Source organism: Streptomyces sp. NBC_01304 (genome assembly GCF_035975855.1).
GTDB lineage: Bacteria > Actinomycetota > Actinomycetes > Streptomycetales > Streptomycetaceae > Streptomyces.
This window is the reverse complement of record NZ_CP109055.1, coordinates 10,068,046-10,297,522: the sequence shown is the minus strand read 5'-3', so window position 1 is coordinate 10,297,522 and position 229,477 is coordinate 10,068,046. Positions and strand designations below refer to the sequence as shown.

At 71.5% G+C, this 229,477-nt stretch carries 190 protein-coding genes, 4 pseudogenes and 1 riboswitch (1 of these 195 cut by a window edge); of the genes and pseudogenes, 88 read left to right on the top strand and 106 right to left on the bottom strand.

Annotated features, from left to right (window positions below; all coding sequences use genetic code 11):
• The 4 genes from OG430_RS46170 to OG430_RS46155 all read right to left on the bottom strand — a co-directional run.
• Positions 1 to 678: the beginning of a glyceraldehyde-3-phosphate dehydrogenase gene (locus OG430_RS46170; RefSeq protein WP_327358707.1), read on the bottom strand. It extends 768 nt beyond the left edge of the window; only the first 678 of its 1,446 coding nucleotides appear in the window; the start codon lies at positions 676 to 678; the stop codon falls past the left edge of the window.
• A gap of 76 nt (positions 679 to 754) precedes the next feature.
• Positions 755 to 1,585, bottom strand: coding sequence for a dienelactone hydrolase family protein (locus OG430_RS46165; RefSeq protein WP_327358706.1), 831 nt, complete (start codon positions 1,583 to 1,585; stop codon positions 755 to 757).
• Positions 1,586 to 1,587: 2 nt separating this feature from the next.
• Positions 1,588 to 3,273, bottom strand: coding sequence for an FAD-dependent oxidoreductase (locus OG430_RS46160; protein ID WP_327358705.1), 1,686 nt, complete (start codon positions 3,271 to 3,273; stop codon positions 1,588 to 1,590).
• A 72-nt stretch (positions 3,274 to 3,345) separates the two neighbouring features.
• The gene (locus OG430_RS46155) at positions 3,346 to 4,299 is read right to left on the bottom strand and encodes an AurF N-oxygenase family protein (RefSeq protein WP_327358704.1); all 954 of its coding nucleotides are present in this window, start codon (positions 4,297 to 4,299) and stop codon (positions 3,346 to 3,348) included.
• A gap of 261 nt (positions 4,300 to 4,560) precedes the next feature.
• Between OG430_RS46155 and OG430_RS46150 the strand changes: the two genes are divergently transcribed.
• From OG430_RS46150 to OG430_RS46120, 7 genes are all read left to right on the top strand, one after another.
• Positions 4,561 to 5,082, top strand: coding sequence for a hypothetical protein (locus OG430_RS46150; protein WP_327358702.1), 522 nt, complete (start codon positions 4,561 to 4,563; stop codon positions 5,080 to 5,082).
• Between the two features lie 238 nt (positions 5,083 to 5,320).
• A complete protein-coding gene (locus OG430_RS46145; RefSeq protein ID WP_327358701.1) occupies positions 5,321 to 6,151 on the top strand; it encodes a DUF6528 family protein in 831 nt (276 codons plus the stop codon).
• Between the two features lie 299 nt (positions 6,152 to 6,450).
• Positions 6,451 to 7,245 (top strand): tRNA-dependent cyclodipeptide synthase, encoded by a 795-nt coding sequence (locus OG430_RS46140; RefSeq protein ID WP_327358700.1) that lies wholly within the window; start codon positions 6,451 to 6,453, stop codon positions 7,243 to 7,245.
• Complete coding sequence (locus OG430_RS46135) at positions 7,235 to 8,446, top strand: cytochrome P450 (protein ID WP_327358699.1); 1,212 nt, start codon at positions 7,235 to 7,237, stop codon at positions 8,444 to 8,446. The genes OG430_RS46140 and OG430_RS46135 overlap by 11 nt, the downstream gene beginning before the upstream one ends.
• A gap of 402 nt (positions 8,447 to 8,848) precedes the next feature.
• The gene (locus tag OG430_RS46130) at positions 8,849 to 9,817 is read left to right on the top strand and encodes a C40 family peptidase (RefSeq protein WP_327358698.1); all 969 of its coding nucleotides are present in this window, start codon (positions 8,849 to 8,851) and stop codon (positions 9,815 to 9,817) included.
• A 135-nt stretch (positions 9,818 to 9,952) separates the two neighbouring features.
• On the top strand, positions 9,953 to 11,038 hold the full coding sequence (locus OG430_RS46125; RefSeq protein WP_327358697.1) for a methyltransferase: 1,086 nt from the start codon (positions 9,953 to 9,955) through the stop codon (positions 11,036 to 11,038).
• A 97-nt stretch (positions 11,039 to 11,135) separates the two neighbouring features.
• Positions 11,136 to 11,984, top strand: coding sequence for an SDR family oxidoreductase (locus tag OG430_RS46120; protein ID WP_327358695.1), 849 nt, complete (start codon positions 11,136 to 11,138; stop codon positions 11,982 to 11,984).
• Between the two features lie 33 nt (positions 11,985 to 12,017).
• Here the strand turns inward: OG430_RS46120 and OG430_RS46115 are convergent, their stop codons facing one another.
• From OG430_RS46115 to OG430_RS46095, 5 genes are all read right to left on the bottom strand, one after another.
• Positions 12,018 to 13,325, bottom strand: a complete 1,308-nt coding sequence (locus OG430_RS46115; RefSeq protein WP_327358693.1) for an MFS transporter — start codon at positions 13,323 to 13,325, stop codon at positions 12,018 to 12,020.
• Between the two features lie 7 nt (positions 13,326 to 13,332).
• On the bottom strand, positions 13,333 to 13,857 hold the full coding sequence (locus tag OG430_RS46110; protein ID WP_327358692.1) for a DoxX family protein: 525 nt from the start codon (positions 13,855 to 13,857) through the stop codon (positions 13,333 to 13,335).
• 130 nt (positions 13,858 to 13,987) lie between these two features.
• The gene (locus tag OG430_RS46105) at positions 13,988 to 14,716 is read right to left on the bottom strand and encodes a hypothetical protein (protein ID WP_327358691.1); all 729 of its coding nucleotides are present in this window, start codon (positions 14,714 to 14,716) and stop codon (positions 13,988 to 13,990) included.
• A 128-nt stretch (positions 14,717 to 14,844) separates the two neighbouring features.
• On the bottom strand, positions 14,845 to 16,113 hold the full coding sequence (locus OG430_RS46100) for a hypothetical protein (RefSeq protein ID WP_327358690.1): 1,269 nt from the start codon (positions 16,111 to 16,113) through the stop codon (positions 14,845 to 14,847).
• Entirely contained in the window at positions 16,110 to 16,748 is a 639-nt protein-coding gene (locus OG430_RS46095; protein WP_327358689.1) for a hypothetical protein, read from the bottom strand. The genes OG430_RS46100 and OG430_RS46095 overlap by 4 nt, the downstream gene beginning before the upstream one ends.
• A 398-nt stretch (positions 16,749 to 17,146) precedes the next feature.
• Between OG430_RS46095 and OG430_RS46090 the strand changes: the two genes are divergently transcribed.
• Both OG430_RS46090 and OG430_RS46085 read left to right on the top strand, forming a co-directional pair.
• Complete coding sequence (locus OG430_RS46090) at positions 17,147 to 17,299, top strand: hypothetical protein (protein WP_327358688.1); 153 nt, start codon at positions 17,147 to 17,149, stop codon at positions 17,297 to 17,299.
• Positions 17,300 to 17,627: 328 nt separating this feature from the next.
• Entirely contained in the window at positions 17,628 to 18,401 is a 774-nt protein-coding gene (locus OG430_RS46085) for a hypothetical protein (protein ID WP_327358687.1), read from the top strand.
• Between the two features lie 121 nt (positions 18,402 to 18,522).
• Here the strand turns inward: OG430_RS46085 and OG430_RS46080 are convergent, their stop codons facing one another.
• Together OG430_RS46080 and OG430_RS46075 are read right to left on the bottom strand one after the other, a co-directional pair.
• Positions 18,523 to 19,020, bottom strand: a complete 498-nt coding sequence (locus tag OG430_RS46080) for a flavodoxin family protein (RefSeq protein WP_327358686.1) — start codon at positions 19,018 to 19,020, stop codon at positions 18,523 to 18,525.
• Between the two features lie 83 nt (positions 19,021 to 19,103).
• Complete coding sequence (locus tag OG430_RS46075; RefSeq protein ID WP_327358685.1) at positions 19,104 to 19,280, bottom strand: hypothetical protein; 177 nt, start codon at positions 19,278 to 19,280, stop codon at positions 19,104 to 19,106.
• A gap of 235 nt (positions 19,281 to 19,515) precedes the next feature.
• On the opposite strand from OG430_RS46075, the gene OG430_RS46070 reads away from it, so the two are divergent.
• From OG430_RS46070 to OG430_RS46055, 4 genes are all read left to right on the top strand, one after another.
• On the top strand, positions 19,516 to 20,679 hold the full coding sequence (locus OG430_RS46070) for a lipase family protein (RefSeq protein WP_327358684.1): 1,164 nt from the start codon (positions 19,516 to 19,518) through the stop codon (positions 20,677 to 20,679).
• Positions 20,680 to 20,956: 277 nt separating this feature from the next.
• On the top strand, positions 20,957 to 22,000 hold the full coding sequence (locus tag OG430_RS46065; RefSeq protein ID WP_442816672.1) for an isopenicillin N synthase family dioxygenase: 1,044 nt from the start codon (positions 20,957 to 20,959) through the stop codon (positions 21,998 to 22,000).
• A gap of 107 nt (positions 22,001 to 22,107) precedes the next feature.
• Positions 22,108 to 22,848: an SDR family NAD(P)-dependent oxidoreductase gene (locus OG430_RS46060; protein ID WP_327358682.1), complete on the top strand. Its 741-nt coding sequence runs from the start codon at positions 22,108 to 22,110 to the stop codon at positions 22,846 to 22,848.
• 172 nt (positions 22,849 to 23,020) lie between these two features.
• Positions 23,021 to 23,701 carry a 2-phosphosulfolactate phosphatase gene (locus OG430_RS46055; RefSeq protein WP_327358681.1) on the top strand — a complete coding sequence of 227 codons (681 nt, stop codon included), beginning with the start codon at positions 23,021 to 23,023 and terminating at the stop codon, positions 23,699 to 23,701.
• Positions 23,702 to 23,827: 126 nt separating this feature from the next.
• Here OG430_RS46055 and OG430_RS46050 read toward each other — a convergent pair whose 3' ends face one another.
• Together OG430_RS46050 and OG430_RS46045 are read right to left on the bottom strand one after the other, a co-directional pair.
• Positions 23,828 to 24,064, bottom strand: a complete 237-nt coding sequence (locus OG430_RS46050; protein ID WP_327358680.1) for a hypothetical protein — start codon at positions 24,062 to 24,064, stop codon at positions 23,828 to 23,830.
• Between the two features lie 315 nt (positions 24,065 to 24,379).
• A complete protein-coding gene (locus tag OG430_RS46045; RefSeq protein WP_327358679.1) occupies positions 24,380 to 24,679 on the bottom strand; it encodes a hypothetical protein in 300 nt (99 codons plus the stop codon).
• Between the two features lie 173 nt (positions 24,680 to 24,852).
• Here OG430_RS46045 and OG430_RS46040 point away from each other — a divergent pair, with 173 nt between their 5' ends.
• Both OG430_RS46040 and OG430_RS46035 read left to right on the top strand, forming a co-directional pair.
• Positions 24,853 to 25,770 carry a hypothetical protein gene (locus tag OG430_RS46040; RefSeq protein ID WP_327358678.1) on the top strand — a complete coding sequence of 306 codons (918 nt, stop codon included), beginning with the start codon at positions 24,853 to 24,855 and terminating at the stop codon, positions 25,768 to 25,770.
• A 167-nt stretch (positions 25,771 to 25,937) separates the two neighbouring features.
• Positions 25,938 to 26,690 (top strand): hypothetical protein, encoded by a 753-nt coding sequence (locus OG430_RS46035; RefSeq protein ID WP_327358676.1) that lies wholly within the window; start codon positions 25,938 to 25,940, stop codon positions 26,688 to 26,690.
• A 142-nt stretch (positions 26,691 to 26,832) separates the two neighbouring features.
• Here the strand turns inward: OG430_RS46035 and OG430_RS46030 are convergent, their stop codons facing one another.
• Positions 26,833 to 27,678: a helix-turn-helix domain-containing protein gene (locus OG430_RS46030; RefSeq protein WP_327358675.1), complete on the bottom strand. Its 846-nt coding sequence runs from the start codon at positions 27,676 to 27,678 to the stop codon at positions 26,833 to 26,835.
• Positions 27,679 to 28,044: 366 nt separating this feature from the next.
• On the opposite strand from OG430_RS46030, the gene OG430_RS46025 reads away from it, so the two are divergent.
• A complete protein-coding gene (locus OG430_RS46025; RefSeq protein WP_327358674.1) occupies positions 28,045 to 28,995 on the top strand; it encodes an esterase/lipase family protein in 951 nt (316 codons plus the stop codon).
• A 365-nt stretch (positions 28,996 to 29,360) separates the two neighbouring features.
• Here OG430_RS46025 and OG430_RS46020 read toward each other — a convergent pair whose 3' ends face one another.
• The 6 genes from OG430_RS46020 to OG430_RS45995 form a co-directional block, all read right to left on the bottom strand.
• The gene (locus OG430_RS46020; RefSeq protein WP_327358673.1) at positions 29,361 to 30,890 is read right to left on the bottom strand and encodes a flotillin family protein; all 1,530 of its coding nucleotides are present in this window, start codon (positions 30,888 to 30,890) and stop codon (positions 29,361 to 29,363) included.
• Positions 30,887 to 31,396: a hypothetical protein gene (locus tag OG430_RS46015; RefSeq protein WP_327358672.1), complete on the bottom strand. Its 510-nt coding sequence runs from the start codon at positions 31,394 to 31,396 to the stop codon at positions 30,887 to 30,889. The genes OG430_RS46020 and OG430_RS46015 overlap by 4 nt, the downstream gene beginning before the upstream one ends.
• 570 nt (positions 31,397 to 31,966) lie before the next feature.
• Positions 31,967 to 32,647 carry a hypothetical protein gene (locus OG430_RS46010; RefSeq protein ID WP_327358671.1) on the bottom strand — a complete coding sequence of 227 codons (681 nt, stop codon included), beginning with the start codon at positions 32,645 to 32,647 and terminating at the stop codon, positions 31,967 to 31,969.
• Entirely contained in the window at positions 32,640 to 34,841 is a 2,202-nt protein-coding gene (locus tag OG430_RS46005; RefSeq protein WP_327358670.1) for a DUF6571 family protein, read from the bottom strand. Before OG430_RS46005 ends, OG430_RS46010 begins: the two co-directional genes overlap by 8 nt.
• 53 nt (positions 34,842 to 34,894) lie before the next feature.
• Positions 34,895 to 35,257 (bottom strand): hypothetical protein, encoded by a 363-nt coding sequence (locus OG430_RS46000; protein ID WP_327358669.1) that lies wholly within the window; start codon positions 35,255 to 35,257, stop codon positions 34,895 to 34,897.
• An 800-nt stretch (positions 35,258 to 36,057) separates the two neighbouring features.
• On the bottom strand, positions 36,058 to 37,773 hold the full coding sequence (locus tag OG430_RS45995; RefSeq protein WP_327358668.1) for a tetratricopeptide repeat protein: 1,716 nt from the start codon (positions 37,771 to 37,773) through the stop codon (positions 36,058 to 36,060).
• 237 nt (positions 37,774 to 38,010) lie between these two features.
• Here OG430_RS45995 and OG430_RS45990 point away from each other — a divergent pair, with 237 nt between their 5' ends.
• A complete protein-coding gene (locus tag OG430_RS45990; RefSeq protein ID WP_327358667.1) occupies positions 38,011 to 38,679 on the top strand; it encodes a hypothetical protein in 669 nt (222 codons plus the stop codon).
• Between the two features lie 400 nt (positions 38,680 to 39,079).
• Here OG430_RS45990 and OG430_RS45985 read toward each other — a convergent pair whose 3' ends face one another.
• Positions 39,080 to 40,156: a chitinase gene (locus OG430_RS45985; RefSeq protein WP_327358666.1), complete on the bottom strand. Its 1,077-nt coding sequence runs from the start codon at positions 40,154 to 40,156 to the stop codon at positions 39,080 to 39,082.
• A gap of 273 nt (positions 40,157 to 40,429) precedes the next feature.
• Between OG430_RS45985 and OG430_RS45980 the strand changes: the two genes are divergently transcribed.
• The 3 genes from OG430_RS45980 (at position 40,430) to OG430_RS45970 (ending at position 43,009) form a co-directional block, all read left to right on the top strand.
• The gene (locus OG430_RS45980) at positions 40,430 to 41,422 is read left to right on the top strand and encodes an ArsR/SmtB family transcription factor (protein WP_327358665.1); all 993 of its coding nucleotides are present in this window, start codon (positions 40,430 to 40,432) and stop codon (positions 41,420 to 41,422) included.
• Between the two features lie 159 nt (positions 41,423 to 41,581).
• Positions 41,582 to 42,229 carry a peptidoglycan-binding domain-containing protein gene (locus OG430_RS45975; protein WP_327359487.1) on the top strand — a complete coding sequence of 216 codons (648 nt, stop codon included), beginning with the start codon at positions 41,582 to 41,584 and terminating at the stop codon, positions 42,227 to 42,229.
• A gap of 72 nt (positions 42,230 to 42,301) precedes the next feature.
• Complete coding sequence (locus OG430_RS45970; protein ID WP_327358664.1) at positions 42,302 to 43,009, top strand: C39 family peptidase; 708 nt, start codon at positions 42,302 to 42,304, stop codon at positions 43,007 to 43,009.
• 21 nt (positions 43,010 to 43,030) lie between these two features.
• On the opposite strand, the gene OG430_RS45965 is transcribed toward OG430_RS45970, so the two are convergent.
• Positions 43,031 to 44,278, bottom strand: a complete 1,248-nt coding sequence (locus OG430_RS45965; protein ID WP_327358663.1) for a PucR family transcriptional regulator — start codon at positions 44,276 to 44,278, stop codon at positions 43,031 to 43,033.
• A gap of 149 nt (positions 44,279 to 44,427) precedes the next feature.
• Here OG430_RS45965 and OG430_RS45960 point away from each other — a divergent pair, with 149 nt between their 5' ends.
• Complete coding sequence (locus tag OG430_RS45960; RefSeq protein WP_327358662.1) at positions 44,428 to 45,342, top strand: esterase/lipase family protein; 915 nt, start codon at positions 44,428 to 44,430, stop codon at positions 45,340 to 45,342.
• Positions 45,343 to 45,361: 19 nt separating this feature from the next.
• Here OG430_RS45960 and OG430_RS45955 read toward each other — a convergent pair whose 3' ends face one another.
• Positions 45,362 to 46,333: an SMP-30/gluconolactonase/LRE family protein gene (locus OG430_RS45955; protein ID WP_327358661.1), complete on the bottom strand. Its 972-nt coding sequence runs from the start codon at positions 46,331 to 46,333 to the stop codon at positions 45,362 to 45,364.
• Between the two features lie 219 nt (positions 46,334 to 46,552).
• Here OG430_RS45955 and OG430_RS45950 point away from each other — a divergent pair, with 219 nt between their 5' ends.
• The 3 genes from OG430_RS45950 to OG430_RS45940 all read left to right on the top strand — a co-directional run bounded on the left by OG430_RS45950 (position 46,553) and on the right by OG430_RS45940 (position 49,077).
• Entirely contained in the window at positions 46,553 to 46,966 is a 414-nt protein-coding gene (locus OG430_RS45950; RefSeq protein WP_327358660.1) for a nuclear transport factor 2 family protein, read from the top strand.
• 309 nt (positions 46,967 to 47,275) lie between these two features.
• On the top strand, positions 47,276 to 48,325 hold the full coding sequence (locus tag OG430_RS45945) for an aldo/keto reductase (protein WP_327358659.1): 1,050 nt from the start codon (positions 47,276 to 47,278) through the stop codon (positions 48,323 to 48,325).
• A gap of 275 nt (positions 48,326 to 48,600) precedes the next feature.
• Complete coding sequence (locus tag OG430_RS45940) at positions 48,601 to 49,077, top strand: MarR family winged helix-turn-helix transcriptional regulator (RefSeq protein ID WP_327358658.1); 477 nt, start codon at positions 48,601 to 48,603, stop codon at positions 49,075 to 49,077.
• Between the two features lie 47 nt (positions 49,078 to 49,124).
• On the opposite strand, the gene OG430_RS45935 is transcribed toward OG430_RS45940, so the two are convergent.
• The 6 genes from OG430_RS45935 to OG430_RS45910 form a co-directional block, all read right to left on the bottom strand.
• The gene (locus OG430_RS45935) at positions 49,125 to 49,478 is read right to left on the bottom strand and encodes a CU044_2847 family protein (RefSeq protein ID WP_327358657.1); all 354 of its coding nucleotides are present in this window, start codon (positions 49,476 to 49,478) and stop codon (positions 49,125 to 49,127) included.
• Between the two features lie 72 nt (positions 49,479 to 49,550).
• Positions 49,551 to 50,879, bottom strand: coding sequence for an ABC transporter substrate-binding protein (locus OG430_RS45930; protein WP_327358656.1), 1,329 nt, complete (start codon positions 50,877 to 50,879; stop codon positions 49,551 to 49,553).
• Positions 50,876 to 51,841: a hypothetical protein gene (locus OG430_RS45925; RefSeq protein ID WP_327358655.1), complete on the bottom strand. Its 966-nt coding sequence runs from the start codon at positions 51,839 to 51,841 to the stop codon at positions 50,876 to 50,878. Before OG430_RS45925 ends, OG430_RS45930 begins: the two co-directional genes overlap by 4 nt.
• Complete coding sequence (locus tag OG430_RS45920) at positions 51,838 to 53,307, bottom strand: VWA domain-containing protein (RefSeq protein WP_327358654.1); 1,470 nt, start codon at positions 53,305 to 53,307, stop codon at positions 51,838 to 51,840. The genes OG430_RS45925 and OG430_RS45920 overlap by 4 nt, the downstream gene beginning before the upstream one ends.
• A 102-nt stretch (positions 53,308 to 53,409) precedes the next feature.
• On the bottom strand, positions 53,410 to 55,599 hold the full coding sequence (locus OG430_RS45915) for a tetratricopeptide repeat protein (protein WP_327358653.1): 2,190 nt from the start codon (positions 55,597 to 55,599) through the stop codon (positions 53,410 to 53,412).
• Positions 55,600 to 55,603: 4 nt separating this feature from the next.
• Complete coding sequence (locus tag OG430_RS45910) at positions 55,604 to 57,316, bottom strand: S1 family peptidase (protein ID WP_327358652.1); 1,713 nt, start codon at positions 57,314 to 57,316, stop codon at positions 55,604 to 55,606.
• 238 nt (positions 57,317 to 57,554) lie between these two features.
• Between OG430_RS45910 and OG430_RS45905 the strand changes: the two genes are divergently transcribed.
• Together OG430_RS45905 and OG430_RS45900 are read left to right on the top strand one after the other, a co-directional pair.
• Positions 57,555 to 59,126: a class I adenylate-forming enzyme family protein gene (locus tag OG430_RS45905; RefSeq protein ID WP_327358651.1), complete on the top strand. Its 1,572-nt coding sequence runs from the start codon at positions 57,555 to 57,557 to the stop codon at positions 59,124 to 59,126.
• Positions 59,127 to 59,168: 42 nt separating this feature from the next.
• Complete coding sequence (locus OG430_RS45900; protein ID WP_327358650.1) at positions 59,169 to 60,038, top strand: class I SAM-dependent methyltransferase; 870 nt, start codon at positions 59,169 to 59,171, stop codon at positions 60,036 to 60,038.
• 46 nt (positions 60,039 to 60,084) lie between these two features.
• Here OG430_RS45900 and OG430_RS45895 read toward each other — a convergent pair whose 3' ends face one another.
• Entirely contained in the window at positions 60,085 to 61,632 is a 1,548-nt protein-coding gene (locus OG430_RS45895; protein ID WP_327358649.1) for an MFS transporter, read from the bottom strand.
• Positions 61,633 to 61,851: 219 nt separating this feature from the next.
• On the opposite strand from OG430_RS45895, the gene OG430_RS45890 reads away from it, so the two are divergent.
• The 7 genes and pseudogenes from OG430_RS45890 to OG430_RS45860 all read left to right on the top strand — a co-directional run bounded on the left by OG430_RS45890 (position 61,852) and on the right by OG430_RS45860 (position 71,359).
• The gene (locus tag OG430_RS45890) at positions 61,852 to 63,027 is read left to right on the top strand and encodes a low temperature requirement protein A (RefSeq protein ID WP_327358647.1); all 1,176 of its coding nucleotides are present in this window, start codon (positions 61,852 to 61,854) and stop codon (positions 63,025 to 63,027) included.
• 163 nt (positions 63,028 to 63,190) lie between these two features.
• A complete protein-coding gene (locus OG430_RS45885; RefSeq protein WP_327358644.1) occupies positions 63,191 to 65,569 on the top strand; it encodes a lysylphosphatidylglycerol synthase transmembrane domain-containing protein in 2,379 nt (792 codons plus the stop codon).
• A 133-nt stretch (positions 65,570 to 65,702) separates the two neighbouring features.
• On the top strand, positions 65,703 to 67,190 hold the full coding sequence (locus tag OG430_RS45880; protein ID WP_327358643.1) for an ABC transporter permease: 1,488 nt from the start codon (positions 65,703 to 65,705) through the stop codon (positions 67,188 to 67,190).
• 58 nt (positions 67,191 to 67,248) lie between these two features.
• Positions 67,249 to 67,932, top strand: coding sequence for an ABC transporter ATP-binding protein (locus tag OG430_RS45875; RefSeq protein ID WP_327358642.1), 684 nt, complete (start codon positions 67,249 to 67,251; stop codon positions 67,930 to 67,932).
• 239 nt (positions 67,933 to 68,171) lie between these two features.
• Positions 68,172 to 69,062, top strand: a complete 891-nt coding sequence (locus OG430_RS45870; protein WP_327358641.1) for an esterase/lipase family protein — start codon at positions 68,172 to 68,174, stop codon at positions 69,060 to 69,062.
• Between the two features lie 258 nt (positions 69,063 to 69,320).
• A pseudogene (locus tag OG430_RS45865) lies at positions 69,321 to 69,833 on the top strand (GtrA family protein); the annotation flags it as partial.
• A gap of 545 nt (positions 69,834 to 70,378) precedes the next feature.
• Positions 70,379 to 71,359: a hypothetical protein gene (locus OG430_RS45860; protein ID WP_327359486.1), complete on the top strand. Its 981-nt coding sequence runs from the start codon at positions 70,379 to 70,381 to the stop codon at positions 71,357 to 71,359.
• A gap of 342 nt (positions 71,360 to 71,701) precedes the next feature.
• On the opposite strand, the gene OG430_RS45855 is transcribed toward OG430_RS45860, so the two are convergent.
• On the bottom strand, positions 71,702 to 72,541 hold the full coding sequence (locus OG430_RS45855) for an SDR family oxidoreductase (RefSeq protein ID WP_327358640.1): 840 nt from the start codon (positions 72,539 to 72,541) through the stop codon (positions 71,702 to 71,704).
• 182 nt (positions 72,542 to 72,723) lie between these two features.
• On the opposite strand from OG430_RS45855, the gene OG430_RS45850 reads away from it, so the two are divergent.
• On the top strand, positions 72,724 to 73,710 hold the full coding sequence (locus OG430_RS45850) for a helix-turn-helix transcriptional regulator (RefSeq protein WP_327358639.1): 987 nt from the start codon (positions 72,724 to 72,726) through the stop codon (positions 73,708 to 73,710).
• 116 nt (positions 73,711 to 73,826) lie between these two features.
• Here OG430_RS45850 and OG430_RS45845 read toward each other — a convergent pair whose 3' ends face one another.
• Positions 73,827 to 74,324 (bottom strand): peptidylprolyl isomerase, encoded by a 498-nt coding sequence (locus tag OG430_RS45845; RefSeq protein ID WP_327358638.1) that lies wholly within the window; start codon positions 74,322 to 74,324, stop codon positions 73,827 to 73,829.
• Positions 74,325 to 74,536: 212 nt separating this feature from the next.
• Between OG430_RS45845 and OG430_RS45840 the strand changes: the two genes are divergently transcribed.
• The 3 genes from OG430_RS45840 to OG430_RS45830 are packed head-to-tail and all read left to right on the top strand — an operon-like array spanning position 74,537 to position 77,784.
• Positions 74,537 to 75,493, top strand: a complete 957-nt coding sequence (locus tag OG430_RS45840; RefSeq protein WP_327358637.1) for a metallophosphoesterase family protein — start codon at positions 74,537 to 74,539, stop codon at positions 75,491 to 75,493.
• Between the two features lie 9 nt (positions 75,494 to 75,502).
• A complete protein-coding gene (locus OG430_RS45835; RefSeq protein WP_327358636.1) occupies positions 75,503 to 76,786 on the top strand; it encodes an MFS transporter in 1,284 nt (427 codons plus the stop codon).
• Positions 76,783 to 77,784 (top strand): hypothetical protein, encoded by a 1,002-nt coding sequence (locus OG430_RS45830; RefSeq protein ID WP_327358635.1) that lies wholly within the window; start codon positions 76,783 to 76,785, stop codon positions 77,782 to 77,784. The genes OG430_RS45835 and OG430_RS45830 overlap by 4 nt, the downstream gene beginning before the upstream one ends.
• Before the next feature lie 67 nt (positions 77,785 to 77,851).
• On the opposite strand, the gene OG430_RS45825 is transcribed toward OG430_RS45830, so the two are convergent.
• Positions 77,852 to 78,574 (bottom strand): SDR family oxidoreductase, encoded by a 723-nt coding sequence (locus tag OG430_RS45825; protein ID WP_327358634.1) that lies wholly within the window; start codon positions 78,572 to 78,574, stop codon positions 77,852 to 77,854.
• Positions 78,575 to 78,744: 170 nt separating this feature from the next.
• Between OG430_RS45825 and OG430_RS45820 the strand changes: the two genes are divergently transcribed.
• The 3 genes from OG430_RS45820 to OG430_RS45810 all read left to right on the top strand — a co-directional run bounded on the left by OG430_RS45820 (position 78,745) and on the right by OG430_RS45810 (position 82,108).
• Complete coding sequence (locus tag OG430_RS45820) at positions 78,745 to 79,614, top strand: helix-turn-helix domain-containing protein (protein ID WP_327358633.1); 870 nt, start codon at positions 78,745 to 78,747, stop codon at positions 79,612 to 79,614.
• Positions 79,615 to 79,676: 62 nt separating this feature from the next.
• Positions 79,677 to 81,233, top strand: a complete 1,557-nt coding sequence (locus OG430_RS45815) for an MFS transporter (RefSeq protein WP_327358632.1) — start codon at positions 79,677 to 79,679, stop codon at positions 81,231 to 81,233.
• An 80-nt stretch (positions 81,234 to 81,313) separates the two neighbouring features.
• The gene (locus OG430_RS45810) at positions 81,314 to 82,108 is read left to right on the top strand and encodes a VOC family protein (protein ID WP_327358631.1); all 795 of its coding nucleotides are present in this window, start codon (positions 81,314 to 81,316) and stop codon (positions 82,106 to 82,108) included.
• Positions 82,109 to 82,127: 19 nt separating this feature from the next.
• On the opposite strand, the gene OG430_RS45805 is transcribed toward OG430_RS45810, so the two are convergent.
• The 7 genes from OG430_RS45805 to OG430_RS45775 form a co-directional block, all read right to left on the bottom strand.
• Positions 82,128 to 83,501 carry a CAP domain-containing protein gene (locus OG430_RS45805; protein ID WP_327358630.1) on the bottom strand — a complete coding sequence of 458 codons (1,374 nt, stop codon included), beginning with the start codon at positions 83,499 to 83,501 and terminating at the stop codon, positions 82,128 to 82,130.
• Positions 83,502 to 83,606: 105 nt separating this feature from the next.
• Complete coding sequence (gene hemC / locus OG430_RS45800) at positions 83,607 to 84,539, bottom strand: hydroxymethylbilane synthase (RefSeq protein ID WP_327358629.1); 933 nt, start codon at positions 84,537 to 84,539, stop codon at positions 83,607 to 83,609.
• A 101-nt stretch (positions 84,540 to 84,640) separates the two neighbouring features.
• The gene (locus tag OG430_RS45795; protein WP_327358628.1) at positions 84,641 to 86,116 is read right to left on the bottom strand and encodes a cellulose binding domain-containing protein; all 1,476 of its coding nucleotides are present in this window, start codon (positions 86,114 to 86,116) and stop codon (positions 84,641 to 84,643) included.
• Between the two features lie 12 nt (positions 86,117 to 86,128).
• Positions 86,129 to 87,847, bottom strand: a complete 1,719-nt coding sequence (locus OG430_RS45790) for a beta-N-acetylhexosaminidase (protein ID WP_327358627.1) — start codon at positions 87,845 to 87,847, stop codon at positions 86,129 to 86,131.
• 35 nt (positions 87,848 to 87,882) lie between these two features.
• A complete protein-coding gene (locus OG430_RS45785; RefSeq protein WP_327358626.1) occupies positions 87,883 to 88,740 on the bottom strand; it encodes a carbohydrate ABC transporter permease in 858 nt (285 codons plus the stop codon).
• Positions 88,737 to 89,735, bottom strand: a complete 999-nt coding sequence (locus tag OG430_RS45780; RefSeq protein WP_442816671.1) for a carbohydrate ABC transporter permease — start codon at positions 89,733 to 89,735, stop codon at positions 88,737 to 88,739. Before OG430_RS45780 ends, OG430_RS45785 begins: the two co-directional genes overlap by 4 nt.
• 59 nt (positions 89,736 to 89,794) lie before the next feature.
• Complete coding sequence (locus OG430_RS45775; RefSeq protein ID WP_327358625.1) at positions 89,795 to 91,075, bottom strand: extracellular solute-binding protein; 1,281 nt, start codon at positions 91,073 to 91,075, stop codon at positions 89,795 to 89,797.
• 270 nt (positions 91,076 to 91,345) lie between these two features.
• Between OG430_RS45775 and OG430_RS45770 the strand changes: the two genes are divergently transcribed.
• From OG430_RS45770 to OG430_RS45755, 4 genes are all read left to right on the top strand, one after another.
• A complete protein-coding gene (locus OG430_RS45770) occupies positions 91,346 to 92,227 on the top strand; it encodes a GntR family transcriptional regulator (protein WP_327358624.1) in 882 nt (293 codons plus the stop codon).
• Between the two features lie 81 nt (positions 92,228 to 92,308).
• The gene (locus tag OG430_RS45765; RefSeq protein ID WP_327358623.1) at positions 92,309 to 93,940 is read left to right on the top strand and encodes a serine/threonine-protein kinase; all 1,632 of its coding nucleotides are present in this window, start codon (positions 92,309 to 92,311) and stop codon (positions 93,938 to 93,940) included.
• A 148-nt stretch (positions 93,941 to 94,088) separates the two neighbouring features.
• A complete protein-coding gene (locus OG430_RS45760; protein ID WP_327358622.1) occupies positions 94,089 to 94,763 on the top strand; it encodes a maltokinase N-terminal cap-like domain-containing protein in 675 nt (224 codons plus the stop codon).
• Positions 94,764 to 95,087: 324 nt separating this feature from the next.
• The gene (locus tag OG430_RS45755) at positions 95,088 to 96,551 is read left to right on the top strand and encodes a PP2C family protein-serine/threonine phosphatase (RefSeq protein WP_327358621.1); all 1,464 of its coding nucleotides are present in this window, start codon (positions 95,088 to 95,090) and stop codon (positions 96,549 to 96,551) included.
• Between the two features lie 545 nt (positions 96,552 to 97,096).
• On the opposite strand, the gene OG430_RS45750 is transcribed toward OG430_RS45755, so the two are convergent.
• A complete protein-coding gene (locus OG430_RS45750; RefSeq protein ID WP_327358620.1) occupies positions 97,097 to 98,602 on the bottom strand; it encodes a DNA-binding protein NsdB in 1,506 nt (501 codons plus the stop codon).
• Positions 98,603 to 98,835: 233 nt separating this feature from the next.
• Here OG430_RS45750 and OG430_RS45745 point away from each other — a divergent pair, with 233 nt between their 5' ends.
• Positions 98,836 to 99,972, top strand: coding sequence for an aminoglycoside phosphotransferase family protein (locus OG430_RS45745; RefSeq protein ID WP_327358619.1), 1,137 nt, complete (start codon positions 98,836 to 98,838; stop codon positions 99,970 to 99,972).
• A 103-nt stretch (positions 99,973 to 100,075) separates the two neighbouring features.
• Here the strand turns inward: OG430_RS45745 and OG430_RS45740 are convergent, their stop codons facing one another.
• From OG430_RS45740 to OG430_RS45715, 6 genes are all read right to left on the bottom strand, one after another.
• Complete coding sequence (locus OG430_RS45740) at positions 100,076 to 103,198, bottom strand: ThuA domain-containing protein (RefSeq protein WP_327358618.1); 3,123 nt, start codon at positions 103,196 to 103,198, stop codon at positions 100,076 to 100,078.
• Between the two features lie 74 nt (positions 103,199 to 103,272).
• Positions 103,273 to 104,145, bottom strand: coding sequence for a sugar phosphate isomerase/epimerase family protein (locus tag OG430_RS45735; RefSeq protein ID WP_327358617.1), 873 nt, complete (start codon positions 104,143 to 104,145; stop codon positions 103,273 to 103,275).
• Entirely contained in the window at positions 104,142 to 105,338 is a 1,197-nt protein-coding gene (locus OG430_RS45730; protein ID WP_327358616.1) for a substrate-binding domain-containing protein, read from the bottom strand. The genes OG430_RS45735 and OG430_RS45730 overlap by 4 nt, the downstream gene beginning before the upstream one ends.
• Complete coding sequence (locus tag OG430_RS45725; protein ID WP_442816670.1) at positions 105,335 to 106,357, bottom strand: ABC transporter permease; 1,023 nt, start codon at positions 106,355 to 106,357, stop codon at positions 105,335 to 105,337. The genes OG430_RS45730 and OG430_RS45725 overlap by 4 nt, the downstream gene beginning before the upstream one ends.
• Complete coding sequence (locus tag OG430_RS45720; protein ID WP_327358615.1) at positions 106,354 to 107,361, bottom strand: ABC transporter permease; 1,008 nt, start codon at positions 107,359 to 107,361, stop codon at positions 106,354 to 106,356. Before OG430_RS45720 ends, OG430_RS45725 begins: the two co-directional genes overlap by 4 nt.
• Positions 107,358 to 108,890 carry a sugar ABC transporter ATP-binding protein gene (locus tag OG430_RS45715; protein ID WP_327358614.1) on the bottom strand — a complete coding sequence of 511 codons (1,533 nt, stop codon included), beginning with the start codon at positions 108,888 to 108,890 and terminating at the stop codon, positions 107,358 to 107,360. The genes OG430_RS45720 and OG430_RS45715 overlap by 4 nt, the downstream gene beginning before the upstream one ends.
• A 186-nt stretch (positions 108,891 to 109,076) precedes the next feature.
• On the opposite strand from OG430_RS45715, the gene OG430_RS45710 reads away from it, so the two are divergent.
• Positions 109,077 to 110,264: an ROK family transcriptional regulator gene (locus OG430_RS45710; protein WP_327358613.1), complete on the top strand. Its 1,188-nt coding sequence runs from the start codon at positions 109,077 to 109,079 to the stop codon at positions 110,262 to 110,264.
• 323 nt (positions 110,265 to 110,587) lie between these two features.
• Positions 110,588 to 112,588 carry an N-acetylmuramoyl-L-alanine amidase gene (locus tag OG430_RS45705; protein WP_327358612.1) on the top strand — a complete coding sequence of 667 codons (2,001 nt, stop codon included), beginning with the start codon at positions 110,588 to 110,590 and terminating at the stop codon, positions 112,586 to 112,588.
• A gap of 117 nt (positions 112,589 to 112,705) precedes the next feature.
• Here OG430_RS45705 and OG430_RS45700 read toward each other — a convergent pair whose 3' ends face one another.
• The 6 genes and pseudogenes from OG430_RS45700 to OG430_RS45675 form a co-directional block, all read right to left on the bottom strand.
• On the bottom strand, positions 112,706 to 115,030 hold the full coding sequence (locus tag OG430_RS45700; protein ID WP_327358611.1) for a glycoside hydrolase family 95 protein: 2,325 nt from the start codon (positions 115,028 to 115,030) through the stop codon (positions 112,706 to 112,708).
• 127 nt (positions 115,031 to 115,157) lie between these two features.
• Positions 115,158 to 115,658, bottom strand: a complete 501-nt coding sequence (locus OG430_RS45695) for a hypothetical protein (protein ID WP_327358610.1) — start codon at positions 115,656 to 115,658, stop codon at positions 115,158 to 115,160.
• A gap of 206 nt (positions 115,659 to 115,864) precedes the next feature.
• Positions 115,865 to 118,765 carry an ATP-binding protein gene (locus tag OG430_RS45690; protein WP_327358609.1) on the bottom strand — a complete coding sequence of 967 codons (2,901 nt, stop codon included), beginning with the start codon at positions 118,763 to 118,765 and terminating at the stop codon, positions 115,865 to 115,867.
• A gap of 169 nt (positions 118,766 to 118,934) precedes the next feature.
• Complete coding sequence (locus OG430_RS45685; RefSeq protein ID WP_327359483.1) at positions 118,935 to 119,336, bottom strand: ACT domain-containing protein; 402 nt, start codon at positions 119,334 to 119,336, stop codon at positions 118,935 to 118,937.
• Between the two features lie 111 nt (positions 119,337 to 119,447).
• Positions 119,448 to 119,912, bottom strand: a pseudogene (locus OG430_RS45680) (hypothetical protein); the annotation flags it as partial.
• Between the two features lie 87 nt (positions 119,913 to 119,999).
• On the bottom strand, positions 120,000 to 120,593 hold the full coding sequence (locus tag OG430_RS45675; RefSeq protein WP_327358608.1) for a helix-turn-helix domain-containing protein: 594 nt from the start codon (positions 120,591 to 120,593) through the stop codon (positions 120,000 to 120,002).
• An 82-nt stretch (positions 120,594 to 120,675) separates the two neighbouring features.
• On the opposite strand from OG430_RS45675, the gene OG430_RS45670 reads away from it, so the two are divergent.
• Positions 120,676 to 121,707 carry an NAD(P)/FAD-dependent oxidoreductase gene (locus OG430_RS45670; protein WP_327358607.1) on the top strand — a complete coding sequence of 344 codons (1,032 nt, stop codon included), beginning with the start codon at positions 120,676 to 120,678 and terminating at the stop codon, positions 121,705 to 121,707.
• Between the two features lie 85 nt (positions 121,708 to 121,792).
• Here OG430_RS45670 and OG430_RS45665 read toward each other — a convergent pair whose 3' ends face one another.
• The gene (locus tag OG430_RS45665) at positions 121,793 to 122,383 is read right to left on the bottom strand and encodes a CGNR zinc finger domain-containing protein (protein ID WP_327358606.1); all 591 of its coding nucleotides are present in this window, start codon (positions 122,381 to 122,383) and stop codon (positions 121,793 to 121,795) included.
• 49 nt (positions 122,384 to 122,432) lie between these two features.
• Between OG430_RS45665 and OG430_RS45660 the strand changes: the two genes are divergently transcribed.
• From OG430_RS45660 to OG430_RS45645, 4 genes are all read left to right on the top strand, one after another.
• Positions 122,433 to 123,092, top strand: a complete 660-nt coding sequence (locus OG430_RS45660) for a pyridoxine/pyridoxamine 5'-phosphate oxidase (protein ID WP_327358605.1) — start codon at positions 122,433 to 122,435, stop codon at positions 123,090 to 123,092.
• A gap of 104 nt (positions 123,093 to 123,196) precedes the next feature.
• Complete coding sequence (locus OG430_RS45655) at positions 123,197 to 123,922, top strand: leucine-rich repeat domain-containing protein (protein WP_327358604.1); 726 nt, start codon at positions 123,197 to 123,199, stop codon at positions 123,920 to 123,922.
• 180 nt (positions 123,923 to 124,102) lie between these two features.
• Positions 124,103 to 125,875 (top strand): histidinol-phosphate aminotransferase family protein, encoded by a 1,773-nt coding sequence (locus OG430_RS45650; RefSeq protein ID WP_327358603.1) that lies wholly within the window; start codon positions 124,103 to 124,105, stop codon positions 125,873 to 125,875.
• Complete coding sequence (locus OG430_RS45645) at positions 125,872 to 126,675, top strand: phosphatidate cytidylyltransferase (protein WP_327358602.1); 804 nt, start codon at positions 125,872 to 125,874, stop codon at positions 126,673 to 126,675. Before OG430_RS45650 ends, OG430_RS45645 begins: the two co-directional genes overlap by 4 nt.
• A 125-nt stretch (positions 126,676 to 126,800) precedes the next feature.
• On the opposite strand, the gene OG430_RS45640 is transcribed toward OG430_RS45645, so the two are convergent.
• The 6 genes from OG430_RS45640 to OG430_RS45615 form a co-directional block, all read right to left on the bottom strand.
• On the bottom strand, positions 126,801 to 127,739 hold the full coding sequence (locus tag OG430_RS45640; protein WP_327358601.1) for a universal stress protein: 939 nt from the start codon (positions 127,737 to 127,739) through the stop codon (positions 126,801 to 126,803).
• A 198-nt stretch (positions 127,740 to 127,937) separates the two neighbouring features.
• Complete coding sequence (locus OG430_RS45635; protein ID WP_327358600.1) at positions 127,938 to 128,180, bottom strand: DUF397 domain-containing protein; 243 nt, start codon at positions 128,178 to 128,180, stop codon at positions 127,938 to 127,940.
• Between the two features lie 105 nt (positions 128,181 to 128,285).
• Positions 128,286 to 129,476 (bottom strand): thiolase domain-containing protein, encoded by a 1,191-nt coding sequence (locus tag OG430_RS45630; RefSeq protein ID WP_327358599.1) that lies wholly within the window; start codon positions 129,474 to 129,476, stop codon positions 128,286 to 128,288.
• Positions 129,473 to 130,519 carry a thiolase domain-containing protein gene (locus tag OG430_RS45625; RefSeq protein ID WP_327358598.1) on the bottom strand — a complete coding sequence of 349 codons (1,047 nt, stop codon included), beginning with the start codon at positions 130,517 to 130,519 and terminating at the stop codon, positions 129,473 to 129,475. Before OG430_RS45625 ends, OG430_RS45630 begins: the two co-directional genes overlap by 4 nt.
• Entirely contained in the window at positions 130,520 to 131,467 is a 948-nt protein-coding gene (locus OG430_RS45620; protein ID WP_327358597.1) for a Zn-ribbon domain-containing OB-fold protein, read from the bottom strand.
• Between the two features lie 63 nt (positions 131,468 to 131,530).
• Positions 131,531 to 132,331: a crotonase/enoyl-CoA hydratase family protein gene (locus OG430_RS45615; protein WP_327358596.1), complete on the bottom strand. Its 801-nt coding sequence runs from the start codon at positions 132,329 to 132,331 to the stop codon at positions 131,531 to 131,533.
• Between the two features lie 167 nt (positions 132,332 to 132,498).
• Here OG430_RS45615 and OG430_RS45610 point away from each other — a divergent pair, with 167 nt between their 5' ends.
• Positions 132,499 to 134,124, top strand: coding sequence for an acyl-CoA synthetase (locus tag OG430_RS45610; protein WP_327358595.1), 1,626 nt, complete (start codon positions 132,499 to 132,501; stop codon positions 134,122 to 134,124).
• 235 nt (positions 134,125 to 134,359) lie between these two features.
• Here OG430_RS45610 and OG430_RS45605 read toward each other — a convergent pair whose 3' ends face one another.
• The 3 genes from OG430_RS45605 to OG430_RS45595 all read right to left on the bottom strand — a co-directional run bounded on the left by OG430_RS45605 (position 134,360) and on the right by OG430_RS45595 (position 137,883).
• A complete protein-coding gene (locus OG430_RS45605) occupies positions 134,360 to 135,841 on the bottom strand; it encodes a caspase family protein (RefSeq protein ID WP_327358594.1) in 1,482 nt (493 codons plus the stop codon).
• Between the two features lie 13 nt (positions 135,842 to 135,854).
• Positions 135,855 to 136,208 (bottom strand): Pepco domain-containing protein, encoded by a 354-nt coding sequence (locus tag OG430_RS45600; protein ID WP_327358593.1) that lies wholly within the window; start codon positions 136,206 to 136,208, stop codon positions 135,855 to 135,857.
• 109 nt (positions 136,209 to 136,317) lie between these two features.
• Entirely contained in the window at positions 136,318 to 137,883 is a 1,566-nt protein-coding gene (locus OG430_RS45595; protein WP_327358592.1) for an alpha/beta fold hydrolase, read from the bottom strand.
• 185 nt (positions 137,884 to 138,068) lie between these two features.
• Here OG430_RS45595 and paaK point away from each other — a divergent pair, with 185 nt between their 5' ends.
• On the top strand, positions 138,069 to 139,370 hold the full coding sequence (gene paaK, locus OG430_RS45590) for a phenylacetate--CoA ligase PaaK (protein ID WP_327358591.1): 1,302 nt from the start codon (positions 138,069 to 138,071) through the stop codon (positions 139,368 to 139,370).
• A gap of 162 nt (positions 139,371 to 139,532) precedes the next feature.
• Here paaK and OG430_RS45585 read toward each other — a convergent pair whose 3' ends face one another.
• On the bottom strand, positions 139,533 to 140,267 hold the full coding sequence (locus OG430_RS45585) for a TetR/AcrR family transcriptional regulator (protein WP_327358590.1): 735 nt from the start codon (positions 140,265 to 140,267) through the stop codon (positions 139,533 to 139,535).
• A gap of 166 nt (positions 140,268 to 140,433) precedes the next feature.
• On the opposite strand from OG430_RS45585, the gene OG430_RS45580 reads away from it, so the two are divergent.
• Together OG430_RS45580 and OG430_RS45575 are read left to right on the top strand one after the other, a co-directional pair.
• Complete coding sequence (locus OG430_RS45580) at positions 140,434 to 141,930, top strand: APC family permease (protein ID WP_327358589.1); 1,497 nt, start codon at positions 140,434 to 140,436, stop codon at positions 141,928 to 141,930.
• Positions 141,931 to 142,040: 110 nt separating this feature from the next.
• Positions 142,041 to 143,696 (top strand): amidohydrolase, encoded by a 1,656-nt coding sequence (locus OG430_RS45575; RefSeq protein WP_327358588.1) that lies wholly within the window; start codon positions 142,041 to 142,043, stop codon positions 143,694 to 143,696.
• Positions 143,697 to 143,774: 78 nt separating this feature from the next.
• Here OG430_RS45575 and OG430_RS45570 read toward each other — a convergent pair whose 3' ends face one another.
• On the bottom strand, positions 143,775 to 144,746 hold the full coding sequence (locus OG430_RS45570) for an ArsR/SmtB family transcription factor (RefSeq protein WP_327358587.1): 972 nt from the start codon (positions 144,744 to 144,746) through the stop codon (positions 143,775 to 143,777).
• A 124-nt stretch (positions 144,747 to 144,870) separates the two neighbouring features.
• On the opposite strand from OG430_RS45570, the gene OG430_RS45565 reads away from it, so the two are divergent.
• Entirely contained in the window at positions 144,871 to 146,097 is a 1,227-nt protein-coding gene (locus tag OG430_RS45565) for an MFS transporter (RefSeq protein WP_327358586.1), read from the top strand.
• A 61-nt stretch (positions 146,098 to 146,158) separates the two neighbouring features.
• On the opposite strand, the gene OG430_RS45560 is transcribed toward OG430_RS45565, so the two are convergent.
• From OG430_RS45560 to OG430_RS45550, 3 genes are all read right to left on the bottom strand, one after another.
• Positions 146,159 to 149,167, bottom strand: coding sequence for a family 16 glycoside hydrolase (locus OG430_RS45560; RefSeq protein ID WP_327358585.1), 3,009 nt, complete (start codon positions 149,165 to 149,167; stop codon positions 146,159 to 146,161).
• A 157-nt stretch (positions 149,168 to 149,324) separates the two neighbouring features.
• Positions 149,325 to 150,815 (bottom strand): acyl-CoA synthetase, encoded by a 1,491-nt coding sequence (locus tag OG430_RS45555; RefSeq protein ID WP_327358584.1) that lies wholly within the window; start codon positions 150,813 to 150,815, stop codon positions 149,325 to 149,327.
• A 139-nt stretch (positions 150,816 to 150,954) separates the two neighbouring features.
• A complete protein-coding gene (locus OG430_RS45550) occupies positions 150,955 to 151,593 on the bottom strand; it encodes a TetR/AcrR family transcriptional regulator (RefSeq protein ID WP_327358583.1) in 639 nt (212 codons plus the stop codon).
• Positions 151,594 to 151,727: 134 nt separating this feature from the next.
• Here OG430_RS45550 and OG430_RS45545 point away from each other — a divergent pair, with 134 nt between their 5' ends.
• Both OG430_RS45545 and OG430_RS45540 read left to right on the top strand, forming a co-directional pair.
• Complete coding sequence (locus tag OG430_RS45545; RefSeq protein ID WP_327358582.1) at positions 151,728 to 152,615, top strand: NmrA/HSCARG family protein; 888 nt, start codon at positions 151,728 to 151,730, stop codon at positions 152,613 to 152,615.
• Positions 152,616 to 152,782: 167 nt separating this feature from the next.
• On the top strand, positions 152,783 to 155,218 hold the full coding sequence (locus OG430_RS45540; RefSeq protein WP_327358581.1) for a penicillin acylase family protein: 2,436 nt from the start codon (positions 152,783 to 152,785) through the stop codon (positions 155,216 to 155,218).
• 65 nt (positions 155,219 to 155,283) lie between these two features.
• Here the strand turns inward: OG430_RS45540 and OG430_RS45535 are convergent, their stop codons facing one another.
• Positions 155,284 to 156,282, bottom strand: coding sequence for a zinc-dependent alcohol dehydrogenase family protein (locus OG430_RS45535; RefSeq protein WP_327358580.1), 999 nt, complete (start codon positions 156,280 to 156,282; stop codon positions 155,284 to 155,286).
• A gap of 118 nt (positions 156,283 to 156,400) precedes the next feature.
• Between OG430_RS45535 and OG430_RS45530 the strand changes: the two genes are divergently transcribed.
• Entirely contained in the window at positions 156,401 to 157,321 is a 921-nt protein-coding gene (locus tag OG430_RS45530; protein ID WP_327358579.1) for an AraC family transcriptional regulator, read from the top strand.
• A 49-nt stretch (positions 157,322 to 157,370) separates the two neighbouring features.
• Here the strand turns inward: OG430_RS45530 and OG430_RS45525 are convergent, their stop codons facing one another.
• On the bottom strand, positions 157,371 to 157,829 hold the full coding sequence (locus OG430_RS45525; protein ID WP_327358578.1) for an RrF2 family transcriptional regulator: 459 nt from the start codon (positions 157,827 to 157,829) through the stop codon (positions 157,371 to 157,373).
• Between the two features lie 98 nt (positions 157,830 to 157,927).
• A complete protein-coding gene (locus tag OG430_RS45520; protein ID WP_327358577.1) occupies positions 157,928 to 159,157 on the bottom strand; it encodes an acyl-CoA dehydrogenase family protein in 1,230 nt (409 codons plus the stop codon).
• Positions 159,158 to 159,380: 223 nt separating this feature from the next.
• Here OG430_RS45520 and OG430_RS45515 point away from each other — a divergent pair, with 223 nt between their 5' ends.
• Together OG430_RS45515 and OG430_RS45510 are read left to right on the top strand one after the other, a co-directional pair.
• Entirely contained in the window at positions 159,381 to 159,521 is a 141-nt protein-coding gene (locus OG430_RS45515) for a hypothetical protein (protein ID WP_327358576.1), read from the top strand.
• Positions 159,522 to 159,729: 208 nt separating this feature from the next.
• Complete coding sequence (locus OG430_RS45510; protein ID WP_327358575.1) at positions 159,730 to 160,674, top strand: glutathione S-transferase C-terminal domain-containing protein; 945 nt, start codon at positions 159,730 to 159,732, stop codon at positions 160,672 to 160,674.
• A gap of 123 nt (positions 160,675 to 160,797) precedes the next feature.
• Here OG430_RS45510 and OG430_RS45505 read toward each other — a convergent pair whose 3' ends face one another.
• On the bottom strand, positions 160,798 to 161,763 hold the full coding sequence (locus OG430_RS45505) for an EamA family transporter (RefSeq protein ID WP_327358574.1): 966 nt from the start codon (positions 161,761 to 161,763) through the stop codon (positions 160,798 to 160,800).
• Positions 161,764 to 161,804: 41 nt separating this feature from the next.
• Between OG430_RS45505 and OG430_RS45500 the strand changes: the two genes are divergently transcribed.
• Positions 161,805 to 162,326 carry a MarR family winged helix-turn-helix transcriptional regulator gene (locus OG430_RS45500; protein ID WP_327358573.1) on the top strand — a complete coding sequence of 174 codons (522 nt, stop codon included), beginning with the start codon at positions 161,805 to 161,807 and terminating at the stop codon, positions 162,324 to 162,326.
• Between the two features lie 59 nt (positions 162,327 to 162,385).
• Here the strand turns inward: OG430_RS45500 and OG430_RS45495 are convergent, their stop codons facing one another.
• The 4 genes from OG430_RS45495 to OG430_RS45480 form a co-directional block, all read right to left on the bottom strand.
• On the bottom strand, positions 162,386 to 163,486 hold the full coding sequence (locus tag OG430_RS45495; RefSeq protein WP_327358572.1) for a calcium:proton antiporter: 1,101 nt from the start codon (positions 163,484 to 163,486) through the stop codon (positions 162,386 to 162,388).
• 209 nt (positions 163,487 to 163,695) lie between these two features.
• Complete coding sequence (locus OG430_RS45490; protein WP_327358571.1) at positions 163,696 to 164,895, bottom strand: alpha/beta hydrolase family protein; 1,200 nt, start codon at positions 164,893 to 164,895, stop codon at positions 163,696 to 163,698.
• Between the two features lie 184 nt (positions 164,896 to 165,079).
• The gene (locus OG430_RS45485) at positions 165,080 to 166,630 is read right to left on the bottom strand and encodes an acyl-CoA synthetase (protein ID WP_327358570.1); all 1,551 of its coding nucleotides are present in this window, start codon (positions 166,628 to 166,630) and stop codon (positions 165,080 to 165,082) included.
• Positions 166,631 to 166,696: 66 nt separating this feature from the next.
• Entirely contained in the window at positions 166,697 to 167,800 is a 1,104-nt protein-coding gene (locus OG430_RS45480) for a nitronate monooxygenase (RefSeq protein ID WP_327358569.1), read from the bottom strand.
• A 203-nt stretch (positions 167,801 to 168,003) separates the two neighbouring features.
• Here OG430_RS45480 and OG430_RS45475 point away from each other — a divergent pair, with 203 nt between their 5' ends.
• Positions 168,004 to 169,794, top strand: a complete 1,791-nt coding sequence (locus tag OG430_RS45475; RefSeq protein WP_327358568.1) for a serine hydrolase — start codon at positions 168,004 to 168,006, stop codon at positions 169,792 to 169,794.
• Positions 169,795 to 169,810: 16 nt separating this feature from the next.
• On the opposite strand, the gene OG430_RS45470 is transcribed toward OG430_RS45475, so the two are convergent.
• Together OG430_RS45470 and OG430_RS45465 are read right to left on the bottom strand one after the other, a co-directional pair.
• The gene (locus OG430_RS45470) at positions 169,811 to 170,722 is read right to left on the bottom strand and encodes a hypothetical protein (RefSeq protein WP_327358567.1); all 912 of its coding nucleotides are present in this window, start codon (positions 170,720 to 170,722) and stop codon (positions 169,811 to 169,813) included.
• A 103-nt stretch (positions 170,723 to 170,825) separates the two neighbouring features.
• A complete protein-coding gene (locus OG430_RS45465; protein WP_327358566.1) occupies positions 170,826 to 172,856 on the bottom strand; it encodes a translation factor GTPase family protein in 2,031 nt (676 codons plus the stop codon).
• A gap of 426 nt (positions 172,857 to 173,282) precedes the next feature.
• Here OG430_RS45465 and OG430_RS45460 point away from each other — a divergent pair, with 426 nt between their 5' ends.
• The gene (locus OG430_RS45460) at positions 173,283 to 173,807 is read left to right on the top strand and encodes a VOC family protein (RefSeq protein ID WP_327358565.1); all 525 of its coding nucleotides are present in this window, start codon (positions 173,283 to 173,285) and stop codon (positions 173,805 to 173,807) included.
• A gap of 16 nt (positions 173,808 to 173,823) precedes the next feature.
• Here OG430_RS45460 and OG430_RS45455 read toward each other — a convergent pair whose 3' ends face one another.
• Positions 173,824 to 175,380 (bottom strand): phytoene desaturase family protein, encoded by a 1,557-nt coding sequence (locus tag OG430_RS45455; RefSeq protein WP_327358564.1) that lies wholly within the window; start codon positions 175,378 to 175,380, stop codon positions 173,824 to 173,826.
• Between the two features lie 577 nt (positions 175,381 to 175,957).
• Between OG430_RS45455 and OG430_RS45450 the strand changes: the two genes are divergently transcribed.
• Positions 175,958 to 177,028, top strand: a complete 1,071-nt coding sequence (locus OG430_RS45450; protein WP_327358563.1) for a TIGR03617 family F420-dependent LLM class oxidoreductase — start codon at positions 175,958 to 175,960, stop codon at positions 177,026 to 177,028.
• A 1-nt stretch (position 177,029) separates the two neighbouring features.
• Positions 177,030 to 177,830, top strand: coding sequence for an enoyl-CoA hydratase/isomerase family protein (locus OG430_RS45445; protein WP_327358562.1), 801 nt, complete (start codon positions 177,030 to 177,032; stop codon positions 177,828 to 177,830).
• A 52-nt stretch (positions 177,831 to 177,882) separates the two neighbouring features.
• Here OG430_RS45445 and OG430_RS45440 read toward each other — a convergent pair whose 3' ends face one another.
• On the bottom strand, positions 177,883 to 180,141 hold the full coding sequence (locus OG430_RS45440; RefSeq protein WP_327358561.1) for a serine/threonine-protein kinase: 2,259 nt from the start codon (positions 180,139 to 180,141) through the stop codon (positions 177,883 to 177,885).
• Positions 180,123 to 180,998, bottom strand: a complete 876-nt coding sequence (locus tag OG430_RS45435) for an oxygenase MpaB family protein (protein WP_327359482.1) — start codon at positions 180,996 to 180,998, stop codon at positions 180,123 to 180,125. The genes OG430_RS45440 and OG430_RS45435 overlap by 19 nt, the downstream gene beginning before the upstream one ends.
• Positions 180,999 to 181,267: 269 nt before the next feature.
• On the opposite strand from OG430_RS45435, the gene OG430_RS45430 reads away from it, so the two are divergent.
• Entirely contained in the window at positions 181,268 to 181,837 is a 570-nt protein-coding gene (locus OG430_RS45430; protein WP_327358560.1) for an RNA polymerase sigma factor, read from the top strand.
• Complete coding sequence (locus OG430_RS45425; RefSeq protein ID WP_327358559.1) at positions 181,834 to 182,859, top strand: hypothetical protein; 1,026 nt, start codon at positions 181,834 to 181,836, stop codon at positions 182,857 to 182,859. The genes OG430_RS45430 and OG430_RS45425 overlap by 4 nt, the downstream gene beginning before the upstream one ends.
• 106 nt (positions 182,860 to 182,965) lie before the next feature.
• On the opposite strand, the gene OG430_RS45420 is transcribed toward OG430_RS45425, so the two are convergent.
• The 3 genes from OG430_RS45420 to OG430_RS45410 form a co-directional block, all read right to left on the bottom strand.
• Complete coding sequence (locus OG430_RS45420) at positions 182,966 to 183,736, bottom strand: methyltransferase domain-containing protein (protein WP_327358558.1); 771 nt, start codon at positions 183,734 to 183,736, stop codon at positions 182,966 to 182,968.
• Positions 183,737 to 183,837: 101 nt separating this feature from the next.
• Positions 183,838 to 185,016 carry an acyl-CoA dehydrogenase family protein gene (locus tag OG430_RS45415; RefSeq protein ID WP_327358557.1) on the bottom strand — a complete coding sequence of 393 codons (1,179 nt, stop codon included), beginning with the start codon at positions 185,014 to 185,016 and terminating at the stop codon, positions 183,838 to 183,840.
• 89 nt (positions 185,017 to 185,105) lie between these two features.
• Positions 185,106 to 187,157, bottom strand: a complete 2,052-nt coding sequence (locus tag OG430_RS45410) for a sensor histidine kinase (RefSeq protein WP_327358556.1) — start codon at positions 187,155 to 187,157, stop codon at positions 185,106 to 185,108.
• 209 nt (positions 187,158 to 187,366) lie between these two features.
• Positions 187,367 to 187,524, top strand: a riboswitch (cobalamin riboswitch).
• Between the two features lie 49 nt (positions 187,525 to 187,573).
• Here OG430_RS45410 and OG430_RS45405 point away from each other — a divergent pair.
• Both OG430_RS45405 and OG430_RS45400 read left to right on the top strand, forming a co-directional pair.
• Positions 187,574 to 189,364 carry a ribonucleoside triphosphate reductase gene (locus OG430_RS45405; protein WP_327358555.1) on the top strand — a complete coding sequence of 597 codons (1,791 nt, stop codon included), beginning with the start codon at positions 187,574 to 187,576 and terminating at the stop codon, positions 189,362 to 189,364.
• Positions 189,361 to 189,966: an anaerobic ribonucleoside-triphosphate reductase activating protein gene (locus tag OG430_RS45400; protein WP_327358554.1), complete on the top strand. Its 606-nt coding sequence runs from the start codon at positions 189,361 to 189,363 to the stop codon at positions 189,964 to 189,966. Before OG430_RS45405 ends, OG430_RS45400 begins: the two co-directional genes overlap by 4 nt.
• Here the strand turns inward: OG430_RS45400 and OG430_RS45395 are convergent.
• Together OG430_RS45395 and OG430_RS45390 are read right to left on the bottom strand one after the other, a co-directional pair.
• Positions 189,948 to 190,331, bottom strand: coding sequence for an STAS domain-containing protein (locus tag OG430_RS45395; protein WP_327358553.1), 384 nt, complete (start codon positions 190,329 to 190,331; stop codon positions 189,948 to 189,950). The two genes, OG430_RS45400 and OG430_RS45395, sit on opposite strands and share 19 nt — an antisense overlap.
• Positions 190,332 to 190,603: 272 nt before the next feature.
• On the bottom strand, positions 190,604 to 191,011 hold the full coding sequence (locus tag OG430_RS45390; RefSeq protein ID WP_327358552.1) for a RidA family protein: 408 nt from the start codon (positions 191,009 to 191,011) through the stop codon (positions 190,604 to 190,606).
• Positions 191,012 to 191,121: 110 nt separating this feature from the next.
• Between OG430_RS45390 and OG430_RS45385 the strand changes: the two genes are divergently transcribed.
• From OG430_RS45385 to OG430_RS45370, 4 genes are all read left to right on the top strand, one after another.
• Positions 191,122 to 191,514, top strand: a complete 393-nt coding sequence (locus OG430_RS45385; protein ID WP_327358551.1) for a winged helix-turn-helix transcriptional regulator — start codon at positions 191,122 to 191,124, stop codon at positions 191,512 to 191,514.
• Between the two features lie 114 nt (positions 191,515 to 191,628).
• Entirely contained in the window at positions 191,629 to 192,621 is a 993-nt protein-coding gene (gene dhaK, locus OG430_RS45380; protein WP_327358550.1) for a dihydroxyacetone kinase subunit DhaK, read from the top strand.
• Positions 192,622 to 192,679: 58 nt separating this feature from the next.
• The gene (dhaL, locus tag OG430_RS45375; RefSeq protein WP_327358549.1) at positions 192,680 to 193,279 is read left to right on the top strand and encodes a dihydroxyacetone kinase subunit DhaL; all 600 of its coding nucleotides are present in this window, start codon (positions 192,680 to 192,682) and stop codon (positions 193,277 to 193,279) included.
• Complete coding sequence (locus tag OG430_RS45370; protein WP_327358548.1) at positions 193,272 to 193,688, top strand: PTS-dependent dihydroxyacetone kinase phosphotransferase subunit DhaM; 417 nt, start codon at positions 193,272 to 193,274, stop codon at positions 193,686 to 193,688. Before dhaL ends, OG430_RS45370 begins: the two co-directional genes overlap by 8 nt.
• 44 nt (positions 193,689 to 193,732) lie before the next feature.
• On the opposite strand, the gene OG430_RS45365 is transcribed toward OG430_RS45370, so the two are convergent.
• Positions 193,733 to 194,431 (bottom strand): GNAT family N-acetyltransferase, encoded by a 699-nt coding sequence (locus tag OG430_RS45365; protein ID WP_327358547.1) that lies wholly within the window; start codon positions 194,429 to 194,431, stop codon positions 193,733 to 193,735.
• 282 nt (positions 194,432 to 194,713) lie between these two features.
• Here OG430_RS45365 and OG430_RS45360 point away from each other — a divergent pair, with 282 nt between their 5' ends.
• Positions 194,714 to 196,105 carry an MFS transporter gene (locus OG430_RS45360; RefSeq protein WP_327358546.1) on the top strand — a complete coding sequence of 464 codons (1,392 nt, stop codon included), beginning with the start codon at positions 194,714 to 194,716 and terminating at the stop codon, positions 196,103 to 196,105.
• Here the strand turns inward: OG430_RS45360 and OG430_RS45355 are convergent.
• Complete coding sequence (locus tag OG430_RS45355; RefSeq protein ID WP_327358545.1) at positions 196,075 to 197,607, bottom strand: flavin-containing monooxygenase; 1,533 nt, start codon at positions 197,605 to 197,607, stop codon at positions 196,075 to 196,077. The two genes, OG430_RS45360 and OG430_RS45355, sit on opposite strands and share 31 nt — an antisense overlap.
• A 128-nt stretch (positions 197,608 to 197,735) precedes the next feature.
• On the opposite strand from OG430_RS45355, the pseudogene OG430_RS45350 reads away from it, so the two are divergent.
• A pseudogene (locus OG430_RS45350) lies at positions 197,736 to 197,954 on the top strand (prolyl oligopeptidase family serine peptidase); the annotation flags it as partial.
• A 128-nt stretch (positions 197,955 to 198,082) separates the two neighbouring features.
• Here the strand turns inward: OG430_RS45350 and OG430_RS45345 are convergent.
• Positions 198,083 to 198,639: pseudogene (locus tag OG430_RS45345) on the bottom strand (quercetin 2,3-dioxygenase).
• Positions 198,640 to 198,834: 195 nt separating this feature from the next.
• Between OG430_RS45345 and OG430_RS45340 the strand changes: the two are divergent.
• The gene (locus OG430_RS45340; RefSeq protein ID WP_327358544.1) at positions 198,835 to 199,287 is read left to right on the top strand and encodes a MarR family winged helix-turn-helix transcriptional regulator; all 453 of its coding nucleotides are present in this window, start codon (positions 198,835 to 198,837) and stop codon (positions 199,285 to 199,287) included.
• Here OG430_RS45340 and OG430_RS45335 read toward each other — a convergent pair.
• The 11 genes from OG430_RS45335 to lnt form a co-directional block, all read right to left on the bottom strand.
• Positions 199,276 to 200,490, bottom strand: coding sequence for a 4-hydroxybenzoate 3-monooxygenase (locus tag OG430_RS45335; protein WP_327358543.1), 1,215 nt, complete (start codon positions 200,488 to 200,490; stop codon positions 199,276 to 199,278). The two genes, OG430_RS45340 and OG430_RS45335, sit on opposite strands and share 12 nt — an antisense overlap.
• Positions 200,490 to 201,668: a bifunctional 3-oxoadipate enol-lactonase/4-carboxymuconolactone decarboxylase PcaDC gene (gene pcaDC, locus OG430_RS45330; protein ID WP_327358542.1), complete on the bottom strand. Its 1,179-nt coding sequence runs from the start codon at positions 201,666 to 201,668 to the stop codon at positions 200,490 to 200,492. Before pcaDC ends, OG430_RS45335 begins: the two co-directional genes overlap by 1 nt.
• A 70-nt stretch (positions 201,669 to 201,738) precedes the next feature.
• Positions 201,739 to 203,187, bottom strand: coding sequence for a 3-carboxy-cis,cis-muconate cycloisomerase (gene pcaB, locus OG430_RS45325; protein ID WP_327358541.1), 1,449 nt, complete (start codon positions 203,185 to 203,187; stop codon positions 201,739 to 201,741).
• Complete coding sequence (pcaG, locus tag OG430_RS45320; protein ID WP_327358540.1) at positions 203,150 to 203,752, bottom strand: protocatechuate 3,4-dioxygenase subunit alpha; 603 nt, start codon at positions 203,750 to 203,752, stop codon at positions 203,150 to 203,152. Before pcaG ends, pcaB begins: the two co-directional genes overlap by 38 nt.
• Entirely contained in the window at positions 203,752 to 204,552 is an 801-nt protein-coding gene (gene pcaH / locus OG430_RS45315; protein WP_327358539.1) for a protocatechuate 3,4-dioxygenase subunit beta, read from the bottom strand. The genes pcaG and pcaH overlap by 1 nt, the downstream gene beginning before the upstream one ends.
• Before the next feature lie 34 nt (positions 204,553 to 204,586).
• Positions 204,587 to 205,231 carry a 3-oxoacid CoA-transferase subunit B gene (locus OG430_RS45310; RefSeq protein ID WP_327358538.1) on the bottom strand — a complete coding sequence of 215 codons (645 nt, stop codon included), beginning with the start codon at positions 205,229 to 205,231 and terminating at the stop codon, positions 204,587 to 204,589.
• Positions 205,231 to 205,986 (bottom strand): CoA transferase subunit A, encoded by a 756-nt coding sequence (locus OG430_RS45305; protein WP_327358537.1) that lies wholly within the window; start codon positions 205,984 to 205,986, stop codon positions 205,231 to 205,233. Before OG430_RS45305 ends, OG430_RS45310 begins: the two co-directional genes overlap by 1 nt.
• A 242-nt stretch (positions 205,987 to 206,228) precedes the next feature.
• Positions 206,229 to 208,148, bottom strand: coding sequence for a helix-turn-helix domain-containing protein (locus tag OG430_RS45300; protein ID WP_327358536.1), 1,920 nt, complete (start codon positions 208,146 to 208,148; stop codon positions 206,229 to 206,231).
• A gap of 140 nt (positions 208,149 to 208,288) precedes the next feature.
• Complete coding sequence (locus OG430_RS45295) at positions 208,289 to 208,615, bottom strand: hypothetical protein (RefSeq protein ID WP_327358535.1); 327 nt, start codon at positions 208,613 to 208,615, stop codon at positions 208,289 to 208,291.
• 208 nt (positions 208,616 to 208,823) lie between these two features.
• On the bottom strand, positions 208,824 to 209,297 hold the full coding sequence (locus OG430_RS45290; RefSeq protein WP_327358534.1) for an NUDIX hydrolase: 474 nt from the start codon (positions 209,295 to 209,297) through the stop codon (positions 208,824 to 208,826).
• A 46-nt stretch (positions 209,298 to 209,343) separates the two neighbouring features.
• The gene (gene lnt, locus OG430_RS45285; protein ID WP_442816669.1) at positions 209,344 to 210,996 is read right to left on the bottom strand and encodes an apolipoprotein N-acyltransferase; all 1,653 of its coding nucleotides are present in this window, start codon (positions 210,994 to 210,996) and stop codon (positions 209,344 to 209,346) included.
• A gap of 263 nt (positions 210,997 to 211,259) precedes the next feature.
• Between lnt and OG430_RS45280 the strand changes: the two genes are divergently transcribed.
• Positions 211,260 to 212,420 carry an O-antigen ligase family protein gene (locus OG430_RS45280; protein ID WP_327358533.1) on the top strand — a complete coding sequence of 387 codons (1,161 nt, stop codon included), beginning with the start codon at positions 211,260 to 211,262 and terminating at the stop codon, positions 212,418 to 212,420.
• On the opposite strand, the gene OG430_RS45275 is transcribed toward OG430_RS45280, so the two are convergent.
• Together OG430_RS45275 and OG430_RS45270 are read right to left on the bottom strand one after the other, a co-directional pair.
• Entirely contained in the window at positions 212,371 to 212,925 is a 555-nt protein-coding gene (locus OG430_RS45275; RefSeq protein WP_327358532.1) for a hypothetical protein, read from the bottom strand. The genes OG430_RS45280 and OG430_RS45275 overlap by 50 nt on opposite strands.
• Positions 212,926 to 213,054: 129 nt before the next feature.
• Positions 213,055 to 213,840, bottom strand: a complete 786-nt coding sequence (locus tag OG430_RS45270) for a glutamate racemase (RefSeq protein WP_327358531.1) — start codon at positions 213,838 to 213,840, stop codon at positions 213,055 to 213,057.
• A 57-nt stretch (positions 213,841 to 213,897) separates the two neighbouring features.
• Here OG430_RS45270 and OG430_RS45265 point away from each other — a divergent pair, with 57 nt between their 5' ends.
• Positions 213,898 to 215,091, top strand: coding sequence for a glycosyltransferase (locus tag OG430_RS45265; RefSeq protein ID WP_327358530.1), 1,194 nt, complete (start codon positions 213,898 to 213,900; stop codon positions 215,089 to 215,091).
• A 25-nt stretch (positions 215,092 to 215,116) separates the two neighbouring features.
• Here the strand turns inward: OG430_RS45265 and OG430_RS45260 are convergent, their stop codons facing one another.
• On the bottom strand, positions 215,117 to 216,370 hold the full coding sequence (locus OG430_RS45260; protein WP_327358529.1) for a TerD family protein: 1,254 nt from the start codon (positions 216,368 to 216,370) through the stop codon (positions 215,117 to 215,119).
• A 295-nt stretch (positions 216,371 to 216,665) separates the two neighbouring features.
• On the opposite strand from OG430_RS45260, the gene OG430_RS45255 reads away from it, so the two are divergent.
• The 4 genes from OG430_RS45255 (at position 216,666) to OG430_RS45240 (ending at position 221,290) form a co-directional block, all read left to right on the top strand.
• Positions 216,666 to 217,103, top strand: coding sequence for a DUF6643 family protein (locus OG430_RS45255; protein WP_327358528.1), 438 nt, complete (start codon positions 216,666 to 216,668; stop codon positions 217,101 to 217,103).
• 43 nt (positions 217,104 to 217,146) lie between these two features.
• Positions 217,147 to 217,971, top strand: a complete 825-nt coding sequence (locus OG430_RS45250) for an MOSC domain-containing protein (RefSeq protein ID WP_327358527.1) — start codon at positions 217,147 to 217,149, stop codon at positions 217,969 to 217,971.
• A 203-nt stretch (positions 217,972 to 218,174) separates the two neighbouring features.
• Positions 218,175 to 218,780, top strand: a complete 606-nt coding sequence (locus OG430_RS45245) for an Rv1733c family protein (RefSeq protein WP_327358526.1) — start codon at positions 218,175 to 218,177, stop codon at positions 218,778 to 218,780.
• A 116-nt stretch (positions 218,781 to 218,896) separates the two neighbouring features.
• Positions 218,897 to 221,290 (top strand): right-handed parallel beta-helix repeat-containing protein, encoded by a 2,394-nt coding sequence (locus OG430_RS45240; RefSeq protein WP_327358525.1) that lies wholly within the window; start codon positions 218,897 to 218,899, stop codon positions 221,288 to 221,290.
• Here the strand turns inward: OG430_RS45240 and OG430_RS45235 are convergent.
• Positions 221,260 to 223,536, bottom strand: coding sequence for a hypothetical protein (locus OG430_RS45235; RefSeq protein ID WP_327359480.1), 2,277 nt, complete (start codon positions 223,534 to 223,536; stop codon positions 221,260 to 221,262). The genes OG430_RS45240 and OG430_RS45235 overlap by 31 nt on opposite strands.
• Before the next feature lie 399 nt (positions 223,537 to 223,935).
• Here OG430_RS45235 and OG430_RS45230 point away from each other — a divergent pair, with 399 nt between their 5' ends.
• The 3 genes from OG430_RS45230 (at position 223,936) to OG430_RS45220 (ending at position 226,671) form a co-directional block, all read left to right on the top strand.
• The gene (locus tag OG430_RS45230; protein ID WP_327358524.1) at positions 223,936 to 224,769 is read left to right on the top strand and encodes a DeoR/GlpR family DNA-binding transcription regulator; all 834 of its coding nucleotides are present in this window, start codon (positions 223,936 to 223,938) and stop codon (positions 224,767 to 224,769) included.
• Between the two features lie 127 nt (positions 224,770 to 224,896).
• Positions 224,897 to 225,376 (top strand): SRPBCC family protein, encoded by a 480-nt coding sequence (locus OG430_RS45225; RefSeq protein ID WP_327358523.1) that lies wholly within the window; start codon positions 224,897 to 224,899, stop codon positions 225,374 to 225,376.
• A gap of 80 nt (positions 225,377 to 225,456) precedes the next feature.
• Positions 225,457 to 226,671: an MFS transporter gene (locus OG430_RS45220; RefSeq protein ID WP_442816773.1), complete on the top strand. Its 1,215-nt coding sequence runs from the start codon at positions 225,457 to 225,459 to the stop codon at positions 226,669 to 226,671.
• Between the two features lie 85 nt (positions 226,672 to 226,756).
• Here OG430_RS45220 and OG430_RS45215 read toward each other — a convergent pair whose 3' ends face one another.
• Both OG430_RS45215 and OG430_RS45210 read right to left on the bottom strand, forming a co-directional pair.
• Positions 226,757 to 227,590: a pentapeptide repeat-containing protein gene (locus OG430_RS45215; protein WP_327358521.1), complete on the bottom strand. Its 834-nt coding sequence runs from the start codon at positions 227,588 to 227,590 to the stop codon at positions 226,757 to 226,759.
• A 30-nt stretch (positions 227,591 to 227,620) separates the two neighbouring features.
• A complete protein-coding gene (locus OG430_RS45210) occupies positions 227,621 to 228,760 on the bottom strand; it encodes a PLP-dependent cysteine synthase family protein (protein WP_327358520.1) in 1,140 nt (379 codons plus the stop codon).
• A 304-nt stretch (positions 228,761 to 229,064) separates the two neighbouring features.
• Between OG430_RS45210 and OG430_RS45205 the strand changes: the two genes are divergently transcribed.
• Entirely contained in the window at positions 229,065 to 229,394 is a 330-nt protein-coding gene (locus OG430_RS45205; RefSeq protein WP_327359479.1) for a hypothetical protein, read from the top strand.
• The last annotated feature ends 83 nt before the right edge of the window (positions 229,395 to 229,477 follow it).

Below are 229,477 nucleotides of genomic sequence, written 5' to 3'. Positions count from 1 at the left end.
GATGCCGTACGCCGTGTAGTCGATCTCCGACGGGTCGTTGGCGTAGATCACCTTGATCTCGTTGCCGTTGGCGACGATCGTGCTGTTCGCCTCGTCGACCGTGATCGTGCCCTGGAACTGCCCGTGGATCGAGTCGCGGCGCAGCAGCGAGGCGCGCTTCACGATGTCCTGCTCGCCGCCCTTGCGGACGACCACGGCGCGCAGCCGCAGCCCGTTGCCGGAGCCGGCCTTCTCGATGAGCAGGCGGGCGACGAGGCGGCCGATGCGGCCGAAGCCGTAGAGGACGACGTCGCGCCCCTCACGGCACTCGATCTTGTTCGCACCCGTGGCACCGGCGACGGCCTCGGCGGTGAACGCCTCCACCGTCAGGCCGCGGTCGTCGCTCTTGTACGTCGCGGCGAGCATGCCGATGTCGATCTGCGAGGGGCCGAGATCGAGCGTCGTGAGGGCCTCAAGGAACGGCAGGGTGTCGGTGACGGAGAGTTCCTCACCGGCTATCTGACGGGCGAATCGGTGGGTCTTGAGAATGCTGACCACCGACTTGTTCACCAAGGAGCGGCTGTGCAGCAGGACCGTGACGTCCCGCTCACGGTGCAGCTTCCCGATGACGGGGATCATGGATTCCGCGATCTCTTCGCGGTGCTTCCAGTTGGTGAACGAGTCGTCGTTGACAGTCACAGGATTTATCTTTCGAGCTAGGCGGCGCTCACATGCTAACCCTCCGTTGTTTTGATCATGCAAGCGGTGCCTCTGCTCAGGCCCGGGATGCCTCCAGGAGCCGGGTCCTGAACAGGTCGAGCACCTGGTCGAGGGCTGCCCGGGTCGGTTGGCCGGGCTCGTCGATGAGGTGCTCGGTGAGCACGGAGTGTGGTCGGATCAGGCCGTCGGGGTTGGCGTCGGCGTCGTCCAGTTCGACGGCGGTGAACGCCTCGCCGAGCTCCTTGCGCAGGAAGGCGAAGCGGTCGCCGGGGACGAGGCGGTCGCCGCGGAAGCGCATCCCGAGCACGCGCAGGCCATCGCGTGCGCAGCGGTCCTTGACCACCGCGAGGTCGTCGGCGGAGATGTCGATGCCGCAGGCGCGGGAGCCGGTGACGGCCAGCGGCAGTGACGGCTGGGAGAGGACCGGCGCGAGCAGCCGGTCGTCGGTGGCCATGGCCAGGGCGAAGCCGCCGGTCAGGCACATGCCCACGGCGCCGACGCCGGGGCCGCCGCAGCGCTTGTGCTCGGCGGCCGCGAGCGCGCGCAGCCAGCCGACGACGGGTGAGGTGCGGCCCCTGGCGAGCAGGGTGAACTCGCGGCTCACGCACACCTTCAAGGCGGTGGACGCCCCGTAGCGCGCGCTCCTGACCCAGCCGTGGGTCTTGGGGTCGGGGTCGTAGCCGGGTTCGCCGAACAGCACGGGCAGCACCGCCGTGCAGCCGATCGCGGCCACCCGCTCGGCGAACTCGAGGACCTTGGGCGTGATGCCCGGGATCTCCGCCATCACGATGACGGCGGGCCCTTTGCCTTTGCTCAGGATTCTGCGGGTGGTCCCGCCGTGGGCGAAGGTGCTCCGCTCGAAGCCCGTCAGATCGTGATCCGCCATCCTCATCCCCTCTCGGTCCGGTTGCCGGGGACCACTCCCCAGCGATTGCCCCTCGCGGTCGCCACCAGCTCGCCGACCGTGGCCAGCTTGATCCTCGGGCGTCCGGCGCGGCGGCCCCGGTTCAGCTCGGCCTTGTTGATCGCGGCCAGGCCTCGGGCGTCGACGACCTTGCGGTTGCGACGCCGGGCGAGGCGCTGGAATCCCTTCTTGCCCTCGGCGGGCGCGGGCAGGTCGCCCGCGACGGCGTCGGCGAGCAGCGCGGTGACGGTCTCGGCGGCGCAGGTGCGGTTGGCGCCGATGCCGCCCGAGGGGCCGCGCTTGATCCAGCCGACGACGTACGTGCCCGGCCGGCCGGTGACCCGACCGCCCTCGTTGGGCACGGTCGCGGTGGCCTCGTCGAAGGGCAGCCCGGCGACCGGCAGCCCGCGGTATCCGACGGCCCGCAGCAGCAGCCCGGCCGGGATCTCCGTCTCCCCCTCCCCCGGGCTTCCCGTGACGCGTACGGCGCGCACCTTGTCCTCGCCGGTCACCGCCACGGATTCGGAATGGAAGCGGAAGACGATCCGCCGCCCGGTGGCAGGCGCGCGCGAGAAGTCCACCTCGGTGCGTGCGACACCCTGCAGCACCGCCGCCTTGTCCTTCGCCCTTGCCTCGTCGATCGTCGCGCCGGTCCGCGGATCGTGGTCGTCGACCACCAGCTCGACGCCGGGCAGGTGCTTGAGTGCCAGCAGTTCGCTCCGGGTGTACGCGGCGTCCTCGGGCCCGCGCCGGCCGAGCAGCACCACCTCGCGCACCTTGCTCGCCCGCAGTGCGGCGAGGGCGTGGTCGGCGATGTCGGTGGCGGCCAGGGCGTCGGTGTCCGCGACCAGGATGCGGGCGACGTCGAGGGCGACATTGCCGTTGCCGACCACGACCACGCGTTCTGCCGAGAGGTCGACCGCGTCGGGCGCGACCTCCGGGTGGGAGTTGTACCAGGCCACGAACGTGGTCGCGGCGATGGAGCCCGCCGCGTCCTCGCCCGGGATCCCGATGCGGCGGTCGGTGGAGGCGCCCACCGCGTAGATCACCGCGTCGTGGTGCGCGGCGAGCTCGTCCGCGGTGATGTCCCGGCCGACTTCGAGGCCCAGGTGCATCGTCACCCGCGGATGTGCGTGGAAGCGCTCGAAGAGGTCGCCGACCTTCTTGGTCGCCGGGTGGTCCGGCGCGACGCCGTACCGGACGAGGCCGCCCGCCACCGGCAGCCGGTCGACCAGGGTCACCTCGGCCGAGGTGTGAAGGAGCAGGTCCTCGGCCGCGTACATGCCGGCCGGGCCGGTGCCGACGACCGCGACGCGGATCGGGGCGAAGTCGGCGGGCAGCACGCGCGCGAAGGTCGGCTCCTGCCAGGCGTGGAAGTTCGGGCTGTCGGCGGCGAGTGGGGGCCCGGCCGCCGTTTGCTCCTCGTAGTACGCCGCGTTGATGGCGACGTACTCCCGTTGTCCGCCGAGCAGACTGTCGGCCGGGAAGATCGCGTCGACCGGGCAGGCGTCCGCGCAGGCCCCGCAGTCGATGCAGGCCTTCGGGTCGACGTACAGCATCTCGGTGCTGCCGAAGTCCCGTTCCTCGGGGGTCGGATGGATGCAGTTGACCGGGCACACCGCGATGCAGGTGGCGTCGCTGCAGCAGTTCTGGGTGATGGCGTAGGGCATGACTGTCGTCCGGTCCGCTCAGATCAGGTGGGCACGCTCGGATCAGATGGGCAGGTCAGATCTGGTGGCAGGTCAGATCAGGTGGGCGCGCCGGTAGAACACGAGCGCCGGCTTGGTGAGCAGGCGGGCCGAGGCCAGGAATTCCATGAGGCCGCTGCAGCTGGAGCGCATCATCGACTTGTGGTGCTCGTTGGTCTCCGCCTCGGCCCGGGCGCGTTTGCCGTCGAGCCCGGCGTTCGCGTACACGCCCTTGTTGACCATGCTGGTGACGATGACGTACGACGCGATCGCGATGACCAGGGCGCTGAACTGGCGGCGCGCCCAGCCCGCGTGCGCGAGGCGCTTGCGGGTCTCGTCGCGGGCGAACTTCATGTGCCGGGATTCCTCGACGACATGGATGTTGTTGATGGTGCGCACGAAGGGCACGACCCGCTCGTCGCGCATCCAGTCGCGCTGCATGACGTCGAGGACTTCCTCGGCCACCAGGATCGCCGCGTACGCCGCCTCGCCGACGGCAAGTGTCTTGAAGGCCCTGCCCAGTTCGACCGCGACTCGGTGCGGCCGGTACGCGGGGGCGCCGAGCTTCTGCGCGCCGCGCGCGAACATGATCGAGTGCCGGCACTCGTCGGCTATCTCGGTGAGCGCCCACTGGAAGTCGGCGTCCGTGGGGTCCTTGGCGTAGATGTCACGCAGCACCATCTGCTGCAGGATCATCTCGAACCAGATGCCGGTGCTGGCCACGGACGCGGCCTCGTGCCGGGTCAGCTCCTTGCGCTGCGCGTCGCTCAACTCGCCCCAGTACGCGGTGCCGTAGAGCGTGCTCCACTCCGGGCTCGCGCCGTGGAAGTCCTTGTCCAGGGGCGTCTCCCAGTCCACCTCGGTGGCCGGGTCGTACGAGAGTGTCGCGGCCGAGTCGAGCAGCCGCCGGGTGACGTCGCGCTCGGGGTTCCCCGGGTTCTCTGCGTTCTCTGCGTTCTTTGGGCGTGGTCGTGCGGGCGTCTTCGGCGGGACCGTGCTGCTTGCCATGCTGCGGCTCCTCCAGGCGAGAGAGATGGTCCGGTCCATGGGGGCTTGTTAGACGGACCGTATAACAAGCCCCCTCGGCAGGCCTACCCCTCGGTAGGAAATCTGTATTCCGGTCCGCTTCCACTCCACTTCCACTCCACTTCCACTCCGCACGCCCGGAGTCACCGCCGCATCGCGCGAGCACCCGCCCCCCTCAACTCCCCCTCCAAAGGGGCGCATTGGGTCTGTCCGGAGCTTCCGAACGGGTGTAATTTTCATTACATGACTACGGAAGAGGGAGAGGCGGTCCGAGGCTGGTTCGCCGGGCGACTGCCGGAAGATCTGTTCCTCGAGCTCCTGGACGTGACCGTCGACCGTGAGGAGATCACGGTCATAGGTCGCATACCGGAGCCCGAACTGGACGCCGCGGCCGGCGAGGCCGAGCGGGACGCGGCACTGGACGGGCGCATCGCGGAGTTCCGCGAGCGCACCCGCGACGCGCGCATCCGGGTCGCCCGCGAGACGGAGCGCAAGTACGACCGCAAGGTGTCGTGGGGCGTGCAGTGCGGGGACCGGCGCGCGCTGTACACCCATGTCGCCGCACCGGCGATGACGCGGCTGCGGCAGCCGGAGCGCCAGGTCCTCGACACCCTGATCGCGGCGGGCGTCGCACGCAGCCGCAGCGAGGCGCTGGCCTGGTGCGTCCGGCTCGTGGGCCGCAACACCGACGAGTGGCTGGCCGACCTGCGGGCCTCGCTGGCGAACGTGAAGAAGGTACGGGACCAGGGGCCCGACCCTTCCTAGGAGTTGGCGCCGCCCCGGCGATGACTGCGCCCGTCCCGGATCAGGCACGCCGTCGCGGTGGAGCACTGTCGCTCGAGCACCGGTCGAGCCCCCGTCGAGCCCCGGCGGTCAAGCGCTCGCGGCGCCCTGACCGTCGAGCCCCGGCCGCCGCGTACGCCGCGTACGCCGGGAACCCCCCGACCGCGACCACGCGTCACCCTGGATGCAGGGATGGCAACTGACCACGGGGGTGGGCGAGTTGAACGACACATTCGGTGTGGGCGCGGTCGAGCAGGTGGCCAACGACGTCATCGTCTTCGACCAGGCCAAGGACTGGAGCAAGGCGGAGGCGGTGACCTGGCGGTGGAGCGCGCCGGGCGCGGCGCCCTGGGTGAATCTTTCCGACGTTCGCCTGCGCAACACCAAGCTGCACGACAACGTCGTCCTGGTCACCGCCTCCGGGGGCCGCGCCGCCATGCTGAGCCGGCATTCCGAGCGGGTGCTGTGGGCGGCGACCCCGGGCGGGAATCCGCACGCCATCGAGCGTCTGCCCGGCGGGGTGATCGTCACCGCGAGCTCCGCCGGGTATCTGCGGCTGTACCGGCCGCCGTCCACGACCGCGTTCAAGAAGGTGCCGCTCCCCGGCGCGCACGGAGTGCTGTACGACAGCAAACGCGAGGTCCTGTGGACGGTCGGCGACAAACGTCTGGTGCGGTACAGGATCACGGGGAGCGGCACGGGAACGCGGCTGCACAAGGTGGCGACGAAGGCGATCCGGGGTCTCGGCCACGACCTCCAGCCGGTGTACGGCGACCCCGACTCGCTGTGGTTCACGGACACTTACGGCGTCTACCGCTTCGACATCCCGGCCAAGACCTTCCACGAGGTCGACGGGGCGAACGGGGTGAAGTCGTACGTGAGCCAGCCGAGCGGGCTGCGGGCGCGCACCCGCGCCGACCACGGGGGCCCCAGGAAGTGGGCGGGCCCGACGGTCGACTTCTTCCGGGCCTCGGGCGACAAGGCGTTCTCCCGTACCCGCAGGGGCGCCGAGTTCTACAAGGTGCGCATCTGGACGCCGGCCTTCGGCTGACGCGCCCGGCTCGACCTGGCTCGATTCGAGCCAAACAACTCCGTTTCCGCTGGCTTGTTTTCGATGCCGCCGACAGCGAGGGGCGGCGCTGTTCGCCGACGGAAATGGGGCGGTGCGCGATTGCCGCGCACCGCCCCTCGACCGTGTTGCGCGGGCCGAGAGTTCATCTCGCCTACACACTCCCGTAAAGCCACCCGTTGACTCCGCTCCGTAGCCGGACTATAACTTCGAGTCGTCGACGCCACACCGGGAGCACAAGGCTCCATTGGGACTAGCGGCGGCCAAAGGATTCACTCGAGTTGACAGCTGCGACCGTTCTTGAGATCCAGCCGGTCACGCCGCGGAGTTCCGCGGCAGGACTCTTCCACATAGCGCCCTACACCCCCCATTGCCAGGTCATCTGTGATGACGGCGATCACGTCGTGATAGGGGTGTCACCGGGTAACAGTTACTTCTCAGCCCAGCGCATCAACGATCTGGCCAACTGGGGCCTCAGCCTCTTCGACCAAGTCGACTTCGTCTATACCGACTTGCACGTCGCGGAGATGTACGAGGCCTCCGGATACACCGCCGAGGACGCCCGCCGGAAGTTCGTGAAGAACCTGCGCGGCGTGCGTGCCAAAGTGAACAACGCGGTCGACGCCCTGGACCCGCGTGGCAGCCGGCTCCGGGCGCATCCCATGTCGGAGTTCACCGAGAATTCCGCGTACCGGGAAATCCACGACCACCTGCAGAACCGTCTGGCGACGGATCCGGAGTTCCGCGCGACCTGTGACGCGCTCGTGAACACCTTCCTGTCCGACAAGGTCCTGGACGGCCGGGCCGCCACCGAGCAACAGCGCGCGGTGTGCCTGGAGTATGTGTGCGCCGAGGCGCCGCTGTTCCTGGACACCCCCGCCATCCTGGGCGTTCCGTCCTCGCTGAACTGCTACCACCAGCTCCTGCCGATGGCCGAGCTGCTCTACTCGCGCGGTTCCGGACTGCGTGCGTCCCGCAATCAGGGCCACGCCATCGTCACGCCCGCCCCCGCCGCCACCGCGTCGACGCCCGCTGCCGCGTCCGCGACCACTGAAGGAGCCACCCATGTCCGCTGAGCTGCTCGAATCTCCCGTCGCCGCCGAGGAGCTCATCGACTTCCCGTTCTCCTGGCAGGGCGACCGCATCCCGCACCAGGTCGAGGAGTTGCGCAGGACGCCCGTGCGCCGGGTGCGCACGATCGCCGGTGACGAGGCGTGGCTGGTGTCGTCGCACGCGCTGTGCAAGCAGGTTCTTGAGGACCGGCGCTTCAGCCTGAAGGACACCTCCGCGCCGGGCGTACCGCGCCAGTACGCGCTGACGATCCCGCCCGAGGTCGTCAACAACATGGGCAACATCACGGGCGCCGGACTGCGCAAGGCGGTCCTCAAGGCGCTCAACCCGAAGGCCGCGGGTCTGCAGGAGTGGATGCGCAAGCAGGCCGCCGAACTGGTCGACGGCCTGGTGGCCGAGGGTGCGCCGGGCGATCTGCGGGCCGGTTTCGCGGACCCGTACTCGGCGGGCATGCACTGCCACATCCTGGGCATCCCGCAGCAGGACGCACCCAAGCTGATGCGCAGCCTGGACATCGCGTTCATGAACTCCGCCTGCCCGATCTCGGGCGCGAAGCTGAACTGGGACCGCGACATCGCGTACATGGTGAAGAAGCTCGACGACCCGGCCACGACCGGGCTGATGGCCGAGCTCGCGGCGCTGCGCGAGGACCCGGAGTACGCGCACCTCACCGACGAGATGCTGGCGACCGTCGGTGTGACCATGTTCGGCGCGGGCGTCATCTCGACGGCGGGGTTCCTCACCATGGCGCTGGTGTCGCTGATCCAGCACCCGGAGCTGCGGGCCGAACTCCTCGCCGACCGCGGCAAGATTCCGGCGGCCGTCGACGAGCTCCTTCGCATCAACCTGTCCATCGGCGACGGCCTGCCCCGGCTCGCGCTGGAGGACGTCCAGCTGGGCGATGTCCTCGTCAAGAAGGGTGAGCTGGCCCTGGTCCTGGTGGAGGGCGCCAACTTCGACCCGGAGGCGTTCACCGACCCGGAGCGGGTGGATCTGACCCGCGAGAACAACACCGCGCACCTCTCCTTCGGCGGCGGTCAGCACTACTGCCCGGCGACCGCGCTCGGCAAGAAGCACGCCGAGATCGCCCTGGAGACGCTGCTCGACCGGCTGCCCGAGCTTGAGCTGGCGGTGCCGATCGATCAGTTGGTGTGGCGCACGGGCTTCATGAAGCGGATCCCGGAGCGGCTGCCGGTTCTCTGGTAGCCGGCCCGCGGTGAGTGCCGAGGCAACCACCCTGCGGTAGGGGCCGCTGAGAGCCGACATCATCCGGCCCCGAACGTGGCACGGCCCACCCGCGGCGGCGACCTCAACAAGGCCGCCGTACGCCGTCGTTGTCGCGTCCCGCGTGGCATCCATCACGCGGGACACGGGAACGAAGTGTCCGAGTTGCTCCCTTTCGGCCCCGAATGATAGGGGCCGAAAGGGAGCAAGGCGCAGGCAAAACCCGGAGTTCAGGGGCTCACCGACACCATGAAGCCCCACCCCTCGCGTGACCGACAGGTGGAAATCGGCACGATCGGGGACGCCCGCGACGACAGGCCACCAAGTGTGGCGTAATGCACCTTTTTTGATCTTCGTCCGGGATGCCTGGTACGGCTTGATCACATGTCACGCACCGCATCCCTCCCCCGCCATCGAAAGCCCCGCCGAAACGCCTCGACCCTCGCACTCCGTGCCGGAGTTGCGACCGGCGTACTCGGCGCCGTCACCGTGACCAGCGCGGCGGCGTCCCCCGCTCAGGCGGGCGCCGACGATCCCGTCACCCAGACGATCGAGATGCCCACGCTCGCCAAGAGCCGCGCCCTGCAGGGCGCCCGGTCGGCCGACGCCACCCAGCGCGCGGCCCTCTCCCTGGCCGAGCGGGCCGAACAGGACGCCGCCACCGAGCGCGCCGCGCAGCAGGCCGAGCAGGTCAAGGCCGAAGCGGAGCGCAAGCAGGCCAAGGCCGAGGCCGAGGCCGAGCGCAAGGAACGGGCGCAGCGACAGAAGGCCGAGGCCGAACGCAAGGCCGCGGCGGAACGCAAGCAGGCCGAGGCAGACCGCAAGGAACGCGCCGCGCGGCAGGCGTCGGCGCAGCAGAAGGGCACCGGCTCCAAGGCCACGGGCTCCGGTTCCGGCTCCAAGGCCACGGGGAGCAAGGCCACCGGCAAGCGCTCGACCGGAAGTTCGGGTGCCACCGCGCCCGGCGGCACCCAGAACGCCCCGTCGGCGCCCGCGAGCGGCAGCGCCGCGAGCGTCGTCAGCTTCCTGCAGGCCCAGGTCGGCAAGGCGTACGTGTTCGGCGCGACCGGCCCGTCCGCGTACGACTGCTCGGGCCTGACCCAGGCCGCGTTCCGGCAGGCCGGGGTCAGCCTGCCGCGCACCTCGCAGGCGCAGTCCGCGAGCGGCACCCCGGTGTCGCTGTCCAACCTCCAGGCCGGCGACCTCCTCTACTGGGGCGGCAAGGGCTCGGCGTTCCACGTCGGCGTGTACGTCGGCAACGGCCAGTACATCGACGCGGCCAATCCGCGTAAGGGCATATCGCTGCAGAACCTGTCGGGCTACCCGGCGAGCGGGGCCGTGCGCGTCCTGTAACTCCGGTCCGGATCTGCTGACGCGGCCCGGATCGGCCGACCTGCCGGTCAGCGTCGGACGGCCCCCCGCCCCGCCTCCTGGGAGCGGGGGGCCGTCCGGTTCGCACCGGTGCGGGTCCCGGCGCGCGCTGCGAGGATGACCGACCGACATTCTCAACTCGACGACGGGACACGGACGTTGACGATTTCATCGAGTCGCCCCGCTGGTCACCCCGCCGACTCCCCCGCCCTTGCGGCCGGCCTCCTGCACGACCTCGCGCTCGCCTCGTTCACCGTGGGCGCGCTGAACGCCGCGGCCGTCCACCACATCGCCGACCATCTCGCCGACGGCCCGCTGCCCGTGGCGGAACTCGCCCACCGCTCGGGCACCCACGCCCCGTCCCTGCAGCGCGTGCTGCGACTGCTCGCCATGCACGGCGTCTTCCACGAGGACGACGCCGGCGCGTTCGGCCTGACACCGGCCGCGCACCTGCTGCGCCGCGACACACCCGGCTCGCAGCACGCCTCGACGCTCACCTTCACGGCCGAGTTCATGCAGCGCTCGGCGGGCGGGCTCGCGGAGACGGTACGTACCGGCGCACCGGCCTTCGACGCGGTGTACGGCCGGACGTTCTTCGCCCATCTCATGTCCGAGCCCGCCGAACAGCAGGCGTTCGACGCCGGCATGGCCGCCTTCTCCGGATCGGTCGACGACATCGTCGCCGACAGTTGTACGTTGCCGGACAGCGGCACGGTCGTCGATGTCGGGGGCGGCCGCGGCGGGCTCCTGCGGGCCGTGCTGAACCGCGCCCCCGGGCTGACCGGCGTGCTCTTCGACCAGCCGCAGGTCGTCGGCGAACACCACCTGGACAACGAGGAGTTGGCGGGTCGCTGGCGGGCGGAGGGCGGCGACTTCTTCACGTCCGTACCGGCGGGCGGCGACCTCTACCTGCTCAAGCACGTGCTGCACGACTGGAACGACGAGGACTGCCTGCGCATCCTGCGCGCGGTCCGGGCCGCGGCACCGGCCGGGGCCCGGCTGCTCGTGGTGGACGCCGTGCTGGCCCCGGGCAACGAACCGGATCTGGGCAAGCTGGTCGACATCGTCATGCTGGCGGTGCTGCGCGGCCGGGAGCGCACGGAGGCCGAGTTCGGCACGCTCCTGACGGCGGCAGGGTTCCGCCCGGAACGCGTCATCGCCACCAAGGCCTTCGCTTCGGTCGTCGAGGCGACTGCGGTCTGAGCGTCATGGGACGTGCCGGGTCACGGGCTTGACCTCAACCTTTGTTCAGGTTGCACCCTTTGGGGGTCGTGATCGTCATTCGAGCGAGGAGATCGTCATGATTCTGGTCACCGGTGCCACCGGCAAGGTCGGCCGACAGGTCGTCGCACAATTGCGGGATGCGGGGGTCGGGGTGCGGGCCCTGGTGCGTGACCCACAGTCGGCCGCGCTTCCCGCCGGGGTGGAGTTGGCTCGCGGCGACCTCACGGATGCGCAGTCGGTCCAGCGGGCGGCCGAGGGCGTGGACGCGGTCTTCCTGGTATGGCCGCTGCCTGCCGTGGAGGGCGCGTACGACGTGCTCGCGGCCGTGGAGAAGCACGCCGGAAGGGTCGTCCATCTGTCGGCGCACGGCGTTCCCGACGACGACTCCGGCGAGCCGGAGCCCGGGATCCTCGGGACTCACACCGCCATCGAGCGGGCCATCCGGGGGTCGGGGCTGGAGTGGACGCTGCTGCGCGCCGGCGGGTTCGCCGCGAACACGCTGGGGTGGGCCGAGCAGATCCGCGGCGGGGACGTGGTGCGCGGTGCGCATGCCCGCGCCACCCGGTCGCTGATCCACGAGGCGGACATCGCGGCCGTAGCGGTACGGGCGCTGACCACCGACGAACTGGTGGGCGCCGCGCCACACCTGACCGGGCCGCAGGCACTCACGCAGGCCGAGCAGGTCCGTACGATCGGCGAAGTCCTGGCCCGGGGGCTCGAGTTCGAGGAGATCGGCGAGGCGGAGGCGGCGGCGGCCTACGAGGCCCAGGGGCTGCCGCCGGAGTACGCGCAGGGCATCGTGGCGGCGCACCGGCACATGGTGGCGGAGCCGGAGACGGTCTCGCCGGCCGTCGAGCGGATCACGGGGCGGCCGGGGCGGACGTACCGGGAGTGGGTGGCGGACCACGTGGCGGACTTCAGCTGACGGCGGCGCGCATTGTGTCGGCCCTGACCGACCCTAACCGGCCCTCCGAGCGTGCTGAGCCCCCAGGCCTGCCGTGATCTCGCCGACCGTGCGGTCCTTGGTCTCCGGGACGCGCCACAGGATGTAGAAGAAGCCCGCCGCACACAGCACCGCGAAGAGCCAGAAGGTCTGGCCCTCACCGATGGCGTCGATGACGTTCAGGAAGAACTGGCTGACGACGAAGTTCGCCGCCCAGTTGGCCATCGTGCACAGCGCCGCGCCCGCGGCCCGCGCCTTCGCCGGCAGCATCTCCGGAACCATCAGCCAGAAGACCGGGCCGAGACCGATCGCGAAGGCGGCGACGTACGCGAGGAGGCAGATCAGGGCGATCGGGCCGGAGCCCAGGTCCCACACGAAGCTCGCGCCCAGCGGGATCAGGGCCACCACCATCAGGCCCGTCGACAGCAACAGCAGCGGCCTGCGGCCCCAGCGGTCGACCAGTTGGATCGAGACCATGGTCAGGACCACGTTCAGGGCGCCCAGGTACACCGAGTACAGGAGGGAGTTGGAGGCGTCGAGGCCGGTGTCCTGCATGATGGTCGGCGCGAAGTAGAGCACGGCGTTGATGCCCGCGACCTGCTGCAGGACCGCGAGGACGAGGCCGATCGCCATGGCGGGCCGCAGCGAACGGTCGAGGAGCGCCTTGAATCCGCCGCTGCCCGACGAGGCGTCCTCGGACGAGTGCCGCGCCGAGGACTCGGGGACGAAGAGCAGCCCGGCGAGGAGTACGACGGTGGGGACCAGGCCGGCGCCGAACATCCAGCGCCAGTCCCGTGCGCCGGAGAAGGCGAGGCCGACCAGATAGGCGGCCAACAGGCCGAGGGTGACGCCCAGTTGGTTGAGGGAGACCATCCGGCCCCGGATGCGCGGCGTGGAGACCTCGGAGAGGTAGACGGGTACGACGGCCGAGGCCAGGCCCGCCGCGAGGCCCTGCACCACCCGGCCGAGCAGCAGCACCACGAGGTCCGGGGCGGTCATCGTGACCAGCATGCCGACGGCGAAGAGCACGCCGCTCGCCACCAGGACCGGCTTGCGGCCGTAGCGGTCGCTGATCCGCCCGGTGCCCAGCGCCCCCACGGCGGCGCCGAGCAGGAAGACGGAGACGACCAGGCCCTTCTGGGACGTGGACAGGCGGTAGTCGTCCGGGATGTAGAGGACGGCTCCGCCGGCCACGCCTGCGCAGTAGCCGTACAGGAACACCGCCAGCGAGACGATGGAGGCCCAGACCCAGCGACGACCACCCGGGCCGGACACCGGCGCCTCGGCGGGATCGGCGGGATCGGCCATCGTTACGTCCGCCACGACCCTGTTACTCGCCTTCCCCCGCCTCGCGCACTCTTCTGTTCCGGGCGCCGACCACCATCGCTGTGACCGCTGCCGTTCCCAGCAGGGCCGCCGGGACCATCCAGTCACGGTTCAAGGTGTGGTCGAGGGCGTGGTCGAGGGAGAGGCGGCCGGGCCCCGTGACGGCGAGGCCGACGGTCGTCAGGCCCAGCGCGGCCGGGTACTCGTAGCCGCCGCCCTGCGCGAAGAAGCCGTTGGGCACGTGCACGGAGGCGGCTCCCGCCATCGCGCCCGCGGCGGCGGCGCCGGCCGCCGGTGTGGCCAGTCCGAGCGCGAGGAGCGATCCGCCGCCCAGCTCCGTCAGCCCGGCCGCCAGGGCACTCACCTTCCCCGGCCGGTAGCCGACGGACTCCATGAAGCGGCCGGTCCCTTCGAGACCGCCGCCGCCGAACCAGCCGAAGACCTTCTGCGCACCGTGCGCAGCCACCACCCCGCCGATGCCCACGCGCAGGAGGAGCAGGCCCAGATCACGTCGGTCGAAACAGGTCATGCCGGCTCCCGCTCGCACAAGGTCACAGGCCTGTCCTGCGGCTCCCACCGTCGCATCCCGACCACCTGCCGGGCTCGCGCTCACGGCCGTTGGGGTGACGCCCGCCGCTTGTCCGTCCGTGCCGGGTGCGTCATGCGGGCAGGCAGGCCGGGACTCCGTCGCTGCCGCCGCTGCTGAACGCGGTGACCCGCTCGTCGGCGTCGCCGTGGTCCTGGGAGCTGGTCCACGGCGTGGTGTCGGCGAGGGCAGTGAGGGCCTGGGCGAGTTCGTCGGTGTCGCCGGGCTCGAACTGCAGGTCGTCGGCGCCGAAGAGGGTCGCTCCCGCGAGGCAGTCGGCCTGCAGTTCCGCCGCGTCGACCGAAAGGCCCTCGACCCTGTTCTGCACGGCGTGGGCCCACTCGTGGGCGATCACCAAGTAGATCCAGGCGTCGCCCTCTTCGTAGCCGGCGCTCATCAACTGCACGTCCCAGGCGATGAAATCCTCGGGCGGGCAGTAGAACGCGTTGAACGCGGCGGCCGGTTCACCGGCGCAGTCCGGTGCGTCCGCGTCGTCGGCGATGTAGGCGCCGACGACCGTCGGGGCCTCGTAGACACCGCTGAAGTGGTCGTTCCAGTGGGCGCGCCAGAATCCGTCCACCACGGATACGGCGTCCTCCGCCTCCGCCTGCCAGCCGGCGTCCTGCGTGCCGGCGGGAGGCGGCTCCTCCTGGTCGTCCGGCGGGGCGGCGCTGCGGGCCGTGGCCGGTGCCGCGGCGCTCGTCGGGGTGCTCGGCTCCGGGTCGTCGCCGCCGAAGCAGCCGCTCGCGGTGAGGACCACGCAGGCGATCAGGGCGAGGAGGGGACTGTGCCGGCTGGTCATTGCGGGCTCCGATCCCCGGGAGGCGACCCGTCGGTCTCCTCCCGGCAGTCTGCTCGAGGTCGGATGGTCGAGATGGGCACTCGAGGTCGGGAAGTTGAGGTCAGATGGTCGAGGTCAGGTGGCCGAGGTCAGATGAAGGCGACGACCGCGAGTGCCGTCGAGGCGAGCGCACCGAGCGCGGGCCACCACAGCCAGCGGGGGCGCCCGATGGCGAAGGCGGCCACGGCCAGGATTTCGGCGACGACGGCCAGGGCCGTGGCCGCGGACAGCAGCAGGGAGCGGCGGCCGGCCTGTTCGGCCAGGGTCACTTGGTGGTTCTGCTCGGCGACGGCCGCCGAGAGGGTCTTTGGCCGTACGCTCAGCGCGTTGGCCGCGGTCGCGTCGATGCGGTCCTGTGGCCCCGGGGTCCGCCCCATGTAGTCGGCGATCGCCCGGACCCGGACCGCGAGCGTGCTCTCCACGGCCGCAAGGACCCGCTCGTCTTGTGCGTCGCGCGGGCTGACCCCCGTGTCCAGGGAGGCCAGTTCACGCGCTGTGGCGGCGAACTCCACCGCGAGAGCCGTCTGTTGGGCCTCGGTGTGGAAGGCGGTGCGCAGGCCGTACCCGTCGATGGAGGCGCTCACCTGGGCGGCCTTGCGCGAGGCTTCCGCCTGGGCGCGCTGTTCGGCGCCCGCCACGAGGATCTGGCCCAGGGTCAGCACCAGCGGCAGGACGAAGACGGACAGGTGGAACAGGGCGCCGCGACGATGCCCGGTCCGCGCGGTGGCGGGCTGGGGCAGGAGTTCCAGTTCCCTCAGCACCCTGCTTGCGGACGGCGCCGGAGCCCGCTGCATTCGCCGGGGCCGCACGACGTTCGCGGCGCACACGGCGGCGAGCACGGCCCCCGCTCCCACTCCGGCGGCGGCAAGGCCCCAGGTCGCCCACCGGTCCCCGGCGCGCATGCGCGCGTCGGGGTCGAGCCCGTACAGCTCGGGTGAGTCGTGCTGCACGTCGGCCAGCCGTCGCAGCACGTCGTAGCCGAGATCCTGGTAGCGGTAGCCGTCGTTGCCGAGCAGGCTGTCGCGGGGAGAGGAACGGCGCATGTGGAAGGCGAACTGGGAGGCCAGGGTGTACTCGGACGCCGCGAGCCTTCCTTGGTTCCTGAGGGGTCGCAGCCGGTCGGCCCGGGCCTGTGCGACGGCCACCTGCAAGGCGCGGGGCGCCTCGTCGGCGTAGACCTTCCGGATGTCCTCGATCATGGCGGCCTGGCGGCGGAGGTCCTCCCGCACCGCGCTCTGGTAGGAGCCGGACGACTGGCTGAGCTGCCAGCCGGCCAGCAGGGTCGCACCGACGACGACCGCGAGCAGGGTGATCTGGACGCGGATCCGGAGGCTGAAGCGCTGCGGCCGGGAGGTCACAGCGACTGCCGCTCGAAGACGATCTGCGCACCCTGTGCGTCGGTGAGCGCCAGCATGTCGTCGGCGACTTCCCAGAGGTGGCGGGTGGGCGTCAGGTCGGAGGGCCGGTCGGTGTAGTCGCCGGCCGGATTGGTCGGATCGTGCAGCGACCTGGTGGCCGTGACCGGGGTCAGGAGGAGTGCGTCGCCCTCGACGCGGGCGGTGCCTTCCGCGACGAAGGTGGCCTGGGCGACATCTCCCTCCCCGTTGGCGACGAAGAGCAGACCGACGTACATGTAGCGCCCGTCCGCCGTGAACCGGTAGGTGATGGAGGCGGTGCCCTTGGGCGGATTGCTCTCCCAGGCGCCCACGAGAATCTCGGGGAGCGCTGCCTCATCCGGCGCCTCGCTCCGATCCGTCGCGGTCGGGGCCTCGGCCGACGGACTGGGCGTCGGGCGCGTGGCGGAGGTCCCGGCGCGGGGTGGATCGGGCGGGTCGGGCGAGGAGCAGGCCGCGGCGCTTCCGAGCAGCAGCGCGGCGACGAGCGCCCCGGCCGCGCGGATGCCCGGCCGTCGTGCGGCGGACCTGACGGGCGGGGCAGAGGTGTGGGCGTACAACTTCCGCTGCACATCGGTGAGTTGCAGGTTTCCTGTCATGGCAGCGTCCCCCTGTTTTCGCCGGCCGGACAGACGCCTCTCGGCGGTGCACCGCGAGCGGTCGGCCCGGCACATGCACGACGCACGCCAGGAGCGGGAGCCGGGGCAACACCCCAGGGATGCACCCAGGGCTGTCCCCGGAATCCGCCGACCCGAGGGCCGCCGGATCGGGCGCGGAAAGCGGCCGTCCGGCGTGGTTTCGGCCGCGCGTACGCTCCCGGGCGGAGCCGGGATCCGGACGACGCGGTCCGCCGCCGGGTCCCACGGCGCCGAGGCGATCCATCGGTGTCCGCTCCGCTCGCCACCCCGGGGGAAACCCCGGGTCGTTCCCTGGCGACCGGCCCGCCCCGCCCTCCTGGGTTGCGGCGTGCTCGCACGTCCGCTCGAAGGAGGTTCCCGTGGCACTGCAACAGCTTCCGGTCGACGTGGAGATCGGCGCACAGGATCAGCGGTTGTTCGTCGGCTCCTGCGCGCGGATCGGGCTCACCATCGCCGAGGGGTCTCCGCTCACCTTCGAAGACCTTGAGCGCGTCCGGTACCTGCCGGCCTGACATAGAGGTCCCCCCTCCCGGCACGCAGCGCGGAGGGGAGCAGGGTCGGCTGTCCCTTCCACGTGCCCATTCTGAGCGTCCGGCGAGGATGTGGTCAGGTCCCGGGTCCGGCCGCTCTCAACGGGCCGGATTCCGCCTGCCATTGACGCAGGACGGCCGAAAACGCACTGGTCGGCCCCCACCCGGGGCCCGTCTCTCCCCGGGCGACATTGCCGCATGAGGAGACCGGGCCGTACCACTCGTTCGGTCCCGACCAGGTGCGCCTCAGGGGTGTCCAGGCTGTGCTCGGAGTATCCCCATGCCTCTCCGAGACCTCTAGGAGCCCTGGATGCGCCTCACCACCCGTCTTGCCACCGTCGCCATGGCCGCAGCCGCCGTCCTGACCAGCGCCTTGCCCGCCGCGGCGGTCGAGGATCCGCCCCCGGATCCGACGATCCAGAGCACGGGCCTCTACGTCGCCGGTGGCGGCTACGCCTTCGTCGAGTTCACCCCCGAGGTCAAGAAGGCCCTCAAGGACAACAAGGCGAAGTTCCGCTACATCGCCCCCTGGACCGCCCTCCCCAAGGACCTCAGCAAGCCCGACGGCGCACTGCGCGACCCCAACGACGGCTTCTACATGCCGGTGGGCGCCGGGCTCGACGGCCTCGACCTCAAGGTCTTCGACATGCCCACCATGGCGAGCCGGCTGCTGCAGTCCGCCACCAAGATCGACTATCCGGGCGGGTTCGCCCTCGAGATCGACGGCGGCAAGAAGGGCATCGCCGCCAACGGCGCCTGGCTGGGCCTGCGCCCGGGCACCGGCGGCTTCTACATCACGCCCTACGTCAACGGTGTGAAGGCCAAGGAGAACACCCGCTTCCTCACCCTGGAGATCATCGAGGCGTTCTTCAACGGCTCGCTGCTGCCCAAGAAGGACGCGTACGGCAAGTGGAGCTGGGGCCCGACCGCGCTGCCGGTCCGGCTGACCGCGGAGACCGCCGCCGCCGTCAAGACGGCCGCGGGGATCAACGTCGACCCGCTGATCGGCAAGACGGCCGGGCACATCACCGTCCGCTGGAACGAGCAGAAGAACTTCCCCGAGCGGGCCGCCGCCGGGCAGTGACGCGAGGGTGCCCCCGACGCCGCGTCGCGGGGCACCCGCCGCCGGTGCACGGGCCGCTGCCGGACGACGCGGAGCGCATGTCCGCCGTGCGGCCGGCCCGTGGGTCGGCTCGGCGGGCCGGTCAGTGGCCCGGCCCTGCCGGTCGCCCGCCGTTGGCGCCGACCCGCTCCCGCAACCCTTCGGCGAACGCGTGTGCCGCCGCCAGGTCGCCGGCGTCGGGCCGGCCCTTCCTGATGCCGCCGACCGCCTTGAACGGCAGGTAGGTGTCGAAGCCACGGCACGAGAAGGTGTCGACCACGTCGAAGCCCTTCACCTCCAACTGCCGTACCAGGGGCCGGGAGAAGCGCTGAAATCCCGCTTCGGGAAAGCCGCTGGTGGCCAGCACGAACGCTTGGCCCCGCCGCTCCCGCGGGAGCGAGCGGACGAACTCCCGCAGCTGCGCGTGGAAAGACCCCAGGAAGATCCCCGAGCCGAATCCCACGAGGTCGTAGCGGGACAGCTCCGCCACGTCGACCTGCTCGGGGGCGACAACGGCAGCGTCGAGCGTACGGCCCATGACGTCGGCGACCCTCTTGGTGTTGCCGTGCGACACCGACGTGCACACGATGATGCTCTTCATGACGAGGCTCCTCACGATTCCGCGGACGCCCACTGAGACACGGCGCGCACCGCGACCGTGACACCCGCCGAGCATGGCCTGCGTCACATCGACCGCCGGTCCGGGCGCACTTGGCGTCCGCCGCACAGGCCCTCCCGGGCGCACCGGGCGGGTACGGGTCGGCCGTGCCGCTCGACCACGGTGAGCAGGACCACCGAGTCCGCCGGCGCCGTCAGCCCGTGCGCGGTGGGCGGTGCGGGCAGCAGGTCGTACGGCGCCACCTCGCGGACGGCACCACCTCGCGGACGGCGCCGGCCGGGAGGGCCGCTCGATGGTCGCGAGGGCGACCCTCGCCACGAATATCGCACCGCGTCGCCGCCCATGCCCCGCCGCGGAATTCAGTGTCGGCCGAACAGGCGGAACATCCCGCCCGCCTCCCGGATCTCCGGCCAAGTGCCCTCAGGATGGGGGACGTTCCCGTACTTTCCCTCCTTTGTCGCACCTCTGGAGCCCGAGTTGAAGCTGCACCACCCCATCGCTGGGAAGTACGCGGTGGCCATCGCCGTACTGACCGCGCTCGTCCTGCCGAGCACCGGAGCCACCGCCGCCGATCCCCGGCCGGCCACCGCGCGAGAAGACCGCGCCGGAAGCGTGGTGGGCAGTACACCGGCCACCGCGGGGCTGCTGCCCGGGCTGCTCACCCAGCCGACCGACGCCTGGCGCATCACCTATCGCTCCAGGGGCGCCACGGGACGCTCCAACACCGTGTCCGGACTGGTCGTCGTCCCGCGCGACGGGCGCAAGGGACCACGGCCCCTGATCGCCTTCGCCCCGGGCACGGTGGGGCTGGCCGACCGGTGCGCGAGCTCCAGGTCCGGCTTCGCCCTGGAGTCGCTGCTGTTCGACCGTGCCCTGCGCAAGGGCTGGGCGATGGTCGTCACCGACTACGAAGGTCTCGGCACCCCCGGCGAGCACACCTACCTGGTGGGCAGGGCCGAGGGACAGGCGGTCCTGGACGCGGCCCGCGCCGCCCAGCGGCTGCCGCAGGCCCGCGCCCGCGGCGTCGACAGGCGCTCCCCCGTGGGCATCGTCGGCTACTCCCAGGGCGGCCACGCCGCGGCCTGGGCGGCCCAGCTGCACGCCGCGTACGCACCCGACCTCGACCTCAAGGGCACGGCGGCGGGCGGCGTCCCGGCCAACCTGCTCCGGGCCTTCGCGCACAACGACGGCGGTCCCGGCTCCGGCTTCGCCCTGATGGCGGCCATCGGCCATGACGCGGCCTACCCGGAGCTCGGGCTCGCCCGCTACCTCAACCCCGAGGGACGGCGCCTCGCCCGCCTGGCGAGCGCCGGCTGCGTGGGTGAGACCCTCGCCGCCATGAGCGGCAAGCGAATGTCCGACATCACGCACAAGAACCCGCTCGACGCTCCCCTGTGGCGCAAGCGCATGCGCTCCTCGGACCCGGGTCGGATCGTCCCCGACCGTCCGGTCTTCCTCTTCCAGGGGCAGGCCGACGAGCTCATTCCGTACGAGGACGTGCCCCGGCTGCGGTCCGCGTGGAGCCGCGGCAACGACGCCGTCACGCTGCGTTCCGTGCCCTTCGGCAACCACGCCACCACCGTGCTCGACTCGCTGCCGCCGGTCCAGGAGTGGCTGGACGAGCGGCTCACGAAGAGCTGAACCGGGTCACACGGCGAGGGGCGCTACCGCTCGCACCCCTCGCTGTGTGAGGCCCGTCACCTGCGGAAAGGGAGGGGCGGAGTATCCTTGCCGCATGCCTCCGCTCGTACGACGCCGCCACGTGGACTACGTCCGCGTCACGAGCATGGCCTGTCGCGCTCAGCGCTGACCCAGGCCCCCTTTCCACCCTCCCGGTCCTTCCGCGCCCGCCCCACCCCGGCGGCGCCGAGCCCGCGCAGATCCGCGCCGACCGGGCCGCACCGAGCGGATGCATCTCATGTCGTACGTTTCGCAGCTCCCGATCATCGACCTCTCGGCCGCCGACCGCGGCCCTCAGGCCCGCCGTCTGCTCCACGCCCAGCTGCACAGCGCCGCCCACGGCGTCGGGTTCTTCCAGCTCATCGGGCACGGCGTCACCGAGGCCGAGACCCGGGCCCTCAACGAGGCGATGCGCGCCTTCTTCGCCCTGCCGGAGGCCGACCGCCTCGCCCTCGACAACATCAACTCGCCCCACTTCCGCGGCTATACGCGCACCGGGGACGAGCGCACCGGCGGCTCGCGGGACTGGCGCGACCAACTGGACATAGGCGCCGAACGGCCCGCCCACGTCCCCGGCCCGCACGAGCCCGCGTACTGGTGGCTGCAGGGCCCCAACCAGTGGCCCACCGCCCTGCCGGGCCTGCGCACCGCCGCCCTCACCTGGGTGGAACGGCTGAGCAGCGTCGCCGAGAAGCTGCTGCACGAGCTGCTGGCCTCGATCGGCGCCCCCGCGGACTTCTACGACGACATCTTCGGCGACCGCGCCCACCCGCACCTCAAGCTCGTGCGCTACCCCGGCAGCGCGGCCGACGGCGCCGACCAGGGCGTGGGCGCGCACAAGGACTACGGCTTCCTCACGTTGCTGCACCAGGACACCGTCGGCGGGCTTCAAGTCCAGCGCGAGGACGGCGCGTTCCACGATGTGCCGCCGATACCGGGCGCCTTCGTCGTCAACCTCGGCGAGCTGCTCGAAGTCGCCACGAACGGCTATCTCCTGGCCACCAACCACCGGGTGGTCAGCCCGCCCGGAGCCACCGAGCGCTACTCGGTCCCGTTCTTCTACAACCCGCGTCTCGACGCCCGCGTACGTCCGCTGGACTTCCCGTACGCGGACCGGGCGCCCGGCGCCACGGCTGATCCGGCGAACCCGCTGTTCGCCGAGTACGGCCGTAATGAGCTCAAGGGCAAGCTCCGCGCCCACCCCCTGGTCGCGGCCCGCCACCACGCGGACCTGCTGCTGACGCAGGCCCGGGAGCTGGCGGAGCCGCCCGTCGGCGTGTGACCGGACCGGCGGCGGCCCGCTCGAATCCGGCACTTGAATCTGACACCAATGTCAACTCCTACCGTGACGGCACGGCACACATCACGTCGTCCACGGAGGAAGCAACCATGAGTGACCTGACGGGCAAGGCAGCGCTGGTGACCGGCGGCAGCCGCGGGATCGGCGCGGCGGTGGCGAAGCGGCTGGCCCACGAGGGAGCCGCGGTCGCGCTGACGTACGTCCGGGCCGCGGACCGGGCGCGCGAGGTCGCCAAGCAGATCGAGGCGGACGGGGGCACTGCAGTCGTCATCCGGGCCGACCTGACGCAGCCGACGGACGCGGCGCGGGCGGTGGAGCAGACCGTGCGGGAGCTGGGCCGCATCGACATCCTGGTGAACAACGCGAGCTTCCTCGCGTACGGTCCGCTGGCCGAGGTGACCGCCGAGGACCTGGACCGGGTGCTCGCCGTGGACGTCCGCTCGGTCTTCCTGGCGGCCCAGGCCGCCGCCCCGCGCCTGGGCGAGGGCGGGCGGATCATCAGCATCGGGTCGTGCTTCAACGGGCGTGTCCCCGGCGGGAACTTCGTCCTCCAGGCGACTGCCAAGACCGCGCTCATCGGACTGACCAAGGGGCTCGCCCGGGAGTTGGGGCCGCGCGGGATCAACGTCACCTCCGTCGACCCGGGCCCGATCGACACCGACATGAACCCGGCTGACGGCGACAGCGCCGACTTCCAGAGCTCCCTCACCGCGCTGGGACGTTTCGGCCAGGCCGAGGACATCGCCGCCGCGGTGGCCTACCTGGCGGGTCCGGGCGGTCGCTACATCACCGGCACCGGCCTCGCCGTGGACGGCGGATACACCGCCTGACACCGAGCAGTACACGGCCGCCCGTCCGGATACGCGTACCGGGCCGGGCAGGCAAGGCGCCGCCCGTCCGCACCTGAGACGGGCGGCGCCCAGCCTGCCCGCCGGTCGCCGTCGTGCTGAGGTGCTCCCCCCTCCGGGCGCCTCCGGTCAGGCATGCGCGATCATGATCAGAATGGACTCACGTTTCCTTGGCATCCCTGAGTTGGCCGAAGCCCCGTCCGTGGCGGTCGTGATCGACGTCATGCGTGCTTACACCGTGGCCGCCTGGGCCTTCGCCCGAGGGGCAGAGAAGATCGTCCTTGCCGAGACGCTGGACGAAGCCCTGGCGCTCAAGGCCCGCCACCCGGACTGGGCGGCGCTCAAGGACGGCCCGGCCGCACCCGGGTTCGACCTGGTCAACTCGCCGGGCCTGCTGCGGTCCGCCGACCTCCGCGGACGAACCGTCGTACAGAAGACCACGGCCGGGACGGTCGGCGCCCTCGCGGTCAAGGAGGCGTCGCTGGTGCTGTGCGCCGGCTTCGTGGTCGCGGAGGCAACGGCTCGGCTCCTGCGGGCGCGCGCGAGCGACAGCGTCACGTTCGTGGTCACGGGCGAGGGCGGGCAGGCCGACGAAGACCTGGCATGTGCCCAGTACATCGCCCGCCGGGTCACCGAGCCCGGGACGGCTGCCGCCGAGTACGTCCGCCGTGCCGCCGCATCACGCGCGGCCGCCGAGTTGGCGCAGGGCGTACGTCAAGGAGTCCATCCCGACGACGTCGAACTCTGCCTGGAGGTCGACCGGTTCGCCTTCGCCATGGTGGCGACCTTGGAGGACTCACTCATGGTCCTGCGTCCGTGCGCCGCGCACGAGTAGCACTGCCACGACTGATGAACCCGGCCGGCCACCGCACTGGTCTGCTGTCCAGAGGGCAGCCATGAGCCTGCTGTCCAGGGGGCACACATGGCGCGGACAGCGGGGCAGCCGGACCCGGAAGACACCTCACAGACGCCCGGTCGGCGGGGGTCCTTCGGGGCATCCACCCCGCTGGGCCTGGTGGGTGATCTGCAGCGTCGTGCCCGTGGCGGGAACAGTGGCAACGGCGCCGGCCATCTCGGCGCAGGACGGGAGCAGCAGCGCAGGACCGCCTTCGGTCGTGTCCCCCGGGGATGACATCTCACGGACGCCCGGCCCGAGTTCGACGGTGACAAGGCCGCCGCCCGAGCGGACGTCACTCACCACTCTCACCCCGGTCGGCAGCCCGGCCTTCAAGGCACGTGGGGCCACGCTGAGCGGGCGAGATTTCGCAGACTCCTCCACGTCCACTCACTCGTGTCCGGGCCGCGGAGCCATCGACTTCAACCTGGGACGCGAGTGGAATCGCCTCAGACTCACAGTCGGCGTCGACGACAACTCGAAGTACGCCACAGCCCTGTTGACCATCTCCGCCGACGGCACCGCCCTCTTCCCGACGCTGACTCAGCGCCTGGCACCGGAACGCGGCCGCACCACTCCTCGGCGGCGCCCCGGTGCCTCACTGCCACGTGATGTCGGCTACTTGATGTCGGCCTGTTCGCGGATGTCGCAGTCCGTGAACACCGGCTTCTTGGTGGCGAGCGCGGCGAGTTGCTCGGACAGCTTGCCGACCTCGGGGTCGCTGCTGTTGCGCATGGCCTTCTCGTACGACTCGAACTCGATGATGATCAGGAACCGGTTGGACTTGGCGCGGTCCTGGAGGACCGTGCGGTGGCTGGGGCGGTCCTTGCCCATCGACGTCTTCTCGAACCGCTCGATCAGCGCGCGCATCTCGTCCATGCGCTCGGTCTCGACCTCGATGATCTGGGCGAACTTCATGGTGTCCCTCCCGGTAGTGCCAGGTTCCCTGGGCCGAAAACCCGCACCGTCCAAGCAAGCACCGGGGGCCGCTCTCGGCCATACGCCGTTTGTACGCTGCTTGCGCAAGATCTCCACGCAGACCCCACAGTTGACTCAGACCGCTCAAGTGATGCTGTGCCACACTGCGCCGCATGCGCATACCCCCTTCCCTTTCCGCCCTTGCCCTCGCCGGCGTGCTGACCGTGGGCACGGTCGGCTGTTCCTCCGGCAAGAACGCGGACGGAGAGGGCGGCGGGGGCACCGGTCTGGAGCGCGCGCTCGGTGCGGCACCCTCGTCGGTCGGTTCAAAAGCCCTCACGTACTTCGACGTGCGGACCGCGCGCAAGCTGGTGGCCAAGGACGAAAAGCTCTACCGGGTCCTGAACGGCTACGGCATCGGAGAGCTGTCCGACTACGCCGGGAACCCTCGCGAGAACTGGGGCTTCGACGAGAAGGACGTACGGACCGCATTCGACGTCCAGGGCCAATCCAGCCGCCTGACCGGCACGTTCGACACCGAGGCGATCGCGGCCGCCCTGAAGAAGAAGGGCTTTCGCGCCGGCAGCGCGGGCGACGGCACCCGGTTCGAGGAACCGGGCAAGAAGGGTTCCACCTTCGAGGTGACCGAATCCGTCCGCGTCCGCTCGGACTCCGACCGCGCATTCGCCCTGTCGTTGGCCGAGCCCGAGAACTCCCTCACCGATGATCCCGCCTATGCGGCCGTCGCCGACTGCCTGGGCGATGTGTACTACGCGTCGTTCTATGCGAAGCGCAAGAAGGGGGACGTCGTCCTGCTGGCGATCGGCGGACGCCTCGACGCGGGCGGCACCTCGTCGGAGACCATCTGCACGGTCAACGCCTCCAAGAAGGCCGCCGATCGCACCGCCGCCAAACTCCGTACGAAGACGGCGAAGGGCGAGCCCTACGCGGGCAGCACGGTTGCCACGGGTGACGGCGACGCCCCGGTCGTCTCCATGACGTGGAAGACCACTTCCAAGTCCGGCCACCTCCCCCGGGAGAACGACCAGACCTCGAAGCTGCCGAGGCTGCTGCTGCTCGGCTGGGGCTGACGACCGGCGGCCGGCGGCCGGCGGCCGGCGGTCGTCGTGTGGTCGTACCGGCCGTGGAACGGTGTAGCCCGGCATTGGTTCGGACCATGCCCTTGCGCTTGGAAAGCGCTTGCACCACCCTCTGGGAACGTCGCGTTCCACTTCATCACCCCACGGGGAGGATGCTCATGGCACGGCGTACGACTCACCTCATACGGCGGCTCCGCCTCGGCGCAGTCGCACTCTTCGGCGGCGCATCACTGGTCCTGGCGCTCCACTCGCCCGCGGCGGCCGCGCTGACGCCCAGTCATCTGGTCAACGCCTACACCACCATCCAAGGCGCGCCGTCCCAAGGCCTCAGCAGCATCACGTACCCGATCCGGGTCGACAGCCAGCCCAACGCCAGCGGCTACTTCTTCGCCCAGTCGTTCTTCTTCAAGGGCGGCCAGCAGGCCTACACCGGTCTGCAGCCCAGGCCGGGCGGCGGCCGCGCGTACTTCAGCGTCTTCGGCGAAGGCGCCTCCACCGCCGACGCCAACTGCGCGCCGGGAGCGGACGGCGGGCCCGGTGTCACCTGCAGCACGAGCTACCCGTACACCGTGGGGCGGACCTACCACCTCACGGTGCGAGGCGCCGGCGGCAGCAAGTGGGAGGGGGTCGTCACCGACACCGTCACGGGCAGCACGACGCACATCGGCAGCTGGACGATCTCCTCCGGCCAAGGGCTGTTGGACACCTTCAGCATCCAGTTCACGGAGTACTACCTCTCCGTCGCGAACTGCGACGCACTCCCCCACGCGCAGGCGTTCTTCGCCAATCCCAAGGGCAACGGGGGCGCCTACACGGGGCCGTTCAGCAGTGGCCTCACCCTCGGCACCTGCAAGAGCAAGGCCGGCTACACCATCAGCGGCTCGGGCCTGACCACGGTCACCGGCGGCTGACGCTCGGCTGTGCCTGCCGGCGCCCCGGAGGCGAGGGCAGGCACAGCCCGGCACGCACTCCCTCGCGAGGCAGCAGACCGCTTCTTGCGGATCCGAGCGGCCTCTGGGAATCGGCGCACCCGAAGCCTGTCCGGAGTCCGCCTCACTGCTCCGCGCCCGGCCGGGGGTTCTCCTCGAAGTACCCGGCCATCGCGAGCTCCAGATACCGCTCCATGGCGCGCTCCTGTGCCGCGGACGGCTGGACGGTCGCGGCGCCCATGGCCTGGGCACCCAGCATGAGGCTCCGTTCGTCGACCTCAGTGAAGTCGATTTCCGAATGGCGGACTCCGGACGCCTCCTCCTCGGCCTCCACCGCGGCGCACTGCGCCGCCATCTCCTGGGCCCACACCTCGACCCGAGGGTCGTCGACGGCCGCGTCGGCCAGCTCGTCGAACTGCGCGCTCAGCCGGAGCGCCGCTGCCTCGAGGTGCGGCCGGCCGGCCAGGAAGGCATCGGACTGCACACTGCCCAGCGCCGCCCCGACGCCATGGGTCGCCTCCAGCAGGAGCAGGAACCCCTGCTCCTCCTCACTCGGGACGTCAAGGCCGCCCGCTTGGTGGGCGGCTGCCACCTCAGGAGTGAACAGCCCCCTGGCACTGCCGAACTCACGGAGGCGGGCCACCGCCGCGCGCTGCTGCCTCAGCTGTTCCTCCTTGGCCGCCAGAATGCGGTCCAGCTCGGTCAGGAGCGTCTGGATCTGCTGGTCATCGGTCGCCTCCGCGGCCTCCTTGACGGCCTCCAGGCTCAGCCCGGCCGCGGCCATCCGCTGGACCCAGAGCAGCCGAGTGATCTCCTCAAAGCGATACGCACGGTTGCCCGCGCCGTCCCGGCCCGGCTCGGGAACCAGGCCGATCTCGTGGTAGTAGCGGATGGTCCTGGGCGTGAGGGACGTCAGCTCGGACACCTCGCCGATGGTCAGGGGCTTGTCGCGGAATCTGTTCTTGCTCATGCGGTACATAACAGCGCATTCCGTAACGTCACCTGCAACTCGGCACCGCCTTATCCACGGGGGAACTAGGGCGCCGCCGACGAGGAATGACGGTGGCGGGGCCACGACCAAGGCGTTCTTCGAGGTTTACGTTTCCCTCCCTCCGGAGCCTCCCGGTGTGCATACTGAGGGCCCGGAAGATCACCCGGGGACGCACGGCCGACGGTCCGGGATCCTCCTCGGGCGGCACCAGGGCCGGCGGCCTGACGGTGCGTCATCCGGTGAGGGCGTGGGGCGTCGGAGGAGGTCACCCGAGGTTCACTCCTCGGTCTGCACTCTTGCGAAACATCGCGCGTGGCCCGAGTTCGCCACCCCTCTGGAGCCGTCTTGCACATACTCAAGTACGCCACCGCCGTCTGTGCCGCCACGGCCACGGTCTTGGCCACCTCCCCGTCCGCGGCAGCGGAGACCGGCCCTGAGCAGGACAATTTCCTGCCCGCCCTGGGCCATTCCATCCTCCACCTCGACATCGATCCGCCGGGCGCCAACGACTGGAACTGCCGCCCCGGCGCCGCCCACCCGCGTCCGGTCGTCCTGGTACACGGGACCTACGAGAACCGCTACAACAACTGGGCTCGCATGTCCCCCGAGTTGAAGGCCCAGGGCTACTGCGTCTACGCCCTCGACTTCGGCGACACCGACGACGCCGGAGTGAGTGTCGCTCCCACCGTCAAGGGTTACGGAGACATCAAGGAGTCCTCCAAGGAGCTCGCCGCCTTCGTGGACAAGGTGCTCGCTGCCGGCGGCTCCAGCCAGGTGGACCTCGTCGGCCACTCCCAGGGCGGAACCCTGGCCCGCTGGTATCTCAAGGCCGACGGGGGCGCGAACACGACCGACCCCTCGAAGAACAAGGTCAAGAAGGTCGTCCAACTCGGCGCGACCAACCACGGCACCACCATGAGCGGCATCGAGACACTCGCCGACACGTTCCACATGCTGGAATCCGGGGAGAAGCCCCTCGGGAAGGCGGGCATCCAGCAGTACGAGAAGTCCGACTTCATCAAGGAGCTCAACGCGGACGGCGACACCGTTCCTGGGGTCGATTACACCGTGATCGGCACGAAGTACGACGAGATCACCACTCCCTGGCGGAGCACCTTCATGACGGCGGGCCCCGGAGCAACGGTGCAGAACATCACCTTGCAGGACGGCTGCTTCGTCGACTTCTCCGCCCATCTGAGCATGTCGTACAGCCCGCGTGCGATCGGGCTGGTCAAACGGGCCCTGGACCCATCGGCCCCGGCGGCTCCCTGTGTGCCGAGGGCGCCCGCGTTCTGATTCGGGCCCGAAGGTCCGCCTTGGCCGATGTCGATCGTCGGTCGGCTGCCGGAGGATCGCCGGAAAGCGAGGCGGCCGAATCCCCCTTACCGCCGTCGGTGCCCCGCAACGGGGTTACCGGCCTTCGGAGTTGGCATGACTACCTCCCCTTGTCGAGTGCATGGCCCGGGCCGCACCAGGCCGCCTCGGGTACTCGCCGGCTGCTTCGAGGTGTGCCGGGAGCCACGCACGGGAGGGCGGCCGAACCCCTGGCCATGGCACGGCTCCAGCCCCGGTGGGCCACGCGGCCAACGGGCGGGGCCGTCCCCGGAATCCTCCGAGGACGGCCCCGCCCGTACTCACTGCCCATGCGCCAACAGGCCTGCTCAGTCGGTGACTTCGATCCGACCCGGCTTGGCCTCGGCCGCGCCGTTCACCGCGGCCGCGCCCTTCGGCTTCGCCGCCCCCGTGAGGATCGAGGCCACATCGACCCCCGTCGCGGAGGAGAGCAGCTCGATGCCCTGCGCCACATTGTTGGCGACCGTACGCGGCAGCTGGCCCGCGCCGTCCGTCGAGATCACCGTCAGCTTGTCCACCGCGGACAGCGGCTCGGAGGCCTTGGCCACCACCTGCGGCAGCACCTCGATGAGCATCTGCAGCTGGGCGGCCTCGCCGTACCGCTCGTACGCGTCCGCCTTCTTCTGCATCGCCTCGGCCTCGGCCGTACCCTGCGCCAGGATCGAGGAGGCCTCCGCCTCACCCTCGATCCGCACCGCGTCCGCGATCGCCGCACGGCGGGACCGCTCGGCCTCACCACGCTTCAGGCCCTCGATGGCCTCGGCCTCGGCGAGGGCGGAACGGCGCTGCTTTTCGCCCTCACCGGTGAGCCGGGCCCGCTCGGCCTCGGCCTGGGCGGCCGCGATCTGGGCCTCCCGCTCGGCCTCGGCCTGCTTGACGCGGGCGACGCGCTTGGCCTCGGCCTCCTGCTCGGACTGGTAGCGGGCGGCGTCGGCGGGCTTGCGCACCTCCGTGTCCAACTGCCGGTCCTTGAGGGCTGCTTGGCGCTCGGCGACCTTCTCCTGCTGGGTGAGGATCTCCTGCTGGCGGTCTGCCTCGGCGAGCGGACCGGCGGCGCCGGCCTGGGCGGCCGCCGCGTCGGTCTCGGCCTTGATCTCGGCCTGGCGCAGGTACAGCGTCCGCTGGGCGACCGCGATCTCCTCCTCGGCGCGCAGCCGGGCCTGCTCGGAGATCCGGCGGGCCTCGGCCTCGGCGGTGTCCGCCTCCTGCTTGGCCTTGGCGGCCTCGGGGCGGCCCAGGTCCTCGAGGTAGGAGCCCTCGGCGGTGATGTCCTGGATCTGGAAGGTGTCGAGGACCAGGCCCTGCCCGGACAGTGAGGCCTCGGCCTCCTCCGCCACCTGGGACGCGAACGCGGCCCGGTCCCGGATCACGTCCTCCACCGACATCCGGCCCACGATCGAGCGCAGCGCACCGGACAGCACCTCCTGTGTGAAGGAGACGATGCCGTCCTGCTGGGTGAGGAAGCGCTGGGCGGCGGCCCGGATCGCGTCCTCGCCGCCGCCGACCTTGACGATGGCGACGCCGTCGAGGTTGACCTTCACGCCGCGCAGCGTGACCGCGCCGCGCACGGTGACCGGGATGTGCCGGCTGGACAGGTCCATCACAAAGCGCTGCTGGACGAACGGCACCACGAAGATGCCGCCGCCGACGATGACCTTTTGGCCGCTGGTGTCATGGCTGATGGAACCGGTGACCGGGTCCACGGACTTCTTGCCGCGCCGACCGGTTATCAGGAACGCCTCGTTGGGTCCCGCGACCTTGTAACGGGTGATGACGACGAGGGCCAGCAGGGCCAGGAGTACGACGACTCCGGCCACCGCTATGAGTACGGGACTCATGAGGAAATGCTCCTGACTTCGGCTACTTCGACGGATGTTGTGGTCAGGCTCGCGGTCACCCAGACCTCGGTGCCGAGCGTGAGCGGCCCCGACCGGGAGCGGGCGGCGTACTTGAGCGGCTGGCCGTGTACGGAGAGCAGCACCTCGCCGTAACCCTCGGCGGCGATCGGCGTGACCACCCGTCCGGCGGCCCCCACCAGCGCGTCCCCGGTCAGCGTCGAGTCGGTCTGCCCGCGCATCAGCGCCCGGCTCAACCGACCGGCGAACCATGCGGCCCCGACCCCCGCCGCTGCCCCGATCCCCACCGAAGCAGCTGTCCCAAGCCCGATCCCGCCGTACGCAATGGCCCCCACGAACCCGAGCATCGACACGAATCCGGCGATTGCCGGCAGCGAGAGCCACCCGTCGAGGCCGAGGTCGAGCAGCCCGTCGAGCACGCCGTCCAGGACGTACGAGAACAGCAGCACGATGACGCCGACGGCCCCGAGGCCGAGGAACCAGTTCAACTCGGCCAACCCTTCCCACAGATGTGCACAGACACGAAAAGTCCAGCCTAGAGCGGAACTTAGCTATGATTTAGGGACTTTCGTCCTTGGTTTTCCGGGTGGACCTTCACGGCCCTGGTCGGCAAGGTCTGCGCGGACCACACGGACCACACGGACCGGGAGCGGGACGCGGAGTACGGCAAGTTCTACGCCTGCATCAATGTCGGCGGCCTCACCACCCGCGGGATGCACATCTCGCTGCTCTGGCTGTTCGGGCCGAACTTCATGCAGAGCATGGGCGAGTTGTTCCTTGCCCCGATGGGCGGAGCCACGCCCGGGCTGCGGGTGCCGACCGGGGAGTGAGCGGCGCAGGCGGGGCTCCGACGGGCCCTGCCCGGCTCACATCCCGCCGCCCGACGTCCACCGGGAACCTTGGGCAGCAGACCACGAAAACAGCACCTGAACTGCACCTTTACCACGACCTCAGCGTAGCCGGGACGACTTCCGCCATGCCGCTCGATGTGGCTTCACAGTCGGCGGGACAAGCCCCTGGGGGTCTGCGTGACCATGTTGGCGGAGAGGCGATGGCACTCACTCGTCGTATCTGAGTGTCCCTTCTTGAGGGAGTCCTGGGGTAGGTATGCAGCCGACCTCCGTCACCGCGTAGCGGGCGGTGTCGGCGATGAGGTCGGCCTGCGCCTTGATGAGCTTCGCCCGGGGCACCTCGGGGTCGGCCGGGTCCGGACCCTCGGCCTTGACCATCAGAGACCGCTCGTTCTCGAAGCCGCTTCCCTTGGGAGGAGTGCACGGGAAGAACAGAACGCCCTCAGTCGGCGCCACCCAGCCGATGCCCGGCCCGAAGGTCGCCTCGCGCCTGTCCGCTGGGCGGCGGCTTGCACGGTAGTACTTGAGCTGAGTACGGGGCGTCTCCTCCAGCAGTTGCACTCGGATGTGCAGAGCACGACCGCCATCGTCGTCCGTCTTCCCGGACACGGTCACCCAGCAGGATCCTCCCCCTCCCTTCCCGCGGTTGAGGAGGCCGTCGATCTCACCGTCCATGGCGGTGTGCATACGGATCCCCTTATACGGGGCGGGGGCAAGGACCTCGATCGGTTCGGTGGATATCGGGGTCTTGCAGAACGAGGCGGGCAGCGCGACCGAAGGACGCTCGGGCTCCTCGTCGCCGCTCAGCCACCACCACGTAGCCCCGCCGGCGCAGACCAGGGCGGCGAACGCGGCGATGGCGGCCTTCCGGAGCCGGGGCTCAGCCATGGCCTGCCGCCCTCCCTGTGGCGCCCGTGCCGTGGCCCGTGCGGGCCTGCTCCCCGGCCCCGTCGGCGATGGCGTCGATCTCCCCCTGGGAGTAGTGACCACCGCGCTTGCCTGCTCGCTCCACTGCTTCCCGCGCCGCCTTCTCGGCCTGCTGCTCGCCGTTGTAATACCCCTTGTGGGCGTCGTGCTCCGCCTTGGACGCGTCGTCCTTCGCGATGCTTTCCAGGACAGCTTGCCGGAGGTCCTCTTCGATCCACGCCGCGACAGGGACGTCGGTTGCCAAGGAGACCCCTCTGCCTATCCATTTACTGACGAACTCGGCGTCGGATTTGAACTCGTCGGCAGTGGCGGTATGGGCCTCATGGATGGCCTCCGCCCGGGCCTGGCTCATGATTCCGGCGATGGTGGAGCCCGGTCCGACCTTGACGTTCACCCGGTCCTGGGTATCCGCCTGCGATCCCTTCGGCGGATACATGGCCTCGTCCACGAGCCCGCTGGTGTACGCCTGTTGCGAGGCGGTGATGGCCTTGTACGCGTCCGGGTCCTGGCCGACCGCTCCGAGGAAAGCCACGGTCTCGGCGCGGTTCAGGTCGGCGGCGTGGCCGTTGGTGGGGAGTCCGCTCTGCTCCGACAGGGCCTGCTGGAAGTCGCCCATGTAGTTGCCGGTGATGTTCCCCAGGCTGTCGTTCAGGGGCGCCAGCCGGGCCCCGTCGCCCGTGACGAGTTCCGCGCCGCCCTCCCATCCGATCTTGCCGACGAGGTCCTTGACCAGTGCCGACTGCTCGGCCGTGTGCTTGGGCATGTCGTTGCCCTCGTACTCGTAGGACCTGCCCGAGGTGGCGGACTCCAGGGCGTGGCCGAGGTTGTCGATGCCGTTCGACGGGTCCCGGTAGACGCCCCCGTGCGGCCATGGACGGTCTTCGAGGAGATAGTCGAGGTGGTTCACGGACTCACCGTCGACCTCGGTCTTGGAGGTGAGGAAGTCCAAGGACGCGTCCGGGTTGTGTCCCAGGCCCTCCACGAAACCCTCCATGGGGTCGAGGACGCCCAGCTTGCCCAGGTTCTCGGTGCGCTCCAGGTTGGCGGGGTAGTAGGACTCGCGGTCGAGGTCGAAGGCGAGTCGGTCTTGCTTCTCGGCGGTGATCAGCTTCTCGCCGTAGTCCGTGAGCAGGTTCTTGTCCCACTGGCCCTCACTCATCAGGCTGCTGGTGAGGTGGTAACCCTTCAGGCCGTTGTTCATCTCGTCCGGGTTGGCGTTGAAGTCACGCTTCCCCAGGGCAAGAAGCTCATTCTGGAACTTCGTGATCCCAGGGTCGGCCACGGCCTTCTTGGCGCCGTTCCTGGGCTTGTCGTCGGACGTGGTCGCGGTGCCCAAGGTGGTGCCGAGATTCTTCCGGAACGCCTTGAGCCGCGCGAAGTCGGCCTTCGAAAGGGGCCTGTCACTCGGGGGGTTGAGGAGCTGGTTGTACTTCTCAACAGTGTTCTCGGCACCCGTGCGGACGGCGAACTTGCGGGCGAACTCGGGGTCGTTCTTGTTGAGTTCGAGCAGTTGGTTGAGCTGCATGAACTCGCCGTCCGTGAGCCGCCCCTTCTTCTTCATGAGCCGGGATGCCTTGTCCGCCTCGGCGTCGTCGACGCTCTCGGACACCCGCTTGCCGTTGAAGTTGTCGTTGCCGGCGCCGTTGGCATCCTTCCGGAGCGCCGCACCGCACGCCTCATCGACGATGGTCACCTTCTTGAGAATGTCCTCGATGCGGTGCACGACCGCGTCGAGCCCCTTCTTGCGCTCCTCCGCGAATCCCGGTGCGGCAGTGGCTGTTGGGCTGTTCCAGCGGGAGTCGACGTCTTCGACCTTGCCTTTGTCCGACACCTTGTAGCTCTTGTCGGCGGCGTCCTGCACGGTGTCGTGGAGGTCCTTCTGACACTTGGAGAACTCGAGGTGGGCGTCGGCGATGAGTTTCGCTGTGCGGCGGGATTCATCGGCCGCGGCCTCGTACTCACGAGTGGCCTGCTTCATCGTGCGGAAGGCGGCAGCGGAGGCCTCGCCCTCCCAGTGGCCTTGCAGGACATCGTGGACGCGCCGATCAAATTCGGTGGCAAGCCCCTCGTACTTGGCAGGCATTTTGGCCCATGACTTGGCAGCGGTGTCCAGGTTGGCGAGATTGGCTTCATTGAGGAACGCAAACGACACCATGGGTACCATTCCCGAGTTGGTTGGGCGAACTGGCAGAGTTGCACAGCGAAACGTCAGCCGAAGTCGCTCATCATGGAACGGTCGTTCTTGGCCTGCTCGTGCTGCTCGCGTCGTGTGTAGTTGCCGCGAGTGTCGTGGATCTTCTCGCTGATGGACTGCAGCATGCCTTTGAGGTTGCCGACTTGATGGGCCCAGCGAGTGTCCATCTCGAACAAGCCATGCGCTGTGTCCCAGGCCCCACCATCGGGCGCGCCGTGCCTATTGAGGCCCGATACAGCGTTCAATGTGTCGTCGTGCGCAGTGTTGTCGACCTTGTCCGTATCGCCGCGCAGTTCCACCAAATTATTACTGGCCTCGTTCAGCTTGGCGTCGTCCACACGCAGTGTGGAGCCATCCGGGCCGTCAGGGCGCACCATTCCGTCATCCTCCCCGTTGCTATCCGCGGGAAAATATCAAATGCGTCGCCGGCCCAGCAACACCTCTCCCGACATGACCAATTCATCACGGGAGATGCGTCGTTTCCTCACACCTGGGCGTACAGCGCCTGGATTTACATCCAACTCCCCATGAGTGAGTTTATGCATTCCTACTGCGGGATCTCACCGAGTTTGGCACTGCGAGCGCCCATGACCCGCGCTGCGCCGTCGGACCATTGCGGTCATCGCAGGGAGGAATCGACCCTTGCACCCATTCTTGCTACATCGGCACCTGGCAGGGCACCCTGCCGCGAAGGCACAGGCGGGACAGAACAAGTGAATCCAGGGCCCCGAAGACCGCGACCTGGTGCCGTCAGATCGTCGGCCAGGATCGTGACCAAGGGGGAAGGTCACCTTCCCGCCAGGGGCAGGCACACGCAGCGGGGCAAGTCTCGGGCAGGTGTGTCTCGTGCGGGCACATCATGCATCTGCCGCGGGCCGGTTCGGACTGGTCCGCGGATCTGCTCCCGGCTTGATGTGTCTTGCCCCGGAAAGTACGGCAGGTACACAGAGCGCCTGGCTCGCCGGTCTCTGCAGTGCATCGACCGCGTTGCCGCTCGTGGCGGTAACGCGAGTGTCCACAGACCGTGCAGGTACGCATGGACTTGGTCTCGGTCGCCATGCCGCAGCCTCCTGTCGGATTCTGGCAGCTGGGATCTGCCCGTTGGGATCTGCCAGTTGGGATGTTCCGGTTGAGATCTTCCGGTTGGGATCTTCCGGTTGGCATCTGCCTGCCGAGATCAGCGCGCTGCGGCCCTGCGCCGCAGGTCATTCGCCATCCGTGAGGCTCTCCGCCCCTCCCTGCGGTGCCCTTGCCCGGCGAGGCGGTGGCCGAGCCAGGCCAAGGATTCCGCGAGGGCCCCGATGTCACTGCTGTGATCAAGAACGGGCAGTTCCTCCAGGTGCTGTACGGCCTCCGTCGTCGGGGTGAGGATCTCGTCGTCGCGCCCTACGCGGGCCAGCCTGAGGGCGAGGTTGGACAGACCGTGGATGAGGCCGTCGAGGTGTCGGGTGGGGTCGGCCCGATGCAACTGCCGGTAAATGTCCACCACTTCCTGCGTTGCGGTCAGTGACTGGTGGTGCCGATCGCTGTCGGTGAGCCGGATGCTCAAGTTGTTGAGGGCACGAGCCAGCAACGGCCGACGGGTGGCGGGGTCGGCATCGGCGAGTTGGCGGTACAAGGCGACCGACTCCTCGGCGGCCGTGAGCGCCTCACTCTGCCGGCCTGCCGCGGCGAGCCGCGTGCCGAGGCTGTCGAGCGAGTCCGCGAGCAGGGGCCGTACGACATCGGGAGCGGATGAGAGGGTACGTCGGTACAGACGCACGGCCTCGTCGGTGGCGGCCAGCGCCTCCGTGCGACGACCGCCCCACGCCGAGGCGAGTCCCAGGTTGTGCAGGCAGCGCGCCAGCTCGATCATCGTGCCGGTGCGGGCACCGCCGTCGAAGAGTGCCTGGCGGCACAGATCCACCGCATCCCGCGCCATCTCGACAGCCCGGCCGAAGTCACCGGCCAGGGCCAGCTTGACGCCTTGCGCACTGCGCTGCCGGATGCGGCCTTGCACGGCAGGGTCGATGGCGCTCTCCGTATACGCGTCCACCTGCGCGAATCGGCCGTCCCCGGTGATCGTGTAGTTGTACCGGCGCATGAGCGCGGCCATGTAGTTCGTGAAGTCCGGGTAGGCGTCAGTCAGTTCGCGGTACTGGGCGGCGGCCTCATCAAAGAGAGGGCGCGCCTCGTCGGCACGGCCAAGGGCAGTCAGCTCTCGGGCGAGAGTGAACAGTGCCAGCCACAAGCCGGTGGGGTCCGCTGGGTCGAGCAGGCGATGGCGGCCGAGCGCGTCACCCAGGACGGCCACGGCCTCCTCCTTGCGCTCCAGCTCCCCCAGCTTGATACCCAGATCCACCAGAGCGGAGGCGAGTTCGGGTTCCGCCTCCGCCTCCGCATCCGCATCCGCATCCGCAGGCCGTCGAGCTGCCAGGTCGCGACGCACCGCGACTGCTTCCCGTACTAGCTCCAGGCCCTCGTCGGACCTGCCCAGCTCGGTCAGCTGATCGCCGAGGCCGGTCAGCGCCAGCGCCAGTTCCGGCAGATGGGCGTCACCCTCTTCTCGTACGAGGTCACGCAACAGGTCGACAGATTCCTGAGCCACGGGGAGCGCCCGGCTCCGGTGCCCGAGGACGCCCAGGGCCAGCGCATGCTGATACAGCGCCAGCGCGAGGTCGGGGCGCCACTGGCGGGGGTCCTCGGCGGCCAGCCGCCGGCACACGCCGACGCACTCCCCGCGGATGTCGAGCAACTCCTCGTGCCGCTCGGGCCGTTCGACGAGCCGTGCAGCAAGCCGCGCCAGCCAGTGACCGAGGTCGGGGAGATGCCGGTCAGGGTCGGTACGGGCACGCCGTCGCAACTCGTCGACGTTCCGGCGCGCTTGCACCAGATCCCGCTCGGTGCTCGGCATGCCCAAATCCGCCATCACGCGCTGCCTCCCTGCCGACCGGTCGCCCAGGTGTTCGTGATCCATCACGTCGCGATCCAGGGGAACGGTTCCGAGACGTCCGTACGCGGCGTCGGCGGACGCGCGTCGCCAGGGGCCCGTGGCACCGGATCGGCCGCGCCACAGCCGACCGGCCGCCAGGCCATCACGCCTCGAACGCCGGGCGTCAGGGCCCCCGGAACCGGTCGTAGGATGCCCGCCATGGCAAAGCGCAGCGTTCACCGCCGGGCACGGAAGATCTTGGGAGAGGACCCCGTAGCCCTGGTCTGGTGCGAGATACCGGGTCCGATCCCGAAACCGCCCAAGGAGATCCACCGGGCAGCAGGCAAGGGGAGACTCGCGCCAGGGCATCACTGGCTGCTCTACGTCGGCGGGGCGCTGTTCTTCTTCATCGTCATTCCGATGATGCTCGTCGACAAACTGGGGGGCCGGATCGACCGGCCTCTGGGACCGCAGAGCTCACCCGACCGGCGCGAACCCCGCCGCTCCACGCCGCAGCCCGCTCGAGGGCCCCGCCAAGTCTTCGACGGCGACTGGAACTTGACCGCAGGCCAACTTCTTCTGAACTGGTACGGCCGCTCCCCCAACCCCAAACGCCTGGTGCTGCTCACCTCGGACCGGATCTGCCTGGCGGCCTCGCCCGGTCGCCGGCTGTCCCCGGCCAAGGCCGACGACTTCCACCTGACCGAGCAGTTCTCCACACGCGAGGCGCACATCGAGGCCGAGACAGGTCAGCCGCGCGGCTTCGCCGCGTTCCGGCTGCGCTTCCCCGACGGCTCCTGGCTCGAACTCGGCCGTCTTGCCGACCCCGAGGACGCCGACCACTTCCTGCGCACAACCGCCGACGGAGGTAGCCGGGGCACACGGTGACCAGCGCCCGGGGCATCACGCCGATGCCCGGACCGCGCAGATCACACACTGCTTGCTGACCACGCGGGGCCGCGCGGGAACCCGTGCCCAGGCGCAGCTGCGGCGCACGCTCGGCGTCTCGGCCTTGCCAGGAATCAAAAGCATCTACGGAAGCGAGTTGAGCAGCGGAAGGCCGGCGAAGGTGCTGATTCCCGTGCCCGCTCAGCACGTACGGAGGCTGCTGCCCCATGAGCAGAGGCGCGAAGCCCAGGAGGTCACACGCGCACACCGAGGGGCGCTTGAACACCATGCCCTGCGGGCGAGCACGGTCGGGCGAACCGCGTCTGCCGCGCGACGTTCACCGGAACGTCGAGCGGCAGACAGCGCGAACAGCCCCTGACCTGCACCTTTACCCACGACTTCAGCGACCCTGAAGCCCCTTGACATTGTCCCCGAACGTCCACCCCTTAGAGCCGTCCCAGTTGATCGACCAGGTCATCAGCCCCTTGAGCCCACCGCCGTAGTGGTTCCACGCCTGCGCGACGAGGCCCGTCGACATGTGGCCGCCGCCCGCTCCGGGCTGGGCGGGCAGGCCCGGGACCTGCTTGTCGTAGGGGACCTTGATCGTGGTGCCCTGGATGACGAGGCCCTTGTTGAGGCAGTCCGTCTGGGCGGTGAAGCCGGTGACCGTGCCCGCTTCGTAGGAGTCGCCGGAGCAGCCGTACATGCTGCCGTTGTAGTACTGCATGTTCAGCCACCACAGGCGGCCGTTGTCGGCGTACTTCTTCACGATCGGCAGGTACGCGCCCCAGATCGAGCCGTAGGTGACGCTGCCGCCGGTGACGTACGCGGTCTCGGGGGCCATCGTCAGGCCGAAGCCGGCGGGCATCCGGGCGAAGATGCCGTCGATGATGCGGATCAAGTTGGCCTGGGAAGGGGAGAGTTGGGTGATGGTGCCGCTGCCGACGAGGCCCGTCTCGATGTCGATGTCTATGCCGTCGAAGTTGTACTTCTGCAGGATCGGCACGATCGTGTCGACGAAGCGGTCGGCGACCGTGCTGTTGCTCAGGTCGATGCCGGCCGCGGCGCCGCCGATGGACATGAGGATGGTGGCGCCGTCCGCCTTGGCCTGGCACATCTCGGCGGGGGTCGCGACCTTCACGGTCGCGTCCATGCCGTCCTCCCACAGCGCGGTGCCGTCGGAGCGGATGACGGGGAACGCGGCGTTGATGACGTTGTAGCCGTGCGCACGGATCTGCGGGTCGGTGATCGGGGTCCAGCCGAAGGGCGGGTGCACGCCGTTGGCGGCGCCGTCCCAGTTCTCCCAGTAGCCCTGCAGCACCTTGCCGGTGGGCTTCGGCTTCGTCGCGCAGACCTCGGCCTGCGCGGCCTGCGAGGCCCGCGGAGCCTGTGGCGCGTCGGCCGCCGCGGCGGGGAGCTGGGTGGCTCCGGCCAGGGCCAGGGCGGCGCCGAGGAGACGTAGCGTCCGAGCGGTCATTTCCATGCTCCGTTCCGGCCGTACGCGGTGGCCGGTGGGGGGCCAATTGCCGCGCGGCTCAGGAGAGTTGGGGGGGGAGAGCAGGGGTGGTGCGGGTACCGCGAAGGTAAGTTGGTCCAGACCTTTCGTCAAGAGGTCTGGACCGGTGAGCCGTTCGCCGGCCCGGCTGGGCCCAGCGGCACCTCTCACTGGGCCCGAGGGCCCTGGCCGTGGTGGCGCGTACGGCGCAGGATGGCCGGCACCTGTGACTCGACGGCGTCCGGCGGGAGGGCCATGCTGCGGGTGCACTTCACGTCCGAGGACCTGGCGCGGGTACGGGTCGCCCCCGGGCCGGACTTCCTGTGGGAGGTCGCCAACAGCGTGCAGACGCTGCAACGGCGCGACGGCGACCGGGTGTTCGGGGCCTGGCGCAGCTGGGCGCGGCCGCGGCTCTCGGCGAGCTGCCGACTGCTGTCCCCGCTGCTGCCGCCGCACGGCTATTCGCCGGACTTCCTCACACCCACCTCGGGCGACCGCAGCACGCTGCAGGCGTCGGTCGATACGTTGCTGCGTACGCCACGGCCCAGGCTGCGGGCCGATCTCACGCTCCTTGCCGCCTCGCGTCGGCTGCCGGGCTGGGCGGGTTCGCTGGCGGGCGGGGACGGGGCGGCACTGAGGGAGTTGGGGCGGGCGGTGCACACGTACCACCTGGAAGCGCTCGCGCCGTTCTGGGGGCGCATCCGCGCGCACATCGACGCCGACCGGATGCTGCGCGCCAGGGCCCTGCTCGACGGCGGGACCGAGGGGCTACTGTCCGGCCTCGGGCCGCAGATCCGTTGGCGGCCGCCCGTCCTGGAGGTCAGCTATCCGGTCGGCCAGGAACTGCATCTGCGGGGGCGGGGGCTGACGTTGCAGCCGTCGTTCTTCTGCTGGCCCACCCCCTTCACACTCGCCGACGAGGAGCTGCCGCCCGTCCTCGGATACCCCATCGAGCACGCCGAGGGCTGGGCCGGGCCGCGTACGGGTGGGCACTCGGGCGCGGGCGCGGACGCGTTGGGTCCGCTGCTCGGGCACACCCGTGCGGCCGTGCTGCGGGGTGCTTGCACCGGCTGTTCCACCGTCGAGCTGGCCCGCCGGCTCGGGGTCACGCATCCCGCGATAAGCCAGCACCTGCAGGTGCTGCGGGCCGCGGGGCTCGTCACGACCGTGCGCAGGGCGGGGCGTTCGCTGCATGTCGCCACGGAGGCGGGACGGGCACTGATCGACAGCCCGGAGCACGCACCGTAAGCCTGAACTTTCCTTCCTTGCGGCCCCGTCGGCCACCGCAGCACGCTGGTCGCCGACCTGCCGTCACAGGATCAACACCCCGTCCTTCAGAGGGTGTTGAACGGAGGACTTCTGATGCGTACCCCCACCCGCATCCACATCCACGTCCGCAAGATTGTCATGGCCGCGGCATTCCTCGCCGCCGCCGGAGCGACCGCCGCCCCCGGCGCCGCCCAGGCCGCTCCCCCACGGGCAGCCGCGGAAGCCGACCAGCAGGGCCACGGCCTGAAGTGGTTCCAGGAGCGGCACGGCCTGCGTCCGACCGGCTCGGTCGACGCGTCCACAGCCCGAGCCCTGCAGCAGGCGTCCGACGCCGAGCTGCGCCGCACCTTCCGCTCCGCCGCGGATCTCGGGCCCGAGGAACTCGCCAACGCCCGCACCGTCATCGGCGTCGGCTACGGCGCCCAGATCCCCGAACAGGGCATCGTCATCGCCCTGATGACCGCCATGCAGGAGTCGAAGTTCGTCAACTACACCGTGCCCGTCGACCATGACTCGCTCGGCATCTTCCAGCAGCGGCCGAGCACCGGCTGGGGCACTCCGGAGCAGATCACGGACGTGCCCACCTCGTCGAAGTCCTTCTACGGCGTCGCCCCCTTCGGCAGCAACCCCGGGCTGATCCAGTTATCCGGCTGGGAGTCGATGCCGCCGGGCGACGTGTGCCAGGCCGTACAGGTCTCCGCCTTCCCGGACGCGTACGCGCAGTGGGAGCAGTTCGCCCGCGACCTGCTCGCCGTCGAGGGGCCCACCGTCGAACCCATTCCCTAGCTCGTTCCCTGCACCTGCACCTGCACCTGCACCCACCTGCACCTCTCCCCCACAAGAAACAGGAGGACCGCGATGCGTATCAGATCCATGGCTGTGGCCGTGGCCTTGTCGGCCACCGGGCTGCTCGTCCCGGTCGGCATGGCGAGCGCGGCCGACGCGCACCCGGCGTCCGTCACCCGGGTCGCCACGCTGCCGGGCGCCTCGGCCCCCGGCGTACAAGTGAGCCGCAGCGACGGGCAGTTGCACACCGCTGCCTCGCGCACGCAGACCGCCCGGACGCTGGAGATCGACTACCAGGTCCAGGAGACGGGGTACTGGTGCGGCCCCGCCGCGACCCGGATAGCCCTGTCCGCCCGGATCGGACCGCCGAGCCAGGCCGATCTGGCGGCCCAGCTGGGCACCACGGAGAACGGAACCGACCACATCAGCCAGGTCACCTCCGTGCTCAACGCCAACCTGGGCACCGGCTGGTACGAGACCAAGGAGATGCCCAACGACCCGCCCACGCAGGAGCAGAAGGACCTGCTCTGGCGCGACATCACCCTGGACATCAACAACAACTACCCGCTCGTCACCAACATCGTGGCGCCGCCGGGCAACCAGCCGCCCGGCTATCCGCCGGACCAGACGATCTACCACTACTTCACCGTGATCGGCTACGACGACGCCAACATGAGCGTCCTGATAGCCGACCCGGCCTCCTTCTCCGGCAACCAGATCTACTGGCTCTCCTTCGACCAGCTGGCCACCCTCATCCCGCCCAAGGGGTACGCGGCCTGACTCCTGGCGCCGAACGCGCCCTCACCCGCCGTGGTGCGCGATGTCGTACGCGGTCAGCGCGGCGGCCAGCCGTCGGGCGTCGGCCGGACGGGTGGGGTCGTAGCCGGTGAGGAGCTGGATGCGGCCGAGGCGGTAGGTGAGCGTATTGCGGTGCACCGTGAGCGCCGCTGCCGCCTCGGCCCGTTGATAGCCGCCGGCGATGAACTCCCGCAGTGTGTCGAGGAGATGAGGGTGCGCGGCGAGCGGCGCGAGGGTGCCGGCGAGGGCCGCGCGGGCCGGGCCCGGGCGGGCGAGCTGGTACTCCAGGGCCAGGTCGGGCAGCCGGTACAGGCCCGGCGGGCGGCGTACGTCCTCGGCCAGGGCGAGCAGCTCGGCGGCCTCCGCCTGGGCGGCCGGGATCGCGTCGTGACTCTCGGCGAGGGCCGCGGCGGCCGTGCAGCGCAGGTCCGCGACGGCCTCGATGCGGGCGAGCAGACGGCCCGCCCCGTCGGTCGGCGAGTCGTGGACCGGGACGAGCAGGACGCCGCCGTCGCCCTTGAAGGTCGCCAACACCTCGGGGCGCCGGTCGAGTTCGGTACGTACCGCACGGAGGCCGTCCGCGGCGGCGCGCGTCCCGGCGGTTGCCGACGAGAGGGCGGGCAGCCGGAACACCACGATGTCGTAGCGGTCGGCCAGGCTTCGCCCGTAGCGCTCGGCGGTCCGTCGTGCCGGGCGCCCGTCGAGCAGCGCGCCGGCCAGGTGCTGGCGCTGTTCGCGCTGCTCCCAGTCGAGGTCCTCGCGCTCGCGCAGGTATGCCTCCGCGACGCGCGGCACGACCTCGCCGAGGAAGTCGAGCATGCCCGCGGCCAGGCGGTCCGGCTCCACCCGGTCATCCGGTTCGGCCCTCGCGAGCAGCCAGGCCTCGCGCGCGGCCAGCGGATAGATCTTCAGCAGAGCTCCCAGCGGTACGCCGTCCCGGGCGCGCTCCGCGCCCCAGGCGATGGGCAGGGCGAGCTCCTGCTCGCTGGGAGCGCGCCCTTCGTCGACCGTGGTCAGGAACAGGTCGAGCACGGCCGCGGTGTTGGTCACCAGGTCGCCCTCGCGGATCTGCGCGGGCAGCTCCCGGTAGGCGGGGATCTCCTCGGCGCACCGGGCCGCGGTGGCCGCGGCGATGGCGCCTATCCGGCGACGCAGCGCGGTCAGGGCCGGGTCCGGCGTCCTGGGAGCTGGATCCGGCGCCGGGGCGAGCGGGGCGGGCTGCGGGGCGAGCGGGGCGGGCTCTTGATGCATCCGCGCATTGTCACCGTGCACAAACGCAAGAGGAAGCCTTCTGCGCGTACAGCCAAGGGACTTGGGCGCTCCGGCGGAGCATTCTGTGCAGCCGGACGAAACCCGCGACAACCTCGCCCCCCTCGACACCCTCTACGAAAGGGACCCTCATGGCGCGCACGGCCGATTCGGCTCCCAGGACCCGGCGCCGCACCCGTAGCTGGCTGGCTCGCACGGGCCTCGCGCTCACGCTCGCCCTCGGTGCGGCGCTGCCCGCCTCCGCGGCGCAGGACGGCGCCGCAGCTGCCGGCGGCGGAGGCATCAACGACTTCTCGTGCAAGCCGAGTTCGGCGCATCCGGAGCCGGTGGTGCTGCTCCACGGCACCTTCGCCACCTGGTACGAAGACATCAACTTCCTGCAGGCGGACCTGGCGGCCCGCGGCTACTGCACCTTCGCTTCGACCTATGGCGAGTATCCGGAGTTTCCGCTGGTGGGCGGGTTGAAGCCGGTGGCCGAGTCGAACGTCGAGATCAAGGAGTACGTGGAGAAGGTGCGGGGCGCGACGGGCGCGGCGAAGGTCGCCGTCGTCGGGCACTCCGAGGGCGGCCTGCAGTCGCTCTACCTCGCCAAGATGCAGGGCATACAGCCGCACATCGCACGGGTGGTGGCCATCGCCCCGCCCACCCACGGCACCGACGCGGCCGGCCTTGTCAAGCTCGGCGACAAGCTGCTCGGCCGGGGCACCCTCGACAAGATCGCGGCGACGCTCGGATTCCCGGTGCTGTCCGACGAGTTCCCGGGCGGACCCGCCATCAAGGCCCTCAACGACGGGCCCGTGGCCCAGCCCGGGATCGCGTACACCATCATCACCTCACGGTTCGACGAGATCGTCACGCCGACCGAGACGTCCTTCGTCCGGGAGCCGGGTGTCACCAATCAATACGTGCAGGACTTCTGCCCGTTGGATCCGGTGGGGCACATCGGCGAGGCGTACGACCTGAACGTCTGGCACCTGGTGCGCAACGCGCTCGACCCGAAGAACGCCACGCGCATCAAGGTCTGCGCGGTCGGTTCGCCCGGCTGAGGCGCTGCGCGCCCTCGCGTCAGCGCGGGGTGACCTTCACGATCCGGCCGGAGGCTTCGGTGACGAACGGCGCGTGCTGCGTGCTGTGTTCGCCGAAGCCCCGTGCCACGCGGACGCTGCTGGGCAGACGCAGGCCCCTCGCCAGGACGCAGGAGCGGCCGGTGTCCGGGTCGACCCGGATCAGTTCGCCGTCGCGGAAGGACGTGACGACGATCCGGTCGTCGGCGTACGTGAGGTCGTCGAGGAGCTTGATGGCGAGCGGGTTCGGGCTGAGGTCGGCGACGGTGGTGTGGGCGGCCGGGTCGGCGAGCGGGATCCGGACGACCGGGGAGGCGAAGTCGGTGATGACGCTCGCGTAGAGCTGGTCGCCGACGACCTCGACGCCGTTGGTGCCGAAGACGTCGGCGGCCGCCGTCCACGCCTCGTCCTTGCTGCCGTCCGGGCGGAGCTTGAGGACGCCCTTGGCGAATTCCCGGCCGAGGTAGAAGTTGCCGGCGTCGTCGATCGCCAGGCCGTTGATGCCGGACAGGCCGCCGACGACCTTGGCGGGCTGCGGCTCGGCGGCGCGCGGGTCGAAGCGCATGATGCCGGCGTCCGAACTCGTGGGGCTCACCCCGTAGTTGACGTACATCAGACCGTCCGGGCCACGGCGGATGCCGCCGGGTCCGGGCACCTCGACGCTGGTCCGCAGGCTTCCGTCGGGGGCGTATCCCTCCACGCGGTTCTGGGTGATGTGGCTGACCCAGAGGGTGCCGTGCCCGTCGAACTCGAGGTTCTCCCGCCAGTCGAGCAGGGGGACGCCGCCTTCGTGGAAGACCTGGAGGCGGGCCTGTTGCGGGCAGGGCGCCGGGGCCGTCGCCGGGGCGGGCTGCGGTGCGGACGCGGCGGCGGGTATCTGGGACGCGCCGACCAGCAACGCGGACAGCAGGCCTGCCGCGAGGCGGGACGGGAGGCGGTTCGGCTTCGGTGCTCGCACAGGGGTCGGGGTCATGCGGGGCCTTTCGACGGAAGGACAGGGGCAGGCTCCGTGTCGATGAGCCATCGATCACCTTCGTACTGACGAGCCATCAACTTACTGTCAATAAGGGCTTGTTGACCCTGATACCGGTTCAGTGCAGTCGTCGATCGGCTGATTGTCGGCGGCAGCGGCGATCAGCCCTGTGATGATGTCTCCTGCCCTGTATGCCCCACCCGCGTTCCGGAGGCCGTCGTGTCCAAGAGCCCACAGGAGATCTTCCAGAAGTACGTGTACGCGGGTTCCCTGACCCGGAACGCCGCCGCCGTGGCCGAGTGCTTCACGCCGGACGGCGTCTTCGAGGCGCCGCTCGTCCCGGTCGGCGCCGTCTTTCCCAGGCGGATGGAGGGCCGCGAGGAGATCCGCGCGGCGCTGGCGGCGTACTACGAGCGCCAGCCGCCCGGCGGACGGATGCCGAACCTGGAGAAGACCGGGTACGTCCTGCACACCACCTCCGACCCCGACGTGTTCATCGCCGAGATCGACACTGTCTTCGACGGGGATGACGGCGGGCCGGACGAGACCGTTTCGCTCGTGCGGATCTTCCGCGTGCGCGACGGGAAGATCGCCCGGTTGCGCGACTATTTCGCGCCTGAGCAGGTGGGTTGAGGGCTGCTGCGCATATCTCCACCCTGGGCGGCGCGGGCCGGGGCCGCCCCGGAGCGTGGCACCGGCGAGGGCATCACCCCGCTGTATCAGGCGGCCGTGAACGGGGAGGCGGCGATCGTGCGTCTGCTCCTGGTCGCCCCCACACACACCACGGCTCGCATCACGTGAGTGCCGCTTTCCTCACCACGGCCGGGGCCCGAGCCGGGGCACGTAGTGGGCGGCCGGCGCGGACAGGGCCTTGACTTCGAGTCGACTCCAGCTTCTAGAGTGCGGCTCACCCACCCTTTTGAGCAGGCAAGGAACCCCACCATGCGCTACCGCGCCCTCGGCGGCACCGGCATTGAGGTCAGCACGTACTGCCTCGGCACCATGATGTTCGGCGCGGTCGGAAACCCCGACCACGAGGACTCCGTGCGCATCATCCACTCCGCCCTCGACGCGGGCATCAACTTCGTGGACACCGCGGACATGTACTCCGCGGGCGAGTCCGAGGACATCGTCGGCAAGGCCCTCAAGGGCCGCCGCGACGATGTCGTACTCGCCACGAAGGTGCACTTCCAGATGGGCGAGGGCCGCAACCGCAGCGGCAACTCGCGGCGCTGGATCGTCAAGGAGGTCGAGAACAGCCTGCGGCGGCTGCAGACGGACTGGATCGACCTCTACCAGGTGCACCGGCCCGACCACCGCACCGACATCGAGGAGACCCTCGGGGTGCTCGGCGACCTCGTGCGGGAGGGGAAGATCCGCGCTTTCGGGCACTCCACGTTCCCGGCCGAGGACATCGTCGAGGCCCAGCACGTCGCCGAGCGGCGCGGGCTGCAGCGCTTCCGCACCGAGCAGCCGCCGTACTCGATCCTCGCCCGCGGCATCGAGTCGTCGGTCCTGCCCACCGCACAGCGCTTCGGCATGGGCGTGCTGACCTGGTCGCCGCTCGCCTCCGGCTTCCTGAGCGGCAAGGTCCGCCAGGGGCGTGCCGTCGACATGAACAGCGGCCGCGCCAAGCTGACGCCCGGGCGCTTCGACCCTGAACTGCCGCAGAACCAGGCCAAGTTCGCCGCAGTGGAGGAACTGGCCCGCCTTGCCGAAGACATCGGCTGCACGCTGCCCGAGCTGGCCCTCGCCTTCCCGGCCGCGCACCCGGCGGTCACCTCGGTGATCATCGGGCCGCGTACGCAGGAGCAGCTGGACAGCGCCCTCAAGGGAGCCTCGCTCGTCCTGGACGATGCCGCCCTCGACCGGATCGACGCGATCGTGCCGCCCGGCACCAACCTGTACCACCCGGACGGGGCTTGGCAGCACCCGGCGCTCACGGATGTCGCGGCGCGGCGACGGGTGACGGGCGAGCGGGCTGCGGCTTAGGGCCTGTCTTCAAACTCCCGTCGTCGCCCGAAGGGCGGCCCTGCGGCGTCTGGTGCGCGCTCTCGGCGTGCCGGGTGGAAGGCCCCGTCGACGGACCGGACGTACTTGGGCTTTCGCCCGGTGCGGCGAGAGGGGGTCCCCCCTGCTCGAAGAGCTTGGGGGAGCGTGCCAGGCGTCGCGAGGCAGACGGGAGTTTGAAGACAGGCCCTAGGGGCGTAGGGGCGGCCGCCGTACTTGTTGACCTCGACCGAACTTGAGGTCGTACGTTCGCCGGCATGAACACGGACACGCACACTGCTGACGAGGAATTGGCCGCCCAGCCCGTCGCCTACTGGACCGACATCACGCACAAGGAAGTCATCGGGTTCATCCGCGGGCAGCTCGCGGAGCTCGGCCTCTCACAGCCGCAGTACTGGCTGCTGCGGCACCTGTCGGCACACGATCTCTCCGCCGACGGTCAGGGGCGGACCGTCGATGAACTGGCCGCCGCCCTGCGGGAGTACGTACAGCCCGGTGACGAACCCGTCGCGGACGCCGAGGTGCTCCTCGCTCGCGGGTGGCTGCTGCGGGACGACGACGGTCAGCTGTGGATCACCGAGGCCGGGGAGGCGGCACGGCAGCGGGTCAAGGCCGCGGTTCCCCGGATCCGGGCGGACATCCACCGGGGCATCGACGACGCGGATTACGCCACTACGGTCAGGGTGCTGCGCACGATGCTGGCGAACGTGCGGGCTGAGCCCATCAAGGCGTGACTCCGCCTCCCCGGCGACGAGTTGTGGCTGCCTGACCCGGCAGTCGGTCAGGCCCCAGAGCTCGGCGTACCCGCGTCGTCCGGTGCGGGCGGCGGGCTGCTCCAGCGGAGGCGTACATCGAGGTGGGCGGTCGTCTTTACGCTCGTGATGATCGCGCCCAACTGCGTGTCGAGCGTGACGCCGAAGGCCACTTCGACCTCCTCGGGGCGGTGGGTGTGCTCGCGGAACTCGGCGATCACGTCGGCGGCCGCGGCGGTGATCGGGGCGAGTACCTGGCGCAGGGTCCGGCCTGCTCCTTCCGGGCGCCCGCCCAGACCTACGATCGAGGTGCCCACCCGTGGGGGTGCGGAGACGAGGACGGTGGTTCCGTCGGAGAGGGTGAACTCGACTGGTTCGGACACGGGGCTCCTAGGTCGGTGGTCGGGGCCGTTCCTCGGCGGCGCGGATCCGGTGCGGTTCGTACGGCGTGCGGATCAGGTCGGGGCGGCGCAGATGCTCCGCTCGGGAACGGGAGAGTTACCCAGCCCGACCTGTACCTCTTGGAGGTCGTTCAGCAGGTCTTTCAGGTCGTCGTCGGTGCCGTCGGCGTAGTGGAGGACGGCCCGGTAGAAGGCCGCGGCGACATCGGGGTGCATCACGTCGGCGGCGCTGAAGCAGAGCGTGCGATGGGACCGCGGCTGGATCAGTTCGGCGATCCGCTGCTGAACCGCGTTGGCGTAACGCGTCACTTCGGTGTGCGCGGAGAAGGCGGAGGAACCCTCCGCATCGACCCATGCCTGCTGGGCGCGGCTGCCCGCGAGATAGGCGAGCAGGGCGCGCGCACTCGGGTTGTCGTCCGTGAACATGCCGATGAAGTCGCCGGACACCTGGAGGGGCTGTCGGGCGGCCGACGGGGCGAAGGCGAACCGGTCGCCCTTCTGAAGGTCTGAAGCCATGGCCGAGCGTGCGCCATGGGCGAGTTGACACTTGGGCGAGGCCTCAGTCATGTCCTTGGAGGCTTCGGCGAAGCCCAGGGAGGACGCCTCCTTCAGCGTCTCCCTTCCCACCAGGCTCTGCCACTGCGACCATGCCTGCCTGACCTCCGGGGACTCCCAGGACTTGGTCCCGGAGAGCCAGCCCGCATAGGCGTCGGCCCCGGCGTCGGCGAGCAGGATGTCGGCGATCCAGTCGGCTCCGGGCCAGCCGGAGGTCGGGCCCGAGGCGAGTCCCAGGCACCAGGCGTGGTCGGGCTCGCGGGCGTAGGCCTCAAGAGCGCCGGTCGGTTCCGTGGGCGGCTTCGCGGTCGTCCCGGGGTCGTACCAGACAAGGCTTTTGACATCAACCTTGACCGGCACCGCGTAGGTCGCGCCGTTCACCTGGGCCAGTCCGCGGAAGGGCTGTAGGTACGCGGTGATGTCGACGGTGTCCTCGTCGAGCTCCTGCAGTACCGGCTCCTTGCCCACATACTTGGCGATGGCGCCGACGCTCGGCAGCACGGCGAGGTCCGGCGGGGCTCCCGCCGCCACCGAGGCGTCGAGCTGCTGGGTGAGCGCCCGGGTGACCTGGAAGTCGACCTGGATGCCCTCGTTGTCTTCCTCGAACTGCTTGATGACGGAGTAGAAGGTCTGGAATTCGTCCTGCTGCGTCCAGGGAACCATGATCGTCACCCGGTCGGGCGCGGCCGGAGCGCCGCACCCGGCCGCGATCAGTAACAGTCCGAGGGTCAGGGCGAGTTGCAGCAATCGGGCGCCGATGCCGCGCCCGGGCGCTGTGGTGTGCCGCGTGGTGGACTGCCTCTTGGGCTTCGTCGTGGCCTTCGTCATGGGCGCGGGTACCTGTACTCGGCGAGGCGGGGGCGGTACGCGAAGTGGTTCAGGACCGCGGCCGCGGCGAGCGCGGACAGCACGAGGGTCATGGCTCCCGGTTCCCCGGCCCAGGGCTGGGCGGCCAGCCGGTTCTCGTCGTGCGCGGTGAGCGCCGCGGTGGTGACCGCGACGCCTGTGGTCACCACGAGCGCAGCGAGCAGACGTGGGCTGACGTACCGGTGGAAGTGCCGCGCCAGGAGGCGTCCGGTGACGAGGACCAGTGCCAGCATCACCGCGGGTGGCAGGGCGGCCAGGCACCAGAGTTGGACGGGGTCGAGCCAGCCCTCGTCCCGCTGTCGCTCGAGGCCCGCGCGCTGGAGACGCTCCAGGTCCTTCAGCGAGGCGCGCAAACCGCCGGTACCGGCGAGGGGCTGCTTGGTCTCGGGATCGTTCAAGTGCGGGGCGTTCAGTGCGGTGCGTGCGGGCCCCACACCCGTTCGGTTGCCGGCCGCGGAGTCATCGGCTGTGTCAGCGGCCTGCTGAAATGCGGTCAGTTGGTTCTGGACGTACGAGATCTGCTTCGTCCCACGCTTTCCGGCCGCATTGCCCTGGGCCGCCGCCGTGACCAGGGTGCTGATGCTCGCGGCGGCGTTCGCGAACTCATTGCCCGTGCCGGTCAGTTGGATCTGTCCGATGTCCGCGACGGCCTTGAGCGCCTTGTCCGCGTCCTTGGCCGCCACGCGTGCGTCCCGGATGTCCTTGACCGCCGCGTCAGCACGCCGAGCAGAGGTGATCTGCTGCCCCCCGTCGCCGGCCACCATGAGATAGACGACCGCGGTCGCGCACACCATCGCAAGGACACCCGCGCGCAGCCAGCGCAGCACCGCCACCGGATGCGCGGCACGCAGCCGCGCCCATGCCGCGGCCCCCGCGCCCAGTGGGCCGGTTGCCGCCTCCTTCGTGCCACTCGCCGCGCTCATTCGGCGTTCCCCGCGTCGAGTTGACGACCGCATCCTTCGCAGTAGCGGGCCACGCCCGAAGGGAGCGCGGCGCCGCAGTGCGGGCAGCGGCTGTGGAGGGTGTCGGTGGCGGCGTCGACCGTGTCCGGTTGCAGCGCGTCAGCGGGCGGACGGCGGGTCTTCGTCGAGCCGAGTCCGATCCGCTGCAGCTCTCCCCGAGTCACGTTGCGACGTACGATCGCCCGGTTGTCCGGGCCCCTGCCCGCCACGGAGCGCAGCCGCGCCGCCTGCTCGTGGTCGTCCAACTGCTCGGCCAGGAGCAGCGCCTGGCGCAGTTCCATGTCCGCGCGCTGATGGTTTCCCTGCAGGTACTCGTCGACGCAGGCCCGCATCGCCATGCCCAGCTCACGCTCGTTCTCGATCCGGGTGCGGTTGGCGAAGAAGAAATGGTCATTGTCCGGAATCGAATGGTGCCGCCGTACGACCAGTGCCTGCGGCGACGCGGTGGACACCCGGCGCTGTCCATCGGGCAGTTCGGTGTGCAGCGTGATGCGGGCGGCCCGCAGTCTCTCGCCGACGGGCAGCGCCTCGGGGTCGAAGCGCAGCGACATCTCATACTGACGGTCGCCCGGGGACCACGCACCGAGCGGGATGTGGATCTCGTCGCCGAACTGCTGGCGCTGGGACGTCAGATCGGCCTGGACAGGACGCGTCTGCCGTACGAACTCCAGCCGGAACACCGAGTTGATCCGCAGCCCCAAGTAGGCCCGGGGCACGACAATGCGCTGAGCCTGATGCATGAGGCGTACGAAGTCCTCGGTGAGGTCGGCGACGTCGATGATGGCTTCCGCGGTGCCCTGCAGCGCCTCCGTGATGCGAAGGAGCTCGGCGTACTGCCAGTCCTCGCCGAGGCCGCGCACGTCACAGGTGAAGCGATCGGCGCAGTCCCTGAGGACGGCGTCGAGCTCGTCGCGGGTCTCGTGCTCGTCCTTGCCGTCGGTGTAGAGCACGGCGTGCCGTACGGTGCCGGGCCCGGCGGACGTGTCGAAGAGCGAACGGGCGCAGGCCAGCCACTGCCCGATCGCCGTTCCGCCTTCGGGGAGTTGGGCGACGACGTGGCCCTTCGCCTCGCGTTTGACAGCGGAGTCGACGCGGGCGAGGCCGCCGCCGCGCGGGTAGACCACTTCGGCCTGGTGGTGCCCGGCCACGATCCCCAGGAGGGTTCCGTCGCGCAGGGTGTCGACCGCGGCGCAGATCGCGCGCTTGGCCTCGTCGAGTTTGCCGAGTCCCGCCATCGACAGGGACCGGTCCATGATGAGGATCTCGGCGCTGCGCGTGGCGTTCCCGGCCGCGTCTCCGGCGGCTTCGTCGGCGTAGGAGGCGTGCACCGTGAGGAGGGCGTCGGCCCGCGTCGCGTCGAAGGCCAGCTCCGTCGGCGCGTCCACCTCCACGGTGAAGTTCAGTCCTGAATGCGTGGTGTCCCGCATCGGTCTCTCACCACCCCCTCGCCGCACATGACCGCTTCGCGTCCCGTGTGCCCCCCGTGGGCAGCAGGAGCGTAGCGCCTCGGTTTGCCGTCCGTAACGGCTTCATTGCGCCGCGTCGGCGGCCGCGGGCCGCGGCCGTCGTGCGCGCACTCTGCGCCATGGCCAATCCAGTTCGGGACGCAGCCGGTTGGCCAGGTCGACCAGGGCGACGTAGTCGCGCTCGCTGAGCGAGTGGCGCGCGAGGTCGCGTACCGCCTCGGAGAGGGCGAGCCGGTCGCCGTGGTGCTGGAACTCCGCGTGGTGCAGCTCGGCACGCAGCGCGGCATGGTCCGCGTCGTCCACGTCCAGCGTTTCGAGCTCCGCCCGCGCGTGCGCCAGGTCGGCCACGGCGGCCTCGGGTCCGAGCCCCGCCACGGAGAACCGGAAGGCCGCCACCCGCGCCTCGTGGGCGAAGCGGTCCTCCTGGCGCAGCTCGTCGACGATCCGTACGGCCTCGGACGCGCCTTTGGTACGGAAGACGACGCGGGCCAGACCGAACCCGGCCGCCCCGAGGGCCGGGGTGGTGCCGAAGGCGGTGGCGTAGTACGACTCGGCGGCGACGTGGTCGCCGGCGTGTTCGGCGCACAGGCCGAGCGAGATCTGGGGGATCAGTTCGCCCGGGAGTGCGGCGCGCACGACGGTGAACTGCCGCGCGGCGCCTGCGACGTCCTGGCGGACGAGGGCGATCAGGGCGGCGAACCAGGCGTGCAGCCAGTGGCCCTCGGGCAGCCTCGCCCGCGCCAGGGCCTGCTGGGCGCGGTCGGTGTCCCTGCGCCGCAACGCGTCGCGGCTCTCGGCCAGTTGCCTCGTCGCGGCCTCGGTCACCGTACGGTCGTCCGGATCCTCAAGGGGGATCGGGAGCGCCGCGGCGATCGCGTGCGGGCCGGGCGGGGAGAACGGCGGCGGCAGGGTCAGTACGCCGCCGTCCGCTCCGGCAGCCGCCTCGCCCGGGCCTGCTCCGTCCAGGCCGGCTCTGATCCAGTGGCCGAGCGGCCGGGCCTCGCCGATGCCGCCGTGCAGCGATTCGGTGAGGGAGCCGAACAGGGCCGAGGGGCGTGCCACGCGGCGGCCGGCCTGCGGTGCCGCCACGATCTGGCGGATCACACCGCTGAGCTGCTCGCCGAACTGGCGTGCCGAAGTGAACCGCCACGAGGGCCCGTTGGGGTTCGTCGCCCGCTCCAGGAGCAGGTTGAGCGAGCGGACGCCGACTGCCGAGTGGTCCGTCAGGTGGGTTCGGCACACCTCCTTCAGTGTCATGCCGATTCCGTACAGGTCGAATCCGGGGGTGGGGCCGGTCTTCCCGTACTCCGCGTCCCCCGCCAGCGGTGCGTACCGCTCGGTGTATTCGGCGAGGGGGGTTCGGTCCGTCACGGACCGCACCGCGCCGAAGTCGATGAGCCGCACCCGGTCGAGCCGGCCGAAGGGCGCCACCTCGTGGAAGCGGACGATGTTCAGGGGTTTGACGTCGCAGTGCAGCAGGCCCCGGGCGTGCAGGTAGTCGAGCGCCTGCAGCACCCGCACGCCGTGCGCGAGGAGGTTCTCGAGGCGGTCGTCGGGCAGTGCCGAAAAGCCGGTGCCGGGGATGTACTCGAGGACGAGGTAGTTGCGCCCGTCCTCCAGCTCGTGGCCCAGGATGCGGACGACGGCGTCGTGCCGCAGTCCCTTCAGCACGTCGCGTTCCCTGCCCGACTGCAAAGACGTACGCAACTCCTTGACGACCACACGGGTGGCGAGATTACGGTCGTACGCGAGGTACGCCACGCCGTACGATCCCTGGCCGAGCAGGCGGCGGACCTCGTAGCGCCCGGCGATGACGAGGTCGTCGACCTTGCGGAAGTCGAAGCGTGTGCCGCAGTGCGCGCAGAAGCCGACGGTCCGCCCCGGCTCGCCTCCGTGGCCGCGCCCGACGCGCTCCGGGCAGCCCGGGGCGGCGCAGTAGCGGTGCTCCTCGGCAAGGGGTCCGATGTCGGGCTGCTCCTCCTGCCCGTCCTCCGGGGCATCGGCCGCCGTCGCACCATCCACCTTCGCGTCGGCCGCCGGGGCGTCGGGCAGCGGGTCGTCGTCGACGAGGGCGAGCCCGTACCAGGGGTCCGGACGCACCCGGGCCACGCCGGTGCTCGCCGGTCTCTCCGATGTCGGCTGCTCTACCTCGGGGCCGTCGCCCGGCGGCAGCGGCTCCCTGTCGCACACGGTGCAGAACCCCTGCTCGTCGATGGTGCCGCGCCCGCACTGGGGGCGGTTGCACGCCGTCATCGCCTCAACCTCCTTCGCCGGTGCGGCTGTTGACTGCCTCGATGTATCTGGGGACCCGTCTCCTGGCTGCCGCGAGGTCCACGGGAACGCTCTGCAGTGCGCGGGCCGCGGCCACGTAGAGCTTCCCGAGCTGCAGGTCCTCGGCGCCGACCAGCCGCGCGGCCCGTACCCGGTGCAGCTCCAGGCGGACGCTGAGTTCTTCGTGTTCGGCGTTCATCTGCCGCAGTGCGTCGTCGCTGCGGACGACGGCCGTGCGGGCGGCCTCGGCCTGTTCCTTGACTGCTGCGAGTTCCGGGTTGGGGTGGGTGGTCCGGGCGGTGGCGAGGCGTACGCGCAGTCGGGGTGCCTGGCCCGCCGGCAGGCGCGGCGGCGCCAGGAACTTCGCCCCCGACCTGTGCAGTACGAGGGCTTCGTCCTCGGCGTCGGCCAGCCGGTCGACCGCCGCCCGGGCCTCGTCGTCGGTGACCGTCCGCGCCCTGGCCGGGCCGGCCAGGGGTGTCGGGTCGAGGTAGGTGTCGTACGGCAGGTCGTCGGGCGGCGGTCCCTCGAAGCCGAGGACGAGCCGCAATCCGCGGGTGCGCGCACGCAGGGCCAGTGGCGCGAGGAGATCGGCGACAAGGCCGGCGCAGTCGGCGGCCCGGTCGATGCCGTCCACCACCAGGCAGGGCGGCGGCCGCCGGTGCAGCAGCATGTGCAACAGGTCGCCGATGCCGCCGTTCCCGCCGAGCCCGAACCGGCTCGACAGATAGGCGCGTACGTCGTCCGTCGACTTGCCCCGCGCGTCGTAGGCGGCGTCGATGGCGCCGAACCCCAGGACGGTCCCGCTCGGCGTGCCGCCGGGCCGGTCCCGGTCGTCCTGCGCGTCGGAGTGCGCTGCCGGGTCCGACGTACGCGCGAGGCGCACCAGCCACGAGGAGCCGGCACCGGTCGCACTGCCGGTGCCGACGACGACGGTGCCCGCCCGGTCCGCGGCGAGCAGCCGGGTCAGCTCCCGGGTCAGCGCGAGCTGCAGCGGGTCGTCGAGCAGTTCGCCGGGCAGGTCTCCGTCGGCGGATCCCAGGTCGACGGTGCGGTCACCGCCGGTCAGGGTGGCGAGCTGCGGCAGATAGGACAGGATCCGCTCGGTCGGCAGCATCCAGGCCGCCTTGGCGCCGTCGTTGACGTAGTCGGCGACCACGATGCCGACCACGCGGTCCGCGAACGCTCCGTCCAGCGCCATCGCCCCGGCGCCCGAGTAGCCTTCCTCGATCCAGGGGTCGCCCTCGCCCATCCGCTTGAGCAGCCCCCATTCCCCCTCGCGGCCACCGGAGCCCGCCAGTTCGGCGTCCACCCCTACCCCGTCCGGCTCGACTCCCGGGAAGCCGTAGACGCGCACCCTGCCGCCGGAGATGGGCACCTTCCACAGCTTGGTACGGGCATCGCAGCCGGGCGGCTCGTCGAGTTCGAGCAGGACCACGTCACCGCGCCGCGTGCCGTCGCGGTACACCCAGGTGCCCGGGGCGACGCGCGCGGTGCGGGACCACTCCGGGCGGCACGCCACGCTCTTGACCCGCACGTGCGCCGCGGCTCCCCCGGGGTGCGCCGCGGCGTTCTTGACCACGTGGGCGCAGGTCAGCACCCGATGCTCGTCGAGCAGCACTCCCGCGCCCCGCGGTACGCCCCGCTCGTCGTCGATCCGCACCCGCCATGGTCGGTCCTGATGCTGATGCAGCGCCATATACCCACGCTAGTGCACCAGTTGACCATCAGGTCCGGACATGCGCGAACGCCCGGCCGGCGCTCCGCCCGCCCCGGCCGGCACACAGGTGCCTGCACACCACTGTCGAAGTCCCGGCGTGGACTGGCATGTTGCAGGCAGCGGTCAGCTGTGCACGGCGGTGCACTCGTCCACCACGAGTCAGTCGTACGCAACGGTCACCAGAAGGCAAGCCGGTCCACAGAAGGCAGGCGTCTCCATGCTTCTCGATCACACCCTGAACCTCGCCCTGCTCGCCGAGTCCGCCCTGGAGCGGCTCGGCGATCACGACGCACTCGTCTATGACCGGCACACCTATCGCTCTGGGCAGTTGGCGGAGCGCGCCCGGCGGGTCGGTGCCGGACTGACGCAGCTCGGGGTGCGGCCCGGGGACCGGGTGGTGGCCCTGATGGCCAACTGTCCCGAGGTCGGCATCACGTACAACGCCGTCTGGCGGGCCGGTGGGGTGGTGACGCCGGTGATGTTCCTGGTGTCGGGGACGGAGCTCGGCCACATCCTGGCGGACTCGGGGGCCCAAGTCGTCGTGACGAGCCCGGAGTTGCTGCCCACGATCGCCGCGGCGGCGCCTGCCGCGCCCGCCCTGCGTCAAGTCGTGCTCGTGGGCGAGGCGCCGGACGGGACCCCGGACCTGCCGGGCGGGGTGCGGCTGACGGCGTTCGCGGACCTGGAATCGGCCGCCCCGGCCGACATCGTGCTGCGCGGCGACGACGAGCTGGCCGCACTGCTCTACACCGGCGGAACCACGGGCCGCGCCAAGGGCGTCATGCTCAGCCACCGCAACCTGCGCTCCTGCGCGGCGAGCACCCACCAGGCCGGCCAGGAGGACGGACTGGCCGAAGGCATCAACCGGACCCTGATCCCGCTGCCCCTCTCGCACGCGTACGGGCTGATCGTGACACTGGTCGGCTGGCATGCCGTCGAGCCCCAACTCGCCATCCTGCAGCGCTGGTTCGCCCCGGCCGAGTGGCTGGCCCTGGCCCAGGAGTACCGCGTCCAGCGCACCACCCTCGTGCCCAGCATGATCCAGATGCTGCTCGCGCAGCCGCTGGAGAAGGCCGACCTCTCGGAGCTGCGCCATGTGGCGAGCGGGGCGGCTCCGCTGCCCGCGGAGGTCCGCGCCGAGTGGGAGCGGGTGGTGCCGGGCAGCGAGATCCTGGAGGGCTACGGCTGCACCGAGTCCGGCTCGGTCATCGCCACCACCCGGCCGGGGCGGATCCGGCCCGGTTCGGTCGGGCTGCCGCTTCCCGGGTACGCCATCGAGATACGCGACGACGAGGGCCGGGCCGTGCCCGCGGGCTCCCCCGGCGAGATCTGCGTACGCTCCGCCGGCGTGATGAGCGGCTACTGGCACTCCCCGGAGCAGACCGCGCAGGCGCTGCGCGACGGCTGGCTGCAGACCGGCGACATCGGCACCCTCGACGACGAGGGCTTCCTGTTCATCGTCGACCGCAAGAAGGACCTGATCCTGCGCGGCGGCTTCAACGTCTACCCGCGCGACGTCGAGGACGCCCTGCTCACCCACCCCAAGGTGGCCGCCGCCGCGGTGGTCGGCCAGCCCGATCCGCGCCTCGGCGAGGAGGTGGTGGCCTTCGTCGCGCTGCGGCCCGGCTGCTCCCTGGACGACGGCGAGTTGGGGACGTACGCCCGTACGCAGCTGTCCGCGCACAAGTACCCGCGTGAGGTGCACGTCCTGGACCGACTGCCCCTGACCAGCGTCGGCAAGCTCGACCGCAAGGCGCTGCGCGGGCTGACGCGAGCCGAACAGACCTGACTTGGCCTGGCCGACCGTGAGTCGCGCCGATACGGTCGCCGGATGGATCACACGGATCAGGTGTCTCAGACGGCTCAGACGGCTCAGACGGCTCAGACGGCTCAGGATGAGCGGCAACTTCACGCCTCGTCGTTCGGCGCGGCGGCCCTCGCCTACGCCGAGCACCGCCCCGACTACGCGCAGGACGCGCTGCGTTGGGCGCTCGATTCCGCGCCGGGTCCGCGTGTGCTCGACCTCGGCGCCGGGACCGGCAAGCTGACCGCCACGCTGCTCGCGCTGGGCGCCGAGGTCGTCGCGGTCGAGCCCGCCCCGGCGATGCTGGCCGAGCTGCGCCGCGCGCTGCCGACCGTCCACGCGCCGCCGGGCAGTGCCGAGGCGATTCCGCTGCCGGACGGGGCCGTGGATGCCGTGGTGGCCGGCAATGCCATGCACTGGTTCGACATGGCCGTCGCGGGACCCGAGATCGCCAGGGTCCTCGCACCCGGCGGCGTGCTGGCCGGCCTGTGGAACGTGCTGGACGACGAGGTCGACTGGGTGGCCGGGCTCGCCCGGGTCAGCGGGAGCGCGGCCATCGGCCCCCGTGACACGCCCGCCAGTTGGCGCGCGGAGACAGCAGAGATGCACCTTCCGAAGACCGGCCCGAAGACCGGCCCGAAGTCCGGCACGAGGCCCGGCGCGGCCACCCGGTTCGGCTCGCCCGAGCAGGCCGACTTCCCGCACGGACAGCTCCGTACGGCCGACTCCCTCGTCGCGACGCTCGCCACGCGCGCCGGGATGCTGGTCATGCCGGAACAGGAACGCGAGGCAGCGCTCGGCCGGATCCGCGACTTCCTCGCGAGCCGACGGGAGACCGCCGAGGGCGAGTTCACCCTGCCCATGCGCACCGCCGTGCTGCGCACGAGACGGTTGTGACCTCCCGGCGGACCTCCGTTCCAGGACCGCCGTCCAGGACCTCCGCCTAGTCGGCCGCCGGCACCGCCGGCTCATGGTGCTTGGGCGCCTTCGCCGTGACCATCACCCCGGCGACCAGGCCGGCAAGGAGCATGATGCCGACCGCCCACCAGATGGCGACCGTATAGCCGTGCACGATGCCCTCGCCCGTCACCAGTTGCTTGACGGGGCCGGTGGGCGGCTGGTGCGTCTTGGCGACGACGTCCCGCAGATGCGTGGCGATGTACGTCGCCGAGGCCGTGGTCGCGATCGTGTTGAGCAGTGCCGTGCCGATCGAACCGCCCACCTGCTGGGCGGTGTTGACCGTCGCCGAGGTCACCCCGGAGTCCTGCGGCGCGATGCCCGCGGTGGCCGTGGCGAAGACCGGCATGAAGGTGAGGCCCATGCCGAGGCCGGTCAGGAGCATGCCGGGCAGGACGTGGGTGGCGTACTCCCCCTCGACGGTCAGGCCGGTGAGCAGCAGCAGTCCGAGGGCGGCGAGCAGCATGCCGGGAACCATCAGCATGCGCGGCGCCACGTGGTGCAGCAGCCGGGCCGAGATCTGGGTGGAGCCGACGATGATCGCGGCCGTCATGGGCAGGAAGGCCAGGCCCGTCTTGACCGGCGAGTATTCGAGGATGCCCTGCAGGTAGTACGTCAGGAACAGGAACAGCGCGAACATGCCGATGGTCGCGAGACCCATGGTCAGGAAGCAGCCCGCGCGGTTGCGGTCCTTGATGATGTGCAGCGGAAGGAGCGGGCTCGGGGCGCGCGTCTGCCACCACACGAACCCCGCGAGCAGCACGACCGCCGCGGCGAACAGGCCGAGGACCAACCCGTCGGTCCAGCCGCGCGGTTGGGCCTCGCTGAACCCGTAGACGAGGGCGACGAGTCCGCCGCAGCCGAGCAGCACGCCGGGGGCGTCGAGGCGGGCGCCGGTGTGTCCGGGCCGGTCGTGCAGCATCATGATCGCGCCGATGACCGCGATCGCGGCGATCGGGATGTTGACGTACAGGCACCAGCGCCAGTTCAGATACTCGGTGAGCAGCCCGCCGGCGAGCAGCCCGATCGCCGAACCGCCGCCGGCCATCGCACCGTAGATCCCGAACGCCTTGCCGCGCTCCTTGGGGTCCGTGAACGTCGTGGTGAGCAGCGACAGCGCGGACGGCGAGAGCACGGCGGCGAAGACGCCCTGCAGCGCGCGGGCGCCGAAGAGCATTCCGGGCCCGGTGGCGGCGCCGCCGATCGCGGAGGCCCCGGCGAAGCCGATCAGGCCGATGATGAAGGTCCGTTTGCGGCCGACGAGGTCGGCGATGCGGCCGCCGAGCAGCAGCAGCCCGCCGAAGGCGAGGGTGTAGGCGGTGATCACCCACTGCCGGTTGCCGTCCGACATGCCCAGGTCGCGTTGGGCGGAGGGCAGGGCGATGTTCACGATGGTCGCGTCGAGGACGACCATGAGCTGCGCGATGGCGATCACCACCAGGCCCCACCAGCGCCGGGGGTCCGGCTCCCCGGGTGCCGGTCCGCCCGTCGCGGCCGCGGCCGCCTTGCCTTCGGGTATCGGTCCGTCGCTCATCGCGCTCATCTATCCAGGTCACCATGGGCGGCGCGACGTCGCACGCCGTGGCGGCCGGGTACGCGGCTGAGCACGGCCGGCGGGTTGCCCGGCGGCAGAATCGACCGGCTGTACGGCATGTCACAGGCGTGGCCTATTGTTCCGCCTGGAGCCAGGCCGTGGGGGTCGGGGGCAGTCGGCGGGGAGGGCCCTATGGCCATGGGCAGGGATGAATCACGCATGGTCGCCACGGACGACGCGCATCGCGTCACGTCGGCGGAACTCTTCTTCGACCTGGTCTTCGTGTACGCGATCACTCAGGTCACCGCGCTGATGGCGCACCACACCAGCGCCGAGCTCATGCTCGGCGGCTTCGTGGTGCTCGCGCTGCTGTGGTGGTGCTGGTGCTGCTTCTCCTGGCTGGGCAACGTGGTGCGCGCCGACTCGGGGGCGATGTTCGGTGTTTTGGTCGCGGTGATGGCGGTCGTGCTGGTCGTCTCGCTGACCGTGCCGGAGGTGTTCGAGGACAAGTCCGGTGGCCTGTACGGGCCGTTGGTGTTCGTGGTCTGTTACGGCGCGGTGCGGCTGCTGCACCTCGCCACGTACTGGGTCTCCGATCCGGACGACCAGGCGCTGCACGCCACGATCCGGCGTACCGCGATGCTCTCGGTGGCGCCGCCGTTCGTGCTGCTGCTCGTGGGCAGCTTCTTCACGGGTCTCACCCAGATCCTGATCTGGCTCGCGGCCGTGGTCGTCGACTACAGCGGCATCTACATCACCGGTTCGAAGGGCTGGCGGGTCGCCTCGCCCGGGCACTTCGCGGAGCGGCACGGGCTGATCGTGATCATCGCGCTCGGGGAGTCGATCGTCGCGATCGGTGTGGGTGTCGCGGCGGAGGCCATCTCCGTGCCAGTGATCGTCGCGGCGGCCACGGGGCTGCTGGTCGTGGCCGGTCTGTGGCGGCTGTACTTCCAGGAGTTGAGCGAGCGGGCCGAGCACGCGATGTCCGCCCTGACCGGCGACGCGCGGACGGTCATCGCCCGGGACACGTACACCTTCCTGCATCTGCCGCTGGTCGCCGGTGTCGTGTTCGCGGCGCTCGGCATGAAGAAGGCCCTGCACCAGATAGCCGACAACGAGCACTACGCCCTGACCGAGCCGCTGCACGGCCTGGTGGCCTGGTCGCTGACCGGCGGGGTGGGCGTGTTCCTCCTGGGTGCCGCGGCGATCCTGTGGCGGGTCGGCAGGCGCCCGTCGTGGGTGCTGGTCGCGGGCGGGCTCGGCTGTCTGGCGGCGGGAGCCCTGGTCGTGGTGGTGCCCGCGCTGGCGGCGCTGGGTCTGCTCGCGGCGGCCGTGCTCGCCGTGGTGCTGCTGCAGGGCCGCTCCGGACGGCGGGCCGCGCCCGTCGAGGCCTGAGCCTCAGAGGCCCCTCACCCCTCTCACCTGAACGGCCCACACCAGTCCTCGGTACCCACCGGGACGGGCCGCTCCCCTCGGGCGACACCGGGCTCCCCATGGAACGATCTTCGCAAGCAATGAGCATGGCGGAACTCGACGGGAGCGGCGGACGCTGATGGCGGTGTTCGGCAGAGATGAGCCCGACGGTCCGACCGGTGACGTGCGCGCCACCGCGGCCGACGGCTCCCGCCTGATCCGCCGCCCGGTGGACCGCATGCGGTTCACCCTCGGAGCGGTGGGCATCGCGCTGCTCGTGGCCTTCGCCGCACTCGAGCGGACCGTGCCGAACCTGCTGATCGGCCCGGTGGTCTTCGCGGCCGGCGTGGCCATGGCGGTGGCCCCCGCGCTTGCCGCCGTGGAGCGACTGATGCGGCGCGAGGGACGACTCGTCGCCGACGGGGTGCTTGCCGCCCTCGGTACGTATCTCGTCGCGCTCGGCATCAATCTGTACGTCCTCGGGCCCGCGCCCGACGCGATCCGCAGGGCCCTGACCCGGGCGCACCCGGACGGCGGGAACGTCGAGCCCGTCCATCTGTACATCGCGACCGTGGTCGCCTTCATCACCGTGGTCGGCTTCGGCGACCGGCTCGTCCTGCGCAACGCGGCCTGGGGCGCCCTGGTGATCACCGCGGCGGCGGTCCTGGTCGAGCATCGCATCACCCTGATCGGGCTGATCGTGAGCTTCGTCCTCGGGCGCACGGCCGCGTTCGGGGTGCGCTGGTGGCGGGGCAGTCCCGATCTCGCGCCGCCCGACGCGGCGGTCTCGGCGGCGCTGGCCGAGGCGGAGCTGCCGCCCGCGACATGTGAACGCATCGCCAACGGCCCGGCGGGGAACCGCCGTTACGAGGCGACCATCGAGGGCGGCCGGCGCCTCTCCGTGACCGTCCTGGACCGCAATCGCGCCACCGCCGGCCTCGCGTACCGCCTCTATCAGCGGCTGCGCCTGCGCCGGCCCGCGCAGAGCCAGGGCCAGGGACTCTTCTCGCTCCAGCATGTGGTGGAGCAGCGCACCCTGCTCGCGCTGGCGGTGGCCGACTGCGGCATCCGCACCCCGCACCTCGCCGCGGTGCGCAAGCTCAGCCCGGACGCCGTGCTGCTCGCCTATGAGCGGGTCGACGGGCGTACGTTGGACGAGCTGGCGGAAGGGGAGCTGACCGATGAGCTCCTCGGGCGGATGTGGCGGGTGGTGGCCAAGCTGCACCGGCACCAGATCAGCCATCGGCGCCTGAGTGTCGGCGCCTTCCTCATCGACGACGCGGGACAGGTGTGGCTGACGCGCCTGGAGGCCGGCGAGGTGGCCGCTTCCTCGCTGCAACACCGGCTTGACGACGCCGAGTTGATGGTGATGCTGGCCACCCGGGTGGGCGCCGAACGCTCGGTGGGCGTCGCCCGCCAGGTCCTCGGTGACGACGTGGTGGCCTCGGTGCTGCCGCTGCTGCGGCCCGCCGCGTTCACGCAGGAGACGCGGGCGCGGCTGCGCAAGCACAAGGGCGCCCTCGAAGGCGTCAGCAAGGAGATCCTGGCGTTCCAGCCGGAGGGGCCGCAGCCCAAGGCGGTGAGCCTTGAGCGGCTGCGGCCGCGGACGATCCTGTCGGCGCTCGGCGGCGCGGTCGCCGTGTACTTCCTGATCGGGCAGTTCTCCGGGCAGCCGATCGGCAACATCTTCAAGGGCATGTCCTGGCCGTGGGCCGCGCTGGCCCTGGTCGGGACCGCACTCGGCTATGTCGCCGCGGCGATGGGGCTCGCCGGGTTCGTCCCGCAGCATCTGCCGCGCGTACGGCTGCTGTTGGCGCAGATCGCCGGGTCGTTCGTGACGCTGGTGACGCCGGCCGCCGTCGGCGGGGTCGCGGTCAACACCCGGTTCCTGCAGAAGGCCGGCATCGCCTCCGCGCTCGCGGTGACCAGCATCGCGGCCTCGCAGGTGGTGGCGTTCGCGGCGTTCCTGCTCCTGGTGATGCTGCTCGGCTCGATCTCCGGGTCGTCGGCGAGCGCCCATCTGCCGCCGTCGTCGGTGATCGTGACGGTGCTGCTCGCGGTGGCCGTGCTGTGCCTGGTGGTGGCGGCCGTGCCCGCACTGCGCAAGTTCGTCGTCACGCGCGTCAAGCCGGTCTTCACCGGGGTCGGGCCGCGGATGCTGGAACTGCTGCACAATCCGCGGAAGTTGGCCGTGGGCGTCGGCGGCGCGTTCCTGCTGCCGCTGTGCGGCAGCCTGTCGCTGTGGGCGTCGGTCTGCGCGTTCGCACCCGAAGGCAAGCAGATCGACTTCGCGACCGTCGCGGTCGTGTTCCTCATCGGCAAGTCCGCCGGGTCGATCGTGCCCACGCCCGGCGGCCTGGGCGCCGTGGAGGCGGTCCTCTCCGGTGGCCTGGCGGCCGCGACCGGGATCAGCGGCTCCGTCGCGTTCTCCGCGGTGATCCTGTTCCGGCTCCTCACCTTCTGGCTGCCGATCGTGCCGGGCTGGATCGCGACGACCTGGCTGCAACGGCGCGACGCGCTCTGATCCGCTCCAGGTGGGCGGCGATCCCTGCGAGGCGGACGGCGATCCGCCCGAGGTAGGCGGCGGTTAAGCCGTCTCATGCTGCTCTCAGACTGCTCCCATCCCTCCTTCACACCGTCTCCCTACCGTCTGCCGCATGTTCTTCACCTACCTGAGGCGTGAACTGCGCCGTCGCAGAAAGGCGGCGCTCGTCGTCGCCTCCGGGCTCGCGCTCGGCATCGCGCTCGTCATCGTCGTCAACTCCGTGTCCGCGGGCATGAGCCAGGCCCAGGACAACGTCCTGCAGTCCCTGTACGGGCTCGGCACGGACATGACCGTCACCAAGGCCCAGGAGCAGCCCAAGGAGGGCGAGCAGCCGTCACGGCCGCGCTTCGAGTTCGATGCCCGCGAGGAGGGCGACGACGGCGAGCAGTCCAGCGACCGCCTCATGGTCCAGGGCTTTGAGACCCTGAAGTCCACCACCGTCGCCACGGTCGCGCAGCAGGACGGCGTCGCGGACGCGGTCGGCGGGCTCAGCCTCACCAACCTCAAGGTGAGCGGGGAGTTCAAGCGCGGCGAGTTCAAGCAGGACGAGTCCGCGCAGCAGGGCGGCGGCGGACCGGGCGGCGGCAAGGGCGGCACCTCCGGCGCTCCGAGCGGTGAAGTCCGTGGCGGCGGCGCCGACTTCGACGTCAACTCCTTCACCGTCTTCGGCACCGATGTCACCGAGCCCGCGCTCGGCCCGCTGACCTCCTCGACCGTGTCCGAGGGACGCACCTTCAAGACGTCCGAGACCAACGCGAAGGTCGCGGTCGTCGACAGCGCGTACGCCAAGACCGAGGACCTGAAGACCGGCGACACCCTGAAGATCAAGGGGGTGAAGTTCGAGGTCGCCGGCATCGCCACCGCCGACCGCGGGCAGTCCGCCGCCAACGTCTACATCCCGCTCAAGCAGGCCCAGACCCTCGCCGACGCCAAGGACAAGGTCACCACGGTCTACGTCAAGGCGTCCGACTCGCAGCAGATCGGGGCCGTCAAGAGCGCCATCCAGAAGAACGTCACCGGCACCACCGTCACCACCTCGGCCGACCTCGCCAAGACCGTCTCCGGCTCGCTGGACACCGCATCGGATCTCGCCGCGAACGTCGGCAAGTGGCTGTCGTACGCGGTGCTGTTCGCCGCCATCCTGGTGGCCGGGCTGCTCACCTCGTCGGCGGTCAGCCGGCGCGTCCGCGAGTTCGGCACGCTCAAGGCGCTCGGCTGGAAGTCCGGCCGGGTCACCCGCCAGGTCGTCGGCGAGGCACTTGTCAACGGGCTGCTCGGCGGCGCGCTCGGCATCGCGGTCGGGCTCGGCGGCGCGTACCTGGTGACGACGATCTCCCCCACGCTCACCGCCGAACTCGGCGGCTCCACGGGGATGACGGGCGGCGGCGGCCCCGCCCTGAACATCGCGGGCCCCGGTGGCGGCGGCCTGCGCCAGGGCGCGGCCCAGAGCCTCGACATCGCGCTCAGCGCACCGGTCAGCCTGGCCACGATCGGCCTCGCGGTCGGCCTGGCGGTCGGCGGCGGTCTCGTCGCGGGCGCCTTCGGCGGCTGGCGCGCCTCCCGGCTGCGGCCCGCGGACGCGTTGCGCCGCGTCGAGTAGTACGGCGCCCCGCGACCCCCGTCCCCGGCACATCACCCAGCACCAGGAGTCACCCAGCATGTACCAGCTCAGAGGCGTCACCAAGACGTACCGCCGCGGCAGAGACAGCGTCGACGCGCTCGCCGGGGTCGACCTCACCATCGAGGACGGCGGCCGGCTCGTCATCCAAGGGCCCACCGGGGGCGGCAAGTCCACCCTGCTGCAGATGCTCGGCGGCCTGGACCGGCCCACCTCCGGCACCGTCGACCTCGACGGCACCGACCTCGCCTCGCTGCCCGAGGCCCGGCTCACCCGCGTACGCAGCGAGAACATCGGTTTCGTCTTCCAGTCCTTCAACCTCATCCCTACGCTCACGGCTCAGGAGAACGTGGAGACCGCCCTCGTCCCGCTCGGCCTCAAGGCCCGCGACCGCCGCGAACGGGCCGCCGAGGCCCTGGAGTCGGTCGGCCTCGGGGAGCGGCGCGGGCATCTGCCGGGCGAGATGTCCGGCGGTCAGCAGCAGCGCGTTGCCATCGCCCGGGCGCTGGTCAAGCGGCCCAAGGTGCTGCTCGCGGACGAACCGACGGGCAACCTCGACGAGTCGATGCGCGACGAGATCATGGACGTACTCGAAGGGATGTGGAAGGAACACGGCCTGACCTTCGTCATGGTCACGCACGACAGCGCCATCGCCCGCAGGGCGCCGCGGCTGGCGACCATCAAGAAGGGGCGGCTGACGATCACGGAGAACGCGGGGGCGTGAGCGGCGCCGGTTGAGCGAGCAGGCCGGTCGGCGAGCAGGCCGGCTGAGCATGAGGGGCGAGCCCGGCGCGCGATGCGCCGGGCTCGACAGTTTCTGACCATCCGTCAATTTTACTGACGCGTAACTTCCTTCCGCAGGCTACTCATGCGTAATTTGGCATGAGCACCACCTCACTTGTGGTCCGGGCCGCAGGGCGCACCTTCCGTGCCAATTCCCTTGAGCCGCAAGGAGATCGCTCGATGCTGCCCTGGAATCGCACCACCCGTGGCCTGCGACCACTCGCCGCCCTGCTACTGACGGCGGCGGCGCTGCTCGCCCCCTCCGCCGCGGCGCAGGCCGCCACCGACACGGCCCCCGCCGCCACCACGGTGAGCCGCGGCTGGAACAACTACGCGTGCAAGCCGTCGGCCGCCCACCCGCGTCCGGTGGTCCTGGTACACGGCACGTTCGGCAATTCCGTCGACAACTGGCTCGCCCTCGCCCCGTACTTGGTGAACAGGGGCTACTGCGTCTTCTCGCTCGACTACGGGCAACTGCCCGGCGTGCCCCTCTTCAACGGGCTCGGCCCGATCGCCAAGTCGGCCGAGCAGCTGCGCGACCACGTGGACAAGGTGCTCGCCGCGACCGGCGCGCCCGAGGCCGATCTGGTGGGCCACTCGCAGGGCGGCATGATGCCGCGCCACTACCTGAAGTTCCTCGGCGGCGCCGCCAAGGTGAACGCCCTCGTCGGCATCGCGCCGGACAACCACGGCACCACCCTGCTCGGCCTGACCAAGCTGCTCCCCTACTTCCCGGGCGCCGAGCACCTGCTCACGCTGGCCACTCCTGGTCTCGCGGACCAGATCGCGGGTTCGGCGTTCGTGACGAAGCTGAACGAGGGCGGCGACACCGTGCCCGGCGTGCGCTACACGGTCATCGCCACCAAGTACGACGAGGTCGTCACGCCCTACCGCTCCCAGTTCCTGGACGGGCCGGACGTCACCAACGTCCTCATCCAGGACAAGTGCGCGGCCGACCTGTCCGAGCACGTGGCGATAGGCCTGGTCGACCGCATCGCCTATCACGAGGTCACCAACGCGCTCGATCCCGCACATGCCACGCCCACGACGTGTGCGTCGGTCATCGGCTGACCCCATCTCATGCGCGTCGGGCATCGGCCGACCGACGCCATCCTCGAACCGACTGGCACCCGTCCGAAATCCCCTCCGACCTGCGATCTCCTCAGCAACGCCTCCCCCGTGGCGCCGACACCCCACCCTATGGCGCCATAAAGGGCTTGCATGGCGCCACGCGATGCGCCATGATGGCGGCTCAAGCGATGAACCCCTCGGCCCAGACCGGGCCGAGGGGCCCGCATCGCAGAGTCAGCCATCGGAGGGGCCGGGATCATGGAGTCAGCAGAACACCAGACGCAGGCGGCACCCGGCGCCTTCGCCGCCTTCGCACGCTTCGTGCTCTGCGGCGGCGGCGTCGGTGTCGCCTCCAGCTTTGCGGTGGTGGCGCTCGCCGCCTGCATGCCGTGGGCCCTCGCCAACGCGCTGATCACCATCGCCTCCACGCTGCTCGCCACCGAGCTGCACGCCCGCTTCACCTTTGGCGCCAACGGACGCGCCACGTGGCGCCAGCATGTGCAGTCGGGCGGGTCCGCGGCGGCCGCGTACGCGGTGACCTGCCTGGCGATGTTCGTCCTGCAGCAGCTGGTGGCGGCGCCGGGTGCGGTGCTCGAGCAGGTCGTCTATCTGTCGGCGTCCGCGCTCGCCGGCGTCGCGCGCTTCGTGGTGCTGCGCCTGGTGGTCTTCGCCCGGGGCCGCTCCAAGGCCGCGGCCCCGGCGACTGCCGACGTGCGCGGCCGCGCCCGGGTTCCGGCTCAGACCTCGCACGCCCGACTCACCGCGCGCCCCGCGCACCCGGCTCGCGCGGCCCGCCCCGCGCACTTCGCCCCTCGCGCTCCGATCGCCGTGCTGCCGGTTGCCGGGCCGGTCGGCCCCGCGGCGGTCCGGTTCCGCGGGGCCGGGGCTGTCCGGGCTGTCGGGGCACAGGCGGCGCCCGCCCGGCCCGCCCTGTGCCCCGCCGCCTGACCGGCGCGACCGAGCGACCGAGCGACCGAGCGACCGAGCGACCGACGAGGAACCTGGGACGGGTCGATCAAGGGAAGGGAGAATCCTCCCGATAAGCTACGGGTTTGTTTGCGCCCCAACCCGCAGTGAGCCAGGAGGCTTTCCCTGTGACCGTGACCACCGCCGTCACCCCCGCCACACCCGCCGAAGCCCCGTCCGACGCTCCCGCCACGGCCGCAGCCGAGGCCGGAGTCGAGGCCGACGCCCAGGCCATCGCCGAGGTCGGCGCGGAGTTCGTCGTCGAGGCCGACGCGGAGCCCGTCGTCGAGGCGACCGTCCCGGCCCCGGCCGAAGAGGTCACCACGGCGCCCGCCACCGCCGCGCCGGAGATCATCGTGCGCGACGCCCGCGAGTTCGGGGTGTACGCCCGCACCGGCGGCTGGACCTTCGCGCTGAAGGTCGCGCGCAGCGTGCGGCCGGGCGGGCAGCTCGCCGGGGAGACGTCGAAGGTGTCCGCCAAGGAGTTCGCGGAGCTGGCCGGGTGCTCGCCGGAGCGGGTCATGCGCTACTACAAGGCGTGGGACATGGCCGCCGACGACGGTGTGGTCCCGCAGTTCGAGACCCTCGTCCCGGGTGAGGACATCGAGCTGCCGGACGCCGACGTATGGCTGAGCTACTACACCTCGCGCTCCAGCGCGACCTCCGTGCGCGGCACCGCGATCAGCGCGGCCGCCGAGGCCGAGGGCATCCGCCCGACCAAGGCCCTGGAGGTCGCCGAGAACCCGACCGCGCTGCGCGCCGCGATCCTCGCCGACCCCTCCACCGCCCAGGCCGCCCGCTCCGCGCTGCTCGACCGGGTCAAGGAGGACCCGGAGCTGCAGGCCGAGCTGGCCCGCGACATCGCGCAGAGCAAGGAGCTCAAGAAGGCGGTGGCCACCGAGTCCCAGGCCGCCGACCGCATCGGCTACGTACGCAAGATCGTCGAGGAGGGCCAGGTCAAGACCGCGGCCGGCCAGACCCTCGACGCACCCGCCGCGCTGCGCGCCGAGGCCGAGCGGCACCTCTCCCTCATCGACGAGCTGGACGACGACGAGGACGCCGGGCAGTGGGCCACGGAGGCGTACGACACGGTCAAGGACCTCGTCGTACAGACCGTGGAGGCCGACCCTGAGCTGCGGGTGGCCGAGAAGCGCACCAAGTTCTACAGCAGTCTGCAGAAGGCGACGAAGGTCTTCGAGGAGCTGACCTTCGACGACGTGGACGACTTCGACGCGATCTACGAGGACGACATGGTGCAGCGCCTGGAGGAGCTGCAGCAGGCGCTGACCACGTGCATCGCGGCCCTGCGCAAGGCGGCGCCCCAGCAGTGAACCGGACGCTGCCGCGGTAGCGAGCCGGTCGGGCCCCGGACGGTCGAGTCGCCGTCCGGGGCCCGCATTACGTCTGGCGAAAGCCCCCGCATGGCGCCCCGCCCAATCGGCGAACGTTCCCGCCGGACGGCCGGTGAGCTGTTCTACGACAGGGCTCCGGCGCTGTTCGCCGGATGGGAGCCGTCGGCGCCGTTCGACGGATGGGGCCGTCGGCGCCGTTCGCCAGACGGGCGCCGGCCCTCTGACCACGCGCATCGCCACCCTGCGCAAGGCAGCGCCCCAGCGGTGAGACGGTGACGGGATCCCAGACGCCCAAGTCACCCTCCAGAGCCCCGCATCGCGTCAGGCGAAAGCCCCCGCATGGCGAACCGCCCAGTCGGCGAAGGTGCCCGCCGGACGGCCGGTGAGCTGTTCGACGGCGGGGCTCTCGCGCTGTTCGCCGGGCGTGGGGCGGCCCAGGATGTCGAGGGTGCCGTCCACCACGTGCTCCGGCATGAACTGCCCCATGAAGGCGCGGGCTTCGGACCGGCTCAGCTCGTGGAAGCGGACCGGCTCGCCGAGTGCCGCGGCGATCGCGGCGGCCTGTTGGCGCGGGGACACCGGGGCCGGTCCGGTCAGTTCGTACGCGCGGCCGCTGTGCCCGGTCTCCGTGAGCACGGCCGCGGCCGCCGCCGCGATGTCCGCCGGGTCGATGAGCGGCAGGCCCACGTCGCCGAACGGCGCGGCGATCGTGCGCTGTTCGCGGACGGATCCGGCCCAGGCGAACGCGTTGGACGCGAAGCCGCCCGGCCGCAGCACGGTCCACTCCAGGCCCGACGTCCGCACGGCGTCCTCGAATTCCCGCAGGTGGGCGTGGGACGCGGCGGCGGGGCGGGTGGCGACACCCTGCGAGGACTGCAGCACGACGCGGCTCACTCCGGCGGAGCGCGCGGTGTCCAACAAGGCGCCCGCGTCGAGGCCTTCGCCGCCGCCCGCGATGAGGAGGTAGAGGGCGTCGGCGCCGTCCAGGGCGGGCTTCAGCGTCGACGGCTCGGCCAGATCGGCCTGTTGGTGGATGACGCCGCTCGGCAGGTCCTGGGCAAAGGCGCCGCGGGAGACCGCCGTCACCTGCTGCCCCGCGGCGGCGAGGGTCTGGACGAGCGGACGGCCGACGTTGCCGGTGGATCCGGTGACCACGATCACGATGAGCTCCTGAAGTCTATGCAATGCGGTGTGGGTAAGGCGGGGCAACAGCCCCTTCTGGCCTGTGTGTTCGGCCGTGTTCCTCATCCTGGAGGCCAAATAGGCCACCTTCTGGCCAGTTTTTCGCGCAAGATGTCGCGGGGCGTCGGGAAGCGGATCCCGGCCCGGGTGAAGGGGGTGCGATGAAGGCCGACCGACTGGTGGCCGCGCTGCTGTTCCTGCAGTCGCGCGGACGCGTGACCGTGGCCGAGGTGGCCGCCGAGCTGGAGGTGTCCGAGCGGACCGCGCGCCGCGATCTGGAGGCCCTCGCGACGGCCGGCATCCCCGTGTACGCGCAGCGCGGGCGCGGCGGCGGCTGGTCGCTGGTGGGCGGGGCCAGGACCGATCTCAGCGGCCTGACCCGCGCGGAGGCCCGGGCCCTGTTCCTGCTCGCGGGCCCGTCCGCCGCCACCCCCGAACTGCGTCTCGCCCTGCGGAAGTTGGTGCGGGCCCTGCCCGAACCGCTGCGGGCCGGCGCCGAGGCCGCGGCCGGCGCCACGGTCCTGGACGCGACGGACTGGTCCCGCGCCACCGTCACGGCCGACGAACCGCACCTCGACGCGCTGCAGCGTGCCGTGACGGAGGGCGTGCAGGTCCGGCTCGGGTACGCGGGGCCGGGCAGGGCCGAGCGCGAGCGGACCGTACATCCGCTGGGCCTCGCCCTCAAGGCGGGCGTCGGCTACCTCGTCGCGGGGACCGGGCGGAGCCTGCGCACGTTCCGGCTGAGCCGGGTCACGTCCGTCGCGGCGACCGGTGAACCGGTGGTCAGGCCGGACGGCTTCGACCTGGCCTCGGCCTGGCGGTCCCTCGCCGCACGGATGGAGGACCGGATGCGCCAGGCCACCGTACGGGCCCGCGCCGAGGCCGGGGCCGAGCCGGTACTGCGGCGCCTGCTCGGCGGGCGCCTGAGCGTCGTCGGGCCGGACCCCCGGGCCGACGGCTGGCTCCTGATCACCGTCGAGGGCCCGTCCCCCGAGGTGGTGGCCGCGCAGCTGGCCGGGCTCGGGGCTCGCGTGGAGATCCTGGAGCCGCCGGCGGCCCGCGATCAGCTCGCTCGGATCGGGGCGGAACTCACCGCCGCGTACGGGCCGCCACCAGTGCCCGGGGCGGGGCCGGACCCGGCAACGTAACGTACGCGCCCGGAAAACGGCTGAGCGCGCCGAGCCAGGATTCACTCCCGGCCGACGCGCTCACCAGCGTTCAGACGAGGGGGATCACAGCCGGGGCCGGATCCACCTGGCGGCGTTTAGAGAACGCCGGAGCCCGAGATCGCGATCTTGGCGGAGGTACGGCCGCTCTGGCTGCCGTAGCCCTCGATCTTCGTGACGAGGGCCATGCTCTCCTCGTCGGCGACCTCGCCGAACACGACGTGCTTGCCGTCGAGCCAGCCGGTCACGATGGTGGTGATGAAGAACTGCGAGCCGTTGGTGTTCGGGCCCGCGTTGGCCATCGAGAGCAGGCCGGGCTTGGTGTGCTTGAGCTGGAAGTTCTCGTCGGCGAACTTCTCGCCGTAGATGCTCTTGCCGCCGGTGCCGTCGCCCCGGGTGAAGTCGCCGCCCTGCAGCATGAAGCCGGGGATCACACGGTGGAAGGGCGCACCCTCGTAGCCGAAGCCCTTCTCGCCCGTGCACAGCGCGCGGAAGTTCTCGACCGTCTTGGGGACGACGTCGTCGTACAGGTTGAACGTGATGCGGCCCGCGGGGGCGTCGTTGATCGCGATGTCGAAGTAAGCCTTGATCGTCATAGCCTCCATCCTGACATGAGCCGGAGTGCGCTCCACACCTACACCTCGCATTCCCGTCTCTTTCCACCGGAGCATTCCGCCCCTTCCCCCCGAATCAACTTGGTAGGAAAGTTTCCTAACAGTAAATGCCCAGAAGTTCTTGACGCGTACATGCAGCACCGTCAGGATGCCTCGGGAACGGCTCCCCCACGCCGAACTCCTAGGAGACGGACATGCCGCGCACCCCCCACACCTCGAAGCGTTCCCACGTGCGCAACCCACGTGTCGGGATCCCGGCCGCCCTCGGCGCGGCGCTCGCCGTCGTCGGCGGGGTGCTCATCTGGTCGCCCGCGGGGCAGGCCGGCGCCGCCCCGACCCCCCGGGCCGAGGCGGGCTTCACGGCGGTCGCCGCCGGGGACATCGCCGAGCGGTGCACCAAGAGCAGCAGCAGCTGCGAGCACCCGAAGACCGCGGCCCTGGTCGGTCAGATCAACCCGTCCTTCGTCCTGACCATGGGCGACAACCAGTACGACGACGCGCGCCTCGCGGATTTCAAGAAGTACTACGACACCACCTGGGGCGCCTTCAAGGCCAAGACCCACCCCTCCCCCGGCAACCACGAGACCTACGACCCCGACGGTGCGCTCGCGGGCTACAAGTCCTACTTCGGCGACGTCGCCTACCCCGACGGCGAGCCCTACTACAGCTACGAGCAGGGCAATTGGCACTTCATCGCCCTCGACTCCAACAGCTTCGACGACGACGCACAGCTCGACTGGCTGAAGGCCGACCTCGCCGCGAACACCAAGACCTGTGTGGCCGCGTACTGGCACCACCCGCTGTTCTCGTCCGGCGAACACGGCAACGACCCGGTCAGCCGCCCCGTGTGGAAGCTGCTGTACGACGCGAAGGCCGAGCTGGTCCTCAACGGCCACGACCACCACTACGAGCGGTTCGCACCGCAGGACCCGGACGGCAACGCCGACGACAACGGCATCGTCGAACTGCTCGGCGGCATGGGCGGCGCCAATCCGTACAAGATCGAGGAAGTGCAGCCCAACAGCGAGAAGCGGATCACCGACACCTTCGGTGTGGCCAAGCTGAACTTCACCGACACGGGCTTCTCCTGGAACCTCGTCGGCACGGACGGGTCGACCGAGGACACCAGCCCGACGTACAGCTGCCACTGAGCCGACCCGATGTACTTGGCTTCCACGGACGCGGTCGCCCCGGCCGGCCAGGCCCGGCGCGGCCGCGTCGCCGGGCCCGTCCTCGCGCTGGGCGCGGTCAGCCTGATCACCGACATCTCGTCCGAGATGGTGACCGCCGTCCTGCCGCTCTACTTCGTCCTCCAACTGGGCCTGTCCCCCTTGCAGTTCGGCCTGTTCGACGGCCTGTACAACGCGGCCACCGCCCTCGTACGTCTCCTCGGCGGGCACCTCGCCGACCGGGGCGGCCGGCACAAGCTCGTCGCGGGCTGCGGCTACGCCCTGTCCGCACTGTCCCGCCCGCTGCTGCTCCTCGCGGGCACCAGCGCGGCGGGGATCGGGACGGCGCTCGCGGCGGACCGCATCGGCAAGGGCGTGCGGACCGCGCCGCGCGACGCACTGATCTCGCTCAGCAGCCCGCCGGACGAGGTGGGCCGGGCGTTCGGCGTGCATCGCGCGATGGACACGACGGGGGCGCTGCTCGGCCCGCTGCTCGCGTTCGCCCTGCTGTGGGCGACGGCGGACGCGTACGACGCGGTGTTCGTCGTGAGCTTCTGCGTGGGGCTGCTCGGCGTGCTCGTCCTCGTCGCCTTCGTGCCGGGCCGCGACGCCCTGTCGCCCGCACCAGCCGGTTCAACTCCCGCACTGCGCACGGCCTTTGACGTCCTGCGCATCCCCGCCTTCCGGCGCATCCTGCTGGCCGCGTCGCTGCTCGGCGCGGCCACGGTCGGGGACGCGTTCGTGTATCTGCTGCTGCAGCGGCGCCTCGACTTCGCGGTGAGCTGGTTCCCGTTGCTCCCGCTCGGCGCGGCCGGGGTCTATCTGCTGCTCGCGGTGCCGCTCGGCCGCCTCGCCGACCGGATCGGGCGCCGGGGCCCGTTCCTGTGCGGGCACGCCGCGCTGCTCGTCGGCTATGCGCTGCTGCTCTCTCCCGTCGGCGGACTGCCGCTCCTCGTCGGTGTGTTGCTGCTCCTCGGCATCTTCTACGCGGCCACCGACGGCGTACTGATGGCGCTGGCCACACCGGAGCTGCCGGAGCGGCGCCGGGCGGGCGGGATGGCGGTGCTGCAGACCGGGCAGGCCCTGAGCCGGCTGCTTGCCGCCGCCGGATTCGGGGCGGCCTGGACGTGGTGGGGCGTGGGCCCGGCCCTGACCTGCGCGGTGCTCGCGCTGGCGGGGGCGCTGGGCGGCGCCTGGCTACTGCTGCCCCGCACACCCCGCATGCCCCGTACTCCCCACACTCCCCGCACTTCACGCGTCGAAAGGCAGGCATGACCGCACGTCCCTTCCTCTCCTCCCTGCGGTCCCGGGTGATCGCGGTCTCCCTGGCCGCCGTCGTGCTCATGGGCGTCGCGCTCGGCTACACCCTGAAGGCCGCCCACCGCACCGAACCGGCCGCCGCAGCCTCGGAGTTCGGGCTCGACAAGGGGCACCTGTACTTCCGCAGCACGGCAGCAGGTGCGGGCCGCGTCGCCCGCAGCGACGCGGCAGGCTCCGGGCCGCGCACCACCGGCGGCCCCGCCTGCGAACGCTTCTACGCCGCGGCCCGCACCGGGCTGTGTCTGCAGCGCCGCCCCGGCATCCCGCCCAAGTCGTACGCCGTCGTCCTCGACGACCGACTCCGCGAGAAGCGACGTATCGCACTGACCGGAATCCCCAACCGGGCCCGGGTTTCGGCGTCGGGGCGGATGCTCTCCTGGACCATGTTCGCCACCGGGGACTCCTACGCCGGGTCCGCCTTCTCGACCCGCACGTCGATCCTCGACACCCGCAGCGGCTACCTCATCAAGAACATGGAGGAGATCCCCCTCACCCTGGACGGCCGCCGCTACCACGCCCCCGACGTCAACTACTGGGGTGTCACCTTCGCCCGCGGCGACAACCACTTCTATGCGACCGTCTCCACGAAGGGGAAGACCTACCTGGTCAAGGGCACGATGAACCCGTGGGCCGCGCGGACCGTACGGTCGAACGTCGAGTGCCCGTCCCTCTCCCCCGACAACACCCGGCTCGCCTTCAAGAAGCGCGTACGCGGCGGCAGTCGGGATCCCTGGCGGCTGTACGTCCTCGACCTGCGCACGATGCGCGAGCATCCCGTGGCCGAGCGGCGCAGCATCGACGACCAGGCGGCGTGGCTGGACGACGCCACCCTCGCCTATGCCGCGCCCGGCACGGACGGGCGGGCCCTCGACATCTGGACGGCCCGCGCGGACGGCAAGGGCCGGCCGGTGTTGCGGGTGCGGGGCGGGAGTTCACCCGCGGGGGTCCAGTGACCTCCGCGGGTCAGGCGTCCCGGCTCGGGTCAGGCTTCCTGGCTCGGGGCAGGCTTCCTCGCTCTGGTCAGGCTTCCTGACCTGTGGCGGCGAGGACGATCTCGCGGATGGTGACGTTCGGCGGCTGCTGGTAGGCGTACGCGATGGCCTCGGCCACCACCTGCGGGTCCAGGGCGCCGCCCGCGGACTTCTTCCAGGCCTCGTAGTCGGTCTTGATCTGCTCGTCGCTGGTGTGCGAGAGCAGCTCGGTCTCGACCGCGCCGGGCGCGATGGTCACCACACGGACGCCCGATGCGGCGACCTCTTCGCGCAGGTTCTCCGACATGGCGTGCACGGCGAACTTCGTGCCGACGTACGCGGTGTGGTTGGGGAAGGTCTTGCGGCCGGCGATCGAACTGACATTGATCACCGTGCCGGAGCCGCGGCCGAGCATCCCGGGGAGCACCGCGCGGGTCGCGTACAGGACGGCCTTGATGTTGAGGTCGATCATGCGGTCCCACTCGTCCTCGGGCTGGTCGGCGATCCGGCCCAGGAGCATCGCCCCCGCATTGTTGACCAGGGCGTCGGCCGGACCGAACCGCTCCTCGGCCTCGCGCACCGCGGCCTGGACGGCGGCGCGGTCGGTGACGTCGACCTTGCGGCACAGGGCGTCGGGGAGGCCGAGCTCCTCCAGCTTGTCCAGGCGGCGGGCGAGCAGCAGCAGCGGGTGGCCCCGGTCGGAGAGCAGGCGGGCGGTGGCCGCGCCGATGCCGGAGCTGGCGCCGGTGATGACGATCAGGGGCTTGGCCATGACGGGGACCTTTCAGGGGTGGTGCGGGAGGGACGGAATGTTTCCCGTCATCCAGGAGATCACCCCGTACGTGGGTCCGCGCGCGGGTGGCGGGGGGAGGCTTTACCGGGGGTCCGGCAGACCCCCCGTTACGCCCGGCGAGGCGGTCCGAGCAGGCCTAGCCTGGAGGAATGAGCACGTCAGCGGGGCAGGAGCCCAACCTCGAACTGCGGGACTTCCTGCGCTCGCGCCGGGCCCGGGTCGCCCCTGAGGACGTCGGCATCGGACCGCATGCCGGGCGGCGCAGGGTGCCGGGGCTGCGCCGTGAGGAGCTGGCTCAGCTGGCCGGGGTCAGCGTCGACTACTACGTACGCCTGGAGCGCGGCCGCAATCCGAACGTGTCGTCGGCCGTGCTGGACGCCGTGGCCCGGGCGCTGCGCCTGGACGCCGCCGAGCGGACCCACCTGTTCGACCTGGCGAAGCCCAAGCCGGGTCCGGCCCGGCGGCGGCCGGAGCCGCCGCAGCGGGTGCGGCCCGGCCTGTACCGGGTCCTCGACGCGCTGACCGGCACGCCCGCGATGATCCTGGGCCGCCGTCTCGACGTACTCGCCGCCAATTCCCTCGCGAAGGCGCTGTACGCGGACTTCGACGCGCTGCCGCACCGTGAGCGCAACCTCGCCCGGTTCATCTTCCTCGACCCGGCCGCCCGTGAGCTGCTGGCCGACTGGGAGCGGGCCGCTCGCGGTGCGGTCGCGGCCCTGCGGCTGTACGCGGGCCGCCATCCGCACGACCCCCGGCTGACCGAGCTGGTCGGTGAACTGGCCGTGCACGACGAGGACTTCCGCCAGTGGTGGGCCGACCACGACGTCCTGGAGTACACGCACGGCACCAAGCTCTACCGGCACCCGCTGGTCGGCGAACTGGCCCTGGAGTACGAGTCGCTCACCCTGCCCGACGACCCCGACCAGGCCCTCTACCTCTACACCGCCGAGCCCGACAGCCCGTCCGCGCACGCCCTGCAGCTGCTCGCCACCTGGTCCGCGAGGTCCGCCCCGCGCTGATCCCCGTTTCCGGCCGGTACACCGGCTGGCCGGACGGGCGCAGGGCGGGGATGATCCGGACCATGGGACAGTCCTCGCCCTCGTCGGAACCGCCAGGACCCCCGGGCGGCGCGGGCGCGCTGCGGACCGGGTCGGCCGCCGGCCGCTGGGTGCTGCTGACCACGGTGCTCGGGTCCGGGATGGCGATGCTGGACTCGACCGTCGTCAATGTGGCGCTGCGTCGCATCGGCACCGACCTCGACGCCGATCTGGCGGCCCTGCAGTGGACGGTCAACGCCTACATGCTCACGCTGGCCGGGCTGATCCTGCTCGGCGGGGCGCTGGGCGACCGGTTCGGGCGACGGCGGGTCTTCGTGGTGGGCGTGGTGTGGTTCGCGGCCGCGTCGCTGCTGTGCGGGATCGCGCCGAACGCCGGGGTCCTGGTGGCGGCCCGGGCGCTGCAGGGCGTCGGTGGTGCGCTGCTCACGCCCGGGTCGCTCGCCCTGATCCAGGCCTCGTTCCACCCGGACGAACGGGCCAGGGCGGTCGGTGTGTGGTCGGGGCTCGGCGGGGTCGCCGCGGCGGTGGGGCCGTTCCTGGGCGGCTGGCTGGTGGACGGGCCGGGCTGGCGCTGGGTGTTCCTGCTCAATGTGCCGCTGGCCGCGGTGTGCGTGCCGGTCGCGCTCAAGCACGTACCGGAGTCCAGGGATCCGGCCGCGCACGGCCGGTTCGACGTGCTCGGCGCCGCGCTCGGGGCGCTCGCCCTGGCGCTGGTGACGTACGCCCTGATCGCCGCGCCGGACCAAGGAGCCTCGGTGGTCGTGCTCGGGTCGGCGGTCGGGGGCCTGCTGTTCGCGGTGGCGTTCGTGGCCGTGGAGCGGCGGCGGGCCGATCCGATGGTGCCGCCGTCGGTGTTCGGGCAGCGGCAGTTCACCGCCGTGAACGTGGTCACGCTGTGTGTGTACGGGGCGTTCGGCGGGTTCTTCTTCCTCTCGGCGCTGCAACTCCAGGTCGTGGCGGGCTACTCGGCGCTCGGGGCCGGCACCGCCCTGCTGCCCACGACCGTGCTGATGCTGCTTCTTTCCGCGCGCGCCGGGGAGTTGGGGCAGCGGATCGGGCCACGCGTTCCACTGACCGTGGGGCCGCTGCTGTGCGCGGCGGGGATGCTGCTGATGCTGCGGGTGGGCACGGACGCCTCGTACGTGCGCGATGTGCTGCCTGCCGTGGTGGTGCTCGGCATGGGCATGGTGACGCTGGTCGCGCCGCTGACGGCGACGGTCCTGGCCTCGGTGGACACGGCGCGGGCCGGCCTTGCCAGCGGCATCAACAACGCGGCGGCCCGTGCCGCCGGTCTGATCGCGGTGGCCGCGCTGCCGCTGCTCGTCGGGATGGGGCCGGAGGCGTATCAGTCGGCCGACGAGTTCGGTGCGGCGTTCCGGCGGGCCATGCCGCTGTGTGCGGGGCTGCTCGCGCTCGGCGCGGTGATCGCCTGGCTGACGGTGCGCAAGGCGGCCCCGGAAGAGGCCCGCCCCCAGTGCCGTACGCACTGCGCGGTGGCCGCTCCGCCGCTGGAACAGGGCACGGCCGGGCTGGGCAAGGACGGACGGGGTACGGCCGGGCCGGTCGCGCCGCAGGAGTGAGGCGTTCCGGGGGCGACTGTCAGACCTGCCGCGTAGCGTGGCAAGGTCGGACATTTCTTCAATCGAGGAGGCCGCACATCATGGCCGCACATCCACAAGGCGCGCCCTGTTGGGCCGACGCCATGTTCCCCGACATCGAGGCCGCCAAGAGCTTCTACGGCGAGCTGCTCGGCTGGACCTTCGGCGAGAGCTCCCCGGAGTACGGGGGCTACACGCAGGCCTCCGTCGACGGCAAGCTCGTCGCCGCCCTCTCCCCGGTGCCGCCGGGGATGGAGGCGTCGCTCGCGTGGAACCTGTACTTCGCCTCGTCGGACATCGCGGCGACCGCCGCGAAGATCCGGGAGCACGGCGGGACGCTGATGATGGAGCCGATGGAGGTCGCCCCGTTCGGCACGATGGTCACCGCGCAGGACCCCAGCGGCGTCTACTTCAGCGTGTGGCAGCCGGACACCCACCAGGGCTTCGAGGCGCAGAACGTGCCGGGCGCGTTCTGCTGGGCCGAGGTCACCACCCGGGACGCGGCGAAGGCGGACGCGTTCTTCCCGGCCGTGTTCGGGTACGACGTGAAGCGCATCGACGACGCCTCGCTCGACTTCCACCTGTGGTCGCTGAAGAGCGGCGGCGACCCGGTCATCGGGCGGCTGCAGATGACCGACGTGTTCCCGGAGCACGTGCCGTCGTACATGAACGTGTACTTCACGGTCGCCGACTGCGACGACGCGGTCGCCACGGTGCAGAAGCTCGGCGGCAAGGTGCACATGGAGCCGATGGACACGCCGTTCGGGCGCTTCGCGGCGGTCGGGGACCCGCAGGGTGCGGCGTTCTCGGTGATCGATGTGACGCGCATGGCCGGCGAGATGCCCAAGGTGGTCTAGCGTCCGGCGAGATCGGGCCCTACCCGCCGAAGAGCTGTGTCCAGTACGTCCCCGCGCGGCCGCCGCCCGCGAAGCCGACGCCGAGGTGGGTGAAGTCGGGCTTGAGGATGTTGGCGCGGTGCCCGGGGCTGTTCATCCAGCCCTGGACGACCTCGGCGGGGGCGCGCTGGCCGCAGGCGATGTTCTCGCCGATGGCGCGGTGCGCGGAGCCCGCGGCGCGGGCCCGGTCCCAGGGCTCGCGGCCGTCGGGCGACGTGTGCGCGTAGAAGTCGCGGGCGATCATGTCGCCGCAGTGGGCCTGCGCGCCCCCGGTCAGGTGGGTGTCGGGGGCGAAGGGGCGCAGCCCGGCGCGGGTGCGTTCGGCGTTGGTGAGGGTGAGGACCTCGGTGGTCAGCGCCGTGAGGCCGGCGGCCGTGAAGGGGCGGGCCCACAGGGCGGTCCAGTAGGTGTCGCCGGTGCGGCTGTCGGTGGCGTGCGCGAGGGCCGCGTCGGTGACCGCGAGGTCGACGAGGGGACGGCGCGTACCGGCGTCGGACTGGCAGTAGTCGAGGAATTCGGCGGGGGTGCGGGGGCCGGACACCAGTTGTTCGGCGAGCAGGAGGTAGGCGTATCCGCCGGAGGTGACGCGCTGGTAGATGGATGTGCCGTCGGCGGTCTCGGCGGTGAGCCGACCGCTGCGCGCCATGGCGTCGGCGTGCGCCTGGGCGGCTGACTGCAGGCGGGCGTCCACGGATATGGCGGGACAACCCGCCCTGGCCCGAAGGGAGTTGATGAGCGCGGCCGCGCCGTCGTCCACGGCCGCCGGGGCGCGCGCGGGCAGGGCGGGTGCGGTCGCCGGCATGGCGGGGATGGTCGGGGCAAGGGCGCCGGCCGGGACAGCGGGGCCCACCGACGCTCCCTCCGCCGCTCCCTCCGTTTCCTCCTCCACGTCGACGCCGAAGTCCCTGGCGACTCCGGCCAGGCCGTCGGCGTACCCCTGGCCCAGGGCCCGCACCTTCCACGCGGAGCCCCGGCGGTAGATCTCCGCGAGCAACAGCACCGTCTCCCGCGTCGGACGGGCGGGGGTGAACCGGGCCACCGGTGTGCCGGATCCGGTGACCGTGAGCGTGGGCGTGGGGAGCCGGCCGAGCGCGGTGGCGGGGTCGGCGGGGCTGATGACCACGGTGAGCCGGGTGGCGCCCGCCCGCAGACGTCGCGGGTCGACAGTGAGCGTGTCGTTCTGGAGGCGGGCGCCCGGTGCCGTCGGCTGGTTGAAGAAGACGAAGTCCGCGTCGCCGCCGACCTTGCCGTCGTCACCGGTGACGAGCAGCGACAGGTCGAACGGCCCGGGCACGCGCAGGGTCAGGGGTCCGTCCGGCAGCGGGAGGTTGCCGCCCGCAGTCAGTTCGTGCATGCCGCGCCTCTCGCAGGGTGGTGCCGGGGGAACGTCCTTCGGGGCTGTGGGGGTTCCCGGTCGGGCGGGCGGCCCGGGGTCGGTATCGACTCGGTGCCAGAACCCTCAGTGCGGAATGCCGTCGATCAGTTCGCGTGCGCCCTGCCGCAGCAGTGCCACGGCCACGGACATGCCGAGCGTCGCGGGGTCGAGGGGGCCCGCCCACTCCTGCGCGTTGAGGACGCGCTTGCCGTCGGGCGTGAAGACGCAGGCGCGCAGGGACAGGTCACCGTTTCGGTGGGCGCGGGCGTGCCCGGCGACCGGGGAGTTGCAGTGCCCCTGCAGCACGTGCAGGAACATGCGCTCGGCGGTGGCCTCGCGCCAGGTGTCGCGGTGGCCGAGGCCGGTCACGGCGTCGATGGTGGCGGTGTCGTCCTCGCGGCATTGCAGGGCGAGGATGCCCGCGCCGATGGGCGGGCACATCACGTCGACGGGCAGCACCTCGGAGATGACGTCGGTACGGTCGATGCGCTCGAGGCCCGAGACGGCGAGCAGGAGTGCGTCCGCGTCGCCCGCGGCCAGCTTGTCCAGGCGCCGGTTGGCGTTGCCCCGCATGGGCACACACTCCAACTCCGGGTGACTTGCGGCGAGTTGGGCTACGCGACGCACGGAGGAGGTGCCGATGCGGGTGCCCGCGGGCAGCTCGTCCAGGGTGCGGCCCGCGGGGTCGATGAGGGCGTCGCGGATGTCGTCGCGCTCCAGGTACGCGGCGAACGTGGTCCCGGCGGGCAGCGGCCGGTCGGCGGGGATGTCCTTCAGGCAGTGCACGGCGAGGTCGGCGCGCCCGTCGAGGAGGGCCTGGTCGACCTCTTTGGTGAAGGCGCCCTTGCCGCCGAGCTTGGCGAGGTCGCCCATCCATTTGTCGCCGCTGGTGGTGACCGGCACGACCTCGGTGCGCAGGCCGGGGTGGTGTGCGGCGAGGGCGGCTCGGACGCGCTCCACCTGGGCCAGGGCCATGGGTGAGGAGCGGGAGACGATGCGGATCAGCTCGGCGGGCATGGGGTCACGATAGTGCGTTTCGGGTCGACTTCGACTCAAGTGGCCGTACGGTCACCGTGGTTGGGCACGGTGACCGTACGGCCCGAGCCGGCCGGCTGCCGTCAGCGGGCGGCGTCGGCCGGTGCCGCTGCGGCGGACTTGGCCGTCGCGGCCGCCGGCACGGTGTCCTCGAAGGCGGTGCCCGCCGCGCGGTAGGCGTCGACCTTCGTCTTGACCTGGGCGGGGGTCAGGACCTGGTCCTTGACGTGCAGCACGTAGTCGACCTGCTGGTCGTAGGCCCGCGCCTCGGTGCCGGTCTGGCCTGCCAGGTCGATCAGCCACTGGTTGAAGTAGATGCCCATCGGCCGCTCGGGCAGGTACTTGGCGTCATGGGTGCCGAACAGCTGCCCGTCGATGTAGTACTTGATGCTGCTCGCGTCGATGGTGAACACCACGTCGTGCCAGCCCGCGAAGCTGGTGCGGGACTCGGTGTGCTGGTTGACGGCCTCCCAGGGGTCGGGCCGGTAGGTCTCCCAGGACGTGGTGTAGAGGATGTTGGCCGGCTCGCCCCATCCGCCGTTGGGCAGATACTCGAAGTCGTACTCCGAGTAGTCGTCGGCCATGGGCGCCTTGAGGTCGTTGAGGGCGAAGAACGTCTGCACCAGGTGGTCGCCGTCCGGGCCCGACTTGGGCGCGTCGGCGAACTTCACCCGGGCCGCGTACGTACCGTCCTTGAACTTCATGGACTTGGTGAGGAGTTCGGACTGCTCGGTGGAGGCGCCGGTGCCGGCGGTGGAGGTCTCCAGGTTCATCAGCGAGTTGCCGTTCACCGTGGAGAAGGTGATGTTGTCCGGCGCCCAGGTGGCGCCCGGCACCCCGGGACCGCCCGAATTGGCGCGTACGGTCCAGCCGTTGGCGGCGATCTTCGGATCGTTGTGCCCGGTGTAGTTGAAGTCGTCGAAGAGCGTCGCCCCGTCGGCGGGCGGATCGGTCGGCGGGTCGGTGGGCGGGTCCGTCGGGTCGTTGCCCTCGGGGGCGGTGCCCCACACGATGCTCCCGCCGGTCTGCGCCGTGATCTTCGTCCAGTTCCCGTACGCGGCTTGCGTGGCGCCGAACGAGTAGTCGTCGCTCTGCTTCAGCGGCTGCCAGTCGGCGCGGTGGAAGCGCAGCTGCATGTCGCCCGTGTCTGCGCCGGCAGCGAGGGAGCCCGCGCCGGAGGTGAAGCCGATCTCCAGATAGCGGTCGGCGGTGGCGGTGGGCTTGGCGAGGGTGCCGAAGGTGCCGGTGATGTTGCCGCAGCCCTTGACCGCCCAGGAGCAGGCGAAGCGGTAGTCGGTGCTCGCGGAGTCGGCCTTGAAGTAGTAGCGGAGCTTGACGTCGCTCAACTGCACGGCGGCGGCACCGCTGTTGGTGACCTTGAGCCAGGGTTCGGCCTGGTCGGCGGTGGCTCCGGCCGCGCCGGTGCGGTACTGGACGGTCAGGCCGTCCGCCGCCGCGTTGGCGGTGGCGGGCAGTGCGGCGAGTCCCGCGCAGCCGAGGGCCACGACGACTCCCGCGGCCGCGGCGGTGCGTATCCGGTGTCTCACGGGCTTTTCCATGGGGGTGTCCTCTCAGGAACGGTGTGGGGCGGATGTTCCCTGCGGTCGTGCTGCCGCGGCGGTGCGGGGCCGCGGGGCAGAGCCTGTTGCCGAACCCCCGTCGTCCGCCCGAAGGGCGGGTGCGGCGGCGGTCGGTGCGAGGGTGCGTGCCGGGCGTCGGGGCACAGGCGGGGGTTCAGCAACAGGCTCTGGGGGGCGGTGGTTGACGCCGAGCGCGTCGAGGCGCCCGGTGTGCTGGGCGAGGCGGGGCAGGAAGTCGGTGTCGAAGTCGCCGCCGCCACTCCAGGCCCGGTCTGCCAGGGCGCACAGCCGGGGGAAGGCGAGGTATTCGATGTGGGCCGGGGTGGACACGAACTCGGTCCACAACTGGGCCTGAGTACCGATGACTTGACGCGCTTCCGTCGGCTCCCAGTCATCGGAGGCCGCTTCGAGGGCATACACCGCGCGCAGGTCGACGACGGGACCGGGCTGGGCCGGCGGCTCACCGGCGGTGGCCGACTGGGCGTAGTCGAGGTACGCGGACAGGTGGTCGGCGCGGACCACCTGATGGCCGCGGCGGGCGGCGCGCAGGGCGTGGGCGGGGTCGCGCCAGGTCATCACGGTGAAGTCCAGGGGCAGTTCGCCGCCGCTCTCGGCCCAGCCGGTGGGCCGGCGCCCGTGTTCGACGAGGAAGTCGCCGATCTGGCCGAGGAACCAGCCGGGCAGCGCCTCGGGACCGGTGAGGCCAAGGGCCGCGATCCGCTCCCGGGCCGCCGCGCTCGCGGCCCATTCGACGGTCGGGCACTCCTCTCCCCCGACATGGATGTGCGGGGACGGGAAGACCTCCATGACCTCGCCCAGGACGGTGCGGCAGAAGTCGAGGACCGCGTCGTGCACGCCGAAGACGTTCTCGCACACGCCCCAGTCGGTCCACACGTCGAGCTGCCGCTCGGGGTGGTTGCCCAGGTGCGGGTAGGCGGCGAGCGCGGCCCGCGCATGGCCCGGCATCTCGATCTCGGGGACGACGGTGACGCCCCGCTCGGCGGCGTACGCCACCAGGCCGGTCAGTTCCGCGCGGGTGTAACTGCCGCCGTGCGGAGTGCGGTCGTATGTCGTGCTGCCGGCGGGCCCGACCATCGAGCGGGCACGCTTCGAGCCGACCTCGGTGAGCCGGGGGTAGGCGGCGACCGGCATGCGCCAGCCCTGGTCGTCGGTGAGGTGCAGGTGCAGGACGTTCAGCTTGTGCAGGGCGAGGAGGTCGACGTACCGGCGCAGGAACGAGACCGGCTGGAAGTGCCGGGCCACATCGAGCATCGCCCCGCGCCAGGCCTGTGCCGGCACATCGGTGATCTCGACGCAGGGCAGCTCCCAGCCGGCCTTGGGCTGCGGTGCGTCCAACAGGGCCTCGGTGGGCAGGAGTTGGCGGATCGTCTGGACGCCGCGCAGCAGTCCGGCCGGGGCCGCGGCGCGCAGGAGCAGGGCGTGCGGGCCGATGGTGAGGCCGTACCCCTCCTCGCCGAGCCCGCCGAGCTGCGGGTCGAGGGCGAGGACGAGCTGCCCGGCCGGGGACGGCGCGAGCGGCAGCCCGGTGGCCGGGGCGAGCAGGGTGCGCAGCAGGTCGGCGGCTCCTTCGGCGCCGGGTGTGGCGCGCAGGGTGGTGGCGGCATCCAGGGTGAGGCGGCCGGGCCGGGAGTTGACATTGGTGGGGCGGGGCAGGAGGTGGTGTTCGGGGCGGGGGACGGGCGTACGCATGAAAGGCCTCCGGTACGGGGGCGAAACGGTGGGGGTCAGCCCTTGACGGCGCCGGCCGCGAAGCCGGAGGTGACGTGCCGTTGCAGCAGCAGGAAGATCGCGAGGGCGGGCAGGGCGAAGAGCGAGGAGGCGGCCATGGTGGCGCCCCAGTCGGTGCCGAAGGTGTTGTGGAACGAGGAGAGCCAGACCGGGAGCGTGCGGCTGTCCTGCTGCTTGATGATCAGGAAGTTGGCGTACGCGAACTCGTTCCAGGCCGTGATGTAGCCGAACAGCGAGGTCGCCATCAGCCCCGGCGCGAGCAGCGGGAACGCCACCTTGCGGAACGCGCCGAGCCGGGTGCAGCCGTCGACCTGGGCGGACTCCTCCAGCTCGGGCGGGATGGTGGCGAGGAAGCCGCGCAGCACGATCACCGAGAACGGCAGCGTGACCATGAAGTAGACCAGGGTCAGGGTGGGCAGCCGGTCCAGCATGTCGGTGTCCCGGGAGATGATGTAGATCGGGATGATCAGGGACTCCCAGGGCGCCATCTGAGCGATGAACACCATCAGCATGAACTGCCGCCGCCCGCGCCAGCGAAGCCGCGCCACCGCGAAGGCGGCGCCGAGGCCGACGAGCAGGGCGAGGAGCACCGAACTCGCGGTGACCAGGATGCTGTTGCGCCAGAACAGTCCGAATCCGTCGGCGTCGACGGCCCGCCGGAAGTGGTCAAGTGTCCAGTTGAAGGGCACCAGTCGAGGGTTCTCCGACTGGATGTCCCGGGTCGGCTTGAAGGCCGTCGAGATCATCCAGTAGACGGGGAAGAGGCAGATCAGGACGGTCGCGGTGGCGGCCGTGTACAGCGGGATGCGGTGGACCAGGGGACGCTTGACCGCGCGCCCGGGGGAACGGCTCACAGCTCGGCCTCCTGCCGGAACATCTGGCGGAGGTAGGCCACCAGGACCACGGACATCAGCACCACCGTGATCATCGAGGCCGCGGACCCGAGGTCGTACTTCTGACTGGCGAGCGCGGTCTGGACGGCGTACACGGGAAGGATGGTGGTGGCGTCGCCCGGGCCGCCGCGGGTCATCACCCAGATCTGCACGAAGGCCTTGAACGTCCAGATCACCTCGAGCGACACGATCAGCATGAAGATCGGCCGGACGATCGGGAAGGTGACGGAGCGGAAGATCCGCGCGGCGCCCGCACCGTCCAGGCGCGCCGACTCGTACAGCTCGGCGGGCACGGTGGTGAGCGCCGAGTAGAGCGTGATCGCCGCGAACGGCACGGACTGCCACACGATCAGCAGGACGAGGATGGCGAAGGCCGCCGTGCCGTTCGCGAACCACGGGTAGCGCTCGAACGACTCGAAACCGAGGCCGGTCAGCGCCCAGTTGACCACCCCGAACTCGGAGTGGAACAGCCACTGGAAGACGGTGGTCGCCGCGACGACCGGCATCGCCCAGGCGAGGACCAGGGCGCTGAGGACAACCGTCCGGCCGACCCGGCGCAGTCGCTCGGTCATCAGGGCCACCAGCGTGGAGATCACCATGATCAGCACGACGTTGATCGCCATGAAGAGGAAGGTGCGCGCCACCACCTCCCAGAAGCGGGGGTCGGTGAGCAGCGTCCGGTAGTTGCGCAGCCCCACGAACTCTGCGTCACCCAGGATGAGTTGGCGGAGCTTGAAGTCCTGGAACGAGATGAGCAGGGCGCGCAGGAGGGGGTAGAGCAGGAGGTACGCGGTGCCGAGCACGGCGGGCGCGATGAGGAGGTACGGCCAGGGGTCGCGCCGGGGGCGGCCGGGCGGTGCGGCGCCGCGGCGAAGTGGGCGCCGCTGGGGCCGGGGTGTGCGGGGCGTGGGGGTGACGCCCGCAGCGGTGGCATGGGTGACCTTGGATGTCGTCACGGGCGTCCTCCTCTCCACGGTGCCGGACTCGGTGGCTGCCGACATGTCGGGGGTCGCGGTCATGAACTGCTGTTCATCGCCCGGGTGATGGCCTCGGACGCCTTCGCCGCCTCCTTGGCCGGGTCGCCTCCGGTGAGCACGGCGGTCATGTAGTCCTTGATCGGGTTCTCGGCCTCGACGGCGGCCCAGCCGGGCGTGTTGGGCGTGGCGTGGCCGTTCCCGCTCGCGCCGACCGCCATGGCCGCGGCACCCGGGTCCTTGGCGAGGGCGCCGGTCAGGGTGGTCTTGTTGGGGACGTAGCTCATGGTCACGGCGAGCTTCTTCTGCCAGGTGTCGCCGGTGAGTTCCTTGATGAAGGTGTACGCGGCCTCCGGTTTGGCCGAGGCGGCCGGGACGATCAGGTCGGAGCCGCCGGTGAAGACGGCGCCCGGGGTGGCCGCGGTCTTGCCGGGGATGGGGAAGAAGCCGAGCTTGCCCTTGAGTTCGGGGTTGGCCTCGGCGATGACGTTGGCGCCGCCCGGGGTCGAGATGACCTGGGCGACCTTGCCCTTGGCCATCACGTCGGACTGCGGCGGGGCGGCCTCGTCGGAGTCCTTGGGGCCCTTGCCGAGGGCCTGCAGCTGCTCGTAGAACTCCATGCCGCGCAGCGCCTCGGGGCTGTCGAGTGCGCCCTTCCACTTGCCGCCGGACCCGGTGGCGAGGTCGCCGCCCTCGTCCCAGACGAACCCGGCCAGGGCGTACCACATCTTCCCCGGCAGATAGATGCCTTGCGTGTCGCCCTTGTTGAGCTTCTTCGTCGCCGCGATCCACTGGTCACGCGTCTTGATGGCACTCGCCTCGACACCGGCCGCCTTGAACAGGTCGGTGCGGTAGATGACGACGCGGTTGGCCGCGTAGTACGGGATGCCGTACTGCTTGCCCTCGTACGCGCCCGGCTCCGCCAGGCCCTTGAGCCAGTCCTTGCCGCCGAGGTCGTCGACCTTGTCGCTGAGGTCGAGGACGCCGCCGCTGCTCGCGTACTGGGCGACCTGGGTGTTGCCGACCTCGATGACGTCGGGTGCGTCATTGCTGGCCAGGGCGGCGGTGACCTTCTCGCCGATGCCGTCCCACTCCTGGATCTGCACCTTGGCGCGGATGTCGGGGTGGGCGGCCTCGAAGGCCTTGACGAAGTCCTTCTGGAAGGCGGCGGAGACGCTGTCGCGCATCAGCCAGACGTCGATGGTGGTCTTCCCGCCACCGACGCCGTCGGACGGGTCGGGGGAACTGCAGGCGCCGAGCCCGGCCCCGAGGCCGGCGGTCAGCGCGAGCGCGGATGCGCCGGCGAGCAAGCGGAACTTCACGGTTCACCTCTGCGGTATGGGAGGGACGGGAGAGCCCCACCACTTGACCAGTGACCTCAACTGGACAGTTGACCTGTTGATGGTGGAAGAAAGTGGCATAGACCAATGAGGTCGTCAAGTCCCCTTGCGTACAAGGGATTTCCGCACCCCAAGGACCTGCACCCGTGCCCCGCACCAGATTCCGTCCACTAAAGCCCCCTTGACCAGCGGGCCAGTCACGCCCCGCATGGCAAACTGGTCAGCACGCGAGTCGGGAGGGGAACCCAGCACATGGACACATCGGAACGGGGAGCGGAACCGGGAGCGGGAAGGGGACCGGGAGCGGAACCGGGAGCGGTGCTCAAGCGCGAGCGGGTGCGCGACGTCATCCTGGAGCTCATCGAGTCACGCGGCGCCGGCGATGCCATCCCCTCCGAGCGCAGCCTGTGCGCCGAACTCGGCGTGTCCCGGCCGACGTTGCGCGCGGCGGTGGACGAACTCGTCACCGCGGGGCTTCTCGTACGCGAACACGGGCGCGGCATGTTCGTCGCGCCGGCCAAGATCACCCAGGAGCTGGTCGGGGACCGGCAGGCGATGAGCCTGCCACAGGCCACGGGCGCCTGGTCGAGCCGGATCCTGGAGTTCACCACGGTCCCGGCGGGCGCCCGCGTGGGGCGCAAGCTGCGGCTCTCCCCCGCGGCCGAGATCGTCTACGTCGCCCGCCTGCGCCTCGTCGACGGTGCGCCCATGGCCATCGAGCATCTGCACATCCCGGCCGCCCTGGTGCCGGGCCTGAGCGCGCAGGAGCTGGAGAGCGGCGACCTGTACGACCATTTGCGGGAGCATCACGCGGTGCGGGTGCGCGAGGCGGTGCAGGCCATCGAGCCGACCGTCGTCACCCGGGCCGAGGCCGACCTGCTCGACGTGCCCGAGCTCTCCCCCGCCCTGCTCTTCGAGCGCCTGACCACCGACACCGACGGCCGCCCCGTGGAGTACGTCCACTCCCTCTATCGCGGCGACCGCTACCGCATCGTCTCCCGCCTCACCCTCGACCCCGCCCCGGCCGTGCCCGCACCCCGCGACGGGCACCACCCGGGCATCCCGCCGGGGGACTTCGCGGACGGGGACGCGATCCGGTCGTCGACGGTGGGGGACGTACAGACGAACCGCTGAGACCCCTGCCCTGTGCGGTCTGCGCCGCTCGTGCGTCTGCCGGACCGTGCCCCACGCGGGAGGCCTGTGCATGATGGTGCCATGGCGGAGAGCGGGGGCACTGTGCGAGTGGTGGCCGGTCGGTACCGGATCGGCGAGCGCATCGGCGAGGGGGGCATGGGGACGGTGTGGGCCGCCGTCGACGAGGTGGTCAGACGCCCGGTCGCGGTGAAGGAGCCGCGGCTGCCGGAGGGGCTCGGCCCGGACGAGCGGGCGGCCGCCTACGAGCGGATCGTGCGCGAGGCTCGGGCGGCGGGGCGGATCCAGCACCCTTCGGTCGTCACGGTCCACGATGTGGTGGAGCAGGACGGACGCCCGTACATCGTGATGGAGCTGGTGGCGGGCCAGTCCCTCGAAACGGCCCTGGAGCAGGGCACGTTGGGGCCGCGTGAGGCGGCCCGGGTGGGTCTCGCGGTCGTACGAGCACTGCGCGCCGCCCACTCGGCGGGGGTGCTGCACCGGGACGTGAAGCCCGCGAACGTGCTGCTCGGGGCGGACGGACAGCGGGTCGTCCTGACGGACTTCGGGATCGCGTACGCGGAGGGCGACGGGCGCCTCACGGAGCCGGGGGGCTTCGTCGGCTCGCCGGAGTACGTGGCACCCGAGCGGGCACTGGGGCGCAGCCCGGGGGCGGCGGCAGACCTGTGGTCGGTGGGAGTGCTGCTGTACCGGGCGCTGGAGGGGGTGTCGCCGTTCCGCCGGGACAGCCAGGCCACGACCGTGCAGGCGGTGCTGCACGCCGAACCCGGACGCCCGCTGCACGCAGGGCCGTTGGAGCCACTGGTGATGCGGCTGCTGGCGAAGGACCCGGACGCGCGACCGGAGGCGGGTGAGGTCGAGGAGGCGTTGCAGGAGGCGTCGGCGTCGGCCGTTTCTCCGTCGGCGGCATCCACCGGGACCGTACGCCTCCGTGCGGACCCGTCTTCGACGACCTCGGTCACCCGCGGGAAGCGGCGCTTCCTGAGCAGCGGCGCGGCGATGGCGGCCGGTGGCGCCGCGACGGCGATCGTCGTGGCCGCGGTCACCCTGCTCCTGGTCCAGCCCTGGGACGGGGCGAAGAGCGCGGAGGGCGCGGAGGACGACGGCAAGGGGACGACGACTTCGGCGCCCGCGTCCCCTGGCCCCTCGCCATCCGAAACCCCCTCGGCATCCGAAACCCCCTCCCCGTCGGCCTCCGCATCCCCTTCGGCACCTGCCACTCCCCCGCCCTCCGGCTGGCGCCGGGTCACCGAGAAGCAGCTGACCGTCGCGCTTGCCGTGCCCAAGGGCTGGCAGGTCCACGAGCGGGACCGCATCAAGACCAACTGGCATTCACCGGACGACAAGTTCACGCTCGGCGTGAAGCGCGACAACGCCTACGGCCCGACCGCGGCCGAGGCGGCGAAGGGCCAGCTCGCCTGGTACCGCAAGACCGCCGAGTCGTCGATGGCGGGCATCACGACCCGGACCCACCGCACCCGGCAGGGCGACCGCGACGCCGTATGGCTGGAGATCGACTACCACTGGAACGGCCAGTCGGGGCCCCGCAAACGCCTGGAACTCTTCGTGCCCGGCACGGGCGGCCGCGTCTACCAGCTGCACGTCGACAACGCCGCGACGCCCGCGGCGCTCGCCGAGCAGCGCGAGTACTTCGATGCCGCGAGGGCCCAACTCCGTACGGATGTCGGCCTTTAGGGCTGCTGGATCGGCCGGCTCCATCAGGACTGCTGGTTCAGCCGGCTCGGGTGGATCGGCCGGATCGCCCGGATCTGCGGCTGGGTACACGTCGCCGGCCCGGGGGCGGCTCGGGCGGCGCGGACCGGCATGGGTAAGTTGCCGAGCCATGGCTGTCATTCACCACACCACCATGACCCCCACCAAGCTCGAACTGCTCACGTCCTGGCTTCCCACACGGCCCTGGTACGTAGACACCGGGAGCACACCGCAGCTGGCCAAGGCCGGCGGGTTCCGGCTCGACGACCCGGAGGGCGTGGTGGGCCTCGAGTTCATGGTGGTCACGGACAGCTCCGGCGAACGACCGGTCGCGTACCACGTGCCGATGAGCTACCGCGGGGCGCCGCTCGACGGGGCCGACGAATGCCTCATCGGCACCTCCGAGCACGGGGTGCTCGGGAAGCGGTGGCTGTACGACGGAACGCACGACCCGGTGCTCGTCGGGCAGTTGCTCGACCTCCTTCAGGGGCGCACCGTGGCGCAGGCGCAGAGCGTGAACGACACCCCGGACCCTTCCGTCGCCCACCACTTCACCGGGGCCGCACTCCCGCCCGGGACCGTAGCGAGCGCCGTGTCCGACAGCGAGCACGGCTCCACGATCACGCTCGACGTCGCGGCGGGCGGCGCACCGACACTCCAAGTGGCGCGCTTCCTCGGCCGCGAGGGAGATGTCGCCGACAGCTCCGGGACCGAGGCGCGGGGCCATGTCGCGGCCGGCTGGCGGCGGCCGGACGGCGGCGAGGCGCGTGCGCCCTTCTTCGTCCTGCGGGACACGGCTCGCTGAGACGGCGGCGACAGCCGCCCGTCCGCGGTTGCCACCGAGGGGCCGTGAACAGGTACTTCACTACTCAACAGGCCCCCTGACGACCCGGCTGAGGCGTCAACTCCGCTCCCTCTACGGCGAGTTCACGCGTCGCATCGGCGCCCGCGCGGCACCGGTGCGACGCCCCCAACAGGTAAGGTGCACCCGTAAGGACGATGGCATATGCCAAAAGCACCACCGGATCGGGTGTTGCCAAATCCCTTACGGGCCGTCGCTCCCTGTGCGACAGTCATAACCGGTCCTTCCGTCAGACTTGGTCGTACCGCGCCTGTATCGGAGTACGTCATGCCGTCCCCCCTCTTTACGGACCGCCCCTCCGCCGAGCCGCCGGAGCGCGGCCCGGTCGACGCGCTCATCTCGCAGACGCGCCGCGTGCGCGCAGGCGTGGACGCCGTGCGCCGCGAGGCCTTCGTCGACGACACCGACCCGCAGGGCCGGTGGCAGCGCGCCCTGTGCGAGCTGGCCATGCACCAACTCGACGACCTGGACGACCATTTGGAGCAGCTGCGCGAAGGGCTGCCCGAGGATCCCCTCGACGACCTGGCGGACTTCGACGGCCTCGACGCCGAGCTCTCCAGGGAGCCCGCGCCGGCCGCCCCTGCCACCGACCCCGGGCGCACTTCTCTGCTCAGCCGGGTCGGCAGCGCCGAGTGGCACCTCCTGACGGACGAGGTGACCTGGTCCGGCGAGCTGTACCAGATTTTCGGCTGGGACCCGGCGAGCCCCCCGCTGACGCTGGACGAACTGCCCGCCCTGGTCTACCCCGACGACCAGGCACTGCTCACCACGATGGTGACGGACTGCCTCATCGACGGCAGGCCCATCGACGGCGAGTTCCGGATCGTCCGCCCCGACGGCGGCGTGCGTACGGTCCACATGATGGGCGAGCCCGTGCTCGACGCGGACGGCGGCACCGCTTCCATGTGGGCGGTCCTGCGGGACGTCAGCGAGCTGCGCCGCAGCCAACTGGCAGTGCGTGAGACCCGTGACTCTCTGCAGCGCCAACGGCACATCGCGCAGACGGAGCACCGGCTTGCGGTTGAGCTGCAGGAGGCCGTGTTGCCGCCGTGGCGCGGCTCCCTGCGGTTCCCGCACGGCGACCCGGACGCCCTGGACCTGGCCGCGCACTATCTGCCGTCCTCCAGCAGCGCCCTGATCGGCGGCGACTGGTACGACGCCCTGGAACTCCCCGACGGCGAATCGCTGTTGAGCGTCGGCGACCTGACCGGACACGGCGTGACGGTCACCTCGGGCATGGCCATGCTCCTCGGCGCCCTGCGCGGCATGGCGGTCGCGGGCGCCCAACCGGGGCCGCTCCTGGGCTGGTTGAACCAACTTCTGGACGCCTCCGTCCAGCCGGCCCTGGGCAGCGCGGTCTGCTGCCGCTACAACCCGCACACGAAGACCCTCACGTGGGCGCAGGCAGGCCACCCCGCCCCCCTGCTCTTCCGCGAGGGGACGGGGCGGGCACTGACACCGCCGGACGGCGTCCTCCTTGGCGCCACCTCCGGGGCGACGTACGAACAGAAGACGGAATCCCTGGAACCCGGCGACGTACTCCTGCTGCACACCGACGGACTGGTCCCGGGCCGCGACGGCCAGAGCGCGACCGAACGCCTCCTCTCCCTGGCCCCCCGCTTCACCGGGGCACGCAGCGCCCAGGACAGCGTGCGCTCGGTGGTCGAGGAGTTCGGGCAGGCGGAACGGGAGGACGACGCCTGCGTGTTGGTTGCTCGGATCGGGGGGTGAGGTCGGGCGGGCTGGCTGGCGTTCGGGGGGTAGGCCGGGGCTGGTCGGTGGGCCGGGGCTGAGGGTCGGGAGGCCGGGGGCCGGGGAGGCTGGCAGGGGCACCGGGGAGGTCGGCAGGGGTAGGGCGGCGAGCACGGGCAGCGCGGCGGCGGGCAGGGACCCCGGACGGACCGAGAGCGGCTCGAGGGAGGGGCCGACGAGAGCGCCTCGAGGGACAGCCCGAGGAGAGCGGGACCCGAAAGACGCGCAGCGCGCCCTACGTGAGGGAAAAGGGGCCCGCAAAACCGGACAGAACGGGCGCATATCTGCCCCATTCACCCCACTTAGCGCCCATCGGCCCTTCGGCGCCCGCCGACCCGCCGCCCGCGCCTCTTCCCCCGATCCCGCCGCCCCGCTCTCCGGCCGCTCCCCGGCCCGGCCCGCTCGCGGTCCCGCTCCCCCGTCCCGCCCCCGCCCCCGTTCCCGTCGCCGTCGCCGCCCACGCCCCCGCCGCCCGACCGACCCCTGCCCCCCCAGACCCAGACGCCAGACCTAACCCCAAGCCCTCAGGCCTTACCCACCCCGCCCTTCCCCCTCCCCCGAGTCGCCCCCTTCGCCGGCAGCGCCAGCTGGATTTCCTCGCGCAGCGTCTGGATCTTCGGGTAGCCCGAGTACTGCCCGGTCAGGCGGTACATCTCGCGCAGCCGGTCCCAAGTCCGGTGGGACGAGGTCTGGCCCATCGAGACGAGGGCAAGGCGGGCGTAGCGGTCGGCCTGGTCCGGGTCGTCGGCAATGAAGCAGGCCGAGGCCATCGACAGGTAGTCGAAGATCTTCGAGCGCTGCCGGCCGTCGATCCGTAGTGCCAGGGCCTTCTCGCCGTAGTGCTGGGCCTGCGAGGCCGAGGACGGGTCGTGCTCGGCCAGCGTCCTGTAGGCGAGGGCCTGCATTCCGTACAGGTCCTCCTCCTTGAACATCTGCATCCAGCTCGGCGGCGGCACGTCCCCCTTGTCGGAGACGAAGAGGTCCTCCGCCTCGCCGAGGGTCCGGCGCATCGCCTGGCCGCGGCCCATCGACGCCTGTGCCCAGGCCTCGATGGTGTGCAGCATCGCCTGGGTCCGGGGCAGGACTTCCTCCCCGGAGCCGGACTTGGCGAGTTTCATCAGGTCCAGCGCGTCGTCCGGGCGGCCCAGGTGGACCATCTGGCGAGCGGCGCGGGACAGGGCTTCGCCGGCGCGGGGGCGGTCGCCGCCCTCGCGGGCCGCGTGGGCGGCGATCACGAAGTACTTCTGGGCCGTGGGTTCGAGGCCGATGTCGTGCGACATCCAGCCGGCGAGCACGGCGAGGTTGGCAGCGACGCCCCACAGGCGGCGCTGGAGATGGTCGGGGTGGTGGTAGGAGAGCATGCCTCCCACCTCGTTGAGCTGCCCCACCACGGCCTTCCTTTGCAGCCCGCCGCCGCGGGCCGCGTCCCAGGCGCGGAAGACCTCCACCGAACGCTCCAGCTCTTCGATCTCCTGCGACCCGATGGGGGCGGCCTCATAGCGGTCGTACCCAGCGGGGTCGGCGTGCAGGGGATCGTTGATGCGGGGGGTGTCGGAGGAAAGGGCCGGATCGGTGTGCAGCCAGTCGTGCATGGCGCTGCTGAGTGCGGTGCCTGCGGCGAGCGCGGCGCCCGCGCCCACCAAGCCGCGTCGGTTGAGCATGAGGTCCATTCCCGTGAATTCGGTGAGGACCGCAGCAGTCCGCTCGGGCGCCCACGGCAGTTGGTCGGGGTTGTCGATCTCCCCGCTGCCCTGCCGTTTCCCCATGCGCCCGTGCCGGACCAGACCGAGGTCCTCGATGGTCACGACACGGCCGAGTCGCTCGGTGAACAGAGCTGCCAGCACCCGCGGTACGGGATCGCGCGGGATCTCTCCCATGTCGATCCAGCGCCGCACCCGCGAGGTGTCGGTCGCCAGCTGCGGGTGGCCCATGGCCGCCGCCTGCCGGTTCACGAGTCTGGCGAGTTCGCCCTTGGACCAGCCGGCGAGGCCGAAATGGTCTTGCAGGCGGGTGTTGGGTTCGCTGCTCACGTCAAGCCCCCAGGTTCTCGGCTGAGTTGACAGTAACCCCGTGTCAGGTGCCGAGCGACTATTCGCCAGGGTTCGCCAGGGTGCGCCAGATGGTGTGCCACGCGCTGCCAGGTGTCAGGTAGATATGCGCCACCCCGACCCGGCAGCCGGGCCGCATTCCCCAGGGTGAGGCTCGGCAGTCGGGCCGGGAGGCGCACGTGACTTGTCGGCACACGAAGGGATCTGTTTCGCCCATGTACACAGCAACTTCCTCCGTGTCCGCCCCGCCCCGGCCGCTCGCGCCCCGCCAGGGCGGCGGCCCCTATCTCGACCCCACTCGCCCGGCGGCCCCGGCGCTTGGCACCGGTCGGGCGCGGCGTGCTCCGGGGCTCGGCAACCAACCGCTCAGCGGGAGACTCGACTTGTCCGGCCCTCAGGGCGCGCAGCTGCGCACCGCGATCGCCTCGGTGCTCCGCATCTGTCCGGAGTTCAATCCGGTGCAGGTGCTGCGACGCAGTGGCCGCTCGGTACTGCTCGTGGGGACGACAGGACGCTCCACCGCGGTGGCCAAGTGTTTACTGGACCACTCTCCCGTGTGGTCGGAGCAGATCCAGCACGAAATAGCGGCCTATCGCGCGTTCGTCCGGCACCGGCCGCCGGTGCGGGTGCCCCGGCTGATCGCCGCGGACCCGGACAACGGCACGCTGGTGATCGAGCGGATGCCCGGCCGGGTGGCGGCCCTGCAACGCCACCCGGCCGAGGCTCCGCCGCGCGCCGACATCCGTGCCGCCCTCGGCGCGATCTGCCGGCTCAACGCCTGGCGGCCGCCGGCGGGCATGTTCGACGCTCCGCTGGACTACGCCTCGCGGATCGCCCGGTATCACGAGCTGGGGCTGCTCACCGACCGGGACATGGGCGATCTGCAGAAGCTGGTGCACGGCATCGCGCACTCCTCGGGCACTGGCGGCCTCGGCCAGTTCTGCCACGGCGACGCCCTGTTGTCGAACATCCTCCTGTCCCCGGCCGGGCCCGTCCTGGTCGACTGGGAGCACGCGGGCTGGTATCTGCCGGGCTATGACCTGGCGACGCTGTGGGCGGTCCTCGGTGACGCACCGGTGGCGCGGCGGCAGATCAGCCAACTCGCGCAGGCCCAGGGGGCGGCGGCCCGCGATGCGTTCCTGGTGAACCTGATGCTCGTACTGACGCGGGAGATCAGGAAGTACGAGACCGCTGTGCAGCGCACCATGCGCGACACGGCCCCGGCGGCACCGGGCCCGGCCCAGCCCGGTGCTGCGCCGTCCGGCGAGGAACAGCGGCTGCTGCTGAGGCGGCTGCACGACGACTGCGCCCTGGCCCGCCGGGCCGTGCGTGCGGCGGTCGGCACTCGCTGACGGGGAGCGGCGGCCCGCGCTACGCCTGGGGTTGGGCGTAACGCGGGCCGCCGGCTTGTCCGGGCCCGGACAGGGGGAAGCGGACCCGGACAGGGGTGGCGGTCTACGGGATGGCGTGGAACTCCACCGCGTCCACGTCGAAGGAATTGTCCTGCGGTGACGTGAAGACCAGATACAGCTTGTGCGTTCCGGTCAGCGCCTCTACGGGGACGGCCGGGGTCTCCTGATAGGTGTCCCAGCCACCGGTGTTGAGCATGGGCGTGGTCGCCAGGAGCTTGCCGTCCGGTGCGTCGGCGCGCAGTTCGACGGCGCCCACCCCGTACGGCGAAGAGACCTTGTAGCTGACCGTGCCGACGCCCTCGACGCTCATCGGGTCGAAGGCGACCCAGTCGCCGTTGCTGATGTCGCCGATGCGCTTGCCGTTCTCGGCGCCCGCCTGGGAGACGATCCGGGTGCCCGACTGGGCGTCGTGGTACTCGGCCTGCTTGTGCCTCGGCTGCAGCACGGACCGGCCGTAGCCGGTGAGCGGGCTCGCGCCGTCTCCTCCCTTGTCGGTGTACTTGGCGTTGAGGACGTACGTGAGGTCCGCACCCTCCGGATGCCCGCCGAGGTCACCGGTGTCGACGGTGCCCTCGCAGCCGGGGATGTCGGTGGTGGGGTGCTCGTGGTCGTCGTGGCCGAGCGCCGGGTTGACGGTGACCTTGGTGCAGTCGATGGGGCCGTCCTCCGGGTCGGTCACCGTGACCTTGTAGGGGATCTTGTCGCCGAAGGTGATGAGCTTCCCGGAGACCGGCGTCTCGATCTTCACGGTGGGCGCGGTATTGCCGGCCGTGACGGGGATGTTGGCGTAGCCCGACTTTCCGCTGGAGTCGGTGACCTTCAGCTGCGCGGTGAAGTCCCCCTTGTTTGTGTACGTGTACGTCGGGTTGGCCTCGGTGGAGTCGAAGGTGCCGTTGCCGTCGAAGTCCCAGGCGAAGGTGAGGGCGTCGCCGTCCGGGTCGGTGCTGCCTTCGCTGGAGAAGTCGACCTTCAGCGGGACGGGGCCGTTGGTCGCGGAGGCCTTGGCCTTGGCGACGGGCACGCGCCGGCCCTGGGCGTAGTCGATGCGGTAGAGGCCCGAGTCGTTGTTGCCGCCGCCGAACTCCGAGCCCCACTCCAGGACATAGAGGGAGCCGTCGGGCCCGAAGGTCATGTCCATCGGCTTGGCGAACTTCGCCGACTTGAGGAAATCGTTGATCTTGAGGAGTTTCTCGTCCTTGTCGAAGCGGATCTCCTTGACGGAGTCGCGCGCCCACTCGTAGAAGAAGCTCGCTCCGTCGTAGTACGCCGGGAACTTGGTCGGTGACGGGTTCTTGGCGTCGTAGCGGTAGACGGGCCCGCTCATGGGCGCCGAACCGCCGGTGCCCATCTCGGGGAACTCCTTGGACTCGCCGTATCCGTACCAGAGTTCGGGCAGCTGGATCGGCGGGAGGTCCTTCAGTCCGGTGTTGTTGGGTGAGGGGTTCGTCGGCTTGGCGCAGTCGAACTTGGCGCCGACTTCCTGGGTGTCCGGGTTGTAGGGGGCATACGCCTGGTTGTTGCCGTGGCAGAACGGCCAGCCGTAGTTGCCGGCCTTCTTGATGACGTTGTACTCGACGAGCCCTTCGGGGCCGCGGTCGGTCGTCGGCAGGCCGCGGTCGGGGCCGTAGTCGGAGGCGTGTACGTACCCCGTCTTGGGGTCGACGGTGAAGCGGAACGGATTGCGGAAGCCCATGGCGTAGATCTCGGGCCGCGTCTTGTCCGTGCCCTTGTCGAAGAGGTTCCCCTGCGGGACGGTGTAGCCGCCCTCGTCGGTGGGCTTGATGCGGAGGATCTTGCCGCGCAGGTCGTTGGTGTTGCCGGCCGTACGCGCCGCGTCCAGCATCTGCTTTCCGGGGCGCCAGTCGAGCGGGGCGTAGCCCTGCCAGTTGGAGTCGAGGTTGGGCGGGGTGTCGTCGCCGGTGGACAGGTACAGGGTGCGGTCCGGGCCGAACTCGACGGCGCCGCCGGTATGTCCGGGCTCGGGGAACGTCCGGTCCCGGTAGGCGGGGACGTCGAGGAGCTTCTTCTCGCTGGCCAGGTCCAGCTTGTTGTCGGTGACGGTGAAGCGGGAAAGGCGGTTGATGTCCTCAGTGGCGCCGGCGGGCGCGTAGTAGAGGTAGATCCAGTGGTTGTCCTTGAACGCCGGGTCGAGTTCCATGCCGACCAGGCCGTCCTCGCCGCCCGTGTAGACGTCGAGCTTGCCGGCGCTGACGGTGGAGTGGCTCGTCGGGTCGAAGATCTTCACGTCGCCGGCGCGCTGGGCGTAGAAGACGCGGCCGTCGCTCGCGACGTCCAGCTCCATCGGGTCGGCGGTGTTGTCGTCGAGGGTGACCTTCTCGTAGCCGCTCCAGACGGTGCCGCCGCAGTCGCCGGGCTCAACGCCGGCCGCCCACTTGACGCCGCCGATCACGTGGTCGCGGAATGCCGCTTCGCTGTAGGAGGCCTTGTCGTGGCCCATGGCGGTGGCCCACACCTTGCCGCCCTCGGCGTTGCGGCACCAGGAGATGGGGTGGTCGGCGCCCATGGCCGAGCCGCCCGGGTTGTACGTCGTCTCGTCGGCGGTGACGAGGACATGGACGTCGCCGCGGGGATTCTTGTCGAAGTTGTACCACTCCTCGGGGCGCTCCCAGCGTTCGGGAAGGGCCTTGGTGGAGGGGTGTACGCGGTCGGCGACCTTGGCGGTGCCCTGCAGGACGCCGGGTGAGTGGGCGGGCATGTGGGCGCCGCCGTTGATGGTCTCGTCCCACCAGGGGAACTGCTCCTCGATGCCCATGTCGAGGGTGTTGTGGAGGGCGACCACGCCCTTGCCGGAGCGTACGTACTTCTGCAGGGCCTCGCGCTGGGCGTCGGTGTCCCAGACCATGCCGGAGTTCTGCAGCATGACGATGACATCGAAGTCCTTGAGCTTGTCGTCGGCGAAGACGGTGGCGTCGTCGGTCTGGACGAGCTCGAAGTTGTTCTCGGCGGCCTCCTCCGTGAACATCTGGATGCCGGCCGGGATGGAGTCGTGGACGTAGCCGACGGCCTTGGTGAACAGCAGGGCCCTGAAGGCGGGTGCCTTCTCGGGTGCGGGCGCCGCGGTGGCGGGCAGGGCGGTGAGCGCGAGCAGCAGCGCGGAAAGTAAGGCGACGACCGCTCTACGTATGTCGCGGGCATGACAGCCCATGGGGGGATCCTCTCCGGTCGTACGGACAGAAAGGTGCGGGTGCCGGATGTGCGGTGTCGTGCGGGGTGCCGGAATCAGAGGGCCGCGAGGGTGCGGCGCAGGAAGCCCAGCCCTTCGGTGGCGAGGGCGTCCTGGGTGGGGGCGAGCGGACGCCACACGCTGGCGGCGACGGCGATGGTCGCGTTGTGGGCGGTGAACGACTCGATGCACAGGGCGCCTTGGTAGTCAGCCTCGTGCAGGGCGGTGAGGAAGCCCGGCCAGTCGAGGTGGTCGGCGCCCGGCGTGCCGCGGTCGCCCGCACACACCTGGACATGCGCGATACGGCCCGCGGCGGCGCGTACGGCAGCGGGCAGGGAGCGCTCCTCGATGTTCTGGTGGTACGTGTCGAGCGCGATGCCGATGCCGTCGACGGGCAGCCCTTCGAGGGCTTCGAGGGTCTGGTCGACGGTGTTGAACAGGCTGGTCTCGTACCGGTTGAGGGGCTCGACGGCGAGCCGCACCCCGGCCCGGGTCGCGTAGGAGACGACGGGCGCCAGGTGTTCGCGCCACTGCTCGTACGCGGCCGTCCGCTCGGCCGGGTTCATGCGCCAGGTCCGGCCCACGGAGGCGTACATCGGGCCCGCCACCGCCGGGGCGCCGACCACATGTGCCGCGTCCACGCAGCGGCGCAGGTAGTCCTGGGTGGCGCGCACGGTCTCCGGGTCGGTGGCGACCAGTTCGCGGCCGGGCGGCAGCACCGCGATGACCGCTGCCGCGTTCAGGCCGGTGGACCGCAGCAGCTTCGCCGTGCCGGCCGGGTCCCAGTCGCCGGTCTGCTCCAGGGGCAGCTCCACGCAGTCGAAGCCCCAGCCGGCCAGGCGCGGCAGCACCTCGGTGAGGGCGGCCGAGTCGACCGGCGAGTGCCAGATCCACGGGTTGGCGCCCAACTGCGGTGCGTACGCGGTCACTTCTTGCTCCACTCCTCGGGGAAGCCGGGCAGCTTCTCACAGCCGCACATCGCGTAGTGCAGCGGCGGCATGCCCTCCTTCAGGTACTGGTCGAGGTTGTCCTCGGTGACGGTGGGCTGGGGCAGCTTCCACTCCTTGGGGACCTCCTTGCCGTCCAGGACGCGCAGGGCGGCGATGACCGGGGTGCGCCACTGGAAGGTCGGGTAGGTCGGGGCGATCGCGGTGAGCTTCTTGTCCTTCCAGGCCTGCAGGAAGTCCTGCTGGTCCTCGCCGGTGATCGGCGGTACGTCGACGCCCGCGTCCTCGAAGGCCTCCACGGCGGAGAGCGCCGTCGCGCCGGAGTCCATCCACACCCCGTCGATCTCACCGTGCCGGGAGATGGCGTCGGCGACGATCGACTTGGTCTTGGCGGGGTCGCCCTCGGTGAACTTCACGTCCACGACGTCGAGTTCACTCTTGTCGAAGGCGGCCTTCCCGGCCGACCAGCGGTTCTCCAGGACGTCAACGCCGGGTGAGATGCGCAGGGCGAGGATCTTGCCCTTGGGCTCGACCTTGTCGATGAGGAAGTCGGCCGCGACGGCGCCGTAGCCGTAGCCGCCGATGGGGTTGATGAAGGTGACGGCGCAGTCGGTGTCGACGCCCCGGTCGAAGACGATCACGGGGAGCTTGCCGCAGGCGTCCTTCACCGCCGGGGTGAGGGTGGCGGTGGTGTTCGGGGAGACGATCAGGGCGTCGCAGTTCTTGCCGGTGAGCTCCTGGATGTCGGAGATCTGCTTGTCGTCCTTGCCCTGTGCGTCGAGGACGGTGAGCTTGACGCCCGGGTGCAGCGCGACCTCGGCCTTCATGTTCTTCAGGCCGACCTGACGCCACGGATTGAAGACGCCGGCGTTGGAGAAGCAGAGGTTCGTGGTGCCGGAGCCCTTCTTCTTGTACTGGGCCGTGTCGACCATCTCGGGCTCGAGCATCTGCTCCCAGGGTTTGCCCGCGGGTCCCTCGGGGGTGGCCTTGGCGAGGTCCAACTGGCGCTGGTATTCGGCCTGGTCGAAGTACTCGAACTGCCCGCCGTCACCCCCCTTGGCGCCGGTGGAGGCGGAACCTGCGGGGTCGTCCGGCGGGGCGTCGCTGGAGCAGGAGGTGATCAGTGCTCCGGCGAGGAGCAGTGCGGACGGCGCCCAGAGACGGCTACGGATCATGAGGGTGTGCCTCCTGAGGAATCTTCTGCGAAGTGGGTACGGCGGCGGCGCAGCCGGGACCAGTCGGCGGCCCCGAGTCCGACTGCGGCGATCACGATCACGCCCTGAACGGTGGATTCGAGGGCGCCCGAGACGCCCTGCAGATTGAGCAGCGTGAACAGGGCCTGCAGCGAGAACGCCCCCGCCATGGCAGCCACCACGGAGCCGCGCCCACCGCCGAGGACCACACCGCCGAGCACGACGGCGGTGATCGCCTCGAACTCGTAGCCACGTCCGGCCTGCGCGGACACCCCGGAGAAGCCGCCCACCAGGATCGCGGCCAGTGCGGCGGCCACACCGGAGAGCAGGAACGCCAGGATGCGCACGCGGTGGACGCGTACTCCGGAGAGGGCCGCGGTGCGTTCGCTGTCGCCCGTCGCCAGCAACGTACGGCCGAAGTCGGAACGCATCAGCCACACCGCGAAGCCGCCCGCGGCGAGGCAGGCGAGGACGGCCCACGGCAGCCAGCCGAAGGCCGAACTGCGGCCCAGGGCGCGGAAGTCCTCGGGCAGGGCGCCGTGTGGGGAGCCGCCGGTCCAGTAGAAGACGGCGCCTTCGAGGATCAGCATCATGCCGAGCGTGGTGATGAAGGACGGCACGCGCAGGAAGGTGGTGATCAGGCCGTTGGCGACGCCGACGACCGCTCCGGCGAGGAGCAGGGCGAGGCTGATGACCAGCCAGTGGGCCCCCGGGTAGGAGCCGTAGAGCTCGGCGGCCACCACCACTCCGGCGGTGACGATCGCGCCTACGGACAGGTCGAACTCGCCGCTGACGATGACCAGATACTGGCCCGCGGCGAGGATCACGAGGGGCGCGGCCCGCTTGACGAAGGCGAGGAAGCGGTCGGGTTCGTAGAAGCCGGGGTCGGTGACGGCGAGCGCGGCGAGGAGCAGCACGAGGAGGGCGTAGACGGGGGCGCCGGTGCCGAGGAGGCTCGCAACTCGCTTGAACGGACGAGGCGTTGTGGCCATGGCGGTCATGAGGCGGTCCTCCTGCTGCCGCGCCGGGCGTAGAGGGCGACGGCGGCGATGATGACGACGCCTCGGACGACGTTCTTGAAGAACGGGTCGACGGACAGCTGGTTGAAGACGCTGTCCAGGACGGCGAGGACGAGGACCCCGCCGAGGGTCCCGGACACTCCCCCGCGCCCGCCCGCGAGCGCGGTCCCGCCGAGCACGACGGCGGCGATCGACTCCAGGTCGTACCGTGCCTCCGTGCCCGCCCAAGGCGCGCCCGCGCCGAGCCGCGCCGCGAGGAACAGCGCGGCGGCACCGACACACAGGGAGCACAGGACATGTGCGGCGACCACGGTGCGCCGGGTGCGTACGCCCGACAGGCGGGCGGCGTGTTCGTCGCCGCCGGTGGCGTACATGTGGTGGCCCAGGCGGGTGCGGCGGGTGAGCAGCCACAGCGCGAGGGCGACGGCGGCGAGCAGGAACACGGAGACGGGGATCGCGCCGATGCGGTCGTAGCCCAGGCGCCGGAAGTCGGCGGGGACCTTGCCGGCCGGTCCTGTGTAGTTGTCCTCGATCCAGCCACGCAGGATGAACGCGGTGCCGAGGGTGGCGATGAACGCGTTGACCTTGAGGCCGGTGACGATGAGGCCGTTGGCGAGGCCGACGGCGGTGCACAGCGCGAGGACGGCGAGGATCGCCATCAGGACGCGGCCGTTCTCCATGGTCTCGGCGGCCACGAGGGTGCCGAGCCCGATGAGGTAGGCGACCGACAGGTCGAGGGAGCCGGTGAGGATGACGGCGGTCTGGCCGAGGGCGACCAGGCCGAGGGCCACACAGTTGGACAGGATGACGGTGATGTTGGTGCGGGTGAGCAACTGGCCGCCGTCCAGGGCCACTACGGCCCAGCCGAGCACGATCACGGCGGCGGCCGCGAGCCAGATGCCGACGGCCGGGTCGGTGAGGCGCGACCTGCGCACCTTGGCCGTCTTCACGGCGGGCGCGACGGCCGGGGCGGTCTCGGTCGTCATGCGACACCTTCCGAGGCGAGCCCGGGTCCGCCGATGGCCGGTCCCGATCCGCCGATGGCCGGTCCCGGCCCGCCGGTGGCCAGGCGCATGATGTCCTCCTCGCCCGCTCCTGCGGGCAGTTCGCCTGCGAGACGCCCATCGGCCATGACGAGGATGCGGTCGCTCATGCCGATCAGCTCCGGGAGTTCGGAGGACACGATCAGCACGGCGAGACCGCCCTGGGCCAGTTCGCGGACCAGGGTGTGGATGGCGGCCTTGGCGCCGACGTCCACGCCTCGGGTGGGTTCGTCGAAGAGCAGGATCCGCGGGTGGGCGGCAAGCCATTTGGCGATGACGACCTTTTGCTGGTTGCCGCCGGACAGGTACTGGGCCTGCTGGTCCTCGCCGCGGGCGTGCAGGCGTACGCGCTCCAGGAGTTGGGTGAGGCCGCGGCCTGCCGGTGGCCGGCCGCGGGCGGGTGCGGCGCGGGTGACGAGCAGCGCGTTGTCCCGTACGGACTGGCGCAGGGCCAGCCCCTCGGCCTTGCGGTCCTCGGTGACCAGGGCGATTCCGGCACGGATGGCCTGGCGGGGGCCGGTGGGGCGCAGGCGGCGGCCGCTCACCGTCATGGCGCCCTCGGTGAAGGGCGCGGCGCCGAACAGGGCGCGGGCCAGGGAGGTGCGGCCGGAGCCCTGCAGACCCGCGATGCCGGTGACTTCCCCGGCCCGTAACTCCAGGTCGATGCCGGTCAGCCGCCGGTTGCCGCCGCCGGTGACGGTCAGGGCCACCTCGCCGAGCTCTTCGGGGCGGGCGCGCGGCGGGTAGTAGGCGGCGAGGTCGCGGCCGACCATCGCGCGGACCACCTGGTCCGCGCTGGTGTCGGCGGTCGCCGTGGTGGTGATGCGGCGGCCGTCCTTCAACACCGTGATGCGATGGGCGAGTTCGAAGACCTCGCGCAGCCGGTGCGAGATGTACAGGATGCCCAGACCCCGGTCGGCGAGGCGCCGCACGAGGTCATGCAGGAGGCCCGCCTCGTGGTCGGCGAGCGGCGCGGTCGGCTCGTCCATGACCAGGATGCGGGCCTCGGTGGCCAGGGCCTTGACGATCTCGACGGTCTGCTGGCGGGCGACCGACAGATCACGGACGTACGTCCTGGGACTGATCCCGTACGCGCCGAGCTCGGTCAGCAACCGGTCGGTGTGCTCCTCCATCGCACGGCGGTCGACGAGTCCGCGGCGCACGGGTTCGCGGCCGAGGAAGACGTTCTCGGCGACCGTGCGGTGGGCGAGGAGCGCGAACTCCTGGTGGATGATGCCGATTCCGGCGGCCTGCGCCTGCGAGGGGTGGGTGAAGGCGTGCGCGGCGCCGTCGAGGCGGATGGTGCCCGCGTCCGGGACGTGCTCCCCCGCGAGGATCTTCATCAGGGTCGACTTGCCCGCGCCGTTCTCGCCGACCAGGGCGTGCACCTCACCGGCCCGCAGATCGAGGCTCACGTCGTGCAGGACGCGGACGCCCAGGAAGCTCTTGGACACGCCCTGCATCGTCAGCATCTTGCGACTCCTTCGACGGCGGCTTGCGACGGCGGCTGGAGAGCACCGTCGAGCAATGTCCTGGGCAGGCTTTGAACTGTCAAGAGCCCAAGCACCGTTCACTACAAGGAAGTTGACGGACACTTAGGTCGACGATCAAACACAACCGCCCTTGTAACCGGCAGAAGTCATCCCTATCGTGACCGCATGCCTGAAGCCCAGTCCGCCGTGCCGTCCTCACCCGGCGATGTGCTCGCCCTGATCAGCACCGGGGCGGCGGCCACCCGCGCCGACGTGGCCCGGCTGACGGGGCTCGCCCGCTCCACGGCGTCCCAGCGGGTGGACGCGCTCATCGCGCACGGGTTCGTCGACGAGGACAACGCCGACGGCGGCTCCACGGGCGGCCGGCCGCCGCGCCGGCTGCGGCTGCGGACGCGCGAACACGCCGTCGCGGGCGTCGACTTGGGGGCGTCGCACTGCCGGGTCGCGCTCATGGACATCGGCGGCGAGATCCTGGCCCTGCGCGAGGATCCGCTGTCCATCGCGGACGGGCCCGAGGCGGTGCTCGGGCATGTGGAGCGCACACTGGACGGGCTCCTGAAGGAGACGGGGCGCGAGCGCGGCGCGCTGCAGTCCATCGGGGTCGGGGTGCCCGGGCCGGTCGAGTTCTCGACCGGGCGGCCCGTCGATCCGCCGATCATGCCGGGCTGGCACCAGTACCCGATCCCCGAGTTCTTCGCCGAGCGCTTCGGGGTACGCGCCCTCGTCGACAACGACGTCAATGTGATGGCCCTCGCCGAGCAGCGCCGGGCCTTCCCCGACACCCGCTATCTGCTCTACATCAAGGTCGGCACGGGCATCGGCTGCGGCATCGTCGCGGACGGCCGGCTGCACCGTGGCGCGCAGGGCAGCGCGGGCGACATCGGCCACATCCGGGTGGGCGACGAGGAGGCGCCCTGCCGCTGCGGCAACACCGGCTGCCTCGAAGCGGTCGCGGGCGGGGCGGCCCTCGCCCGGCGCCTCGCCGACCTCGGTCTCGCGGCCGCGTCGGGCAGCGATGTGGTGCGGCTCGTCCAGGAGGGCAACCGGGATGCGGTCCGCATGGTGCGCGAGGCGGGGCGCGCCGTCGGCGAGGTCCTGGCGGGCCTGGTGAACTTCTTCAACCCCAGTGCCGTGGTCCTCGGCGGCGCCCTCGCGGCGGTGCACGACCAACTCCTGGCCGGCGTACGCGAGGCGGTGTACCGGCGCTCGCACCCGCTGGCCACGCATGTGCTGCGCATCGAGCCGAGCCGCACCGGGCAGGACGCGGCCGCGGTCGGCGCGGGCATCCTCGCGATCGAACACGCGCTGTCCCCCGATCAGGTGGACCGCGTCCTCGCCGGGACCGCCCGCTGACCACATGGCGAGACGGTTCCCGCTGGTGTTCTCCCTGCTCAGGGCCGTTCATTGGTCCACGCCACTGACGCGGTGCAGGCGATGCGACGTGCGCGGCGAAAACCCGCCAGGACCCGTGCTGACATGGGAAATCCTTGCCCATAGGCATGATTGACGGATCGTCGGAGAGCCGATACCACTGACCCACGTCGACCCACGCGCCACGCACTGCCCGTACTGCCTATGCGCCACGTCCCACCTCAGCGCCCCGTCCCATCTCAGCGCCACGCACGCCCATCGCGCCCCGACGCGACCACTGAGCCCCAAGCGCCGCATCGCGCGCCATGCCCCGGGAGGCTGCATTGCGAAGGTCCGCCCCTGCCAGAGTCACGCCCGCACGCCGACGGCTGCTGAAGGCGTCGGGTGCCGTGGCGTCGGCCGCCCTGCTGCTGCCGTTGGTGGCGGCGGCGCCACCGGGCGCCGCCGAACTTCCTTCGTCCGCGCGCCTGCAGGGCGCGTTCGCGCAAGCGGCCGCCGAGTACCGGGTGCCGCAGAGCGTGCTGCTCGGTGTCTCCTATCTGCAGTCCCGCTGGGACTCCCACGCCGGGGCGCCCAGCGTCGGCGGCGGCTACGGACCGATGCACCTCACCGACGCGCGCACCGCCCTCGCAAGGGCGCCGCACCACAGCCACGGCGCGGAGGACGCCCGCGGTGACACCTCGCGCCCGGCCAAGACGCCCGAGGCGAAGCTGCCCGAGACGTCCCAGCTCCCGGCCCGCCTCAGGACCCTGCCGCGCGCGGCGGAACTGACGGGCCTGTCCGCCGAGCGGCTGCGCACCGACCCGGCCGCGAACGTCCAGGGCGGCGCCGCCCTGCTCGCCGCCGCCCAGGAGAAGGCGGGCGGCGCGTTCACCGACAACCCCGCCGACTGGTACGCGGCCATCGCGAGCTTCTCCGGCGCCGACGACCGGGCGACGGCGGCGACGTACGCCAATGACGTCTTCGCGGTGATCCGCGACGGCGAGCAGCGCACCACCGACGCCGGCCAGCGCGTCGCCCTGGACAGCAAGCCGGGTCTCGCGCCGGACGCCGCGCAGCTGCGCCGCCTGGGTCTGCGCGAGGCGGCCGCCGCGGACCAGATCGAGTGCCCCAAGACGGTGTCGTGCGACTGGATCCCGGCGCCGTACGAGGAGTTCGGCGACGACGACTACGGCAACCACGACAAGGCGAACCGCCCCAAGGACCAGAAGATCGAGTACATCGTCGTCCACGACACCGAGGGCTCCTGGGAGACCACCCTCAAGCTGGTCCAGGACCCCACCTATGTGTCCTGGCAGTACACCCTGCGCTCCTCCGACGGCCACATCGCCCAGCATCTGAACCTCAAGGACGTGGGCTGGCACGCCGGTAACTGGGCCATCAACTCCAAGTCGGTCGGCCTGGAGCACGAGGGCATCCTCACCAATCCCGACGCCTGGTACACGGAGGCGATGTACCGCTCGTCGGCGCGCCTGGTGAAGCACCTCGCGAAGAAGTACGGCATCCCGCTGGACCGGCAGCACATCCTCGGCCACGACACGGTGCCGGGCCCGGTGTCCTCGTCCATCCCGGGCATGCACACCGACCCGGGCCCGTACTGGGACTGGCAGCACTACTTCACGCTGATGGGCAAGCCGTTCACCCGTACCGCGGGCCCGAACGGCGGTCTTGTCACGGTCGCCCCGAAGTACGCGAAGAACACGGTCAAGTTCACCGGCTGCACCAAGCCCGGTGAGCCGTGTGCGGCCCACGGGTCGAGCGCGGTGCGCGTGTACACGGCGCCGTCCGAGGACGCCCCGCTGGTCAAGGACATCGGGCTGCGGCCCGGCGGCGGCGATTCGACGATCGGCGTGAACGACCTGGGCTCGCGGCTCTCCACGGGCCAGCGCTATGCGGTCGCCGAGCGCAAGGGCGACTGGACGGCCGTCTGGTACCTGGGCCAGAAGGCCTGGTTCAAGAACCCGAAGAAGCAGCCCACGGCGCTCGACGCGTCCGGTTCCGTCATCACGCCGAAGGCCGGCAGGACCGACATCCCGGTGTACGGACGCGCCTACCCGGAGGCGGAGGCCTACGCGGGCACGGGCATCACCCCGCAGCCCGTCTCGCCCCTGCCGTACAAGCTCCTGGCGGGCCAGAAGTACGCGACCGGCGGCAAGGTGGCGGGCGAGTACTTCTCGGCGCCGGTCTTCGACACGACGAACCACAAGGTGATCCGCGGCAAGGACATGTACTACGAGATCCAGTTCGGGCACCGGATCGCGTACGTACGGGCCGTCGATGTGGATGTGGTGCCGTCGAAGGGGTGACGGGCGGCACCTGGTGCGCGGGGTTCCTGCCGCGCATCTGAGGCGACCGGGTCCGGGCCTGCGTGGGGGCAGGTGCGGGCCCGGTCGCCTTTGTGCGGGGCGGGGTGGGGCGGGACGTCACTCGAACACGTACCGCTCCCCCGCCTTCGCCTTGAAGGTGCGCTCACCGCCGTCCAACAGGTCGCTGCGTACGGTGAGTTCACGCGTCCGGGATGCCGTGAGCACGATGCGGGTGGCCTTCCCGGCCGCCCAGGTGATGTCCACGGTCGCCCCGCCGCGCGCCCGCAGTCCGCGTACCGACCCCTCCGGCCACGACGTCGGCAGGGCGGGCAGCACCTCGATGACGTCGAACTGGCTCTGCAGCAGCATCTCCACGACGCCCGACGTGGCACCGAAGTTGCCGTCGATCTGGAACGGCGGGTGGGTGTCCCACAGGTTCGGCAGGGTGGAGCTCTTGAGCTGTTCGGCGAGCATGGTGTGGGCGTGGTCGCCGTCGCGCAGCCGCGCCCAGAAGTTGACCTTCCAGGCCTTGGACCAGCCCGTGCCACCGTCGCCGCGCGCCGTGAGGGAGACCTTGGCTGCCTCGGCCCACTTGCTGCCGGGTTCGATCTGCCGCCCGGGGTGCAGGGCGTAGAGGTGGGAGACGTGGCGGTGGGTGTCGGTGCGGTCGTCGAGGTCGGCCTTCCACTCCTGGAGCTGGCCCCAGGAGCCGATGCGCAGGCCGGGGTCCAACTTGGCGAGCGTACGGGTGAGTTCGTCGCGGAAGGCGGGGGCGTCACCGAGGACGCGGGCCGCGTCCAGGGTGTTGGTGAGCAGCTCGTGGACGATCTGCTGGGACATGGCGGCGCCCGCCGTGAAGTCTCCGTGCTCGGGCGAGTAACTCGGCGAGACCACGAGGGAGTTGTCGCGCGGGTCGGTGTGCAGGACGGCGAGCCAGAAGCGGGCCGCTTCCTTCAGGACGGGGTAGGCGGTGGAGCGCAGATAGGCGGTCGAGCCGCTGAAGCGGTAGTGCTCGTAGAGCTGGGCGCTCAGCCAGGCGGCGGCCTCGGGGAACCAGAAGGCCGTCGACCAGTCGTGCACGCCGGTGAATCCGTAGGTGTTGGTCTCGTTGTGCACGACCCAGCCGTCGGCGTTGAACATCTCCTTGGCGGTACGTCGCCCGGGTGCGCGCAGTGCTTCGACGAAACGGTCGTAGGGGGCGGTGGTCTCGGCGAGGTTCGCGGCCTCGGCCGGCCAGTAGTTCATCTGCAGGTTGATGTTGGTGTGGTAGTCGGCGGACCAGGGAGGGGTGGTGCTGTTGTTCCACACGCCCTGCAGGTTGGCGGGGAGCGACCCGGGGCGCGAGGAGGCGATCAGCAGGTAGCGGCCGTACTGGAAGAAGAGCGCTTCGAGTGCCCGGTCGGCGGGGCTCGCACCGCCCGTGTACTGCTTGAGGAGTTCGTCCGTGGGTACGCCGGTGGGCGCGGAGGACTGCCGGATGTCGAGGGCGACACGGTCGAACAGGCCCCGGTGGTCGGCGATATGACGTTCCCTCAGCTGCCCGTGTCCGGCGTCGACCGCCGCGTCCACGGCGCGGGTGACGGCGGCGTGCGGGTCGTCGCCACGGTAGCCGGGGTAGGTGTCGGCGTAGTCGGTTCCCGCGGCGAGCACGAACCAGGCGCTGTCCGCGCCGGTCACGGTGAGGGTGCCGTCGGGGTTGGCGGCGAGGGTGCCTCCGGTCGTACGCACCCGGATCTGGGCCTCGAACCGCAGCCCGTTGTCCGCGAGTTGACCGCGTACGGTGATCCGGTCGCCGGCGGCCGTCGCGGTGAAGTCGGTGCGCGGCGAGGTGTACCGCAGGGTGCAGGTGACGCTGCCGGGGTGGTCGGCGCCGAGGTGGCCGACGATGACGTTGCCGGGGTACGAGGCGAAGAACTCCCTTGTGTGGCGGACGCCTTGGTGGCTGTACGTCACGTCGGCGAGGCCCGTCCGCAGGTCGAGGCCACGGCGGTAGGTGGAGTCCGGGGTGGTGGGCGCGCCGGGGATGTCGAGGTGGAGGTCGCCGAGGGTCTGGTGGGCGCCGTAGCCGCGCTTGGGCTGGCCGAGGCGGGCCGCGACGCCGTCCGGGTCGAGGCTGCCCTTCGCGTCGAGGTCCGCCTGGACGGCGGCGAGGGCGCCGGGGCGGGGCGCGGTCCAGTTGCCGTGGTCGTAGCCGTCCTTGGCTCCGGGGCCGCCGGTCCACAGGGTCTTCTCGTTGAGCTGGAGGCGCTCGGCGGCGAGGGTGCCGAAGACCATGGCGCCGAGGGCGCCATTGCCGAGGGGCAGGGCCTCTCGTTCCCAGTCGGCGGCGGGCGCCCGGTACCAGAGCGCTAATTCATCGGACGTATCGGCGGCGTGCGCGGGGCGGGAGAGGGCGCCTCCGCCCGCTGCGAGCAGGGCTGCGCCACCGAGGGCAGACTTCATGGTGGTTCTTCGCGTGATCCCATGAGACATGCCCCCGGACGGTAGAGGTCCGATGACCTCTCGACAAGGGTGCGCGCACGAGGGCTCGTGAAGGGGCCGGACCCACCCTGCTGGGAGGGGCGCCGGATCAGCCCTGCTGGAACATCTCCGCGGGCAGCGGCTTCAGGAGCGCGTACAGGTCGTCCGTGATGGGCCGGTCCCAGGCCGCGACGGTCACCAGGACGTTGTCGCTGCGGTCGAACTGGACGCAGGAGATGCGGCTCTCGGAGAGCTTGAGGCGGCGCACGATCAGGAGGTTGTCGCCCTGCATCACGGGAACGTCCTCGACCCCGGTGACCTCGACCTCCTCCTCGTTCTCCAGCGCGAGGAGCAGTTGGGCGACCTCGAAGGGCACCTGCTTGTCGGCGAGCTCGCGGGCCGGCGAGCCCTCCGGCAGATTGCCGATGATCATCGCGGGACCGCGGCCGCCGAACAGGTCGTAGCGCAGAAAGACGCCCTGGCAGCTGCCGTCGGGGGCAGGCAGCAGGCCCGCGCCGAGGTTGCCAGGCCAGTCCCCCGGGTCCATGGCCAGGACATCGAAGTCCGGGCCCGCGGGAGTCGGGGCGCTGCGTCGGCGGAGGAAGGACATGCCGCCATGGTACGTGGCTTTCCGGCCGTGCCGACGCGGGGCCCTGGCCCTTCCTCTCAGCCCGTCCGGCGTTTCTCAGCCCGTCCGGCGTTTGAGGACGGAGGCCGAAGGCCGATCCGGGGGTCCGGGGGCGCAGCCCCCGATCTTCGACGTCCGGAAGTCATCGGCGGCGCAGCCTCTGGGGAAGGGGCGGGGAGGGGCAAAAATCAGAGCGACGGCGCAGCACCCCGCCCGACCGCCGCGCCCAGAGCCGCCGCCAGCCCCGCCCGGTCCGTGCCCACCTTCCGGTAGACGCCGGACAGCAGACGGCTGACGGAGGCCTCGTCGATGCCCAGCTCCTCCGCTATCCGCCCGGGGCTCTCACCACGCACGGTCAAGGTCGCTGCCGCGCGTTCGCGGGCGGTGAGCGTGTCCGTCTCGGTGCTGTGCAGCCGCCGCGGGCGCTGCCCGGCCGCGGCGAGTTCGTCGCGGGCGCGCTCGACCAGGCCGTCGGCCCCGCACAAGGCGGCCGCTTCGAGGCCGCGGTAGAGCTGTTCGGCGGCTTCCTTGGTGCGTCCGGTGCGGCGCAGTTCCGTGCCCAGGGCGACCAGGGCACAGGCGAGTTCGTACGCGGCGGGCGCTTGCTCCAGGTGCTGGACGGACTCCTCCAGGAGCTTGCCGCGCTCGGTGGGCGGGGAGACTTCGGCGGCGACGCGCAGGGCCTGCCCGATGGCGGAATGCGTGCCGAACTGCCGGGCGCGGCCCACCGCTTCGAGCGCGGTGGCCACGGCCTGGTCGGGGGCGTCGTGGGCCTCGGCGCGGGCGAGGTGCAGCATCCAGGGGCACCAGGAGGGGTTGCGTATCCCGCGCGGTTCCAGGCGCCGTCCGGCGGCGGCGAGTTCGAGGGCGGCCTCCTTCGGCAGGCCGCGGGCCAGCAGGAGTTCTCCGTACACGGTCTGCGAGTCGGGGAAGGTCACGGCGGCCGGGAAGGGCGCCGTGAAGCCGTAGTCCTCGCCGATGCGGGCCGCCTCGGCCGGGCGGCCGCGGGCGAGCAGCACTTCGATGAGGATGCCGACCGCGTACCAGTGGGCGGGAGTGCCGTGCCCGAGGCGTTCGGCCAGGCGCAGTCCGCCGCGGGCGAAGTCCTCGGCCTCGGTGAGCCGGCCGCGGCGCAGGCGCAGATAGGCGAGCAGGGTGTACGCGAACGAGAGATGGGCGCCGCGCCAGCCCGCCCGCTCGAAGTCGGCGATGCCTTCGGCGAACAACTCCTCGGCGCGGCCGGGGCGGTCCGCGTACAGGAAGGTCATGGCGGCGAGGACGGGTACCTCGAAGCCGCGGTCCTCCTCGGCCCAGCTGAGGCCGCCGACCAGGGCGCGTTCGGCGTGCCGGACGACGGTGGCGGCGCACTCGCCGCGCAGCGTGGCGTCCCAGGCGCGCAGGCCGATGATGTAGCGCTCGGTGAGGTCGCGGCCGGTGAGGCGGTCGGCGAGTTTGGCCAGGCGCCGGGAGCGGGCGGGTGAGTCGGGTTCGTCGGAGCGGAAGGCGTCCCACATGAACTGCTCGGACTGCATGCGCAGTCGGACCCGGGCGTCGGTGGTGCGGCGCATCTCGTGGTCGAGGGTGGTGGAGGCCTCGGTGAGGCGGTCGGTGTGGGCGAGGACCTGGGAGAGGCGGTAGACGATGCCGTGGCGCAGGGCCGGGTCGTTGATGGGCTCTTCGAGGGCGGCCCGCAGGTGGTTGACGGTGGTCGCGGGCTCGGTGAGCAGTGAGGCGCAGCCCAGTTCGTACAGGACGAGGGCGCGTTCCTCGAAGGGCGGGGGCTCGCGCAGGGCGCGGGCCAGGAAGCGGCGGGCCGCGTCGGGGGCGCCTGCGCGCAGGGTCTCCTGGGCGGCGGCGCGCAGCTGTTTGACGACCCAGGTGTCGCCCTCGGGGTGGGTCTCCAACAGGTGGCGTGCGGCGGCCGGGGCGCCGAGGCCGGCGTTGACGACGGCCCAGGCGGCCTGGCCGTGCAGGGCGACGCGGACGCCGGGCGAGATGGCGCGGTAGACGGCGGTGGCGATCAGCGGGTGGACGAACTCGAGGGTCTCGACGCCGGTGAGGATGCGGGCGTCGCGCAGCCGGTCGGCCGCGTCGGTGGCCTCTTCCTCGCCGAGGCCCGCGACGTTCGCGGCCAGGTCCGGGGATATTTCCGTGCCGAGGACGGCGCAGGCCCAGGCGAAGCGGACCGTGGAGGTGCCCAGGCGTTCCAGTCGGGCGACGAGGCCGCTGCCCTTGACGGCGGCCGCGAGGTCGCGCAGGAGATGCGCGCCGGATTCGTTGGGCGCGAGGCCGCGGGCGGCCACCTTCGCGGTCAACTCGACGGCCTCGAAGGGGTTTCCGGCAGTGACGGCCCAGCATTCGCGGCAGAACGCGTCGTCCGCGTGCGCGCCGACCGTCTGGCGCACGAGGCGGGCGATGGACGGGGCGCTGAGCGGTTCGAGGTCGAGCGGGCGGTGGCCCGCCCGGCCCGGGAGCCCCCTGAACTCATCGGCGTAGTCGGGGAGTTCCTCGGGCCGGTAGGCGACGACGAGCAGCAGCGGCAGCTGTTCGGCGCGCGGCGCGAACGCGGCGAGCCAGCTCAGCGACTCCGGGTCGGCCCAGTGTGCGTCGTCGAGGACGAGGACCATCGGGGCACGCTGGACCGCGAGATGGGTGAGCACCCAGTCGAGGCCGTCCCGCAGGCCCTGCGGATCGGGCGGTGCACCCTCCTGCGGTGCGCACAGACCGAGCGCAGGGCCCACGATGGCGTACCAACTGCCCAGCGTGGCACGGAGTTCCTCCTGCGAGGCGCCGGCCAGCTGGGGCTGGACGAGCTGACGGGCGACGTGGAAGGCGACCTGCTGCTCCTGGTCGCCGCCGCGGGCCGCGAGGACGGTGCAGCCCCGGGCGGTCGCCCTGCGGCGGACCTCGGCGAGGAGTGTGGTCTTGCCGAGTCCGGCGCGTCCGGCGAAGGCGAGCAGGGCGCCGCGCGGGCGGTCCGGAGTCTCATTGCCGGTCGTGCCGAGTTCACGCAACGCCTCGTCCACGACGGCGAGTTCACTGTCGCGCTCGAAGAGCGTGCGGCGGATCCGGGTGACACGCTGGCCCATGGCACACCCCCTGCCACGGTGGTGCGCCTGGCGCGGGGTGCCGGGGCGCGGCGTGGCCTTCAGGCACCTCAGCGTACGCCCGCGCGAGGGAGCCCGGGACGGTCGGAAGGAGATTTTCCGGAACGTACCGGCGGCACTTTCCGCTGCGTGCTAGAAGGGCCGGTCGAGGTCAGGCGGAGCGCTCCGCGAGGCGGTGCAGGATCGCCACGGCGACGCCGGCGCTGTCGTAGGGGACGAAGAGGTGGTCGTGATGGAAGCCCGCGACGACGTTGCAGCTCAGCCCCTCCTCGGCGAGCGCCTGGGCGACGGCGGCGGTCAGCCCCACGGCATCGAGGGCGGAGTGCACGCGCAGGGTGATCCAGCCGGCCACGTAGTCGTACGCGAGTGAGGCGGCGTCGGCTTCCTGCTGGTGCAGCACCAGGGTGCGGCCCTCGGCCTCCTGGACGGTGACGACGGGGTCGAGGCCGATGGGGATACGGCCGTCGGGGATGGCGACGAAGACGTACCGGCCAGGGTTGAGTTCGGGGCGCATGCCGCTCAGGAGGCGGGCGAGGTCGCGTTCTCCGGTCATGATCGCCAGCCTAGGCCGGGGGCGGTGGGCGTGCTTGCTCAGCTGCGGCTGTGCGCGTCGCCGTTGCCCAGCTGTCGCCGTGCGGGTCTCCGTTGCCCAGCTGTCGCCGTGCGGGTCGACGTTCCAGTGCGCGGGCAGGGCGGTGTCGCAGAAGACGCAGACGAAGTCGTCCTCGCGCACGATGTTGTGCTCCTGGCAGTGCTCGCAACGGCGGAAGACGACCGCGTAGGTGAAGCCGTCCGGGCGGTCGATGCCGGCCCCGTCGAGCGCTCGGGCGACGGCCGGCCAGGAGGTGACGTCCGGGCAGTAGCCGGTGGACTGATTGCTGACCTCGCTCACCGACCACCGGCCCGACGCGCGGCCGAAGCCCATCTCGCCCGCGCCGAGCACGCGGGCGCCGGCCGCGCAGGCGACGTGCTCGCTGCGGCGCGGTGCGAGGCGGAGCCCGCCGTCCAGGGCGACGACGTAAGTGAACGGCTCGCTCAACTCGGCCGGTCCGCGCTCGACGGCCCATGCATCGAGGTCGTCCGACGCGAGGATGACGCGGCCCTCGCTGCCGGGCCCGACGGTGACCATCAGGTCGGCGGGACCTACGTATCGGTAGGTCCGCGCCCCCGCACCCCTGTCCATCAACTGCCCTTCCCCAGGCTTCCGTCGAGGCTTCTATTCCTGCTTCGCCTTGGGCCGGGCGCGCAGGTGGGCGCGTTCGCCCTGGGAGCCGAACAGGCTGAGGAATTCGACCGGTTCGGCGTCCGCGCCGCCGAACCAGTGCGGCACCCGGGTGTCGAACTCGGCCGCCTCGCCGGGGGTCAGCACCAGGTCCTTGTCCCCGAGGACGACACGCAGCCGCCCGTTGAGGACATAGAGCCATTCGTACCCCTCGTGGGTCTTCGGGTCCGGCTCCCGTCGCGCGCTGCCGCCCGGGAGCACCAGCTTGTACGCCTGGATGCCGCCGGCCCTGCGGGTGAGGGGCACCATCGTCATGCCGTGGCGGACGACCGGGCGCAGGTGGATGCGGGGGTCGCCGGTGGGCGGGGCGCCGACGAGTTCGTCGAGCGTGACGCCGTGGGCCTTGGCCAGCGGCAGCAGGAGTTCGAGATTGGGGCGGCGGTCGCCGGACTCCAGGCGCGACAGGGTGCTCACGGAGATCCCGGTCGCCTCGGACAGCTCGGCCAGCGTGACGGCACGCTGCCGGCGCAGGGCGCGCAGGCGGGGTCCGACCGCGGTGAGCGCTTGGTCGAGGTCGTCGTTGTCCATGTCTCGCAGTTTGCCATACCGGCAATATTGCTTGCTGAAATTTCGGGGGTGCGGGCATCGTCGTGACTCGGAGGTGGTCAAGGTGACCCTGGACAGCGAGTACGACGTGGTGGTCCTCGGCGGTGGCGCCGCAGGGCTGAGCGGGGCACTGATGCTCGCCCGGGCGCGGCGTTCGGTGGCGGTGATCGACGCGGGCCGTCCGCGCAACGCCCCGGCGGAGGGTGTGCACGGGCTGCTCGGCCGCGAGGGGATGCCGCCCGGCGAACTGCTCGAGCGGGGCCGGGCGGAGGTCCGCGGCTACGGCGGGCACGTGGTGTCCGGCGAGGTCTGCGCGGTGACCCGCGCGGGCAGCCGGCTCCTGGTGGAGCTGACCGACGGCCGGACGGTGCGGGCCCGGCGGCTGCTGGTGACCACGGGCCTGGTCGACGAACTGCCGGACGTGCCGGGGCTGCGCGAGCGGTGGGGCAGGGACGTGCTGCACTGCCCGTACTGCCACGGCTGGGAAGTCCGCGACCAGGCCATCGGCGTACTCGCCAACGACCCGATGTCGGTCCATCAGGCGCTGCTGCTGCGGCAGTGGAGCGACGACATCACGTACTTCACCCACACCGGGCCGCAGCCGGACGCCGAGCAGGCCGAGCAGTTCGCGGCGCGCGGCATCCGCGTGGTGACCGGAGAGGTGGCGGCGCTGGAGCCCCTGGCAGTCATCGGTGCCCCGCTGGTGGGCGTACGGCTGACGGACGGCACCGTGATCGGCCGCGACGCCCTGGCGGTCGCACCCCGGATGGTGGCTCGGGCCGGCTTCCTGGCCCAGCTGGGGCTGCGGCCCGTCCAGCACCCGTCGGGGATGGGCGAGCACATTCCGGCGGACGAGGTCGGCCAAACCGACGTTCCCGGCGTGTGGGTCGCGGGCAACGTCACCGACCTGCCCGCACAGGTGGGCAACGTCGCGGCGGCGGGCGCCACGGCGGCGGCCCGGATCAACGCCGACCTGATCGCCGAGGAGACCCGCGCGGCGGTGGCCTCGCATCGGGCGGGCACGGGACCGTTCTCGGCGGAGAGCGAGGCGCGGGTGTGCGAGGTCGCGAGGGGTGATCGGCGGCACGGTCTCTGAGCTCTGAGCTCTGAGCTCTGAGCAGGGACTGGGTGCATGGGGGTCCCCTCCCGCTCCACGCCCCCCGATCCAGCCCTATCCCGCCCTATCCCGCCCGGTGTCGCTCGTGATGCCGGGCCACCCGCGCCCGGTTGCCGCAGGACGGCTTGCACCATTCCTGGCGGGGGTGCTCCTTCAGGAAGTACCGGACGCAGCGCGGCGCGTGGCAGGCGCGCAGCTTGGTGCGGTCGGGGCCGGTGAGGAAGGTGATCGCGGCTCGGGCGAGCGCGGCGATCAGCTCCTCGGCGGGCGGACCACCCGGGGCGGGGGCGTGCTCCGCCGCGGGTTCCGCGCCCTTGGGCCAGTTGAGGCGGGGCACCACCGGGACGAGGGCGGCCGCCGCGTTCAGGCGGTCGATGGCCTCCTGGTCCGGCAGCAGCCGCGCGGCGTCGGCGGGGCTGGGGTCGCCGGGCCGGACGGCGCGGGCGAACAGGGCGCGGACGGCCGCGCGCAGGTCACGTACCGCCGAGAGGGTGTCCGCGTCGGCCGTGAAGCGTGCGGCGCCGGGCAGCACGGCGGGGTGGGCGCGCACCCAGGCCGTGAGGCCTTCGGGGGCGGCGAGGTCGTCGGCGACACCGCCGTGGCCGTCGTGGCGGATGGTGAGGGCGAGGTCGAGGACCAGGTCGGCGTCCGGCATGGCACTAATGATAGCTTCACCAGCAACCATTAGCGGACGGAGGGGCCTCATGGCGGATGAAATGCGTCAACTGCTGCGCGGACTGGACGTGTTCGTCGGTGACATCCCGAACTTCGACCCCGAAGAGGCTCCCGACAGCCCGGCCGAGCTGTTCGCCGAGTGGCTGCCGCATGCCGTACGTGCCGGGGTGCGCGAGCCGCATGCGATGACCGTGTCCACAGCGGGCGCCGACGGGAATCCCACCGCGCGGGTGCTGATCCTGAAGGACGTCGGGCCCGAGGGCTGGCAGTTCGCGTCCAACGACGGCAGCGTCAAGGGGCAGAACCTCGCCGAGCGCCCCTATGCGGCGCTCACCTTCTACTGGCCCACGCTCGCCCGGCAGGTGCGGGTGCGCGGGCCCGTCGTCCGCGAGAGCGCCGAGGCCGCGGCGGCGGACTTCCTGGCACGCGGCGCCGGGGCACGCGCCGAGTCGCTGCTCGGCCGGCAGTCGCAGCCCCTGGGCGACCTCGCCGAGCGGGACTCCGCCGTGAAGGAGGCGCAGGCCCGGCTCGATCAGGAGCCCGAACTGGTGGCGCCCGGCTGGCAGTTGCTGACCGTGCGGCCCGAGTCGGTGGAGTTCTGGCAGGGCGACAAGGAGCGCAGACACACCCGGCTGCGCTATCTGGCCGGCGCGGACGGCGAGTGGCGGAAGCAACTGCTGTGGCCGTGACCGCGCCGGACCACCGGAGGCAGCTGCCGTGGCCGTGACGACCCTGGACCCTTGGAGGCAACTGCTGTGGCCGTGACGACCCCGGACCTTTGGAGGCAGCTGCCGTGGCCGTGACCACCCTGGACCATTGGCGCGCCGGACTGACCGCCGTCCCCGACTCCGTGTGGGCACATCCCGGGGCCGAGGTGCTGCAGCTCGCCGACAACGCGCTCACCGAGCTGCCCGCCCGCATCGCCACGATGACCCGGCTGCGCATGCTCGACCTGGGTCACAACCGCCTCACCCGGATCCCGGACGAGCTCTGCGCGCTCACGGGCCTGTCCGGCTTCCTCTACCTCCACGACAACCAAATGTCCGTGCTCCCCGCCGAGTTGGGTCGCCTGACGCGACTCGCCTACCTCAACGTCGGCGAGAACCGGCTCACCGCGCTGCCCGCGTCGCTCGGCGAGATGGCCGGGCTGGTGGAGCTGCGGGCACAGCACAACCTGCTGACAGCCCTGCCCGATTCCGTCGGCGGTCTCGGCGCACTGCGTGAACTGTGGCTGCGCGGCAATCAGTTGACCGCGCTGCCCGACTCCGTACGGCAGCTGCACGAGCTGCGCGAGGCCGAACTGCGCGACAACCGCTTCGCGTCCCTGCCCGAGCCGCTGCGCGGGCTGCCGCTGCTGCGCCGGATCGACCTGCGCTCCAACCGGCTGCGCGAGGTGCCCGGTTGGGTGGCGGAGCTGCCCTCCCTGGAGAAGCTGGATCTGCGCTGGAACGACCTCGCGGGATCCTGCGGCCCCGTACTGGATGCCCTGGCGCGGCGCGGGTGTGTGGTGCTGCGCTGAGCGCGGCCGGAGGGCTGATCGCCCTGCGCGTCACCCCCAGGGGCACCCGTGCGTGAGCCGCCCTAGCGCGATTAGGACAACTGAGCCTGAGTACAGGTACTCAGGGTGATTGCGTCGCATGTCCCTGACGCGGCCGGTCCTCGTTCCCGACGATGGGGCCCCGCGTCGAAAGAGGAACCGATGAGCCCTGACCTGCAGCTGCGCACTGCCACCCCGGACGATCTGGACTGGATCCACGAACTGCGCCACCGGGTGTACGCCGAGGAGTTGGGCCAGCACGCGCCCGACCCCGCCGGGCGGCTGCGCGACGGGCTCGACGGTGACAACGTCTACCTCGTTGCGGCGCGCGGAGCGGACCGCATGGGCTTCGTCAGCCTGACGCCGCCCTGGGTGGGGCGCTACGGCCTGGACAAGTACCTGACCCGAGACGAGCTGCCGCTGCTCGCCGAGGCCGATCTGTTCGAAGTGCGCATCCTGACCGTCGAGCCGCGCTGGCGGGCCACCGCCGTGGCACCCCTGCTGATGCACGCGGCCCTGCGCTGGATCGCCTCCCGGGGCGGCCGCCGGGTGGTGGCGATGGGGCGCACCGAACTGCTCGCCATGTATCTGGCGGTCGGCCTGCGCCCCATCGGGCGCACCGTGCACAGCGGCGCCGTCACCTTCGAGGTGCTGACCGCGGACGTGGCCGAGCTGACGAAGAACGCGATGGACCGGTACGGCACCACGCTGGAGCGCCTGCGCTCCACCGTCGACTGGCGCCTCGATATGGCGTTCGCGCCCCGTCCGGACGGCTGCGAGCACGGCGGTGCCTTCTTCACGGCGATCGGCACGGACTTCCGCAGCCTGGAACGGCGTGAACAGATCGTCGCCGCCGATGTGTTGGACGCCTGGTTCCCACCCGCCCCCGGCGTGCGGGCAGCCCTCACCCAGGACCCGGGCTGGGCCGCACGGACGTCGCCGCCGACCGGCGCCGAGGGCCTGATCGCGGAGATCGCCGCGACCCGCTCGCTGCCCGCGGAGACGCTCGCGGTCGGTGCCGGCTCCTCCGACTTGATCTTCCGGGCGTTCGGGCAGTGGCTGACCCCGGAGAGCCGAGTGCTCCTGATGGACCCCGGGTACGGCGAGTACGCCCATGTCACCGAGCGGGTGATCGGCTGCCGGGTGGACCGGTTCCGGCTGCGCCGCGAGGACGGCTGGCGCATCGATCCGGCCCGGCTGTCCGCCGCCGTCGCGTCCGGGCGGTACGACCTCGTGGTCGTGGTCAACCCGAACAATCCGACCGGGCGGCACGCGCCGGCCGCGGAGCTGCGCGCGGTGATCGCCGGTGCTCCGGCCGGCACCCGCTGGTGGATCGACGAGGCCTATCTGGGCTATGCCGACCTGGACGAATCGCTCGCCGACCTGGCCGCGACGGATCCGCGGGTGGTGGTGTGCAGCTCGCTGTCCAAGATGTACGCACTCTCCGGCATGCGGGCCGCGTACCTGGTGGCCGAGCCGGCCGTCGCCGCGCAGCTGCGCCGCTGGACGCCGCCCTGGCCGGTCAGCCTCCCGTCGCAACTCGCGGCCGTGGCGGCGTTGCGCGACCCGGCGTACTACCGCGAGTGCTGGCAACGTACGCACACACTGCGCAAGCAACTGGCCGCCAAGCTGGCCGAGTTGGACGACTCCCTGTTGATCGAGGAGTCGGTGGCGAACTTCCTGTCCGTGACCCTGCCGTCCGCCGGGCCGAGTGCCGCGCGACTGGTGGCCGAGTGCCGCCGCCACGACGTGTACCTGCGCGACCTGTCGCCGCTGTCGCCGGAGTACCAGGGGCGCACCGTGCGGATCGCGGTCAAGAACACCGCCGGGAACGCGCGCATCGTGGCCGCGTGCCGGGCCGCCTTGAAGGTGCTGCGACCGGGTCCGCCCGCCGCGTCACCTTCCGCCGTTCCCGCCGTCGGCTCCGCCCGATGATCACTGTGGCCTCGCTGGCGCCCTGCCTCGGTGGGGCGCTGGCCGTCGGCGGCGTCGCGGTGGTGGCGTCCCGGCGTCGTGAGCTGATGGTCCGTTGGTGCGCCTGGGCGCTCGGCGTGCCGCTCGTGACCGGTGCGTTCTGGCTGGGCAGCGCGGGCGCCGCGGCCGTCGCGGCCGTGGTCGCGGTGATCGGAGTGCTGGAGTTCGGCGGGCTGTTGCGCCTCGCCCGGGCCGACCGGGCGGTCCTTGCCGCGGCCGTGCTCGGCGTGGTGGCGACCGCTTGGCTGGCGCCCGGCGAGGTGTTCCGGGCCCTCGCGGCCGGGGCGCTCGCGGTGGCGGCGGTGCCGCTCCTGGCCGGCGACGCCGAGCACGGGCTGCGCCGGCTCGGCGCCGGGCTGCTCGGTCTGGCCTGGCTGAGTGTGCTGGCCGCGCTGGTGCCGCTCGGGGCGGTCGGGCTCGCCCTGTTCGTGGCGGTGTCGATCGCCGACATCGTGGCGTACTTCACCGGACAACGCCTCGGCGGACCCCGCCTCTCCCCGCTGTCACCGGCCAAGCGGTGGAGCGGCACGCTGGCCGGGGCCGCGGCCGGCCTCGGCGTGCTCGCCGCGCTGTCCGCGCTGAGCTGGCCGATGGCCGTCGCGGTGGCGGTCGGCGGACCGGCGGGCGACCTGCTCGAATCCATGGTCAAGAGGGGGGTGCGGGCGAAGGACGCGGGTGGCTGGATACCCGGCTCGGGCGGCCTGCTCGACCGGATCGATTCGCTGCTCGTGGCGTTGGCGGTGCTGCTTGTCCTGAGTTGACGGTCTTGGGCCCCGGCCTGCTCCTCGACCCGGCCCCCTCTCCGACCCGGTCCGCTCTCCGACCCGGCCGGTTCACCGGGCCCCAATGGAATCCGCCGCCCCCGAGCGGCACCCGCCGACGGTCCCTACGCCGCCGCCCCCACCTCCGCCGGTACGATCTCCGGCTCCGTCGGCACCACCGCCACCGGGCACCCCGCGTGCAGCAGCACCGCATTGGTGACCGAGCCGAGCAGGCGCCCCGCCGGCATGCGCCTGCGATGGCGGCCCACGACGATCAGGTCGGCTGCGCGGGAGGCGGCGACCAGGTGGCCGGCCGCGTCACCCGGGGCGATGCACAGATCGACCCGCACCCCGGGGTGGCGCCTTTGGTGGTCGGCGAGTTGGGCGCGGGCGAGCCGGGCGTACTCGGCCGACACCTCCCGCTCGTCGGTGGCGGTCGGGGCGAACTCGCCGTACGGCACGAACTGGGGCCGCGTCCACGGGTAGGCGCAGATCACCTCCAGGCGGGCGCCGCGCCGGGCGGCCTCCTCGAAGGCGAAGGAGACGGTGCTCGTGTCGTACGAGGGTGCGGGCAGGCCGAGCACCACGCTCGGCCGCGGCACCGCGAGCGCCAACGGCTCCTGCCTCGGGCGCCCCGGCCGGGGCACGACCACCACCGGACAGGCCGATTCACGGGCGCAGACCAGGCCGTTGGAGCCGAGCAGCAGGCTGGCGAAGCCGCCGCGGCCGCGCGAGCCGAGCACCAACAGCTGGGCGCCGACGCCGAGTTGGGGCAGGGTCTGCTCGGGAGTGCCTTCCACGGTGAGGTACTGCACCGGCGGCAGATCGGGGCGGCCCGCGAAGGCCGAGCGGATGCGGTCCAGGACCGGATCGCCCACGGCGGAGGGCGGGCGCGGAACATCGCCGGGACCGGACAAGCCGGGGCGTTCGGCGGCGGCGTACGGCCAGACATGCACGATGCGCAGGCCGGTCCCCCGTAGCCGCGCCTCGGCGACGGCCCATTCCAGGGCCCGGGCGCTGTCCGGCGAACCGTCCACGGCTGCGACGACCTGCGGGGTGCTCATGGCTTCCTCGTCTCCGGCGCCCCGCCCGCACCGTCGCGGCGAAGCACGACATGATCGACTCTGTGCTCGGGCCTCAGCCTGGCGCAGGCCGGGGCCCGAGGTCAGAGTCGAAGGTCATGGGATCGCCATGGACGAAGGTCCATCCGGCCGGCCTCGTCGGGCCGACCGCAACAGACCGAGCCCGTCGGACCGACCTCGTCAGGTCAGGTCGAACTCCCCGTCCCGCGCGCCGAGCACGAAGGCGCGCCACTCGGCCGGGGTGAAGATGAGCGACGGGTTCTCCGGCCGGCCGCCGTTGCGCAGGGCGATGAAGCCCTCTACGAAGGCGATCTGCACATCGCCGAGGCCCTGGCTCCCCGACTGCCAGTCCGCGCTGCTCAGATCCAGTTCCGGCTTGTCCCAGCCTGCAAGCGGGTGCTGTTGGGTGGTGGTCTCGGCCACGTCCGTGCTCCTCCCGGGTCGTCGTCCGTGGCCAGACTAGCGATCGCCGACGACGCCGGACAGGCCGCGGAGTCACCCTCCGCGGCCCGCCGGCGACGTACCGCGTCAGCTCGTCGGCGGCTCGGAGCCGACCAGCCACATCGCGAAGAACTGCGAACCGCCGCCATAGGCGTGGCCGAGCGCCTTGCGGGCGCCCTCGACCTGGTGCTCCCCGGCCTGGCCGCGCACTTGGAGTGCGGCCTCGGCGAAGCGGATCATGCCGGAGGCGCCGATGGGATTGGTGGAGAGGACGCCGCCCGACGCGTTGACGGGAAGGTCACCGTCGAGCTCGGTGACACCCGATTCGGTGAGTTTCCAGCCCTCGCCCTCGGCGGCGAAGCCGAGGTTCTCCAGCCACATCGGCTCGTACCAGGAGAAGGGGACGTACATCTCGACGGCGTCGATCTCGCGGCGCGGGTCTTTGATGCCGGCCTGCCGGTAGACGTCGGCCGCGCAGTCCTTGCCGGCCTGCGGCGACACGGAGTCCTTGCCCGCGAACATGGTGGGCTCGGAGCGCATCGCGCCGCCGTGCATCCAGGCCGGCGGGTGCGGTGAACGGGCCGCGCCCGCACGGTCGGTGAGGATCATCGCGCAGGCCCCGTCGGAGGACGGGCAGGTCTCGGAATAGCGCACCGGGTCCCACAGCATCGGCGAGGACTGCACCTTCTCCAGGGTGATGTCCTTCTCGTGCAGATGCGCGTACGGGTTCTTCAGCGCGTTGCGGCGGTCCTTGTACGCGACGAGGGAGCCGATGTGGTCGGGTGCGCCGGTGCGCCGCATGTACGCGCGTACGTGGGGGGCGAAGAAGCCGCCCGCGCCGGCGAGCAGCGGCTGCTGGAAGGGGACGGGCAGGGACAGGCCCCACATGGCGTTGGACTCGGACTGCTTCTCGAAGGCGAGGGTGAGTACCGTCTTGTGGACGCGGGAGGCGACCAGGTTGGAGGCGACGAGCGTCGTGGAGCCGCCGACCGAGCCCGCGGTGTGCACCCGGAGCATGGGCTTGCCGACCGCGCCGAGGGCGTCGGCCAGGTACAGCTCCGGCATCATGACGCCCTCGAAGAAGTCGGGCGCCTTGCCGATGACCACCGCGTCGATGTCGGCCCAGGTCAACTGGGCGTCGTCCAGGGCCCGTTTGGCCGCCTCGCGGACCAGTCCGGCGAGGGAGACATCCTTGCGGGCCGCGACGTGTTTGGTCTGCCCGATGCCCACGACGGCCACGGGCTCCTTGTTGACCTTGCCGCTCACCGTGCTGCTCATCGGGCCTCTCCTTCGAGGACGGCCACCAGGTTCTGCTGCAGGCAGGGCCCGGACGTGGCGTGGGCGACGGCTCGGTCCGACTCGCCGCGGTGGATACGGGCGGCGGCCTCGCCGATGCGCAGCAGGCCCGCGGCCATGACGGGGTTGGCGGCGAGCGCCCCGCCCGACGGGTTCAGGGTGACGTCGTCGCCGAGCCCCAGCGCCTTGCGCAGGACGACCTCCTGGGAGGTGAACGGGGCGTGCAACTCGGCGGTGTCCACCGGGCGTTCGAAGACTCCGGCACGCTCGGCGGCGAGCCGGGTGGAGGGCGAGTCGGTGAGGTCGCGCACGCCGAGGCTGTGCGCCTCGATGCGGTGGTCCATGCCGCGGATCCAGGCGGGCCGCTCGCACAGTTCGCGCGCCTTGTCCCCGGCGGCCAGGATCACCGCGACGGCGCCGTCGCTGACGGGCGGGCAGTCGCCCTTGCGCAGCGGCTGCACCAGGTAGTCGCCCTGCGGCACCGAACCCGTCAGCTGGGCATGGGAGTTGGTGCTCGCCGACTCGCGACTGCGGGCCGCGATCCCGGCGAGCGCGGGTTCGTCGGTCTCGCCCGCGTCGATCAGGGCCTGTGCCTGCAGCGCGGCCAGGGCGACCGCGTCCGGCCACAGCGGGGCGACGTAGTAGGGGTCGAGCTGGCGGGTGAGGACGTCGCGCACCGAGCCGGGCGAGGACTTGCCGTACGAGTAGACGAGTGCGGTGTCCACCTCGCCGGTCAGGAGCTTCACCCAGGCCTCGTACATCGCCCAGGCGCCGTCCATCTCGACGTGCGACTCGGAGATCGGCGGCCAGGCGCCCACCCCGTCGAGGGTCATGGTGAAGGAGAAGGCGCGGCCCGCGAGGTAGTCGGAGGAGCCGGAGCAGGTGAAACCGATGTCGCTGGTCTTCAGGCCGGTCTGTTCGAGCACCTGGTGCAGGACGGGCATGACCATCTCGACCTCGGACTGCTCGTCCGAGGTGCGCACGTGGTCGCTCTGCGCGAAGGCGACGATCGCTACCTCTCGCATCTACACCAGCTCCTTGTACGTGTCGTAGTCGGCGTCCGGTTCGCCGGTGGGCCGGTAGTGGTCGGGGTAGCGCCCGCCCTCGGTCCACACCGGCTCGACCCTCAGGCCCATGCGGACCTGGTCGTACGGGATGCCGGCGATGCGGCCGTGCAGCGCGAGGTCGGCGCCGTCGAGCGCGATGTGGCCGTAGACATAGGGAAGTTCGATGTCGAGGTTCTTGGCCTTGACGTTCACGATGCAGAACGTGGTGACGGTGCCGGCCGGGCCGACCTCGACGCGCTCGGCGGTGGCGACGCCGCAGGTGGGGCAGGCGCCGCGGGGCGGAACGTACACCTTGGAGCAGTTCGGGCAGCGTTCGCCGACGGCCTTGCGGTCGGCGAGGGCGTTGATGTACGCGGTCTGGGCGCGGCCCGGCGAGTAGGTGTAGTCGAGCCGGGCCCGGGCGACGATGCCGCTGACCGCGTCGTCGAACTGGCCGTCGTGGGCGGCGGGTTCGGTGCCGGACGCGTCACCCTCGTACGGCTCGAAGCAGGCGATGTCGGTGATGGCGCCGGTGCGCTCGGCGGCCCAGCGGACGCGGACCCGCATGCCGCTGTGCACGGCGTCGGGGCCGGGGGCGTCCAGGGCGTGCAGCAGGGCGGTGTCGGCGCCGTCCAGCTTGACCAGGACCCAGGCGAACGCGGTGTCCAGGGGCTGGCCGCGGCGGGGCTCCGGGTTCCAGGCCCAGGTGGTGACCGTGCCGGTGGCGTCGACCTGCACGAGGTCGCGTATCTCCTCGGCGGTGACCGGGTCGTACTCGACGGGCGGTACGAGGATCTTGCCCTCGCTGGTCTTCACGCCGAGCACGGTCTGCTCGCGCAGGCCGGTGAGGAAGGCGCTCTGCACCGGGCCGAGGGAACGGGTGAAGGGGAATTCGACGACGAGCGGTGCTTTGAGTACTTCGGGCACTTCGCGACTCCTTGGGGTTCAGGCGTTCAGGCGACCTGAGCGAGGCCGGATCCGGTCCTGGGGTCAGGCCCGCTTGAAGACGGCGGGGCGCTTCTCGGCGAAGGCCTTCGGGCCTTCCTTGGCGTCCTCGGTGGCGAAGATCGGCCAGCCGCGCTCCAGCTCGGACTTGAGGCCGTCGGTCTCGGTCATCTCTGCGGTCTCGTACACCGAGGCCTTGACCGCCTCGACGGCGAGCGGGCCGCAGGCGTTGACCTGTTCGGCGATCTCCAGGGCCCGCTCAAGGGCCTTGCCCTGCGGTACCACGCTGCCGATCAGGCCGATGGCGAGGGCCTCGGCGGCGGAGTAGTGGCGGCCGGTGAGCAGCATCTCCAGGGCGTGGGTACGCGGAATCTGCCGCTGCAGCCGAACGGTCGAGCCGCCGATCGGGAACAGGGCGCGCTTGACCTCGGAAAGGCCGAACGTCGCGGTATCACCAGCCACCCGGATGTCGGTGCCCTGCAGGATCTCGGTGCCGCCTGCCACGCAGTAGCCCTCGACGGCGGCGATCACCGGTTTGCGGGGGCGGTGGTGGCGGAGCATCGCCTTCCAGTGCAGATCGGGGTCGGCCTTCATGCGGTCCCGGTACTGCTCGCCGCCCATCCCCTTGCCCGCGAGGGCCTTGAGGTCCATGCCCGCGCAGAAGTCGCCGCCCGCACCGGTCAGCACGACCGATCGGATCGTGTCGTCCTCGTCGGCCTCCAGCCACCCGTCGTACAGCCCGACCAGCAGCGGCAGCGAGAGCGCGTTCTTCGCCTCCGGCCTGTTCAAAGTGAGTATCAGTGTGGCGCCTTCGCGCTGCACAGAAAGGTGTTCCGTCCCACCCATTGCCGTCCTCCCGTCTCAAGACCTAGAACAGGTTGCAGTAGGTGGGGGTCCAGTTCAATAGTTTTCTGACACTCAGTCAGTTTTCTTGGCCGGGACCTCTTCCGCATTCCGCCCGGCGACGCTCTAATGACCGCCGAGCCCATAGCTGCGCGCGGTCTGGAGGAGCGGTGGAGTACAACCTTGCCGACCTGTTCGAGTCGGTCGTCGACGTGGTCGGGGACCGCGAGGCGCTCGTGTACGTGGACCACCCCGGGACAGGGGCGGAGCGCCGCCTGACCTACTCCGAGCTCGACACGGCGGCCAACCGGATCGCCCATCACCTGATCGACAGCGGGCTGAAGCCCGGTGAGCACCTGGGCCTGCACCTCTACAACGGCGTCGAGTACCTGCAGACGGTGCTCGCCTGCCTGAAGGCCCGGCTCGTGCCGGTGAACGTCAACTACCGGTACGTAGAGGAAGAGTTGATCTACCTCTACAAGGACGCGGACCTCGCGGCCCTCGTCTTCGACGCGGAGTTCACCGAGCGGGTCGCGGCCGCGCAGCCGCAGACGGAGAAGCTGCGGCACCTCGTGCGGGTGGGGACTCCGCCCGAGGGCGCGCCCGCGCTCGACGTAGTCGCCTTCACCGATGCCGAGGCGGCCGGTTCGCCCGGGCGGGGCTTCCCGCCGCGCTCGCCCGACGACCTGTTCATCATCTACACCGGTGGCACCACCGGCATGCCCAAGGGTGTGATGTGGCGCGCGGAGGACCTGTTCTTCGCGGGGCTGTTCGGCGGCGATCCGGCCGGCGATCCGGTCAAGCGGCCCGAGGAGCTGGCCGAGAAGGTCGCGGCGAGCGGGCCGGGGCTGACCTTCTTCCCCACTCCCCCGCTGATGCACGGCACCTCGACGCTGACCTCGTTCGTGGCCTTCGACTACGGCGCCCGGGTCGTCATCCACCGCAAGTACGCGCCCGAGGAAGTCCTTCGTACGATCGCCAAGGAGAAGGTCAACAGCGTCTCGCTGGTCGGCGACGCGATGCTGCGGCCGCTCATCGACGCCCTCAACGGCCCCTGCAAGGGCGCCGACATGTCGTCGCTCTTCAGCATCTCCTCGTCCGGGGCGATCATGTCGGAGTCGGTGCGCGCCGAACTCCAGTCACTCGTGCCGAACGTGCTCCTCCTCAACAACTTCGGTTCCTCCGAGTCCGGTTCCAACGGCCGGGCGACGAACGACTCGGGCCCGGAGAAGGGCTTCCGGCTCGAGGTCAACGACGTCACCCAGGTCGTCGACCCGGTGACGAACGACCCGGTACCGGTCGGCGAGGTGGGCCGGCTCGCCCAGCGCGGACACGTGCCGCTCGGCTACTACAACGACCCGGTGAAAACCGCGGAGACCTTCTTCCAGAAGGGCACCGAACGCTGGGTGCTGCTCGGCGACATGGCGACAGTGGACGAGGCCGGCATCGTCACCGTGCTCGGGCGGGGCTCGCAGTGCATCAACACCGGGGGCGAGAAGGTCTATCCGGAGGAGGTCGAGCAGGCGCTCAAGTCGCATCCGGACGTGTACGACGCACTGGTGGCCGGGGTGCCGGACGCCAAGTGGGGCAACCACGTGGCGGCGGTGGTGCAGCTGCGGGCCGGGTCCGACCCGCTGTCCCTCGACGACATTCAGGCGCACTGCCGGACGCATGTCGCCGGGTACAAGATTCCCCGGCAGCTGGTGATCGCGGAGGAGATCCAGCGGTCGCCCAGCGGCAAGGCGGACTATCGGTGGGCGAAGGCGGTCGCCGCGGAGGCGGATGCGGTGGGGTGAGGCGGGTCGCTGTGGCGGGCAGGCCAACGTCGGTCGGTTTTCGCTAGGGCGTGTCCGGCGGATCTTCGCGGAAGAGCCCGCGGCGTCTGGTGCGTGCTCTCGGCGTGCGCCCGGATCGCCCTCGTACTGGACGTACTTGGGTGATTCGGGCGTGCGGCGAGCGGGGGCACCCCCGGCCGGAGGCTGGGGGCGCGTGCCAGGCGTCGTGGGCCCGCGAAGATCCGCCGGACAGGCCCTAGGGGCACTCGTACGCCAACTCCTTCTCCTCCTTCGAGAGGTTGGCGTTCTCGATCCCTGCGGCCTCGATCTTCTTGCACGTGGACACCTGCACGGCATAGCTGTCCACGGTGATCTGGGCCTGGGCGACGCTGCCGACGGTGTGCGCCTCCTCGACATACTCACGCTGGTATGAGTTGAGGTACTTGAGCTCGATCTCCGGGTGGTCCCTCTCCAGCTTCCAGTAGCTGATCCAGAGGACCTTCTCATGCACGCCTCGATAGATGGCGATGTGCCGGTCGTGGGAACCCACGAAGTACTGGTCCCGGGTCACCTGATAGGCGGTGAACAACCCGGCCGGGGGCAGCACGACCAACAGGACGGCCACGGCGATGAGAGCACGCCTGACCCACCGGCGGCGCCCGGTTTTGGGCGGCTGTCCGGGCGCCACCTCATCGGGAGCAGATGCGTCCCGCGGCGGCGGTGGAGCCGACCGAACGGTCTGCGCCATCGCCGGCGGCGGGCCGAGCCCCCATGGCGGTGCGCCGGCTTCCTCCAGGGATGGGCCGGGCTCCGCCAGTGACGGTCCGGGCTCCGCCAGTAGACTCATCGCCGCGCCGTCACGTACGACGGTGTCCGTGTCGTCCGGCGCCACCACCGGCGAAGCCTCGGGCGGTCGCGGAGCCGCGACGGCAGGCCCCTCCACCCCGGGCAGGAAGAAGAACCCGTCAGCCGGAATGTCCGTGACGACCCGCAGCAGCTGTGCCCGCCCCTTCTTGCGGTACGCCCGGTGCAGTTCCGTCACCCGGTTCTGCACCGCCTCGACGAACTCGTCCAGGGCCAGCGGCTCACCCCCGGTCCGGGAGGCGACGACATCCGACACCGACCGAGAGAAGAGGCTGAAGGACTCACCGGGCAGCGTGCCGTGATCGAGGCCGTCGCGCACCTGCTCCTCGCCGCGTACGAACAGCGACAGCTGCGCCGGTGAACAGGCGTACAGATAGGCCACTTTGCGGCGCAGCGCAGCGCCGATCTTCTGCCGGCCCCACTCCCTGACCCCGCTCACGCCCATCGAGTCCTGGTCGATTCCCTCCCGGCAGGCGTCGATCAGGAAGACGACGTGCTCGGCGGGTGTCTCGTCGAGGTGGCGCCGCCAGTCGATCGGCACGCAGCCCGACTCGAAGGGGTGGACGTCCTCGTCGATGTCCTCGGGCACGAGGTAGTCCTGGCCCCTGGCGTGCACGCCGTGTCCGCTCAGGAGGATGAACAGGGTGTCGCCGCGGCGGGCCCGGCGGAGGAATCCGATGACGCCGCCGTTGATGTAGTTGGCCGAGACCTGCCTGCCGCCCTCTCGCGCGGCCAGCACCTGCACATCGTGGAAGCCGTGCGTCCGCAGGATGGAGCCCAGGCGCGCCAGGTCGCCGGGAATGAACCCAAGAGGCTGGACGCCTCTCATCTCGTAGTCGCTGGCCCCGATCAGCAGGGCCCGGTACAGCCCCATGGCAGGCGCCCGGTCACTGCCTGAAGACGAGGACGATGCCGCGGCTGCCCGCCATCTGCGCCGCGGTGCCAATGAACTGCACCCCGCCGCCGGCGGTCACCTGGAACGACAGCTGGGCCTCCCGCAGCGGAAGGGCCCCGTCGCGCGCCGCGACATCGGCGAACAGCTGTTGCAGCGCGTCCACCGCCTCCGTCAGGTTCTTGCGCAGCGGGCCCAGCGGCACCTGTCGCAGCGCCGCTTCTCCGCTGTCGCCGAAGAGGCCCATCGAGTCGCCGGATTCCTTTTCGCTCGCTTCGTCGTACGACACCCAGAAGGGAAGCGTCGGCTCCCCCGGCGCGCGCTGTTCCGGTTCTTCCGCAGAGTCCATGGCGAGCCCCCCTCGTCCCCGTCCCTGTACGGCACACCAACTGTAGGGAGACGAGGGGCACTTCACCCCGCTCGCCGCCGAACTTGTGGCGGCCGGGACCACTGGGACCTCAGAGGCCGAACTCCTCCACCGCGGCCAGGAATTCGACGGGCCTGCTCTGGTGCACGAGGTGCCCCGCCTCGATGGTGGCGAGCCGGGCGTTCGGGATGCGTGTGGCCATCCAGGCGATCTGGTCCTGGTCGAAGGGGCCGCCGGGTCCGCCCCCGACGAGCAGCGTGGGCGCGGCGATCTGCGGGAGCAGTGCGTGCCAGCCGGGGTCCGGGGCGTTCAGGTCCGCGTTGATGCCGTCGATCACCGGCCAGTCGAAGTCGAGCTCCTCGTCGGTGCGTTCGGCGGGCGGGCGCGGCGGGTCGAGCGGGAACAGCGGCGGGGCCTCCTCCAGGACCAGGCGGCCGATCAGGTCCGGTTCCTGGCCGGCGAGCAGCCAGGCCGCGGCGCCGCCCATGGAGTGGCCGATGACCGTGGCGCCTTCGAGGCCGAGGGCGCGCAGGAACCCGGCCAGCTGGTCGCGGTAGCCGGCCAGGGAGTAACGGCCGGGCGCGCTGGGCTCGTTGTGCGGGTCGTGGAGGTTGTGCGCGTTGTGCGGGTGCCAGTCGCTCAGTCCGTGTCCGGCGAGGTCGACCGCGTAGACGCGGCGGGTCTCGGCGAGTTCGGGGGCCAGCTCCGCCCAGTCGAGGCTCGAACCGCAGCGGCCGTGCAGCAGGACGACGGGAGGCGCGTCCGGCTCGCCCCAGGTGCGGTACGCGAGGCGGGTGCCGTCGACCGTCACGGTGTCCACGTCGGGGGCGAGGAACGCGGCGATCGTGCGGGTGAACGCGCCCGGGTCGTCCAGCCACGGGTGGTGGGCGGCGCCCGCCTGCACGGCGAGCTCGGCGCGCGGGAAGAGCTCCGCCAGCGCGGCGGCGCTGCCCGGGGTCACACCGCTGTCGTGGTCGCCCGCGACGACCAGGACGGGTGCGGCGAGCGTCGCGAGCGCGGCGCGGACCGCGGCCGGGTCCGGGAGTTCCCCCGCGTAATAGCCGCCTGCCGCCTCCCAGTTGCGCGTCGTGGCGTCGTTGTGCGCCCGGGCGGCCGCGTCCCATCGGGAGTACGACAGCGGTGCGACCACCTGGAGGATCTTTTCGAGCGGCGTACCGGGGCCGAACTCCGCGATGGCCGCGCGGGTCTCCGCGTACCAGGGCTCGTCCGCGAACAGCCCCACCGTCCGCTCCCACTCCTCCTCGTCCGGCCTGATGCCGACGGCCCGCAGGCCCGGCGTGAGCAGGACGAGCGAGCGCAGTCGCTCCGGGTGCGCCGCCGCGTACAGGAGGGCGAGGCTCCCTCCGGCGGAGTGACCGAGCAGATCGATCCGTTCCAGGCCGAGGTGTGCGCGCAGCGCCTCCACATCGTCCGTCTGACGGTCGCAGCGGTACGTCGACGGGTCGTCCGGCACCGCGGAGTCGCCGGTGCCGCGCGGATCGAGCAGGACCAGCTGCCGGTGCGCGGAGAGCCCGCCCAGGTCACCCAGGTACGCGGAGGCGGCCATCGGCCCGCCGGGCAGGCAGATCAGCGGCTCGCCCGTGCCCCGCAGGTGGTAGGCGAGCTCGGTGCCGTCGGGGGCACGGAAGGTAGGCATGCGTCGATCCTCACAGGCGGACGGCGGGCCGGGCAACGGCTTTCGCCGACAGCGGGAAGCGGCGGGCCGATCAATTGGTGCACATGCCTTGACGTCGGGCGATGCCCCCTGAATTACTGATGCCCAACACCTCAACCGAATGATCGGTCGCCCGTTTTGGGCGTCGGGCGGGCGGAGACTTTCCCATGGAACGCATGCTGGACGCGGCGGAGCGCCTCGACCGCGAGGAGCTCGCGGAGTTGCAGCTGGAGCGACTGCGGGCGACCTTGCGCCACGCGTACGACAACGTGCCGTTCTACCGGGACTCCTTCGACAAGGCGGGCCTGCGGCCGGACGACTGCCGCACGCTCGCGGACCTGGCGCGCTTCCCGTTCACGACGAAGGCCGACCTGCGGGACAACTATCCGTTCGGGATGTTCGCCGTGGAGCGGGACCAGGTGCGCCGCATCCATGCGTCGAGCGGCACGACGGGACGGCCCACGGTGGTCGGCTACACCGAACACGACCTGGACATGTGGGCCGACGTGGTGGCCCGCTCGATCCGTGCGGCCGGCGGCCGGGCCGGGCAGATCCTTCATGTGGCGTACGGCTACGGGTTGTTCACCGGCGGCCTCGGCGCCCACTACGGGGCCGAGCGTCTCGGCTGTACGGTCGTGCCGGCGTCCGGCGGGATGACTGCGCGGCAGGTCCAGCTCATCCAGGACTTCCGGCCCGAGATCATCATGGTGACGCCCTCCTACATGCTCACGCTCCTCGACGAATTCGAGCGCCAGGGCATCGATCCGCGCTCCACCTCCCTCAAGGTGGGGATCTTCGGTGCGGAGCCGTGGACGGAGCAGATGCGGCGCGAGATCGAGGAGCGCTTCGCGATCGACGCCGTCGACATATACGGCCTGTCCGAGGTGATCGGCCCGGGCGTCGCGCAGGAGTGCGTGGAGACCAAGGACGGGCTGCACATCTGGGAGGACCACTTCTACCCGGAGGTCGTCGACCCGTTCACCGGCGAGGTGCTGCCGGACGGGGAGCGCGGGGAGCTGGTCTTCACCTCGCTCACCAAGGAGGCCATGCCCGTGATCCGTTACCGGACACGGGATTTGACGCGGCTCCTGCCGGGGACGGCGCGGCCCGCGTTCCGGCGGATGGAGAAGGTCACCGGGCGCAGCGACGACATGGTGATCCTGCGCGGGGTGAACCTCTTCCCCACCCAGATCGAGGAGATCGTGCTGCGCACGCCGGGCGTCGCCCCGCACTTCCAGCTGCACCTGACCCGCGAGGGCCGCCTGGACGCACTGACGGTGCGGGCCGAGGCACGGGCCGGTGCGACTCCCGAGCAGCGCGCGGAGGCGGTACGTGCGATCGGCGCGGCCGTGAAGGACGGCATCGGCGTCTCGGTCGGCGTCGAGATCGTCGAACCCGAGACGCTGGAGCGCTCGGTGGGGAAGATCAAGCGCATCGTGGACGAGCGGCCGAAGGGCTCCGGGGCCTGACCTGCTCACGGTTGTCCGGGACTTGAGCGTCCAAGGGGCCCGGCCTGCCCGCGGACGTCAGACCGGTCGCACGAGGTCCGGCGGATCGGTGTTCACGTCCACGACCTCGCCCGCCTCGATCGCGGCGTGCAGGGCCCGGGATCGGCGCGACTTCCTACGTCCTTACGTCGCAGCCCCTGGCTGTGCCGGTGCCGGTGCAGGTGCCCGCACCTGCGCCGCCGCGGCCAGTGCCGACAGGAGCAGTTCCAGCGCGACGTCGAACGAGCTCGCCGCCATGAGCGGCAACTCCTCGCGCACGGCCGCCAGTTGGGGGTGCGTGTCGGCGGGCAGCGCCGGATAGATGTCGCTCCACGCCTGGTCGTCCGCCAGCCGCCGCTCCGGGGTGAGCGCCAGATGCGCGGCGTCCAGGGCCGCGTGGCCCAGCACGGTGTCGATGAACGCGGCGTAGTGCCGTACCGCCGTGGCCTTGTCGAAGCCGGCCCGTCGCATCAGCCCGATGCCGATGTCCACGGCCCGGAACTCGTGCGCGCGCCGGGTCACCCGGTAGGCCGCCATGGCCGCGATCCGGGGATGGCGCCGGTAGCCGCGATGGACGCGATACGCCATCTCGCGCAGCCCGGCGAGCCAGTCGTCGCCCGGCTCGAAACCCGCCATGGCCTCGCCGATGATCCGGTCGCCGACGGCGAGCAGCAGGTCGTCGGTGTTGTGGAAGTACCGGTAGACGGCGCTCGGGTCGCAGCCGAGCGCGGTGCCGAGGCGACGCACGCTGAGGGCGTCCGGGCCGTGCTGGCCGACCAGGCGCAGCGCACAGTCGACGATGAGGTCCTCGGTCAGGACGACCCCGGACTTGGTGGGCTTGCGGCGCCGTCGCTCCTCGGGAACCCGCCCTTGGGTCATGACTCTTCCCCCTGCCGTCGCTGCCTCGCGGCGTCCCACGTCACCGGCGTGCGGCGCCGCGCCGGACCCTTATGTCAACACCATTGACGCAATGTTGGCAAGGCTGTTTGCTCAGGTCCTCCGCTCGGCTCGTGCACCCCTCCCCTTCGGCTCGAGGAGCTTCCGTATGCCTGAAACGACCAGCCCAGAACCACCCCGCCTGCACAGATCCCTCGGTGTCGTGGACGGGATCGCCCTCGCCGCCTCCAGCACCGCCGCCACCACGAGCATCGGCATCGGCATGGGCGCGCTGGCCGCGACCGTGGGCCTGCAGGCTCCGGCGGTCCTGCTGATCGCGTTCCTGCCGATCATCGGCATCGCGGCCGCGTACGCACGGCTCAACCGCTCCGAGCCGAACATGGGCAGCGGCTATGTGTGGGTCGGCAAGTCGCTCGGCCCCTGGTTCGGCTTCCTCACCGGCTGGGTCACCTTCGTCGGCACCATGATCTTCATGGCGTACACCAGTGCCGTGACCGGCTCGGTGCTGCTGCAGTTCGCCAACAAGGCCGGGCTGCACAGCCTGCTCGGCCTGGGCCTCGACCCCAACTCGACCGCCCTGAGCACCGTCGTGGGCCTCGGGGTGCTGGCCGCCGTGACGGTCACCGCGGTCACCGGGGTGCGCCGGGCGACGCGCTTCCAGACCTGGCTGCTCGTCTTCGAGTACGCGGTGCTCCTGGTCTTCTGCGGCTGGGCCCTGGTGAGTGGCGGGCACGCCTTCGACTGGTCGTGGTTCAACCCGTTCGACATCAAGGACGGCACGTCGTTCGCGCAGGGCCTGGTGCTCGCGGTGTTCTTCTTCTGGGGCTGGGACGCCGCGTTCAGCGTCACCGAGGAGACCAAGGACACCCGTGACGTGGGGCGCGGCGGCTTCATCGCGCTGCTCACGATGCTCGCGCTCTTCCTGTACGGATCCGTCGCCTTCCAGCGCGAGATGAGCCTGGGCGAACTCATCGCGCAGGGCCCGCAGGGCCTGACGTACCTGGGTGCGAAGCTCGCCGCCGAACCGTGGGCGAGCCTGCCGATGCTCGCCCTGATGTGCTCGGCGGTGGCCTCGCTGCAGTCGAGCGTGATTCCCACGGCCCGCGGCCTGCTCGCCATGGGCCGGGACCGCACGATGGGCCGGGTGTGGACGCGGATCAGCCCGCGCTACGGGTCGCCGGCCCTCGGCACGATCCTCGTCACTGCGATCGCCGCCGTGGTCGCGCTGCTCGCCCTGGCCATCCCCAAGCTCAACGAGATGATCCTGGCCGCGGTGAACTCCATCGGCCTGATCGTGGCGCTCTACTACGGCCTGACCGCGCTGGCCTGCGCCGCCCGCTTCCGCTCGGACCTGCGTACGTCGTTCCCGCTCGCGCTGCGCTCCGTGATCGCGCCCGGCGTCTCCGGGCTCGCCCTGCTCGGCATCGGCGGCTATCTCGGGCACTCGTACTTCACGATGAGCGATCACTTCGAACTCAGCCCGGACAACGGCTGGTTCATGCTGGCCGTGCCCACCGCCGTGGTCGTCTCCGGTCTGGGGATGGCAGCGTGGGCCAAGTACGGGCGGCGCTCGCCCTACTTCACCTCGCGGCGGGGCAGCAACACGAACGAGCCGGTCCCGGCCCTCCTCGACCAGACTTCCTGAAGCGCGAACCACCGCACCAGCGCACCACCGGCACCCGCAAACGCACCGGCACCCGCACTCGCACTCGCACTCGCACTCGCACTCGCACCAACCGCAAGGAGCACACCCGCATGCAGTCCAGCGCCCCCGCCGACCTGGTCTTCACCGGCGGCCCGGTCCACACCCTCTCCCCCGCCCGTGCCCGCGCCACCTCGGTGGCCGTCCGCGGCGAGCGCATCGTCGCCGTCGGCCACGACGAGGTGCGCGAGCTGATCGGGCCCGGCACCGAAGTCATCGACCTGGCGGGGAAGTTGCTGATACCGGGGTTCCAGGACGCCCACGTCCACCCGGTCGGCGGCGGCATCGAGCTCGGGCAGTGCGACCTGAGCGGGGCGACCACCCGCGAGGAGTACCGGCAAAGGATCACCGCGTACGCCCAGGCGCATCCCGACGACGAGTGGATCATCGGCGGCGGCTGGGCGATGGAGGCTTTCCCCGGTGGGCTGCCGACGGCCGGCGAACTGGACGCGATCGTCCCCGACCGACCGGTCTACCTGGTCAACCGCGACCACCACGGCGCCTGGGTCAACTCCCGTGCCCTGGACCGCGCGGGCATCGACGCCCGCACCCCCGACCCCGCCGACGGCCGCATCGAGCGCGAGGCGGACGGCACCCCGACCGGCATGCTCCAGGAGGGCGCCGCGAATCTGGTGGGCGTACTGCTGCCCCAACTCACCCTGGAACAAAGGATCGCCGGACTGCTGCGGGCCCAGGAGCTGCTGCACTCGCTCGGCATCACGGCCTGGCAGGACGCGCTGCTCGGCGAGCACGCCAATCTGACGGACCCGACCGACGCCTATCTCGCCACCGCGGCCGACGGCCGCCTCACCGCGCGGGTCGTCGGCGCCCTGTGGTGGGACCGGGCGCGCGGCACCGAGCAGATCGACGAGCTCATCGCGCGCCGCGAGGCCGCTTCGGTCGGCCGGCTGCGCTGCACCAGCGTCAAGATCATGCAGGACGGGGTCGCCGAGAACGGCACCGCGGCCCTCCTCGGGCCCTATCTCGACGGCTGCGGCTGCACTTCGGACAACACCGGCATCAGCTTCGTACCGCCGCAGGACCTGCAGAAGTACGTCACCGCACTCGACGCGCACGGCTTCCAGGTGCACTTCCACGCGCTCGGCGACCGGGCCGTGCGCGAGGCCCTGGACGCGGTGGCCGCGGCCCGCCGGGCCAACGGCTTCTCGGACACCCGCCCACACCTGGCCCACCTCCAGGTCGTGCACCCCGACGACATCGGCCGCTTCCGCGAGCTCGGCGCGAGCGCCAACCTGCAGCCGCTGTGGGCCGCGCACGAGCCGCAGATGGACGAGCTGACCATTCCGTTCCTGGGACCCGAACGCAGCGCCCACCAGTACCCGTTCGGTGCTCTCCTTCGCTCCGGGGCGACCTTGTGCGCGGGCAGCGACTGGCCGGTCAGCAGCCCCGACCCGCTGCAGGGCATCCATGTCGCGGTCAACCGGGTGCTGCCCGAGGCGCCGGCCGGCACCGGGGTGTTCCTGCCCGGGCAGCGCATCGACCTGGGCTCGGCCCTGGCCGCGTACACGGCGGGCAGCGCGTACGTGAACCACCTCGACGCGGAGACGGGCACCATCGCTCCGGGCCACCTCGCCGATCTGGCCGTCCTCGACCGCGATCCGTTCGCGGGGCCGGTCGAGGAGATCGGGGCGACGCGGGTGGAGCAGACCTTCGTGGGCGGGGAGCGGGTGTTCGCGCGGGGCGAGTAGCGGCCGCACTCGGACGGCCGAAGACGGGTGGGGTGGGGGCTCCGGCAGCCTCCGCCTCACCCACCCCTCGGAGCGATCTCACCCACCCCGTACCGCGTTCACCAGCACTTCCCCCACGGCCGTCCGGTAGTACAGCACCGACCGCCCCGCCCTGCGCCGCCCCGCGAGCCCCGCATCGAGCAGCACCTTGAGATGGCGGCCCACCGAACCGAGCCCCTGCCCGGTCAGCGCGACCAGTTGGGTCGTGCTCTTGGGTGAGTCGAGCAGGACGAGGACGGTCGCGCGGGCCGGCCCGAGGAGCGCCCCGAGGGCCTCGGGCACCACTGTGCGGTCCGCGTCCGCGAGGGTGCCCGAGCACGGGTAGACCACGGCGTGCCGCGCGGTGTCCTCCCAGCTGACCCAGGTCTGCCGCATCGTGACGGGCACGAACATCAGCCGGGTCGCGGTGAGTTGGCGCGTCGGGTAGTCGTGGGTGTTGATCTGCAGCCGGCCGTCGCCGAGCCAGCGCATCCCCGGCCGCATCCCGTCGAGCGCCGCGGCCCACCCGCCCTGGCCGAGCTGCGCCGTGCGCGCCACGATGTCGGCCTCGATGATGCGGCGCCGTCGCGGCCAGTACGGCAGGACGGTGTGCGTCCAGATCCACTGCAGCAGGTCGGCGGTGCGCTCCGCCAGGTCGTCGCGGTGCAGCTCGGCCGGCAGCGGGCCGTCCAGGGACTGCGTGAGATGGGCGCGTACGTCCGCGGCGGGCGTACGGCGGATCTCCGTCAGCTCGTCCTCGAAGCGGAGGTCGCCGTCGGGGGTGGGCGTGGGGGTGAGGTAGTCCGCGTTCCAGGTGCGGCCAAGGGCGGCGCGTACGGTCAGCGCGGTCACCGGCTCGGCGGCCAACAGCCGCCGGTACGCGGGCAGATGGGCATCCAGCCAGGCGTGCTCGCCCGGGTGCGCGGCGGTGGCCCGCTCCAAGGCCTTCAGGCAGGCGGTGGCCTCGGCGAGCGGCGAGACGACGAAGCGGCTCCCCGCGAGGGTGTCCGCGCTGATCTGCCACAGGCCCATGCCCGTCCCGCCTCCCTCCCCGTCCGGAACCTGGCGCCCCGTCGGCCCGCTCCGGACTGCGCCCCACGTTTCGCTCCTGCGCGAAACAGTAACGCCCTGGGCCCATGCCTTCGACACTCGGCCCATGCGCACCTACCGCGAGCTCTTCCGCACCCCGGAGTTCACCCCGCTCTTCCTCACCTCGGCCGCCCAGATCGCGGCACAGACGGTGAGCGGCCTCGCCCTCGGCACGCTCGTCTTCACGGCGACCGGGTCCCCGCTGCTCGCCGCCCTCGCCCTGTTCGGCCCGTCGCTCGCCCAGGTCGTCGGCGCGGCGACGCTGCTCTCGGCGGCCGACCGGCTGTCGCCGCGCGCCGCGATGACGGGCCTGGCCCTGCTGTTCGGTCTCGGCACCGCCGTCCAGGTGCTGCCCGGCATGCCCCTGTGGGCGTCGTTCGCGGTGCTGCTCGGGCTCGGCATGGTGGCGGCGCTCGGCGGCGGTGTGCGGTACGGGCTGCTCAACGAGATCCTTGCCAAGGACGGCTATCTGCTTGGCCGTTCGGCGCTCAACATGTGCGCGGGCAGCATGCAGATCGGCGGCTTCGCCCTCGGCGGCGTCCTGGTCGCCACCCTCTCCCCGCGCGGCACGCTCCTCGTCGGGGCAGGGCTCTATCTGTGCGCCGCGGCCGTCGCCCGCTGCGGCCTTTCCCGCCGGGCGCCGCGCGCCGAGGGCAGGCCGTCGATCGCCCATACCTGGCGCAACAACGCCCGCCTGTGGTCGTCGAGGCCGCGCCGCGCCGTGTATCTCGCCCTGTGGGTGCCCAACGGCCTGGTCGTCGGCTGCGAATCGCTCTTCGTCCCGTACGCGCCCGCTCAGGCGGGACTCCTCTTCGCGAGCGCCGCCTGCGGCATGCTCTTGGGGGACATCGTGGTGGGCCGCTTCGTGCCGCGGCACCGGCGCGGCCGGCTCGGCATACCCCTCCTTGCCCTCCTCGCCGCCCCGTACCTCCTCTTCGCCCTGCACCCGCCCCTGCCCGTCGCCCTGGCCCTGACGGCCCTGGCCTCGGTGGGCTTCGCGGCGAGCCTGGTCCAGCAGGAGCAGCTGATGGCGCTCACCCCGGACGAGCTGAGCGGCCACGCGCTGGGCCTGCACACCTCCGGCATGCTCACCATGCAGGGTGTCGGCGCCGCACTCGCGGGCGGCATCGCCCAGCTGACCTCGGTGACGACCGCGCTGGCCGTGACGGCCGTGCTGTCCCTCGCGGTGACGGCGGCGCTGGCGCCGCGCCTGCGCGCGGGGCGGCCCAACTCCCCTGCGCCGTCGCGGACTTCCACCGTCACGCCTGCGTACGTCCCTGCCGACGGTTCGTGAACCGTCGGCAGGGCCTGGTGCCGCTCTCAGGTCACGGGTTCCACCCGGACACTGTCGAGCCTCAACTCATCGGCTCCACCCACACATTGCGGAACCGCACCTTGTTCCCGTGGTCCTGCAGCCTGATCGCCCCGGTGGCGGCCGATTCCGGGTCGCCCGCGCCGGTGGGGCCGTCGATGGCGACGTCGTCGTGGACCTTCTTGCCGTTCCAGACGACGGTGACCCTGGCGTCGGCGGTCTTCTTGCCGTCCGCGTCGAAGCGGGCCGCGCGGAAGGTGATGTCGTACGTCTGCCAGGTCTCGGGGGCGGTGGACGCGTTGAGGTCGGCGGCCTTCTTCTGGTAGATCGCCGCCGCCTCGTTGTCGGCGAGCTTCTGCACGCCGTACGAGTCGAGGATCTGCACCTCGTACCGCTCCTGGAGATAGATCCCGCTGTTCCCGCGGTCCTGTCCGGTGACGTCGTCGGGCAGCAGCGGGACCCGGAATTCGACGTGCAGCTTGAAGTCGCCGAAGTGCTGTTTCGTGCGCAGGTCGCCGCAGCACACCTCCATCGACTTCTCGGCGGTGTGCGGCCACTGGGCACTGCGGCCGTCGCGGTGGTGCCAGGCCGTGGAGATGCTGCCGCCGGAGAACAGGTCGATGCGGGCCCCGGGCCTGCGGACCTCGATGGCGTCGAGGTTCACATGCCCGGTGTCGCCTGCGCCGACGGCGTACGTGATCTCGTTGCGGCCCTTGCGCAGGGTGAGCCGTTCGGTCCTGGTCGACCAGCGGTTCCACTCCGCCGTGGAGGGCAGGCTCGTCTGTTTCGCCGCGGCGCCGTTCACGCTGACGGAGACGGTCTTCGTCCCGCTGAAGGGGTGCGGGCCGTTGGCGTAGCGCAGGCCCACGTCGTACGTGCCCGCCTCGTCGGCGAAGACGTCGAAGCTCGCCTTCGCGCCCTGCTCGCCGAAGCCGTCGACGAAGCCACCGCCGGTGTACCCGGCATGCTCGGTGTCGGTGCCCGCGCTGCCGGACAGGCGGGCGGATTCGGCGTCATAGCTGGTCACCGGCTGTTCGGGGCCGGGCCTGGCGTTGAGCGTGTACCAGGCCTCGGTGGACCAGAGCTGGTCGCCCTCGGCCGAGGAGAACGGGCGGGGCGAGCGGACGTGCACGACCCGGTCGGTCTTCAGGCCGGGGATGGTGAGCCTCACCTTGCGGCGGTCGTCCGAGAGCTGCGCGGAGGTGACGGGCAGCGTCTCCTCGTCGACCTTCGGGCCGCCGTACGCGGGCGTCGGTGCGTAGCGCCACTGCTCGACGGAGTACGCGCCCTTGGTCAGCTTGGTCGCGGTCTCGTCCGACAGGGGCTTGGTGTAGGTGAGTTCGAAGCCTTCGGGGGTGGCGCGCATGGTCTTGATGTCGAAGGCGGTCTTGCCGTTCGGGGTCAGCTTCTGCAGGCCGAACTTGAGCTTGCCCGCCTGCCCCCAGTTGCCGTCCGCGCCCAGACCGCCGGTGTAGATCGCGCCGTCCGGACCGGTGCTGATCCGGGTGATGCCGGACTCGAGGCCCTGGGTGTGCCGGAACACGGCGCCCTGGTACTCGCCGTCGACCTTCTCCAGGTCGGCGCGCTGCAGTCCGCCGTACGTGACGTCGCCGAAGACCATCTGTCCGGCGAACGGGCCCTTGGCCAACTGCATCGGCGTACTGGGCGAGTTGGCTATCTCGTTCTGCGGCAGCCAGAGCACCGGCTTGGTGACGGGCTTGTCGTCGTAGGGGCCGTCGGGGTTCATGTAGTGGTTGAAGAAGCGGTCCTGCTTGATGTGCATCAGCTTGGACGCGGGCAGCCAGCCGCCCTGGTTGTCGGTGACGAACAGATCGCCGTCCGGCCCCCGCCCGATGCCATTGGGAGTACGCAGCCCTCCGGCCACATAACTCACCTTGCCCGTAGCCTTGTTGACCTTGATGGTCGTGCCGCGGTTGGGGGCGGGCTGCGGGTCGGTGGTCGCGCCACCGTAGTTGATGGCGACGGAGAGGTTCAGGTAGAAGTCACCCTTGTCGTAGAGCAGTCCGAAGGCGAACTCGTGGAAGTTCCCGCCGAACGGCCACTCGGCGATCTTGCGCTTCTCGTCGACGACGTCGTCGCCGTTGGTGTCGGTCAACTCGGTGAGCTGGTGCTTCTCGGAGACGTACAGCTTCCCGTCCACGTACTTGACGCCCATCGGCTCCTTGAGCCCGTCGGCGATCTTCTTGTACGTGACCTTCTCGGGCCCGGTGTCACCCGTGACGTGGTCGAGGACGTACACCTCGCCCTTGGTCTCGGTGCTGCCGCCCCAAGTGGTGATCGCGAGGCGGTCGTCGGGCAGCCAGTCCATCGCGGACACCTGCGGTTCGAAGCCCTTGGGCCGCAGATCGGTCAGGGTGTAGCCCGGATTGACCTCGGTCAGCGGCAGGCCGTCGCCCGGGGTGTCGAGGGTGCCCTCGCACTCCTTGCGGCCGGGTGCGGTGACCCGTACGACGTCCTTGTCCGTGCTCAGCACGGAGTTCGGCACGACCGTGAAGTCGCTCGCCCCCGGCGGCTTCCACTGCAGGGTGACCTGCTGGCCGCCGCCCGCGTCGAAGTGGTCGATGCGCAGCGGCTGATAGCCCGCGTTCAGCGAGATCTCGCCGTCCTTGGGCTCGGCGCCGTGCAGACCGTCGTGGTCGATCACCTTGTCCCCGCCGAGGAAGAGGCGCGAGCCGTCGTCGCTGGTCAGCCGGAAGGCGTACGTGCCGGCCTCGGGCACGTTGAGATTGCCGAGGATCTGCGAGACGAAGTTGTCGCTGAACCCGAAGCCGTCGGTGGAGGTCCAGTCGATGACGGGGATCAGCTTGTCGACGTTCGGGGTCTGCGCGGGCTTGAGGTCGCACAGCTTCTTCAGCGGAGCCTGGATGTCGAAGACCCGCTGGGTGACGCCGGGTTCCTGCGGTGGCAGCTCGGCGAACGGCCGCGGATCACGGTCGGCGGCGGCGGACACCGCGGGTGCGAGGAGACTGCCGCCCAGCAGGGCGGTCAGGAGCAGTCCGGTGGCTCTTCGTAACTGGGGGCGTGGCTTCACTCTTCCTCCGCGTGATTCGGCTGTGAGTACGCAGACTTCCGTGGCAAAGCGACGCTCAGCGTAGAAACAATGCACCTTGACGTCCATGCTTTGTCCACAGAAAGGAAGAACTGGTGGGCGCAACGCGCCGCAGGAGGTCTCCCCTCCCCCACAGGCCTTAGGCGAACCTGTCCCGCAACTCCCGCTTCAGGATCTTCCCGCTCGCATTGCGCGGCAGCTCGTCCACGAACAGCACCCGCTTGGGCGCCTTGAAGCTTGCGAGCTTCTCCTTGGCGTGGGCGATGAGTTCGGCCTCGGTGACCTCGCCGCGCGCCACGACCACGGCGGCGATCGCCTCGATCCACCGCTCGTCCGGCACCCCGATCACCGCGACCTCGGCGACGCCCTCGTGCCCGTACAGCACGTCCTCGACCTGCCGCGAAGCGACAAGCACTCCCCCGGAGTTGATGACGTCCTTCACCCGGTCGACGACGGTGAGATAGCCCTCGCCGTCCCGCACCGCGAGGTCCCCGGAGCGGAACCAGCCGTCGCGGAAGGCCTCTCGGGTCTCCTCCGGCTTGTCCCAGTAGCCCTCGCACAACTGCGGTGAGCGGTAGACGACTTCGCCGGGCGTCCCGTCCGGCACGCCCTTGCCGGCCTCGTCCACGACCCGCGCCTCGACGAACAGCACGGGCCGGCCGCACGAGTCCATCCGCCCGTCGTGCTCGTCCGGTCCGAGCACGGTGGCCAGCGGTCCGATCTCACTCTGCCCGAAGCAGTTGTAGAAGCCGAGCCCGGGCAGCCGCCCGCGCAGCCGCTCCAGGACCGGCACGGGCATGATCGAGGCCCCGTAGTACGCCTTGCGCAGCGCGGAGAGGTCGCGGGTGGCGAACTCGGGGTGGCCCGCGAGCCCGATCCACACGGTCGGCGGCGCGAACAGGCTGTCGTGCCCGGCCTCCACCAGGTCGAAGATCCGGCCGGCGTCGGGCCCGTCGAGGATCGTGTTCTCGGCACCCACCGCCAGGTACGGCAGCAGGAACACGTGCATCTGTGCCGAGTGGTAGAGCGGCAGCGAGTGGACGGGCCGGTCGGTCTCCTTGAGGTCCAACGCGTGGATGGCGCTGACGTATTCGTGCACCAGGGCCCGGTGGGTCATCATGGCGCCCTTGGGCAGTGCGGTGGTGCCGGAGGTGTAGAGCAGCTGCACGAGGGCTTCGCCGTCCGGCTCCGGGCCGTCGTACGGCGCCGTCCCGGGCAGTCGCGCGAGCAGCGAGTCGTCCGCGTCACGCAGCGCCAACGTGCGTACGTCGCCGGGCAGTCGGCCCGCGATGTCCGGATCGGCCAGCACCAGGGCACAGCCCGCCTGGCCGACGATGTAGGCGAGGTCGTCGCCGGTGAGGTTGTGGTTGACCGGCACATGGACGAGTCCGGCCCGGGAGCTGCCGAGGAAGCCGATCAGATACGCATCCGAGTTGTGCCCGTACGCCCCCACCCGGTCGCCCGCCGCCAGGCCAGCGTCGAGAAGGACCCGCGCGGCGCGCGAGACGGCCTCGTCGAGTTCGGCATAGGTCCAGGAGCGGTCGGCGTACCGGAGCGCGATCCGCTCCGGGGTGCGCCGTGCGCTGCGGCGGAGCATGGCGTCGACTGTGTTGCTGCGTACACCGGTCATGGGCGTGATCCTGTGGTCCGGCCAGGCGCTGGGTCAAGACATACGAGGGTCCGGCCAGGCGGGACGCTTCGAGTTCGGGCGCCCGATCGGGAGGGGCCCCGGGGCCTTGGGGCGTGTGCCGGGAGTCGCGACGCACGCCCTAGCCGGGCCGCCCGCTCCAGGGCTCGAGTGCCGCCCGGGTCGCACTGCGCAATCGGCCGCGCAGGCGTTGCGGGTCGGCGGCCAACTCCCCGGCCGTTTCCGGGTCTTCGAGCAGGGCCTGCAGCGCGCCGCCGACCGCGCCGGTCATGGCACCGACGAGGGCTCCGGCCCGTACGGCGTCGAGTTCGCCGGGGAACGCGTCCCGCAACTGCCGGGCGATGTCGCGCTGCGCGGCCTGCTGGATCAGCAGGGCGCGGCCCTGGACGGCGGGAACGGTCCGCATCAGCCGGGTCCGCACGGCCGCCATCGGGCTCACCATGTCGGCGTCGGCCTCCGAGATCTCCCGCACGGCGCGCAGCAGCACCTCGACCGGGCCTTCCCCGGGGCCCCTGGCCTCGATCGCTTCGAGGGTGGCGCGCACCCGGTCGGCACTGTCGGGGAAGAGGATCTCCTCTTTGCTGGCGAAGTAGCTGAAGAAGGTGCGGGTGCCGATCTCGGCCGCCGCGGCGATCTCCGCGACCGTCGTCTCGTCGTATCCCTTGCGCGCGAAGAGCTCCGCCGCGGCGTCGATGAGCGCCGAGCGGGTGCGTCGCCTTTTGCGCTCGCGCAGGGAGCCTGCCTCGTCCTGTATGGCCATGCGGGCATCCTATCGCAATCAGTGCGACTCCGCACTCATTGCATTTCTGCACCGAGTGCAGTTATTGTTCTCGGGTCATCAGCGAACTGCCCGGAATCCAGGCCGACTTGAGCGGTCCGAACAGGGAGAGCGACATGGACACCAACGGCAAGATCATCCTCGTGACCGGCGCGACCGGTAACCAGGGCGGCGCCACCGCCCGTCATCTGCTCGCCGACGGCTGGCGGGTTCGTGCGCTGGTCCGGGACGAAGCCACCCCGGCGGCCGTCGAGTTGGCGGCTGCCGGCGTCGAGCTCGTCCGCGGTGACCTGAACGACCGAACCTCCGTCGACGCGGCGATGCGCGGCGCATACGGCGCCTACAGCGTCCAGTCCGACAACCCCGACGAGATCTCCCAGGCGAAGAACATCGCGGACGCCGCCCAGTCGGCCGAATTGCGGCACCTGGTGTACTCCTCGGTCGGCGGCATGGAGGAGCAGAACCGCTTCTACGTGGAGCACGGCTGGGGCCCCATCGACAAATGGCAGATCGAGCAGCACCTGAACACGCTGGACATTCCCGTGACGATCCTGCGTCCCGCCGGGTTCATGGAGGACTTCACCAGCCCGGCACGGTTCTTCCAGGACGGTGCGCTCAACGTGCCCTGGCACGACGACATGGCGATGAAGCTCATCGCCATCGACGACGTCGGCGCCTTCGCCGCGTTGGCCTTCGCCGACCCCGGCACCTACGCGGGCCGGACCATGGAGATCGCCGGCGACCGGCTGACGGCTCCACAGATCGCCGACGCCCTGGGGAGGGCCGCCGGCCGCCCCGTCCCACACACGCGGATACCGCTCGAAGTGCTGTGGGAGCACGCCCCGGAGGTGGCGAAGGTGATGGCCTGGGCAAACGGGACCTTCTACGACATCGATCTCGCGCCCGTCCGGAGGGCATTCCCCGGCGTCATGGACTTCGGCACCTGGCTGGACCGGTCGGGCAAGCAACGCCTTCTGGCGCAACTGGCCGCCCGGAAGGGGTGAACTACCGGCAGGACAGGGCAGGCGAGCGGCCGCCTGCCGCAGGAGCGGTCTGCCGCCCGCCGCGCCCATGGACAGGCACGGAAATCCACCTCGCCCCGTCCCCGGACAGCTGACATACCGCTTGGTACGCTCAACCGCCCTTGCCCGCACAGCTGTTGGGAGGCTCCATGCGTGTCCGCCGTCGTCGCCGTATCCGTCTGAGACAGCTCGCCCTGATCGGCACCGCCCTGCTCGCCACCGCCGCCACCGCGTCGCCCGCACCGGCGGCCGACGCCGGCCGTGCGCACCATCCGTCCGGCGGCAAGCTCTCCGCCACCATCCGCTACACCGAGCACGGCATCCCGCACATCCTGGCCAAGGACTACGCGAACCTCGGGTTCGGCACCGGCTGGGCGCAGGCGAACGACCAGGTGTGCACGCTCGCCGACGGGTTCGTCACGATGCGCGGGGAGCGCTCCAAGTACTTCGGCAAGGACGCCGCCCCCGACGGCTCGCTCTCCTCGGCGACCACGAACCTCTCCAGCGACCTGTTCTTCCGCGGGGTGCGCGACGCGGGCACCGTCGAGGCGCTCCTGAAGGTTCCGGCGCCGGTCGGTCCGAGCCGTGAAGTGCGGGATCTGATGCGGGGGTTCGCCGCCGGCTACAACGCCTGGCTGAAGCAGAACCGCGTCACCGACCCGGCGTGCAAGGGCGCCGACTGGGTGCGCCCGGTGACCTCCCTCGACGTGGCCCGGCGCGGCTTCGCGCTCGCCGTGCTCGGCGGGCAGGGCCGCGCGGCCGACGCGATCACCGCCGCCCAGCCGCCCGGCGCGGGCACCCGGCAGCAACGTACGCCCGGCAAGAAGGCCTTGGCCGAGGCCGCCCGGGAACTGTTCAGCACCCAGTCCGCAGACAAGGGGGACATGGGCTCCAACGCCGTCGCCTTCCAGGGCAAGACGACCGCCAACGGCCGGGGCCTCCTGCTCGGCAACCCCCACTACCCGTGGCAGGGCGGGCGGCGGTTCTGGCAGTCGCAGCAGACGATTCCCGGTGAGTACAACGCCTCGGGCGGCTCGCTGCTCGGCGCGGTGTCCGTCTCCATCGGGCACAACTCCGGGGCCGCGTGGAGCCACACCGTCGCCACCGGCGTCCCGATGAACCTGCACCAACTCGCCCTGGATCCGGCGGATCCGACGACGTACCTCGTCGACGGCAAGCCCGAGAAGATGACCAAGCGGACCGTGACCGTGCAGACCAAGGACGGCGCTCCGGTCACCCGCACCCAGTGGTGGACGCGCTACGGGCCCGTCGTGAACTCGATGGGCGCCCAGCTGCCGCTGCCCTGGACGGCCACGACGGCGTACGCGGTGAACGACCCCAACGCGGTCAACATGCGCGCCAGCGACGCCGCCCTCGCGCTCGGCCAGGCCCGCTCCACCAAGGAGATCCTTGCCTCACTGCGCCGCACGCAGGGCCTGCCGTGGGTGAACACCATCGCGGCGGACTCCAAGGGGCATTCGCTGTTCACGCAGTCGCAGGTCCTGCCGCGCATCACCGATGAGCTGGCTCAGCGCTGTTCGACACCGCTCGGCAAGGTCACGTATCCCAGTGCGGGCCTGGCGATCCTGGACGGCGCCCGCGGGGACTGCACGCTGGGTGCGGACAAGGACGCGCTGCAGCCCGGGATCTTCGGGCCGGCCCGGATGCCGACGCTGAAGGACGCCGCGTACGCGGAGAACTCCAACGACAGCGCCTGGCTCGCCAACGCCGAGCAGCCGCTGACCGGCTACGAGCGGGTCTTCGGCACCATCGGCACCACCCGCTCGCCGCGCACCCGGGGCGCCGTGGAGGACGTGGCGGCGATGGCCGCCAAGGGCCGGCTCACCGTCAAGGACCTGCAGCGCCAGCAGTTCGCCAACCGCGTCCCGATCGGCGACCTCACCGCGGCGGACACGGCGGGCGCCTGCGCCGCACTGCCGGGCGGGACGGCAACGGGCAGCGACGGCAAGGTGGTTGACGTCTCCAAGGCCTGCGAGGCCATCAAGAACTGGGACCGCACCATGAACCTGGACAGCAGCGGCGCCCTGCTCTTCGACCGGTTCTGGCGCAAGCTGACGGCTTCCGTGCCGTCGGCCGAGGTGTGGAAGGTGCCGTTCTCGGCCGCCGACCCGGTGCGCACCCCCAACACCCTCAACACCGCGCACCCCGGCTTCGCCCGCGCCCTCGCGGACACGGTGACCGAGCTGGCCGTGGCGGGCATCGCCCCGGGCGCGGAGCTGTCGAAGTACCAGTACGTCGACCGCGCGGGCCTGCAGATCCCCGTCGGCGGCGGCACCGAGGCCCTCGGCGTCTGGAACAAGATCGAGGCGACCTGGGACCCGAAGGCCGGCTACACCGCGGTGGCGCACGGCTCCAGCTACATCCAGGCGGTCGGCTGGGACGGCAGCCGCTGCCCGGTCGCCCGTACGCTCCTGACGTACTCCCAGTCCTCCAACCCCAAGTCGCCCTACTACGGCGACCAGACGGAGCTGTTCTCGCAGGAAAGGATGGTCAAGGCGAGGTTCTGCGAGAAGGACATCTACCGTTCGCCGAAGCTGAAGGTGGTGCGGGTGCGCGAACGCTGAGCCCGTCGACACCTGCGTCGCGGGCGGCCGGCTCTCCTCGGGAGGGCCGGCCGCCCGCGGCCGTTTCAGACGCTGACCACGATCTTGCCGATGTGGGTGTTGGACTCCATCAGGCGATGCGCGTCGCAGATGCGCTCCAGGCCGTCGAAGGCCTCGGCGATCACCGGCGCCAGAGTGCCGTCGCGCAGGCCGGATTCGAGGAAGGCGAGCATGCGGCGGCGGAAGGCCGGACTGTCCACGAGTTCACCGTTGGCGTACATGTGGACGGTCTGCGGCCAGTTCAGGGCGAGCTCGATGGGGCGCGGGTCGAGCCAGCCGTACACCACCGTCCGGCCGCCGGGCCGCAGCGCATTGCCGACCTCCGCGAAGCCGGGGCCGCCGATCGCGTCGAAGGCGAGGTCGGCGCCCTTGCCGCCGGTGAGCCGCTTGACCTCCTTGACCAGGTCCTCGCTGTCCGTCGTGATCACGTGCTCGGCGCCCAGGTCGAGGAGCTGCTGCCGCTTGTCCACGCCCCGGGTGGTGGCGATCGGGACGGCGCCCAGGCGCCGGGCCGTCTGGATCGCGGCCGTTCCCACACCGCTGGACGCACCGGTGATCAGCACCTGCTCGCCGGCGGCGAGGTGCGCGGTCTCGACCAGGGCGCCGTAGGCCGTGGAGTACGTCAGCCAGGACGCGGCCGACACCACCGCGTCCGCGCCGCGCGGCCTGGGCACCAGCATCTCCTCGGAGAGCAGGACACGTTCGGCGTGCACCCCGTGGACGCCGAACTCGAAGTTGGCCGCGGCCATCACCGCATCGCCCGGCGCGAACTCGGTGACCTGCGCGCCGGCCGCCTCGACGATCCCGGCCGCCTCATAGCCGATCCGGGAGCCGGGCAGCGTCGGCCGGTAGTAGTAGCCGCCCGAACGGAACAGCGCCTCGGCCCGGTTGAGGCCGATCGCCTCGACCCGGACAAGGACCTCGGTGGGGCCGGGCTCGCCCAGCGGCACCTCTTCGACCTTCAGGACCTCGGGGCCGCCGAGCTCGTGGAACACAACTGCGTGGGTACGGGATGTCGTTGTCATGCCGATGACCGTATGCGGGTGCGTACGAGACGAGCCATGTCCCAAAGCCTTGGGATCATGTCCGATCGTCTTGTCCGATGCGGGCATGGGTCGTTCGTGGTCGCGATACGGTTCGACCATGGACGTACTCAGCGACGCGGTCGCCGCCATGCGCACAGGTCGGCCGCACTCCTCGCGCACCGTCAACGTCGCGCCCTGGGGCGTGTGGTTCCCCGCGTCGGACGGCGCCGGATTCCATGTGGTGCTCCAGGGCTCGGCGTGGCTGATGCGTCCCGGGGTGGCGGAGCCGGTGCGGCTCGGGCCCGGTGATGTGGCGTTCCTCGCCCATGGGCCGGGGCACGGGCTCGCCGATCATCCCGACACCCCGTTGCAGGACGCCGAGTGGAAATCCGACGGGACCTGGGCGGGAATGCCGCCGGGACCCGACCCGGCCCCCGGCGCGCAGACGCTGCTGCTGTGCGGGGCCTACCAGTTGAGCCGGACGCGGGCCCATCCGCTGCTCACGGAGCTGCCGCCGGTGGTGCATGTCCCGGCCCATGTGGGCGCGCACCACCGGTTGCGGGGCGCCGTCGATCTGCTCGGCGCCGAGATGGCCGATCCAGCGCCCGGCTCGCATGCGATCGTGCCCGCGCTCCTGGACACGCTCCTCGTATACCTGCTGCGCACCTGGTGGCTGCAGGAGCGGCCGGACGCGGCGCACGGTTGGGCCGGCGCGCTGCGCGACCCCGCCGTCACCGCCGCCCTGCGGGCCATCCACGGCGAGCCCGCCCACCCTTGGACGGTCGAGGAACTGGGCAGCGCGGCGGGCCTGTCCCGGGCCGCGTTCGCCCGCCGCTTCACCGCCCTGGTCGGGCAGCCCCCGCTGGCGTACCTGACCTGGTGGCGCATGACGACGGCGGGCCGCCTGCTGCGCGAGGCCGACGCTCCGCTGCGTACGGTGGCCGAACAGGCGGGCTACACCTCGGAGTTCGCATTCGCCAAGGCGTTCAAGCGGGAGTACGGGATCGCGCCCGGGCAGTACCGCAAGCAGGCCGGATAGGCCGAACGCCACGGCTGCCGGCGCGGAGACAGCGGCGCGGGCCGACCTCTCAGGGGTTCACCCAGGCCGCCGGGGAGTCGGTCAACGCGGAGACTGCGGGCGGCAGTTGTCCCGAGGCGACGTCCGCGAGCGAGACGCCTTCGAGGATCTCGCGCACGTTGGACCGCAGGGCGATCCACAGCGGGAGCAGCGACTCGGCCGGGCCCGTGTAGGACAGATCCGGCGGGCGGACCCCGCGTACCGAGACGAGCGGTCCGTCCACGGAGCGGATGACGTCGGCGATGCTGATGGACTCGGGCGGTCGGGCCAGCCGGTAGCCGCCGTTGCCGCCGCGCCGGCTGAGCACGAGTCCGCTCCGGCGCATGTCGTTGAGGATGCTTTCGAGGAACTTGTACGGGATGTCCTGGGCGTCGGAGATGACCTTGGCCTTCAGTGGCCCGTCGTCCTGCGACGCGACGAGTTGCAGCGCGGCACGCACCGCATAGTCCGCCCTGGCTGAGATCCGCATGTGTGCATTATCCCGTTCGGCTTCGGTCGGGGTGGAGGGGGAGGCCTCGCCGAGTCGCGCTCGGGGGCCGCAAGGGCGAGGGGGACGGGATCCGGCCGTCAGGCGGGCAGTACGAACGCCGGGTGCGCACCGTGCAGGAAGTAGTCCCCGACATCGCGGAGCCGGTGGGTGACGGGCTCGCAGAGGGTGTGGGCCCGGGCGTTGCGCCAGAAGCGGTCGAAGCCGAGGCGTGCGGAGGTGGCGCGGGGTCCGATGACGTCGAGGGCGCGGGCGGTCGACTCCTGGGCGGCCCTGGAGGCGGCGGCCTCGGCCATCGCGACGAGGACCGAGGTGTCCGCGTACTCGTCGTGGGTGAGGTCGTCACCCCCCGCAAGCCCGCGGTGCACGGCGTCCACCGCCTGGTCGGCGAGCGCGGACGCGGCCCGGGTGAGGACGGTCAGTTCGCCGTACGTGGCCAGCGTCTGCGGATCGTGGGGCGAGCCGGCCGGCCAGTCCGAGTACCGGACCGCCTGGCCGGCCCTGCTGTACTCGCGGGCCTCGGACAGCACTCCCTCGGCCAGGCCGAGCCAGAGCTGCACCGCGAGGAGCCTGCCGACCGGCGAAGCCAGGGCGGCACGGGGCGACAGGACGTCCTCGTCCACGGGCAGGGCGCCGAGCACCTCGTCGGCGGCGACCGGGACACCGTCGAATTCCACGGTCCCGCCGGCCGCGAGGCGCTGGCCGAAGGTGCCGGCGTCACCGTCGATCGTCACGCCGGGACGGGCCCGGTCGACGACGACGGCGAAGGATTCACCGGTGTCCCCGCGCACGGCCCGCACGGCAAGCCGGTCGGCTACCAGGACCCCGCCGGCGTAGCTCTGCCGGCCGTCGAGCACGAACCCGGCCGCCGCCCTGGTCAGCGCGAGGGGCGCTTCCCGGCGGGCGAGACCGCCACCCCAACACCACTGCTGCCCGGCGGACTTGCGCTCCAGCTCGGCGGCGCGCACGGGCTCGGCGAGGAACCGGGCGCTCCAGGACAGGAAGTAGTGGGAGCCGAGGAGTTGACCGATGCCCGCGTCGGCCCCGGCAATCTCCCGGACCACCGCGTAGGCCGTGCGCCAGTCCACGCCGCCGCCCCCGAGTTCCGCCGGCACGAGGAGCGTGAGGAGGCCCGCCTCGCGCATCCGGGACACCTCGCCGAACGGGGTCTTGCCCGCCTGCTCCCTGGCCACCGCATCCGTGGCCAGGTCATCGGCCAACTCGCGGGCCACGCGCAGCCAGTGCGCACGGCCCGGCCCGGTTCGCCCGCACTCGGGGACGGGCTCGGACAGCGCAGGGGCAAGGCCCATGGCAGGGGTCTCCTCAAGGTCGGCAGGATGCTTCATCCTGCGCACCCGCCGGGAAGGCCGTCAACATTTTCCTAGTAAATCGACGGGAAATATAGGGAAGGGTGGCCGGATGCCCGCAAACCAACTCCCAGGCGTCTCACCATGCGGTACGTCGAGCGAGACGATGGCAGGCACTCTTGACGGGACCTGAAGGTCGCCGGACACTCCAAAGCAGAGTTCCCCAGTGAAGTGGCAGGAAAAGATGGAGCCTTCGGAGTCGCCCGCCGACCGCGCCGTGCGCGCGGGCCGGCCGCCGCTCCTGCTCACGTCCCGCCGCCACATCGATCTGCTGCGCGTCTGCAGCGCGGCGCGCCCTCCTCGCTGAGCGGCGCGGCCTCCGCGCTGAACCGGACGGTGCCCGCAGGCGTCCGCGGTCGCCTCACCTCACAACGTCCCGCCCCGCAGCGCCTCACCCCGCAACTCCCCGCCCCGCAACGCCTCGCCGCAGCGCGCCCCGCACCCCGGATGCGCGACCGCCGCACGTCCGCATCACGTCTGCGACCAGAAGACCGGTCCCGGCCCCAGGGAGACACATGCCCGCCGCAGCCCCGACCACCACGCCGCCCGTCCCCTCCCCGCCGTCGTTCCGGGGCAGGATCAGCTGTGACCCCAACAGCGGCTACCACGCCACGCCGCGCCGTTACCGCCTCCACCTGTCCCTGTCCTGCCCCCACTGTCTGCGGATCGCCATCACCCACAGCCTGCTCGCACTGGACGAGACCCTGCCGGTGGTGCTGTTGCCGGCCGTTCCCGATCTGTCCGACGGCGGGCACTCCGCACTGCACCCCTTGTACGAGGCCAGTTCACACCGGTATCCCGGACCGGCCGTCGCGCCGGTGCTGAGCGACTCCTGGACGGGGCGGATCGTCAGTACGCACACCCCGGACATCCTCAGCGACCTGGCAGGACGCTTCGGCGGCGTCTGCTCCGATCGGCCGGTCCTCCATCCGCGGGGCGCGGAAGCCGAGTTCGACGCCGTCGACCACCTCTGCACGTCCCTCATCGGCGAAGCCGCACAGCGGGCCGGTCAGGCCGACATCGACGCCACGGCGCGCTACACGGCCCTGGTTTCGCTGCTGCGGGCCCTGGGCTCACTGGAATGGCGTCTCGCCCGCCAGGACTTCGTCGTCGGTGACGAAATGACCGCCGCCGACGTGCAGTTGTGGGTGACCCTGGTCCAGCTCGACACCGTGCACCGGCTGCACCTGGACGCCTCCGCGGTCCAGCGCATCGCGGACCACCCCCATGTGTGGTCCTACGCGCGGCGGCTGGCCGCCCATCCCGCTTTCGGCGCCCACCTCGACCTGGCGGGCATCGCCCGCCGGCACCACGCACGCTGCCGGGGGCTGGAGGCGGCCGGGGCAGCGGTACAGATCCTGGACTGGGCGTCCCACATCACGGACGGGGCCGCAACTCCGTCCCGCAACTCCGCGCAACCGCACCAAGCGCTTCGCCTCGGTTCGTCCAACTGCGCCTGAACCATGACGGGATGACCCCTGGCGGGTTGCCCCATGACGGGATGCCCCGTGACGGGATGCCCCGTGACGGGATGCCCCGTGACGGGATGCCGCGTGGCGGGATGAGCAGATACGTCGCCGTGGTCACGGACCGCCGGCCGGTCGCCGGCACTGGACTTGCTTCCGGTGGTCCGGGCACGGCGCGGGCGTCATCGCCTCAGTGGGGCGAGGTCGGTCCGCTGCGGCGGCGCGGCGGTGCGGCGGACCCTTCGGAGGTCGGGCAAGCGCCACGCTCGCCAAGGTGAGCGCCAGACCGAACAGTTGCCGCCCGTTCATCGTCTCGTGGGCGATCGCCGTGCCCAGGAGGACCCCTGTGACCGGATTGAGCAGACCGACCAGGCCCACGGTGGCCGCAGGCAGGCGGCGCAGGCCGGCGAACCAGGCGACGAAGGCCAACGCCGTCCCCACGACGGTGACGTAGCCGAATCCGGCCAGGGCGGGACCATCCAGCGCCGGTGGACCGCCCTCGATCGCCACCGCGGCCACGAGTAGGACCAGTCCACCGACCGTGAGTTGCCAGGATGTGGACGCCAGGGTGTCGATCCCCTCGCTCCAGCGCTTCGCGAGGAGGTAGCCGCACGAGGACATGGCCATCGCGCAGGCGGAGGCGAGGAGGCCGACGCGGTCCATCGAGGCGCTCGCGGTCAGGAGCATCAGGCACACCCCTGCGACCCCGGCGACCGCCGCGGCCAACTGCCGTACCCGTGGCCGCTCACCGACCAGCGGCCACGCAAGGAGCATCATGGCCAGCGGCGCCGTGGCCATCACGGTCGAGGCCACGCTGGTCGGCAGCCGTTGCGCGGCCAGATAGACGAGCGCGAAGAAGCCGCCCATGTTGAGCACGCCGAGCACCAGGGACTTCCACCACCAGGACCCGCTCGGCAGCGTACGGCTCAGGGCGAGCAGCAGCAGTCCGGCGGGCAGCGCCCGGAATGCTGCCCCGTACAGGGGCCGGTCGGGAGGCAGGAACTCGCCGGTGACGTAGTAGGTCGTCCCCCAGGCCACCGGCGCGATCGCCGTGATCAGTAGCCACCGCCAGATACCTTCCATGGAAGGTACTATATCTTCCATGGAAGGTATATTGGGTTGTCGTGACGGAAGAAAGCGCACAGCCCTTGGACCATGTCGCCCGCATCCAGGCGGAGTGGGCCCGCGAGCGCCCGGACGTGGACGTGTCCCCGCAGGCCGTCATCGGCCGATTGCACCGCCTGGCCGCGCTGTTGACGCAGCGACTCTGCCTGGTCTACGACACGTACGGGCTCAGCGAGGGCGAGTTCGACGTGCTGGCGGCACTGCGGCGCGCGGGCGCTCCGTACGAGCGGGCACCCGGCGAGTTGGCGGCGCACACCATGGTCACCACGGGCGCGATGACCAAGCGCGTGGATCGCCTGGAACGAGGCGGGCTGGTCACCAGGCGTCGTTCGGCGGTCGACGGCCGTGGTCGCGTGGTCGCGCTCACGCCGGCCGGACGCAAGCTGATCGACCGCGCCTTCACCGACCACATGCGCAACGAGCGCGGCCTGCTCGACGCCGTCACCCCCGAGGACGCCGCGCAGTTGCAGGCTCTCCTGACCACCTGGCTGGGCCGCCTCGAACAGCCGGAAGCCGACTGAACACACCCGCCAGGCAGGTTCGGCAGGGCACCCTCAGGGGCTGATGACGAGGAACGCGTTCAGGGACTGATGGCGAGGAACACGAACCCCGCGAACAGCACCAGATGCACCCCGCCCTGCAGCAGCGTCGCCCGGCCCGGCAGCACCGTAAGGGCGCTGACCACGACCGTCAGCGCGAGCAGCACCATGTGCGTGGCGCCCAGGCCCAGGAGCAGCGGCCCCTCCAGCCAGATGGAGGCGATGGCGATGGCCGGAATCGTCAGGCCGATGCTGGCGATCGCCGAGCCGTGCGCCAGGTTGAGGCTGATCTGCACCCGGTCGCGGCGGGCCGAGCGGTAGGCGGCGAGGGTCTCCGGAAGCAGCACCAGGAGGGCGATCACCACGCCGACGAAGGACTGCGGCAGCCCCGCCGCGTCGACGCCCGACTCGATGGTGGGCGAGATGCCCTTGGCGTTGCCCACCACGGCGATCAGCGCGACGAGGAGCAGGGCGAGGCTGATGCCGGTCTCGCGGTTGCTGGGCGGGTGGGCGTGGTCGTCCTCGTCCAGGACCTCGCCGTCGCGGGTGACCGGCAGGAAGTAGTCGCGGTGGCGGATCGTCTGCATCGCCACGAACAGCAGATACAGCGCGAACGACACCACCGCGGCGAAGGCGAGCTGCGCCGTGGAGAACTCGGGCCCCGGCTTGCTGGTGGTGAAGGTGGGCAGGACCAGGCTGAGCGTGGCGAGAGTGGCCACGGTGGACAGGGCGGCGACGGTGCCTTCGGTATTGAAGGCCGCGACGCCGTTGCGCCAGGCCCCGACCAGGAGCGAGAGCCCCACGATGCCGTTGCAGGTGATCATCACCGCGGCGAAGACCGTGTCGCGGGCGAGCGAGGACGATTTCGGGCCGCCGTCCGCCATCAGAGTGACGATCAGCGCCACCTCGATCAGGGTGACGGCGAGGGCGAGCACCAGGGATCCGAAGGGCTCACCCACCCGGTGTGCCACCACCTCGGCGTGGTGCACGGCGGCGAGCACCGCCCCGGCCAGGCACAGCGCGACCACCGCCACCATGACGCCCGGCAGGTCACGCCCCCAGGTCAGCGCCAGCACCACGAGGGCGAGCAGGGGGACCGCGGTGGTCCCGGCCGTGGTGAGGATGCCCGGTTTTGTTGCCATATGGGCACCCTACGCAACGGCTCCCTGCCCTCACCCGGCGGGGGCTGGCCGGGACGGGCCTGACCTGGCCTGGCCTGGCCTGGGCGGGCCTGACCTGGCCTGGCCTGAGCGAACCTGACCTGCGCGGGCCTGACCTGCGCGGGCCTCAGCTGCGCGGGCCTGACCTGCGGAGGCCTGGCCTGCCGCCCCTCCAGAGGACCGAGCCGCGTTCAGGGATTCCGGAACACGACCTCGGGGTTGCCCGGCGTCGGCCCGTCGAGCAGCGGCTGCGGGATGCCGCGCAGGTGCTGGTCGAAGAAGGCCCCGACGTAGTCCCGGGTGATCTGCCCCGAACGGTCCCCCGGCAGCGGTACCTTCGGATCCGTCATGCCCAACTGCCCTGCCAGCACCGGCAGATCGGTGAAGGTGTAGTGGCCGGACCCGGTGACCGTCAGCCAGCGCTTCCAGCCGTCGAGGCGGGCCCAGTCCCCGTCCCAGTCGTCCACGGAGCCCGGGCTGTGGAAGGACTCGGTGCCCAGCATCAGGAAGGGCCGGCCGCCGAGTCCGGAGTCGGGGACCGGGGCGAAGAACGTGCCGTCCAAGTTCACCCCGGCCCGCACCCGCCGATCGGCTGCCATCGTCGCGGCCGTGCCCGCGCCACCGATGGAGTGCCCGGCCATCCCGATCCGCTTGCGGTCGATCATCCGGGCATGCCGCCAGGCCGACCGGTGCCCCGTCAGTTCGTCGAGCACGAAGGAGAGATCCTTCGCCCGCACCTTCACCACGTCCTCGTACTTCTGCTTGCAGGCGGCGCAGGTCAGCATCCGGCCGCCGGGGAAGAGCGTGCCCACGGATTCGTAGGCGTGGTCGACCGTCGCGACGACGTAACCGCGGCTCGCCAGGTCCTCGGCGAGGGAGGTGAGGGTGGCACGGCCGACGGAGAAGCCGGGCGAGAGGACGATCAAGGGGTGGCGTCCCGGTGCCGGTCGCGCGCCGGGCACTGCGTGGGTCCGGGTGGCGCTGACCAGTTCCGCGGGTACGTTGCGCCCCTGCGCCTCGGCGAGCAGGCGGGCTTCCTCGCTGGTCATGTAGGGAGCGCCGGAACCGCCGCCCCGACGTGCCGGGTAGTACAGCGACAGCATCAACTCCCGGTCCCCGGCGGCCGGAACCCAAGGGTCCTGCCGCCCGGTGTCGGTCAGGTGCAGGGTGTCGCGGCCTGTCGCGTAAGGGCCGGTCGGACGGGGCAGTTCGAGCTGCATGCCCTGCGGGTCCGCGCCAAGGGCCCGCGCGGCGGCGCTCGGCCAGGAGGTCACGGAGGTCACGGAGGCCGCCGAGGGCGCGGCGAACGCGGTCGGTGCGGCCGCGAGCGGCAGAGAGAGGGACAGGGCGACCAGTGCGGCGGCCGCGGCGGTGTTGCGGGTTCGGATCATGCCGAGAACGCTAGGCCGCTCGCCATCTGCGCACGTCAGCCCCTGGTCGGTACCGATGTAGTACCGAGGTATGACCAACTGCCCCTCTCGTACTGCCTGTTGGCAGCGGTGGACGCAGGACGACGTGCAGGTGCCCGAGGTCCGGGTCACCCCCGGCCCTCGGGCACCTGCGTACAGCCGCGCCTCAGACGGCCCGCTCGCGCCCTTCCCAGTACGGATCCCGCAACCGCCGCTTGTACAGCTTGCCGTTGGGGTCGCGCGGCATCGTCTCGATGAAGTCGACCGTCTTGGGCCGCTTGTACCCGGCGAGTTGGCTCTCGCAGTGCGCGAGGATCTCGGCGGCCAGGGCATCGCCCGCCACCTGCCCCTCGGCCGGTTCGATGACGGCCTTGACCTCCTCGCCCCAGTCGTCGTTCGGGATGCCGAACGCGGCCGCGTCGGCGACGGCGGGGTGGGTGAGCAGGGCCGACTCGATCTCGGCGGGGTAGATGTTGGCGCCACCCGAGATGATCATGTCGATCTTGCGGTCGCGCAGGAAGAGATAGCCGTCCTCGTCGAGGATGCCGAGGTCACCGACGGTGAAGAAGTCGCCGATGCGGTTCTTCTTCGTCTTGGCCTCGTCCTTGTGGTACGCGAACCCGCCGGTCGACATCTTCATGTAGACGGTGCCCAGCTCACCCGGCGGCAGCCGGTTGCCGTCGTCGTCGAAGACGGCCAACTCGCTGATGGGCCAGGCCTTTCCGACCGTTCCTGGCTTCTTCAGCCAGTCCTCGGCCGTGGCGAAGGCGCCGCCGCCCTCACTGGCCGCGTAGTACTCCTCCACGCACTGGCCCCACCACTCGATCATGGCGCGCTTGACGTGGTCCGGGCAGGGCGCGGCCCCGTGGATCGCGTGCCGCATCGACGACACGTCGTACGCCTCGCGCACCTGCTCGGGGAGCGCGAGCAGGCGGTGGAACTGGGTCGGCACCATGTGCGTGTGGGTGCACTTGTGGGTGTCGATGAGGCGCAGCATCTCCTCGCCGGTCCACTTGTCCATCAGGACCAGGGGGTGCCCGATGTGCAGCGATGCACCAGCGAATTGCAGTACGGCCGTGTGGTAGAGCGGTGAGCACACCAGGTGGACGTTGTCGTCGAACGGCTTCACGCCGAAGATGCCGAGGAATCCGCCGAGGTACGTCTCCTCGGGCAGCTTCCCGGACAGCGGGCGGCGGATGCCTCGCGGCCGGCCCGTGGTGCCCGAGGTGTAGTTCATGACCCAGCCCTGGGTGCGGTCCGAGGGCGCCGACTCGGGCTGTCCGTCGAGGAGTTCGGCGTACGCGCGGAAGCCGTCGACCGTGCCGACGGCATAGCGGTGGGTCGCGGGCAGCTTCGCCTCGTCGGCGGCCGAGGTCGCCGCGTCGGCGAACCGTTCGTGGGCGATGAGCACCTTGGCGCCGGAGTCGGAGACGATCCAGGCGATCTCGGGTCCGACCAGGTGGTGGTTGACCGGCACCAGATAGAAGCCGGCCTGCGAGGCGGCGAGATAGGCGGTGAAGAACTCCACGCCGTTGGGCAGCACCACGGCGAAGGCGTCACCGCGCTCCAGGCCCGCGGCGCGCAGCCCGTGCACGAGTTGGTTGACGGCGGCGTGCAGCCGGCCGGCGGTCCACTCCTCGCCGTCGGGGGCGATCAGGATCGTACGGTCCGGGTCTGCCGTCGCCTGCGCCCAGAAACCGTTGGGTGCTTGGGACATGTCGGCTCAGCTCCTTCAGGCTCGAATGAGGGCTCGATTGGGGTGCTCGTAGGAAGTCCGGCGCGGTCAGGCGCGTCCGGCGATGCGGTTGATGCGGTCGATGGCACGCTCGAAGCCGCTGGTCAGCTTGTCGAACACCTGCTGCACGCTGAGCTCTTCGTTCATCTTGCCGACGATCTGGCCCACCGGAGTGCCGAGCAGCGGGTCGACCTCGTACTTCTGGATCCGCGAGACCGCCTCGGCGACGAGGAGCCCCTGCAGCGGCATGGGCAGGGTGCCGGGGCCGCTCGGGTCGTCCCAGGCGTCGGTCCATTCCGTACGCAGCTGACGTGCGGGCTTGCCCGTCAGGGCGCGGGAGCGCACCGTGTCCCCGGAGCCCGCCGCGAGGAGCTTCTGGGTGAGGGCGCGCGAGTGCATGTCGGCCTCTGTGGTGGTCAGCCAGATGGAGCCGGTCCACACCCCCTGGGCGCCCAACGCCATTGCGGCCGCGACCTGTTCACCGCTGCCGATGCCGCCCGCCGCGAGGACCGGCAGCGGGGCGACCGCCTCGACGGCCTCGGGGGTGAGCACCATGGAGGCGATCTCCCCCGTGTGGCCGCCCGCCTCGTAACCCTGGGCCACCACGATGTCGATGCCGGCCTCCGCGTGCTTGCGGGCGTGCCGGGCACTGCCCGCGAGCGCGGCGACCAACACGTTCTGCGCGTGGGCGCGTTCGATCACGTCGGCGGGCGGTGAGCCGAGCGCGTTGGCGAGCAGTTTGATCGGGTAGTCGAAGGCGACGTCCAGCTGGTTGCGGGCGACCTGCTCCATCCACCCGGTGATGCGCCAGCCGGATGCTTCGCCTTCGGGAAGTTCGGGGACGTTGTGCTTGGCGAGGGTCTCGCGTACGAACTCCCGGTGCCCGGCCGGGATCATCGCCTCGACATCGGCCTCGGAGACGCCCTCGACCTTCTTCGCGGGCATCACGACGTCGAGCCCGTAAGGCTTGCCGTCCGTGTGCTCCTGCATCCAGTCGAGGTCGCGTTTGAGGTCGTCGGGCGCCGTGTAGCGGACCGCGCCGAGCACACCGAATCCGCCGGCCCGCGTGATTGCCGCGGCCACGGCGGGGAACGGCGTGAAGCCGAAGATGGCGTGCTCGACTCCCAGTTTCTTGCTCAGCTCCGTCTGCATGCGCGCAGGATGCCAAAGCGGCGCTCGCGATGGAAGAGATTTTCTGATGGAGCGTCAGATTCTTTGGGGCGTACGGGACTCGGGGGCGGGCGGGCGCCACGCGGGCCGGGAGGGTTGACATGGCCTCGGCGCCGCAAGAAAGTTTCATCTGCCGATCGTGATCCCGAAAGATTCTTTCAGAGACGTCCGGGGAGGACTCCTTCATGACCGAGCCCATCACCCGCCGCCAACTCGCCGGCCGCGCCCTGGCCCTGGGCGGCGCCCTGGCCCTCGTCCCCTTCCCGGCGGGTCCCGCCGCGGCCGCACCGCAAACTCCGCAGGGCGCGGGCGGCGGCGGGCCGACACTGCGGCGCGGCTCCGCCGAGCGGGCCGGGCTGTTGCCGGGCCAGCTGCGGCAGTTGGTCGTCGACGCGGAGAAATACCTCGCCCCCTCCCCCAAGCACCCGTGGTACGCGGGCGCGGTGCTGCTCGCGGGGCGCGGCGGCACGGTGGCGCTGCACCAGCCGATCGGTCACGCCGTGCGCTACTCGGCGTACGACGAGAAGACCGACACGGCCGTGGAGTTCCCGCCGCAGCAGCAGATCGCGGCGGCCGAGGACACGGTGTACGACCTGGCCTCGGTGTCCAAGCTGTTCACCTCGATCCTCGCCGTGCAGCAGCTGGAGCGGGGCGCGCTGGAGCTGGAGGAGAAGGTCGCGGCGTATCTGCCGGAGTTCGGCGGGGCCGGCAAGCAGGACGTCACGATCCGTCAACTGCTCACCCACACCTCCGGCTTCCGGGCCTGGCTCCCCCTCTACAAGGAGCCGACGCGCGAGGGCAAGCTCCGGCTCATCTGGAACGAGGCGCCGCTCAACGCGCCGGGCAGCAAGTACCTCTACTCCGACCTCAATCTGATCTCCCTCCAGCTGGTCCTGGAGAAGGTCACGGGACACCCGCTCGACGCGCTGCTCCGTGACCACATCACCGCTCCGCTCGGGATGCGCCGCACCCGCTACAACCCGCCCGCCTCCTGGAAGCCGAAGGTCGCCGCCACCGAGGACGCCCGGCTGCCCTGGTCGGGCCTGGAGCGCGGGCTGGTGTGGGGCGAGGTGCACGACGAGAACGCGTTCAGTTTCGGCGGGGTCGCCGGGCACGCGGGCGTCTTCTCCTGCGCCTGGGACCTGGCCGTTCTCGGCCGGACGCTGCTCAACGGCGGCTCGTACGGACGCGCCCGCATCCTGAAGCCGGAGTCGGTGGAGCTGATGTTCACCGACTTCAACACGGACTTCCCCGGCGACGAGCACGGCCTCGGCTTCGAGCTCTACCAGCACTGGTACATGGGCGCGATGGCCACCCCGCGCACCGCGGGCCACACCGGCTTCACCGGCACCTCGCTGGTCCTCGACCCGACCACCGACTCGTTCCTCGTGATCCTCGGCAACTCCGTTCACCCGGTGCGCAGTTGGCGCTCCGGCTCCGCGCCCCGCGTGGCCGCCGCCAACAACCTCGCACGGGCCGTGCCGGTACGTCCCGCGCGCGGGCGCCGCGCCTGGTTCTCCGGCATGGCGGGCGCCACCTCGGCCACGCTGACCCTGCCCGCGCTGGAACTCGCGGCGGGCAGCGCACCGACCCGACTGCGGTGCCAGTTGTGGTGGCACACGGAGCCCGCGTCCGACCTGCTGTATCTGGAGGCGTCGGGCGACGACGGCACGACCTGGCAGGCGCTGCCCTTCGTGACGGTGCACGCAGGCGACGACCCCGTCGAGCACCCGGCCGGATCGGCGACCGGCTATGCGGGACGGGTGTGGCACCGGCTCACCGCGGACCTGGCCGCGTGGCGCGGCAGACGGGTGCGGGTGCGCTGGCGTTATGCGACGGACCAGTTGTACGTGGGGCGCGGGGCGTACGTCGACGGGCTGCGGGTCGAGGACGGATCAGGGGTCGTCTTCGACGAGGCCCGGCCCGCGGACGCCGCCCGCATCGAGGCTGCGGGCTGGGCGGCGTCCGCGGACTGAGCGGGCGCGGGCCGGGTCAGAACTGCGGGGGCTGGTAAGGATTCGGCTGCCCCTGGGACGGGGGCTGCCGGTAAGGCGGCTGAGGCTGGGCGTACGGCTGTTGGGGCTGAGCGTAGGGGCCCGGTTGGCCCTGCTGGGGCTGGGCGTACGGCTGCTGCTGGGGCTGCTGCCCCTGCTGCGGACCGTACCCCTGTGACTGAGGCTGACCGTACGACTGCTGCGCCTGCCCGTACGGCTGCTGCTGAGGCTCACCGTAGGGCTGCTGGTACGCGGGCTGCGGAGGCTGCGCCGCCTGCTGCGGAATCGGTCCGGGGCCGCCGAACGGGTTTCCGTGGCCCGGCAGTTGGCCACCCGGCGGCACCAGACGTACCCGTCCGGTCTCGTCCGGGACCGGGGTGAAGCCCGCCGACTGCAGCAGCGCCGCGAACTTGGCGTTGCGCTTGCGCGTCCATACGAAGCCGGCGCCGAGCAGCACCATCAGCCCGGCCCAGGCGGCGATGACGAACACCGCCCCGTCACCCGCGCTGACCGCTCCGTACGCCGAGCCGGCGGTGATGCCGACGGCGCCCCAGATCATGCGCTTCTCGGCGCTCTTGCCGGTCAGGTCGAAGTTGATCCGCGCCTTGAGCAACTCCATCGCGTCCGGCTGGAAGGGCGGCAGCGGGCCGTCGCTGCCGGCCTGCGGGAACTGCGCCCAGTTCTGGGCCGCGCGCTGCTGTGCCGCCGGGCTCTGGTCGGGGAGGATCAGCATCTTCAGGGCGTTGTTCTGCCCGCCGGACTGGGTGGCGTCCGCGTACTGATAGCCGAACTGCTCCGCGATGAACGCGAGCTTGGCGAGCTTCTTGACCGAGGCCATCGGGCTGGTGAGCTCGACGGCCTCGCCGCTCGCCATGAGCTGGAACATCTTGCTGATCTGACGCTTGCTCATGACCGTCCCTCCCCTGGGGGGTGCTGCTGCCTCGGATGAATTCGGACACCCTTTCACACGCCGCTGACACCGCCGACGCAGGCCGCCGCCACTGCACCCTTTGTCACACGGAGCTCCGGATGCCCTCCACTTTCCGCTGGACCCGCAGCAGATATTCCTTGCGGTGCAGCGGGTCGTGGTCGGTGCGGGGCCTGCTCGGGGCCCGGCCGCGGACGGGCGCGTAGTGCGAGAAGGCGGATTCCAGCAGGCCCTCGCCGCGGGTGAGGGGCGGCAGCCGCTGCTCCAGGTCGTGCACGTGGGCGGCCGGGATCTCGCCCTCCAGGACATGGACCGCGCCCCGCAGTTCCGTGCGCTGCGCGAAGGCGCGCAGTCCGGTGAGGACGGGCAGCACCGACGGATACGTGTCGGCGGGAATCTCGAGGCGGAAACGGTGCATGGGTTCGTGGACGCGGGTTCCGGCCTGCCGCAGGGCGCTCATGAGGACCAGGGGTGTCAGGTGGCGGAAGTCGCCGGCCGTGCTCGACATGCTCTTGTCGAACACCGCGTGGGAGTGGCTCTGGCGCGGCCAGTAGCCGGAGTGGGTGAGGGTGACGGCGCAGTCGGTGACGCGCCAGCCGTGCAGGCCCTGGGCCAGGGTCTCCCGCACCGTCTCCTCGATGGCCTTCCTGAAGGCCATCGGCAGTGCGCCGGGCTCGATGGCCAGCCGGTAGGTGACGCCGGAGTCGACGGGTGCGGGGTCGATGCGCAGACCGATGGTGGCGAGGAAGGGATTTCCGTCCCTTTCGCCGATTTCCATGGACTCGCCGGTGCCGACCGGGCGTTCGGCGCAAATGGTCGTGGTGCGCCGGAACTCGACGGGGATCGCGAATTCGTCGGCCAGGGTCGCCTGGATCACCTCCTTCTGGACCTCTCCGTAGAGCGAGAGGTGGATTTCCTGACGGATGTCGTCCTGTCGGAGGTTGATCAGCGGATCCTGTTCGGCGAGCTGGGTGAGCGCGGCGAGCAGGGCGCCCCGCTCGCGCGGCCGGGCGGGCGCGACGACGGTTTCCAGGGTGGGCGGGGCGAAGTGGTGGTCGGCGCTCGTGGTGGCGTGTTCGCCGATCCGGTCGCCGATCTGGATGCCCGCGAGGCCGTAGAGCTTGCCGATCTGCCCGGCCCTGACCTCGCCGCGGGCGGCCGCCGCACCGCGCTCGAAGACGCCGAGGGCGGTGACCTTGCCTTCCTTGGCATTGCCGTCCCGGTCCCGGCCGAAGGGCAGCCTGTCCCGGACCGCGAGGGTGCCGGAGAACATCCGCGCGTACGCGACCTTCTCGCCCGCCGGCCCCCGCTCGACCTTGAAGACGGTGCCGGAGACGGGGCCGTCCGCCGCGCCGTCGGCCGCGGGGAGCAACCGGCGTACGGCGTCGGTGAGTTCGACGATGCCCGCGCCGGTGACCGCCGAGCCGAAGTACACCGGATGAACCTGCCCGCGCGCGACCTGCCCGGCGAGCGCGTCGGTCAACTGCCGCCCGGTGAGAGCCCGTTCGTCGTCGAGGTAGGCGGCGAGCAGTGCGTCGTCATGCTCGGCGAGGAGCTCGGTGAGGGTGTCCGCGAACTTCTGGTCACCGGCAGGGTCGGCGACGTACGGCCGGAACCAGGCATCCTGCGTGCCGAGCCCATCGGCCGCCCCCATGGCGACAATCGCCGGGCTGAGCCGCTCACCGATCTCGCGCAGCACGCGCGCGGTGTCCGCACCACGGCGGTCGATCTTGTTGATGAACAGGAGGGTGGGGATGCGCAGCCGCTGCAGCGTGCGCATCAGCACGCGGGTCTGCGCCTGGACGCCCTCGACGGCGGAGATGACGAGGACGGCGCCGTCGAGCACGCTGAGGACCCGTTCCACCTCGGCGATGAAGTCCGGGTGGCCGGGGGTGTCGATGAGGTTGACGGTGGTGTCGTCGACGGCGAACGACACGACGGCGGACTTGATGGTGATGCCGCGCTGCCGCTCCAGGGCGAGGGAGTCGGTCTGGGTGTTGCCGTCGTCGACGCGGCCGATCTCGTCGATGACTCCGGCGGCGTGCAGGAGCCGCTCGGTCAGGCTGGTCTTACCGGCGTCGACATGGGCCAGAATTCCGAGGTTGAGCGTACGCACGAAGCGTCATGTCCTTTAGGTAGGGGGAAATTACCTGCTGGGTGGACATGAACGATCCGCGCATTCTCGCGTCTCCTCGCGTTCGCCTGGGCTCCGTGCTGTCGAGCCGAGTACAGCAACCGGCTTCCGGCCCCGGCAACCGAATTTCCGCGCCGCCTCCGGCTTCGCGCACCGTCTAGGACAGGTTCAGGCCTAGTTCGGCCTTAGGGCGTGTGTCGGAAGTCCCTCCGTCCGCCCGGAGGGCGGGCCCTGCGGCGTCCGGTGCGTGCTCTCGGCGTGCCGGGCGGAAGTCCTCGTACTGGACGTACTTGGGCTTTCGCCCGGTGCGGCGAGAGTGCGTGCCGGGCGTCGCGGGGCAGGAGGGACTTCCGACACACGCCCTAGTGTCTCCTTGTCCCGATGAGCCACGAGGAAGGCCGGCCAGCCATGAACCGCACCGCACCCGAGGGCTACACCAGCGTCGCGCCGTGGGTCGTCACCGACGACACCGGCGCCCTGCTCGACTTCGTCACCGCGGCGTTCGACGGCGAGGAAATCGCCCGCGTCCAGGTCGAGGACGGCAGCATCGGCCACGGTGAGATCCGGGTCGGCGACACGGTGGTGCTGGCCTTCGACCGGCAGGACGACTGGCCCGTGATGCCGTCGCTGCTGCGGATCTACGTTCCCGACGCGGACGCCGCGATGGCCGCGGCCGTCGCCCACGGGGCGCGGGTGGTGACCGAGGCCGTCGACAACGCGTGGGGAGACCGCGGCGGCCGGGTGCGGGACCCGTTCGGCAACATCTGGTGGGTGACGAGCCGCGTCGAGGAGGTGGCACCGGACGTGGCCTGGCAGCGCATGTCCGAGCCGAAGTACGCGGACGCGATGCGCATGGCCCAGGAGACCCTGGACGCCGAGCTCAGCGGCCGGGAGTCCGGCGTGGCGAGCGCCCCGCAGCGGCCGGCCGACTGAGCAGCCGGCCGAGCGGTCAGCGGCCGAGCGCCGCCATCGCCGCGTTGTGCCCGGGGATCCCGCTGACTCCTCCCCCGCGTACGGCGCCCGCCCCGCACAGCAGCACATTGGCGTGGCCGGTCTCCACGCCCCAGCGGCCGGTGCCGTCCTGGGCGTGGGGGAAGGCCAGGTCGCGGTGGAAGATGTTGCCGCCGGGCAGGCGCAGGTCGCGTTCCAGGTCGAGCGGTGTCTTGGCCTCGATGCAGGGGCGGCCGTCGGCGTCGGTGGCCAGGCAGTCGGTGAGGGGTTCGGCCAGGTGGGTGTCGAGCTGCGCGAGGGTCGCCTTGAGGAGCTCGTCGCGTACGGCGTCGTGGTCGCGGGCGAACAGCCGGGCGGGCGTGTGCAGTCCGAACAGGGTGAGGGTCTGACAGCCCTCGGCCTGCAGTTGGGGCCCGAGGATCGACGGGTCGGTCAGCGAGTGGCAGTAGATCTCGGACGGCGGCGCGGCGGGCAGTTCACCGGCCGCGGCCTGCGCGTAGGCGGTCGCCAACTGCTCGTATCCCTCGGCCACATGGAAGGTCCCGGCGAAGGCCTCGCGCGGGTCGACGGACCGGTCCCGCAGCTTCGGCAGCCGCTTGAGCAGCATGTTCACCTTGAGCTGGGCGCCTTCGGCGGGCTCGGGCGGCGCCTCGCCGAGGAGGGCGGCGAGCTCCTGGGGCGAGGCGTTCACCAGCACATGTGCGGCGGCCACACTCCCTTCTCCGCCCTGTGTGCGGTACGTGACCTCCGCGCGCTTTCCGTCGGTCTCGATCCGGATCGCCTCGTGCCCCTTGGCGATCTCCGCCCCTGCGTCCAGCGCGGCCCCGGCCAGCGCGTCGGTGAGGGCGCCCATGCCGCCGACGGGCACGTCCCAGTCGCCGGTGCCACCGCCGATGACGTGGTAGAGGAAGCACCTGTTCTGCCGCAGCGCCGGGTCGTGGGCGTCGGCGAAGGTACCGATGAGCCCGTCCGTGAGGACGACGCCACGCACCAGGTCATCGGCGAACCGCTCCTCGACCGCGACCCCGATGGGCTCCTCGAACAGCGTCCGCCACGCCTCGTCGTCCGCCACCCGCTCCTTGAGTTCCGCGCGGGTCGGCAGCGGCTCGGTGAGGGTGGGAAAGACCCGTTCGGCGACCTGTCCCGTCATGCCGTAGAACCGCTGCCACGCCACGAACTCCCGCTCCGAACCGGTCAGTTTGCGAAACGCCTCCCGGGTGCGTGCGGTCCCGCGGGACACCAGCAGACCGGCGGGCCGCCCGTCGCGCACGGCCGGGGTGTAGGAGGAGACGTTGCGCTTGCGGACGGCGAAGGTCAGCCCGAGGTCCCGCACCACCTTCTTGGGCAGCAGGCTGACGAGATAGGAGTAACGGGACAGCCGTGCGTCCACACCCTTGAAGGCGTACGTCGACACGGCGGCGCCCCCGGTCTTCTCGAGGCGTTCCAGGAGGAGCACGGAGCGGCCCTCGCGGGCCAGGTAGGCGGCGGCGACGAGGCCGTTGTGGCCGCCGCCGATGATCACGGCGTCGTATGCGGTGCGGTTGAAGGTGCGCATGGCTCTTTTGACCTCCGCTCCCCGGCCCACGGGCCGGGCATTCCTACCACGGTTGTCCGACCGTCCGGGTGGGTTGGTGCTGTGCGGTACGAGCCCGCCGCATGCCGATCACCGTACATGCCTGGGCTGTCGCCACCTACGAAGAACATCGCCCGAGGACTGCACCGTCATTTGCGTTCGTTGTTGCCCTTCGGGGTCTCGTGGTCGGCTGCGAGTCGCCGTAGCGTGCGGGTCTCGTCGCCCAAGGAGCGACCGACGCCCTGGAAGAGGCTGCGGATGTAGCGCTCGGCGCCGGGGGTGATGCCTGCCCTGGTCGGCGGCCCACGAGGTGAGCGTGGCGAGATGGGAGTAGTGGGGCGAGGAGGTGGCGCAGGTCGTCATTGGCTGCACTGGCCATCACATTGACCACCGTCCTGTCGGCGCAGACGCGGATGCCTCGTGGCGCTCGGCGCCCAGGGCAGGTCGCTCCGCCTCTCCGGCCGACTTGAGACACCGTAAAGTCCTGACTATGCATCAGAAAGCCCACGGGTCAACGGACGTTGGAGCATCCGAGGCGCACGGAACGGATTCGGAGGTCATGACGCACCACCTGCCCGTCGACACCCAGTTGGTGGCCGCGCTCGGCGAGGAAGGCACCGCCGCCCGGCGGCTCAAGGAACAGGGCTTCGACGGCGCCTTCACCTTCGAGGGCGGCCACGACGTGTTCTTTCCGCTCGTAACCGCCGCGCGGGAGGGTGTCGGGCTCGATCTGATGACCAACATCGCGGTGGCGCTGCCCCGTTCGCCGGTCCATCTCGCGCATGCGGCCTGGGACCTTCAGCAGCTCTCCGGCGGCCGATTCCGGCTGGGGCTCGGAAGTCAGGTGAAGGCGCACGTCACCCGTCGGCACGGGTCCCGGTTCGACCCGCCGGTCGGGCGCATGCGGGAGTGGATCGGCGCGACGAAGGCCGTACTGAACTCCTGGGCGGACGGCGAACCCCTCGCCTACGAAGGCAAGTTCACCAGCCACACCCTCATGCCGCCGACGTTCCGGCCGGAGCCCTCGCCCCATCCCGTCCCGCCGGTGCTGCTCGCGGCGCTCGGCCCGCGGATGACCGCGACGGCCGGGGAGGTGGCCGACGGGCTGCTCGTCATGCCCTTCAACAGCGCCCGGCACGTGAGGGAGCGCACCCTGCCCGCTCTCGCCGAGGGACTCGCGAAGGCGGGACGCCCTCAACTCGGCGGCGCGGGCGACACGTTCGAGGTGGTGGCCGAGGTCATCGTGGGGTGCGGGCGCGACGAGCGGGAGATGGCACAGGCGCGGGCCGGGGTGCGGCGACTGCTCGCGTTCTACGCCTCGACACCCGCGTACCGGCCCGTTCTCGATGTCCACGGCTGGAGCGAACTCCAGCCGGATCTCCAGGCGTTGACACGCGCCGGACGGTGGGCCGAGCTGCCCGACGCGATCGACGACACCATGCTCCACACCCTGGCCGCGGTCGGTTCGCCGAAGGAGGTGGCCGCCGAGATCCAGGCACGTTGGCAGGGCGTGGCCACGCGGCTGGCGTTCTACCAGCCGTACAGCGCTCATCCCGACACCACGGGAGAGCTCTTGGCGGCGATCCGGGCGGGCGAGGACACGCATGGCGTGGCCGGCGGGGGTGAGTGAGGTGGCAGACGTGACCGAGGTCCGCGTCGACGTCGACGCGGCCGGCGTCGCCGTGATCACGCTCGACGGACCGGAGCGCCTGAACACGCTGTCCGGCGGAGCCCTGCGGGCGCTGGGCGCCGCCTATCGCCGCTGTGACGCCGACGACGCCGTACGCGCCGTCGTCCTCACCGGTGCCGGGCGGGCCTTCTGCGCCGGTGCCGATCTCTCCCCACGAGCTGCCGCCTTCGCCGCCCCGAAGGGCGACTTCACCGCGTCTCCCGTCCAGCCGCCTGCCTGGCGTGTGCGCAAGCTGGTGATCGCCGCGGTGAACGGTCATGCGATCGGCATCGGACTCACCGTCGCGCTGCAGTGCGATGTCCGATTCGTGGCCGAGGACGCCAAGGTGGCCGTCCCGCAGGTGCGGCGCGGCATGGTCGGTGACTGCCAGTCGCACTTCACGCTGCGGCGTGCGGTCGGCCTCGCGGTCGCGGCCGAGCTGCTGCTGACCGGACGGACGCTGACCGGCCGGGAGGCCGCCGACCGCGGCATCGCGAGCCGCGCCCTGCCCGCCTCCGACGTACTGCCCGCCGCGCTGACGCTCGCCCGCGAAGTGGCGACCGAGGCCAACCCCGCCTCGGTCGCCCTGAGCAAACGGCTGTTGTGGGCGGATCTGGACGCCGACGCCGTGGAACGGGAGGAGACCCGCGCCCATCTCGCGCTCCTCGGCACCGACGACGCCAAGGAAGGCGCCGCGGCCTGGCGGGAGCGCCGCCCACCGCGTTGGACCTCAAGCGCCGGTGACCACGTGGACCCCGCCTGAACCGGGGCCCCGCACCGGCCCGGCGCCCCGAGCGTCACGCTTCGCCGTGCGGTCAGCGCCCCTGGGCGCCACGCTGCTGCCGCAGCGCCGCAACCCTGCGGTACAGGTCGACCGCCTCGGCGCTCCGGCCGAGCTGTTCCAGGCAGTGTGCCTCGTCGTTGCGGCTGGCCAGGGCGTCGGGGTGGTCGGCGCCCAGGACCTGTTCGCGGGCCGCGGCGACCTTGCGGTACTCGGTGAGGGCGTCGGCCCAGCGGCCCAGCCAGCCGAGGCCGACGGCCACCTCGCGGCGGCTGACGAGGGTGTCGGGGTGGTCGGCGCCCAGGACCCGCTCGCGGATCGCGCAGACGTTGCGCGCCTCGTCGAGGGCTTCCTCCCAGCGGCCGAGGCGGCCGAGGTTGACGCCGAGGCCGTGCCGGGCGCGCAGGGTCTCGGGGTCGTTCGGGCCGTGCACGCGCGTGCGGTCGTCGATGAGGTCTCGGTAGAGGGTGAGGGCTTCGGCGCTGCGGCCGAGGCGGCCGAGGCTGATGCCGACCTCGTAGCGGGCGGCGAGGGTGTCGAGGTGGTCGGCGCCGAGGACCTGGCGGCGGGCCTCGGCGACCTCGCGATAGGTGCTCAGGGCCTCGCTCCAGCGGCCCAACTGGCCGAGTGCGTACGCCACTTCGTAGCGCGTGACGAGGGTGTCGGGGTGGTCCGGGCCGAGCACCCGGGCGCGGGCGACGGCCACGTCCCGGGCCATGCGGTAGGAGTCCTCTAGGCGGCCGAGGCGGCTCAGGTTGTACGCGAGGTTGTGCCGGCAGCGCAGGGTGTCGGGGTGGTCGGGACCCAGGCGCGGGGAGCGTTCGCGGGCGGCGAGGACCGAGGAGTACACCTGGTGGGCCTCGAAGTGTCGGCCCAACTGGCCGAGGACGTACGCCATTTCCTGGCGGGCGGCGAGGGTGTCGGCGTGCTCGGCGCCGAGGGTGCGCTCGCGGCCCTCGGCGACGCGGCTGTACTCGCGCAGGGCGTCGCCGGCACGGCCGGTGCGGCTGAGGGTGAAGCCGACCTCGTAGCGGCTGGCGAGGGTGTCGGGGTGGTCGGGGCCGAGCGCGTGCTCGCGTTCCGTGGCGACCGCGCGGTGCACCTCGCCGGCCTCGGTCCAGCGGCCGAGGCGGCCCAGGCTGAGGCCCGCGTTGTGCCGGCTGACGAGGACGGACAGCAACTCGGGCGAAGGCGTGGGGCGTTCCGGCTTGGACTGCCCGGTCACGGGGACCCGGCGGCCTTCGGTGCGCGGGATCCACTCCCCCGTGAGGCCCGCCGACGTGTCGGGGGGCGTGCTGCGCAGGCCCGCTCCGGTCGCCTTGTGGCCGGTGGTCATGCCGCGGGTCCAGGACGGCAGCCGGGGCTCGTTGGTCGGCGGCTGCTCGGGGCGGGCGACCACGGTGGGCGCGTGGTGCACCGACTGTGTGGCGGGGGCCGCGGTTCCGGTGCGGGCGGCGGTGATGCGGCGGGCGAGTTCGCGGGCGTCGTCGGGGCGGCTGTCCGGCCGCTTGGCGAGCAGGTCGAGGATGATCCGCTCAAGGTATTCGGGCAGATCGGAGCGGTGGCTGCGGGGCGGCTGGGGCGCGGTGTCGCGGTGTCCGACCAGGACGGCCCAGGCGTCGGCGAGGTCGAACGGCGGGGCGCCGGTGGCGATCTCGTACAGGACGCAGCCGAGCGAGTACAGGTCGCTGCGGTGGTCGACGGGGTCGCCGCCGATCTGCTCGGGCGACATGTAGTGCGGGGTGCCCATGGCGATGTTGGTGCCGGTGAGCTTGGCGGTGAAGCCGATGTCGTGGCCGAGGCGGGCGATGCCGAAGTCGCAGATCTTCACCGTGCCGTCGGTGAGCTTCATGATGTTCGCGGGCTTCAGGTCGCGGTGCACGATGCCCTGGTCATGGGTGTACGCGAGGGCGTGGGCGACCTGTTCGGTGATGTCGACGATGTCCGGGACGGTCAGCGGGTGCTGCCGGTTGTCCTCCAGGAGCTGGCTGAGGTTGCGGCCCTCCAGGAGCTCCATGACCAGGTACAGGACGCCGTCGGACTCCCCGAAGTCGTGCACGACGGTGACGCCGCGGTGCTGCAGGGCGGCGGCGACCCGGGCCTCACGGCGGAACCGCTCACGCAGGATGCGCGTGAACGACGCGTCGTGGCTCGGCCCCATCGGCTTGAGGCACTTGACGGCGACGTGCCGCCCGAGCGACTCGTCCCGGGCACGCCACACCTCGCCCATGCCGCCGCGCCCGATCAGATCGAGCAGCCGGTACCGGCCCTGAATCAGCCTGGTGTCCGCCATCTCGTGCTGTCGCCCCCGTCATTTCGCTGCGCCCTCCCCGGCCCGTCCAGTATGGCGGCCCCGCCCTTCAGTTTGTACGGTGCCGGTCGGCTGCCGGGGCCGAGTCGTGCCATGGCCCGCAGAATGTGCTTGGGAGGTAGCTGCCAGCGTACGCGGGCGGGAATCGTGCGCAGGATGTGGCCCGCGATCCGCAGGCGACGGTCGACCGTGGCTCGGGGTGGCGCCTTCCGGTTGTACAACTTGTGTGCGTACGGGGGCAGGGCGGCGTACGCGAGGTCGGCGACCTGCCGCCACAGCAGGGCGCGGGCCGGGACCAGGAGGGGGTGCGTGGGTGGCTGCCGCAGGAAGTCGTCGACGGTGCGCGCCTCGGGTCCGGCCGCCAGTTGGGGACGTACGGACGCGAAATATGCCGTCATTTCCGCCCTGTTCGCCGGTACGTCGACGGGGTCGAGGCCGACGAGGCGGGCGGCGGCGCGCTGTTCGTCGATGTAGCGGTCGGCGAGTGCGTCGGTCAGTGGGATGCCGGAGCGGCGGGCCACGGTGAGGTAGGAGTCGATCTCGGCGCAGTGCACCCACAGGAGCAGCTCGGGCTCGTCGACGCCGTAGGTCTCGCCGGTGTCGGGGTCGGTGGCGGTGATGTGGCGGTGGATGCGACGTACCTTGGCTCCGGCCAGTTCGGCGGCCTCGGTGGTGCCGTAGCTGAGGGTGCCGACGAAATGGGCGGTGCGCAGCAGCCGGCCCCAGGCGTCCTTCCTGAAGTCGGAGTTCTGGGTGACGCCGCGGACCGCGCGGGGGTGCAGGGCCTGCAGGTAGAGGGCGCGGATCCCGGCGATCCACATGATGGGGTCGCCGTGCATCTGCCAGGTGACGGAGGTGGGGCCGAAGAGTCCGGGGTCGGGGCCGGAGTCGAGGGCAAGGGGTGTCGTGGTCTGCCCCTGAGGGTGGTGCGGCGGCTCGGTCCGGTCCGACCGGCCGGGGCAAGTTCCTTCCCCGCTCATACGGTTGATGCTACTCGGTGGTTGGTTCGGTCCACCGGGGACGGTCCTCGGCCGCGCTGCGAACGCTCTGTGGCGTCGGCGACAAGTAGGGGATGAGACTGCCGCCCGGCAGTCATGAGGGAGATTCCGTGACTTGGGACGGGGAAGAGGACGCCGCCCGGCCACCGGCCGGGGCGGTGCGGGAACCCGCGCAGTTCGAGGCGCTGGTGGAGCAGCACTCGACGGCGTTGCACGGCTACTTCGCGCGCCGTGCGCCCGGCGCCGCCGACGATCTGCTCTCGGAGCTGTGGCTGCAGGCGTACGCGGGTCGGCACGGCTTCGACGCGGAGCGCGGGGTGGCCAGGGCCTGGCTGTTCGGGGTGGCCAGGAACGTGCTGTCCGCGCATTGGCGGCGGGCCGCGCAGGAGGGGCGGTCGGCGCCCGGCGAGGGCGGGGCCGGTGACCCGTGGGAGGCGGTGGACGCCCGGCTCGACGCGTCCGCCCTGGCGCCCGCCCTGCGCGCGGTGCTCGGTGAACTGCCCGATGCCGAGCGGGAGTTGCTGCTCCTGATCGCCTGGGAGCAGCTGAGCCCGACCGAGGCGGCCGCCGTGGTCGGCATACCTCCGGGCACCGCCAGATCCCGGCTGCATCGTGCCCGCACCAAGCTGCGCGAGTGCGCGGCACTCAGCTCCACCGGACTGACAGGAGACCAGGAATGACCAGCTTCGAAGACCGCCACGACTACACGATCGACGACCTGCTCGACTTCCCCGGCGCGCGTGAACTGGTCGCGGCCGGCCAGGTGCAGGCGCCCAGCGAGGAGACGGTGCGGGCGGCGCGGATGGCGCTGGCCCAGGCCGCTCTCGCGGACCGCGCGGATCTGAAGGACCTCACGGCGCTGGGCGGCGTCGACCGCCAGGACGGCGTGCGGGGCCTCGGCGGACGGCAGGGCGGCGAAGCCGCGCACGGCCGGAGGCGGGCCTTGCACCTCCCGCGTGGGCGGCGCCTGCTGGTGGCCGCCGCCGCGGTGGCCGCGATCGCCGCCGGTGCCGTGGTCTATCCGGTCGTGGGCATGGGCGACAGCAAGCCGGCCGCCAGCGCGACGGCGGCGGAGTTCCTCGACGGGATGGCCGAGGTCGCGGCGGCCGAGACCGCGCCGGAAAGCGCCCCGTTCTGGAAGATCCGTACGGAGGTGATCAACGAGGACGACGGTCACGCCTCCACCACCGAGTGGTTCGACCGCAAGGGCAACATCTGGAGCATCGACATCAACGGCTCGCCGCATCGGCCCGCCCCGGTCGACAAGCGCAAGGTGTGGCCGATGGGCGACAAGAAGCTGAACTGGCCCCAGGTGGAGTCCCTGCCCGCCGATCCCGACGCGCTGGCCGCCCGGATGGGCATGCACGCCTTCGAGCAGTCGGCCAACCTGCTCAACTCGCCGGCCCATCCCAAGGTGCGCGGCGCCCTGTTCCAGGTCATGGCCGATCAGAAGGGCGTGAAGCTCGTCGGCACGGTCAAGGACAGTCAGGGACGTACCGGCACGGCGGTGGAGTACACCGTCAAGCAGCGCCTGGCGGCTGTCGCGGGCGAGAGCGAGCACCCTGACAGGTCAGTCACGTACCGGCTGGTCATCGACCCCAAGACCGGCACCCTCCTGGAGGAGCAGTGGCGGGCCAAGGGCGACCCCACGGAGCGGTCGACCTATCTGGAGGTCGGCCCGGCGGACAAGGTGGACTGGTGAGCAGGGTCGACTGCTGAGCAGGGTGCACCGGTGAGCTGAGACCCGAGGTGGGCCGGTGTGCAGGGCGAACTGTCGCCCTGCACACCGGCCCGCCCTCGTGCCAAGGTCAGGCCGCCTTCTTGAAGACGAGCACCTCGGTCGAGGCGACCCCCATGGGAGTCAGAAAGCTGGCCTCCAGGTCGCAGTCGAGGGTCGCGAAGTGGTCCACGCAGGTCCGGCGGGGCATGGCGGCCGGATAGGAGTCGTGCCCCTCACCGCCCTGCGTCGCCCAGGCGCGCACGGTGGCCGGGTCCAGGCAGGTCTCCGTCATGACGTCGAAGACGATCCGGCCACCGGGTCGCGTGACACGTGCCATCTCGAAGAAGTAGCGGGAGGCACAGAGGAACGTCACGGTGTTGAAGACCTTGTGGGCCTGAACGAGGTCGATGCTGGCGTCCGGTGTCGCGGCGAGGCTGCACCCTTCGGTCGGTTGGGCGACCACGCTGAAGGTGTCCACGAGGTAGTCGGCCCAGGGCGCTGCCGTCTCGTAGATCTCGTAGCGGTCCGGTGCGCACTCGTTCAGCGTCTTCTCCAGGTACCGCCCGGACCCGGGGCCGATCTCGAGCACCGTGTCCGGGTCGGCCGCGAAGACGCCGAGCGTGCGTAGTTCGTCGATGGTGGACTGGGTGGCGCCGGGCGTACCGTTCATGACCTCGTCGATGTAGTCACCGACCGACAGACCGGCCGCCTGTGCGGCCCGCATGGTTGGTTCGAACGGGATGAAGTCGTCTGCTCCGTCACGGTTGTTGGTGCTGCGCACGATGTCGAATCCGGCACGACCCAAGACACGCTTGACCCCCGCCTTCAAGACTGACTTTCCCCGTCGTGCTGCGCTCATCAGGCATGACCCCCCGGTCGTCTCGCCTTCGATACCCGAAGGCAAAAGCATAGGGGGCAGCGGCGGACACAATGGGCGAATCGTGGACGCTGCGCACAGGTTCAGCGGCGGACCCGCGGCATCCCAAGGCCGATCCACGAAATGATCTCGCGCTGGATCTCGTTGTTGCCGCCGCCGAAGGTGAAGATGACGGCGGAGCGGTAGCCGCGCTCCAACTCGCCGTGCAGCACCGCCCCGGCCGAGCCCTCCTTGAGGGGTCCCGCCGAGCCGACGACCTCCATCAGCCAGGCGTACGCGTCGCGGCGGGCCTCGGAGCCGTAGACCTTGACGGCGGAGGCGTCCTGAGGGGTGAGGGTGCCGTTCTGGACGGCGTTGACCATCTGCCAGTTGAGGAGCTTCATCGCGTCCAGCTTGGTGTGCGTCATGGCCAGGCGCTGGCGGACCCAGCCCAGGTCGATGACGCGGCGGCCGTCGGCGAGCTTGGTCTCGGCGGCCCAGCGCTGCACGTTGTGCAGGGCGCGGATGGCCATCGTGCCGTGGGCGGCGAGGGTGACGCGCTCGTGGTTGAGCTGGTTGGTGATCAGGCGCCAGCCCTTGTTCTCCTCGCCGACGCGGCGCGAGACGGGGACGCGGATGTTCTCGTAGTAGCTGGCCGTGGTGTCGTGCGAGGCAAGGGTGTTGATGATGGTGCAGGAATAGCCGGGGTCGGACGTCGGCACGAGGAGCATGGTGATGCCCTTGTGCGAGGGGGCGTCGGGGTCGGTGCGCACCGCGAGCCACACCCAGTCGGCGGTGTCGCCGTTGGTGGTCCAGATCTTCTGGCCGTTGACGACATATTCGTCGTCCTCGCGCACGGCGCGGGTCTTGAGCGCGGCGAGGTCGGTGCCGGCGTCGGGCTCGCTGTAGCCGATCGCGAAGTCGATCTCACCGGAGAGGATCTTCGGCAGGAAGTACGACTTCTGCTCCTCGCTGCCGAACTGCATGATCGTGGGCCCGACCGTGTTCAGCCCCATGATCGGCAGCGGGACCCCGGCCTGCGCCGCCTCGTCGAAGAAGATGAACTGTTCCATCGGGGTCAGACCGCGGCCCCCGTACTCCTTCGGCCAGCTGACACCGAGCCAGCCGTCCGCACCCAGCCTGCGGATCGTGTCGCGGTAGAACTGCTTCTGGGCCGCGGGGTCGGCGTACCGGGTGTAGGCGTTGTCCGGCACCAGCTCGGCGAAGTAGGCACGCAGCTCGGCGCGCAACTGCTGCTGCTCAGGCGTGTATTCGAGGTGCACGGCCCCTCCAGGCTGTTGCTGACCCTTGGACGACGGCGCACACAGTAGAACTTGTTCCAGTAATGCGGAAGGGCGATGGCGTGGTCCCTTCACCCGGGCCGGACTGATTCCCGGCGGTCGTGGAGCAGCGCGGCGGGCAGGGCCACATAGGCCGTGACGCCGGCGCCCTCCCCCTCACCGCCCGTGGTCCGCAGCTCGACCTGGGCTCCGAGGCGGGTCGCGAGGGTGCCGACCACGAAGTGGCCGAGATGGCGGGTGGGGGCGACGAGATAGGTGTCCCGGCCCGTCAACCGGGCGTTGGAGCGGGCCAGTTCGTCGGCGCTCATCCCGGCGCCGCGGTCGACGACGGCGAGGCAGTACTCGCCCGCGTCACGCCAGCCGTGGATCTCGACGGGGTGCGAGGGCGGCGAGAAGACCAGGGCGTTCTCGATGAGTTCGGCGAGCAGATGGGCGAGCTCCGCCACCGCCCGGCCGCGGATCAGACCGCCTTGCACCTCGACCACGCGCACCCGCTGGTACTGCTCGACCTCGGCGATCGCCGACTGCACCACCTCGGTCGCCGTCACCGGGCCGGACCAGGTCCGCGGCGGCGACTCCTCCCCCGCGAGCACGAGCAGCGACTCGGCGTTGCGGCGCATCCGGGTGGCCAGATGGTCCAGCTCGAAGAGCTCACCGAGCGCGTCGGGGTCGACCTCCTGGCTCTCCAGGGTGGTGATCAGCCGGAGTTGGCGGGAGAGCAGTGCCTGGTTGCGGCGGCCCAGGCCGGCCAGCGACTCGGAGCTGTTGCGGCGCAGCACCGCCTGGTCGGTGGCGAGCTGCAGGGCGGTGCGCTCCACGTTGTGCAGGGCGGCCGCGAGCTGGGTGAACTCCCGGGCGTTGTCGGGCACTTCGGACGACGTACGTACGGAGATGTCCTCGTCGGCACCGGCGTCCTGGATGCGGGCGACCGCGGCGGGCAGCCCGGCGCGGGCCACGGTGTCGGCCTCGTCGGCGAGTGCGCCGAGCGGCCGGGTGATCGAGCGGGCGGAGAGCAGCGCGAGGGCGGTCGCCACCGCGAGGATCAGCACGCCGAGCCCGATGAATCCGCCGAGCTGAGCGGTGGCATCGTCGCCGAGCCGGTCGGCGCGCGCCCGGGCCTCGCCGCCGATCTGCCGCTGTACGTCGTGGAGTTGATCCACGAGCGTGGTCATCGAGGCCCACCAGCTTGCCGGGTCCACGGTGAGGCGGGATCCGTCGGCGCCGCGCTCGGCCTGCCGTTCTTGGCCGGTGGCGGTGCGGGCGGCGCGGCCGTCGAAGGCGGCGTCGAGGGCCGCGGTGCGGTCGGGGGTGGCAAGGTCCGCGTACTGCCGCAGGAAGGCGAGGCGGTCCGCGCGCACCTCGGTGAAGTCGAGGAACTCCTCCCCCTTGAACCGGCCGGCCGCGAACACCCCATTCAGCAGGCCCCGTTCGAGGGCGACCGCCTCGGTGGCCTTGGCGAGGGCGGTCAGGGCGCCCATCGCGTCGGCGAGCGCCCGGTCGCCGCGGACCGGTTCGGCCGCGGCGGCGCCGATCAGCCCCTCGATCGCCTTGGTGTACGCGGTCCGGGTCGGGGCCTTGTCCGCGCTGCCGTCGTCGACGTGGGCGCGTACCGCCCCCAGAGCTGTGACCGGCGCGAGCGCATCCGCCGCGGCACCGGCGGTGTCGGCACCCGCGCCGCCCGCGGCGAGCAGGGCCTCGAAGGCTAGGCGGGCCCGGTCGGTGCGGTTGCGCTGCGCCGAGACGTCGTCGCGATACTGTCCGGCGCCGCCCAACAGGCCGTTGGTCAGGCCGCGTTCGCGCTGCAGTTCACGGACGAGGCCCTGCGCCTTCAGGACCAGGTCGACGCGGCCCGCGGTCTCGCGCGCCGCGGACCAGTCGGCGGCCCGGTCGGCGACGCCGAGGCCGGTCACGACGAGGAGCAGGCAGGTGGGCACGGCGAGCACGATCGCGACCCGGCCGCGGATGGAGCCCCAGCCGGGCAGGGCGGGCAGCGAGCGCGTGCGGGGCCGATGCCGTCGGGCCGGGCGCGCGGGTGGTGTGGCGAGCGCCTGCGTGGCGGGCACCTGCGAGCCGGGCGTCCGGGTGGGGGGCGTCTTGGCGGGGGGCTGCTGCGTGCGGATCACACCGTACGACGTTACGAACCGGCCTGCCCCGCACGGTTTCTGTGCGGTAAGGACCCGGTTGCCCCTGCCTCACTCGGGCCGCGCCCGCCCCGCGCACGGCAGGCCACCTCCGCGTAACACTCGGGCACCCCCGGACGGGACCAAAGCCCCGCCCTCGGGGCCGAACGTCACCCACCATCTTGTGTCGGCATGTCGCCCTGATCCCCACATGTAGTGTTGCGGCAGCTGGTTCGGCGGAACGTCCGGGTACATCCGGGTACGCACGCCGAGGCAACAGGGAACCCGGTGGGAATCCGGGGCTGCCCCGCAACGGTGTGGGACCGCACAGCGGCCCGAGCCCGATACCTGCCGGCCACCCACCGCGCATGCCCGCGCGGTGCGGACGATTCTCCGTGCTGCCTCGTGGGAGGGCCGACGTGACACAGATCGACGCCGTGGATTCCGTGACCGAGTACCTGGACCGCCGGGACTGGCGGATCAACGCGAACGCCAACCAGGGGTATTCGCTCGGCGGCCTCGTCCTCAACACCGCCGGGAAGGTCGTGGCCAACTACTGGCTGGACCAGGTCTATCCGCAGGCCGTGGGCCGCGCACACCGCGAGGGCGACCTCCACCTCCACGACCTGGACATGCTCGCGGGCTACTGCGCGGGCTGGTCCCTGCGCACCCTGCTGGCCGAGGGTCTGGGCGGCGTGCCGGGCCAGATCGACTCCGCGCCGCCGCGCCACTTCTCCTCTGCGGTCGGGCAGATCGTCAACTTCCTCGGCACGCTGCAGAACGAGTGGGCCGGGGCCCAGGCGTTCAGCTCCTTCGACACGTACATGGCGCCGTACGTGCGCAAGGACGCCATGACGTACGACCAAGTCCTGCAGTGCGTACAGGAGATGGTGCACAACCTCAACGTGCCCTCCCGCTGGGGCACCCAGACCCCGTTCACCAATCTCACCTTCGACTGGACCTGCCCCGAGGACCTGCGCGAGCAGATACCGGTGATCGGCGGCGAGGAGGCGGACTTCGCCTACGGGGAGCTGCAGGCGGAGATGGACCTGATCAACCGCGCCTACATCGAGGTGATGACGGCCGGGGACGCCACGGGGCGGGTCTTCACCTTCCCGATTCCGACGTACAACATCACCGCGGACTTTCCCTGGGAGAGCGAGAACGCCGAGCGGCTGTTCGCGATGACCGCGAAGTACGGGCTGCCGTACTTCCAGAACTTCCTCAACTCCGAGCTGAGCCCCGGGATGATCCGCTCGATGTGCTGCCGGCTCCAGCTGGATCTGACCGAGCTGCTCAAGCGGGGCAACGGGCTCTTCGGGAGCGCCGAGCAGACCGGCTCCCTGGGGGTGGTCACCCTCAACTGTGCGCGCCTTGGGCATCTGCACGCCGGCGACGAGCGCGGCCTGTTCGCGGCTCTCGACGGTCTCCTCGACCTTGCGCGCGAGAGCCTGGAGATCAAGCGGGTCACCGTCCAGGAGCTGATCGACGGCGGCCTGTACCCGTACACCAGGCGCTACTTGGGGACGTTGCGCAATCACTTCTCCACCATCGGCGTGAACGGCATCAACGAGATGATCCGCAACTTCACGCACGACGCGTACGACATCACCGCGCCCGAGGGCCATGCCCTCGCCGTCCGCCTGCTCGATCACGTACGGGCGCGCATGGTGGCGTTCCAGGAGGCGACCGGGCATCTCTACAACCTGGAGGCGACTCCGGCCGAGGGCGCCACCTACCGTTTCGCGAAGGAGGACCGGCGCCGCTTCCCCGGCATCCTCCAGGCGGGCACGGACGAGAATCCCTACTACACCAACTCCTCGCAGCTGCCAGTCGGTTGGACGGAAGACCCGTTCGAGGCGCTGGAGATGCAGGACGAGCTGCAGGGCAAGTACACCGGCGGCACGGTGCTGCACCTGTACCTGGCGGAGCGCCTCTCCGATGCCACGGCCTGCCGCGAGCTGGTGCGCCGGTCCCTGGAGCGCTTCTCGCTGCCGTACCTGACGGTGACCCCGACCTTCTCGATCTGCCCCGAGCACGGCTATCTGAGCGGCGAGCACGCCAACTGCCCCCAGTGCGGCGGGGATTGCGAGGTGTGGACGCGGGTCATGGGCTATCACCGGCCCGTGGCCTCCTTCAACATCGGCAAGAAGGGCGAGCACGCCGAGCGCCTGCCCTTCCGTACAGCGGCGGCCGGGGCCGGGGCGTGATCGGCGTCGGCGGCTGGGCCCGGCTGTCCAGCTGTGACTGGCCGGGGCGGCTGGTCACCACCGTGTTCTGTCAGGGCTGTCCCTGGCGGTGCGGCTACTGCCACAATCCCGCGCTGCTCGATCCGCGCGCCCCGGCCCGCATCGCATGGGCGACGGTGCGGGGGCATCTCGCCCGCCGCCAGGGCCTGTTGGACGGCGTGGTCTTCTCCGGCGGCGAGCCACTGCTGCAGCCGGGGCTGGCCCGGGCCATGCGGGAAGTGCGCGACCTCGGGTTCGGTGTCGGCCTGCACACCGGCGGGGCCTTCCCCCGCCGGTTCGGGGAGATCCTGGAGTACGGCCTGGTCGACTGGGTCGGCTTCGACGTCAAGGCGGCCCCACCGGCGTACGAGCGGGTGACCGGCACTCGCAACAGCGCCGCGCCCGCCTTGCGCAGCTTGCGCCTCCTGCTCGATTCCGGGGTGCCGCATCAGCTGCGGACGACCGTCGCACCCGACCTGCTCGACGGGGACCAAGTCACCGCGCTGCGGCGGTGGTTGGCGGAGCAGGGGCTGCGCGGGCATGTGTGGCAGCGGGCGCGGCCCCCTCAGGCCGAGAGCCCCTGACCGCCCTCCGCCCCGTTGGCGTACCGGCCGAGCGCGGCCTGGAGACTGCCGGCGATCTCGAAGACGTCCGCGAGTCCGGCAAGGCGCAACAGCCGGTGCAGCGAAGGGGATTCGATGACCAGTGTCAGCCGCCGCCCCTGCTCCAGGGCGCCGTTGCGCATGAGGCAAAGCAGCGAAAGGCCGCAGCAGTCCATGAAGGTCACCCGGCGCAGGTCGACGATCACGCCGAGGGACGGTTCCTGGGCCACCATGGCGAGAGGCACGGCGAGCCGCTCCACGGCGACGAGGTCCACTTCGCCCCAGAGCTCGGCCACGATCCACCCGTCAACTCGCTCGATGTGCAGCCCGAAGGCAGGCGTGTCCACGTGCTTGTCCCCTCACACCGCTTGCACCACGGCGCAGGCTCCGCACGGGTGACCGCCCCGCCTGCCGGGCCAGGACAGCAGTGTCCGGTGGGGGCGGGCGCAACCCGTCGAGCGCGCGGAGACACACGCCTCGTAATGGTGCGACCGGGGACCAGGGAAGCTCCTTGTTACCCAGGGAAGTACCCCGCCCCCACCGGCGCAATCGGCAAGGACGCCCGGGAAACTCAGGACGCCGGGGCGCAGGGACCCCCCAGTCGTCGAAGCCGGCGCCCTCAGTCGAGGACGGCGACGGCCTCGATCTCGACCAGGTGCTCCGGCACGTCCAGGGCCGCGACGCCGAGGAGCGTGGCGGGCGGCACGGGGGTGGCGCCCAGCTTCGCGGCCGCCCGTTCGATGCCGTCGAGCAGCAAGGGCATCTTGTCGGGAGTCCAGTCCACGACATGCACGGTCAGCTTCGCCACGTCGCCGAAGGAAGCGCCGACTCCGGCCAGAGCGGTGGCGACGTTGAGATAACACTGCTCGACCTGTGCGGCCAGGTCGCCTTCGCCTACGGCCTTGCCGTCGGCATCCCAGGCGACCTGGCCGGCGACGTAGAGGTGCCGGGAGCCGGTCGCGACGGACACCTGCCGGTATGCGGCGACTTCCGGCAGTCCGCTGGGGTTGACCAAGGTGACGGGCATGCTGAACTGCCTCCAACGATAGGAAAGTTGCTCTCTTGTAGTTACTCAGGAACCGTAGGAGAGTGGCCGCCGACGTGGAAGAACGCACTTTTCAGTGACTGGGGTACCTGATGGTGACCGAGCAGTTCAGCGGCTCCCCCGAGGATGCGGACCTGCGGCGTGCGGACTCGCTGGCGCGGGAGATCTTCTCGGACGTCGCCAACAAGTGGGCGCTCCTGATCATCGAAGCGCTCGGTGAACAGACCCTGCGCTTCACCGAGTTGCGCGGAGAGGTCGAGGGCGTCAGCCACAAGATGCTCACCCAGAACCTGCGCATGCTGGAGCGCAACGGCCTGGTCGAGCGGACGGTGCACCCGGTCGTGCCGCCGCGGGTCGAGTACCACCTCACCGAGGCGGGCCAGGCACTGCGGGTGACGATCGACGGGCTGTGCGCCTGGACGCACCGCCATCTGGGCCATATCGAGGCGTCTCGCGGCCGCTTCGACACTGCCCGGCAGGCGTAGTTTCCGCGAGGGAGCAGGTCAGGGGTCGTGACCCGGAACGGCTGTCCGTCGATACTGGGCCCGAAGAAGCGCCCCGCCCGGGCACCCACGCGCCGCACTCACCCGGAGGTACCCATGAGGATGCTCATCAACGTCGCCGAGACGGTGGTCGCGGACGCGCTGCGCGGAATCGCCGCCGCCCACCCCGAGTTGACCGTCGACGTCGAGAACCGCGTGATCGTACGCAGGGACGCACCGGTCGCCGACAAGGTCGGGCTCGTCTCCGGCGGCGGCTCGGGGCACGAGCCCCTGCACGGCGGGTTCGTGGGGCCCGGCATGCTCTCGGCCGCCTGCCCCGGCGAGGTGTTCACGTCGCCGGTGCCGGATCAGATGGTGCGGGCCGCGGCCGCCGTGGACAGCGGTCAGGGCGTGCTGTTCATCGTCAAGAACTACACCGGCGACGTACTGAACTTCGACATGGCGGCCGAACTCGCCGAGGACGAGGGCATCCAGGTCGCCAAGGTCCTGGTCGACGACGACGTAGCGGTCACCGACAGCCTCTACACCGCCGGGCGACGCGGCACCGGCGCCACCCTCTTCGTCGAGAAACTGGCGGGCGCCGCCGCCGAGGAGGGCGCCCCGCTGGAGCGCGTCGAGGCCATCGCCCGCCAGGTCAACGAGAGTTCGCGCAGCTTCGGCGTCGCCCTGAGCGCCTGCTCGACGCCCGCCAAGGGCAGCCCCACCTTCGATCTCCCGCCGGGCCAGCTGGAGTTGGGCATCGGCATCCACGGTGAGCCCGGCCGTGAGCGGCGCGCGATGATGACCTCCCGCGAGATCGCCGACTTCGCGGTGGACGCCGTTCTGGAGGACCTCCAGCCGCGCAACCCGGTGCTGCTCCTGGTCAACGGCATGGGCGCCACCCCGCTCCTCGAGCTGTACGGATTCCACGCGGAGGTGACGCGGGTCCTGGCCGAGCGGGGTGTGGCGGTGGCACGCGTGCTGGTCGGCAACTACGTCACCTCCCTCGACATGGCGGGCTGCTCGGTGACGCTGTGCGAGATCGACGAGGAACTGCTGCGACTGTGGGACGCCCCGGTGCGTACGCCCGCCCTGCGCTGGGGTAGCTGAGCCGAAGACCGCCCATCGCCGGGAGATCACCCGGCTCCGCCCAGTACGAGGAGGACATGTGCTCGACGCCGACTTTTTCCGCCGCTGGATGACGGCCACCGCCGAGGCCGTCGAACGGGAGGCGGACCGGCTGACCGAGCTGGACTCGCAGATCGGGGACGCCGATCACGGCAGCAATATGCGGCGCGGCTTCCACGAGGTGACCAGGATCCTTCAGACCGAGGCGCCGGACAGCCCGGGAGCCGTACTGACCCTGGCAGGACGGCAGTTGATATCCAAGGTGGGCGGGGCGTCAGGGCCGCTGTACGGGACGCTGCTCAGGCGTACCGGCAAGGCGCTCGGTGACGCGGCCGAGGTGTCGGCGGGGCAGCTGTGCGTGGCGCTGCGCGAGGGCGTGGACGCGGTGGCCGCGCTCGGCGGGGCCACGCCCGGTGACAAGACGATGCTGGACGCGTTGTTCCCGGCGGTCGACGCGATGGAGAAGTCGTTCGGCGCGGCCCGCGCCGCGGCCGAGGAGGGTGCGCTCGCCACGATTCCGCTGCAGGCCCGCAAGGGCCGGGCCAGCTATCTGGGCGAGCGCAGCGTGGGTCACCAGGATCCGGGCGCGACGTCGTCCGCGCTGCTCGTCGCGGCGCTCGCGGAGGTTGCCGGTGAGTGACGCCGCACAGGGCCGGCCGGTCGGCATCGTCCTGGTCTCGCACAGCGGCCCGGTCGCCACCGCGGTCGCCGAGCTGGCCGCGGGCCTCGCGGGCGGCTCCGCAGCACCCATCGCCGCGGCGGGCGGCACCGAGGACGGTGGCCTCGGCACGAGCGCCGAGCTGATCGCGGCCGCCGCCCGATCGGTCGACCGGGGCGCGGGCGTCGCCCTCCTGGTCGACCTGGGCAGCGCCGTCCTCACGGTGAAGCTACTGCTCGACGACGGCGACGAACTCCCGGACGGCGCCCGCCTGTTGGACGCCCCGTTCGTGGAGGGCGCGGTGGCCGCCGTGGTCACCGCGTCGGCCGGCGGCGACCTGGACGCGGTGGAGGCGGCGGCGCGGGAGGCGTACGACTACCACAAGGCCTGAGCCCGGCCCACGTACTACAAAAAGGGCCAGCCCCCGGCGGCTCCTCAGCGAGCCCCGGCGGGCAGGTCCTCCGGCACCTTCAGGTTGAGGAAGGTGGTCGTGCGGCGCAGCGTGAACCCGAGCGACTCGTAGAGCCCGCGCGCCGGGTTGTCCGCACCGGTGTGCAGGAAGGGCGTCTCGCCGCGCTCCCGGATGGCGTGCACCACCGCGAGGATCAGCCGGGCCCCGAGGCCCTGCCCCCGGAAGTCCGGATCGGTGCAGACCGCGCTGATCTCGGACCAGCCAGCCGGGTGCAGCCGCTCCCCCGCCATCGCCACCAGCTTCCCGTCGCGCCGGACGCCCAGGTAGGTGCCGAGCTCGACGGTGCGCGGCAGGAACGGGCCGGGCCGGGTGCGCTCGACCAGGTCCAGCATCTCGGGCACATCGGCGGCGCCGAGCAGTACGGCCTCCGCTTCCGGGGCGCCGAGCACGCTCTCACCGGCGTACTGGACGCCGTTCCCCTGCCAGATGACCTCCCAGCCCGCGGGCGGCTCCCCCACGAGCGCGGTGAGCAGCACGCTCGCGCCGGGCCCGGCGAGCGCGGCGAGGTCGGCCCAGTCGTCCGCGTCCGGCTCGTCCGGCAGCGCCAGCCACGGGGCGACCTGCTGCGGATAGCGCAGGACCCGGCCGTGCCGCTCGGCGAAGTGGGCGTGCGGGCCGGTCAGCGACGCGTACGCCGGGTTGTCCAGCGGGTGGGACGGCATGGAACCTCCTGCTCAGATGTCGACAACAGGGAAAAGTTCGATCACTCGCCGGCTATTCCCGGGCCCGGCGCGCGTTCACGCACCCGCAATGAACCGCCGGCCCACGGCCCCGCGGGAACGGGGCTCAAGCGCCGCGCCGCCGCATCCGATGTCTCGTACGACACACCGGCCGGTACGGGGAGCGGAGCCCGCATGGAATCAGGCGGCATGGAAACAGGCGGCATGAACGCAGGCAGCAAGAGAGCGGGTGGCATGGCGACGGGCGGCAGGGACACAGGCGGCATGAAGACAGGCGACCAGATCGTCCAGGACCTGCCCTGGCGCTGGCCGGTGCAGGGCCGGATCTTCATCATCGGCGGTCTGGGCTATCTCTTCGACGCCTACGACATCGCCCTCAACGGCTTCCTGATGCCCCTCCTCGGCACCCACTTCGACCTCTCGCTGAGCGCCCGCGGCCTGGTCGCGACGGCCAATCTGGTGGGCATGGCGGTGGGCGCGGTGGCCTGGGGCGCGGTCGCGGACCGGGTGGGCCGCAAGAAGGCCTTCAGCATCACCTTGTTGATCTTCGCGGTGTTCTCGGTGCTCGGGGCTCTGTCACCGACGTACGAGATCTTCCTGGCGCTGCGCTTCCTGGCCGGGATCGGGCTCGGTGGCTGCATTCCGGTGGACTACGCGCTGGTCGGAGAGTTCTCGCCACGGAAGTACCGCGGCCGGGTGCTCACCGCGCTCGATGTGTGGTGGCCGGTGGGGGTCACGCTGTGCGGCCTGGTGTCGACGGCCATGTTGTCCCTGGACGGCAACTGGCGGTGGATGCTCACCACCATGAGCCTGCCCGCGCTGCTGCTGTTCTGGGTGCGGCGCGGGATTCCGGAGTCGCCGATCTACCTGGCGAAGAAGGGCCGCGAGGCGGAGGCCCGCGCGGTGATCGACGACCTGGTGGCCCGCACCGGCGCCCCCGTCGAGCCGTACGCGATCCCCGCCCCGCCCGCCACCGAGGACGCCAGGGGCATCAGGGCCGCGACCGAACAGCTCGCCAGGATCTGGCAGTTCAGCCCCCGCATCACGTCGACGGCGTGGCTGCTGTTCTGCACGGTGCTGCTCGTCTATTACGCCGCGCTGAGCTGGATGCCGTCGATCCTGCGGGAGGAGGGGCAGGGCGACACGGCCGCGTTCATGAGCACCACCTTGATGAGCGGGGTCGGCATCGCGGGCGTCCTGGTCTCGACCGCCCTGGTCGACGTGGTCGGCCGCAAGTGGCTCATCGGCGTCTCGGCGCCGGTCGCCGCCCTCGCCCTGGTGGTGTTCGCGCTGGTCAGGAAGGAACCGACCGGGTCGCTGGTGGCGATCGCCGTGTTCGGCTTCCTGATGCAGCTGACGATTCCCGTCCTGTACGCGTACGCCGCCGAGCTCTACCCCACGCACCTGCGGGCCGGCGGCTTCGGCTGGGCCTCGTCGGTGAGCCGGGCCCTGACCGGGTTCGCCCCGCTGCTGTTCGGCTCGGTGCTGTGGCCCCGGCTCGGGCTGCCGCTGACCTTCACCGTGCTCGGGGGCGCCGTCCTCTTCGCGGTCGCGTGGATGGCGGTGGCGGCCCCGGAGACGAAGGGCCGCGCCCTCGACGAGGTGGGCGCGGACACCATGACGCGTCAGGCGGCTGTGTCGTCCCGCCCCATGTGACGGGGAGGAGACGCGGCCCGCGTGAAGCGCATGCCCTGGTCCTCCAACGGACCGCGGCGCAGCATGCGGACATCGCGCGGATAGCTCTGATACAGCCGCCAGGGCGCGGTCGGCCCCTGCTTGGGCAGGGCGTCCAGGCTGCGCAGCACATAGCCGGAGCGCAGATCGATGAGCGGCCTCAACCCGTCGTCCGTGCCCGGAGGTTGAGGCGTGCACATCGCATAGCCATGGGTGTCCATGTGCGTGAGGAGCCGGCACACGTACTGGGCGACGAGGTCGGCCTTGAGGGTCCAGGAGGCGTTGGTGTAGCCGATCACCATGGCGAAGTTCGGCACGTCGGACACCATCATTCCCTTGTACGCCACCGTCTTGGCGAGGTCGACGGCGCGCCCGTCGACGGTGAGGGTCATGCCGCCGAGGGCCAGAAGGTTGAGGCCGGTCGCGGTGACGACGACGTCGGCGGGGATGTCGGTGCCGGAGGCGAGCCGGAGTCCCGACGGGGTGAACGTAGCGATGTGATCCGTCGCGACGGTGGCGCGGCCGCGCTTGATCTCCCGGAAGAGATCGCCGTCGGGGACGATGCACAGGCGCTGGTCCCAGGGGTCGTACGCCGGTCCGAAGTGGGTCTTCACGTCGTAGCCGCGCGGCAGTCGGCGGGCGGCGGCCTTCTGCAGGATGCCGCGCATGGCCTTCGGGGCGCGGCGGCTGAACCGGAAGCTGGCGACCGCGAGCAGCGCGTTCTTCCAGCGCATGGCGTCGCCCGCGGTCTTCTTGGGCAGCAGGCGGCGCAGCGGTTTGGCGAGCACGTCGCGCGAGGGCAGGGCCAGGACGTAGCTCGGGGAGCGCTGCACCATGGTGACGTGCTCGGCCTGCCGGGCCAGGGCGGGCACGAGCGTCATGGCGGTGGCGCCGCTGCCGATGACGACGACGCGTTTGCCGGTGCAGTCGAGGTCCTCGGGCCAGTGCTGCGGGTGGACGACCTGTCCCTCGAAGGCGTCGATGCCGGGGAATTCAGGGGTGTAGCCCTCGTCGTAGCGGTAGTAGCCGGAGCAGGTGAGCAAGAACGCACAGGTCAGGGTCACCTGCTCACCGGTGTCGGTGCGCTCGGCCGTGACGGTCCAACGGGCGTCGTCCGAGGACCACTCGGCATGCCGCACGCGATGGCCGAAGCGGATGGAGCGGTCGATGCCGTACGCCCGTGCCGTGTCCTGGATGTAGGCCCGGATGTCGGGTCCGTCGACGATCGCCTTGTCGCCGGACCACGGCCTGAAGGAGTAGCCGAGAGTGAACATGTCCGAGTCGGAGCGGACACCGGGGTAGCGGAACAGGTCCCAGGTCCCGCCGATCGACTCGCGGCCCTCCAGGATGGCGAAGGACTTGCCCGGCGTCCGGCGCCGCAGATGGCAGGCGGCGCCGATGCCGGAGAGTCCGGCTCCGACGATCAGGACGTCGACGTGCTCGGGCGGCGCATCGGCGGTGTGCTCTGCTGCTGCGTCCGGCATGTACAGGTCCCCCTCTTTTGATGTGGCAGGCCCTGAGGGCCCGATGACAGCACCGAACGACTTCCTAGACGGATTGTCAATAGCGTCGGCACGGCCCGCACGCGCGACGGGCGAATGCCAGGGAGTGCGTGAAGATCTCCTCGACCTGCGGATCGGGCAGCCCGCACCAGCCGCGCTCGGCACCCGGCACCGTCCGGAGCTCAGCGAGCCCGCTCACCCAAGTCGGCCCCGGCGCCCCGCCGTTCCTGCTCGTCCACGGGGACGCGGACACGATGGTGGCCTGCTCGCACAGCGAAGCCCTCGCGGCGGCCCTGGTTCGGGCCGAGGTGGCGGCCCGGTCGGCTGCCCTCGACCTCCGCGTACGGCACACCGCGCAGCACCCGTACGCCGCGCCCGTCCGGGGCCGCGGGCGGCAGCGGCGCGCGGTCCGGGTGGGGTGCGGCGATCAGGTCCCGCAGTGCGCGCCCGGGCGGCGTCATCGGGTGCGCCACTGGTGGTCGGGCAGGAAGCGCACGTCGTACTCCTGCGGAACCGTCGCGAACTTGTGGGGCTCGGGGATCAACGGCTCGCGCGGCAGGCCGAGTTGCTCAGTGGGCGCGCCGAGATTCTCGAAGAACCGCTCGAAGGTGCCGCCGGGGCCCGCGGCGACGCCGACGACCTGGCTGTGCCCGCGCTCCATGCGGTAGGCGTGGCGGCAGTTCGCAGGCACGAAGCCGAAGTCGCCGGGGGTGAGCAGTTTCTCCTGCTGGTTGCCCTCGACGTCCTCGACGAACAGCCGGACCGCGCCTGGGTGACGTAGAAGACCTCGTGGGTGTCGGCGTGCACATGGGACGGGATGAGGTCGCCCTTGGGGCCTTCGACGGTGAAGAAGTTGAAGGTGTTCTCGGTCTGCTCGCCGCCCGCGTAGACGGTGATCAGATCGCCGAAGAGGTGGGCGCGGTCGCCTTCGCCCTTCTCGATGAAGTAGGGCTTGCCCGGCTCGGCCGGTATGCGTGAGGCGCTGCGGTAGCGGGTGGCGTACTCGATGGTCATGCGGTCTCCAGGAACTCGATGGTCATGCGCTTCCAGGAATCGGAATCGGCCTCCGCCGAGAATGTCAGGTAGCCTGACATGAGAGATTGCGGCTACGCAACCGCCGCCCCCGGGACCGGCACTCCCGCCGCGCTCCCGCTCCACTCCCCCTCCAGCCCTCCCGCCTCCAGCCCTCCCCGCCCTCGTGAGGAACCGATGCAGTCCGAATCCACCCGCCGCAGCCTCCCCCAACTGCTCGGCGAGGCCCGCCGCTGGTTCGAGGACGGGCTGCTCTCGGCCCTGGAGGCGGCCGGGGCCACCCCGGTCTCGCCGACGCAGGTGCAGCTCTTCGCCGTCCTCGACGACGCGGGCACCACGGTGTCCGAGCTGGCCCGCCGCATGGCCGTCACCCGGCAGACCGCCCACCAAGCGGTGCACGGCCTGGTCGCGGCCGGGCTCCTCGAGCAGATCCCGGACCCCTCCTCGGCCCGCCAACGGCTGATCCGGCGCACACCGGAAGGGCAGCGCGCCCACCGTGCGGCCGAACTCATCCTGGAGCAACTGGAGGACGAGCTCGCCCGCCGGATCGGCCGGGAGCCGGTCGACGCGCTGCGGGCCGCACTGGAGACACCGTGGGGTCGTGCGCCCGCACCGGACTCAACGCGCTGACGGAAACGACGGCGGCACGGACCCCTCCATGGGCAACCCCGTGTAGTTCTCGGCCAGTTCGGCGGCCGCATGCCGCGAGCCGGCTATCCGCTGCAGCTGGGCGAGCTGCAGCCGGGTGTCGAACGGGCTCTGTGCCGGGTCGGTGTGCAGGACCGAGGTCATGAAGTACGAGAAGTGCTCGGCCCGCCACAGCCGACGCAGGCAGGTGTCGGAGTAGGCGTCGAGCAGGTCGGCGGAGCCGGTGGCCTTGAGGTGGGCGAAGGCACGGGCCAGGACGACCGCGTCGGTGGCGGCGAGGTTGAGGCCCTTGGCGCCGGTGGGCGGCACGATGTGCGCGGCGTCGCCGGCCAGGAAGAGCCGTCCGTACCGCATGGGTTCGGTGACGAAGCTGCGCATGGGCAGCACCGCCTTGGCCGTGATCGGGCCCCGCTCCAGGCGCCAGTCGCCGTCGATGGCGAAGCGGGCGTCGAGCTCGTCCCAGATGCGGTCGTCGGGCCAGTCGCCGGGGTCCGTGCCGTTCGGCACCTGGAGGTAGAGGCGGCTGACGCTCGGGCTGCGCAGGGAGTGCAGGGCGAAGCCGCGCGGCGAGTGGGCGTAGATCAACTCGTCGCAGGAGGCGGGAACTTCGGCGAGGATGCCGAGCCAGGAGTAGGGGTAGGTGCGTTCGTACGTACGCCGCACCTGCTCCGGCACGGCGGCGCGGGCGATGCCGTGGAAGCCGTCGCAGCCGACGACGTAGTCGCAGGTGAGGGTCTGCTTACGGCCCTCGTGGGTGTAGCGGACCTCGGGCCGTTCGGTGTCGGCGCCTGCCACCTCGTGCGCCTGGGCCTCGAACAACAGCGGTCCGCCCTCGGCGAGTTGCAGGGCGATCAGGTCCTTGACCACCTCGGTCTGGGCGTAGACGGTCACGGTGCGGCCACCGGTCAGGGAGGGGAAGTCGATGCGATGGCTCCGACCCGCGAAGCGGAGCTCGATGCCCTGGTGGACGAGGCCCTCTCGGTCGAGGCGGGCGGCGGCGCCGCAAGCGCGCAGCGCGTCGACGGTGGCCTGCTCCAGGATTCCGGCGCGCTGGCGCTGTTCGACGTAGGTGCGGTCGCGGCTTTCCAGTACGACGCTGTCGATGCCGGCGGTGTGCAGCAGGCGGGCGAGCAGCAGTCCGGCGGGGCCGCCGCCGATGATGGCGACGGTGGTGTGGCGAGGCATCAGCGGTCTCCTTCGGTGGGGCCCTCGGGCTGCTCCAGGACGCGTTGGGCGACGGCGAAAGCGGCGTTGGCGGCGGGGACGCCGCAGTAGACGGCACTCTGCAGCAGCACCTCGCCGATCTCGTCGGGCGTCAGACCATTGCGTACGGCGGCACGAATGTGCATCGCCAACTCCTCCTGATGGCCACCGGCGACGAGCGCGGTGAGGGTGATGCAGCTACGGGTGCGGTGGTCGAGACCCGGCCGGGTCCAGATCTCACCCCAGGCGTACCGGGTGATGAGGTCCTGGAAGGCGGCGGTGAGCGGGGTCGTGCGGGCGACGGCGCGGTCCACGTGACCGTCACCGAGGACGGCGCGGCGTACCGCCATTCCCGTTCTATACGTTTCCCACGTCTCGTACGAGGCGTGGGCGGGCGTGAAGTGCGCCTGGAGCGCGCCCAGTACGGCCTGTGGCACCTCCACCGGCGCGAGATGGCCGGCCCGTGGCAGCTCGACGAGGGTGGCGTCGGGGATGCCGTCGGCGAGTTCACGGGCGTGCGCGGGCGGGGTGGCGACGTCGTCGCGTCCGGCGATCACGAGGGTGGGGGCGGCGATGCGGTCCAGTTCGCCGCGCAGGTCGTAGGCGGCGAGGGCGTCGCAGCAGGCGGCGTAGGCGGCGGGATCGGCCTTGCGGATGTCGTCGAGCACGTCGGCCGAGGCGGCGGACGGCGTGAACCGTTGGGTGAACCAGCGCTGTTGGGCGTGCGCCGCCACCTGTGTCATACCCTCCGCACGGACCTGGGCGGCCCGTTCGCGCCAGGGCCCCGGCGGCCCGAAGGAGGCGGAGGAGCAGACCAGCGCGAGTGAGGCGACCCGGTCGGGGTGATGCACGGCCAGCCAGGCGCCGACCGCACCACCGAGCGAGATCCCGGCATACGCGAAACGCCCGATGCCCAGTGCGTCCGCGCGGCCGAGGACCGACCGGCCCAGGTCGGCCACGGTGGCTCCGGCCGCCACGAGCCCGGCCGGGGACCCGCCGTGACCGGGCAGGTCCCAGCGCACGACGCGATGGTGCCGGGCGAGCGCGGGCACCTGCGCGTCCCAGACGGCCAGGGAGGTGCCCAGCGAGGGGCCGAGCAGGAGGGCGGGCGCGCCGTCCTGGCCGTCAACTCTGGCGTGCAGGTGGGTACTTGAGGTCATCAAAGCTCCTGTTTCTACAGCCCGTCCGGCGTTCGAGGACACCGCCCGAAGGGCGGAAAACTTCACAGGATCAAGGGAAGGGGCGGGGCGGGGACTCGTCCTTGCCCCCACCCGGCACGGCCGCCACCCCCATCGGCTTGCGCCGCAACGCCCGCTCCGTCAAAGCCGCAGCCGCACCCACGTAGCCGCTCGGGTCGAGCAGCCCACTCAGCCGTTCCGGCGCCAACACCCCCGACACCTCCGGGTGGCACCCGAGAACCTCCCCCAGACCGACCCCCTCGGCCACGGCCCGCCGACCCGCGTCGGCAAGCAGCTGCCGGGCCCGGGACCTCCCCAGACGCGGCGCGAGTTCCGCAGCCACCCGCTCCGAAACCACCAGCCCACCGCTCAACGCGAGGTTGGCCCCCATCCGTTCGGGCCGCACGACCAGGGCAGCGACAAGCTCCACCGCCTGCCGCGCAGCCCCCGCGGTCAACCGCAACGCCTCCCGCAGCGGCCCCCACTCGGCATGCCAGGCCCCGGCAGGCCGCTCATCCTCGGCGACCATCGAGCCGTACAACACAGCGGCGAGCGACGGCACTTGACGGGCGGCGGACGCGATGAGCGTGGCCCGCACCGGATTGCTCTTGTGCGGCATCGCCGAGGAGCCGCCACCGCCGCCCTCACCGACCTCGCCGATCTCCGTACGGGACAGCACCAGGACATCCGCGGCAACCTTGCCCAGCGCGCCCGTGCACAGGGCGAGCGACGAGCCGAGTTCGGCGACGGGCGTACGCAGGACGTGCCACGGAAGTTCGGGCGCGGATAGGCCCAACTCCCGGGCGTAGCAATCCATCAGGTCCAGTGCCGCATCGGAGTCCCGGCCGTGCAGAGCGGCGAGCGTGCCGGCCGCGCCCCCGAGCTGCGCGGGCAACCCGGCCCGCACCTGGGCCAGCCGGTCGTGCGCGTCGAGCACCAGCGCACGCCAGCCCGCCGCCTTGAGCCCGAAGGTGGTGGGCACCGCGTGCTGGGTGAGGGTACGCCCGGCCATCACCGTGTCGCGGTGCGCCAAGGCGAGTTGGGCCAGCAGGGACGTGAGGCCGCAGAGGTCGGCGAGCAGCGGATCGAGGGTCCGGGCGGCGACCAGCATGACCGCGCTGTCCATGATGTCCTGGCTGGTCGCGCCGCGGTGCACATACTCGGCCGCCTCCGCGTCCACGGCCGCGACGGCCTCGGTCAGGTCGGCGACCAGCGGAATGACCGGGTTGCCGCCGGCCCGCGCGCGCACCGCCAGCGAGGTGACGTCGTACGCCTCGGCCCGCGCGGCAGCCGTGATCACTTCGGCGGCGCGGGCGGGGATCAGCCCGAGCGCGCCCTGGGCGCGGGCCAGCGCGGCCTCGGCGTCCAGCATCGCCTGCAGAAAGGCGACATCACTGGTGACGGCCGCACCGGGACTGCCCGCCCACACCGGAGCGAGCAGGCCCGCGTCGGGCGCCGACGGCTCAGCGGGGAAGCGGGAAGCGGGGAAGGGGGAATTCAAGGAAGACCGTCTCCTTCTCGCCCTGCAGATGCAGGTCGAAGCGATGGGTCCGCTCGGCCTCCGCCCGCACGAGCAGCGTGGCGCGCCGCTCCGCCGGCAGGGCGGCGAGCGGATCGCCCGGGCCCGGCTCGGTGAAGTAGGCGCGGGTGTACAGGTGGTGGGTGAGCCCGCGGGCGAAGACACACACCGATATGTACGGGGCCGCGACGGGCGGCACCAGGGTGCGCAGCGTCCAGTGCCCGTCGGCGTCGGTGGCCACGCGCCCGAACCCGGTGAAGTCCACACCGCTGCGGCCCAGGAAACCGCCGGTGACGGGGTCGCGGCGCATCGATCCGGGACGCCCCGCCAGGGACGCGTCGGGCGCGGCCTGCCAGAACTCAAGGAGCGCGTCCGGGACCGGCGCCCCCGCACCGTCGTGGACGTATCCATGAAGCGTGACGGTCGCCCGATGTCCGGCCGGAGCGATGTCGCCGCCGCCCGGGAAGGGCAGGGCGTACCCGTAGAAAGGTCCGACGGTCTGCGACGGGGTGGGCGGCAGCGGCGTACCCGCAGGTGTCGTCGGCATCAGTGCTCGCCCTCCTGCGGCTCGGTCCAGGTGGCGGCGGGGCCGTCCAGGACGACGTCCCAGCGGTAGCCCAACGACCATTCGGGCACGGACAGTTCATGGTCGTACGCGCCGACCAGGCGATCCCGGGCCGCCCGGTCGGTGACCGACTGCAGGATCGGGTCGTACGGGAAGAGCGGGTCGCCGGGGAAGTACATCTGGGTGATCAGGCGCTGGGTGAAGGCCGCACCGAAGAAGGAGAAGTGGATGTGGGCCGGGCGCCAGGCGTTGGTGTGGTTGCGCCAGGGATACGCGCCGGGCTTGACGGTGGTGAACCGGTACCGGCCCTGATCATCCGTCAGGCAGCGCCCGACACCGGTGAAGTTGGGGTCGAGCGGCGCCGGATGCTGGTCGCGCTGATGGGCGTACCGGCCCGAGGCGTTGGCCTGCCACAGCTCCACCAGCTGACCGCGCACCGGTCGCCCGCTGCGGTCGAGCACCCGCCCGGTGACGGTGATCCGCTCCCCCAGCGGCTCCCCCGCGTGCTGCCGGGTCAGATCGCTGTCCAGCTCGGTGACGTCGGTGACGCCGAAGACCGGACCGTGCAGCTCGGCGGCCTCCGGGTCGTCGAGCGCGACGAGCGGCTGCTTCGGGTGGCGCAGCACGCTGCTGCGGTAGGGCGGGTAGTCGCGGTGCGGGTGCCGCGGGGCGGGGACGCCGTCGGCGACGGCTTTGGCGGTACGTTCCTGACCTGCCGCCATCTCCGCGCTGATCCGCTCCTGGGTGAGGGGCTGGGGCTGCGTGAGGGGTTCGGTCGTCATGTGCTCGCCTTTCCGGCACGCGGAGCCTCGCCGGTCATCGCGCCTCCTCGGGTGTGCGTACGGTCGCGGCGGTCTTGGCCAGGACCTCGTCGGCCGTGACGCCCGGGGCGGTCTCGACCAGGATGAGGCCGTCGTCGCCGACGTCCAGGACGGCGAGGTCGGTGATGATGCGGTGCACACAGGCCCGGCCGGTGAGCGGCAGGGTGCATTCCTCGACGAGTTTGGGTGCGCCGCCCTTGGTGACGTGTTCCATCAGGACGAGGACCGTGCGGGCGCCGTGCACCAGGTCCATCGCGCCGCCCATGCCCTTGACCAACCGGCCGGGGACGGCCCAGTTGGCGAGGTCGCCGCGGGCGGAGACCTGCATGGCGCCGAGGATCGCGGTGTCGATGTGCCCGCCGCGGATCATGCCGAAGGACAGGGCGGAGTCGAAGAAGGAGGCGCCGGGCAGGACCGTCACGGTCTCCTTGCCCGCGTTGATCAGGTCGGGATCGACCTCGTGCTCGTGAGGGTAGGGGCCGGTGCCCAGGATCCCGTTCTCCGAGTGCAGCACCACGTCGACGCCGGGCGGCAGGAAGCCGGGGACCAGGGTGGGCAGTCCGATGCCGAGGTTGACGTACGTGCCGTCCCTGAGCTCGGCGGCCGCGCGGGCCGCCATCTCCTCTCGTGACCAGCTCATCAGGCGCGTACCGTCCTGTTCTCAACGCCCTTGTCGGCGGCCTGTGTCGGTGTGAGCGGCAGCACCCGCTGGACGAACACGCCGGGCAGATGCACCTCGTCCGGGTCCAGCTCGCCGGGCTCGACCAGCTCCTCGACCTCGGCGATCGTGATCCGTCCCGCCATGGCCGCCAAGGGGTTGAAGTTGCGTGCCGAGCGGCGGAAGACGAGGTTGCCGTCCCGGTCCCCGCGCGCCGCCCGGACCAGGGCGTAGTCGGTGGTGATGCCGCGCTCGAGCACATGGGGCAGTCCGTCGAAATCGCGGACCTCCTTTGCCGGTGAGGCCACGGCGACGCTCCCGTCGGGGGCGTAGCGCCAGGGCATGCCGCCCTCGGCGACCTGGGTGCCGACGCCGGCCGGGGTGAAGAAGGCGGGGATGCCGCAGCCACCGGCCCGCAGCCGCTCGGCGAGGGTGCCCTGCGGGACGAGCTCGACCTCGACGTCCCCGGCGAGGTACTGGCGCGCGAACTCCTTGTTGTTGCCGATGTACGACCCCGTGACGCGGGCGATCCGGCCTGCGGCGAGGAGATTGCCGAGGCCCGCGCCGTCCACGCCGCAGTTGTTGGAGACCACATGGAGGCGCCCCGCGCCCTGCGTGTGCAAGGCCTGGACGAGCACGGCGGGCACACCGCTGAGACCGAAACCTCCGACGGCCAGCGACGCCCCGTCCGGGATGTCGGCGACCGCCTCGGCCGCGGTCCGACTCACCTTGTCCATGGAATCGACATCCCGCCATCCGTTCGCCTGGTGAACTTCAGTTCATTCATGCCGCATGCCGAGTTTCGGCCCCTGGCCTCGGCCCTGTCAATGCCCGCCCCCGGATTGCGACTTGCCCGCTCGCCGATCGCCACCGCGCCGCTCGTCACCCATGACAGGTCCCCGCCCCTCGCGCGGTACGTCATCGCGGGCGGCGGCCCTCACGCCGGTCGCGGCGGGAGCGGCCAGGAAGACAACAGGGGTCAGCCGGCCACAGCGGTCGACAACCGGTGCAGACGCAGGGCGAGTTGTATCTCCAGCGCGCGAGCGGGCGACGTCCAGTCCTCACCCAGCAGATGCCCGATGCGCTCCAGGCGCTGCGCCACCGTGTTCACATGCACATGCAGCGCCTCCTTGGTACGTGCCGGGCTCATGCCGCAGTCGAAGTACGCGTCGAGGGTGCGGACGAGGTCGGTGCCGCGCCGCCGGTCGTAGGCGACGACCTCGCCGATCGTGCGCCGCACGAACCCCGCGACGTCCCGCCCGTCGGAGAGCAGCAGCCCGAGGAACCCGAAGTCCTCGGCAGCCGCGCCCTGTCCGGCCCGCCCCAGGAGCCGCAGCACATCCAGACAACGCCGCGCCTCGTCGTACGCCCCCGCCACCAGGCCGGACCGGGCCGCCGGGCCCGGCACGGGTGCGGAGGCCCCGACGGTCACCGCCTCGCACACGGCCGTGCCCAACTGCTCCGCCGTACGGGCCGCGACCTCGGCTGCCGTGTCCCCTGCAGCCAGGGGCAGCAGCAGGGCGGCGCCGCCGTCACGGACCGCGGCCAGGCCGTGCCGGGTGGCCGCCAGATGCGAGGCGGCGGACCAGAGCCGGCGGCGTACGGCATCGTCCTGTTCACCGTCCTCGGCGGCGTCGTCGACCCGGGCGGCGAGCAGCACATGGGTGGCGTCGAGGTCGGCGCCCACCCGGGCCGCGCGCTCCCGCAGCAGCCGCGGGTCGCGGTCGCGGGACTGCAGCAGATCGTCCAACAGCTCGCCCCGCACCCGGTGTTCGGCCTCGTCCGCGGAGCGCCGGGCGAGCAGCAGCAGGGAGGTGACCATCGCGGCACGCTCCAGGGTGCGCTGGTCGACCGGGTCAAGGACGGAGTGGCCTCGCAGGATGAGCGCGCCCAGGAGCTCCCCGCCGGCGGCGACCGCGGCCAGCCAGCCGTCGTCGTGCGGCACGGCGTGCCCGTCGGTCCGGGACGTCTCCAGAGCCTCGGCCGGCGCGTCCGCGTGCTCGGTGAACTCCACGGTGCCGCCCAGGACTTCGGACACGGCGGCCGCCACCTCCTGCACACCGCCGCCGCGCAGCACCAGACGGGCCAGCCGGTCGTGCACGTCGGAGGCCCGCTCGATGACGCCGCTGCGATCGCGGATGATCTCGTTGGCCTGCTCCAGGTCGGCGAGCGCCGAGCGGGTCTCGGCGAGCAGGTTCGCGGAGTCGATCGCGGCCGCGGCGAGCGCGGCGAACGAGCCGAGCAGCGCGATCTGCGCACGCTCGAAGACCCGGGCCCTGCGGTCGGCGGCGAACAGCACGCCGATCACCTGCGGCCCCAGCATGAGCGGCACGCCGAGGATCGCCACGAGGCCTTCGTCGCGTACGGCCGTGTCGATGGTCCTGGTGTGCCGGAACCGCTCGTCCTCGAAGTAGTCGTCGGTCACATAGGGCCGGGCGGTCTGCGCGACCAGCCCGCCGAGCCCCTCCCCCATCCCGAGCCGCAGCTGCTGGAAGCGGGCCGCGACCGACCCCTCGGTCACCCGCATGTAGGTGTCGCCGCCCGCCGGGTCGTTCAGGCTCAGATAGGCGACATCAGTGCCGAGCAGCGAGCGGGCCCGCTGCACGATCGCCCGCAGCACCGCGTCCAGATCGCGCAGCCCGGCCAGATCGTGCGCCGTCTCGAACAGCGCCGACAGCTCCGCCTCGCGACGCCGGCGTCCCTCGAGCTCGGAACGTACCCGCAGCGCAAGCAGCTTGGCGCTCTCCAGCGCCGCTATGCGCCCGGCCGACTCCCCACCGGCCTGCGCGAGCCGCACCGGCTGCTCATACGCCTCGGCGGCGGCGCCCCGGGCCAGCAGCTCGAGGAAGGGGGCCTCCGCGCTGACGGCGGTCGGCGAATGCGAGTGATCGATGGACATGCCCACCAGAATGACCGACCTCGCCGACATCGCCGCCGGCCCTGTGGATAACTTCTTCTCCCACCGGACATTGGTCGCGGCCCACGCGGCTGCGCCCAACGACAGTGCCCTGCCCCAGAAAGGGGGCAGGGCACTGTGGATCAGTAGCGGTCGTAGCCGTCCGCTACGCGCCTCTGTCCGCTGGGGCAGCCGGCGTACACGCCCCTGCGGTCGCCGTACCACCTGGTGTAAGTGCTGTGGTACTCCCCTCCGGAACAGATCACGTAGGTGCCGTAGCGCTCCGGTCCGTTGCCGTCGCACCAGCCGGTGAAGGCTGTACTGGTGCGGCTGATGGTGTAGCACTTTCCGTTCCAGCCGGATACCGATACGTCGTCTCCCGGAGCGGCGACAGCCGCGCCGACCGGTGTGCCGAGGAGGAGAGCGAGACTTGATGCGCCGATGGCGGTGCGCCGTGCGAGACGGTTCATTGATCTTCCTCTTCCGCTAGGAGGCCACGAGCCGTGCCGTGCCGAGCCGACGGTGTGCCGGCAAGGCACCGCAGATGCTCCTGGCCATCAGCGGGACGGCGCAACGAATCCCGGCTGTCCCGGACAGCCTCCAACTGTCCGGGCTGGTCGGGGCATTGTCCGGAAGGAACCTCGGACAGCGGCAAGCTCCACGTGGCTGAGGCAGCCCCTAGGGCATGGGCTCGAACCACGTCGGCCCGTCCCCCATGGCCTGCTTGATCCGCAGCAGGGCGAACTCCCCCATGTCCGGCAGCGCGTCCACCGCGAACCAGCCGACCTCGAGCGACTCGTCGTCGTTGACCTTGGCCTCGCCGCCCACGGCACGGCAGCGCAGCGTGGTGTCCATGAACTGGCAGGCGTCGCCGTTGGGGTACCGCATCGGTTCGAGTGCCTGCACCAGGACGACCCGCTCGACGACGCAGCGTACGGCCGTCTCCTCGTACACCTCGCGCACCGCGCACGCGGCGGGCTGCTCCCCGGGGTCCGGGATCCCGCCGATCACGGCCCACAGACCGGTGTCGGACCGTCGGCCGAGGAGCACTCTTCCCTCGTCGTCGAAGACGATGGCGGTCACGCCCGGCATCACCATGAGTTGGTGGCCGGCGAGGGCACGGACGTCGCGAATCCAGTCAGGAGTAGCCATGCCCCGACCCTAACCGCCGGCCGATCTCGGCCCGCGCATACCGCTGTTACACGCCCTTCTGCCCCTGCACGCCCTTCGGCTCCTCGGTGCCCGTCGGCTTCTCCGCGTCCTTCGACCGCCGGGCGCGCACCGCGCGGGCCGCCACCCAGCCGAGTCCCACGGCGCCGATCGCCACGAGCAGGATCTCCGGCAGCACCCCGAGGCGCGTCGCCAAGGTCAGCGACGTACGGCGCGGCACCTCGGCGACGAGGTTGTCGGCCGTGAACAGCTTCGTGTCCTGCACGATCCGCCCGTCCGGCATGATCACGGCGCTGACGCCGCTGGTGACGGGCACCATGACGGCGCGGCCGTGCTCGACGGCACGCACCCGGTCCATGGCGAGCTGCTGGTAGGTCATCTGGCTGCGGCCGAACGTCGCGTTGTTGCTCGGCACGGACAGGATCTGCGCGCCCGCCTTCACCTGGTCGCGCACCACGTCGTCGAACGCGGCCTCGTAGCAGGTGACCGGTCCGACCCCGGTGCCCGCCATCTCGAACACGCGCGGGGAGTCGCCGGGTACGAAGCGTCCCGCGCGGTCGACGTCCTTGCTGAAGAGCCGGAAGAAGCCGCGGTAGGGCATGTACTCGCCGAACGGCTGCAGATGCCGCTTGTCGTACACGGCGCCGGGCCCGGTCTCGGGGTCCCAGAGGATCTGCCGGTTGCGCGGGGTGCCGTCCTTGGCGGTGACGACCGCGCCGACCGAGATGGGCGCCTTGATGGCCCTGGCCGCCTCGTCGATGACCTCGCGCGCGTCGTAGTTGGCGTACGGGTCGATGTCGGAGGAGTTCTCCGGCCACAGCACCAGGTCGGGCTGCTTCTTCTTGCCTTCGATGATCTCCCTGGCCAGGCGCTTGGTCTCGCGTACGTGGTAGTCGAGGACGGCGCGGCGCTGGGCGTTGAAGTCCAGGCCCATGCGCGGCACATTGCCCTGGATCACGGCGACGGTGGCCGTGCCCTGCTCCGCCCCCGTGTGGATGAGCGACAGCGCAGCCAGCGCGCCGGCGACCGGGGCGAGGGTCAGCGCGACGGCCGCCGCGACACCCCGCTCGAGCACCCGCCGCACCTCGACGAGCCGGAGCACCAGGGCGCACAGGCCGAAGCCGCACAGAACGACGGCGAAGCTCAGCAGCGGTGTGCCGCCCACCGCGGCGAGCGGCAGGAACACCCCCTCGGGCTGGCCGAAGGCGACCTTGCCCCAGGGGAACCCGCTGAACGGGAAGCGCGCCCGCACCGCCTCCCCCACGATCCACACGCCCGAAGCCCACAGCGGCCAGAGCGGCGACAGCGGCAGCCGCGTCACCAGCGCGATGCCCACACAGGTCAGACCGACGAACACGGCCTCCGTCACGGCGAGCGCCAGCCACGGCACCGGCCCGACGTCCTCACCGGTCCACGCGAGCAGCGGCACCAGAAAGCCGAGCCCGAACAGGAAGCCGAGCCCGAACCCGGCCTTGGCGGCACGGCCCCGCAGGACCCAGCCGAGCAGCGCCAGGGCGGGCACCGCGAGCCACCACAGCGGGCGCGGCGGGAAGCTGAGGTACAGCAGCACTCCGGCGAGCACCGCCGCGGCAGCCGGGATCAGCCGGCGCAGCCGCGCGCTGCCGCGGTCGCCGGTCTCGGGCTGCTGCGGCTCGTTCGTCGAGGTCATGGTGGCTGTCACCTCGCGGAGTTTACGGCGTGGCACTGTCAGCCCGGTCCGGTGGTCGGCCACGCGGGACGACATGACGGCAAACCGTTATGCCGATATACCGATGCCGCCCGCAGCCGGCCCGTCCACCGCCGAACCGTTCCTGTGCAACACATGCCCAACTCCCCACTCCAGCGGCTACGGTGAGCCCCAGTCCCTGCCCGCCCGCACCGGTTGCGCACCGGCCTTCGGCGTCCAGGGCCCGTCATGTTCCGGGGGCGACGGGGGGCCAAGGGATGGCGAGTGCTGCCGCTCCGCCGGGGGCGCGCAAGCGGGAGCGGCGCAACGTGTCGGACGGGGCGGGCGTCGCCGTGCTCGGGGCGTGCGCCGTATGGGCGTTGATCACCGCGGCGGCCCAGGACGGGCGGCCCGAAGGGGTGCTGCTCGCGGTGCTCGCCGTCGCGGCCGGGTATGCGGGCGGCCGTATCTGCGGGGCCCTGTTACCGGCCGCCGCGTGCGCCGCCGCCGCGCTCGCGGGCCTGAGCCTCGCGGTGGCCTCCGACGCTTCGCGGGGTGTGCCCGGCGCTGCCGCCTCCGCTCCGCTGGGCCACGCGGGCGCCGCCACCGCACTGCTCGTCCTGGCCACGGGTGCGGCCTGCTGCGGCGCCTGGGCCACCGAGCAGCCCGCCGCGCGGCTGGCGCTGCGGCTGCTCGCGGCCGGCATCGCGGCGACCGCGGCGGCCCTCGGTTCGACGACCGGGCTCGTGGCCTGCGCCGGGGTGCTGCTGTGCTCGCTCGCGGCGGCCCGGATGCGGCACCGCACGCTCGGTCTGGCGGGCCTCGCGTGCGCGACGGCGCTGGTGACGAGCCTGTGCTGGGCGATCGCGGAAGCCGCTCTGCCGGAGGGGCTCGCGACGGCGCTGGAGGGCCCGCTCACCCAGCAGCGCGTCCTGCAGTGGCAGGACGCGCTCGCCCTGGCCAAGAGCGATCCGGTCTTCGGCACGGGACCGGGCAGATTCGGCGAGCTGAGCCAGGCGCCGATGAGCACGACGCCCGGGGACGTCAGCCCGCACTCGGCGCTGCTGCAGCAGGCCGCGGAGCAGGGCATCGTCGGGACGCTGCTGCTGGGCGCGGTGTTCGGCTGGATGCTGTACGCGCTGTGGCGGGCGCACCGCTCCACCCAGGTCGTGCTGACGGCGGCCGCCGCGCTGACCGCCCTGGCAGCCGTGGCCTCGGTCGGCAACGCGCTCAGCTTCACGCCGGTCACGGCCGGGGCCGGGCTCCTCGCGGGGCTCGCGACGGCCCACCCGCTGCGGGACGAGTGGGACCCGCAGGCCGGGGATGCGGAGGCGGTACGTTCCCGACCTCGCCGCGTCGGTGGCGGTGGGCCCGAAGGATCGGCCGGGCTCAGGCTTCGGCGGCGCCCGCGGCGTGGATTCCGAGGCGGCCGCGGATGACGCGTACGGCCGCTTCCGCGTCGTCGACGGTCACCGTGAACTTGCGGCCGTCCCCGAGGCTCAGGACCACGCCCTCACCGCGGCGCACAACGACGGCGGTGCCCTTCTCGGGCCGCCAGCGATACCCCCAGCCGCCCCACTGCTGGGGCGTGACCCGGGGCGCGAAGTCGGCGCCGACCACATGGGAGAGGGGGATGCGGCGGCGCGGCAGACCCATGTGGCCGCACCGCACCTCGAGGCACTCCTTGTCGACGCGCACCGCCACATGAACGAAGGCGAGCGTGCCGAAGAGCATCAGCAGTCCGGCGGCCACGCAGCCGATCACGGACATGAGCAGGGGGGCGAGCCCCGAGGTCCAGGGCGAGTCGACGGCGAGCTCGATGCCGAGCGCCATGCAGGCGGCGCCGATCAGCGCGAGCAGCCACTGGTAGTGGTTGGTCGCGCGCCCGGTCCAGACCTCGGGCAGGGGCTCCGTGCCCTGCTCACGGTGGGAGTGGTCCCTCATGCGCAACAAACTACTCGTGTTCCGCTCCGAAGGCAGCAGATCGCGGAGCGTGACCATGGAAGGGACGCGGATTGGCCGCTCAGGGGTGAGCAGTAGGGCGCACGGAGGTGCCTCGTGCGCCAGGGGCGCTCAGCGGGTCGGGCTGACGGCGGCGAGCAGGCGGCCTTCGGCGTAGTTCAGGGCGGCCTCGGGCAGGGTGCCTTCGCGGCCGCTGAGCAGCACGGTGAGCCGGCCGGTGGGTGCCGCCGCGGGGTCGGGGGCGACGCCGATGCGGCGCAGTGCCTGGGCGGCGACGGCGCCCGCGCTGCCGTGCAGGACGAGCGGCGGCAGGTCCGGCTGCTGTACGGCGGCGCGAATACGCTCCGCCACCAGTTCGTAATGGGTGCAGCCCAGGACGACGGCCCTTACGTCCGGCGGGGTCAGTGCGGCGGCGGCCGCGACGGCCCGGTCGATCGCCGCCTCGTCGGCCTGCTCCACGGCGTCGGCGAGCCCGGGACAGGGCACCTCGGTGACCTGCACGCCCTGGGCGAAGTCCGCGATGAGACCGCGCTGGTAGGGGCTTCCGGTGGTGGCGGGCGTGGCCCAGATCGCGACCGGACCGCCGCCCGCGGCGGCCGGCTTGATCGCGGGCACGGTGCCGATGACGGGAATCTCGGGTTCCAGGCGGGCACGCAGCGCGGGCAGGGCGTGCACGGAGGCGGTGTTGCAGCCCACGATCAGCGCCTGCGGGTGGTGGGCGGCCGCGGCTTCGGCCACGGCGAGAGCGCGCCGGGTGAGGTCTTCGGGCGTACGCGGACCCCAGGGCATTCCGTCGGGGTCGTTGGAGACGACAAGATCGGCGTCGGGCCGCAGGCGGCGTACCGCGGCGGCCGCCGGAAGCAGTCCGATACCGGAGTCCATGAGCGCGATCTTCACCCGGTCACCATAGACGATGGGCCTTATGGGCCTTGCCCCGTGGGGCACACTCCTGCAATGAGCGCCCTTGCATGGACCGCCGTCGTCTCGCTGGCCGCCTGGCTGTGGCTGCTGCTCGGCCAGGGCTTCTTCTGGCGGACGGATCTGCGGCTGCCGCCGCGCCCGGAGCCGGCCGACGGCGCGGACTGGCCGGATGTGTGTGTCGTCGTGCCGGCACGGGACGAGGCCGAGGTCCTTCCGGTGAGCCTGCCGTCGCTGCTCGCGCTGGACTATCCGGGACGGGCCGAGATCATCCTGGTCGACGACGGGAGTTCGGACGGCACGGGCAAGCTGGCGCGTGAACTCGCCGACCGCTACGGCGGGCTGCCGCTGACGGTGACCTCGCCGGGTGAGCCGCCGGCCGGCTGGACCGGGAAGCTGTGGGCGGTCCGCCACGGGATGGCCTGTGCGCGCGACGCCGCCGACGGGCCCTTCGCGTATCTGCTCCTGACCGATGCGGACATCTCTCATGAACCGGACAGCCTGCGGGAGTTGATGGCCGCGGCCCGGGCCGGCGGCTTCGATCTGGTCTCCCAGATGGCGCGGCTGCGGGCGGCGAGCGTGTGGGAGAAGCTGGTGGTTCCGGCGTTCGTCTACTTCTTCGCGCAGCTCTATCCCTTCCGCTGGGTGGCCAAGCAGAACTCGCGGACGGCGGCGGCCGCGGGCGGCTGTGTGCTCCTTCGTACGGAGGCGGCCGAGCGTGCCGGGATCCCGGACGCCGTCCGGCATGCCGTCATCGACGACGTGGCGGTGGCCCGCGCGGTCAAGCGCAGCGGCGGGAGGATCTATCTGGGCCTTGCCGAGCGGGTCGACAGCGTCCGGCCCTATCCGCGGCTGGGGGACCTGTGGCGGATGGTCTCGCGCAGTGCGTACGCGCAGCTGCTGCACAGCCCGCTGCTGCTGCTCGGCACGGTCGCCGGGCTGGCCTTGGTGTACCTGGTGCCGCCGCTCGCGCTGGTGGCGGGCCTGCTGGACGGTGACGGGCCGGCGGCGCTGGCCGGGGGTCTCGCGTGGGGCGTGATGACGGCGACGTACATCCCGATGCTGCGCTACTACCGCCAGACGCTGTGGCTGGCGCCGCTGCTGCCCGGCACCGCGCTGCTCTATCTGCTGATGACGGTGGACTCTGCGGTGCAGCACTACCGGGGGCGGGGCGCGGCCTGGAAGGGCCGTACGTACGCACGGCCCGAGCGGGCCGCGCCCGACCAGTAGAGAAGGGGGTCCCGGTGGGTGGGGCTCACTTCCTGCCGGGCGTCCAGTCCATGCCCCAGCCATAGGCGTAGTCGAGGGTGCGCTGCATGCTGATGCCGCGCTCGGGGACCAGATAGCGGGCCTCGCGGCGGACGACGAGGTCGCCGCCCTCGTTGGTGAGCAGGGCGAGCGCGCACACCGTTGACGGCACCGTGCACTCATCCAGGTGAAACTCGACCGGAGCACCGTTCTGCGGCGTCAGCGTCACCGTCGCGTTGAGGTCGGCGAAGCTGCGGGCGCCCTCATAGATGGTGACGAAGATGAGGATGCGCTTGAAGTCGTTCTTGTGGTCGAGGTTGATGGTGAGGTTCTCGCCGCTCTCGACCGCGCCGGTGCGGTCGTCGCCGTCCAGGTGAATGTAGGGCGGCTGGTGCAGGGCGCCGAAGGTGTTGCCGAGGGCCTGGACGACTCCCTTGCGGCCGTCGGCGAGTTCGAAGAGGGCGCCCAGGTCGAGGTCGAGGTCCGCGTGCACGGCCACGGCCCGGCCCAGCTTGGCGCCCCAGCCCTTGAACTGCTTGTGGATCTGCCAGTTCAGGTTGACGCGCATGGCACCGCCGGTGCCGCCCTGCTTGCTCAGCGAGACGGTCGGGGACTGCTTGGTGAGCGTCACCTTGGTCAACCGGACCGGTCCGGTGGAAGCGGGCGGGGCGGACGGCGGGGGCGGCACGGGCGCCGGGGCCTGCGCCACGGGCGGCGGGGGCGCGGGCGCCTCCTGCGGCTCGTCCACGCTGATGCCGAAATCGGTGGCGAGGCCGGCGAGACCGCTGCTGTAGCCCTGGCCGACGGCGCGGAACTTCCAGGCGCCCTGCCTGCGGTAGAGCTCGCCGAGCACGAAGGCGGTCTCGGACGTGGCGTCCCCGCTGTCGTAGCGGGCGAGTTCGGCGCCGCTGCCCGCGTCGAGGACACGGATGTGCAGGCCTGGGATCTGTCCGAAGGTCCCGCCGTCCGCGGAGGCGGCGAGGACCACGGTCTCGATGCCGTCCTCCACGCGCGTGAGGTCGACCGAGACCGCGTCGGTCACCTGGCCGTTCGCGGGCTGCTTGCCCTCGTAGCGGACCGCGCCCGAGGCGTGCGCGGGCTGGTTGTAGAAGACGAAGTCCGCGTCGCTGCGCACCTTTCCCGCGGCCAGCAGCAGCGCCGAGGCGTCGGCGTCCGGCACCCCGGGGCCCGACTGCCAACCGATTTCGATCCGCACGGCCGGCGCGGGCACCGGAACATTCGATCCTTTGGGCATTGACATGTCCGCCCCCATTAGCGCGTCGTCGGGTCGAGAAGGGCCCCTCGATTTGTACCTGGCCCACCCATTCTCCACCCCCGCCGGACGGTGCACGACCGATCACCGGACGCCCAACGCGGAGCGTAAGGATCACTGGTCAGCCACATGGAAACGGAGTCTTTACACGATCAAAGCGCCGTCAGGCGACCGATTTTCGCCCAGTTCGCTCGTATTGGTGATCCGCCGTCACGCCCGACACGGAAAACAACCCTCTTATCGGTCTCCCCAACAGGCACATCGTGGGCTTAACTTATGTGCCATGACCTCCCCCCGCGCCACCTACGGCAGCGGTTACTACTCCGCGCCGTCCTTCCCGGACACTCCGATCTACGACTCGCTCGTCGCCGAACGTGGCACTCCGCAGATCGCTCCGATCCGGGTCCCTTCCGCGTACGACTCGGGCAGCTACCTGCCCGCGCTTCCGGCAGCGCTGCCCGCCCTGCCGGCCGCACCCTCACCCCAGCCCGCGTACGGCTATGCGTCGGCCCCGCAGCCCAGTCCGCTGCAGCACGCCCCCGCGCCGTACATCCCCCAGCAGCAGACGGCCGGCCCGCGCGGCTACCCGGGCGCCCAGCCCCAGCGGCCCGTCGGCACCGGATACGAGGCGATGCGCCCCGCGGCGCCCCGTCCGCAACCGGCGCCCGCGCCCTACGAGGACCCGTACTACCGCCAGCACCCCGGCGGTCGCGGCTACTGACACCGCTTGCCCGGCCGTCGTCGCCGTTTGGCACGATGGCCCCATGCTTCAGCCCATCCTTCGCTCGCTCCACGTCTACCCGCTCAAGTCCGTCCAGGGGGACGCACCCGCCGAGGCGGATGTGCAGCCCTGGGGGCTTGCGGGGGATCGCAGGTGGATGCTGGTCGACGGCGAGGGAAGGCAGGTCACGCAACGCCCGCAGCCGCGGCTCGCTCTGGTGCGGGCGCGGCCGCAGGCCGGCGGTGCGATCGCGCTGACCGCGCCCGGGCAGGAACCCCTGACCGTGTCCGTGCCCGATCCGGTGCGCACCGTGCCGGTGGAGGTCTGGCAGGACAAGGTCGAGGCCGTGCCCGCCGACGAGGCGGCGCAGGCCTGGTTCCGTTCGTACCTGGACACCGAGGTCACGCTCGTACATCTCGACGATCCGGCCGTACGCCGCCCGATCGATCCCGAATTCGCGCGCCCCGGCGAGACCGTGAGCTTCGCCGACGGGTTTCCGCTGCTGCTCACCACCGTCTCCTCGCTCGACGCGCTGAACTCCCTGATCGCACAGGGTGATCATGCGGACGAGGGCCCGCTGCCGATGAACCGCTTCCGGCCCAACGCGGTCGTGGAGGGCACCGCGCCCTGGGCCGAGGACGACTGGTCCCGCATCGCGATCGGCGACGTCGCCTTCCGTGTCGCCAAGCCCTGCGCCCGCTGCGTGGTGACCACCACCGACCAGGACACCGGCGCGCGCGGCAAGGAGCCGCTGCGGACCCTCGCCCGGCACCGGAACCACGATGCCGCCCTGCTGTTCGGACAGAACCTGGTGCCCGAACGGCCGGGCACCGTGCGGGTCGGCGACACGGTGCGCATCCTGGAGTAGGACGGGACACCAGGGGAACCCGACGGCGGGGCACGGCCGTTGGGCAGCGAGAGGGGAGTGTGCCGCCAAGGCGGTGGGGTCACCGTTTCACCGCCTGCGCCGTCACCGACGGGTGATTTCACTCTCTTCTGGTGCCGCTCGTGCTTGGACCGTGCCGTTCGGGGTTATGACGGACGCGTAAGGGTGTAAGGGGGTGCAGGATCGTGCGGGCATTGGCCAGACTCTGGCGCTGGCGGCACAATCCGCTGTGCCGCAGGACCGATCTCGTCGAGGCCTGGGTGGCGTTGGCCGCCGCGGCGCTCATCGCCGTTGCCGCGCCTCTGGTGGGCCTCGCCACCGGGGCCCGCACCCAGGACGCACTGCAGCAGGCTGTACGCGACCAGCACGCGGAGCGCCACCAGGTCAGGGCGACCGTGCAGCGCGCGTTGCCGCACCATCCGGTGGACAGCGACCCGGAAACGTCCTCGGAGCACGACGGCCGGGTCCGGGTCGTCGCCAACTGGACGGCGCCCGACGGCAGTCGGCACTCCGGCACCGTCGCGGCACATCTTCGGGGCGCCGAGTCGGGCGACCGCTTCGTGCTGTGGACCGACGCGCACGGCCGCGTCGTCGCGCGCCCCCTGGACTCGGCCACCGCGGGCACGCATGCCGCGCTGGCCGGTATCGGCGCGGCCGTGGCGGCCATGGCGTTCGTGGAGTGCGCCCGGCGGACGGTCGTACGGCGCATGGTGCGCGGGCGGTTCGCGGAGTGGGACCGCGAGTGGGCCGACGTCGGGCCCGACTGGGGCCGCACCGGCACGGGCAGCTGACCGAACGTTCCTGCTCCCCCACCAGCAGGGCGGACCGGTCAACTCGGCGCCGCCGCGCGCGCTACGGTGGACCGGCAGATCTGTCGCGAACGCAGAGGTGGGGGCACAGCAGCGCCATGGCACAGGGCACGGTCCAGGTGACGCACACCGGTACGTCGAGGTGGCGGCGCCGCACAGGTGAGTACGCCTCCCTCGCCGCCGCCCTCGAAGCGGCGGGGGACGGCGACGTCCTGACCGTCGCCCCCGGCACCTACCGGGAGAACCTCGTGGTGCAGCGCGCGGTGACGCTGCGCGGCCCGGAGGGCTCCCCCGGCTCGGTGCGCCTGGCGCCCATCGACGGGGTGGCGTTGACGGTGCGCGCCTCGGCCGTCGTGCAGGACCTGCAGCTGGAGGGCCAGGACGCGGCGGCGCCGGCGCTCCTCGTCGAGGACGGCGCCCCCGAGATCTCCGACGTGCGCATCGTGACCCGCTCGGCGGCCGGCCTGGAGGTGCGCTCGGGCGCCCGGCCCACCGTGCGGCGCTGCACCGTCGACAACCCGGCGGGGGTCGGCTTCGCCGTACTGGACGGCGCGGGCGGCGTGTTCGAGGAGTGCGAGGTGGTGGCCGCCGGACAGGCCGGCGTGGCCGTGCGCGGCGGCGCCCATCCCCGGTTCGAGCGCTGCCGGATCCACCACACCTCCGGGGCCGGCCTGTCGGTCACCGGCGAGAACTCCGGCCTGGAGGCGCTCGGTTGTGAGATCTACGAGATCAAGGGCTCCGGCGTTCAGATCACCGCACGGGCCGCGGCGCACCTGACGGACTGCGATGTGCACCGCACCACGGCCGACGGCGTCACCCTCGACACCGATGCCGTCCTGACGCTGTCCGACTGCCGGCTGCACGACATCCCGGAGAACGCGGTCGATCTGCGCTCCCGCTCGGTGCTCACCCTGACCCGCTCCACGGTGAGCCGCTTCGGACGCAACGGCCTGTCGGTGTGGGACCCGGGCACGCGCGTGGACGCCAACCAGTGCGAGATCCACGACAGTACGGGCGACTACCCGGCGGTGTGGGTGAGCGACGGGGCGAGCGCGGTCCTGGACCACTGCCGGGTGCACGACGTACCGGACGCGATCTTCGTCCTGGACCGCGGCTCACGCGCGGACGTCGTCGACAGCGACCTGTCCCAGGTGCGCAACACGGCGGTGTCGGTGAGCGACGGCGCGACCGCGCAGCTCGACGACTGCCGCATCCGGGAGGTCGCCACGGGCGCCTGGTTCCGCGACCACGGCAGCGGCGGCACCCTCGCGGGCTGCACCATCGATGCCGCACAGACGGGCGTCATCATCACCAAGGGCGCCGATCCCACCATCGAGCGCTGCACGGTCACTTCACCCGCCGAGGCGGGTTTCTACGTGTCCGCCGAGGGCCGCGGCAGCTTCACCGGCTGCCGGGTCACGGGCAGCGGCGGCTACGGCTTCCATGTGCTCGACGGCTGCCGTACGACGCTGAAGAAGTGCCGCACCGAGCGGTGTGCGCGCGGCGGCTACGAGTTCCCCGAGGACGGGCCGCTCGTCGAGGAGTGCACCAGCGACGAGAGTGCCGGACTGCGGCCTTCCGTACCGGAAACGGCCGTCGCGACGGCGACACAGACCGCCGGGCTGCTGTCCGCCGTGCCCGACCAGCGCGCCACCGCGGCAGAACCCGCGGCCGAACCGGTGCGCTCGTCGGGGGACGTGCTCGGTGAACTGGACACGCTGGTGGGCCTGGAGAGCGTCAAGCGGGAGGTGCGGGCCCTCACCGACATGATCGAGGTGGGCCGCAAGCGGCAGTTGGCAGGACTCAAGGCGGCCTCCGCGCGCCGGCACCTGGTGTTCACCGGCTCCCCCGGCACCGGCAAGACGACGGTGGCGCGGCTGTACGGCGAGATCCTGGCCTCGCTCGGCGTCCTCGACAAGGGCCACCTGGTGGAGGTCTCCCGGGTCGACCTCGTCGGCGAGCACATCGGATCGACCGCGATCCGCACCCAGGAGGCCTTCGACCGGGCCCGTGGCGGCGTGCTGTTCATCGACGAGGCCTATGCGCTGTCCCCCGAGGACTCCGGGCGTGACTTCGGCCGTGAGGCCATCGACACCCTCGTGAAGCTGATGGAGGACCACCGCGAGGCGGTCGTCGTGATCGTCGCGGGCTATACGGCGGAGATGAAGCGCTTCCTCTCCGTCAACCCCGGTGTGGCGTCCCGTTTCTCACGGACCATCACCTTCGGTGACTACGCGCCCGAGGAACTGCTGCGCATCGTGGAGCAGCAGGCGGACGAGCACGAGTACCGGCTCGGCACCGGCACCGGCGAGGCCCTGCTGAAGTACTTCACCGCCCTGGACAAGGGCCCCGCCTTCGGCAACGGCCGCACCGCGCGCCAGACCTTCGAGGCGATGGTCGAGCGGCACGCGGGCCGGGTCGCCCAGGTCGCCGAGGCGAGCAAGGACGACCTGACCCTGCTCTACCCCGAGGACCTGCCCGAACTGCCCTGAGGATCCCCGGAGTCGGCGCGCTCACCCGAGCCTTGCGGGGGCACCGAGCCGGGCCGCAGCCGGGCCAGGAGCGCCGTGCGTTCGGTGGCGAAGACCGGGTCGGCCTGATAGTCGCCGTGGCCGAGGATCGGCGCGGGCAGCGGATGGCTCGCGGTGCGGCCGTACGCCAAGGGGTCCTTGAGCGGCGCGTGATCTACGGCCGGGCCGCACTCGCCGGTCAGCCCGATCGGCCCGCCTATGGGGTCGGTCGGCCGGTGCAGATTGCGCCAGCAGTCCACCTCGCGGTGCAGCGAGGTCAGCGCGGAGGGCCCGAAGTGGGCCGGGAACCAGCGCCCGTAGAGCCGCTGCAGCGGAGAGCCGTAGGTGAGCAGCGCGACCCGCTTCCTTACGGAGGGGCTCAGTTGCCAGGCCGCGGCTGCGGCCAGGACGCTGCCCTGGGAGTGCCCCGAGATGACCAGGCGGCGTCCGGGCGTCCGGGTCCACGTGGCCATGCGCCACGTCAGGTCGGGCACGGCCCGCTCCGCATAGCAGGGCGGCGCGAAGGGATGGGCGGCGCGCGGCCAGAACGTACCGACGTCCCACAGGATGCCGATGGTGCGGCGGGCCGAGGGGTCGCGGTACGCGCGCCGGCCCCAGGTGACGAACAGTATGAAGGCGAAACCGATCACCCAGGAGCCCAGCGCCTGCGCGGTCTGCGCGGTGCCCCGGACGAAGCCCGGCTCATCCGCGAAAGCCGCACCCGGCACCTTCCCGGTGCCCCAGCCGCCCACCAGGGCCGCGAGTCCGAGGGCCAGGGTGACGGCGGAGACGATGCCGATGAGGACGGGTGCGTGGTCGGTGAGCGCGGCACGCGCGCGTGCCCCCGCGATGCGCCGGGTGCGGACGGTGTCCAGCGGCTCGTCCGGGTAGTCGCCGGGTACGTCCTCGATCTCCAGGCGGCGGCGCTGCCAGGTGCGTACGCCGAACAGTCCGACCAGGAAGACCACCACGACCAGGACCACCGGGATCACCGCCGCCTGCCAGGACAGCAGCACCGGCGGCCCCTCAAGGAGGGTGCCGCCCTCGCCGGGGGTGCCGCCGCCGTCCAACCAGTCGGCGACGCGCTGAGCGATGCCGCCGGACATCACGCCGCCGAGGGCGCACGCCAGCATCGCGACGCAGGGCCCGCCCAGACCGCGCAGCGCGGTGCCGGCCACGGGCGAGCTGCGGTAGAGCACCCGGGCCACCACGGCGAGCGTGACCACGAGGAGGCCCTGGACGAGGGCGATGCCCCCGAAGGTCTGCGAACCCGGCAGGCGTCCCTCCGAGACCCAGCCCGGGCGGTCCCAGGCCGCGTACAGGACGGCGAGGACGAGCAGGCCGAGGGCCGCGAGCGGCAGAGCCGTGATGACGGCGCGGTCGAGATGGCGGTCCAGCTTGCTCTCGCTGCGTCCCCGGCGGCACACCACCCACACCACAACCAGGGCGCCCGCCACGAGAGTTGCCTCAAGGAGCCGCCCCAGGACATCGAGGACGGCGGGGCCGCCCGCGCGGCGGTCGAACTGCGCCGCGGAGGTCGCCACGGCGGCGGCGACGGTCAGCAGCCCGGCGGCGGTGTGCGCCGCGCGCAGGCGGGCGACCAGGCGGCGGCCGTACCAGAAGCCGGGCTTGCTCAGCGCGCTGCGCCGGGTGTCCTCCTCCGGCTCGCTCTGGTGCGGCAGGGGCTGCTGGGACTCGTACGCGCTCCAGGTGCGCTGCGACAGGTACCACAGGAGGCCGGTCAGCGCTCCGGGCACCAGGGCGGCCAGCGCGAGGCGGCGGCCCGGCCGGGTCCACCAGCCGCCGCCCCCGGAGGCGTCCGGCGCGAGGAAGCCGAGCCAGGAGCGCTGCTCGGCGCACGCGCGCGTGCCCGCACATTGCCAGGCGGTCAGGTCCAGGGCGACCTCGCAGGCCGCGGCGACGAGCAGCACGGTCAGGGTGAGACCGACCAGGCGCACCAGGACCCCGTACAGGCGCACCGTCCTCTTGCGGCTGCGGGCATTGGGCCGCATCCAGTGCGCGAGGTTGACCACCATGAAGGGCAGCAGCAGGAGCCACAGGGCGCGGGCGCCGTTGCCGGAGGTCAGGTTGGACCAGACGTAGGCCTCGGGGATGGGTTTGTCCTGGTAGTCCTCGGGGCGCTGCTCGGCGTCCGCGTCGTCGGTGCGCCGGTGGACGGCGGCCGTCTTGTCGCCGGTGACCCGGACGGTGCGCGGGTCGCCGAGCATCTCTTCGGGCGTGGCTCCGCCCACTCCGTGCACCAAGAGCTCGAGGGCGGTCTCTTCCGCCGTGACACGCTCCACTGTTCTGCGACTCCCCCGTGAGTCCCGGCTGTGCTGTGCAGGCACAAGGATCGCGGGTCCGGGCGCCGCATGCACCCCTCGTCACGGAATCTCCCCGAGGTGTGCGGTCCCGACGCACGGCGCTGACGCCGCCCCGGGCCGCTGCCGGGCGGCTGTCCGGCCGTCCGAGCTGCCACGTCTGTCGGGCGCCGCCACGGCTGTCGGTGCCACGTGCGAGGATGAGAAACCTTCAGGGCACAGCAGCACGGGAAGCACCGGCAGCACAGCCCGCACCGACAGCACCTCATCGGGGGACCCCTCATGGCGGAAGGACCGGGACCGGGCGTGAGCGAGAATCAGAACCTCCTCGCGGAGCAGCGCCGCGCCCTGATTCTCGACGAGGTCAGGCGGCGCGGCGGGGTCCGGGTCAACGAACTCACCCGCAAGCTCGGCGTCTCGGACATGACGGTCCGGCGCGACCTGGACGCGCTGGCCCGCCAGGGCGTCCTGGAGAAGGTGCACGGCGGCGCGGTCCCGGTGGTCGAGGCGAGCACGCACGAGCCGGGCTTCGAGGCCAAGTCGGGCCTCGAGCTGAGCGCCAAGGAGGACATCGCGCGCGCGGCGGCGGCGCTGGTCACGCCGGGCAGTGCGATCGCGCTGTCGGGCGGTACGACGACGTATGCGCTGGCCCATCACCTCCTGGACGTGCCGGATCTGACGGTGGTGACCAACTCCGTGCGCGTCGCCGATGTCTTCCACGCGGCGCAGCGCTCGACCGGCCAGCGCCAGGGCGCGGCGACGGTGGTGCTGACCGGCGGGGTGCGTACGCCCTCCGACTCCCTGGTCGGCCCGGTCGCCGACCAGGCGATCCGCTCGCTCCACTTCGACCTGCTCTTCCTCGGTGTGCACGGCATATCGGTGGAGGCGGGCCTGTCGACGCCGAACCTCGCGGAGGCGGAGACCAACCGGCGTCTGGTGCAGTCCGCGCGGCGCGTCGTGGTGGTCGCCGACCACACCAAGTGGGGCACGGTGGGCCTGAGTTCGTTCGTGTCCCTGGAGCAGGTGGACACCTGGGTGACGGATGCGGGGCTGCCGTCCGAGGTGCGGGCCACGATCTCCGAGGAGCTGCGGCACCTGGTGGTCGCGGGTGAGCCGACGGCCACCCCTGCAGACATCTGACGGACCCTCAGCTATGGTGGCCGGGCCTGTTGAGCCGGGCGGTCGAGCCGGATGGTTGAGCCACCCCCGTCGAGCTCTCCGGGCGCCGGAAGAGTCAACGACCCGTCCTTCAGGGGGTGCGGAACCCATGGCACGTCGACTGAGCCCCGTGGGCCTCGAGTTCGTGCAGTCGGCGCCGATACGGCTGGTGTTCGCCCGCGAAGTGGCCGCTCCTCCGTCGGCGGTGTTCCACGCCCTGGCCGAGGACGTCGAGGGCTGGCCCGCCTGGTTCCGCGCGGTCACCCTCGCCCGGCCCACGGACGGCGGCGCGGGCCGCGAGATCAAGCTCATCGGCGGCACCCGTTTCCAGGAGACGATCCTCGCCGCGGACCCCGACGAGGTCTACGCGTACCGCGTGGACGAGACCAACGCACCGGGCGTACGGAACCTGGTGGAGGAGTGGCGGCTGACTCCGGCCGGCGGCGGCACGCGCGTGCAGTGGACGTTCGCCGCCGACGGCGGCGCGCCCTTCCGGCTCGCCCTCAAGGTCGCCCGGCCGGGCCTTGGCATGTCCTTCCGGGGCGCGGTCGCCAAGCTGGACCAGCGGCTCACCGCGGCCGCGGCATAACCCCTCGGCTCGACAGGGCTGCTTTCTAAGGCAGTTGCCCGATGCCCGCGAGACGCCTTAGGGAACACCCTTACCCGGTGATCAATTGGGAGACAGCGCGGGTCCTGCGCAGCCGCAACGCGGGACTGTATCTGTCCGGTGTGGTGGTGTCGGGGTTCGGCACCACCGCGATGTGGCTGGCCTCCGGGATCTGGGTGAAGTCCCTGACCGGTTCGGACAGCCTTGCGGCGCTGACCGTGTTCGCGATGTGGGCCCCGCTGTTCGCCGCGCCGCTGCTGGGCACGCTCGCCGATCGGGTGCCCCGACGGCCGCTGCTCATGTGGGTGAGCCTGGCGATGGCGGCGCTGCTGCCCGTACTCGTTCTGGTCGATTCGACGGATCGGGTGTGGCTGCTGTTCGCCGTGCTGTTCGTGTACGGAATCACCGGCACGCTGCACGAGGCGGCGGAGGCGGCACTGCTGCCCAAGGTCGTCGACCGGCGGCTGCTCGGCGATGTCAACGGGTTGCGGATGACGGCCAACGAGAGCATGAAACTGATCGCGCCACTGGTGGGCGCCGGTCTGTTCGCCCGGTTCGGCGGCGCCTCGGTGGCACTGCTCGACGCGGTGACGTTCGCCCTGGCTGCGGGGGTGTTCCTGCTGTTGCGGGTGAGCGAGGATCGCCCCGAACGGGCGCCTGGCCGGGGCGGGTTGGGGAAGACGCTGGAGGGGGCACGGCTGCTGTGGGGCTCGCCGGTGCTGCGGCTGCTGGTACTCGCCGGTTCGGTGACGATGCTGCTCGCCGGGCTGAACGGCGCGCTGATCTATGCGGTCGCCGATGACGTGCTGGGCCACGCGCCCACGTACGTAGGAGTGTTGTACGCGGTGCAGGGGGCGGGTTCCGTGGCGGCCGGGCTCGCCGCGGGGGCCTTGCTGCGGCGCGTTCCGGAGGGCTTGTTCACTGCGACGGGGCTCGCCCTGTTCGCCGTCGGCATCGGGGGTCGGGCGCTGCCGTACGACGCCACGGCCCTGGCTTGCAGTGCGGCCATCGGCGTCGGCATCCCGTGTGTGCTGATCGCGGCGTTGACGGCGGTGCAGCGGGAGACGCCGGATGCGGTCCTGGGCCGGACCTCCGCCACGGCGAACGCGCTGGTCTTCGCGCCGAACGCGGTGGCGCTGGCACTGGGGGCGGGGCTGGTGGCGGTGGTGGATGTACGGGTGATTCTGGCGGTGCTCATGGTGGTGGGGCTGAGCGCTTCTGCGGTGGTTGCCGGGGCGGCGCGGGGCCTGCGGGCGGGGAGCCTCGATTCGGGCTGAGGCAGCGATGCGTATGGCGTGTGCGGCGCCGGGGCTGGGGTGGCCCTGCTGTTCGGCGTGCGGCGCCGGCGTGGGGAGGGCCCGCTCAGCCCTGCCAATGGCCGGGGCGGCCGAGACTTGCCGGCAGCTTGGTGGTCGCGTCGCCCTTGGCCGCGTTCAGCTGGGCCTGGGTGAGGAAGATGCTGTCGGTCAGGTCGGCGCCACGCAGGTCGGCGTCGCGGAAGTCCGCGCCGATCACGTCGGCGCGGCGCAGGTCGGCGCCCGAAAGGTCGGCGGCGATCAGGTAGGCCCCGCGGAGGTTGGCGCCCCGCAGGTCGGCGCCCTTGAGGCGGGCTCCGATGAGATCGGCGCCCCGGTGGTTCTTCTTGCGGCCGGGAACCTCGGCGCGGACGAGTTCGCCGGTACGCACCAGCAGGACGTTGACCTCGCCGCGCAGCGCATCGACATCGATCTCGGCGAGCTGCTCCGCGTCCAGCCGGGTGCGCGCCTCGATGTCGTCCTGGGCCCGCCGCAGTTCGCCGTGCACGGGGCGCGCGGCGGGCAGGGACAGTGCTTCGGTGACGTACCAGAGAAGCTCGTGCAGCCGGCGCATGACCGGGAACACGTCGAACATCTGCCGTGCGCTGCCCGGCACTTCGCGCCAGCTGTGCCCGCCGAAGGTGACCTGGGAGACCTTCTGGCCCGCGCCGAAGCAGTCGAAGACCGTGCAGCCGGAGAAGCCGGAATCGCGCAGCCGGGTGTGGATGCCGCAGCGGAAGTCGCCCTGCAGGTTCTTGCACGGCGTGCCCGCCGCCTTGTTCACCGCGAAGTCCGACGAGCGGGCGAAGGGCAGGGCCACACAGCACAGGCCGAAGCAGCTTGCGCAGTCCGCCTTGAGGTCGGGGCGGTCCTGGACGAGCGGGAGCGGTTCGTGCGGCAACGTGCGTGTTCTCCAGCCGGAGGTGGGTGCTTACGCCGGGTCCGGCCAGACTCCGGTGGCCAGCAGCGTCTCTATGGCGGCGGTGTACGGGGCGATGTCCAGGCCCTGCTCCGCCAGCCACGCATCCGAATAGTACTTGTCCAGGTAGCGGTCGCCCGGGTCGCACAGCAGCGTGACCACGCTGCCCTTCTCTCCCCTGGCCACCATCTCGGCCACGATCTTCAGCGCGCTCCACAGTCCGGTGCCGGTCGAGCCGCCCGCCTTGCGGCCGATGGCCTGCTCCAGGGAGCGCACCGCGGCGATGCTCGCGGCGTCCGGGACCTTCATCATGCGGTCGATCGAGCCGGGCACGAAGCTCGGCTCCATGCGCGGGCGGCCGATGCCCTCGATGCGCGAGCCGCAGTCGCTGGTGCACTCCGGGTCGTCCTTGACCCAGCCGTCGAAGAAGCAGGAGTTCTCCGGGTCCGGCACGCAGATGCGGGTGTCGTGCTGCATGTAGTGCACATAGCGGGCCAGGGTCGCCGAGGTGCCGCCGGTGCCGGCCGTGGCGACGATCCACGCGGGCTCGGGGTACCGCTCCAGGCGCAGCTGGCGGAAGATCGATTCGGCGATGTTGTTGTTGCCGCGCCAGTCCGTGGCCCGTTCCGCGTAGGTGAACTGGTCCATGTAGTGGCCGCCGGTCTGGACGGCGAGGGCCGCGGACTCCTCGTACATCTTGCGTGAGTCGTCCACGAAGTGGCACTGGCCGCCGTGGAATTCGATGAGGCGGCACTTCTCCGCGCTGGTCGTGCGCGGCATGACCGCGATGAAGGGCACGCCGATCAACTTCGCGAAGTACGCCTCCGACACGGCGGTCGAGCCGGACGACGCCTCGATCACGGGACGGCCGGGCCGGATCCAGCCGTTGCACAGGCCGTAGAGGAACAGCGAGCGCGCCAGGCGGTGCTTGAGGCTGCCGGTCGGGTGCGTCGACTCGTCCTTGAGGTACAGGTCGATGCCCCACTGCTCGGGCAGCGGGAAGCGCAGCAGGTGGGTGTCGGCGGACCGGTTGGCGTCGGCCTGGACCTTGCGTACGGCTTCTTTGAGCCAGGCCCGGTACTCCGCGTCGCTGCGGTCCACGTCGAGCGTGGTCATGGGCGCGGGTGCTCCCGGCTGCTGTGAAGTGCTCATCGCGCCGCTCCGTGACGTCGTGGGGCCTCGTGTTCCGGTCGGTCGACCCCGGCCGGACGCCTCGATGATAGACACCTTCCACACGCTTCTCACCTGCATAAACACCTCTTTGAGGCCCCCAAAGGCACTGCTTGCGCAGAGGTCGGCAAAGCTGCCCGCAGGCGCGTTCGTACGCCGGGACGAATGCTTCCGCGCCGTCCAAAGGGGCACTGGTGCTCGAGCCGCCTGCCGGGCAGACTGCCCCCACGGGCCTGCGGGTTCACAGATGACGACGTACCGGACGACTTACCTGGGGGCGAGCGGCATGGCGGAGCCGGACTTCACGGCCACGGGCGTGCGGATCGGGCGGCGGCTGCGCTCGCTCACCCGCGCCGGGCAGATACGCATCCACGGCGGGCGACTGGAGTTGCTCACCAGTTACGGCAGCGAGATCGACAGCGCGCCACTGAGCACGGTCAGCGCGGGCAAGCCCTGGTTCGCCCAGGACGACAAGGCGCTTGCCACGGTCAACGGCAAGCGCTACTCGCTCATCCTCGGCGATCACGACCCCGCCCCGGGCGAGACGGGCCCACCGTCCGCGTTCCGGTTCCTCGAGGCGGTGCGCCGCGCGGGCGGCCACCTCTCACGCGGGTGAAGCCCGGCGTCCGGTGAGGCCACCACCTGCGGGGGCGGGTCCGCGAGTTGCGGTTCCGCACCCCCTGAGTCACCCTGGTCTCA

Coding starts and splice junctions, on each gene's coding strand:
- OG430_RS46165 (WP_327358706.1), bottom strand. CDS start 1,585: ATGGCGGATCACGATCTGACGGGCTTCGAGCGGAGCACCTTCGCCCAC.
- OG430_RS46160 (WP_327358705.1), bottom strand. CDS start 3,273: ATGCCCTACGCCATCACCCAGAACTGCTGCAGCGACGCCACCTGCATC.
- OG430_RS46155 (WP_327358704.1), bottom strand. CDS start 4,299: ATGGCAAGCAGCACGGTCCCGCCGAAGACGCCCGCACGACCACGCCCA.
- OG430_RS46150 (WP_327358702.1), top strand. CDS start 4,561: ATGACTACGGAAGAGGGAGAGGCGGTCCGAGGCTGGTTCGCCGGGCGA.
- OG430_RS46135 (WP_327358699.1), top strand. CDS start 7,235: ATGTCCGCTGAGCTGCTCGAATCTCCCGTCGCCGCCGAGGAGCTCATC.
- OG430_RS46130 (WP_327358698.1), top strand. CDS start 8,849: ATGTCACGCACCGCATCCCTCCCCCGCCATCGAAAGCCCCGCCGAAAC.
- OG430_RS46125 (WP_327358697.1), top strand. CDS start 9,953: ATGACCGACCGACATTCTCAACTCGACGACGGGACACGGACGTTGACG.
- OG430_RS46120 (WP_327358695.1), top strand. CDS start 11,136: ATGATTCTGGTCACCGGTGCCACCGGCAAGGTCGGCCGACAGGTCGTC.
- OG430_RS46110 (WP_327358692.1), bottom strand. CDS start 13,857: ATGACCTGTTTCGACCGACGTGATCTGGGCCTGCTCCTCCTGCGCGTG.
- OG430_RS46105 (WP_327358691.1), bottom strand. CDS start 14,716: ATGACCAGCCGGCACAGTCCCCTCCTCGCCCTGATCGCCTGCGTGGTC.
- OG430_RS46095 (WP_327358689.1), bottom strand. CDS start 16,748: ATGACAGGAAACCTGCAACTCACCGATGTGCAGCGGAAGTTGTACGCC.
- OG430_RS46085 (WP_327358687.1), top strand. CDS start 17,628: ATGCGCCTCACCACCCGTCTTGCCACCGTCGCCATGGCCGCAGCCGCC.
- OG430_RS46080 (WP_327358686.1), bottom strand. CDS start 19,020: ATGAAGAGCATCATCGTGTGCACGTCGGTGTCGCACGGCAACACCAAG.
- OG430_RS46065 (WP_442816672.1), top strand. CDS start 20,957: ATGTCGTACGTTTCGCAGCTCCCGATCATCGACCTCTCGGCCGCCGAC.
- OG430_RS46060 (WP_327358682.1), top strand. CDS start 22,108: ATGAGTGACCTGACGGGCAAGGCAGCGCTGGTGACCGGCGGCAGCCGC.
- OG430_RS46055 (WP_327358681.1), top strand. CDS start 23,021: ATGGACTCACGTTTCCTTGGCATCCCTGAGTTGGCCGAAGCCCCGTCC.
- OG430_RS46045 (WP_327358679.1), bottom strand. CDS start 24,679: ATGAAGTTCGCCCAGATCATCGAGGTCGAGACCGAGCGCATGGACGAG.
- OG430_RS46040 (WP_327358678.1), top strand. CDS start 24,853: ATGCGCATACCCCCTTCCCTTTCCGCCCTTGCCCTCGCCGGCGTGCTG.
- OG430_RS46035 (WP_327358676.1), top strand. CDS start 25,938: ATGGCACGGCGTACGACTCACCTCATACGGCGGCTCCGCCTCGGCGCA.
- OG430_RS46030 (WP_327358675.1), bottom strand. CDS start 27,678: ATGAGCAAGAACAGATTCCGCGACAAGCCCCTGACCATCGGCGAGGTG.
- OG430_RS46020 (WP_327358673.1), bottom strand. CDS start 30,890: ATGAGTCCCGTACTCATAGCGGTGGCCGGAGTCGTCGTACTCCTGGCC.
- OG430_RS46010 (WP_327358671.1), bottom strand. CDS start 32,647: ATGGCTGAGCCCCGGCTCCGGAAGGCCGCCATCGCCGCGTTCGCCGCC.
- OG430_RS46005 (WP_327358670.1), bottom strand. CDS start 34,841: ATGGTGTCGTTTGCGTTCCTCAATGAAGCCAATCTCGCCAACCTGGAC.
- OG430_RS46000 (WP_327358669.1), bottom strand. CDS start 35,257: ATGGTGCGCCCTGACGGCCCGGATGGCTCCACACTGCGTGTGGACGAC.
- OG430_RS45995 (WP_327358668.1), bottom strand. CDS start 37,773: ATGCCGAGCACCGAGCGGGATCTGGTGCAAGCGCGCCGGAACGTCGAC.
- OG430_RS45990 (WP_327358667.1), top strand. CDS start 38,011: ATGGCAAAGCGCAGCGTTCACCGCCGGGCACGGAAGATCTTGGGAGAG.
- OG430_RS45985 (WP_327358666.1), bottom strand. CDS start 40,156: ATGACCGCTCGGACGCTACGTCTCCTCGGCGCCGCCCTGGCCCTGGCC.
- OG430_RS45980 (WP_327358665.1), top strand. CDS start 40,430: ATGCTGCGGGTGCACTTCACGTCCGAGGACCTGGCGCGGGTACGGGTC.
- OG430_RS45975 (WP_327359487.1), top strand. CDS start 41,582: ATGGCCGCGGCATTCCTCGCCGCCGCCGGAGCGACCGCCGCCCCCGGC.
- OG430_RS45970 (WP_327358664.1), top strand. CDS start 42,302: ATGCGTATCAGATCCATGGCTGTGGCCGTGGCCTTGTCGGCCACCGGG.
- OG430_RS45965 (WP_327358663.1), bottom strand. CDS start 44,278: ATGCATCAAGAGCCCGCCCCGCTCGCCCCGCAGCCCGCCCCGCTCGCC.
- OG430_RS45960 (WP_327358662.1), top strand. CDS start 44,428: ATGGCGCGCACGGCCGATTCGGCTCCCAGGACCCGGCGCCGCACCCGT.
- OG430_RS45955 (WP_327358661.1), bottom strand. CDS start 46,333: ATGACCCCGACCCCTGTGCGAGCACCGAAGCCGAACCGCCTCCCGTCC.
- OG430_RS45945 (WP_327358659.1), top strand. CDS start 47,276: ATGCGCTACCGCGCCCTCGGCGGCACCGGCATTGAGGTCAGCACGTAC.
- OG430_RS45940 (WP_327358658.1), top strand. CDS start 48,601: ATGAACACGGACACGCACACTGCTGACGAGGAATTGGCCGCCCAGCCC.
- OG430_RS45930 (WP_327358656.1), bottom strand. CDS start 50,879: ATGACGAAGGCCACGACGAAGCCCAAGAGGCAGTCCACCACGCGGCAC.
- OG430_RS45925 (WP_327358655.1), bottom strand. CDS start 51,841: ATGAGCGCGGCGAGTGGCACGAAGGAGGCGGCAACCGGCCCACTGGGC.
- OG430_RS45920 (WP_327358654.1), bottom strand. CDS start 53,307: ATGCGGGACACCACGCATTCAGGACTGAACTTCACCGTGGAGGTGGAC.
- OG430_RS45915 (WP_327358653.1), bottom strand. CDS start 55,599: ATGACGGCGTGCAACCGCCCCCAGTGCGGGCGCGGCACCATCGACGAG.
- OG430_RS45910 (WP_327358652.1), bottom strand. CDS start 57,316: ATGGCGCTGCATCAGCATCAGGACCGACCATGGCGGGTGCGGATCGAC.
- OG430_RS45905 (WP_327358651.1), top strand. CDS start 57,555: ATGCTTCTCGATCACACCCTGAACCTCGCCCTGCTCGCCGAGTCCGCC.
- OG430_RS45900 (WP_327358650.1), top strand. CDS start 59,169: ATGGATCACACGGATCAGGTGTCTCAGACGGCTCAGACGGCTCAGACG.
- OG430_RS45895 (WP_327358649.1), bottom strand. CDS start 61,632: ATGAGCGACGGACCGATACCCGAAGGCAAGGCGGCCGCGGCCGCGACG.
- OG430_RS45890 (WP_327358647.1), top strand. CDS start 61,852: ATGGTCGCCACGGACGACGCGCATCGCGTCACGTCGGCGGAACTCTTC.
- OG430_RS45880 (WP_327358643.1), top strand. CDS start 65,703: ATGTTCTTCACCTACCTGAGGCGTGAACTGCGCCGTCGCAGAAAGGCG.
- OG430_RS45875 (WP_327358642.1), top strand. CDS start 67,249: ATGTACCAGCTCAGAGGCGTCACCAAGACGTACCGCCGCGGCAGAGAC.
- OG430_RS45870 (WP_327358641.1), top strand. CDS start 68,172: ATGCTGCCCTGGAATCGCACCACCCGTGGCCTGCGACCACTCGCCGCC.
- OG430_RS45850 (WP_327358639.1), top strand. CDS start 72,724: ATGAAGGCCGACCGACTGGTGGCCGCGCTGCTGTTCCTGCAGTCGCGC.
- OG430_RS45845 (WP_327358638.1), bottom strand. CDS start 74,324: ATGACGATCAAGGCTTACTTCGACATCGCGATCAACGACGCCCCCGCG.
- OG430_RS45840 (WP_327358637.1), top strand. CDS start 74,537: ATGCCGCGCACCCCCCACACCTCGAAGCGTTCCCACGTGCGCAACCCA.
- OG430_RS45835 (WP_327358636.1), top strand. CDS start 75,503: ATGTACTTGGCTTCCACGGACGCGGTCGCCCCGGCCGGCCAGGCCCGG.
- OG430_RS45830 (WP_327358635.1), top strand. CDS start 76,783: ATGACCGCACGTCCCTTCCTCTCCTCCCTGCGGTCCCGGGTGATCGCG.
- OG430_RS45825 (WP_327358634.1), bottom strand. CDS start 78,574: ATGGCCAAGCCCCTGATCGTCATCACCGGCGCCAGCTCCGGCATCGGC.
- OG430_RS45820 (WP_327358633.1), top strand. CDS start 78,745: ATGAGCACGTCAGCGGGGCAGGAGCCCAACCTCGAACTGCGGGACTTC.
- OG430_RS45815 (WP_327358632.1), top strand. CDS start 79,677: ATGGGACAGTCCTCGCCCTCGTCGGAACCGCCAGGACCCCCGGGCGGC.
- OG430_RS45810 (WP_327358631.1), top strand. CDS start 81,314: ATGGCCGCACATCCACAAGGCGCGCCCTGTTGGGCCGACGCCATGTTC.
- OG430_RS45805 (WP_327358630.1), bottom strand. CDS start 83,501: ATGCACGAACTGACTGCGGGCGGCAACCTCCCGCTGCCGGACGGACCC.
- hemC (WP_327358629.1), bottom strand. CDS start 84,539: ATGCCCGCCGAGCTGATCCGCATCGTCTCCCGCTCCTCACCCATGGCC.
- OG430_RS45795 (WP_327358628.1), bottom strand. CDS start 86,116: ATGGAAAAGCCCGTGAGACACCGGATACGCACCGCCGCGGCCGCGGGA.
- OG430_RS45790 (WP_327358627.1), bottom strand. CDS start 87,847: ATGCGTACGCCCGTCCCCCGCCCCGAACACCACCTCCTGCCCCGCCCC.
- OG430_RS45770 (WP_327358624.1), top strand. CDS start 91,346: ATGGACACATCGGAACGGGGAGCGGAACCGGGAGCGGGAAGGGGACCG.
- OG430_RS45765 (WP_327358623.1), top strand. CDS start 92,309: ATGGCGGAGAGCGGGGGCACTGTGCGAGTGGTGGCCGGTCGGTACCGG.
- OG430_RS45760 (WP_327358622.1), top strand. CDS start 94,089: ATGGCTGTCATTCACCACACCACCATGACCCCCACCAAGCTCGAACTG.
- OG430_RS45755 (WP_327358621.1), top strand. CDS start 95,088: ATGCCGTCCCCCCTCTTTACGGACCGCCCCTCCGCCGAGCCGCCGGAG.
- OG430_RS45745 (WP_327358619.1), top strand. CDS start 98,836: ATGTACACAGCAACTTCCTCCGTGTCCGCCCCGCCCCGGCCGCTCGCG.
- OG430_RS45740 (WP_327358618.1), bottom strand. CDS start 103,198: ATGGGCTGTCATGCCCGCGACATACGTAGAGCGGTCGTCGCCTTACTT.
- OG430_RS45730 (WP_327358616.1), bottom strand. CDS start 105,338: ATGATCCGTAGCCGTCTCTGGGCGCCGTCCGCACTGCTCCTCGCCGGA.
- OG430_RS45725 (WP_442816670.1), bottom strand. CDS start 106,357: ATGACCGCCATGGCCACAACGCCTCGTCCGTTCAAGCGAGTTGCGAGC.
- OG430_RS45720 (WP_327358615.1), bottom strand. CDS start 107,361: ATGACGACCGAGACCGCCCCGGCCGTCGCGCCCGCCGTGAAGACGGCC.
- OG430_RS45715 (WP_327358614.1), bottom strand. CDS start 108,890: ATGCTGACGATGCAGGGCGTGTCCAAGAGCTTCCTGGGCGTCCGCGTC.
- OG430_RS45710 (WP_327358613.1), top strand. CDS start 109,077: ATGCCTGAAGCCCAGTCCGCCGTGCCGTCCTCACCCGGCGATGTGCTC.
- OG430_RS45705 (WP_327358612.1), top strand. CDS start 110,588: ATGCCCCGGGAGGCTGCATTGCGAAGGTCCGCCCCTGCCAGAGTCACG.
- OG430_RS45700 (WP_327358611.1), bottom strand. CDS start 115,030: ATGAAGTCTGCCCTCGGTGGCGCAGCCCTGCTCGCAGCGGGCGGAGGC.
- OG430_RS45695 (WP_327358610.1), bottom strand. CDS start 115,658: ATGTCCTTCCTCCGCCGACGCAGCGCCCCGACTCCCGCGGGCCCGGAC.
- OG430_RS45690 (WP_327358609.1), bottom strand. CDS start 118,765: ATGGGCCAGCGTGTCACCCGGATCCGCCGCACGCTCTTCGAGCGCGAC.
- OG430_RS45685 (WP_327359483.1), bottom strand. CDS start 119,336: ATGACCGGAGAACGCGACCTCGCCCGCCTCCTGAGCGGCATGCGCCCC.
- OG430_RS45675 (WP_327358608.1), bottom strand. CDS start 120,593: ATGGACAACGACGACCTCGACCAAGCGCTCACCGCGGTCGGACCCCGC.
- OG430_RS45665 (WP_327358606.1), bottom strand. CDS start 122,383: ATGCCGGACGCCGACCTGGTCCTCGACCTCGCCCTCACCATCCGCCAC.
- OG430_RS45660 (WP_327358605.1), top strand. CDS start 122,433: ATGGCGGATGAAATGCGTCAACTGCTGCGCGGACTGGACGTGTTCGTC.
- OG430_RS45650 (WP_327358603.1), top strand. CDS start 124,103: ATGAGCCCTGACCTGCAGCTGCGCACTGCCACCCCGGACGATCTGGAC.
- OG430_RS45645 (WP_327358602.1), top strand. CDS start 125,872: ATGATCACTGTGGCCTCGCTGGCGCCCTGCCTCGGTGGGGCGCTGGCC.
- OG430_RS45640 (WP_327358601.1), bottom strand. CDS start 127,739: ATGAGCACCCCGCAGGTCGTCGCAGCCGTGGACGGTTCGCCGGACAGC.
- OG430_RS45630 (WP_327358599.1), bottom strand. CDS start 129,476: ATGAGCAGCACGGTGAGCGGCAAGGTCAACAAGGAGCCCGTGGCCGTC.
- OG430_RS45625 (WP_327358598.1), bottom strand. CDS start 130,519: ATGCGAGAGGTAGCGATCGTCGCCTTCGCGCAGAGCGACCACGTGCGC.
- OG430_RS45615 (WP_327358596.1), bottom strand. CDS start 132,331: ATGGGTGGGACGGAACACCTTTCTGTGCAGCGCGAAGGCGCCACACTG.
- OG430_RS45605 (WP_327358594.1), bottom strand. CDS start 135,841: ATGGGGCTGTACCGGGCCCTGCTGATCGGGGCCAGCGACTACGAGATG.
- OG430_RS45600 (WP_327358593.1), bottom strand. CDS start 136,208: ATGGACTCTGCGGAAGAACCGGAACAGCGCGCGCCGGGGGAGCCGACG.
- OG430_RS45595 (WP_327358592.1), bottom strand. CDS start 137,883: ATGCCTACCTTCCGTGCCCCCGACGGCACCGAGCTCGCCTACCACCTG.
- paaK (WP_327358591.1), top strand. CDS start 138,069: ATGGAACGCATGCTGGACGCGGCGGAGCGCCTCGACCGCGAGGAGCTC.
- OG430_RS45585 (WP_327358590.1), bottom strand. CDS start 140,267: ATGACCCAAGGGCGGGTTCCCGAGGAGCGACGGCGCCGCAAGCCCACC.
- OG430_RS45580 (WP_327358589.1), top strand. CDS start 140,434: ATGCCTGAAACGACCAGCCCAGAACCACCCCGCCTGCACAGATCCCTC.
- OG430_RS45575 (WP_327358588.1), top strand. CDS start 142,041: ATGCAGTCCAGCGCCCCCGCCGACCTGGTCTTCACCGGCGGCCCGGTC.
- OG430_RS45570 (WP_327358587.1), bottom strand. CDS start 144,746: ATGGGCCTGTGGCAGATCAGCGCGGACACCCTCGCGGGGAGCCGCTTC.
- OG430_RS45565 (WP_327358586.1), top strand. CDS start 144,871: ATGCGCACCTACCGCGAGCTCTTCCGCACCCCGGAGTTCACCCCGCTC.
- OG430_RS45555 (WP_327358584.1), bottom strand. CDS start 150,815: ATGACCGGTGTACGCAGCAACACAGTCGACGCCATGCTCCGCCGCAGC.
- OG430_RS45550 (WP_327358583.1), bottom strand. CDS start 151,593: ATGGCCATACAGGACGAGGCAGGCTCCCTGCGCGAGCGCAAAAGGCGA.
- OG430_RS45545 (WP_327358582.1), top strand. CDS start 151,728: ATGGACACCAACGGCAAGATCATCCTCGTGACCGGCGCGACCGGTAAC.
- OG430_RS45540 (WP_327358581.1), top strand. CDS start 152,783: ATGCGTGTCCGCCGTCGTCGCCGTATCCGTCTGAGACAGCTCGCCCTG.
- OG430_RS45535 (WP_327358580.1), bottom strand. CDS start 156,282: ATGACAACGACATCCCGTACCCACGCAGTTGTGTTCCACGAGCTCGGC.
- OG430_RS45530 (WP_327358579.1), top strand. CDS start 156,401: ATGGACGTACTCAGCGACGCGGTCGCCGCCATGCGCACAGGTCGGCCG.
- OG430_RS45525 (WP_327358578.1), bottom strand. CDS start 157,829: ATGCGGATCTCAGCCAGGGCGGACTATGCGGTGCGTGCCGCGCTGCAA.
- OG430_RS45520 (WP_327358577.1), bottom strand. CDS start 159,157: ATGGGCCTTGCCCCTGCGCTGTCCGAGCCCGTCCCCGAGTGCGGGCGA.
- OG430_RS45510 (WP_327358575.1), top strand. CDS start 159,730: ATGCCCGCCGCAGCCCCGACCACCACGCCGCCCGTCCCCTCCCCGCCG.
- OG430_RS45505 (WP_327358574.1), bottom strand. CDS start 161,763: ATGGAAGGTATCTGGCGGTGGCTACTGATCACGGCGATCGCGCCGGTG.
- OG430_RS45495 (WP_327358572.1), bottom strand. CDS start 163,486: ATGGCAACAAAACCGGGCATCCTCACCACGGCCGGGACCACCGCGGTC.
- OG430_RS45490 (WP_327358571.1), bottom strand. CDS start 164,895: ATGATCCGAACCCGCAACACCGCCGCGGCCGCCGCACTGGTCGCCCTG.
- OG430_RS45485 (WP_327358570.1), bottom strand. CDS start 166,630: ATGTCCCAAGCACCCAACGGTTTCTGGGCGCAGGCGACGGCAGACCCG.
- OG430_RS45480 (WP_327358569.1), bottom strand. CDS start 167,800: ATGCAGACGGAGCTGAGCAAGAAACTGGGAGTCGAGCACGCCATCTTC.
- OG430_RS45475 (WP_327358568.1), top strand. CDS start 168,004: ATGACCGAGCCCATCACCCGCCGCCAACTCGCCGGCCGCGCCCTGGCC.
- OG430_RS45470 (WP_327358567.1), bottom strand. CDS start 170,722: ATGAGCAAGCGTCAGATCAGCAAGATGTTCCAGCTCATGGCGAGCGGC.
- OG430_RS45460 (WP_327358565.1), top strand. CDS start 173,283: ATGAACCGCACCGCACCCGAGGGCTACACCAGCGTCGCGCCGTGGGTC.
- OG430_RS45455 (WP_327358564.1), bottom strand. CDS start 175,380: ATGCGCACCTTCAACCGCACCGCATACGACGCCGTGATCATCGGCGGC.
- OG430_RS45450 (WP_327358563.1), top strand. CDS start 175,958: ATGACGCACCACCTGCCCGTCGACACCCAGTTGGTGGCCGCGCTCGGC.
- OG430_RS45440 (WP_327358561.1), bottom strand. CDS start 180,141: ATGGCGGACACCAGGCTGATTCAGGGCCGGTACCGGCTGCTCGATCTG.
- OG430_RS45435 (WP_327359482.1), bottom strand. CDS start 180,998: ATGCACGGCGACCCCATCATGTGGATCGCCGGGATCCGCGCCCTCTAC.
- OG430_RS45425 (WP_327358559.1), top strand. CDS start 181,834: ATGACCAGCTTCGAAGACCGCCACGACTACACGATCGACGACCTGCTC.
- OG430_RS45420 (WP_327358558.1), bottom strand. CDS start 183,736: ATGAGCGCAGCACGACGGGGAAAGTCAGTCTTGAAGGCGGGGGTCAAG.
- OG430_RS45390 (WP_327358552.1), bottom strand. CDS start 191,011: ATGCCCGTCACCTTGGTCAACCCCAGCGGACTGCCGGAAGTCGCCGCA.
- OG430_RS45385 (WP_327358551.1), top strand. CDS start 191,122: ATGGTGACCGAGCAGTTCAGCGGCTCCCCCGAGGATGCGGACCTGCGG.
- dhaK (WP_327358550.1), top strand. CDS start 191,629: ATGAGGATGCTCATCAACGTCGCCGAGACGGTGGTCGCGGACGCGCTG.
- OG430_RS45365 (WP_327358547.1), bottom strand. CDS start 194,431: ATGCCGTCCCACCCGCTGGACAACCCGGCGTACGCGTCGCTGACCGGC.
- OG430_RS45360 (WP_327358546.1), top strand. CDS start 194,714: ATGAAGACAGGCGACCAGATCGTCCAGGACCTGCCCTGGCGCTGGCCG.
- OG430_RS45355 (WP_327358545.1), bottom strand. CDS start 197,607: ATGCCGGACGCAGCAGCAGAGCACACCGCCGATGCGCCGCCCGAGCAC.
- OG430_RS45340 (WP_327358544.1), top strand. CDS start 198,835: ATGCAGTCCGAATCCACCCGCCGCAGCCTCCCCCAACTGCTCGGCGAG.
- OG430_RS45335 (WP_327358543.1), bottom strand. CDS start 200,490: ATGCCTCGCCACACCACCGTCGCCATCATCGGCGGCGGCCCCGCCGGA.
- pcaDC (WP_327358542.1), bottom strand. CDS start 201,668: ATGACCTCAAGTACCCACCTGCACGCCAGAGTTGACGGCCAGGACGGC.
- pcaG (WP_327358540.1), bottom strand. CDS start 203,752: ATGCCGACGACACCTGCGGGTACGCCGCTGCCGCCCACCCCGTCGCAG.
- pcaH (WP_327358539.1), bottom strand. CDS start 204,552: ATGACGACCGAACCCCTCACGCAGCCCCAGCCCCTCACCCAGGAGCGG.
- OG430_RS45310 (WP_327358538.1), bottom strand. CDS start 205,231: ATGAGCTGGTCACGAGAGGAGATGGCGGCCCGCGCGGCCGCCGAGCTC.
- OG430_RS45305 (WP_327358537.1), bottom strand. CDS start 205,986: ATGGACAAGGTGAGTCGGACCGCGGCCGAGGCGGTCGCCGACATCCCG.
- OG430_RS45300 (WP_327358536.1), bottom strand. CDS start 208,148: ATGTCCATCGATCACTCGCATTCGCCGACCGCCGTCAGCGCGGAGGCC.
- OG430_RS45295 (WP_327358535.1), bottom strand. CDS start 208,615: ATGAACCGTCTCGCACGGCGCACCGCCATCGGCGCATCAAGTCTCGCT.
- OG430_RS45290 (WP_327358534.1), bottom strand. CDS start 209,297: ATGGCTACTCCTGACTGGATTCGCGACGTCCGTGCCCTCGCCGGCCAC.
- OG430_RS45280 (WP_327358533.1), top strand. CDS start 211,260: ATGGCGAGTGCTGCCGCTCCGCCGGGGGCGCGCAAGCGGGAGCGGCGC.
- OG430_RS45275 (WP_327358532.1), bottom strand. CDS start 212,925: ATGAGGGACCACTCCCACCGTGAGCAGGGCACGGAGCCCCTGCCCGAG.
- OG430_RS45265 (WP_327358530.1), top strand. CDS start 213,898: ATGAGCGCCCTTGCATGGACCGCCGTCGTCTCGCTGGCCGCCTGGCTG.
- OG430_RS45260 (WP_327358529.1), bottom strand. CDS start 216,370: ATGTCAATGCCCAAAGGATCGAATGTTCCGGTGCCCGCGCCGGCCGTG.
- OG430_RS45255 (WP_327358528.1), top strand. CDS start 216,666: ATGACCTCCCCCCGCGCCACCTACGGCAGCGGTTACTACTCCGCGCCG.
- OG430_RS45250 (WP_327358527.1), top strand. CDS start 217,147: ATGCTTCAGCCCATCCTTCGCTCGCTCCACGTCTACCCGCTCAAGTCC.
- OG430_RS45240 (WP_327358525.1), top strand. CDS start 218,897: ATGGCACAGGGCACGGTCCAGGTGACGCACACCGGTACGTCGAGGTGG.
- OG430_RS45235 (WP_327359480.1), bottom strand. CDS start 223,536: ATGCTCGGCGACCCGCGCACCGTCCGGGTCACCGGCGACAAGACGGCC.
- OG430_RS45225 (WP_327358523.1), top strand. CDS start 224,897: ATGGCACGTCGACTGAGCCCCGTGGGCCTCGAGTTCGTGCAGTCGGCG.
- OG430_RS45210 (WP_327358520.1), bottom strand. CDS start 228,760: ATGAGCACTTCACAGCAGCCGGGAGCACCCGCGCCCATGACCACGCTC.
- OG430_RS45205 (WP_327359479.1), top strand. CDS start 229,065: ATGGCGGAGCCGGACTTCACGGCCACGGGCGTGCGGATCGGGCGGCGG.